The sequence below is a fragment of the Oceanobacillus caeni genome, assembly GCF_019037185.1.
GTDB lineage: Bacteria > Bacillota > Bacilli > Bacillales > Amphibacillaceae > Oceanobacillus > Oceanobacillus caeni.
In genome coordinates, this window is record NZ_JAHHXM010000003.1 from 1 (window position 1) to 200,420 (window position 200,420).

The 200,420-nt window shown below is 34.2% G+C and carries 216 protein-coding genes, 1 other RNA gene and 3 pseudogenes; 57 read left to right on the forward strand and 163 right to left on the reverse strand.

Going from position 1 to position 200,420, the window contains the following annotated elements; genetic code table 11:
* Nucleotides 1-335 precede the first annotated feature (335 nt).
* The 4 genes from KM885_RS02495 (at nt 336) to KM885_RS02510 (ending at nt 4,757) form a co-directional block, all read left to right on the forward strand.
* A complete protein-coding gene (locus tag KM885_RS02495; RefSeq protein ID WP_204798775.1) occupies nt 336-1,040 on the forward strand; it encodes a response regulator transcription factor in 705 nt (234 codons plus the stop codon).
* Nucleotides 1,037-2,032, forward strand: coding sequence for a sensor histidine kinase (locus tag KM885_RS02500; protein ID WP_216883486.1), 996 nt, complete (start codon nt 1,037-1,039; stop codon nt 2,030-2,032). The genes KM885_RS02495 and KM885_RS02500 overlap by 4 nt, the downstream gene beginning before the upstream one ends.
* Before the next feature lie 90 nt (nt 2,033-2,122).
* Nucleotides 2,123-2,887 (forward strand): ABC transporter ATP-binding protein, encoded by a 765-nt coding sequence (locus KM885_RS02505; RefSeq protein WP_047185082.1) that lies wholly within the window; start codon nt 2,123-2,125, stop codon nt 2,885-2,887.
* On the forward strand, nt 2,862-4,757 hold the full coding sequence (locus KM885_RS02510) for an ABC transporter permease (protein ID WP_047185081.1): 1,896 nt from the start codon (nt 2,862-2,864) through the stop codon (nt 4,755-4,757). Before KM885_RS02505 ends, KM885_RS02510 begins: the two co-directional genes overlap by 26 nt.
* A 71-nt stretch (nt 4,758-4,828) precedes the next feature.
* Here the strand turns inward: KM885_RS02510 and KM885_RS02515 are convergent, their stop codons facing one another.
* Nucleotides 4,829-5,782 carry an NADP-dependent oxidoreductase gene (locus KM885_RS02515; RefSeq protein WP_216883487.1) on the reverse strand — a complete coding sequence of 318 codons (954 nt, stop codon included), beginning with the start codon at nt 5,780-5,782 and terminating at the stop codon, nt 4,829-4,831.
* 339 nt (nt 5,783-6,121) lie between these two features.
* Between KM885_RS02515 and KM885_RS02520 the strand changes: the two genes are divergently transcribed.
* The 4 genes from KM885_RS02520 to KM885_RS02535 all read left to right on the forward strand — a co-directional run bounded on the left by KM885_RS02520 (nt 6,122) and on the right by KM885_RS02535 (nt 9,635).
* The gene (locus tag KM885_RS02520; RefSeq protein ID WP_216883488.1) at nt 6,122-7,003 is read left to right on the forward strand and encodes a LysR family transcriptional regulator; all 882 of its coding nucleotides are present in this window, start codon (nt 6,122-6,124) and stop codon (nt 7,001-7,003) included.
* A gap of 104 nt (nt 7,004-7,107) precedes the next feature.
* Nucleotides 7,108-7,479, forward strand: a complete 372-nt coding sequence (locus KM885_RS02525) for a CidA/LrgA family protein (RefSeq protein WP_052771702.1) — start codon at nt 7,108-7,110, stop codon at nt 7,477-7,479.
* On the forward strand, nt 7,479-8,150 hold the full coding sequence (locus tag KM885_RS02530; RefSeq protein WP_047185078.1) for an LrgB family protein: 672 nt from the start codon (nt 7,479-7,481) through the stop codon (nt 8,148-8,150). Before KM885_RS02525 ends, KM885_RS02530 begins: the two co-directional genes overlap by 1 nt.
* A gap of 531 nt (nt 8,151-8,681) precedes the next feature.
* Complete coding sequence (locus KM885_RS02535) at nt 8,682-9,635, forward strand: glycine betaine ABC transporter substrate-binding protein (protein ID WP_204798770.1); 954 nt, start codon at nt 8,682-8,684, stop codon at nt 9,633-9,635.
* Nucleotides 9,636-10,132: 497 nt separating this feature from the next.
* Here KM885_RS02535 and KM885_RS02540 read toward each other — a convergent pair whose 3' ends face one another.
* Nucleotides 10,133-10,777: an FMN-dependent NADH-azoreductase gene (locus KM885_RS02540; RefSeq protein WP_047185074.1), complete on the reverse strand. Its 645-nt coding sequence runs from the start codon at nt 10,775-10,777 to the stop codon at nt 10,133-10,135.
* A gap of 309 nt (nt 10,778-11,086) precedes the next feature.
* Here KM885_RS02540 and KM885_RS02545 point away from each other — a divergent pair, with 309 nt between their 5' ends.
* Together KM885_RS02545 and KM885_RS02550 are read left to right on the forward strand one after the other, a co-directional pair.
* Entirely contained in the window at nt 11,087-11,656 is a 570-nt protein-coding gene (locus tag KM885_RS02545; RefSeq protein ID WP_047185073.1) for a DUF4256 domain-containing protein, read from the forward strand.
* A gap of 553 nt (nt 11,657-12,209) precedes the next feature.
* A complete protein-coding gene (locus KM885_RS02550) occupies nt 12,210-13,487 on the forward strand; it encodes an MFS transporter (protein ID WP_216883489.1) in 1,278 nt (425 codons plus the stop codon).
* A 211-nt stretch (nt 13,488-13,698) separates the two neighbouring features.
* On the opposite strand, the gene KM885_RS02555 is transcribed toward KM885_RS02550, so the two are convergent.
* Nucleotides 13,699-13,863: a hypothetical protein gene (locus KM885_RS02555; RefSeq protein ID WP_157851576.1), complete on the reverse strand. Its 165-nt coding sequence runs from the start codon at nt 13,861-13,863 to the stop codon at nt 13,699-13,701.
* A 234-nt stretch (nt 13,864-14,097) separates the two neighbouring features.
* On the opposite strand from KM885_RS02555, the gene KM885_RS02560 reads away from it, so the two are divergent.
* The 6 genes from KM885_RS02560 (at nt 14,098) to KM885_RS02585 (ending at nt 20,522) form a co-directional block, all read left to right on the forward strand.
* The gene (locus tag KM885_RS02560) at nt 14,098-14,865 is read left to right on the forward strand and encodes a FixH family protein (RefSeq protein WP_338113649.1); all 768 of its coding nucleotides are present in this window, start codon (nt 14,098-14,100) and stop codon (nt 14,863-14,865) included.
* A gap of 165 nt (nt 14,866-15,030) precedes the next feature.
* A complete protein-coding gene (locus KM885_RS02565) occupies nt 15,031-16,290 on the forward strand; it encodes a CYP152 family fatty-acid peroxygenase CypC (RefSeq protein ID WP_047185070.1) in 1,260 nt (419 codons plus the stop codon).
* Nucleotides 16,291-16,573: 283 nt separating this feature from the next.
* Nucleotides 16,574-16,903: a hypothetical protein gene (locus tag KM885_RS02570; RefSeq protein ID WP_052771700.1), complete on the forward strand. Its 330-nt coding sequence runs from the start codon at nt 16,574-16,576 to the stop codon at nt 16,901-16,903.
* Between the two features lie 61 nt (nt 16,904-16,964).
* Complete coding sequence (locus KM885_RS02575) at nt 16,965-17,246, forward strand: hypothetical protein (RefSeq protein ID WP_052771699.1); 282 nt, start codon at nt 16,965-16,967, stop codon at nt 17,244-17,246.
* A 495-nt stretch (nt 17,247-17,741) separates the two neighbouring features.
* A complete protein-coding gene (locus KM885_RS02580; RefSeq protein ID WP_047185069.1) occupies nt 17,742-19,676 on the forward strand; it encodes a fructose-bisphosphatase class III in 1,935 nt (644 codons plus the stop codon).
* A gap of 213 nt (nt 19,677-19,889) precedes the next feature.
* Nucleotides 19,890-20,522: a histidine phosphatase family protein gene (locus KM885_RS02585; protein ID WP_052771698.1), complete on the forward strand. Its 633-nt coding sequence runs from the start codon at nt 19,890-19,892 to the stop codon at nt 20,520-20,522.
* 69 nt (nt 20,523-20,591) lie between these two features.
* Here the strand turns inward: KM885_RS02585 and KM885_RS02590 are convergent, their stop codons facing one another.
* Together KM885_RS02590 and KM885_RS02595 are read right to left on the reverse strand one after the other, a co-directional pair.
* The gene (locus KM885_RS02590) at nt 20,592-21,464 is read right to left on the reverse strand and encodes a DUF3307 domain-containing protein (protein WP_216883490.1); all 873 of its coding nucleotides are present in this window, start codon (nt 21,462-21,464) and stop codon (nt 20,592-20,594) included.
* Entirely contained in the window at nt 21,461-22,237 is a 777-nt protein-coding gene (locus KM885_RS02595) for a hypothetical protein (protein ID WP_216883491.1), read from the reverse strand. The genes KM885_RS02590 and KM885_RS02595 overlap by 4 nt, the downstream gene beginning before the upstream one ends.
* A 159-nt stretch (nt 22,238-22,396) precedes the next feature.
* On the opposite strand from KM885_RS02595, the gene KM885_RS17835 reads away from it, so the two are divergent.
* From KM885_RS17835 to KM885_RS18175, 5 genes and pseudogenes are all read left to right on the forward strand, one after another.
* Nucleotides 22,397-22,522, forward strand: coding sequence for an MmcQ/YjbR family DNA-binding protein (locus KM885_RS17835; RefSeq protein WP_338113650.1), 126 nt, complete (start codon nt 22,397-22,399; stop codon nt 22,520-22,522).
* Between the two features lie 274 nt (nt 22,523-22,796).
* Entirely contained in the window at nt 22,797-24,857 is a 2,061-nt protein-coding gene (locus tag KM885_RS17840) for an alpha/beta hydrolase fold domain-containing protein (RefSeq protein WP_276516039.1), read from the forward strand.
* Nucleotides 24,858-24,862: 5 nt separating this feature from the next.
* Nucleotides 24,863-25,335 (forward strand): annotated as a pseudogene (locus tag KM885_RS18050) (alpha/beta hydrolase).
* Nucleotides 25,336-25,577: 242 nt separating this feature from the next.
* A complete protein-coding gene (locus tag KM885_RS18170; protein ID WP_338113651.1) occupies nt 25,578-25,835 on the forward strand; it encodes a helix-turn-helix domain-containing protein in 258 nt (85 codons plus the stop codon).
* Between the two features lie 92 nt (nt 25,836-25,927).
* A complete protein-coding gene (locus KM885_RS18175) occupies nt 25,928-26,398 on the forward strand; it encodes an LAGLIDADG family homing endonuclease (RefSeq protein ID WP_338113652.1) in 471 nt (156 codons plus the stop codon).
* A 339-nt stretch (nt 26,399-26,737) separates the two neighbouring features.
* Here the strand turns inward: KM885_RS18175 and KM885_RS02615 are convergent, their stop codons facing one another.
* From KM885_RS02615 to KM885_RS02665, 11 genes are all read right to left on the reverse strand, one after another.
* Nucleotides 26,738-26,977, reverse strand: coding sequence for an indolepyruvate ferredoxin oxidoreductase subunit alpha (locus tag KM885_RS02615; RefSeq protein WP_047185065.1), 240 nt, complete (start codon nt 26,975-26,977; stop codon nt 26,738-26,740).
* Between the two features lie 173 nt (nt 26,978-27,150).
* Nucleotides 27,151-27,357 carry a DUF6501 family protein gene (locus KM885_RS02620; RefSeq protein ID WP_047185064.1) on the reverse strand — a complete coding sequence of 69 codons (207 nt, stop codon included), beginning with the start codon at nt 27,355-27,357 and terminating at the stop codon, nt 27,151-27,153.
* Between the two features lie 54 nt (nt 27,358-27,411).
* Nucleotides 27,412-28,371, reverse strand: coding sequence for a peptide-methionine (S)-S-oxide reductase MsrA (gene msrA / locus KM885_RS02625; protein WP_047185063.1), 960 nt, complete (start codon nt 28,369-28,371; stop codon nt 27,412-27,414).
* A 71-nt stretch (nt 28,372-28,442) separates the two neighbouring features.
* Nucleotides 28,443-28,982, reverse strand: coding sequence for a VrrA/YqfQ family protein (gene vrrA, locus KM885_RS02630; protein WP_216883492.1), 540 nt, complete (start codon nt 28,980-28,982; stop codon nt 28,443-28,445).
* A 306-nt stretch (nt 28,983-29,288) separates the two neighbouring features.
* Nucleotides 29,289-29,501, reverse strand: coding sequence for a YozE family protein (locus tag KM885_RS02635; RefSeq protein ID WP_047185061.1), 213 nt, complete (start codon nt 29,499-29,501; stop codon nt 29,289-29,291).
* Nucleotides 29,502-29,515: 14 nt separating this feature from the next.
* Nucleotides 29,516-30,280 carry a twin-arginine translocase subunit TatC gene (gene tatC, locus KM885_RS02640; RefSeq protein ID WP_047185060.1) on the reverse strand — a complete coding sequence of 255 codons (765 nt, stop codon included), beginning with the start codon at nt 30,278-30,280 and terminating at the stop codon, nt 29,516-29,518.
* Nucleotides 30,281-30,355: 75 nt separating this feature from the next.
* A complete protein-coding gene (locus tag KM885_RS02645) occupies nt 30,356-30,511 on the reverse strand; it encodes a twin-arginine translocase TatA/TatE family subunit (RefSeq protein ID WP_060668510.1) in 156 nt (51 codons plus the stop codon).
* Between the two features lie 18 nt (nt 30,512-30,529).
* Nucleotides 30,530-30,739, reverse strand: coding sequence for a twin-arginine translocase TatA/TatE family subunit (gene tatA / locus KM885_RS02650; protein WP_047185059.1), 210 nt, complete (start codon nt 30,737-30,739; stop codon nt 30,530-30,532).
* Between the two features lie 92 nt (nt 30,740-30,831).
* Entirely contained in the window at nt 30,832-31,323 is a 492-nt protein-coding gene (locus KM885_RS02655; protein ID WP_145543192.1) for a dihydrofolate reductase, read from the reverse strand.
* 26 nt (nt 31,324-31,349) lie between these two features.
* The gene (locus tag KM885_RS02660; protein WP_047185057.1) at nt 31,350-32,306 is read right to left on the reverse strand and encodes a thymidylate synthase; all 957 of its coding nucleotides are present in this window, start codon (nt 32,304-32,306) and stop codon (nt 31,350-31,352) included.
* A 64-nt stretch (nt 32,307-32,370) separates the two neighbouring features.
* A complete protein-coding gene (locus tag KM885_RS02665) occupies nt 32,371-32,955 on the reverse strand; it encodes an HD domain-containing protein (protein ID WP_216883493.1) in 585 nt (194 codons plus the stop codon).
* Between the two features lie 576 nt (nt 32,956-33,531).
* Between KM885_RS02665 and KM885_RS02670 the strand changes: the two genes are divergently transcribed.
* The 4 genes from KM885_RS02670 to KM885_RS02685 all read left to right on the forward strand — a co-directional run bounded on the left by KM885_RS02670 (nt 33,532) and on the right by KM885_RS02685 (nt 36,406).
* Complete coding sequence (locus KM885_RS02670) at nt 33,532-33,732, forward strand: cold-shock protein (protein WP_047185055.1); 201 nt, start codon at nt 33,532-33,534, stop codon at nt 33,730-33,732.
* 317 nt (nt 33,733-34,049) lie between these two features.
* Nucleotides 34,050-34,184, forward strand: a complete 135-nt coding sequence (locus KM885_RS02675) for a hypothetical protein (RefSeq protein ID WP_060668263.1) — start codon at nt 34,050-34,052, stop codon at nt 34,182-34,184.
* A gap of 27 nt (nt 34,185-34,211) precedes the next feature.
* Entirely contained in the window at nt 34,212-34,715 is a 504-nt protein-coding gene (locus KM885_RS02680) for a cupredoxin domain-containing protein (protein ID WP_204798114.1), read from the forward strand.
* Nucleotides 34,715-36,406, forward strand: a complete 1,692-nt coding sequence (locus KM885_RS02685; protein ID WP_216883494.1) for a b(o/a)3-type cytochrome-c oxidase subunit 1 — start codon at nt 34,715-34,717, stop codon at nt 36,404-36,406. The genes KM885_RS02680 and KM885_RS02685 overlap by 1 nt, the downstream gene beginning before the upstream one ends.
* A gap of 174 nt (nt 36,407-36,580) precedes the next feature.
* Here the strand turns inward: KM885_RS02685 and KM885_RS02690 are convergent, their stop codons facing one another.
* On the reverse strand, nt 36,581-36,988 hold the full coding sequence (locus KM885_RS02690; RefSeq protein ID WP_204798125.1) for a hypothetical protein: 408 nt from the start codon (nt 36,986-36,988) through the stop codon (nt 36,581-36,583).
* A gap of 314 nt (nt 36,989-37,302) precedes the next feature.
* Between KM885_RS02690 and KM885_RS02695 the strand changes: the two genes are divergently transcribed.
* Together KM885_RS02695 and KM885_RS02700 are read left to right on the forward strand one after the other, a co-directional pair.
* Nucleotides 37,303-37,902, forward strand: a complete 600-nt coding sequence (locus tag KM885_RS02695) for a TetR/AcrR family transcriptional regulator (RefSeq protein ID WP_047185051.1) — start codon at nt 37,303-37,305, stop codon at nt 37,900-37,902.
* A 13-nt stretch (nt 37,903-37,915) separates the two neighbouring features.
* Nucleotides 37,916-38,710 (forward strand): SDR family NAD(P)-dependent oxidoreductase, encoded by a 795-nt coding sequence (locus KM885_RS02700; protein WP_216883495.1) that lies wholly within the window; start codon nt 37,916-37,918, stop codon nt 38,708-38,710.
* A gap of 121 nt (nt 38,711-38,831) precedes the next feature.
* Here KM885_RS02700 and KM885_RS02705 read toward each other — a convergent pair whose 3' ends face one another.
* From KM885_RS02705 to KM885_RS02740, 8 genes are all read right to left on the reverse strand, one after another.
* A complete protein-coding gene (locus KM885_RS02705; RefSeq protein WP_338113654.1) occupies nt 38,832-39,356 on the reverse strand; it encodes an isoprenylcysteine carboxyl methyltransferase family protein in 525 nt (174 codons plus the stop codon).
* On the reverse strand, nt 39,353-40,441 hold the full coding sequence (locus KM885_RS02710; protein WP_047185049.1) for a type III polyketide synthase: 1,089 nt from the start codon (nt 40,439-40,441) through the stop codon (nt 39,353-39,355). Before KM885_RS02710 ends, KM885_RS02705 begins: the two co-directional genes overlap by 4 nt.
* A 576-nt stretch (nt 40,442-41,017) precedes the next feature.
* Nucleotides 41,018-42,148, reverse strand: coding sequence for a THUMP domain-containing class I SAM-dependent RNA methyltransferase (locus tag KM885_RS02715; RefSeq protein ID WP_047185048.1), 1,131 nt, complete (start codon nt 42,146-42,148; stop codon nt 41,018-41,020).
* A 122-nt stretch (nt 42,149-42,270) separates the two neighbouring features.
* An RNA gene (rnpB, locus tag KM885_RS02720) (RNase P RNA component class B) lies at nt 42,271-42,653 on the reverse strand.
* Nucleotides 42,654-42,723: 70 nt separating this feature from the next.
* Complete coding sequence (gene gpsB, locus KM885_RS02725) at nt 42,724-43,041, reverse strand: cell division regulator GpsB (protein ID WP_204798110.1); 318 nt, start codon at nt 43,039-43,041, stop codon at nt 42,724-42,726.
* Nucleotides 43,042-43,223: 182 nt separating this feature from the next.
* Nucleotides 43,224-43,622 (reverse strand): cytidine deaminase, encoded by a 399-nt coding sequence (locus KM885_RS02730; protein ID WP_047185046.1) that lies wholly within the window; start codon nt 43,620-43,622, stop codon nt 43,224-43,226.
* Between the two features lie 15 nt (nt 43,623-43,637).
* Nucleotides 43,638-43,988 (reverse strand): DUF1798 family protein, encoded by a 351-nt coding sequence (locus KM885_RS02735; protein WP_047185045.1) that lies wholly within the window; start codon nt 43,986-43,988, stop codon nt 43,638-43,640.
* A gap of 62 nt (nt 43,989-44,050) precedes the next feature.
* Nucleotides 44,051-44,257, reverse strand: coding sequence for a hypothetical protein (locus KM885_RS02740; protein WP_047185044.1), 207 nt, complete (start codon nt 44,255-44,257; stop codon nt 44,051-44,053).
* 162 nt (nt 44,258-44,419) lie between these two features.
* Between KM885_RS02740 and KM885_RS02745 the strand changes: the two genes are divergently transcribed.
* The 3 genes from KM885_RS02745 to KM885_RS02755 all read left to right on the forward strand — a co-directional run bounded on the left by KM885_RS02745 (nt 44,420) and on the right by KM885_RS02755 (nt 48,603).
* Complete coding sequence (locus tag KM885_RS02745) at nt 44,420-44,527, forward strand: spore protein (RefSeq protein ID WP_191963090.1); 108 nt, start codon at nt 44,420-44,422, stop codon at nt 44,525-44,527.
* A 525-nt stretch (nt 44,528-45,052) separates the two neighbouring features.
* Nucleotides 45,053-45,643 (forward strand): Holliday junction resolvase RecU, encoded by a 591-nt coding sequence (gene recU, locus KM885_RS02750; protein ID WP_204798108.1) that lies wholly within the window; start codon nt 45,053-45,055, stop codon nt 45,641-45,643.
* Between the two features lie 128 nt (nt 45,644-45,771).
* On the forward strand, nt 45,772-48,603 hold the full coding sequence (locus tag KM885_RS02755) for a PBP1A family penicillin-binding protein (RefSeq protein ID WP_216883496.1): 2,832 nt from the start codon (nt 45,772-45,774) through the stop codon (nt 48,601-48,603).
* Between the two features lie 26 nt (nt 48,604-48,629).
* Here KM885_RS02755 and nth read toward each other — a convergent pair whose 3' ends face one another.
* The 10 genes from nth to dapB form a co-directional block, all read right to left on the reverse strand.
* On the reverse strand, nt 48,630-49,280 hold the full coding sequence (nth, locus tag KM885_RS02760; RefSeq protein WP_216883497.1) for an endonuclease III: 651 nt from the start codon (nt 49,278-49,280) through the stop codon (nt 48,630-48,632).
* Between the two features lie 6 nt (nt 49,281-49,286).
* Nucleotides 49,287-49,967: a DnaD domain-containing protein gene (locus tag KM885_RS02765; RefSeq protein WP_047185040.1), complete on the reverse strand. Its 681-nt coding sequence runs from the start codon at nt 49,965-49,967 to the stop codon at nt 49,287-49,289.
* A gap of 121 nt (nt 49,968-50,088) precedes the next feature.
* Complete coding sequence (locus KM885_RS02770) at nt 50,089-51,276, reverse strand: pyridoxal phosphate-dependent aminotransferase (protein ID WP_216883498.1); 1,188 nt, start codon at nt 51,274-51,276, stop codon at nt 50,089-50,091.
* A 17-nt stretch (nt 51,277-51,293) separates the two neighbouring features.
* Nucleotides 51,294-51,827, reverse strand: coding sequence for a cell wall elongation regulator TseB-like domain-containing protein (locus tag KM885_RS02775; RefSeq protein WP_145542865.1), 534 nt, complete (start codon nt 51,825-51,827; stop codon nt 51,294-51,296).
* The gene (locus KM885_RS02780; RefSeq protein WP_083452534.1) at nt 51,790-51,963 is read right to left on the reverse strand and encodes a YpmA family protein; all 174 of its coding nucleotides are present in this window, start codon (nt 51,961-51,963) and stop codon (nt 51,790-51,792) included. Before KM885_RS02780 ends, KM885_RS02775 begins: the two co-directional genes overlap by 38 nt.
* 291 nt (nt 51,964-52,254) lie before the next feature.
* The gene (gene dinG / locus KM885_RS02785) at nt 52,255-55,056 is read right to left on the reverse strand and encodes an ATP-dependent DNA helicase DinG (RefSeq protein WP_216883499.1); all 2,802 of its coding nucleotides are present in this window, start codon (nt 55,054-55,056) and stop codon (nt 52,255-52,257) included.
* A gap of 60 nt (nt 55,057-55,116) precedes the next feature.
* A complete protein-coding gene (locus KM885_RS02790) occupies nt 55,117-56,100 on the reverse strand; it encodes a biotin--[acetyl-CoA-carboxylase] ligase (RefSeq protein WP_047185036.1) in 984 nt (327 codons plus the stop codon).
* On the reverse strand, nt 56,076-57,275 hold the full coding sequence (locus KM885_RS02795) for a CCA tRNA nucleotidyltransferase (protein ID WP_047185035.1): 1,200 nt from the start codon (nt 57,273-57,275) through the stop codon (nt 56,076-56,078). The genes KM885_RS02790 and KM885_RS02795 overlap by 25 nt, the downstream gene beginning before the upstream one ends.
* Nucleotides 57,276-57,290: 15 nt before the next feature.
* Nucleotides 57,291-58,412, reverse strand: a complete 1,122-nt coding sequence (gene bshA, locus KM885_RS02800) for an N-acetyl-alpha-D-glucosaminyl L-malate synthase BshA (RefSeq protein ID WP_047185034.1) — start codon at nt 58,410-58,412, stop codon at nt 57,291-57,293.
* A gap of 215 nt (nt 58,413-58,627) precedes the next feature.
* Nucleotides 58,628-59,419: a 4-hydroxy-tetrahydrodipicolinate reductase gene (gene dapB / locus KM885_RS02805; RefSeq protein WP_216883500.1), complete on the reverse strand. Its 792-nt coding sequence runs from the start codon at nt 59,417-59,419 to the stop codon at nt 58,628-58,630.
* A 436-nt stretch (nt 59,420-59,855) separates the two neighbouring features.
* Between dapB and KM885_RS02810 the strand changes: the two genes are divergently transcribed.
* Nucleotides 59,856-60,731: a YitT family protein gene (locus tag KM885_RS02810; protein ID WP_204798102.1), complete on the forward strand. Its 876-nt coding sequence runs from the start codon at nt 59,856-59,858 to the stop codon at nt 60,729-60,731.
* Between the two features lie 32 nt (nt 60,732-60,763).
* Here the strand turns inward: KM885_RS02810 and KM885_RS02815 are convergent, their stop codons facing one another.
* The 43 genes from KM885_RS02815 to KM885_RS03025 form a co-directional block, all read right to left on the reverse strand.
* Nucleotides 60,764-61,441, reverse strand: coding sequence for a zinc metallopeptidase (locus KM885_RS02815; RefSeq protein ID WP_370447401.1), 678 nt, complete (start codon nt 61,439-61,441; stop codon nt 60,764-60,766).
* 66 nt (nt 61,442-61,507) lie between these two features.
* Nucleotides 61,508-61,765 (reverse strand): sporulation protein YpjB, encoded by a 258-nt coding sequence (locus KM885_RS02820; RefSeq protein ID WP_047185031.1) that lies wholly within the window; start codon nt 61,763-61,765, stop codon nt 61,508-61,510.
* 155 nt (nt 61,766-61,920) lie between these two features.
* Nucleotides 61,921-62,487 (reverse strand): lipoprotein heptaprenylglyceryl N-acetyltransferase LhaT, encoded by a 567-nt coding sequence (gene lhaT / locus KM885_RS02825; RefSeq protein WP_047185030.1) that lies wholly within the window; start codon nt 62,485-62,487, stop codon nt 61,921-61,923.
* 196 nt (nt 62,488-62,683) lie between these two features.
* A complete protein-coding gene (locus KM885_RS02830; RefSeq protein WP_047185029.1) occupies nt 62,684-63,460 on the reverse strand; it encodes a menaquinol-cytochrome c reductase cytochrome b/c subunit in 777 nt (258 codons plus the stop codon).
* 16 nt (nt 63,461-63,476) lie between these two features.
* Nucleotides 63,477-64,151, reverse strand: a complete 675-nt coding sequence (qcrB, locus tag KM885_RS02835) for a menaquinol-cytochrome c reductase cytochrome b subunit (protein ID WP_047185028.1) — start codon at nt 64,149-64,151, stop codon at nt 63,477-63,479.
* Nucleotides 64,152-64,157: 6 nt separating this feature from the next.
* The gene (locus tag KM885_RS02840) at nt 64,158-64,670 is read right to left on the reverse strand and encodes a QcrA and Rieske domain-containing protein (RefSeq protein WP_047185027.1); all 513 of its coding nucleotides are present in this window, start codon (nt 64,668-64,670) and stop codon (nt 64,158-64,160) included.
* 323 nt (nt 64,671-64,993) lie between these two features.
* Nucleotides 64,994-65,455: a DUF2487 family protein gene (locus tag KM885_RS02845; RefSeq protein ID WP_244986888.1), complete on the reverse strand. Its 462-nt coding sequence runs from the start codon at nt 65,453-65,455 to the stop codon at nt 64,994-64,996.
* Nucleotides 65,456-65,530: 75 nt separating this feature from the next.
* The gene (locus KM885_RS02850; RefSeq protein ID WP_047185025.1) at nt 65,531-66,103 is read right to left on the reverse strand and encodes a ReoY family proteolytic degradation factor; all 573 of its coding nucleotides are present in this window, start codon (nt 66,101-66,103) and stop codon (nt 65,531-65,533) included.
* 21 nt (nt 66,104-66,124) lie between these two features.
* Nucleotides 66,125-67,387 carry a tetratricopeptide repeat protein gene (locus KM885_RS02855; RefSeq protein ID WP_047185024.1) on the reverse strand — a complete coding sequence of 421 codons (1,263 nt, stop codon included), beginning with the start codon at nt 67,385-67,387 and terminating at the stop codon, nt 66,125-66,127.
* A gap of 164 nt (nt 67,388-67,551) precedes the next feature.
* Entirely contained in the window at nt 67,552-68,838 is a 1,287-nt protein-coding gene (gene aroA, locus KM885_RS02860; protein WP_216883501.1) for a 3-phosphoshikimate 1-carboxyvinyltransferase, read from the reverse strand.
* Nucleotides 68,839-68,859: 21 nt separating this feature from the next.
* On the reverse strand, nt 68,860-69,960 hold the full coding sequence (locus KM885_RS02865) for a prephenate dehydrogenase (protein WP_047185022.1): 1,101 nt from the start codon (nt 69,958-69,960) through the stop codon (nt 68,860-68,862).
* A 2-nt stretch (nt 69,961-69,962) separates the two neighbouring features.
* Nucleotides 69,963-70,331, reverse strand: coding sequence for a chorismate mutase (gene aroH, locus KM885_RS02870; protein ID WP_047185021.1), 369 nt, complete (start codon nt 70,329-70,331; stop codon nt 69,963-69,965).
* The gene (gene aroB, locus KM885_RS02875) at nt 70,328-71,398 is read right to left on the reverse strand and encodes a 3-dehydroquinate synthase (protein ID WP_047185020.1); all 1,071 of its coding nucleotides are present in this window, start codon (nt 71,396-71,398) and stop codon (nt 70,328-70,330) included. Before aroB ends, aroH begins: the two co-directional genes overlap by 4 nt.
* On the reverse strand, nt 71,398-72,567 hold the full coding sequence (aroC, locus tag KM885_RS02880; RefSeq protein ID WP_047185019.1) for a chorismate synthase: 1,170 nt from the start codon (nt 72,565-72,567) through the stop codon (nt 71,398-71,400). The genes aroB and aroC overlap by 1 nt, the downstream gene beginning before the upstream one ends.
* Before the next feature lie 137 nt (nt 72,568-72,704).
* Nucleotides 72,705-73,481, reverse strand: a complete 777-nt coding sequence (locus KM885_RS02885) for a CheR family methyltransferase (protein ID WP_047185018.1) — start codon at nt 73,479-73,481, stop codon at nt 72,705-72,707.
* Nucleotides 73,482-73,547: 66 nt separating this feature from the next.
* Nucleotides 73,548-73,994: a nucleoside-diphosphate kinase gene (gene ndk, locus KM885_RS02890; protein WP_047185017.1), complete on the reverse strand. Its 447-nt coding sequence runs from the start codon at nt 73,992-73,994 to the stop codon at nt 73,548-73,550.
* A 310-nt stretch (nt 73,995-74,304) separates the two neighbouring features.
* A complete protein-coding gene (gene hepT, locus KM885_RS02895; RefSeq protein ID WP_047185016.1) occupies nt 74,305-75,276 on the reverse strand; it encodes a heptaprenyl diphosphate synthase component II in 972 nt (323 codons plus the stop codon).
* Nucleotides 75,277-75,321: 45 nt separating this feature from the next.
* Complete coding sequence (gene menG, locus KM885_RS02900; protein WP_047185015.1) at nt 75,322-76,029, reverse strand: demethylmenaquinone methyltransferase; 708 nt, start codon at nt 76,027-76,029, stop codon at nt 75,322-75,324.
* Nucleotides 76,030-76,031: 2 nt separating this feature from the next.
* The gene (locus tag KM885_RS02905) at nt 76,032-76,829 is read right to left on the reverse strand and encodes a heptaprenyl diphosphate synthase component 1 (RefSeq protein WP_216883502.1); all 798 of its coding nucleotides are present in this window, start codon (nt 76,827-76,829) and stop codon (nt 76,032-76,034) included.
* 107 nt (nt 76,830-76,936) lie between these two features.
* A complete protein-coding gene (gene mtrB, locus KM885_RS02910) occupies nt 76,937-77,164 on the reverse strand; it encodes a trp RNA-binding attenuation protein MtrB (protein WP_047185014.1) in 228 nt (75 codons plus the stop codon).
* Between the two features lie 202 nt (nt 77,165-77,366).
* The gene (locus KM885_RS02915) at nt 77,367-77,639 is read right to left on the reverse strand and encodes an HU family DNA-binding protein (RefSeq protein WP_047185013.1); all 273 of its coding nucleotides are present in this window, start codon (nt 77,637-77,639) and stop codon (nt 77,367-77,369) included.
* Between the two features lie 362 nt (nt 77,640-78,001).
* Entirely contained in the window at nt 78,002-79,480 is a 1,479-nt protein-coding gene (spoIVA, locus tag KM885_RS02920; protein WP_047185012.1) for a stage IV sporulation protein A, read from the reverse strand.
* A gap of 184 nt (nt 79,481-79,664) precedes the next feature.
* Nucleotides 79,665-80,387, reverse strand: coding sequence for a hypothetical protein (locus tag KM885_RS02925; RefSeq protein WP_244986889.1), 723 nt, complete (start codon nt 80,385-80,387; stop codon nt 79,665-79,667).
* A gap of 23 nt (nt 80,388-80,410) precedes the next feature.
* A complete protein-coding gene (locus tag KM885_RS02930) occupies nt 80,411-80,608 on the reverse strand; it encodes a DUF2768 domain-containing protein (RefSeq protein ID WP_047185011.1) in 198 nt (65 codons plus the stop codon).
* A gap of 295 nt (nt 80,609-80,903) precedes the next feature.
* Entirely contained in the window at nt 80,904-81,164 is a 261-nt protein-coding gene (locus tag KM885_RS02935; RefSeq protein WP_047185010.1) for a stage VI sporulation protein F, read from the reverse strand.
* A 60-nt stretch (nt 81,165-81,224) separates the two neighbouring features.
* The gene (locus tag KM885_RS02940) at nt 81,225-82,262 is read right to left on the reverse strand and encodes an NAD(P)H-dependent glycerol-3-phosphate dehydrogenase (RefSeq protein WP_216883503.1); all 1,038 of its coding nucleotides are present in this window, start codon (nt 82,260-82,262) and stop codon (nt 81,225-81,227) included.
* A gap of 11 nt (nt 82,263-82,273) precedes the next feature.
* Nucleotides 82,274-83,584, reverse strand: a complete 1,311-nt coding sequence (gene der, locus KM885_RS02945; protein WP_047185008.1) for a ribosome biogenesis GTPase Der — start codon at nt 83,582-83,584, stop codon at nt 82,274-82,276.
* Nucleotides 83,585-83,704: 120 nt separating this feature from the next.
* Nucleotides 83,705-83,890, reverse strand: a complete 186-nt coding sequence (locus KM885_RS02950; RefSeq protein WP_047185007.1) for a capping complex subunit for YIEGIA — start codon at nt 83,888-83,890, stop codon at nt 83,705-83,707.
* Nucleotides 83,880-84,782: a YIEGIA family protein gene (locus tag KM885_RS02955; RefSeq protein WP_047185006.1), complete on the reverse strand. Its 903-nt coding sequence runs from the start codon at nt 84,780-84,782 to the stop codon at nt 83,880-83,882. Before KM885_RS02955 ends, KM885_RS02950 begins: the two co-directional genes overlap by 11 nt.
* Complete coding sequence (locus KM885_RS02960) at nt 84,779-85,381, reverse strand: YphA family membrane protein (protein WP_216883504.1); 603 nt, start codon at nt 85,379-85,381, stop codon at nt 84,779-84,781. Before KM885_RS02960 ends, KM885_RS02955 begins: the two co-directional genes overlap by 4 nt.
* A 139-nt stretch (nt 85,382-85,520) precedes the next feature.
* Entirely contained in the window at nt 85,521-86,654 is a 1,134-nt protein-coding gene (gene rpsA, locus KM885_RS02965; protein ID WP_047185004.1) for a 30S ribosomal protein S1, read from the reverse strand.
* A 144-nt stretch (nt 86,655-86,798) separates the two neighbouring features.
* Nucleotides 86,799-87,401 (reverse strand): lysophospholipid acyltransferase family protein, encoded by a 603-nt coding sequence (locus tag KM885_RS02970; protein ID WP_047185003.1) that lies wholly within the window; start codon nt 87,399-87,401, stop codon nt 86,799-86,801.
* A 21-nt stretch (nt 87,402-87,422) separates the two neighbouring features.
* Nucleotides 87,423-88,103, reverse strand: coding sequence for a (d)CMP kinase (cmk, locus tag KM885_RS02975; RefSeq protein WP_047185120.1), 681 nt, complete (start codon nt 88,101-88,103; stop codon nt 87,423-87,425).
* Between the two features lie 366 nt (nt 88,104-88,469).
* On the reverse strand, nt 88,470-89,813 hold the full coding sequence (gene ypeB / locus KM885_RS02980) for a germination protein YpeB (protein WP_047185002.1): 1,344 nt from the start codon (nt 89,811-89,813) through the stop codon (nt 88,470-88,472).
* Nucleotides 89,814-89,827: 14 nt separating this feature from the next.
* A complete protein-coding gene (sleB, locus tag KM885_RS02985; RefSeq protein ID WP_047185001.1) occupies nt 89,828-90,694 on the reverse strand; it encodes a spore cortex-lytic enzyme in 867 nt (288 codons plus the stop codon).
* 150 nt (nt 90,695-90,844) lie between these two features.
* Nucleotides 90,845-91,492: a glutamic-type intramembrane protease PrsW gene (prsW, locus tag KM885_RS02990; protein ID WP_047185000.1), complete on the reverse strand. Its 648-nt coding sequence runs from the start codon at nt 91,490-91,492 to the stop codon at nt 90,845-90,847.
* Nucleotides 91,493-91,629: 137 nt separating this feature from the next.
* On the reverse strand, nt 91,630-92,610 hold the full coding sequence (locus KM885_RS02995) for a YpdA family putative bacillithiol disulfide reductase (protein WP_084824059.1): 981 nt from the start codon (nt 92,608-92,610) through the stop codon (nt 91,630-91,632).
* Nucleotides 92,611-92,690: 80 nt separating this feature from the next.
* Nucleotides 92,691-93,968 (reverse strand): Glu/Leu/Phe/Val family dehydrogenase, encoded by a 1,278-nt coding sequence (locus KM885_RS03000; RefSeq protein WP_047184998.1) that lies wholly within the window; start codon nt 93,966-93,968, stop codon nt 92,691-92,693.
* A 273-nt stretch (nt 93,969-94,241) separates the two neighbouring features.
* Nucleotides 94,242-95,165 carry a D-alanine--D-alanine ligase gene (locus KM885_RS03005; RefSeq protein ID WP_047184997.1) on the reverse strand — a complete coding sequence of 308 codons (924 nt, stop codon included), beginning with the start codon at nt 95,163-95,165 and terminating at the stop codon, nt 94,242-94,244.
* 38 nt (nt 95,166-95,203) lie between these two features.
* Nucleotides 95,204-95,782, reverse strand: coding sequence for a genetic competence negative regulator (locus tag KM885_RS03010; protein WP_047184996.1), 579 nt, complete (start codon nt 95,780-95,782; stop codon nt 95,204-95,206).
* Nucleotides 95,783-96,070: 288 nt separating this feature from the next.
* Complete coding sequence (locus tag KM885_RS03015) at nt 96,071-96,325, reverse strand: hypothetical protein (RefSeq protein WP_047184995.1); 255 nt, start codon at nt 96,323-96,325, stop codon at nt 96,071-96,073.
* A gap of 57 nt (nt 96,326-96,382) precedes the next feature.
* On the reverse strand, nt 96,383-97,912 hold the full coding sequence (locus KM885_RS03020; protein ID WP_047184994.1) for a RecQ family ATP-dependent DNA helicase: 1,530 nt from the start codon (nt 97,910-97,912) through the stop codon (nt 96,383-96,385).
* Nucleotides 97,913-98,974: a YpbB family protein gene (locus KM885_RS03025; RefSeq protein ID WP_047184993.1), complete on the reverse strand. Its 1,062-nt coding sequence runs from the start codon at nt 98,972-98,974 to the stop codon at nt 97,913-97,915.
* Between the two features lie 226 nt (nt 98,975-99,200).
* On the opposite strand from KM885_RS03025, the gene KM885_RS03030 reads away from it, so the two are divergent.
* Nucleotides 99,201-99,452, forward strand: a complete 252-nt coding sequence (locus tag KM885_RS03030) for a ferredoxin (protein WP_047184992.1) — start codon at nt 99,201-99,203, stop codon at nt 99,450-99,452.
* Between the two features lie 143 nt (nt 99,453-99,595).
* On the opposite strand, the gene KM885_RS18180 is transcribed toward KM885_RS03030, so the two are convergent.
* From KM885_RS18180 to KM885_RS03090, 12 genes are all read right to left on the reverse strand, one after another.
* Nucleotides 99,596-100,009 (reverse strand): DUF4430 domain-containing protein, encoded by a 414-nt coding sequence (locus tag KM885_RS18180; protein ID WP_052771695.1) that lies wholly within the window; start codon nt 100,007-100,009, stop codon nt 99,596-99,598.
* Nucleotides 100,010-100,139: 130 nt separating this feature from the next.
* A complete protein-coding gene (locus KM885_RS03040; RefSeq protein ID WP_047184991.1) occupies nt 100,140-101,912 on the reverse strand; it encodes an ATP-binding protein in 1,773 nt (590 codons plus the stop codon).
* Entirely contained in the window at nt 101,912-102,628 is a 717-nt protein-coding gene (locus KM885_RS03045; protein WP_047184990.1) for a response regulator transcription factor, read from the reverse strand. The genes KM885_RS03040 and KM885_RS03045 overlap by 1 nt, the downstream gene beginning before the upstream one ends.
* A 149-nt stretch (nt 102,629-102,777) precedes the next feature.
* Complete coding sequence (gene ccsB / locus KM885_RS03050) at nt 102,778-103,968, reverse strand: c-type cytochrome biogenesis protein CcsB (RefSeq protein WP_047184989.1); 1,191 nt, start codon at nt 103,966-103,968, stop codon at nt 102,778-102,780.
* 32 nt (nt 103,969-104,000) lie between these two features.
* On the reverse strand, nt 104,001-105,650 hold the full coding sequence (resB, locus tag KM885_RS03055) for a cytochrome c biogenesis protein ResB (RefSeq protein WP_216883505.1): 1,650 nt from the start codon (nt 105,648-105,650) through the stop codon (nt 104,001-104,003).
* Between the two features lie 164 nt (nt 105,651-105,814).
* Complete coding sequence (resA, locus tag KM885_RS03060; protein WP_204798100.1) at nt 105,815-106,387, reverse strand: thiol-disulfide oxidoreductase ResA; 573 nt, start codon at nt 106,385-106,387, stop codon at nt 105,815-105,817.
* Between the two features lie 67 nt (nt 106,388-106,454).
* Complete coding sequence (locus KM885_RS03065) at nt 106,455-107,192, reverse strand: pseudouridine synthase (protein WP_047184986.1); 738 nt, start codon at nt 107,190-107,192, stop codon at nt 106,455-106,457.
* Nucleotides 107,193-107,268: 76 nt separating this feature from the next.
* A complete protein-coding gene (locus KM885_RS03070) occupies nt 107,269-107,799 on the reverse strand; it encodes a spore maturation protein (protein WP_060668725.1) in 531 nt (176 codons plus the stop codon).
* A complete protein-coding gene (locus KM885_RS03075; RefSeq protein ID WP_216883506.1) occupies nt 107,799-108,386 on the reverse strand; it encodes a nucleoside recognition domain-containing protein in 588 nt (195 codons plus the stop codon). Before KM885_RS03075 ends, KM885_RS03070 begins: the two co-directional genes overlap by 1 nt.
* A gap of 6 nt (nt 108,387-108,392) precedes the next feature.
* Entirely contained in the window at nt 108,393-109,520 is a 1,128-nt protein-coding gene (locus tag KM885_RS03080; RefSeq protein WP_047184983.1) for a D-alanyl-D-alanine carboxypeptidase family protein, read from the reverse strand.
* Between the two features lie 143 nt (nt 109,521-109,663).
* Nucleotides 109,664-110,257 (reverse strand): SMC-Scp complex subunit ScpB, encoded by a 594-nt coding sequence (gene scpB / locus KM885_RS03085; RefSeq protein ID WP_047184982.1) that lies wholly within the window; start codon nt 110,255-110,257, stop codon nt 109,664-109,666.
* A 2-nt stretch (nt 110,258-110,259) separates the two neighbouring features.
* Nucleotides 110,260-110,997 (reverse strand): segregation/condensation protein A, encoded by a 738-nt coding sequence (locus tag KM885_RS03090; RefSeq protein ID WP_060668731.1) that lies wholly within the window; start codon nt 110,995-110,997, stop codon nt 110,260-110,262.
* A gap of 144 nt (nt 110,998-111,141) precedes the next feature.
* Here KM885_RS03090 and KM885_RS03095 point away from each other — a divergent pair, with 144 nt between their 5' ends.
* Complete coding sequence (locus KM885_RS03095; protein WP_060668722.1) at nt 111,142-111,225, forward strand: YjcZ family sporulation protein; 84 nt, start codon at nt 111,142-111,144, stop codon at nt 111,223-111,225.
* A 152-nt stretch (nt 111,226-111,377) separates the two neighbouring features.
* Here the strand turns inward: KM885_RS03095 and KM885_RS03100 are convergent, their stop codons facing one another.
* From KM885_RS03100 to KM885_RS03185, 18 genes are all read right to left on the reverse strand, one after another.
* Nucleotides 111,378-111,752 carry a GNAT family N-acetyltransferase gene (locus KM885_RS03100; protein WP_060668721.1) on the reverse strand — a complete coding sequence of 125 codons (375 nt, stop codon included), beginning with the start codon at nt 111,750-111,752 and terminating at the stop codon, nt 111,378-111,380.
* Nucleotides 111,753-112,077: 325 nt separating this feature from the next.
* Nucleotides 112,078-112,536, reverse strand: a complete 459-nt coding sequence (locus tag KM885_RS03105) for a M50 family metallopeptidase (protein WP_047184980.1) — start codon at nt 112,534-112,536, stop codon at nt 112,078-112,080.
* Between the two features lie 9 nt (nt 112,537-112,545).
* Nucleotides 112,546-112,983: a peptidylprolyl isomerase gene (locus tag KM885_RS03110; RefSeq protein WP_047184979.1), complete on the reverse strand. Its 438-nt coding sequence runs from the start codon at nt 112,981-112,983 to the stop codon at nt 112,546-112,548.
* 67 nt (nt 112,984-113,050) lie between these two features.
* Nucleotides 113,051-114,358, reverse strand: coding sequence for a diaminopimelate decarboxylase (gene lysA, locus KM885_RS03115; RefSeq protein ID WP_204798098.1), 1,308 nt, complete (start codon nt 114,356-114,358; stop codon nt 113,051-113,053).
* Nucleotides 114,359-114,441: 83 nt separating this feature from the next.
* Nucleotides 114,442-115,923, reverse strand: a complete 1,482-nt coding sequence (locus KM885_RS03120) for a spore germination protein (protein ID WP_204798097.1) — start codon at nt 115,921-115,923, stop codon at nt 114,442-114,444.
* Between the two features lie 21 nt (nt 115,924-115,944).
* Complete coding sequence (locus tag KM885_RS03125; protein ID WP_047183900.1) at nt 115,945-116,376, reverse strand: stage V sporulation protein AB; 432 nt, start codon at nt 116,374-116,376, stop codon at nt 115,945-115,947.
* Complete coding sequence (locus KM885_RS03130) at nt 116,354-116,974, reverse strand: stage V sporulation protein AA (protein ID WP_165589205.1); 621 nt, start codon at nt 116,972-116,974, stop codon at nt 116,354-116,356. The genes KM885_RS03125 and KM885_RS03130 overlap by 23 nt, the downstream gene beginning before the upstream one ends.
* A gap of 121 nt (nt 116,975-117,095) precedes the next feature.
* Complete coding sequence (gene sigF / locus KM885_RS03135) at nt 117,096-117,851, reverse strand: RNA polymerase sporulation sigma factor SigF (RefSeq protein ID WP_047183898.1); 756 nt, start codon at nt 117,849-117,851, stop codon at nt 117,096-117,098.
* Between the two features lie 11 nt (nt 117,852-117,862).
* Complete coding sequence (spoIIAB, locus tag KM885_RS03140; RefSeq protein WP_047183897.1) at nt 117,863-118,303, reverse strand: anti-sigma F factor; 441 nt, start codon at nt 118,301-118,303, stop codon at nt 117,863-117,865.
* Nucleotides 118,300-118,653, reverse strand: coding sequence for an anti-sigma F factor antagonist (gene spoIIAA, locus KM885_RS03145; RefSeq protein WP_047183896.1), 354 nt, complete (start codon nt 118,651-118,653; stop codon nt 118,300-118,302). Before spoIIAA ends, spoIIAB begins: the two co-directional genes overlap by 4 nt.
* A 111-nt stretch (nt 118,654-118,764) precedes the next feature.
* The gene (locus KM885_RS03150) at nt 118,765-119,943 is read right to left on the reverse strand and encodes a D-alanyl-D-alanine carboxypeptidase family protein (RefSeq protein WP_047183895.1); all 1,179 of its coding nucleotides are present in this window, start codon (nt 119,941-119,943) and stop codon (nt 118,765-118,767) included.
* Nucleotides 119,944-120,041: 98 nt separating this feature from the next.
* A complete protein-coding gene (gene deoB / locus KM885_RS03155; protein WP_216883507.1) occupies nt 120,042-121,223 on the reverse strand; it encodes a phosphopentomutase in 1,182 nt (393 codons plus the stop codon).
* A 95-nt stretch (nt 121,224-121,318) separates the two neighbouring features.
* Complete coding sequence (gene xerD / locus KM885_RS03160; RefSeq protein WP_216883508.1) at nt 121,319-122,209, reverse strand: site-specific tyrosine recombinase XerD; 891 nt, start codon at nt 122,207-122,209, stop codon at nt 121,319-121,321.
* Between the two features lie 4 nt (nt 122,210-122,213).
* Nucleotides 122,214-122,420, reverse strand: coding sequence for a YqzK family protein (locus KM885_RS03165; protein ID WP_047183892.1), 207 nt, complete (start codon nt 122,418-122,420; stop codon nt 122,214-122,216).
* 211 nt (nt 122,421-122,631) lie between these two features.
* Nucleotides 122,632-123,090 carry a ferric iron uptake transcriptional regulator gene (fur, locus tag KM885_RS03170; RefSeq protein ID WP_047183891.1) on the reverse strand — a complete coding sequence of 153 codons (459 nt, stop codon included), beginning with the start codon at nt 123,088-123,090 and terminating at the stop codon, nt 122,632-122,634.
* A 105-nt stretch (nt 123,091-123,195) separates the two neighbouring features.
* Nucleotides 123,196-123,834, reverse strand: coding sequence for a stage II sporulation protein M (spoIIM, locus tag KM885_RS03175; RefSeq protein WP_145523331.1), 639 nt, complete (start codon nt 123,832-123,834; stop codon nt 123,196-123,198).
* Between the two features lie 98 nt (nt 123,835-123,932).
* On the reverse strand, nt 123,933-125,102 hold the full coding sequence (locus KM885_RS03180) for an endonuclease Q family protein (protein WP_060668118.1): 1,170 nt from the start codon (nt 125,100-125,102) through the stop codon (nt 123,933-123,935).
* A 1-nt stretch (nt 125,103) separates the two neighbouring features.
* Nucleotides 125,104-125,649 (reverse strand): NUDIX hydrolase, encoded by a 546-nt coding sequence (locus KM885_RS03185; protein WP_047183888.1) that lies wholly within the window; start codon nt 125,647-125,649, stop codon nt 125,104-125,106.
* Nucleotides 125,650-125,798: 149 nt separating this feature from the next.
* Here KM885_RS03185 and KM885_RS03190 point away from each other — a divergent pair, with 149 nt between their 5' ends.
* Nucleotides 125,799-126,719, forward strand: coding sequence for an aldo/keto reductase (locus tag KM885_RS03190; protein WP_204798095.1), 921 nt, complete (start codon nt 125,799-125,801; stop codon nt 126,717-126,719).
* Between the two features lie 115 nt (nt 126,720-126,834).
* On the opposite strand, the gene KM885_RS03195 is transcribed toward KM885_RS03190, so the two are convergent.
* Nucleotides 126,835-127,170, reverse strand: a complete 336-nt coding sequence (locus KM885_RS03195; protein WP_047183886.1) for an iron-sulfur cluster biosynthesis family protein — start codon at nt 127,168-127,170, stop codon at nt 126,835-126,837.
* A gap of 266 nt (nt 127,171-127,436) precedes the next feature.
* Between KM885_RS03195 and KM885_RS03200 the strand changes: the two genes are divergently transcribed.
* The 4 genes from KM885_RS03200 (at nt 127,437) to KM885_RS03215 (ending at nt 131,720) form a co-directional block, all read left to right on the forward strand.
* The gene (locus KM885_RS03200) at nt 127,437-128,171 is read left to right on the forward strand and encodes a glycerophosphodiester phosphodiesterase (protein ID WP_047183885.1); all 735 of its coding nucleotides are present in this window, start codon (nt 127,437-127,439) and stop codon (nt 128,169-128,171) included.
* A 3-nt stretch (nt 128,172-128,174) separates the two neighbouring features.
* The gene (gene namA, locus KM885_RS03205; RefSeq protein WP_216883509.1) at nt 128,175-129,194 is read left to right on the forward strand and encodes an NADPH dehydrogenase NamA; all 1,020 of its coding nucleotides are present in this window, start codon (nt 128,175-128,177) and stop codon (nt 129,192-129,194) included.
* A 228-nt stretch (nt 129,195-129,422) separates the two neighbouring features.
* Nucleotides 129,423-130,343, forward strand: coding sequence for a ribonuclease Z (gene rnz, locus KM885_RS03210; protein WP_060668121.1), 921 nt, complete (start codon nt 129,423-129,425; stop codon nt 130,341-130,343).
* Between the two features lie 15 nt (nt 130,344-130,358).
* The gene (locus KM885_RS03215; protein WP_060668122.1) at nt 130,359-131,720 is read left to right on the forward strand and encodes an aldehyde dehydrogenase; all 1,362 of its coding nucleotides are present in this window, start codon (nt 130,359-130,361) and stop codon (nt 131,718-131,720) included.
* Nucleotides 131,721-131,899: 179 nt separating this feature from the next.
* Here the strand turns inward: KM885_RS03215 and KM885_RS03220 are convergent, their stop codons facing one another.
* From KM885_RS03220 to KM885_RS03240, 5 genes are all read right to left on the reverse strand, one after another.
* Nucleotides 131,900-133,156, reverse strand: a complete 1,257-nt coding sequence (locus KM885_RS03220; protein ID WP_047183881.1) for a DNA polymerase IV — start codon at nt 133,154-133,156, stop codon at nt 131,900-131,902.
* A 273-nt stretch (nt 133,157-133,429) separates the two neighbouring features.
* The gene (locus KM885_RS03225) at nt 133,430-134,551 is read right to left on the reverse strand and encodes a M20/M25/M40 family metallo-hydrolase (RefSeq protein WP_216883531.1); all 1,122 of its coding nucleotides are present in this window, start codon (nt 134,549-134,551) and stop codon (nt 133,430-133,432) included.
* Nucleotides 134,552-134,829: 278 nt separating this feature from the next.
* Nucleotides 134,830-136,380: an acyl-CoA carboxylase subunit beta gene (locus KM885_RS03230; protein WP_047183880.1), complete on the reverse strand. Its 1,551-nt coding sequence runs from the start codon at nt 136,378-136,380 to the stop codon at nt 134,830-134,832.
* Nucleotides 136,380-137,207, reverse strand: coding sequence for a methylmalonyl-CoA epimerase (mce, locus tag KM885_RS03235; protein WP_047183879.1), 828 nt, complete (start codon nt 137,205-137,207; stop codon nt 136,380-136,382). The genes KM885_RS03230 and mce overlap by 1 nt, the downstream gene beginning before the upstream one ends.
* A gap of 16 nt (nt 137,208-137,223) precedes the next feature.
* Nucleotides 137,224-138,876, reverse strand: a complete 1,653-nt coding sequence (locus KM885_RS03240; RefSeq protein ID WP_047183878.1) for an acyl-CoA mutase large subunit family protein — start codon at nt 138,874-138,876, stop codon at nt 137,224-137,226.
* A gap of 158 nt (nt 138,877-139,034) precedes the next feature.
* Here KM885_RS03240 and prli42 point away from each other — a divergent pair, with 158 nt between their 5' ends.
* On the forward strand, nt 139,035-139,175 hold the full coding sequence (gene prli42, locus KM885_RS18055) for a stressosome-associated protein Prli42 (protein WP_225344083.1): 141 nt from the start codon (nt 139,035-139,037) through the stop codon (nt 139,173-139,175).
* Nucleotides 139,176-139,251: 76 nt separating this feature from the next.
* On the opposite strand, the gene KM885_RS03250 is transcribed toward prli42, so the two are convergent.
* From KM885_RS03250 to KM885_RS03275, 6 genes are all read right to left on the reverse strand, one after another.
* Nucleotides 139,252-139,683: a BrxA/BrxB family bacilliredoxin gene (locus KM885_RS03250; protein WP_047183877.1), complete on the reverse strand. Its 432-nt coding sequence runs from the start codon at nt 139,681-139,683 to the stop codon at nt 139,252-139,254.
* A 108-nt stretch (nt 139,684-139,791) separates the two neighbouring features.
* Complete coding sequence (locus tag KM885_RS03255; RefSeq protein ID WP_204798092.1) at nt 139,792-141,033, reverse strand: dihydrolipoamide acetyltransferase family protein; 1,242 nt, start codon at nt 141,031-141,033, stop codon at nt 139,792-139,794.
* A gap of 16 nt (nt 141,034-141,049) precedes the next feature.
* Nucleotides 141,050-142,033, reverse strand: a complete 984-nt coding sequence (locus tag KM885_RS03260; protein WP_216883510.1) for an alpha-ketoacid dehydrogenase subunit beta — start codon at nt 142,031-142,033, stop codon at nt 141,050-141,052.
* Between the two features lie 12 nt (nt 142,034-142,045).
* A complete protein-coding gene (locus KM885_RS03265; RefSeq protein ID WP_216883511.1) occupies nt 142,046-143,032 on the reverse strand; it encodes a thiamine pyrophosphate-dependent dehydrogenase E1 component subunit alpha in 987 nt (328 codons plus the stop codon).
* Nucleotides 143,033-143,081: 49 nt separating this feature from the next.
* On the reverse strand, nt 143,082-144,503 hold the full coding sequence (lpdA, locus tag KM885_RS03270; protein ID WP_216883512.1) for a dihydrolipoyl dehydrogenase: 1,422 nt from the start codon (nt 144,501-144,503) through the stop codon (nt 143,082-143,084).
* Between the two features lie 106 nt (nt 144,504-144,609).
* Nucleotides 144,610-145,707, reverse strand: coding sequence for a Glu/Leu/Phe/Val family dehydrogenase (locus tag KM885_RS03275; RefSeq protein ID WP_145523326.1), 1,098 nt, complete (start codon nt 145,705-145,707; stop codon nt 144,610-144,612).
* Nucleotides 145,708-146,110: 403 nt separating this feature from the next.
* Between KM885_RS03275 and KM885_RS03280 the strand changes: the two genes are divergently transcribed.
* Together KM885_RS03280 and KM885_RS03285 are read left to right on the forward strand one after the other, a co-directional pair.
* A complete protein-coding gene (locus KM885_RS03280) occupies nt 146,111-146,350 on the forward strand; it encodes a DUF2627 family protein (protein ID WP_145523324.1) in 240 nt (79 codons plus the stop codon).
* Nucleotides 146,351-146,438: 88 nt separating this feature from the next.
* Nucleotides 146,439-147,785 carry an aspartate kinase gene (locus KM885_RS03285; protein WP_216883513.1) on the forward strand — a complete coding sequence of 449 codons (1,347 nt, stop codon included), beginning with the start codon at nt 146,439-146,441 and terminating at the stop codon, nt 147,783-147,785.
* A 103-nt stretch (nt 147,786-147,888) separates the two neighbouring features.
* Here the strand turns inward: KM885_RS03285 and spo0A are convergent, their stop codons facing one another.
* The 25 genes from spo0A to KM885_RS03410 form a co-directional block, all read right to left on the reverse strand.
* Nucleotides 147,889-148,659: a sporulation transcription factor Spo0A gene (gene spo0A, locus KM885_RS03290; protein WP_216883514.1), complete on the reverse strand. Its 771-nt coding sequence runs from the start codon at nt 148,657-148,659 to the stop codon at nt 147,889-147,891.
* Between the two features lie 213 nt (nt 148,660-148,872).
* The gene (gene spoIVB / locus KM885_RS03295) at nt 148,873-150,159 is read right to left on the reverse strand and encodes a SpoIVB peptidase (protein WP_216883515.1); all 1,287 of its coding nucleotides are present in this window, start codon (nt 150,157-150,159) and stop codon (nt 148,873-148,875) included.
* Between the two features lie 448 nt (nt 150,160-150,607).
* Nucleotides 150,608-152,317 carry a DNA repair protein RecN gene (recN, locus tag KM885_RS03300; protein ID WP_216883516.1) on the reverse strand — a complete coding sequence of 570 codons (1,710 nt, stop codon included), beginning with the start codon at nt 152,315-152,317 and terminating at the stop codon, nt 150,608-150,610.
* 21 nt (nt 152,318-152,338) lie between these two features.
* Nucleotides 152,339-152,788 (reverse strand): transcriptional regulator AhrC/ArgR, encoded by a 450-nt coding sequence (gene ahrC / locus KM885_RS03305; protein ID WP_216883517.1) that lies wholly within the window; start codon nt 152,786-152,788, stop codon nt 152,339-152,341.
* Between the two features lie 32 nt (nt 152,789-152,820).
* Nucleotides 152,821-153,633 carry a TlyA family RNA methyltransferase gene (locus KM885_RS03310; protein ID WP_216883518.1) on the reverse strand — a complete coding sequence of 271 codons (813 nt, stop codon included), beginning with the start codon at nt 153,631-153,633 and terminating at the stop codon, nt 152,821-152,823.
* Between the two features lie 12 nt (nt 153,634-153,645).
* Nucleotides 153,646-154,227: a hypothetical protein gene (locus tag KM885_RS03315; protein ID WP_145523218.1), complete on the reverse strand. Its 582-nt coding sequence runs from the start codon at nt 154,225-154,227 to the stop codon at nt 153,646-153,648.
* Nucleotides 154,228-154,910: 683 nt separating this feature from the next.
* On the reverse strand, nt 154,911-155,795 hold the full coding sequence (locus KM885_RS03320) for a polyprenyl synthetase family protein (RefSeq protein ID WP_047183863.1): 885 nt from the start codon (nt 155,793-155,795) through the stop codon (nt 154,911-154,913).
* 2 nt (nt 155,796-155,797) lie between these two features.
* Nucleotides 155,798-156,028, reverse strand: a complete 231-nt coding sequence (locus tag KM885_RS03325) for an exodeoxyribonuclease VII small subunit (RefSeq protein WP_047183862.1) — start codon at nt 156,026-156,028, stop codon at nt 155,798-155,800.
* Nucleotides 156,021-157,370: an exodeoxyribonuclease VII large subunit gene (gene xseA / locus KM885_RS03330; protein WP_204798787.1), complete on the reverse strand. Its 1,350-nt coding sequence runs from the start codon at nt 157,368-157,370 to the stop codon at nt 156,021-156,023. Before xseA ends, KM885_RS03325 begins: the two co-directional genes overlap by 8 nt.
* Nucleotides 157,367-158,221, reverse strand: a complete 855-nt coding sequence (gene folD / locus KM885_RS03335) for a bifunctional methylenetetrahydrofolate dehydrogenase/methenyltetrahydrofolate cyclohydrolase FolD (protein ID WP_216883519.1) — start codon at nt 158,219-158,221, stop codon at nt 157,367-157,369. The genes xseA and folD overlap by 4 nt, the downstream gene beginning before the upstream one ends.
* An 18-nt stretch (nt 158,222-158,239) precedes the next feature.
* Nucleotides 158,240-158,620: a transcription antitermination factor NusB gene (gene nusB, locus KM885_RS03340; protein WP_216883520.1), complete on the reverse strand. Its 381-nt coding sequence runs from the start codon at nt 158,618-158,620 to the stop codon at nt 158,240-158,242.
* 118 nt (nt 158,621-158,738) lie between these two features.
* Nucleotides 158,739-159,131: an Asp23/Gls24 family envelope stress response protein gene (locus KM885_RS03345; RefSeq protein ID WP_216883521.1), complete on the reverse strand. Its 393-nt coding sequence runs from the start codon at nt 159,129-159,131 to the stop codon at nt 158,739-158,741.
* Nucleotides 159,132-159,164: 33 nt separating this feature from the next.
* Nucleotides 159,165-160,523, reverse strand: coding sequence for an acetyl-CoA carboxylase biotin carboxylase subunit (accC, locus tag KM885_RS03350; RefSeq protein ID WP_216883522.1), 1,359 nt, complete (start codon nt 160,521-160,523; stop codon nt 159,165-159,167).
* A gap of 13 nt (nt 160,524-160,536) precedes the next feature.
* A complete protein-coding gene (gene accB, locus KM885_RS03355) occupies nt 160,537-161,049 on the reverse strand; it encodes an acetyl-CoA carboxylase biotin carboxyl carrier protein (protein WP_060668133.1) in 513 nt (170 codons plus the stop codon).
* A 239-nt stretch (nt 161,050-161,288) separates the two neighbouring features.
* Nucleotides 161,289-161,957: a SpoIIIAH-like family protein gene (locus tag KM885_RS03360; RefSeq protein ID WP_216883523.1), complete on the reverse strand. Its 669-nt coding sequence runs from the start codon at nt 161,955-161,957 to the stop codon at nt 161,289-161,291.
* Between the two features lie 14 nt (nt 161,958-161,971).
* Entirely contained in the window at nt 161,972-162,610 is a 639-nt protein-coding gene (spoIIIAG, locus tag KM885_RS03365) for a stage III sporulation protein AG (RefSeq protein ID WP_047183855.1), read from the reverse strand.
* Entirely contained in the window at nt 162,607-163,230 is a 624-nt protein-coding gene (gene spoIIIAF / locus KM885_RS03370; protein ID WP_047183854.1) for a stage III sporulation protein AF, read from the reverse strand. Before spoIIIAF ends, spoIIIAG begins: the two co-directional genes overlap by 4 nt.
* A gap of 11 nt (nt 163,231-163,241) precedes the next feature.
* On the reverse strand, nt 163,242-164,423 hold the full coding sequence (gene spoIIIAE, locus KM885_RS03375) for a stage III sporulation protein AE (RefSeq protein ID WP_052771613.1): 1,182 nt from the start codon (nt 164,421-164,423) through the stop codon (nt 163,242-163,244).
* 123 nt (nt 164,424-164,546) lie between these two features.
* A complete protein-coding gene (spoIIIAD, locus tag KM885_RS03380; protein WP_047183853.1) occupies nt 164,547-164,939 on the reverse strand; it encodes a stage III sporulation protein AD in 393 nt (130 codons plus the stop codon).
* Nucleotides 164,940-164,951: 12 nt separating this feature from the next.
* Nucleotides 164,952-165,152, reverse strand: a complete 201-nt coding sequence (gene spoIIIAC, locus KM885_RS03385) for a stage III sporulation protein AC (protein WP_047183852.1) — start codon at nt 165,150-165,152, stop codon at nt 164,952-164,954.
* Nucleotides 165,153-165,169: 17 nt separating this feature from the next.
* Complete coding sequence (gene spoIIIAB, locus KM885_RS03390) at nt 165,170-165,682, reverse strand: stage III sporulation protein SpoIIIAB (RefSeq protein WP_047183851.1); 513 nt, start codon at nt 165,680-165,682, stop codon at nt 165,170-165,172.
* Entirely contained in the window at nt 165,679-166,605 is a 927-nt protein-coding gene (spoIIIAA, locus tag KM885_RS03395) for a stage III sporulation protein AA (RefSeq protein WP_244986891.1), read from the reverse strand. Before spoIIIAA ends, spoIIIAB begins: the two co-directional genes overlap by 4 nt.
* A 330-nt stretch (nt 166,606-166,935) precedes the next feature.
* Nucleotides 166,936-167,499 (reverse strand): elongation factor P, encoded by a 564-nt coding sequence (gene efp / locus KM885_RS03400; RefSeq protein ID WP_047183849.1) that lies wholly within the window; start codon nt 167,497-167,499, stop codon nt 166,936-166,938.
* A 23-nt stretch (nt 167,500-167,522) separates the two neighbouring features.
* Nucleotides 167,523-168,584: a M24 family metallopeptidase gene (locus KM885_RS03405; RefSeq protein WP_060668135.1), complete on the reverse strand. Its 1,062-nt coding sequence runs from the start codon at nt 168,582-168,584 to the stop codon at nt 167,523-167,525.
* A gap of 129 nt (nt 168,585-168,713) precedes the next feature.
* Nucleotides 168,714-169,208 (reverse strand): YqhR family membrane protein, encoded by a 495-nt coding sequence (locus KM885_RS03410; protein WP_047183847.1) that lies wholly within the window; start codon nt 169,206-169,208, stop codon nt 168,714-168,716.
* A gap of 444 nt (nt 169,209-169,652) precedes the next feature.
* On the opposite strand from KM885_RS03410, the gene KM885_RS03415 reads away from it, so the two are divergent.
* Nucleotides 169,653-170,039 carry an SA1362 family protein gene (locus tag KM885_RS03415; protein ID WP_216883524.1) on the forward strand — a complete coding sequence of 129 codons (387 nt, stop codon included), beginning with the start codon at nt 169,653-169,655 and terminating at the stop codon, nt 170,037-170,039.
* 16 nt (nt 170,040-170,055) lie between these two features.
* Here the strand turns inward: KM885_RS03415 and KM885_RS03420 are convergent, their stop codons facing one another.
* The 4 genes and pseudogenes from KM885_RS03420 to KM885_RS03435 all read right to left on the reverse strand — a co-directional run.
* A complete protein-coding gene (locus tag KM885_RS03420; protein WP_047183845.1) occupies nt 170,056-170,949 on the reverse strand; it encodes a patatin-like phospholipase family protein in 894 nt (297 codons plus the stop codon).
* 118 nt (nt 170,950-171,067) lie between these two features.
* Complete coding sequence (mntR, locus tag KM885_RS03425; protein WP_047183844.1) at nt 171,068-171,484, reverse strand: transcriptional regulator MntR; 417 nt, start codon at nt 171,482-171,484, stop codon at nt 171,068-171,070.
* A 166-nt stretch (nt 171,485-171,650) separates the two neighbouring features.
* Nucleotides 171,651-172,769, reverse strand: a pseudogene (locus tag KM885_RS03430) (vitamin B12-dependent ribonucleotide reductase); the annotation flags it as partial.
* 300 nt (nt 172,770-173,069) lie between these two features.
* Nucleotides 173,070-174,515, reverse strand: a pseudogene (locus KM885_RS03435) (vitamin B12-dependent ribonucleotide reductase); the annotation flags it as partial.
* A 387-nt stretch (nt 174,516-174,902) separates the two neighbouring features.
* On the opposite strand from KM885_RS03435, the gene KM885_RS03440 reads away from it, so the two are divergent.
* Nucleotides 174,903-175,274 carry a rhodanese-like domain-containing protein gene (locus KM885_RS03440; protein ID WP_047183843.1) on the forward strand — a complete coding sequence of 124 codons (372 nt, stop codon included), beginning with the start codon at nt 174,903-174,905 and terminating at the stop codon, nt 175,272-175,274.
* A gap of 54 nt (nt 175,275-175,328) precedes the next feature.
* On the opposite strand, the gene gcvPB is transcribed toward KM885_RS03440, so the two are convergent.
* From gcvPB to gcvT, 3 genes are all read right to left on the reverse strand, one after another.
* Nucleotides 175,329-176,789, reverse strand: coding sequence for an aminomethyl-transferring glycine dehydrogenase subunit GcvPB (gene gcvPB / locus KM885_RS03445; RefSeq protein WP_145523214.1), 1,461 nt, complete (start codon nt 176,787-176,789; stop codon nt 175,329-175,331).
* A complete protein-coding gene (gcvPA, locus tag KM885_RS03450) occupies nt 176,782-178,131 on the reverse strand; it encodes an aminomethyl-transferring glycine dehydrogenase subunit GcvPA (RefSeq protein WP_216883525.1) in 1,350 nt (449 codons plus the stop codon). The genes gcvPB and gcvPA overlap by 8 nt, the downstream gene beginning before the upstream one ends.
* Nucleotides 178,132-178,296: 165 nt before the next feature.
* Nucleotides 178,297-179,406, reverse strand: a complete 1,110-nt coding sequence (gene gcvT / locus KM885_RS03455; protein WP_047183840.1) for a glycine cleavage system aminomethyltransferase GcvT — start codon at nt 179,404-179,406, stop codon at nt 178,297-178,299.
* A gap of 245 nt (nt 179,407-179,651) precedes the next feature.
* Here gcvT and KM885_RS03460 point away from each other — a divergent pair, with 245 nt between their 5' ends.
* A complete protein-coding gene (locus KM885_RS03460) occupies nt 179,652-181,304 on the forward strand; it encodes a DEAD/DEAH box helicase (RefSeq protein ID WP_047183839.1) in 1,653 nt (550 codons plus the stop codon).
* A complete protein-coding gene (locus KM885_RS03465) occupies nt 181,291-182,064 on the forward strand; it encodes a YqhG family protein (protein ID WP_047183838.1) in 774 nt (257 codons plus the stop codon). Before KM885_RS03460 ends, KM885_RS03465 begins: the two co-directional genes overlap by 14 nt.
* A gap of 63 nt (nt 182,065-182,127) precedes the next feature.
* Here the strand turns inward: KM885_RS03465 and KM885_RS03470 are convergent, their stop codons facing one another.
* Complete coding sequence (locus KM885_RS03470; RefSeq protein ID WP_047183837.1) at nt 182,128-182,307, reverse strand: YqzE family protein; 180 nt, start codon at nt 182,305-182,307, stop codon at nt 182,128-182,130.
* Between the two features lie 146 nt (nt 182,308-182,453).
* Here KM885_RS03470 and comGA point away from each other — a divergent pair, with 146 nt between their 5' ends.
* The 9 genes from comGA (at nt 182,454) to KM885_RS03515 (ending at nt 187,434) form a co-directional block, all read left to right on the forward strand.
* Nucleotides 182,454-183,479 carry a competence type IV pilus ATPase ComGA gene (gene comGA / locus KM885_RS03475; protein ID WP_047183836.1) on the forward strand — a complete coding sequence of 342 codons (1,026 nt, stop codon included), beginning with the start codon at nt 182,454-182,456 and terminating at the stop codon, nt 183,477-183,479.
* Nucleotides 183,427-184,479: a competence type IV pilus assembly protein ComGB gene (comGB, locus tag KM885_RS03480; RefSeq protein ID WP_060669005.1), complete on the forward strand. Its 1,053-nt coding sequence runs from the start codon at nt 183,427-183,429 to the stop codon at nt 184,477-184,479. Before comGA ends, comGB begins: the two co-directional genes overlap by 53 nt.
* 13 nt (nt 184,480-184,492) lie before the next feature.
* The gene (gene comGC / locus KM885_RS03485; protein WP_047183834.1) at nt 184,493-184,801 is read left to right on the forward strand and encodes a competence type IV pilus major pilin ComGC; all 309 of its coding nucleotides are present in this window, start codon (nt 184,493-184,495) and stop codon (nt 184,799-184,801) included.
* Nucleotides 184,782-185,228, forward strand: a complete 447-nt coding sequence (gene comGD, locus KM885_RS03490) for a competence type IV pilus minor pilin ComGD (RefSeq protein WP_047183833.1) — start codon at nt 184,782-184,784, stop codon at nt 185,226-185,228. Before comGC ends, comGD begins: the two co-directional genes overlap by 20 nt.
* The gene (locus KM885_RS03495; protein ID WP_047183832.1) at nt 185,215-185,556 is read left to right on the forward strand and encodes a type II secretion system protein; all 342 of its coding nucleotides are present in this window, start codon (nt 185,215-185,217) and stop codon (nt 185,554-185,556) included. The genes comGD and KM885_RS03495 overlap by 14 nt, the downstream gene beginning before the upstream one ends.
* Nucleotides 185,504-186,022, forward strand: a complete 519-nt coding sequence (gene comGF / locus KM885_RS03500) for a competence type IV pilus minor pilin ComGF (protein ID WP_052771612.1) — start codon at nt 185,504-185,506, stop codon at nt 186,020-186,022. Before KM885_RS03495 ends, comGF begins: the two co-directional genes overlap by 53 nt.
* A complete protein-coding gene (locus tag KM885_RS03505; protein ID WP_128715724.1) occupies nt 186,009-186,311 on the forward strand; it encodes a hypothetical protein in 303 nt (100 codons plus the stop codon). Before comGF ends, KM885_RS03505 begins: the two co-directional genes overlap by 14 nt.
* Before the next feature lie 112 nt (nt 186,312-186,423).
* A complete protein-coding gene (locus KM885_RS03510; RefSeq protein WP_047183831.1) occupies nt 186,424-187,116 on the forward strand; it encodes a helix-turn-helix transcriptional regulator in 693 nt (230 codons plus the stop codon).
* A 75-nt stretch (nt 187,117-187,191) separates the two neighbouring features.
* A complete protein-coding gene (locus KM885_RS03515) occupies nt 187,192-187,434 on the forward strand; it encodes a DUF2626 domain-containing protein (RefSeq protein WP_047183830.1) in 243 nt (80 codons plus the stop codon).
* 340 nt (nt 187,435-187,774) lie between these two features.
* On the opposite strand, the gene KM885_RS03520 is transcribed toward KM885_RS03515, so the two are convergent.
* Nucleotides 187,775-188,404, reverse strand: a complete 630-nt coding sequence (locus tag KM885_RS03520; protein ID WP_060669004.1) for an MBL fold metallo-hydrolase — start codon at nt 188,402-188,404, stop codon at nt 187,775-187,777.
* A 175-nt stretch (nt 188,405-188,579) separates the two neighbouring features.
* On the opposite strand from KM885_RS03520, the gene KM885_RS03525 reads away from it, so the two are divergent.
* Complete coding sequence (locus tag KM885_RS03525) at nt 188,580-188,753, forward strand: DUF2759 family protein (RefSeq protein ID WP_083452615.1); 174 nt, start codon at nt 188,580-188,582, stop codon at nt 188,751-188,753.
* Nucleotides 188,754-189,048: 295 nt separating this feature from the next.
* Here KM885_RS03525 and KM885_RS03530 read toward each other — a convergent pair whose 3' ends face one another.
* The 6 genes from KM885_RS03530 to rpmG form a co-directional block, all read right to left on the reverse strand.
* A complete protein-coding gene (locus KM885_RS03530; protein WP_244986892.1) occupies nt 189,049-190,938 on the reverse strand; it encodes an LTA synthase family protein in 1,890 nt (629 codons plus the stop codon).
* A gap of 253 nt (nt 190,939-191,191) precedes the next feature.
* Entirely contained in the window at nt 191,192-192,157 is a 966-nt protein-coding gene (locus KM885_RS03535) for an ROK family glucokinase (RefSeq protein ID WP_216883526.1), read from the reverse strand.
* A gap of 15 nt (nt 192,158-192,172) precedes the next feature.
* Nucleotides 192,173-192,364: a YqgQ family protein gene (locus KM885_RS03540; protein WP_047183826.1), complete on the reverse strand. Its 192-nt coding sequence runs from the start codon at nt 192,362-192,364 to the stop codon at nt 192,173-192,175.
* A gap of 229 nt (nt 192,365-192,593) precedes the next feature.
* Nucleotides 192,594-194,132: a rhomboid family protein gene (locus KM885_RS03545; RefSeq protein WP_216883527.1), complete on the reverse strand. Its 1,539-nt coding sequence runs from the start codon at nt 194,130-194,132 to the stop codon at nt 192,594-192,596.
* Nucleotides 194,133-194,253: 121 nt separating this feature from the next.
* Nucleotides 194,254-194,442: a hypothetical protein gene (locus KM885_RS03550; protein WP_047183824.1), complete on the reverse strand. Its 189-nt coding sequence runs from the start codon at nt 194,440-194,442 to the stop codon at nt 194,254-194,256.
* 141 nt (nt 194,443-194,583) lie between these two features.
* The gene (gene rpmG / locus KM885_RS03555) at nt 194,584-194,733 is read right to left on the reverse strand and encodes a 50S ribosomal protein L33 (RefSeq protein WP_026681152.1); all 150 of its coding nucleotides are present in this window, start codon (nt 194,731-194,733) and stop codon (nt 194,584-194,586) included.
* Between the two features lie 245 nt (nt 194,734-194,978).
* Between rpmG and KM885_RS03560 the strand changes: the two genes are divergently transcribed.
* Nucleotides 194,979-195,179: a hypothetical protein gene (locus KM885_RS03560; RefSeq protein WP_047183823.1), complete on the forward strand. Its 201-nt coding sequence runs from the start codon at nt 194,979-194,981 to the stop codon at nt 195,177-195,179.
* Nucleotides 195,180-195,205: 26 nt separating this feature from the next.
* Nucleotides 195,206-195,766 carry an endolytic transglycosylase MltG gene (locus KM885_RS03565; RefSeq protein ID WP_216883528.1) on the forward strand — a complete coding sequence of 187 codons (561 nt, stop codon included), beginning with the start codon at nt 195,206-195,208 and terminating at the stop codon, nt 195,764-195,766.
* Between the two features lie 131 nt (nt 195,767-195,897).
* Here the strand turns inward: KM885_RS03565 and KM885_RS03570 are convergent, their stop codons facing one another.
* The 3 genes from KM885_RS03570 to KM885_RS03580 form a co-directional block, all read right to left on the reverse strand.
* A complete protein-coding gene (locus tag KM885_RS03570; protein ID WP_204798722.1) occupies nt 195,898-198,033 on the reverse strand; it encodes a peptidoglycan D,D-transpeptidase FtsI family protein in 2,136 nt (711 codons plus the stop codon).
* 52 nt (nt 198,034-198,085) lie between these two features.
* Nucleotides 198,086-199,357 (reverse strand): MFS transporter, encoded by a 1,272-nt coding sequence (locus tag KM885_RS03575; RefSeq protein ID WP_047183820.1) that lies wholly within the window; start codon nt 199,355-199,357, stop codon nt 198,086-198,088.
* A 98-nt stretch (nt 199,358-199,455) separates the two neighbouring features.
* Nucleotides 199,456-200,061 (reverse strand): superoxide dismutase, encoded by a 606-nt coding sequence (locus KM885_RS03580; protein ID WP_216883529.1) that lies wholly within the window; start codon nt 200,059-200,061, stop codon nt 199,456-199,458.
* Nucleotides 200,062-200,420 lie beyond the last annotated feature (359 nt).

Consider the following 200,420-nt stretch of genomic DNA (forward strand, 5'->3'; position numbering starts at 1 on the left):
AAAATTCCTATTATTAATAATATTGACACAAAAGGTTTCGCTTGACTTTTTCCTGAAAACTTTATGCAACACTAGTGATTCATAATAAAAAATCACTTGTTACAAATACACATACATTTTAGTCCACATCTATTATAGGTGTGGACTATTTTATCCCACCTAAACGGCAGTAAGACTCCCACTCCAAACTTTTGAGGAAACAAAAAAGGTAGGCGGGAGATCAACTGCCTGCTATCAAAAGTTGCTTGGTTCCCTGCAATAAAAAATGGCATTAGGTGAAACGGTTATGTTAAATTAAACTTAACTTATTTAATGGAACTAGGAGAAATTCAAACATGGAAAAAATCATGATTGTTGAAGATGATTTAAAAATTGCAGAATACCTTTGCAAGCACATAGAAAAGTACGGATATGAAGTGATCATCGCTAAAGATTTTGAAAATATAATGGCTACTTTCCGTGATGCTCAGCCTAATCTTCTTTTACTAGATATTAATTTACCTAGTTTTGACGGATATTATTGGTGCAGGCAAATTCGTAAAGAGTCTATTTGCCCCGTAATTTTCATTTCCGCACGTACAGGGGAGATGGACCAAGTAATGGCAATAGAAAATGGTGGGGACGATTTTATTACGAAGCCTTTTCATCCTGATATTGTCATGGCAAAAATACGAAGTCAAATGCGACGTGCATATGGAGAATATGCGGCAAACTATAAAGAGAGAGTACTTATTCAAGGAGACTTAACCTTATATCCTGAACGACTTAAACTACAATTTAAAAATGAAGTCACAACATTAACAAAGAACGAAACCGATATTATTGAAAGTCTGTTGGAACGATATCCCCGAGTTGCTGGTCGTCAAGATTTATTGGCGAAACTTTGGGATGATCAAACATATGTCGATGAAAATACGCTGAATGTTAATATTGCCCGAGTTCGGAAAAAGTTTCAAGAATTAGGAATGAACGATGCTGTAGAAACCGTTAGAGGAGCAGGATACCGTCTACGTATTACATGGGAAGAGGAGAAGGCATGAGATTATTTCTTCGTGAGCATTTTTTACTCATTGTGATACTGGTTATCCAAGTTTTCATAATACCTATACTATTTTGGTTAGATGGTTACAGAGGGCTAAGTGTAAGTATTTATGCTGTTTTTTTATCCTTTGTATTCTTAACAGCAGTTTTTATCTATCGATACATTAGTAGAAAAAAATTCTATCAAAGGTTACAGAATTCAATAGATTCACTGGATGAATCTCTCGAGACCACCGAACAAGCCCCAATATCAGAAGCGCTTGATCAGTTACTTCGCGCTCAGTATCGTTTATATCAAGAAGCACTTCAAAAAGCAGAAGACAGACAGGATGAGCATTTGTTATTTATGGATCGTTGGGTACATCAAATGAAGACACCCCTTTCTGTGATTGAACTAACCGCACAAACACTAGATGAGCCAGAATCGTCTAGCATTCGGGAGGAAACGGAGCGAATGCGAAATGGATTGAATACTGTGCTTTATATGGCAAGACTTCGTACGATTGCGGAAGACTTTCATATTAAGCCAGTCCTCCTATCCAAATTAATACATGAAGTGAATCAAGAAAACAAACGCTTTTACATTCGTAATGAAGTGTACCCACAATTGAAGGAAGATAAGCTTGGAATAACAGTGGCAACTGATGAGAAGTGGCTTTTCTTTCTATTGACGCAACTAGTACATAATGCTGTTAAATATTCTACTGGAAAAACAAATCGAATCGTCCTATCTCTTTATGAACGTTCGGGGGAAGCAGTACTGGAAGTAAAAGATTTTGGCATAGGTATCCCGGTTGTGGATCAGAAGCGTGTGTTCCATAAATTTTATACTGGGGAAAATGGTAGAAAAAATCGGGAATCAACAGGGATGGGGCTTTATTTGGTAAAGGAAGTTGCAAGGAGGTTAGAGCACGCTATTGAATTGGAATCCAAAGTTGGTGAAGGAACGACTGTTCGGATTGTTTTTTCGAATACACAAAACCTTACATAGATGTAAGATTCATGAAAGCATAATCGATAGTTTATCGTGAACCTTCTAGGCTATACTTCATATAGAAGCTTTCAGAAGAGGAGAATGATTATGCTTGAACTAACAAATGTAAGTAAGGTTTATGAAGGCAAGGTAGCTTATCGTGCCCTTACAGATATCAATTTAGAAATTGAAAAAGGTGAATTTGTCGCCATTATGGGTCCGTCCGGTAGTGGGAAAACGACATTACTAAATATTATTTCCACAAACGATGCACCATCAACGGGGGAAGTTAAAATCGAAGGAACTAATCCACATAAGCTAAAGAAAAATGATTTAGCCAAATTCCGTAGAAATGAACTAGGATTTGTCTTTCAGGATTTTAATTTACTCCATACATTGACTGTCGAAGAAAATATTGTTTTACCCCTTACATTAGAGGGAACCCGTGTGAAGGAAATGAAGGAAAAAGCACATAAAATTGCTGAATACCTTGGGATTGCATCCATTATGAACAAACGCACATACGAAATATCCGGAGGTCAAGCACAACGGGTAGCAGTTGCGAGGGCGATGATTCATGAACCTAGGTTACTGTTAGCCGATGAGCCAACCGGTAACTTAGATTCGAAAGCGTCGAAGGATGTCATGAAGATGCTTGTATCCATCAATAAAAAGGAAAAAACGAGCTTATTAATGGTAACACATGACCCACAAGCGGCAAGTTATTCCGACCGCGTTATTTTTATTCGTGATGGTAAGCTCCATTCCGAAATTCATCAAGGAGAGAGTAGACAGGCATTCTTCCAAAAGATAATCGACATGCTCTCGTTGATGGGAGGCGATGGCAATGACTTTTCGTCAGTTCGCGTTTAATAACGTACTACGAAACAAACGATTGTACATTGCTTACTTTCTTAGTAGCATGTTTACGGTGATGGTATTTTTCACATTTGCCATTTTTGCATTCCACCCGGCGTTTTCAAGTGGTTCCATCAATCACAATGCTTTATTCGGTATGGCTGTTGCTGGTGGAATTATCTATGTATTTTCCTTCTTTTTTGTTTTATATTCGATGAGTTCTTTCTTGCAATCAAGAAAGAAAGAATTTGGCTTATTAATGATGCTTGGGGCTTCTGATAAGCAAATTCGTCTCATGGTATTTCTAGAAAATATCTTAATTGGATTAATGGCCACTATCGGCGGAATCCTATTGGGTTTAATATTTGCAAAGGCTATTCTATTAATTGCGGAAAATGTATTAATCATCAATGAGTCACTTGATTTTTATTTTCCTGCACTTGCCATGGTTGTGACGTTTATTAGCTTTATTTTTCTATTCTTCTGTATATCGCTCTTTGTTTCGTTTATTCTTCGTACGAATAAACTTATCGATCTAATTAAAGGGGATAAACAGCCGAAAAGAGAACCGAAAGCTTCTATTTTCCTATCCATTTTCGCAGCATTACTACTTTTAGCTGGTTATGCCACTGCACTCATGGTTAAAGGTGTTTCAGTAGTTTTTGCAATGGTACCTGTTATTGTCGTTGTTACACTTGGAACATATCTGTTATTTACTCAATTGAGTGTGTATATCATGCGTCGATTGAAACATAATAAAACTTTCTTTTGGCGGAAAACAAATATGCTACTATTCTCGGATTTATCTTTTCGAATGAAAGATAACGCAAGAACGTTTTTCATGGTAGCCATTATATCAACGGTTGCTTTTAGTGCAATTGGCACATTATATGGATTTCAATCCTACCTTACAAAAGGAATAAAAGACGTCAATCCGTATGACATTACGTATTCACCATGGGAGGATGATAGCAAGGATGTTATCGAAAGCGACATTCGTACAGTCAATGCTATCCTAAAAGAAGAAAATATTGATGCGAAGATGGAACAGGTAGAATTGAGCTATTTTGACTTGTCAGTACGAGATAATGGAGTGTTAATTGCGAGAGCCTCTGATTATAATCGTTTTGCCACATTAATCGGGGATAAAAAGCTTCATCCAAACGAGAAGGAAGCAATTGTAGTGGAACAGAGTGATGCACTACTAACTGAAGGTCCTAAAGCAAGTGAAGCGTTGATGAAGTCTAACATCAAATTAAATAACGGAAAAGAAATCCAACCACGCACCGTCGTAGAATCTGAAGTGTTTTCGGAACTAAATGGGTACTATGTTGTAAATGATAAAGTCTACGAGCAGCTTGGTTCACCAGTAAACACTAATTTGAGTGTTGTATGGAAAACGAAAGATATGAATACAGATCAATTAATTGAAGCAGGCAAAAAGCTAGATGAACAAGTGACGCATAAAGCATTTTCCGTTGATTATACGCTTTTTCAAATTAATAAAGCGTATGGACCGATATTATTCATTGGTTTGTTTATTGGTATTGTGTTCTTCGTCTCTGCAGGAAGCTTTCTTTATTTCCGATTATTTACCGATTTAGATGAAGAAAAGCGCAAGTTCCGTTCTATTGCCAAAATTGGTTTGACACAGTCTGAGTTGAAGAAAGTAGTGAACCGACAAATTGCCCTGTTGTTTTTCTCGCCAATTGTTGTTGCTTTAGTTCACGGTGCTGTTGCACTTACGGCTCTATCTCATTTATTTAACTACAATTTAACGATAGAAGCATCGATCGTATTGGGAGGTTTTGCCTTTATTCAAATTATTTATTTCTTCATTGTACGATTTTTCTATGTAAAACAAGTGAATAAGGCGATCTACTAATAAAGCGAGTTTTAGAAACTTAAAAAGCACCTGCAAACATGGATATAACAATGTTTGTAGGTGCTTTTAATTTAACTATCTTTTTCTCCATTTTCAATTTGAATAACAATTTTTCCTTTAGCATGATGAGTTTCACTTAGAACATGTGCTTCCGTTATGCCCTTAGCAGAAAAAGGAAACTGGTGTCCTATGATAACTTTTACTTTGCCTTTCTCTAAAAGTTCAGCAATCTCTGCTAATTGTTTACCATTTGGATTGAGCCAAACTAGACCAGATTTAATGTTTTTCTGATTAGCCTTTTCTTTACTAGGTTCGGAAACAATAGATGCTAACTTTCCACCATTTTTTAGGACGGTAAAACTTTTCACTTGATTCTCTCCGCCAAGGGAATCTAGAACAAAATCAAAGTCCCTTAAGACCGTTTCAAAATCTTCTTTTTTGTAATCAATTACTTCATCGGCACCAAGGGATTTTAAAAATTCAACATTATATGTACCTGCTGTTGTCACAACATAGGCACCAACATTTTTGGCAAATTGAATAGCAAATGAACCTACACCGCCCGCACCAGCATGAATAAGCACTTTATCTCCACTTTTTACTTGACCAAAGTCGAATAAACATTGCCATGCAGTTAATCCTGCAAGTGGTACGCAGGCTGCTTCTTCAAAACTTACATTATCGGGAATCCTAGCAAGCAGATGTGAATCGACAACGGTGTATTCAGCATAGGTTCCTCTATTTGTTGTTTCAGGTCGAGCAAATACTCTATCACCTATTTTGAATTCCGTAATATTTTTCCCTACTTCATCTACCACTCCTGCGGCATCCCAACCTAAGATAATGGGAAAGTCAAAAGGAAGACTAGATTTTAAATACCCTTCTCGAAGTTTCCAGTCGATTGGATTAATCGATGTAGCATGTAATTTAACAACAACCTGATTATCTCCAGGTTGTGGCTTTTCTATTTCTCTTTCCTTTAATTGTTCTTTCCCACCATACTGGTCAATAACAATTGCTTTCACGTTTATCACCCTTTATTTCACTGAACATACTTCTACTCAGTTTTAATTTCTAATAGAAAGTTATTATTTCCTATATACTATTATAGTATGCTAATTGCTTAATTGCTTTTATTTTGCACTAAGTGTTTCCACTATGAAAAAGGTCAGTTTCCCACGGTGTTAAAGTGTTAGTGTAGCGGAGGATTGACTAAGACTTTTTCTCTCTTGATCAACATATGGATTCGTAGCATTTATAGAGGGGCACCATCATTTGTTGTAAAATAGACTTATGATAAGCCATCTAAATCCTGTCATGGTTAGTGTGGTGGCTATGTATTAATATTTTGGGAGGTATTTATTTTGGAATTAAGGCAATTAGTTTATTTCATAGAGGTGGCCAAACATAAGAATATAACGAAAGCTTCGGAGGAAATGCATATTTCTCAGCCAGCTTTAAGCAAGTCTATCATTGCTTTAGAAGATGAGCTAGGTACACCGTTAATTATCCGTACGAATAAAGCCATTGAATTAACGGATGCTGGTGAAGTTTTATTAAAATATGCTGTGAAAATGACAAGTGTATTGGACGAAATGTACCAGTCGATAAGTGATTTGACAAATCTTTCTATAGGACAGATTAACATTGGACTTCCCCCTTTTATCGGAAGTTTATTTTTTCCAAAGGTGCTGGCCAAATTTCACCATACTTATCCTAATATCAAATTAGATATTACCGAATATGGCGGTGCTAGAGTAGTTAAAAGTGTTGAAGAAGGGGAAATAGAGCTTGGAGTAGCGGTACAGCCCTTAGATGAACAAGCGTTCCATGTTTACCCAATAGTGAAAGAGGAAATGAAGCTAGTCGTCCATAAGGATCATCCGCTTGCATTAAAAGAAGAAGTACATATAAGAGATTTAAGAAATGAAGAATTTATTTTTTATCATGAGGAATTTGCCTTAAACGAAATTATTCGCAATCACTTTTTAATAATGGCAGGTTATGAACCTAAAATTCTCTTTAAAAGTACGCAGTGGGATTTAATGTCTGAGATGGTTGAGGCGAATCTAGGGGTGACTATTTTGCCACAGTCGATCTGTAACCGCCTATATGCCAAGGATATTGAAATCATAAGTCTTAGACCAACTATTATGTGGAGATTAGCTGTTATTACGAAGAAAGGTCGCTATATTTCCAATGCTGGAAGAGCGTTTATTGATTTTATTTTGAAGGAACCATTATAACTAAAAGTTATGAAAGGTATTCTGGATATGTATTTCACAAATGGGACATATCGGAGTAATATGATTCTTAGTTAATATGAATTTATAAAGAAAGGCTGTCATTCATGTTGAAAATAGGAGTCATTATTTTACAAGTGTGTTTTTTACATGTTTTTCTTTTTTTAGGAATGGCACTGAAACATATTCTTCCTCTGCCAATCCCTGCTTCTATGTTCGGATTGTTCTTATTGTTTCTAGCTCTCTACTGTAAGGTGATTAAACTAGAGTGGGTGGAACAAGGTGCCAAGTGGCTAATGGCGGAGTTGTTACTATTCTTTATCCCTTCTGCAGTAGGAATTGTCAATTATGAACAAATTATAAGTATACAAGGTTTAGAAATTGTCGTCTTAATTGCCATTAGTACAATGATTGTTATGGGGATGACTGCCATAACAGCAGAAAGAATTTTAGCAAGGAAACGAAGTGAACGGCATTGATGATGATTGTATTTACTATTTTAACGTATTTTCTTTATTTATTTTCTAAAAAGGTTTATGGCAAAATACCATTTCCTATTTTTCAGCCATTATTACTAGCTCCAATATTATTAATCATGTTGATTACCATCATGCATGTATCTGCTAATCAGTATTTAGAGGATGCGAAATGGTTATCGCATATGCTTGGTCCGGCTACCATTGCTTTTGCTGTGCCTATATATAAACATTTCTCGACTATAAAAAAATATATGGTTACCATCCTAATTAGCATTACGACTGGAACGCTTGTAGCAATTTTTTCAACTTATTTATTATCAAAATTAATTCATTTGAATTCTGATTTTCTTATTTCGATTCTTCCAAGATCAATTACCACTCCTATAGCTATAGAAGTATCAAAGGAAATTGGTGGCTTACCGACGTTAACGACGGTTTTTGTTATTATAACAGGTGTTATGGGTGGAGTTGTAGGTCCAGCTGTTCTTAAATGGCTTTCCATCAAAACACCGATTGCGAAGGGGTTAGCATTAGGAATGGGAGCACATGGTGTCGGTACCAATAAAGCAATGGAATACGGGAAACAGGAAGAGGTATTTTCTTCCATTGCAATGATTTTTGCAGCGTTTATTACCCTAGGCTGGGGGACATTGTTTATTCTCTTTATCTAAGAAGTTAGATATGACTCGATCAATGATTTTTAGAATAATTGCTAACGCCGATTAAGTAAACAAAATAAATAAGCAACTAATTATACTTGGGATCAGTTTCCTACCATACTAAAATCTTAGCATGGCGGGGGCTGATCCTTTTTCTATAAATGTCACCGCACATATTTATGATGAAGAAGAAGCAAGATTAATATATGAAAAGATTACAAAATCGTATAATAAATTGCTGTTGGACTTTTCTAGATTAATGAATGAAAAAATAAAGGAAATATAATCACAGCGGGATAGCGAGGAGAAGCTCTCCCGTTTTTTGTTTTCGAAAAAGGAAGGAAATGAAGTAATTTTAAATAATCTTAAGGAATTCTATGTATAAGAGCGCATTCCCTATACAGTATAAACTGTATACTTAATTTAAACGGAATTAAGTAATTATACGGTTTGGTTTGTCTTTGTTAAAGGTTTATTATAATTACGTAGCAAAAAGGTTTGCTAATCAATATAAGTTAAGAAAAAACAAAAGGGAGAGAAAAAATGAATAAAATAAAAGGAAAAATGATATTTTTAGTTTTCGGATTATTAACACTACTAATAGTTGCAGGTTGCGGTTCAGAAAATGAAACAAGTAGTGATGATGGATCAGATACTAGCAAGAATGAATCAAATGCAACGGAAGATATGAATTATAGTGAAGCAGTTGATTACACCATCACAGGTATTGAACCAGGTGCTGGAATTAGTGTATCAACGGAAAAGGCGTTAGAAGAATATGATTCATTAAAAGGCTGGAATGTGATGTTTTCATCGACAGCGGGATTAATTTCAGAACTGGACACAGCAATAGAAAATGAAGAACCAATTATCATTACCGGGTGGAATCCGCATTGGATGTTTGCGAAATATCCAGATTTGAAATATTTAGAAGATCCTAAAGGTGTATATGGTGAAACAGAAAAGATTAAGACGCTTGCAAGAAAGGGTCTTAAAGATGATATGCCGAATGCCTACAAACTACTGGATCAATTTCATTGGGAAGTAGAAGATATGGAAAGCATTATGAATGAAGCACAAGAAAGCGGAGAAGAAATAGAAACGATTGCCGAAAAATGGGTGAAAGAAAACCAAGACAAAGTGGATAAGTGGAAAGAAGGTGTAAAAGAAGTAGACGGTAAATCAATCGAATTGATATCAACACCGTGGGATTCCGAACGCGCATCATCCGGAGTGGTAAAAGCTGTATTGGAGCAACTTGGCTATGATGTAACCGTAACACCAGTTGATGTTGCTATCATGTTCGAATCGATTGCCAATGGAGATGGTGATGCAACACTTGCAGCCTGGTTACCATTAACACATAATGATTTTTACGAAAAATATAAGGATGAAATCGATGACTTAGGTGAAAATTTAAACGGTGCAAAGATTGGGCTTGTTGTTCCAGCCTATATGGATATTAATTCCATTGAAGACCTTCAGCCAAATGAATAATATACGATTATACCAATCCAAGATGCGGTTTTTAAGCATTAGGAGTAAGTTTATAGGGTACAAAGGTGCAGTGAAACTGGAATTAATCGAAAAGGAAAACAAAACACATAAGGATTTAAAAAAGAGCAAAGCAATATAATACTTATTGTTTAACTAATCAGTAAAATAAGGTATGCTTTAAGTACAAAGTAATAAAATAATAAAGACTGAATGGTGCTGTAACACCATCCAGTCTAAATAGTGTAAAAGCCCTTCAAGGGGGGCGACTCACGATAATTAGAGAAATAACTACCCTAACATGCTCGTCAGGCTCATTGGGTGGTTATTTTTTTGAGTAAATGACAGCAGAATAGCCACCATGACATTCTGTAGATTATTCGAGAGTTAATACATTTTAACCACAAAAATGAAGAAAATAAAAAAGGCTACAGGCGATTCACCTATAGCACGTTAATATATCATTCCATATAAACTTTCAGAGGAAATTTATATTTTATTTACACTTTCTGAGTTAACCCTACTAAACGCTGTGCGCAAGCTTTTACTTCTTCCATACCTGTAGTAATGATTTCTTGCGCTTTATCCGGCATCGCATTATGGCCTTCAATAATTACTTCATCGATGATATCCATACCAAAAATACCGCTGAATACATTACGCATATAGTTAACAGACATGTCCATTGTAGCAGTTTCTGGTGTTGAATAAACACCTCCACGGGCGTTTAGGAAGATTGCCTTTTTATCTGTCATAAGTTGAATCATATTACCTTCCGCATCATATTTAAATGCAAATCCTGAAGAATAAACATAATCTATGAAAGTGTGTAACTTAGCAGGGATTGTTAAATTCCATAACGGGAATGCAAATACTACAACGTCTGCAGCGGATAGAACATCCATTGCTTTTTGTTTAGCCGCCAAAAGACGTGATTCATAATCTGTTAATTCCTTATTGTTTTGTACTTTACCGAAAGCATCGAATAATTCTTGGCCGAAATAAGGCATATCTTCTTCAAAAACATCGTAAATGGTTACGTTTACGTCTTTACCTTCCAATTCAGCTAAGAAAGTTTCGTACATTTTACTAGAAATTCCCTGTGAAGCTGGGCGATTATTTGCTTTTATAACTAATACGTTCATTAAGAGCCTCTCCTTTGTTAAAAAATATAATTATACGACAGTGTATCTAATAGTTATTTATCCGTCGTTATATGAACTAAAGGGTTATAATAACAAAGAAAAGTTATTAGTACAACTGATTTACTCAATAAGTTTTTAATATTTTGTAATATTTATCCCACCTAATCGAGAAGTAATACTCTTATCTCAAGCTTCTGGGGAAAACAAAGAAGATAGGTGGGCGTTTTTCAACTAGTTTAAATTTGTTTCAATCCAAAAATTATATATACTTAAATCATTACAATTAATAAAAGTAAGGGAGAAACTTATATGACAAAGGAAAATAAAAAAGAGTTGTCACTAGAACAACGTGAAGAATTACTCCAAGTGTTGAAAGCTCGTTTTGAGAAAAATATGAACCGCCATGAAGGCCTTGAATGGTCTGATATCCAAGCAAAGCTAGATGCAAATACGGAGAAACTGTGGTCACTCCATGAAATGGAAAGGACTGGCGGTGAACCGGACGTTGTTGGTTACGATGAAGCAAGAGGCGAATACATTTTTTATGATTGTTCAAAAGAAAGTCCTAAAGGTCGTAGAAGTGTTTGTTATGACCGGGAAGCGCTGGAATCAAGGAAAAAACATAAACCGGAAAACAACGCTATGGATATGGCAACTGCTATGGGCATTGAACTTCTAACGGAAGAACAATATCGAGCGTTGCAACGGCTTGATAATTTCGATATGAAAACATCGAGTTGGATACAAACACCGTCCGATATCAGAGAACGAGGTGGTGCTCTTTTTTGTGATTATCGCTATGGCCATGTCTTCGTGTATCATAACGGTGCGGAATCTTACTATGGTGCTAGAGGGTTCCGTGGATCTTTAAGGGTCTAAATTTTGAATCCATTTTTCCGCTATCAGGCACTTAATAAATGAAATCCAATAGTGATGTAATAAATCGACTAATTTATATACAAAATAGGCCAGAGTTTGAATCTGGCCTATTTGCTTTATTGGGTGCTTCACACTAGGTGAGAATTAGCTACGAGTATTCCTTGCATTCGATCTGCCTTTTGCTCGTCGTTGCTCATCTGGTAGCTTGGCTTTATTTGTTTTCACCTTATCTGTTTTTCCGTCTTTAACCATGTTCATTCCTCCAATATATGATATGGTACGGTTTTTCGGTTCATGAAATATGCATGGAAAGTTGGGTTAGATACTGCATATTTCTTCAAACACATTAATATTTAACCGAATACAACCATTATTACATTTACCGGAATGAAAGTAATTATTCATTGAAGGAGTTTCACTGACAGTCGGTGAGTATAGATAATGTAGTAAAGGCATTATGGACCTTTACGATATTGTACAAATTATACAGTTAGAGCTGTATTCTTTAAATTTTTTCTTTAATAGGGTATGCTTAAAGTACCAATATAATTATATGTTGAAGGAAGGTAATACAATCGTTGATTCAGAATTAACGGTCAAGCGTAACTTAGCAATCATGTGGTTTGCTAATTTTTTTATTGCCGGAAGTATGACAATGGTTATTCCATTCCTTTCCTTATACATTGAATCAATGGGAAACTTCTCTGATTCATATGTTCAAACATGGTCAGGATTAACTTTCGCGGTTACCTTTGTCACAGCATTTATTTTTTCACCGATTTGGGGAAGATTTGGTGATAAACACGGAAGAAAACCGATTCTCATTATATCTGCTATAGGAATTGGCGTTTCTGTTTTTCTAATGGGGTTTGCTACAACGGTTTGGCAACTTTTTTTATTACGGCTTTTTATGGGAATTGTAACCGGCTTTATCCCAATGTCTCAAGCTTTCATTTCAACACAAACACCTAAAGAAGTCGCTGGTAAAGTACTTGGAACATTGCAAACTGGAAATATTACGGGCTCATTAATGGGACCAATGCTAGGGGGAATACTTGCTGATACGTTTGGTTTTGCTGGGACATTTAAGTGGATTTCATTAACAATCTTTACTTCAGCCATTCTCGTAGCTTTTGGAATAAAAGAAATCAACGTTAAACTCTCAAATGATGCAAAAGATTATAAATCTTACTCTAGTAAAGAAGTAATCCTATATATATTACGTAGTCCTGTACTACTCGTTGTTTTGCTCTTATCTACACTTGTTCAAATCGCACACTTTAGTATTCAGCCCATTCTTTCCTTATTTGTTGCCGAAATTCATGGCCCTGAAAGTTTGGCATTCTTTGCAGGCTTAGCCTTTTCAGCCGCGGGCCTGGGAAATTTACTAATGTCAAGACGTTGGGGGAAATATGGAGATAAGCATGGACATACTAAGATTCTAATCATTTTACTTTTTGTTGCAGGAATGGTTTACTTACCAGGTGCATTTGTAACGAATATATGGCAACTTGTCATTTTACGATTCTTATTAGGTGTATCCATAGGTGGTATTGTTCCAGTTCGAATGGCTTACATACGAACTGCAGCACCACTTTCCATGCAAGGAGAAGTAATAGGATACAATACTAGTTTACGATTTTTAGGGAATATCATTGGACCTGCACTTGGTGGATTTTTGGCTGCAATCAATGGGTTCTCTACAGTATTTGTTGTAACGAGTTTACTTCTTATTGTAAGCGGAGTGCTCATGCTTGTTACATGGTATAAATTCGAATACTTGGCCGAACAAGAACAGTCCTTTCCTACGCGTTCTAGACATTCGCATTAACAGAGATATAACTGTAAAATTACACTAATTAGCATATCAGTATTGAATCGTTATTTGAACGTTCTAAGATTTTAGCTATAACTATTTTGAATTTTTGATGAATATTTAGATAGGGGATTCCCCCTATCTATTTTAATGCACAAAACAGAATAAAAAGACACTCACATTGCAAATTAACCTGGATTAAGCAATTGAAGTTGTTCCATTAAAGTTACATATCTTCATTATCTTTATCATTATTCTTAGGATTATTAATATCTAGCTCAATATTATTTTTTCCTAAAAGGTCCACAAAGGTCTCATTAAGATTTTCTCCATAGAAACCTTTGTTTAATTCAAGAATTCCTTGTTCTGGTTGGTTTTGTTTTTTCTTCATTTGAAAGTATCCCTCCTTACCATTAATTTGTCCAAGAAACACGTATCCTATGTTTTAAAATCACTACTGATGTGTAACAAGGCGTTTTCACATATCTTTCACATATAATCTATTGATTAGCTGTCATGCTACTGTTACATTGTTGTTAGGGTGCAAGTCCGTATCCTTAAGTTGAATGGAAATGACCCGTGTTCTAGAAAACATCATTAGACAAAGTAGTGGAGGTTATGAAAAGTGGGGAGAAGAATTTTAATATTGATTGTGGCATTAACAATGGCTGTTTTAGCTGCATGTAATAATGATAATGATACGGATCAGTCGCAGGAATCAGAAGAGCTAAAAATGCTTGAAGTTGATTTCGAAGTAGTTGATAAGGCTGATGTAGGTGAAACAGTAGAATTGAAGGCAATCGTTACATATGGGGATGAAAAAGTGAAGGATGCGGATGAAGTCACTTTTGAATATTGGAAACAAGGAAATGAAGAGGATAGTACTAAGATTGAAGCTAACAATAATGAGGATGGTACATACACAGCACAAGTATCTTTTGATTCAGATGGAGTTTATGAAATGTATGCCCATACGACGGCAAGAGATTTGCACACGATGCCGAAAAAATCAATTACCATTGGAGACGGAGCAAGTTCCAATCACGAGGATGAACATCAACATGATGGAGAAACCCATGAACATTCTGGTCATGGGGAAGGTCTTGATATGCACTTTATAAAACCAGAAAATACGAAGGTAAATGAAGAAGTAAAGCTTACTGTAAATTTACAGATGAAGGATGAACCGTTTGAGGGCGCTCGTGTCCGATATGAAATTGTTAATGACAACTCGGATATACATGATTGGGTTGACGCGGACGAAACTGTTTCAGGTGAATACACTAATTCCTATTCGTTTGCTAAAGAAGGAATGTACAAAATAGTCATTCATGTTGAAAATGACGAAGGTCTTCATGAACATACAGTGCATCAGATCGAAGTGAATAAATAGAAAAAGAGGGAAGGGAGCTACTCTTCCTTTTTATTTTGTCAAGCATTTGAAACACACATAGCCGTCATCTGTTTTCTTTTTGGCTTCTCATATAATAAGGATATACAAGACATACTAATGATAGGAGTCCGATTTCTAACCAATAATTAAATGGAGTGAGTGATAATGCCATATCGAGAGCAGATTCCAATTGATAAAGGTTTTGATAATACATTAGCTATGTTGAAAGATGGCTATTTATACATATCAAATCGAAGAAAACGTTTTGGAAGAGATATGTTTGAAACTAGGTTGCTAGGTGGACAGAAGACTGTTTGCATTGCTGGGGAAGAGGCCGTTAAAATTTTCTATGACGAATTAAAGTTGAAAAGAAATGGAGCCGCTCCCAAAAGATTACGGCAAACTTTATTCGGTGAAAAATCGATACAAACAATAGATGATTCCAGTCACAAACATCGAAAACAATTATTTTTGTCACTAATGACGGAGAAACGACTACAAGATGTTGTAAGGATATTTAGAGAGGAATGGACATCAACGCTTGATGTGTGGATTCATAAGGAAAAGATTGTTTTATATGAAGAAGTAACAAACATATTAGCTACGACAGCTTGTAAATGGGCAGGGGTTCCATTACCCCAAAATGATATCGCCATCAGAGCAAGACAATTGGAGGCGTTATTTGATTCCGCTGGATCTGTTGGTCCACGACATTGGAAAGGGAGACAAGCTCGGAATACTTTAGAGATGTGGTTGCAAAACATAGTTAAAGATGTTCGTAAAGGGAACCTTGATGCACCTGAAGAAACAGCCCTACATCGTATGACTTGGTATCGGGACACACATGGAGAACTTTTAAATCCCGAGGTAGTAGCTGTAGAGATCCTTAATATTATACGTCCAATTGTTGCTATTACTATCTATATTGTTTTTGTTGCATTATCCTTAGTTGAAAATCCGAAAGAAAAAGAAAGGCTATCCCACGCCAGGGAAGATGTTTATGAAATGTTTGTACAGGAAGTACGCCGCTATTATCCATTTTTCCCATGTGCAGTAGCTAGAGTACGTGAAGATTTTCTATGGAAAGGACATGATTTTAAAAAGGGAAACCTTGTTCTGTTAGATATTTATGGGACAAATCACCATCCTGATATATGGAATAATCCAGAGCAATTTAATCCTGAACGGTTCAAAGATAGAACAGAGAATCCCTATGATTTTATTCCTCAAGGTGGCGGAAAGTATGCTAAAGGTCATCGTTGTCCTGGGGAAGTATTGACTATTGAAATAATGAAAACAAGCTTAAACTTGCTGGTGAATCATATGGATTACAATGTACCAGACCAAAACCTAAGTTATAGTATGAGGCGAATGCCGAGTTTACCGAAAAGCAGATTTATCATGAATCAAGTGAAGAAAATTTAATTCAAGGTATGGCTACTACAAGAGAAAACAACCATTAGCCAAAAAACGTGTATTCGGAAAATCCGAATACACGTTTTTGGCTTATTAGCATTGATAAAATATCCTGTGTTTTTTTGCCTGTAATGACGATAGTGTGATGTTATTAAAAATGGGTTTACATAATAGTGTTCCTTAAAACTTCTTGAAAAATATGTCTTTAACCATACTTTAATAGGGTTATCATCTAAGCATGTCTCCATAACACGAATATAATATATCGACAAAAGAAAAAGGAGGGAAAGCTATGAGCAAAGTATGGAGAAACCCAGATTTCTTCGGGGACGATGGAAGGCGATCTGGTAATTCAGAGTCAAGAAGTAATTCCAGAAGTAGTTCAAGAAGCGATGTAGATAACGAACTTGATTTTAGAAGTGACATTGATTCAGACAATGAAAATGAAGTCCAAGTTAAAGATAAGAATACTAACATTGCTAAAGTAGTAAAGAGTGGTAACTCAAGAGTAGATGTGGATATTCACGTAGACAGTGATTCTCGTGCAAGAGTACGCGCTAGATCCGAATCAGATTCCGATCAGGAGCAAGATCAAGATCAAAATCAAAGATTTGATATCTAACTAAATTTCAGAGGGGTACTTAGAAAAAGTATCCCTCTATCGATATGAGGTGTTAAGAAAAGTGGAAAAACGACTTGAAAATAGGTTAAATACACTGATAGATAAAAGCGGAAATTCAGATGTAGATCTAGTTATAAATATAGAAACAAAAGCTATTGCATATAGTATTTTATGCAGTATTTATGCTAAAGGTGAAATAAATGAAATGGAATTGGAAAGGGCAGTAAAAAAACTAGATTCTTTAATTGAAAGAGATCAAAGAAAACAAAGGGAAAGAGACCATGCACTTGAATTTAAAAATAGAGATTTTCAACAGCGAATTTCAAGAAGAAAATGGATATAAAATTTTCTTCTATATTTAGAATTAGTTATTTAGACACTAGATGTACCTATATAGAATACTTATTCGGTACAGTGAAAAATAGAGTAAGTAGCTAACGTCTCGTTTGTACTTACCACAGGGAATATTGGAGAAAGGACAAATAAGTATAATAGTTATCAATGAAGTGTTTTTATCTGATTCATATTTTAAAGATCGTAAATCCACGTTAAGGTGCCTAGCCCCACTGCTGAACTATAATAAAGCAGTGGGGCTAGGCACTTTTTTCATCACTTAAGGAGCAGGAGATTCCCTCAAGACCTGTGACGTATAAAACCCTGAAAAAATACAAGCTTGGCAGATATATCATGTAATTAATGAATACGATAGCCCCTTAATATAATAAAAAATTACCCAATATGTTAAAATATAAGAACATACTCTATAAAAATATTTAATTTCCTAGTACTAATGATATTCTATTAACCAATTAGGAGCCTATAGGGGGGATGAATCATAATGAATAAGAAATATTTGGATTTACTTGCAGAGAAATATGATAGTGAGGAGAAAGTGATTAATGAACTAATTAATCTGGAAGCCATTCTTAATTTACCAAAAGGGACAGAGCACTTTGTAAGTGACTTACATGGGGAGTTTCAATCCTTCCAACATGTTTTAAGAAATGGTTCTGGTAGAGTAAGGGAGAAAATTGTAGAGCTATTCTTTAGCGTTCTATCAGAGGAAAAAATTAATGAATTGACAACATTGGTTTATTATCCTGAAGATAAGCTACAATTAATAAAACATAACTTCGGCAATAATGAGGAGTTACACGACTGGTATGCAGAAACCATTAAACATTTAGTCAAGCTTATATCTTTCGCTTCTTCAAAATATACACGTTCGAAATTACGAAGAGCCTTACCGAAGCAATTTGTATATATCATTGAAGAGTTACTATATAAAACGGAAGATGAACTATTAAATAAGGAACCTTATTACAATATCATTGTCGAACGAGTAATTTCTCTTGGCCAGGCTGATAAATTGATTATTGGGCTTGCTTATTGTATGCAGCGATTAGTAGTGGACCATCTTCATGTAGTTGGGGATATTTATGATCGTGGGCCGCAACCTGATAAAATTATGGATACATTGATTGATTATCATTCAGTTGATATTCAATGGGGAAATCATGATGTATTATGGATAGGTGCCTTCTCAGGTTCAAAAGTTTGTCTCGCTAATATTCTCCGCATTAGCGCTAGGTACGATAATTTGGATATTATTGAAGATGTGTATGGAATCAATTTAAGACCTCTTCTTAATCTTGCGGAAAAGTATTACACAGACAATCCAGCTTTTAGACCTAAGGTACAGACAGGTAAAAAAATAACCGATCAAGAACGTTTACAAATCACGAAAATGCATCAAGCCATTGCGATGATTCAGTTCAAACTGGAAATGCCTATTATTAAAAGACGTCCATTCTTTAACATGTCAGAAAGACTTTTGCTTGAGAATATTGATTATGATAAAAATGAAATAAAGATTCAAGGGAAGACGTACAAACTTGAAAACACCTGTTTCGCAACCGTTAACCCCGATAATCCAGAACAACTTATAGAAGAAGAACAAGAAGTGATTGACAAACTATTATTCTCTGTTCAGCATTCAGAGAAACTAGCAAGACACATCCATTTTCTTATGAAAAAAGGTAGCCTCTATTTAAAATATAACGGTAACTTATTAATTCATGGCTGCATTCCTTTAGATGAAAAGGGAAATATGGAAGAAATGGTAATTGAAGATACTACATATGGCGGTCGTGATTTACTTGATATTTTTGAGTATCATTTACGATATGCATTTGCTCATCCAGAAGAAACAGATGATCTCTCAACAGATATGGTCTGGTATTTATGGACTGGAGAATATTCATCACTATTTGGAAAAAGAGCCATGACAACCTTTGAACGATATTTTATAAAGGACAAAGAAACCCATAAAGAAACGAAGAATCCATATTACTATCTACGTGAAAATGAAGATATTTGCCGTAAAATTTTAACAGACTTTGGGCTTGATCCAGATCATAGTCATATCATAAATGGCCACACACCTGTAAAAGAAATTGAAGGGGAAAACCCAATTAAAGCAAATGGGAAGATGATTGTCATTGATGGGGGCTTCTCTAAGGCTTATCAATCTACAACAGGAATCGCTGGATACACGTTACTTTATAATTCATACGGTATGAAACTCGTTGCTCATAAACATTTTAATTCTAAAGAAAATTTATTAGAAAATGGAACAGATGTTTTATCCGTGAAACGGGTAGTGGATGAAGAAGTGGAACGGAAGATGGTTCGAGAAACGAATGTCGGACAGGAATTGTTAGAAGAAGTAGCCGCACTGAAGAGTTTGTTGGAGTATCGATATATGAAATAAAATAAGAGTGAAGACAATCTGCCGATGGTGGATTGTCTTTTTTCGCATCAGTAGGGTATCAAGGAAATCTCGCTAACGGAAGTCCTTTTTATTAATATTCCAATAATTTTAACATTTCGCTTTACCAACATTAATAAAATTTGATAAAGTAGAGAAGAGAATGTTAATTAAGGGAAATTTAAATAAATTCGGAAAGAACAAGGGGTGAAGGGTTTGACGATTTATTTAATAAGGCACGGGGAATCCGAACATAATGTAGATTATACGATAATGGAACACATTCATGATTCGGAGCACAATTTAACAGAACTTGGGCAGAAGCAGGCAAAAGCTACAGCTGATTTTTTGAAAAACGTAGTAAGTGAAAAAACTATTTTATATAGTTCACCTTATGCACGAACGATGCAAACCGCCAAAGCCATACATGCGGAACTACCGGGTGAAGTTCCTTTTCTCCAAAATCCATTAATACGCGAGTGGGAATTAGGAAACTTGCTTAACATTAATAATCGTACACCACAGCTAAAGAAGGAATTTAAAGCTTCTGGTTCGTTTTTCTATCGCTATCCAAATGGAGAATCAATGGCAGATGTCTACCTTCGTGCCACTATGTTTTATAATACGTTTCTTCAGCGAGTCAAGCAACAAAATCGTTATGAAGATGTGATCATGGTAAGTCATTCTGCTTTCATGCATGCATTTTTGACGTTTATGATGCAGTGGCCAATCGATAATAAAGCAAAACCTAAACCGTTTGATAATGCATGCGTTATTGCCATAGATGAGGTGGATGGAGATTACCAATATAAACAAATTTTTGCACCTAAGATTAGTGTGACTAATTAAAATTAGTTATAGAAAAGACTGAAATTCTTAACTTAAAATTTCAGTCTTTTCATTATTATCAAGAAGGCTCTACTTAATGATTCCTTGTACAGCAAGACCAAGTACTAATCCTAGAAAGATAGAAGATAGTGTACCTAATAAGAAATATTCCGCCCAGCTTCTATCTTCTAACTGTTTGAATCGTGCAATTGACTTGGCAGCAATAATAAAGGCAATAGACGAATAGGAGCCTATCACGGTTAATATAATAACAAGCAATCTTTCTATGTAGCCGATAAGTTTCCCACGCGATCGAAGTGGGGAAGAGTATGTAAAATAATGATATTCCTCCGTAAAGCTATTTTCCATCTTAGGTTGACTTTTTTCTGTTGTATCATTCATTTGATGTCTTAATGTTAGTTCACCTTCAAAATTTACAAGTTCTGAGGGCAATGAACCAACTATAAATTTAACGATATGACCGCTGACACTTGTTGCTAAAATATAAATAATAGAAATAAATAAAAATGTATTAAACGGGCTTAAACCGTTTGTCCCATATAAGTCTAGCAAACTAGTCGTCATTTCTGCGACTTTCATACGAAAGAAAAGGAGGCATGCAATGATGATCATCATTGCATGTAATACTTGATCTAATAGAAAGTATCTCAGTCTTATAATATGATCCGTTGGGCTTCTTTTAATGGAGTCTACTAGCTTTATTTTTAACATATCAATCAGGAGATGTGTGATAATAATAAAAATTAAAGGTAGAATAAAATACATTATTATATTTTGAAACTCATATTGATAACCCCATATAATAGCAAGTACAATTCCAGTTGTTAGTAAATGGTGAAATATATGTTTCTTTAAATGTTTTATTTTATTTTTTACCATTTGATCCGTTTGCAACCAAAAGTCAGCTACTAAATGTGCAAGTAGAAGTAATAGTACAGTCATGATAATCTCCCTTCTTTAGGAAAATAATCCTGTAAATGGTTTAATACATGCTGTCGAATGGTTGTTTGCAGCTTATCAGTTAGATGATATTTATCTTGCGCGTCTAATGAATCCAGTACATTAACAATGTCATAAAAAGTGTTCAAGATGACTTGCGTTTTACCTTTTTTCATATGATTTGATATAGTAGCTGTTGTTCTATCAAGATATTGGCTTATTTTATTTTGTTGACCGAGGATTAAATACAAAGAACAGACGAGAGATTGTATTTCAGTTTGTTCGTTAATTTGTTCTTGCTTTAGAGTTAAACTCGTATTTATTAATGTTTCGAACTGTTTGCTAAAAATGGTGAATCCTTGTTCATCTGATAAACCAGGTAATTCAAAGCGAAATAGCAATCTGTTCTGTTGTTTTTTTAGATAATCATTGGCATTTCTTGCATGTTTCATTAATGGATGAATCCAAGTTTCTATGTCTATAGCATTTACATCCTCTTGGATATTGCCAAATGATAGACCGAAATAAGGTTTATGATTTGCGAACTTCCAAATACGGCTTATATAGAAAGCAAGTGTATATGCCGATGCATAGCCACTACATACCACGGCCAATTCATCACCAGCACGATGACTGATCTTGGTCACAACAGTATCTTTTGTCCAATCTGCAATGCTCATTTTTAATTGCTGTAGATATTCACTTAATTCATTACCGATATTTTCTTTAGATGAATTACTTACATCCATGATGAAGACGGAGACTTCATTTAACATGTATAAACAGTTCCTTTCTTATCCAACGTACAGAGGAGTTTGATTATATAATCGAATATAACAAAAGTTAGATGAAATAGTCAAACTTAATATAAGTTAGATGATTTAGACTAAAACATACTATGGTAAAGTAATTAACTCAAGTTTTGGAGTGAAAAATTGGTTAAAAGCAGCAACAACACTGCTTATCATATGAATAAGATTAGCATTGTATTAGATGGTGCTGTTCCAAATGAAGAAATCTATCACCACATAGATTTAAGCTATAATTTAACAAAAATTTAACAAAGTAATAAAGCTTTTAGAGCAGTTTAGAGGATGCAAAAGATAAAAACTATTCAGAGACTTAATGGTATTTTATGTAACTTAATTATTCTAAAAAAGTAATAAATGTATATCTTAACCCGTAAAATTTACAGGAGGGGTTTATAGAAGAAAGAAAAATTTTAACGAGGGAAGTTTAAGCAGAGTTTTATACATCTAGCCAGAAAGTATATGAAAACGCATACAACCCTTGACTTCATTTTGACAAATTTTAATTTTAAGGAGGCGATTGACAATGGTATTGAATCAACATAATACTAATGTGTTTGATGCTGTGGTAGTTGGAGCGGGTTTTTCTGGATTGTATATGCTTCATCGATTACGGGAGGCAGGTTATTCGGTTCGCGTTTATGAAGCCGGTGAAGATATTGGGGGAACCTGGTATTGGAACCGCTACCCCGGTGCGCGTTGTGACATCGAGAGTATCTACTATAATTATACTTTTTCAGAAGAGATTTTGAACGAATGGACTTGGTCTTCCAGATATGCTGAGCAACCGGAAATACTAAACTATATAAATTTTGTAGCGGATAAATTGGATTTGCGTCGGGACATTCAGTTCAATACACGGATCACAGCTGCCCGCTACAATGAACAAGACCGTAACTGGGAGATTGGAATGGAAGACGGCACGCAAGTCACTGCTGAGTACTTTATTACGGCATTAGGGTGCCTTTCTGCCTCTAACATACCAAAATTTAAAGGGTTAGACAGCTTCAAAAAAGAGGTATATCACACAGGAAGATGGCCGCAAGAAAAAGTAGACTTCAGTGGTAAGCAAGTTGGTGTGATTGGAACCGGATCAAGTGGAATTCAAGCAATTCCGGTTATTGCCAAAGAAGCTGGTCACCTCACCGTGTTTCAGAGGACTCCGCAGTATAGCTGTCCAGCGCAAAATCATCCGTATGATTCCGAAGTAATCAACGAAACAAGGAAAAATTACGCAGAAATTAAACAACTTATGCGTTACTCGATGCACGGAGTTCCATCCGCACCTCGGATGAAATCAGCCCTGGAGGATTCCCCAGAAGAAAGAGAGCGTCTATACGAAAAGGCATGGCAGGAGGGTGGATTATTTACCCTAACCTATAACTATAATGACATTGGAATACTACCTGAAGCAAATGAAACCGCCGCAACCTTTATCCGCTCTAAAATTAAGAAAATTGTCCAAGACCCAGAAGTAGCACAAAAACAAATGCCAACCTATTACTACGCTACAAAACGCCCCATTATTGACACTAACTATTTTGAAACCTATAACCGAGAAAATGTCTCCCTTATTGATATAAAGGCAGAGCCTATTACGGAAATTACCCCAAATGGGATCAAAACGACAGATAGGGAATATGAATTAGACGTCCTTGTGTTTGCAACTGGCTTTGACGCTATGACAGGTCCTTTGTTTAAAATTGATATTCGTGGGAAGAATGATGTGTCGCTTAAGGAGAAATGGAAAGATGGTGCTGATTTAAAGACTTATCTTGGCCTGTCCACTTCCGGTTTCCCGAACATGTTTATGTTGACTGGTCCTCAGAGTCCATCAGTCCTAAGCAACATGATGGTTTCCATTGAGCAGCACGTAGAATGGGTTGCGGATTGCATTGATTACCTTCGTGAACATCATTTAGAAGCATTTGAGGCTACAATAGAGGCAGAAGAATTTTGGAGCCAGCAATGTCAGGCAATTGCCGACATGTCTCTGCTAACCAAAACAGATTCATGGTATATGGGAGCCAATATCGAAGGAAAACCGCGGAGATTTCTCGCCTTTTCCGGAGGGGTAGGGCTTTATCGTTTAATTTGTGATGATGTAGCAGCTAGGGGCTACGAAGGTTTTACATCCCTATTATCTTCCAATGGAACTGATGAAAGTTTAGTTAAAGAGGGATTTTTTAAGGCCGATATTGACCCGCAAGCTTGGTTTGTTTTAAAACAATTGGAGGCTACAGGAGCACCGCCAATGGAGTCACTTACACCAGATCAAGCGAGAAAGTCCGCTGATTTTCAATTGTTGGCAGGAGCTCCAGAAGAGGTAGAAACAGTAATAAACAGGACGATTCCACTGGCTGACGGGGAAATTACTGTTCGGATTTACACACCAGCCAGTGAAGGCCCACTGCCAGCATTGGTGTACTACCATGGCGGTGGCTGGGTTATCGGAAATTTAGATACCGTTGATGTGCCTTGCCGTATGTTATCAAACAGAGCTCGTTGTGTTGTAGTGTCGGTTGATTACCGTTTAGCACCAGAGTACAAATTTCCGACGGCTACTGAAGATGATATGCGGCCGTAAAGTGGGTGGCAGAAAATGCTGAATCAATCCGGGTAGACCCTGACCGTATTGCCGTTGGTGGTGACAGTGCAGGTGGAAATCTCGCGGCAGTGGTAGCCTTGATGGCCCGAGATCGGAAAGGTCCTTCGCTTGTATATCAAATGCTGATCTATCCGGTAACCAATCATTCCTATGACACGAAGTCTTATAACGAAAATGCGGAAAGGTACTTTTTAACAAAGAATACAATGGTTTGGTTTTGGAATCACTACTTACGCGATGAGCAGGACGGAAAAATCCATACGCTTCACCATTATTAGCCGATGACGTAAGAGGACTGCCGCCAGCTCTGGTAATTACGGCAGGATATGATCCACGGCTTCTTTTGGATGCCAGGAGCAGGAGTGCTTGCCGAGGCACATTACGGGATCAACCAAGCAGCAAATGCTTTAAGCTGCGCTTTTCATGTGGTGTAAATGATCTAGATAAATTCCGATGAATATCTAAATATTAAATACTTAGACGTAGGTGTTAGCGGCATCTACGTCTTTGCTTTATGTTACCGATATTGTAGTACAATTATCACGATAATCAAAATAGATCCATATTTGCACCAATAGATTTACGTGTTTCTTGATGTAATATAGCTGACAATTATAAATATTAGTTTTTTCAAAAGTATGATAAAATAGATACAGAACATTAGTTCCCACCACAATAATATTCGAAAGGAGAAATTTTATGAGTAAGAAATTGCGAAAACGAACCTTAAGTACAGAAGAAATTATTCAAATGTACAAAAGTGGGGAGAGTACTACAAAAATAGCAGAACGTGCAAATGTTTCAGCTAGATATATACGTTTATTATTAAGTGAAAACCATATAGAAATGCGCCCCAGAGGAAGTTGGAAAAGAAAATATAAGCTCAATGAACATTACTTTTTTACTATAATAAAAAAACAGGGGTATATACACTACCACTGCACAGCAAAATCATAAAGTCCGACTTGATCCAAATACACGGAATTAAACCAAACAAATCCCGGGACATGGAATTTCCTTATGTACCAGAACAATATGTGCATCATTTTATGAGGGGTTATTTTGATGGGGATGGATATGTTAATTATGAAAAATATACTGTGACATTTGTCGGTGGATCTGTTAAATTTTTAAGATCAATAAAACAAATATTACTTGAACAAGGATTTAAACCGCAATTTATTGAGGACAATAATAATTTTCGAGTACATATTCGTGGAAGAAGGTCTATTAAATTTTTCTCGGACTGGATATATAAAGATAAAGGTATCTATTTGTTGAGAAAATACGAATCCTTTCAGAAAGAAAAACTTAGCATTGAACAATTACAGGATTCAGTGCATGATACTACAAATGTAGCTGTAAGCATGAGGAAATTAAAATTTCTTAGCATTTATACACTTACGAAATCTGTTAACTACACATGTGAATGTTTAAATATTAAACCTACAACATTTAAACGCTGGATTAAAAGCGATGAGCTATTTAGATTTAATTTCAATAAAATAGAAGAAGGTTAGTAGTGGCTAAAAACCACTACTTTTTATACATTTCCTTGTTAACATAATCTTTATTATAGGAAGTCGTGTAAAAAGCCAAAAATCAATCTCAAAAGTAAAGTATACTTAAGATAGTGAGATAAAATAAAATTTTTTTATAGAAAATATAATTCTGTTTCTAGAAGAAATTTATTTTACGATTTAAATCAATCCGGACATTTAAGGAAATTTTTCCTTCTCAATTTACACCAAAGTAAATATATTTTACTATTTTATTCAAATCATAACGTCTTACACAGCTGAATTCCATATTATAAAAATAAAAAAGCCACATACTTTTTAGTAGTGACTTTCCTCAGATTATCTATTCTCAAAAAATTTACGGTTTAATTCGATATATTCCGTTTCAGCTTCTGGAACCTCATCTTCCATGAAAATTGCCTCGACAGGACATACTGCTTCACATGCGCCGCAATCTATACATATATCAGGATCGATATAGAACATATCTTCTCCTTCTTCAATACAGTCTACAGGACAAACTTCTACACATTCTCCAGCTTTTTCGGTTTTACATGGTGATGTTATAATAAAAGCCAATACAATCTCCTCCTACCTTCATTGCTAAATACGATTCTCCATTAGATAGTATAACTTATTTCTACAATAAAATAAAAGATTCATCTTTCAATCAATTATTTAATTATCCATAAATAACGCAAATAAATACCCCCAACAGTTAGAAGTGAATCTAACTGTTGGGAGTTCCCATACTATTTTACTTCTTTGAAATACTCTTTTAAATAACCGCCAATTCGATTGCTATTATCTTTTATAAAGTAAAATTCATCTGTCTCATTTTTCACATCGTAGATTTTTCCAGGTGTCAATTTATTATCAACCATAAATTTCTTTGCATTCGCGTGTACACATTCGATTTGTTTTATTGTCTCGTTATTTTCCCATTTTAAATGCATCATTTTTTATCACTCCGTTACTAGTTAACATAATAAAGTTATGGTAAACTTATATTTTTATTCAAATAAATACAGATAATTTGCATATCCTTTTTCTTTCATTTCTTCTTTAGGGATAAATTTCATCGCTGCAGAATTCATGCAATACCGTAATCCTCCAGTCTCCCTTGGCCCATCTTCAAATACATGTCCTAGATGTGAATCAGCTTTTCGACTGCGGACCTCCGTACGTATCATACCATGTGATTGATCGAGATGTTCTGTTACTTGATAAGAATCAACTGGTTTGGTGAAGCTTGGCCAACCACATCCCGCATCATATTGATCCTTAGAAGAAAATAGCACTTCACCTGAGATGACATCAACGTATATACCTTCTTTTGTGTTGTTCCAATATTCGTTTTGAAAAGGTCTTTCCGTTCCGTTTTCTTGCGTTACATGATATTGAATTGGGGTGAGCTGTTCTTTCAATTTAGATTTATCTACGCTCATGCCCCATGTTGACTTAATGTAATCTTCTCTTCCAGATCCTTTTTTGTATAATCGATAATGGAAGGATTGCTTTTTATAATAATCTTGGTGATTCTCTTCTGCAGGATAGAATGGTTTTGCAGGTAAAATTTTTGTTACAATTGGTTTAGAAAATTTCCCACTTTCTTCAAGTGCCTGCTTAGAACTCTCAGCAATTGCCTTTTGTTCATCATTGTGATAGAAAATTGCAGTTTGATATGATTCTCCACGATCATTGAATTGTCCACCTGGATCTGTTGGATCAATTTGCTGCCAAAACGTATCAACAAGTCGTTCATATGGCATGATGGCTGGATCAAATGTGATTTGAACAGCTTCTACATGTCCTGTTGTATTTGAACAGACTTGTTCATACGTAGGATTTTCTATATTTCCACCTGTATATCCAGAAATTACACTTTCTACACCGGGTCTAGTATCAAATGGTTCAACCATACACCAGAAGCAACCACCAGCAAAAGTCGCCTTTTCTATATTTGAAGCCATCTTCGTACCTCCATTTTTAGGATGTTTATTTCTATTCTTCCTTTTTTTATAGAAAAATGCAAGCGCTCTGCTTAAATAAATAATTTTGGTGTCGAAAGGCCTTTTTCCTCTTTAGAACTTTGTGATATAACCTCTTCATTACTTTCCGATTTTTCTTTTTCTGTACTAAAAGAATCATCTGCTAATTCATCAGAATTTAATTCTATATTTCCTTTCTTATTTTCTTCTTTATCGTCATCATTTTCAGATGCATCTTCTATTTGATCTATATCTTTAAATGCTTTCATCATACGGTACATCGCTGGGAGATTTTTAATCATTGGTCCATATTCCTGAACGATTGGGGCCGTGGACTGAACGACATTTAATACTTGTTGAATATTTCCTAAGGTTTTTGAAAGCCCCCCTCCCGCTGATATACCTCCAGTTCCGAACTGTTGCTGCGAACCTAATAGACGTCCCAATAAATTTGGTTTTGCATTGTTAGTAGGAACTGATCTTGATCGAAGTCCGAATCCTCTATTTGGAGGTTGTGGTCTGCCGAAGCCTAATTGATTCCGGGGTGGTGGCATCGGGTACCTATATTGTTGTCTTTGAGTTGGAAATAACATATTGATCCCCTTCCCCATTGCTTGATATCTAACTTTTTTAGATGTTAAACCTGAAAAATTTTATTCTTATATCTAACCTATTTTACGATAAATGACTATAAAGTGTGTAGGCTAAAGAAAACATAAATCACTTATAAAATGATGAAATATTCTATTATTTCCTGGGTAAGCGCAATAAGCTACAAGAAATTTAAATTTCTTTAATTGTTTTGTGATATATTGCTGTTTTTTGACATATTAGGTCGATTAGAGATCTTATTAAAAAAACATTCAGTAGGCTTAATATCGCTACTGAATGTTTTATCATTATCTTTCGGTATAAGCATCCCAAAGCTCATCAAATACGATAAGTGCGTTTGGGAAAGGGCTATTCCATTCAAGATAGTTGCTTATTTCATGGTAATCAGAAGAATGCTTAGGGAAATTATGGTCACGAAAAGCCCAGTCAGCTAAATTACTCTGGTCATCAGGAGTTTTCTTACCTCTATAAGTCATTAAAAACTGGTAAAATGAACGCATATATTTCCCCCTTCCTAATAAACGTTTCCAGATTTCATATATTCTTCATGCTTTTTCTGCTTGTTACGAAATACTCGACTACATAAAGTAATGCTTATTTCATAAATTAAGATGAGTGGCACGGAAACCAATAGTGGTAAAAAGAAATCTGGTGGTGTAATCATCGTACTAATTACAATCAATAGAAAATAAGCATATCTTCTTGTTTTTTTCATGAAATCTGGAGTTAAAATTCCCAAGTTAGTTAAGAACATAACAACAATTGGTAATTCAAATAACGCTGCTAACGGCAATGTAACTCGTATTAAAAATTTAAAGTACCCATCAACCGTAAACATGATATCAAACATTCCATTGTTTAAATTCAAAAGAAACGGAATAATAAAATGTGTGAAAAGAAAATAACCGAAAACCATTCCCGCTACAAACAAAACAAAAACAGCAGGTATGTAAGGGAGTGTAACCTTCCTCTCACGTGGTGTCAATCCAGGTTTTACAAACGCCCAAATTTGATAAGCAATAATTGGCAATGTTCCCGCAAGAGCGATTACACCAGCAAGTGAAAAATAGATCCAGATAATTTCTCCAGGGCTTATGGCTGTTAATTTAAAATCAAGTTCTTTAGCAAAAAACCAATAAATATCTTCAATATAGATAAAACCAGCAATAAAAATGACAATAAAAAATATTCCCGTGAACATGATCCTATTTCTTAGTTCAGATAGATGACCAACAACGTCCATGTCTCTTTCTTTTTTATTTTTATGGTTTTTTCCCATATTAACACTCCTTCTATAAGAACAAAAGAAGATGTAAGGTCAGGGCCTTACACCTTCCACATATATACCTATATGCTACTTTTTCGCATCATCGCTCATGTCTTGAACTGCTTTTTTAAACTCTTTTAAAGTTGAGCCAAAAGCCTTTCCAATCTCAGGCAATTTGGAAGGACCAAAAACAACTAAAGCAACAATTAAAATTAGAATTAATCCTGGAAACCCAATACCCATTATAAACACTCCAAGAGATTATTTATCATCTTTATCTGTAACAATAGCTTTCACTTCATCGATTTCTTCTTTGGCATCACTAGTCAAGTCATTTGCGGATTTCTTAAATTCTTTTAGTGTTTCCCCGGCAGCCTTTCCAATCTCAGGCAACTTTTTTGGCCCGAAAACAACTAAAGCAATAATTAAGATTAAAATCAAACCTGGAACTCCAATAGCTCCTAAGCCCATATTGACACCTTCTTTTGTTAGTATACTTATGTAAACCTTTTACTACTTTTATTTAATATTACCATGTTAGCCTTCGAATAGACAAGCATAACTCATTTTCTTCTATCATATTGTAAGAAATAATAGTCATAAGGGTTTTTTTCATCCTTATCCCCTTTAACCTTAGTAGTCAAAACCCAGTCTGAATCAGAAAACGCTGGAAAATACGTATCACCAGCAAATTCTTCTTCAATCCATGTAATATACATACGATCTGCTAAGGGCAGTACTTGATTGAATATATTTCCCCCACCAATAACAAAAAACTCTTCATCTGGTTTTTCTTTATTCCATTTTACTACGGTATCAATGTCCGTTACAACTTCAATATTCTCCGGAAAGCGAGAACCCTTCTTTGTTATAACTACATTCCTACGATTTGGTAAAGCTTTACCAATGGAATCAAATGTCTTTCTCCCCATAATGATTGTATTGCCGGTGGTTTTTTCTTTAAAGAATTTTAAATCCTTAGGAAGATGCCATGGTAAATCATTATTGGCGCCGATAACGCGATTTTTATCCATAGCTACTAATAGTGAAATCATCAAGATCACTCCTGCTAGTCTATATTTTATACAGCAATTGGCGCTTTTATCGTTGGATATGGATTATAATCGACTACTTCGATATCGTCGACTTCATAATCAAAAATAGATTGTTTTTCCTGATTAAGTTTTAAAGTTGGAAAAGATTTTGGTTCACGCTCAAGTTGAGTTCGGACTTGTTCGACATGATTGGAATAAATATGAGCGTCTCCTAACGTATGAACAAACTCTCCCACCTCTAGATTACACTCTTTAGCAATTAGATGGGTTAGTAGTGCATAACTAGCAATATTAAATGGAACACCTAAAAATACATCTCCACTTCTTTGATATAGCTGACAGGATATTTTTCCATCCGCTACATAGAATTGGAATAATGTATGACATGGCGGAAGTGCCATATTTGGAATATCCTCTGGATTCCATGCAGAAACAATATGTCTTCTTGAATTTGGATTATGTTTAATTCCTTCGATTAGATCTTTTAATTGATCAATCGTTTCATTTTGAGATGTTTTCCAATTTCTCCACTGTTTTCCATAAACAGCACCAAGATGACCATATTTTTCAGCAAATGTTTCATCTGTTAATATTTTTTCCTTAAATAGAGCCATTTGTTCCTGAAATAGCTCATTAAATTCTGGATCCTTTTGACATCTAATTCCGAAGTTAGTCATGTCAGGGCCGGTGTATTCCTCACTTTTCACCCATTTTTCAAATGCCCATTCATTCCAAATGTTATTATTATGTTGTAATAAATAACGAATATTTGTGTCTCCTTTCATAAACCAAAGAAGTTCAGAGACAATTAATTTAAATGGGATTCTTTTCGTCGTTAATAATGGAAATCCTTCTTGTAAATCAAATCTCATTTGATGTCCAAAGATAGAATAAGTTCCAGTATTTGTTCGGTCATCACGTTTATTACCATTTTCAAGTATATGTTGACATAAGTCTAAGTAAGCTTGTTCGCCTTTTATCACGGAATAACCTCCATCTTTAATAACTATTCAATACACTATATTAACATATTCCGACATTTTTCTACTACCATTCTCTATGAAATTGTTCTAAAAATTGTTCCATAAATTGATGGCGATCTGCAGCAATTTGTTTTGCTTTTTCTGTATTCATCTGATCTTTCAGTCTTAGTAATTTATCATAAAAATGTTGTATAGATGTATCTTGAGGAATTTCATTGTAAATGAATTGGCCCTTTGCTCCCCCATATGCAAAAGTCCGTGCAATACCAACCGCTCCTATTGCGTCTAATCGATCAGCATCCTGAACGATTCTACCTTCTAACGATTCAGGGATGTTCCCTTTACTAAAAGATATATTTTGAATAATATCATTAATCATCTCGATTTCATTATCACTCAACGAAATGTTTTTTAGAAATTGATTCATCTCCTCCAACACTTGTTGTTGTTGGAAAAGCTTATAATCCCCAATATCGTGTAACCAAGCAGCAGCCTCACAAAGAAATTCATCTGCATTTTCATATTCGGCTATAAATTTAGCCATTTTCGCAACCCTTTTCATATGATAAAAATCATGGCCAGTAACATCCAACTTAAAAAGTTCTTTAACATATTGTTGCATTGCATTCAATTGTTCCTCTCTTTTCATCCTACACACACTCCATATTCATTCTAATTATATTATTATGTATAAAACTTCGGATTTTGTAAACGTTATAAATGTAGAGACAAAAAGTCTTAAGTGATTTAGTAAAATATGGCAGCAATTTCTTGACTAACGCTTTCAAATAAGCTATATTAAACATAAGCAAAGAAGATGTACGGATTCATTAATAAACAGGCAACTTCCTAATAGAAGCGGATGTAATAATGATCCTACACTTCTAGTGGAAAGTTGCCTTTTTTATTTAATGTTTTTGTCTCTCTACTTTGTATTAACACGTTTTAATGAACGTTCAAAAAGGAAGATGAAAAGGACTGAGGTCGGCTAAAGTCGCAACGTCCTGGGGCTCCGATTACTCGCCCCACCGTAAAGATTTGTTGCAACGCCGACACTAGCACGTCCTGTGCGTCGCAGTTCGAGGTGGCGTAGCTTTGAGGAACGGAACGTATGCAATTAATACGTGAGTACCGGTGAGTCTTGCCAACTAGAAACGTTGAAGTGTCATTTTCACCGGATTTTTTGAACAACCTTTACGACGTGAAAGTTTTTAGGAGGATTAACATGCAAAACGGTGTAGTAAAATGGTTTAATGCTGAAAAAGGCTATGGTTTCATTCAATTAGAGGATGGAAATGATGTATTCGTACATTATTCTGCAATTCAAGAAGAAGGATTCAAATCTTTAGAAGAAGGCCAAGAAGTATCTTTTGAAATTGTAGAAGGCGAACGTGGCCCTCAAGCTGCTAATGTTGTAAAAAAATAGAATATAATAAAAAACTTATATAATACAGCGGGACTCCATTAGGGGTTCCGCTTTTTTGCACTTTTAAATCTTTCCTTTCCCCACTTATCCCTCCTCTCCTTTTCTCATTCAGATGACAGAATAAGAACTCACATTCTATTTCTATCACATTATGTTCACAAACTTTTTCAACCAAAAAGTTAGAAAAATCGATAACTCACGGCCAATAAGGGTTCTTGAACAAAGTGTGAATTGTACGAAACCTTGATAAATTCTATTTTCATATTGTGTATGATAAAAACAGATAGATAACTTAGAAAGATAAAAGGGGTGAAATGATGAAAAAGAAAACACTACCCAATTCTTCTTCACAAGAGCCAAATCTAAAAGGAACCATTATCTCTGTCTCTATTGTTGGCTTCATTATTGTGGCTTCATGGTTTGCAGTGTTTGGTTTATTTTTGTCTCGTTAGTTATTTCTTTAAAGGGGAGGAAAAAAGATGCATTTACACAAATATGAAAAATGGTGGTTGATTTTTGGTGTTGGTACATTAATTACTTTTTTATTGATTCTCGGTTATGGCGCCTTCTATTTAGGAACACATCCACAAAGTCATGGAATTACAATCGATCCACAAGAAATTGAAGCTGAAGAATCTTTTAAGCCCGAGAATTTAGGATTAACAAAAGTGGATGAAGGACAATATGTATTGAATGTAGTTGCTTCCGCTTTTAATTATGATTTAGGAACAGATGAAGAAGGTAAACCTGTCAAACATATTCAAATTCCAAAAGGATCAACAGTACTTGTTCAGGCAGTTACTCCTGACGTTATTCACGGTTTTAACATTGCTGGTACAAACGCAAACATGATGGTTGAACCTGGATTTATTAGTAGTATGGAAGTTACGTTAAACAAAGCAGGAGAATATACGCTATTATGTAACGAATACTGTGGATCCGGACATCATATGATGTTTGCTACTGTGGAGGTGACGGAATAATGGCTATCGAAAAATTACTAAAATATGAACAAGATAGTAGGTTTCCATTAACTTTATCTAAATCAGAATCCCGCCTTTATATGTCATTTATTAGCTTTGCATTTATCGCACTTTTTGTTGGTGGGCTTATGGGGTTATTACAAGTTCTCGTTCGATCTGGTTACTACACGTTACCAGCAGGAATTGATTATTATCAAGTATTAACAGTACATGGAGTTGTATTAGGACTGGTTTTAACCACATATTTTATTATCGGTTTCCAATATACTTTAATGGGAAAGACAGTAGGAATATCTGATACTCAGTATCGTGTAGCTTGGCTTGGTTTCTGGGTAATGACACTCGGAACCGTAATGGCAGCAATAACGATTTTATATGGAAAAGCAAGTGTACTTTATACATTTTACGCCCCACTACAAGCACACCCAGCATTTTATATTGGTTTAGCTCTTGTTATTATTGGTAGTTGGATTGCTTGTTTTGTGAATTGGCGTCAACTTTATGTATGGAAGAAAAAACATCCAGGTGAAAAATCTCCATTACTTGCTTTCATGGTAGTAATCAATATGATTATGTGGTTTATCGCAACTTTAGGTGTGGCAGCATCCGTTCTTTTACAATTCATTCCTTGGTCATTAGGATATGCCGCTACTATTGACGTTCTATTAAGTAGAACTCTATTTTGGTACTTCGGACATCCACTTGTCTATTTTTGGTTATTACCTGCATACATGGCATGGTATGCGATTATTCCTAAAATAATTGGTGGGAAAATCTTTAGTGATTCGCTTGCAAGATTATCATTTGTGTTATTCTTATTCTTCTCCATACCAGTCGGACTTCACCATCAATTAACAGAACCAGGAGTCCAAACAACATGGAAATTTGTACAAATCATACTGACATTTATGGTTGTTGTTCCAAGTTTAATGACAGCATTCTCCATGTTTGCTACATTTGAAATTAGTGGTAGAAGAAAAGGATTCGGTGGACTATTTGGATGGTTCGTTCACTTACCATGGAAAGATGTACGATTTTTAGCTCCATTTGTAGGGATGCTTGCCTTTATCCCAGGTGGTGCTGGTGGATTAATTAATGCATCTTATCAGTTAAATTCCGTTATTCATAATACAATTTGGGTTACCGGACATTTTCATTTAACTGTTGCAACAACTGTTATTCTTACATTTTTCGGAATAACCTATTGGCTAGTCCCACACCTTACTGGTCGTAAATTAACACCGTCAGTTAATCGACTTGGAATCATTCAAACTATATTTTGGGCAATCGGAATGACAATTATGTCTGCAGCAATGCATATACAAGGATTACTCGGGGGCCCAAGAAGATCTTCTTTCTCAGAATACAATGGTTCTGAGCAAGTTGCCGAGTGGGGAGCGTATCAGGTAGCTCAAGCCATTGGTGGAACCATTTTATTTATTGGTATTGTCTTGATGATCTATATCTTCATAAAATTAGCTTTCTTTTCACCAAAGGGTAATGAAGAATTTCCAATTGCTGAAGAAGAAAAAGATGCAGAGCCAACGCCAATGTGGTTAGAAAAATGGAAATTATGGGTGGCGATTACCATTGCCTTGATTCTATTTGCTTATACGATTCCAATAATGGATATCATTCAACATGCACCACCAGGTTCAGCACCATTCGCTTGGCCAATTGGTAATAATTAATCAATGAGGTATATTTTTATTATTCCTTCGATTAAATTAACCGTTTGTAAGCATTCTAAAGACTTTTGCTTTGATTAACATAAAAACTCATTTGCGATTTATAATGGCAAATGAGTTTTTTTCACTAACTAACATTTAGCTCCAATTTAAATTCCCTCACCTTTTATAACTTCTTTACATCCGTACAATAATTGCACCGCCACCGCTTCCCTGGACGTATTTGGTATCTTCTTGATTACACATCGATTGCAATAGTTGATTGTTCAGTTCTATCAATTGATTAAGCCGATATAGTTGATTCTCAAGATTGATCATCATTTGCCTCATGTCCTGTATGTCTGATAATGACCTAGGATTGGTACTAGCTGGATTTGATGAAGTATAACCTTGGCTGGCTGTATCCTGGAAAGGAAGTGTATGCGCTGGTAAAATACCTGATCCATACATATCACTTTGAGCTTTTGTTCCCATTTCCTGCACGTCAGTACTATCATGCCCTTGGTGTCCACCTTGTTTGTCAATAGGTCCCGGGCTTTGACTATAAGGGTACCAACTAAGCTGATATGGATTGTGAGAAGACATCTGTTAACCTCCTTTCATCGTATATCCAGTTTATGCGCCTTTTACTTTTCATGGGTACAATCATCCCAAAAATGATTGATTTGCCCTATTACAAGGCTTCAGTTTATGAACACTTATAGCATATTATGAACACTTATAGCATATAGAAAGCTAGAAATATATTTAAATTTTTATGTGTTCAGAAATTGACGGTTTTCTGGACACTATTCTATAAATTTATTTTAAAACTGATATTTCTTGCTTAATCAACAAAAATATACTATTATGACTACAGGTCAAAAATGACCATCAGTCAGAAAAGGTGGTTTTTGTTAATGTCGCAAAGAATGGACAAAATATTTTATGAAAGAAATAAAACAATCCTAAATCATGCAGAAACATTATTTAGATTAAAAGGTTTCGATAAAGTAACTATGAATGACATAGCGAAAGAATCAGATGTCGCAAAAGGCACTTTATATTTGCATTTTAAATCTAAAGAGGAACTACTTTTTAACATTTTGAAACCTAAATTGGAAGAATTTAATCATAAGGTAGAACTAATAGACAAAAACGAAAATCTTACAAGAGATAAAATAAAAAAAATAATAATTTATGGGTTTGACAGTGACTTTTTTGACTTTACTAAGGATCAATTTCTTTATATGCATAAGTTATTTAATGTGCAATATCACCATGAATTAAATTCAATTATCGATAAGGTCATAAATAATTTTTCGCTAATCATACAAGAAGGTAAGGAAAAAAACGAAATAAACTCTTCTCTACCTAATAACTATTTATCACATCAATTGATGCACATTTTTGACCCTCAAATTTACTTTAGTTTAGTTGAAAATGAAAAAAACACAAAAGAAAGTTTTGTTCGCAATACGATTACTTTTTATTTAAATGTATTAAGTATAGCTAATTAAAGGAGATAATATAATGGATCTACAATTAAAGAATAAAAGTGCACTTATTACTGGATCAACTAAAGGGATAGGAAAGGCAATAGCTTTCGAACTTGCAAAAGAGGGTGTGGATGTTTTAGTTAACGGTAGAAACAATGAAGAAGTAGAAATTGTTGTTAATGACATAAAGAAAAAATATCCAGAAACTAATCCTCAAAATGCTTTTGGTAATCTATTGAACAAAGATGAAAGAGAAAATATATACAATAATCATCCTAATGTAGATATTCTTGTGAATAATTTAGGAATATACGAAATGATGACTTATGAAAAAGTTAATGATGAAGTTTGGAAGAAATATTTTGACACGAATTTTCTTATTGCTGATAACATGTCAAGGTTTTATATAGATAAAATGCTGAATAAAAATTTTGGCAGAATTATTTTTATTGCTAGTGAAGAAGCTGTCATGCCTTCAGGAAATATGCCACAGTATGCTGTAACTAAATCAATGATTTTATCTTTATCCAAATCATTATCATTTTTAACCAAGGGCAAAGAAGTGACAATTAATATCATAATGCCTGGACCAACATTGTCGGAGACTGTCGAAAATATACTCAAAGACATATATAGTAATTCTAGTAAGTCTTTCGAACAAATTGAAAAGGACTTTGTATTGTCTAATTTACCTGATTCACATATTGAAAGGTTTATTCGTCCTTTCGAGATAGGAAGAATGGTTGCATTTGTAAGCAGCCCACATTCAGGTGCTATGAAAGGTACAGCAGTTCGAATGGACGGTGGTTTGATACCAACTATTTATTAAAAAGCTAATATTACCATTAATTTAAAACATCTTATTTAATTCAATCCTTTATTCCATTAAAAATGACGCTTTTCCGTATTCCGGAAAAGCGTCTGATTATGCTGCCTATGAAAACAGCCTTTTATTTATTAATCTTTACCCTTCCCAAAGCCTTTTCCTCTAAAGGAATTCTAACTTTCATCAACATCAAATGAAAGAGGGGAAACATTAAAGCAGTGTAATAGGCGCCGAAAAGAAGCGGTATGACTATTAGCTCTAATCCAACGATAACATAATTAGGATGTTTAATATATTTGTACGGCCCCCGTTTCACTAATGCGACATTCGGCAAAACGATAATTTTTGTATTCCAAAATCTTCCTAATGATTGAATACACCATACCCTTGCTAATTGTATAAGCAAAAAGAGCGCAAATAAAAAGTTGTTTAACACATACCCATCCGTACCTCGTATTGCAACTTCAGCGAGAATAGATATAAAAAATAAACTATGTATAACGATAAACCATTTATAATGTTCTTTACCCTTTTCAATCCCTCCGTTTGCCTTCATCCATTGTTCATTTCTTTTCGCTATTATTAGCTCCACTAATCTTTGGACAATAATAAAAATAAAGAGAAGCCATAAGAACAAACTGTGCATCATTCATCCCACTCCAATAATAGTAATTCTGAGCTGAAACCAGGTCCTAATGCAGATAGGATACTTCTATTATTATTGCCCACTTTCTCCTTCATCCATTCTTCTAAAACATACAAAACAGTAGAAGAAGACATATTTCCATGCTCCGATAACACTTTATAAGAATGTTTTAGTTTATTATTAGTGGTTTGTAAGACATGTTCCATAGCTTCGAGTACCTTTTTACCACCTGGATGAGCAATATAGGAGAAAATATCACTTTCAAATAAATGCTGATCTTGTAAAAAGGATTCGATATGTTCTTTCCAAAAGGATTGTACAAGCGATGGAATGCTTTTGGAAAAGATGACTTCTAAGCCACTATTTGTTACATCCCATCCCATCACATCGATACTTTTCGGTTTCAATGAAGAACTGGTTGAAACAATCTTTGGGGATGCTACTTTTCTATAGGTTAAATAGCGAGATTTTTCCCCAACAACCAAAGCCGAACTTATTCCATCGCCAAATATGGCAGTTCCAACAATGTTACTCTTTTTCACATCCCCCTTTTGGAAAGTTAGACTACATAATTCACAACATACTACTAGGGCTGTTTTATCAGGGTTGGCAGAAATCCAATCATAAGCAGTGGACAACCCCATCGCCCCTCCTGCACAACCTAATCCCCATAGAGGTAAACGTCTAACATCTTTACGAAAGGCACGCTCATTAATAATATGAACGTCCATCGAAGGAGCTGATATTCCTGAACTAGAAACAAATATAATCATATCGATTGCCTCATATGGAATAGCATCAGTAAGAAAATCGTGGTTTTGTAAGCATTGATCAATTGCTTGAACCGAATATTCTTTTGCTAGTTTTTGAAATAAATGATTCTTTTCTTCAAAACTATGCTCTTTTGTAAACCATGATTTTTCAACTACAAACTGTCGATCATGAACATAAGCATTATCAAAAACCGGTAGCAATCTTTCCACTTGTCTACTTGTATAACTAAATATATCTTTTACTAATCGTTTGATTTCTTCTTGATTCATATTATATCGTGGTGTGGCGGTACCTATGGAACAAATATAAGGCATGGATTCTATCACCCTTTTATCTTATTTTCCCATTTTTATGTTCTCCCAAAATAAGGGTTATCATTCATAGGGGTAGTGGTGCTCAGAATTAATATAAAAAAAGACATCATGGTAAGATGTCTAATTTCAACCATTTATTAGCGTATTAAAAGGTTTGTCATATTCTTGTAATCGCGAGGTACAAAACAATAAGTACTTGCATCGCTTCCATTCTACCGCATCCAAAGGAAAGTAAGTAATGTGATGATAGAAATTAAAGTTGTACTAAAATTCTAACTCCGTAATAAAATAAACATGATAAATTAAATGATTGGTAACGTGGTTGTAACCACCAAGTGATAACCTTGAGTGTGGCTTAGAAACATTAAAGGGAGTTACGAAATGAACATAAAAGCTATTTTTTGCAAATTATTATTTAAGAAACATAAATATAACTACTTTACTGATAAATGTGTGAGATGTGGAAAGTCAAGGAGTGCCTAAACGATGAGTGAAATTTCAGCGGTAAATTACAATTGGGGCTAATATCGGGGCTGAATAAGCATTTTCAGCCCCCATACCTTAATATGGAAAAAATTAAGAACGCTCCCCAAAATACTGATAATAATTCGTTTGAATAAATCCATTAAATAATTTGCGCTTCTTGGTTGCATTTTTACCATAGGCTTTCTCAAATTCTTCATAAGCCGTCAATATATAAACACTCCAAGATGGATGTTGTTCCATAACCTTACCAAGACCACGATATATTTCTTCTACGGATTCTTTATCACTTAGTCTTTGTCCATAAGGAGGGTTCCCCACAATATATCCATTATTAGCCTTTATCGATAAGTCATTTACCTGCATTTGCTTCCAAGTAACTAAATCACCCAATCCAGCCTCAATTGCATTATTTTCAGCAATGTTTATCATTTTATGGTCTATGTCGGAACCTGTAATGAATAGTTTTTGATCATAGTTGGCCTGATCTTCTGCTTCTTCAAATGCTTTTTCCCAGTGTTTTTTCTTTATTAATGGCCATTCCTCAGAAACAAAATCTCGATTAAATCCTGGAGCGATATTTTGTCCTATTAATGCCGCTTCAATAGGAATCGTACCTGAACCACAAAATGGATCAATAAATGGATCATCGGGTTTCCAGTTGGTTAATAAAATGAGTGCTGCAGCCATTGTTTCTTTTAATGGTGCTTCCCCTTGACCAACGCGATATCCCCTTTTATGAAGGCCAGTTCCAGAAGTATCAATAGTTAAGGTTGCAATATCTTTAAGAATGGATACTTCAATTTTATATATTGCACCGGTTTCCGGCATTTTATAGACAACACCATGCTTTAATTTCAATTTTTCAGCTATCGACTTTTTTACTATCTTCTGACAGTCAGGTACACTATGTAATTCGGATTTGACAGACTTACCTGAAACTGGGAATTGTCCATCCTCTGGAATGTATTCCTCCCAAGGTAAATGCTTGGTACCTTCAAATAATTCATCAAAGGTAGTTGCTTGAAACTCCCCTACAAGGATTTTAACCCTATCAGCAGTTCTAAGCCATAAGTTACATCTCGGTATCGCTGAGATAGGCGCATCAAAAATTACTTTACCATTGTCTACTTCTACCTCATAACCTAGATTTCGTACTTCGTTTGCCACAACGGATTCTAACCCCATTGCCGCAGTAGCTATTAATGTTACAGTTCGCATCATATAATTCCTTTCAAATAAAAAATTTATTACTATAGTTTACCACACTTAAAGGCAAAAAAACCTTTTCTATAGCATTCGCTATAAAAAAGGTTTAGGAAAACGTACTTAAGACCAATTAAATACTCGATAAGCCATGTTCTGTCCCTTTGTACTGCAAACGGTGGTCTAACCTCGTACTCCGGGCGTAATCATCTATCTACAAGTAAAATACTTGTCCCTCGTTCGGTTGAATTCCCTAGTAAAGGATGCCCCTACCATTATTTGGGTTGCTCACTCGTGGGGTTTACCTCGTTCCACCTGAAATGTTTCCATTCCAGCTACGTCACTGTGGCACTTTCAAGGATTAGATTCCATATCTAAAATGACTTAGGAATACATCCTGCCGTTAGCCCTAAAAGCTACCTTGACTTATGAATTCGTCAAGCACGAACACTACAGACATCTCAGTCTGTGTGAGCATGGACTTTCCTCTGCATGATTAATCATACAGCGATTACGTGAGTATCTAATTAAATTATGTTTATATCATAACATGCATAGACGAACTATTCAATGGTAGATTGTGGTATGATGGTTTAGTTTTCTGCTGAATCAACAAACTTTTTCCCAAAAACAGCTTTTTCTAAATTAGATAATCGTTTCAAAATATCATAATTTACTTGTGTAGGTTGCTGTGGTGCTCTTACCCTTGTAGGTTGTTCATGATCATTATTTTTCTTCAGTTTATCTAACTCTTGCTGTAATCTGTTTATCTCCTGTTGAAGTAAATCATAATCTTGAATAATGATATCAAGAAATTCATCTACCTCTTCTTGATTGTATCCTCGCATTCCAGTTTTAAAATCCTTTTCAAGAATATCTTTACCACTCAAACGAACACCTTTAACACTCATCCGTATCACCTCATAATTCTTCACTAATTACATATATCTCTTTTATTACTATTCGTGTCTATGTAAATACATTATATCATACTTCATTTCTTATTTTCTCCAAATCCTGCTGAAAAAGTGAAATAATTCTATTTTATGTGTAAAACAGGAAACTGAATGTAAGGTTCAGCTTCCTGTTTATATTAACTAAATAAATCATGTTGTCCAAACGAAAATGGTAATAATTCCTCCATTTTAACCTCTTTTGTTTCTTGTTTTAGGTTGGTTAGATATATTTTCATATCTTTGTTAAAAAATTCACTCATTACTTGTCGACAGGCACCACATGGTGGAACAGGCCTATCGGTATCCGCAGCAACCGCCATTTCAATAAATTCACTTTCACCATCTGACAACGCTTTAAATATGGTTACTCTTTCTGCACAACACCCTACAGAATAAGCGGCATTTTCAATATTACACCCAGTATAAATTTTACCAGATTTTGTTTTTAAAGCAGCACCTACGGGAAATTTTGAATAAGGAACATATGCATTTTTTCGTATGTTAATTGCTTCTTGAATTAAATTTGATGTAGACATTAGCAACACTCACCTTTATTTAAGTTCATGTATGATTTGTTCAAATATATATCGAATCGATTTGTGATACTCCATATACCTTCTTTTTCGTATATCTTTGTAATAACTATGCATGATAAGTAGATCCATATTTTCCTTTGTAGAATTAACTTGTCCGGGGTGTATGTTCACCTCTCGGTTTTTAACCGACTTTAAAGCTTGTTCCTCCCACTCTTCTAACAATTCATAAATTGGAGTTACTTCTTCCTTTACCTGGAGGAAGAAAGCTTTATCTCGAATATTATCCGGAGGTTTCCCTTCTTCAAAAAATTCCTTAAGATGCATCAAATGATTCAAAAGTAACTCTGTATTTTTAAATAAATCCATAAACTTCCGCCTTTAATTAGTATTCCTTTTTTTACTTTAACATATTTTCCTTAAAGCGGATATTATATAAACTTCTTAATAGAATTTTCTAGTTTGGAAATTTCATACTGTTGATTTTCGTAACGATAGGAAATTTCATTTTCCGTTTTCATGTTTAATTTTTCATCCATTATACGGATCTGATCTGAAATCTGTTGTAAGGAGGATTCAAATTGATCAATACTAATACCATTCGCGTATTGGTCTAATTTTCGTGCTGCAACTGACATACCATCACCCCATTCCCATTTAGCTTAGTAACAACATATTCTGTAAATGCGTTTAAACTCCTTCCCCTTCGACAAAACTAGAAAAAAACGTACAAAAGAAGTGGAAATCCTAAATCTTTTTTATGAAATTAGACACAATATAAATGAAGGAGGGGTTTAAAAATGAGTAAAAGCAAACAAATATTAAATCAGGAAAAACAACAACGTAAATCTAAATCAGAAATTAAAGGTGATAAGAAATTAAATGGTCCAAACCGACCTTCAACTTAAGAACAAAAGCGGAAGCGCCCGTTTAGCGACGTACGGACTGGACTGAGCCGTAGGAGATAAAGGAAACACGACGAACGGAGTGAGTCGATGTTGACTTATCGCACGGAGGTGAAGGAAGTCTCGCTAGTCGCTGGGCGCTGGAGCTGGACGTGGCCTTCTCTATGACAAGATTTATAGGCTAAATTTTTATACTTTCTAATCTTGCTAAATGAAAACCAATGGTCCTCTTCTTTGAATGACCATTGGTTTTGTGTTGCTATACTAACCATTAATATAAAAGTACAAAATAAGGATATATTTTGTTATCGTAGGACCTTTATAGTGGCTATTTAACCCCTATAATTAAATAAAGAATTTCGTAATATATTTTTCGAAGGTATCAACAAGAAAGATTATAGTGTTTAAAGTCTGTGCATTTTTCGCCAATGATATATAATAAAGGTAAAACATTTCCTTTAGAGTTGTAGTTTATAGTTATCATTTGTCTATTTTTTTGGTATGATACTGTAGATTAGGAGGATATGAATGAATTATCCAAATGGTAAAAAAAAGAACATGACTAGTAAAAAAAGTAGATCAAAACCGAATCACAGTTTCAGTAATAGAGGTATGTCACTAGAGGACGATATTAATGTAACGAATCAGTACTATTTGGAGACCAATCGAGCAGTTATTCATAAAAAACCTACACCGGTACAGATTGTTAAAGTGAATTATCCTAATCGAAGTGCAGCTGTCATTACTGAAGCGTACTTTAAGCAAGCTTCTACTACAGATTATAATGGCTTATATCGTGGAAAATATGTAGACTTTGAAGCAAAAGAAACAAAAAATAAAACCTATTTTCCACTGGCAAATATTCATGACCATCAAATAAAACACATGAATTCTATTCTTAATCATGGTGGTATCTGTTTTACTATTATTCGATTTTCTACTTTTGATGAAACATATCTGCTTCAAGGAACAAAACTTTTGGAATACTGGAAAGACAAAATGAATGGTGGCAAGAAATCGATTCCCTATTTACATTTTAAAGAAAATGCTTTTGAGATACCTTTTAAATACCAAGAACGTGTGGACTATTTAGCAATTATAGATCAATTATATTTTTAGCAGAAAGGAAACAGTTCTTCCTGCATAAGTGCAACTAAGGCATTCGCTAAAACTTAAAAGCGAATGTCAAATTTTCTATAATTTTTCGCATTATATAATTGTTATTTTAAAGAGTGGAGGTTAGAGCTATGGCAGAAAAGGGCCAAACTCGTTCAGCTAGAAGAAAACAAAAAAAATCAACCAAAAAACCTATATGGAAAAAAATATTATTAGGAATCGTTATTTTTATATTGGTAATAGGAATCGGAACAGGTGCAGTTGGGGCTTACTGGATTGCTACCGCTCCTGATATTGATGAGGCAATGTTAAAGGATCCATATGCTTCCGTCCTATTAGATAAAGACGGAGAACAATTTGCAGAATTAGGTGCAAATCGTAAAAAAGTGGAATATGAAGACCTTCCACAAATTTTAATCGATGCGGTTACTGCTACAGAAGATGCTAGATTTTTTGAGCACCATGGTATTGACCTTAGAAGAATTGGCGGAGCTATATTAGGCAACGTTGTAAATGGATTTGGTTCACAAGGAGCAAGTACCATTACACAGCAAGTTGTAGAGAAATCATTTTTATCACCTGAGAAAAAGATTAAACTTAAAGTACAGGAACAATGGTTAGCATTAAAGCTTGAGAGAAAGTACTCTAAAGAGGAAATTTTGGAAATGTATTTAAATAAAATCTTTTACGGCGCCAATGCTTACGGGGTCGCACAAGCTGCCGAAAATTACTTCGGTAAAAAAGATTTACATGATTTAACTTTACCGGAAGCTGCTATTTTAGCAGGCTTACCACAGCGTCCAACTGCTTATAATCCATTTCAAAATCCTGAATTAACGAAGGAAAGAATGAATACTGTATTAAAGCTAATGGTTCGTCATAATAAGATTACAGAAGCTGAAGCAAACGAAGCTAGACAAGTAGATGTAGCATCACTTCTAACCGATAAAGAGCCAGATACATTTAAATATGCAGCGTTTGTTCAACAAGTAGAAGCTGAAATAAAAGAAAAACTAAATGGTGCAGATATAAACACAGACGGTTTAGTAATCCATACTACCCTAGACACTGGAGCACAAGAATATGTAGAATTTTTACTTGAAGATAGCGATGAAAATCCAATAAATTATCCACTCGAACAAATGCCAAATATGCAAGGAGCTATGGTTGTATTAGATACCAAAACCGGTGGAATACAAGCAATCGGCGGTAGATTAAACCCTAAGCAATACGGTGAATTAAATTACGCAACCCAAGGTGGAAGTCAAATTGGATCAACAGCGAAACCTATTATGGCTTATGGTCCAGCAATTGAATATAACAAGATTTCTACTTACCATCAAATTAATGACGACAAACCATATGAACCAAACGGATCTAATCCGATTAGAAACTGGAATCGTAGTTATGCTGGCTGGATAAGTGCAAGATATGCATTGGAACAATCATTAAACGTCCCTACTGCAAAACTATTTGATGAAGTTGGGGCAGGTAATGCACAAAAGTTTGCTGAAAGTCTAGGAATTAAATTTGCTGACAATCAAATTAATGTCCGTGATGCAATTGGTGGTACATCTACAAATGTTACTCCACTTCAATTAGCAGGAGCCTATCGTGCTTTCGGTAATGAAGGAGTTTACAATGAGCCATATGCAGTAAGTAAAGTAGAATTTCCAGATGGTGAAACAGTTGATTTAGCACCTAAACCTAAAGCGGTAATGGCCGATTATACAGCTTACATGGTAACAGATATGTTAAAAGGCGTATTAACAAATGGTACAGGTAAACAGGCTAATATTCCGGGACTTCCTGTCGCAGGTAAAACAGGGACAACAAACTTAGAAGGTGGTGGCTCACCTGATTCATGGTTTGCTGGATACACTCCATACTATACAATTGCTGCCTGGACGGGTGGATATGTATTAGATGATGAAAACAAACCTAAGCGTGCTGCGCTTCCTGATACTAAAATATCGCAACAACTTTTCAAACATGCAATGACTAAAATCTCAGAAGGACTTGATACACCAGACTTTAAGAAACCAGATTCTGTGGTGGAGGCAAAAGTAGAAAAAGGATCTAACCCTGCTAGAAAGCCAAGTGCAAATACACCATCATCAAGAATTGTTACCGAACTGTTTGTTAAAGGCACTGAACCAACTAGTGTATCGAAGACATATGATAAATTGAAGCCTGTTTCAAACTTAAATGCTAAATACAATGAAGAAGCAAAATCTATCGACGTATCTTGGGATTATAAACATGATGATGATGTAAACTTCACTGTTAGTGTTAGTGAAAATGGGAAAGAAATGAAAGAATTGTCAACTACAGAAGATACCTCGTTAGTCATTAACAAGGTAGAACCAGGTGATTATCAAATACAAGTTGTTGCAGTTAATAAATCGGACGGAAGTACAAGTGATCCTGTAACAGCAAAAGTTACAATTGACACTGGTGAAGAAGATGATGAAGGAAATATGAAACCAGTTGAAAATCTTTCAGCCGATTATATAGAAGATAGTGGCATCATTAGAGCTTCATGGGATTATAATGGTCCACCAGCACTATTTGAAGTATCTGTTAATGGCCAAGTACATTCCAATAATGTAGAAGCAAATGGAATTGATATTGGTAATTCTACACCTGGGGAAACGTATAATATCCAAGTAACCCCTATTGGTCAAAATGGAGAAAATAGCGGAGTTCGAGGTGAATCTAGATCAATTTCATTTAAAGTTCCGGGACAAGCTGAAGGACAGCCGGAACAACCCGAACAGCCAGAGGAACCTGAGCAACCTGAAGAGGAACCACCGGTAGAAGAAGAACAACCACAACAGGAAAATCCTGAGGAATCTGAAGTGGATGAAAACGAACCAGAAGAAAACGAAAACGAAGAGGAACCTGTTGAAGCTGATCAAAATCAAAATGAAGATGAGGAACAAGAAAATAACGAAGCATAAAACAAGAGGATAACTCCATAAAGGGGTTATCCTCTTGTTTTCATTCTCTTTTGTCCTTCTCTACATATTTCCAATAGTGGACATTCCGGGCAATTGGGATTTCTTGCTTTACAATGATATCTACCGAAAAATATCATGCGGTGATGAGTAATACTCCATTCTTCTCTTGGGATTTTTTTCATTAATGTTTCTTCTACTTCAATAACAGAATCTTTCCACCTACAAATCCCTAGTCTCTTTGAAACTCGTTCCACATGTGTATCAACAGCAATTGCCGGTTCATTAAAAGCTATGGAAGCAACAACATTAGCAGTCTTTCTTCCAACACCTGCAAGTGTCATTAGTTCTTCTTTTGTTCTTGGTACCTCTCCTTGGTATTTATCTACCAAGACTTGGCAAAGCTTTCGAATATTTTTCGCCTTATTTCGATATAACCCTATAGATTTAATATCGTCTTGTAATTCTTCCAATGATACAGCTAAATAATCTTCAGGTGTTTTATATTTTTTAAATAAATTTTCCGTAACTTTGTTTACTAATTTATCTGTACATTGTGCTGAGAGTAATACGGCAATGACTAGTTCAAAAGGATTAGAGTGATTTAGCTCCCCTTTTGCTTCAGGAAACATTTCTGCCATTTTGTCCAAACAAAATCTTATTTGCTTTTTATTTAGCATATCTTACTAATCTTCCCCTTCTAACCAATTATAATAAATAGATGTATCGCTTTTTTTAGGAGCATTTTCTTGTTTTATTGTTTGTTGACCATGATAATTTCTACTTTGTTTTCTGGCTTGGTCAACTGTATGAATTCCCTTCTTCTTCCACTCCCTAAGAATACGATCAATATATTTAAAATTTAATTTACCCATAAGTACAGATTCGCGTAATCCGGCTTTAATTAAAGCTGGTTCAATTTGATCCTCGTCTAGCCACCCATTAATCATTTCTATTTCGAAAGGTGATAAAGGTCTACCAAATTCCTGTTCAAATAATATAAAAATGGTTCCATCTGAACTTTCCTTCTCTTCTAATTCCTTACTATATAATTGATCAAATAATGGTTGTAAGGAATAAGACTCACTTAAAATATGCTGTTCATTCTCTTTTTGTTCAATCGTAAGTAGATTTTTTTGAATCAATTTTCGTAAAATCTGTGCACATTGTTTCTCGTCAATCGACATATGATTTGCAATTTCATTTGGTGTGGGAAAATCATTATTTTGTTTCAAAAAATTAAATAATTGAAGGATGACCATTGTTTCTACTTCTGTTAAACCTAAGAATCTGTAATGCTTGAGTAATTCAACAGGAATAGGAATTTGATCAAACAAAACTTGTTGAATTGAATAAGACTTTGACATGTAAAGCACCTCATTACTAGTATATCACAAAAACGAATAAATCCCTTGCTTAGGCAAGGGATTTATAATGTATGATGAAGTCGATTTTAACTGAATCACAGGTTTTATAATTAAAATATTATTACTTATTTTGATGATTTAAAACAAATCGTTTGATTCGTTTTGCTGCTTCAACTAACTCATCCATTGCTAACGCATAGGACAAACGTACATTGTCATCAAAGCCGAATCCAGAACCAGGAACAAGTGCCACTTTTTCCTCTTCTAAAATTGCTTTAACCCACTCATCTGTATTAGAAAAGCCATTCATTTTCACCGCTTCTTTGACGTTAGGAAAAACATAGAAAGCACCTTTAGGTTTTTTACATGTAATTCCAGGGATTTCCGTAATTAAACGATAGATGGTATCTAATCTTTCGGCAAATGCTTTTTTCATTTCATTTATTGCACTTTCATCGGCTTGATATGCAGCAAGGGCCGCAAATTGTGCAATCGAAGTTGGATTAGAAGTGGAATGAGATGCTAAATTCGTCATTGCTTTAATAATTTCTTCTGGTCCTGCAGCATATCCAATTCTCCATCCAGTCATTGAATGCGACTTAGAAACACCATTAATAACTACTGTATTTTCCTTCAATTCAGATGAAATAGAAGCAATAGACACGTGCTCGTCAGAAGTATAAATTAGTTTTTCATAAATCTCATCAGAAATAATCAAAATATTATGGTCTAAACAAACTTTTCCTAGAGCTTCTAATTCTTCTTTACTATACATCATACCAGTTGGATTACTTGGTGAGTTAATAACGACGGCTTTTGTTCTGTCTGTAACTGCCTTCTTCAATTCACCTGGAGTTAATTTAAATTCATTTTCCTCTAACGCAGAAACAAATACAGGAGTACCTCCAGCTAATTTAACTTGTTCAGGGTAACTAACCCAGAAAGGAGCAGGTATAATTACTTCATCTCCGTCGTTTAATAACACTTGAAATAATGTGTATAATGCATGTTTAGCACCTGAGGTTACGATAATTTCATTTGTGGAATAGGAAAGCTGATTATCTTGTTTAAACTTACGGACAATCGCTTCTTTTAATTCCATTATTCCCCCTGCAGGAGTATATTTAGTCATTCCGCTATCCATTGCTTCCTTAGCAGCTTCTAAAATATAATCTGGTGTATTAAAATCTGGTTCCCCAGCACCTAATCCGATCACATCATGTCCTTGTTTTTTCAATTCTTTGGCTTTAGCTGTTATAGCTAATGTCGATGATGGTGTTAACGTTTCTACTCTTTTGGATAATTCCATGTCTATGTCTCCCCTCTTTAGTCAAACATCCGATTAAATCGATATTGCTCATATGACGAACCATCGTGAATGGAAAAGTAATCTAAAACATAGCGATCATTCTCGTCATAATATGTAATCTCCCATAGTAATTGATCATTTATCAGGGCAGGAGAAATTTTATTTAGTTCACAATTAGCACAATTTTTTTGCCAACTTTGTAAGATTTGTTCTTTAGGAATGATTTCTGACATGCTAATTGTTGTAATGTCCTTTTCCTTCCCTTTTAATGGATAAAAGATAATTTGTTCTTCCCCTTTTTTATCACTTCCATAAACTAAATGGTATGCTTCATCTCCATGGTATAACTCGATCTTATCTACCTTGGTAATAGGTGTTTGCTCCAAAATCACTTCTTTGGTTTGCTCAAAATTCGCTGTTTTATTTTTCATTGTACCTAGATATAAATATACACCAAAAATGACAGCAACTACAATGATTGCAATAAAAATTATGAAAGACTTTTGTATCCAATTAAGTCCTGTAGATTGTGAAAACTGCTTGTTTTTCATTTTCCTCATCCAATGCTAATCCGAACATTAAATCATCACCCTTTAGAGTTCGATTTAAAATGTCGACGATTTTATAAATTTCTGATGAATGCTCTAATTTGACTGTGGCAAGTGTTTTAGTTTTATGTTGATCCATCATATACCTCCGATTAAAAGTGCTTCATTCATTATCAAAATTTGCTAATTATAGATCTAATAAAACAGTGAACAATAATATTAGTTGATATTATGAAGATGAAGCATCTTTAGTATACCAATTTTAAAAATGATTTGCTTTATTTTATAAAATTTCAACAAAAAATTTCTACACCCCTACCATTACAAAAAACATTTATACTGATGCTCCTGCATCAGTATTTTTTTTAAAATAAGTTTACATTCGAAAATCAAGTTCATTTAATCTCCTACGAAAGGCTTTTGCTTTTGTTCAAAACCACTTTTTAGCTTTTTCCATAAGCTCATTCGTGGAATCAAACGTAATAGGTACTTCTGGAATAGAATTTATAAAATATTTTCCATATCGCGCTTTTATTACCCTAGCATCACAAACAAAAACAATTCCACGGTCATTGGAAGATCGTATTAATCGACCAAACCCTTGTTTAAAACGAATAACAGCATTTGGTAGCGAATATTCCATGAAAGGATTTTTCCGTTTTGTTTTTAAATAATTAGCTTTTGCTTCATAAACCGGATGGTTAGGTGGTTGAAATGGTAGCCTAACAATCATTAAACAAGATAGGTCATCACCCGGTATATCGACTCCTTCCCAAAAAGAGCTGGTTCCTAAAAGTATAGATTGGTTAAAGGATTGGAAGTTTTTCTTTAATCTTGATCTACTTCCACTTGTTATCCCCTGTGCAATAAGCATATATTGACCAATATCCATTTTCTCTTTAAGTATTTTATACGACTTTTTTAACATATCATAAGATGTAAAAAGTACTAACATTCTTCCGTCAGTAATATTAGCCAAATCTAAAATTGTTTCACTTGTAGCCAATATAAAATCATCCATGTTCCTGTAATTAATTTCTGGAAAATCATTTGGTATCAATAATTGTACTTGATCTCGATACGAAAATGGTGAGGTTATTTTTTGAGTAATGTAAGGTTTATTTGATAAACCTAACCTTTCCACCATAAAAGAGAAGGAATTAGCCATTGTTAACGTAGCACTAGTTAAAATAACACTTTCCTTTTCATCAAAAAATTGCTCAGCAAGAAGTGATGAAATATCTGTCGGTTCACAATATAAGTAAACAGCATTGTTCTTTCCTTTTGTATCGATTTCAATCCACTTCGCCTGTGGAATGTCTATATCTGAGATAATTAAAATTTCAAGACTATCAATGAAGTTTTGTAATAGAACTTTTAATCCATTTAAATCTTCTTTATCATATTTGTCTAGCCATTCTTCCTGATCAAATTTTTGTTCTAAAGATGAGATAACGTGAATTAAATCTCTAAAATAAAACGTTAATCTTGTTGCCATCTCCGTAATAACATTCCAAGTTTTATAGTCCTCTTTTTCCTTTTCATATCGATATTGAACTCTTCCTATATCACTTAAAGCCATATCTCTTCTCATACCGAGAACATAATGATACAGAGTTCGGAATAATTCTTCTACTTCATATTTAGTGGAATCGAGAATATCATCCCATTGCTTCATAAGATTTTCTACTTGTAACGCATAAGGGGCTATAACTTTTCCAAGTAATTTATTATTTTCATGAGAATGTCCAATTTGATTTAGTGTATACTGAATCGTTATATAGTCTAACTTTAACCCATAATGATGTGCTGCCGTTTCTTCAAAATGATGGGCTTCATCAATTATTACCTTTTTATAGGGTGGTAAAAATTGGTTATCATTAAATATATCCGTGCATAATAGAGCGTGATTCGTAATAATAATATTAGCTTGCTGAGCTCTTCTTTTCGCTTTTTGATAATACGATTTAGAAAACCACGGGGAATAAGGATCTAAAACACCTTCTGACTCTGTTGAAACATTTTTATAAAATAAATAACCACTAGCAGGTAAGTTTATCTCATCTATGTCCCCTGTCTCCGTTTCGGTAAGCCATACTAATATCATTGCTTTTGTTAAAATAATATCGTAATTATCTTTATTACCATGTTGCAATTCATGAGCAAATTTTTCTAAGCTAATATAATGACTTTTTCCCTTTAATAAGGCAACCTGAAATGGAAAAGGTACGATTTTTTCAAGTAATGGAATGTCTTCATCGAGTAATTGGGATTGAAGCTGAGTCGTGTAAGTACTAATAATAATCCTCTGTTTTGATTTAACAGAGTCATGGATAGCCGGTATTAAATAGGCTAATGACTTTCCTGTACCCGTTTCTGCTTCGATTAGGGCATGTTTTTTTCCTTGAAAAGAATCAAAGACGGCTTCAGACATTTCCCTTTGTCCCATTCTTTTTTCATAATGATTCATATTTTGCTGTAATGTCCCGTTTTCTTCGTATATAACGTCCAGAAAATCTCCAAACGACTGGATATCCGTACTGCTGGGTTGGGCAATACTTTCTGTCTTTTTAAACGCCAAACCTTGAAAAACTTCCACATTTGCATCCTCTTCTGTTGAAAACGCCAATTCCTTTAGTCTATTGGATAATAAACTAGTTAAATCAGACTTAAACATGTTTTCTAGTTTAAGTAATGTATCCAATGTCTCATATGGAAGCGAAAATAACTTTTCTTTTAACTTCAAAAGTATTTTCGCTGTAACATAAGCATCTGATAATGCCCGATGTGGATCGTCATGATAAATATCCAAAAATTCAGCTAACTGGCTCAACTTATAACTCGGTGATTGTGGGAACAAAATACGAGATAATTCTACTGTATCAATTATTGGATTATTTAGGGCGTTTTTTCCACTATTCCTCAATTCCGCATTTAAAAAACCTAAATCGAAAGGTACATTATGTGCAACAAGGTAACTATCCTTAAATAAAGAAATAATTTCATCAGCTTTATCATGAAAAAAAGGCGCATCTTTCACGTCTTCATTATTTATTCCGGTAAGATTAGTTATGAAAGGTGGAATAGATTTATTAGGATTAAAAAAACTTGACTTCGTTTCTATTATCTGGTCGTTTTCAATGACTACAATACCCGCTTCAATAATCTTATCGTCATTTACTGGGGAATGACCAGTTGTTTCTAAATCAATGACTACATATCTATTTTCCATTAGTTAGTCCACCTACCTTTCTAAATCCTGAATGAACCGGATTCTATTGCAACCTCTTTGTTAATCTTTAAACCAATCAATTTCAGCTGAATACAGTGTTGTTCTATTTCCATCCATATCTTTGGTAATAAGTGCCCCGTCATTCGTTATTCCAAGAAATGGAGCTTTCCAATGACTTTTCATTGTTTTTATTGAAATCTCTTTCCCCATTTTAAAACCATAACTTTCCCATTTCTCTTTAATGTCTGCAAAACCATGTTCTAAATAATAATCATATGTTTTTTCAAATGTAACTAATATTTCTTGAATTAAATCATTTAGTTTCCATTCAGTATCTGTTTCCACCCTTAGTGATGTTGCTTTGTAGTTTATATTTTCCGGTAGTTCTTCAATTGTATGATTTACATTTAGCCCAAAGCCAACAATAACATACCATATACGATCCTGTTCAGCTTGCATTTCAGTTAATATACCTGCTGTCTTCTTACCGTTAATTAAGATATCATTCGGCCATTTAATTTGTGGTTCAACGTGAACATAGTTACGAAGAACATCAGCCAATACTGTTGCAGTTAATAATGTCAATTTTGGTGCTTCTTGAGGGGGGATTTCTGGCCTTAAAATCATACTAAGCCAAACCCCTTTCCCACTCGTAGATTGCCAATTACGAGTGATTCTACCTCTCCCTTTAGTTTGTTCATCCGCAACTATCACAGTTCCATTTATTGCATTATTTTGTGCCTCTTCATGGGCTACCGTTTGGGTGGATGTTACTGTATCAAAATGCTTAATATTTTTACCTAACCATTTTGTTTTTAATCCCCATTTAATCGTATTTTCACTCATTTTATCTGGGAATTTAATAATTCGATAACCTTTGTTAGACTTACCTTCTATCTCATAACCATCTTTTTTTAATTCGTTTATATGTTTCCAAACCGCACTTCTTGAAATATTTAATTCATCCGATAACATTTGACCGGAAATATATTGATCATTATTTTTTGACAAGAGATTAATTAATTTATTTCGAGTGGATTCCATTTTATCCAATCCTTTATATCGTTTTTTCTATTTTTCAGATTACCAAAAACAATTTCCTTTTCAACCATCGTTAATAATTTTTGAATCCACGGTCCTTTTTTTATATTCGGGTACCAGGATATTAAATCATTACCGTTAACACATAGTTCTTGACGAGACTGTATCGGTAACGAGTTGTATACCTTGTCCAAATCATTTTCATCCAGTAATGCAGGGTGAAAAATATTCATGATATTGGTAAAACCCTTATAATACCTTCGATCAAGCGTATATACGAGCCATTTATCAATTCCGTATTTTTCAAATAAGGAATAGGCTTGTACAATAGCAACAGCTTCCTGTTTAACTTGATTGGAACATTTCCATTTCTTCACCCATTCTATCACACTAACTCTTGTATCTAATAAATGAAAAAACGCTATAATTTCTCCAAATGAATGTAAAGGTTGTATCGAATCTGGAACTTTATAGATTAAATCTGGAATATCTGCAAAAATAGGCAGATACTTATAACTTTCAGATTCCTTCATATAATGAATTCCATTTTTCAGATAATGACCTGCGAACAATTTACCAAATTCCTTTGTGATTCTTTCAATTGCTAAATTAGATATATCTTCACTTACTTCTTTCATCTCTTTTAGCGTCTGCGGATCGATCTTAAATCCGAGTTGACTTGCAAACCTTAACGCTCTAATAATTCGTAGAGAATCTTCCTTAAAACGTTCATAGCCGTTTCCAACTGTTCTGATAACCTTTTTTTGAATATCTTCTTTTCCGCCAAAGAGATCAATAATATTTCCTGTAAGATCCATTGCTAATGCATTTATCGTAAAATCTCGCCGTTCTAGATCCTTATCTAGTTGATTTATAAAAGTAACGGAATCAGGGTGACGTTGGTCTGAATATCTTCCTTCCACTCGGAAAGTAGTTACTTCATAAGGTACATCATCATAGACAACAATGACGGTGCCGTGTTCAATCCCAACCGGAATAACTTTTGGGAAAATTTGTTGAATGGTAGTTGGAGTTGCAGAAGTTGTAATATCTATATCCCCAATTGGTCGCTTTAATAAAAAATCACGAACACAACCACCAACGTAATAAGCTTGATGGTCATGTTTTTCAATATTTTCTATAACCGGCCTTGCTTTTATAAATGGCTCACTAATCATTCCACTCACCATTTCTTATTTTTTTATTACATCGAAATATAATTTTGTATACTGGTTAACAATTTGTTCAGATTTAAAAGTTGTTTTGGCATGATTATAGGCATTTTTGGAAAACTGTTCTAACTTTTTATCGTCTTCAAACAATTTAATCGCATAATTCGATGCTTGTTCAATATTTCCAGATTTAACGATAAAACCAGTTTCTTCATGTTTAATAACTTCAGGAATTCCTCCAACATTTGTTCCAATACAAGGAACTTTACATGCCATTGCTTCTAACAATACTAGGCCGAAGCTTTCTTTCTCAGACAGTAAGAGCATTAAATCAGATATGGATAATAAATCACTTATGTTATTTTGTTTTCCTAAAAACAATACGTCGTCATTCAGTCCCAATTTATGTACTAATTGAACGATATCCGAATATTCCGGACCGTCACCGACTAAAAGTAACTTACTATTAACCTTACTTCTAATACGATTAAATGTCTTAACAATTAAATCCACTCTTTTTACTTTTCGGAAGTTAGATATATGGATAACCACTTTCTCATTTGGTGATATTCCAAATTCCCTCTTCAGCATTTTATTGTCCTTACGGTAATATTCTTGTTCATTTATAAAATTATAAATAACGGAAATATCTTTAGTCGTTTTAAGCATGTCTTTTGTTTGTTCTACTAGATTATTGGAAACGGCTGTTACAGCATCCGATTGTTCAATCCCATATTTAATCATTTTCTTAAAGGTATTATCTACTCCTAATACCGTAATGTCCGTTCCATGAAGTGTTGTTACAATTTTCACATCGTGCTCTGCCATCTCTTTTGCTAAAATGGCACAAATAGCATGTGGGACAGCATAGTGTACGTGTAAGACATCTAACTTTTCCTGATCAATCACATCTGCCATTTTAGTCGCCAAAGCTAAGTCATACGGTGGATATTGAAAAACAGGATAATGTCCCATTTCCACTTCATGATAAAAGATATTAGGGTAAACTTTATCTAAACGAAAAGGAAGACTTGATGTGATAAAGTGAATTTCATTGCCTTTTTCCGCAAGCATTTTTCCAAGTTCGGTAGCGATCACTCCTGAACCACCGACTGTGGGGTAGCATGTAATTCCTATTTTCATATTTTTCTCTCTTCCTTTGTTTTTTTAATTCCAATTAAAGAAGTTGTTCAAAAAGTCCGGTGAATATGACACTTCGACGTTTCTAGGAACTTCTACTAAGATCGCACACGTCCTGCGCAAATACGTTTCTTACGTATTTACTGAACACGTTCCGGTACTCAAATGCTACGCCGCCTCGAACCTCGGTCCTCCTCATTCTCCTTTTGAACTCTCACTTAAATAACATTTTCCAACCCATAAACGAGCTCATTGAGTTCAAAAACTTTTTCCACAGAAAATTTAACTCCATCCATAAAAGAAGCACGATTAAATGAGTCATGTTTAATGGAAAGTAATTGTCCATCCCCACCAAAAATAACTTCTTGATGTGCAACAAGCCCAGGTAATCTAACACTGTGAATCCTCATGCCACCCATTTCTGCCCCACGTGCACCATTCAATGTTTCTTTTTCATCCGGATGACCTTGAGATTTTAACTCTCTCGTTTCTCTAATCATCTCAGCCGTTTTCACAGCTGTTCCAGATGGAGCATCTAATTTATTATCGTGATGCTTTTCGATAATTTCTACATCTGGCATATATTTTGCTGCCATTTGCGAAAATTTCATCATTAGTACAGCACCGATGGCGAAGTTTGGCGCAATAATTCCACCTAGGTTTTTATTTTTAGTTAATTCTTTGAGTTCCGTAATTTGCTCTTGAGAAAATCCTGTAGTCCCAATAACCGGTCTAATATTGTGTTCAATTGCTTTTTTAGTATGTACGTATCCTACCTCTGGTATAGTTAAATCAACTAGAACATCTGCTTCTACTGAATCAAAACACTCATCAATATCTTCAAAAATTGGTACATCCAGATTAGGGAATTGCGTTAGGTCCATTAATTTTTTTCCATTATTCTTATTGTCTAAGCATGCAACAAGACGGAAATTTTCTTCATTTGTAACCATTCTTACTGCCTCAGATCCCATTTTCCCACGTGGTCCTGCAATTATAATGTTAATCATCGTTAATTCCTCCAAATCATATTAGTCTATAGGTATCCATCGATCATATCTTTTGTTTTAAACTTCGTAATTGCTAAATCAAATACTTTAGATAGGTCGTTATAATCTTTCCCGTCTGCATATGTGTAACGAAGGCATTTACCTCAATTTCTTTTTGTATTGTAAATTGGTTTCTCTATTTCACTTACCTTTATTTAAGATATCTCTTTAATGTTAGCGAATTGAGGGCGATTTGACAAATCATATACTTCTATAAAAATGTTACATAGAAGCTAAATTTGTCTATACTAATAATAAAGTGAAAAATTTAAGGAAGAAATTTCTTCCTTACATGTTTAGGGAACCTAAAGACTTGATGGTTGCCATCATTATTTATTTATTCTACATCCTATGGAGACACGATAAACGGCTTAAAGATTAACAGGAGGAATTTTAAATGAGTATATTTGGTTTAAGGATTAAAAATATTTTATTTATTCTTTTGGGTGCTGCTATTTTTTCATTTGGTATCGTTCATTTTAATATGCAACATAATTTAGGGGAAGGTGGATTTACAGGTATTACATTGTTGCTTTATTTTTTATGGGGAATCGATCCAGCTATAACAAATATCATTTTGAATATACCTGTATTTTTTATTGGTTGGAAATTTTTAGGTAGGAATACATTTATTTATACGATTATAGGTACCTTTGCAGTTTCCTTGTTTTTACGTTTATTTCAAATTAAACCATTTGTCATTCATTTAGAGCATGACATGTTCCTAGTTGCTTTATTTGCCGGAGTATTTATCGGAATTGGATTAGGAATTATATTTAGATATGGCGGAACAACCGGTGGTGTAGACATTATCGCACGTATCGTCAATAAAAATGTTGGATGGTCAATGGGACGAACGATGTTTCTCTTTGACTTAGTAGTTATTACAACCTCTATTTTTGTCATTCTAGAATTAAGTGAAGGAATGTATACGTTAGTAGCAGTATATGTCGCTGCAAGAGTAATTGATTTTTTACAGGAAGGTGCTTATTCTGCAAAAGGGGCGACAATCATCTCCGATCACAGTGATGAAATCGCAGAATTAATAAAAAAGAAAATGGATCGAGGAGTCACTGTTTTGGATGGACGTGGAAGCTATTCTGGTATAAAACGCGATGTTCTATACTGTATTGTAGGAAGAAACGAAATTGTTCGTCTAAAAAGTATTATTCGAAACGTAGACCCACACGCATTTGTTGCGGTTACAACCGTACACGATGTATTAGGAGAAGGATTTACGTTAGATGAAAATAAAAATCCTCTAACAGAATAATACGAAAAAAGGATGGTAAGCACCATCCTTTTTTAATCATCATTTGCAGCTACAAATATTAAAATAAACCTTACTAACTCTGCTACAGCTGTTAAAGCAGCAGCAACATATGTCATAGCAGCAGCATTGAGAACTTTTTTCGTTTCCCTTTCCTCATTATTCCGGATAATACCCGAGGAAACAAGTTGGGACATCGCTCTGTTTGAAGCATCGAATTCAACAGGTAAAGTAACCAGTTGAAACAGTACAGCAGCTGACATAAAGATAATACCTAAAAGAAGCCAATTCATTGCACCAAAAATTAAACCAGCAAATATAAAGAAAAATGATAAATTTGACCCAATATTTGCCACAGGTACTAAAGCACTTCTAAACCTCAAGAAAGCATATTCTTGTTCATCTTGAATGGCATGACCAACTTCGTGCGCAGCGACTGCTGATGAAGCCATTGAATGACCATGATAGTTGTCAGTAGAAAGTCTTACAACTTTTTTACGTGGGTCATAATGATCCGATAAAACTCCTCTTGTTTCTTCAATGCTTACATGATACAAACCGTTATCGTCTAATATTTTCCTTGCTACTTCTGCTCCGGACATATGCGAAGACGTCGGTTTTTTGGAGTATATTCTGTAGGCATTCTTAACTTTTGACTGTGCCCATAAGGGAATTATGAGTAAAAGAGCGATGTAAATGATATACCCTGCCATCTTCATTCCTCCATTAAAAATTTCTATCTTTCTTAAGGTCAATTTTAGTCAAATTAATAAATTTAGTCAATTATTATGACGATCTTTTTTATTATGCTTTTTTTCACCCTTATATTTTCTCCAACTTACATAAGATAATGTAATCCCAATACTTCCAGCAACAATAACTACCGCCCATATAATCGGACTCCACTCAAATATATTAATCGAGAAGAAACTTGCACGAATGGAACTTGCTTCTACTGTATGATTTCCTAGTTGAAATACGATTATCCCTATGAGCAATGTAAACGTTAACACACGATGCACTTTTTTATTATCCATAGAGATCACCCCACATACGTCTTAATTCAATGTATGTTATGGAGTTCTATTATATAACTAACTATCTTCTAGATATGCAACAAAGAATAAACGTTCTTATCCTACATAATTGCCATTAAGCCATTTGTCGAACCTATTAGCGAATCCCACGTTTTCTAATTATTTTTAACAGTTAATCCATAAGCAATCAAAATGGAAATAATACTTAACCAAAAAGTAAAATAACCTATACCATCCATATAATTATGTAAAGATGAATAGTTTGGCATCATTCCGAATACATAGTCGATGATATCATTATGTAAAACAAATATTGCTGCTACTGCGATATGCTTTAACTTTATTGTATAAAATGGCGCATATAGCAATCCCTGAATGGCCATACCTAAATGGGAGATAATTAACATATAACCTGTCCAATGTAAATAACCCTCTATTACTAGGGTGAAAATATTCATCACTACTGCCCAAATGCCATATTTGAATAAAGTTGTAATTGCTAAAGCCTCAATATAGGGTAAATGTTTATGGAAGATAAAAGCAATTAAAAAAATGGTGAAAAATAAACTAGCTGTTGGACTATCTGGAACAAATGGTAAGAAAATTGGTGGGGTGATTGCTAATTGATCTTTGTACCAATAGTACCCATAAATAGTCCCTAATAAGTTTACGAAAAATAATCCAATTAGAAAACGTTTGTCAAGTAATATCATTTTTAACATTTTCTCATCATTCCTTTATTGATAAAGTGTTACTTTACTAAGTCCTATCGTTATGTTTAGAAAACGTGGCATTCGCTATTACAGTTTAGTGATTGCATTAGTTGCACCTATACAGAGAGAAAGTTTCACACGTTCCTATTTACTAAATAAGAAGCACCTTCCTACTCAGTGAAGGTGCTTCTTATTTATCGTTTAATTATTCAGCTGATTCGTTAACTGTAACAATGAAATCGGCTAATTGTTCTAACTCTTCATCTGAACCAGTAAATATTCCTGCAGGCATTGATCCAGTACCATTAACTGCGATATCGGCAATTTCCTCTGCAGAATGTTCAGTACCAACTAGAGTCGGTGCTGCTGGTCCACCTTCTAATTCGCCACCATGACAAGTCATACAGCTGTTTTCATAAACAGCATACCCAGGATGATCCGTGTCAATTGTGACAGAAGATTGAGGAACTGGTTTATTTGCTTCAGCTCTTGCTTCCCAATCTACGTGAGAAGCAGATGTGTATGTTAACCAAATAGTTCCTATCAATGCTAGTATCATCATTCCCACTGCAATAGGACGTTGATGCGGCCTGCGTCCCGGCCCATTGTCCAAAAATGGAGCAAGTAATAATGACCCAAAAACAATACCAGGAATTCCAAGAATACCTAATAATACCCAATCTCCACTAGCAAATTCATATTTTAAAAGTTCATATAAGAATAAGAAATACCAGTCTGGTAGCGGTATGTATGCAGCGTCAGTTGGATCTGCCATTCCTTCTAATGGTGATGGATGTGCTAATGTTAAACAAAGAAATCCTACTAAGAATACTGCACCTACTAACCATTCTTTTAATAAAAAGTTGGGCCAAAATGCTTCGGTTCTACCAGGATATTCAGAATAATCTTTTGGTATCTGCGATGTTTTTTCCGAGGAGATACGAGAGTCTCCAACAAATTTCATACCTTTACCCCTATGCATGCTTTTCCCCTCCTTTTTATAGTGGTCCAGAAATACCTTGTCTACGGATTAAGATAAAGTGTGCAGCCAGAAGTCCGAATAATGCTGCTGGCAAGAAAAATACATGGATAGCAAAGAATCGAGTTAATGTCTGTGCCCCAACAATAGATGCATCCCCTGCTAACAATGTTTTTAATTGTGTCCCGATTAATGGAACTTGTTCAGCAATTTCTAAACCTACTTGAGTTGCAAAATATGCTTTGTTATCCCATGGTAATAGGTATCCAGTAAATCCTAGGCCTAACATAACAAAGAATATTAAAACCCCAACAATCCAGTTTAATTCACGAGGTTTCTTATACGCACCTTGGAAAAACACTCGCAACGTATGTAATAGTAACATTACAATAACAACACTTGCGCCCCAATGGTGCATTCCACGAACAATTTGGCCATGTGCTACCTCTGTCTGTAAGTAGTATACAGATTTCCAAGCGTTTTCAATATCCGGAACATAATACATCGTTAAAAACATTCCAGATAGGATTTGAATAACGACTACAAAAAATGTCAATCCGCCAAAACAATAAACAAATGCTGAAAAATGATGCGCTGGATTAACATGTTCAGGTACTTCGTGGTCAGCAATATCACGCCAAATAGGCGTAATATCTATACGTTCATCGATCCAATCATACATTTTTTGAAGCATAAACCATTACGCCCCCTTTCTTGATATTGTGTTACCTAAAAATAAAATCCCATCTCTTATTTCTTGCTCATAAATAGCTAATGGTGCAGTTGGTGGTGTACCAGGTATGTTTGTCCCATCTTTTTCATATCGACCATCATGACATGGGCAATAGAATTGGTTTGGATATTGTTCACTACCTTCCCAAGAAACAACACAACCGAGATGAGTACAAATCGGGGATAAAGCCACTATATCTCCATTATCGTCTTTATATACCCACGCAGAACGACTAGGCTCAGATTCATACCAACCATCTACCTGTGTAATTGTCCAATCCACACGTTGTGGTTCGCTTGTAATGTCGTCAACAGATATACCGACATTGACTAAGTCACCAGAAGTAGATTCCTTCAGCACAGGATCGATTGCCATTCGAAGCGGAGATACCAATAAACCTGCTGCCATAAACCCCCCTACACCTGTAAGCGTATAATTTAGAAACTGTCTTCGGGATACTTGTTGTTTTTTGTCACTCACGAATTTCCCCCCTCTTTTCCATTATCACAGACTAAATTTAATAAACAGATTACTAGGACAATACCAATGATAGCGCAATCTAATTATTCGGTCAATAAATAACCTAAAGTTATTACTTAATTTGTACTGAAAAGAACCTATTTTCAGGAATTTGCAATTTTTTTATTAGAGATAGTTCAAGAAAGGCGGTAAAAATGATACTTCGAATTTCTTACAAAAACTCTCATACTCCTATGTAGGGCAGCGTTGCAATGACGAATAATTGGAGTCCAAAGATGTTGTGTTTTTACCGACTCGATCCTTTTTGAACACACACTATTCATTTACCAATACGAACGAATTAGTTCACTTATTTCTGAAACCTGCCCACGAACCATTTGTTGTACTTCCTTAGATATTAAGTCTGAAGTCGGAAACCCTGGTAACCATATTAAAGTACCCTCTAAATCTTTTTCAACTTTTTTCCATTGCGAATCAAATGTAATGAAAAATATATGTTTAAAGGGCTGTTCCTGGACATTCGCCACCCATAAATTCAAGCGGTCTTTTTCCAGTTCTAAATCACTTGCTTTTATATAGTGATAATTAGGAGTTAATAAAAGCCTACCTGAGAGTTCCTTTTCCATTTCTGTTAGAAAAAGAGCAAGAGCCTCATTTTGAAATGAATCTTTTGATAGTTCTTGATCCTTAGCCATTTGAAATGGAATTAATGGGATGATTACCGTATCTATGTATTCTTTTGCTTCAACATATTGCTCCATGTCATTCTTTCTCCATTTCACCATACATCCTCCTTTCTGAACACGCATCTATTTGAAATTTCAATATACATCTTATCTTAAAACAAAAAAAAATCAACCTTATTGCTTTTGCAATCTGGGTTGATTAAACATTTTCTCTAATTCATTTAATTCCTTCGATAGTTTAATAAACTTCTCTTGATCCAATTCATCTAGAGCATTATCAATTTCTTGTTGAAGTATTTTCTTTTTATAATTAAAAACGGTTTTATCTAATAACTTTTTAGCCAATAATCTATCTTTTTTTGTAACAAAATAATCATCTGGTACGAATGGATTCTCTTCTATGACAGAAGCATAGTAAGCATGCTGATGGGACTTACTAAAGTTTAGTTGAATATATAAATCCTCGTCTTGATTCATACGAATATCATGAAATGACTTTTCAGCATCTGTCGTAACTATGTGATCTTTATAAAATCGAAAAGGAACCTCAGAAGAACATTGACTCGTTATCACTATACCTCTAGGACAAAACTTTACATCTCTAACAAAATGCACTTTGTTTAAGACTTGTTGATGGTTAAGAATATAATTCAATATCCAAACGCTCTCTCTTTTCTTTAATTGATAATTTTTTAAAAACCACTGAATAAAACTTTTTTTGTCTTGGCGAGAGATAGGAGTATTCATTTAGTTCCCTCCTTTAATCCATTATATATCGTCTTCACTTGTTTGTTTCAAACGATAAAGAAATTCTTCCATTTCAGCATCTAAAGGTACGATGGAAAGGTATGATTTTAATACTGGTATTGCTTGTTCTATCCTCCCTTCTTCCGTTAGAAAATAGCCATATTCTTTCAAGAAGTCACTATCTTGATTTAAACCATTATATGCTTCATTATAGTGTTTTAATGCATTATCAAATGATTCTATTTCATTATTTGCTCGGGCTAATTCCCAGTCATACAAGGAATCCACTGCTCCAGTTCTTTTTATTTCATTAAGCAAATCAATAATTTTCTCATGTTCATCCAAGTTTTTGTAATGATCCACCAAGGATAATACGGCTTGTTTATAATCTGGATCTAACGCAATTGCCTCTCTTAAATATGTTTCCACTTCTTTTGTATTATTTAGTTTATTGGCAACCATTGCTGTTATAAAAAATAATTCTTTATTAAATTCATCAAATTGCAGACCTTTTTGGGCCGTATGAACTGCTTCATCTAATCTCCCCTCATCTTCATACGCCTGTGCTAAATGTTGGTATACTGTGTGATAATACGGATCAAGCTCAACGACTTTTTCCCAAGCCTTTATAGCAATATCCACTCTGTCTGCTTGATATGCAATAATTCCATAACGATAAAGATAATCAGGATCTTTTTGATCATTGTCCTGATAGTAGGTTAAAGCTTTTTCGTATTCGCCAATCGCCGCATTTGCTTCTCCCAATCGGCTTAAAAGAGAAATGTTTCCCACTTCCTCCACTTTTACTTTTTCGTAGTATAAAATCGCCTTTTTATACTCTCCGATTGAAAAGTATAATTCCCCTAATGCAAAGTCAATAATTTCCTCGTTAGGTTCTAATTGTTTTGCTTTTAATAACTTCTGCTCAGCTACCTCAAATAACCCTTGTGCTTGATATAAATCTGCTAATTGGATTAGAGCTTGGGTATAAGCAGTATCCCCTTCGTTGACTTGATTCAGTAACTCCATAGCTTGTTCGTCTTCTTCTATTTCAATATAAATCTCTGCAAGTGTAATTAATATTTCACTTTCGGTAGGATATTTTTGCAGTAATTTATGTAAAATCGTGCTCGCTTCTTGTAAAAAACCTATTTGCATATACATTTGTGCAATCGTAAATTTTTCGTCATCACTTGCTTTTGACTCATACTGTTTTAATAATTGTATTGCTTTTTCGGCTTGATTATTCTCCAATAATTGATATGCTTCAAGTATGGTGTCCATTTGTACACTCATCCTTTCATTTGATTAAGTAAAACTTATAAGACGATCTATAGGTATATTATATTTTAATTAACACGCTTTGTCTCAGCTAGATTCTAACATAATATGAAAATTTTATTCTAAAAGGAAAAAGAGCCTACAAAAAGGTAAGCTCTTTTTTAATTCTATATTAAGGAATTCAAATGATCAAAGAAACTTGGGTATGAGATAGATATGGATGATGCATCATCTATTGTAACATGATCGTTTGCAACTAGTGAAGCGATTGCGCTCATCATAGCTATTCTATGGTCGTGATATGATAATACTTTTCCACCTTTTAATGGGGTTTTTCCTTTGATAATTATACCGTCTTCTGTTCCTTGAATGTTTGCGCCTAAAGTAGATAAAACATCAACTACTGCCGCAATTCTGTCTGTTTCCTTTACCCTTAATTCTTCCGCATCTTTAATGACTGTCTCCCCATTAGCTTGTGAAGCTAATAAGGCAATAATTGGAATCTCATCAATTAATCTAGGAATAATCTCCCCGTCAATCGTTATTCCATTAAGTTCTGAATGGCGGATTGTAATATCCCCAATCCATTCCCCACTAACGAATCGTTTATTTTTAATTTCAAGGTCTGCGCCCATTTTTAATAAAACATCAATAATCCCTGTTCTAGTTTCATTCAATCCTACATTTTTTAAGGTAATTTCGCTGCCTGGAACAATGGCACCTGCTACAAGGAAAAAAGCTGCAGATGAAATATCGCCTGGCACTTGTACATCTGAAGCAATTAGTTCGTTATTACTCGTTACCGTTGTAGATAAACCATTTCTAGTAATATCTGCTCCAAATGCTTCGAGCATATTTTCTGTATGATCTCTCGTTCCAATTTTTTCAATTACTTTCGTTTTACCCTCTGCGAATAAACCTGCTAATAATACAGCGGATTTTACTTGTGCGCTTTTTACAGGTAATGTATATTCGATTCCTCTAAGCTTTTTTCCCCGAATAGAAAGTGGTAAAAGCTTACCATCATTTCTTCCATCAATCGTTGCATCCATTTCGCGAAGTGGGTTTACAACCCGATCCATTGGGCGCTTTGTAAGAGACTCGTCTCCATAAATGGTAGTAAATAGGTTTAATCCTGATAGTATTCCAAGCATTAATCTTGTTGTTGTCCCTGAATTACCAAAATATAAAGGCTCTTTTGGTTCCTCTAACGCAGAAAAGCCTTTACCATGAATCGTAACAGTGGATCCCTCTTGCGTAATCGGAACACCCATAGATTGAAAAGCATGAATCGTACGCAAACAATCTTCGCCATCTAAAAAGTTAGTGATTTTAGTTACACCATTGGCTAAGGAACCTAAAATAATCGCACGATGTGAAATGGACTTGTCACCAGGTACTTTTATCTCTCCAGATAAAGAATGATTACAAGGTGCTAGTGTTACTTCTACCATGTTTCTTTTCACTTCCCTTACTTATTCTTGAATCGTTGCTTCGTATCCATGATTCGCTAAAATATTTAGGCTATTTTGTTGTGTTTCTTTTGTATAGAAGCTTAAACGTAATGCTCCAGTTATACCTTCCCTAATCTCTAAAATTTCAATGTTTTTAATACTTATCTTCATATTTGCTAACAGTAATACTATTGATGCAATAGCACCTGGTTTATCGGCAATATCAACATAAATATCATAAAAACCTGGAATCGCTCCCTTATCCTTAACAGGCAATCCATCTCGATAATTTTTGGCATTCGTTAAATATGTAATCATTTCTTGTTTTTCATTATTTTCAACAAGAGATTTTATATCTGTCATCTCTTGTATCCAGCCTTCTAATAATTTTAAAAGCTTCTTGCGATTATGATAAAAAATATCCTGCCATAACTCTGGATTACTGGAAGCAATCCTAGTAATATCACGGAATCCCCCCGCTGCAAGATTCGGTAAAAAAGAGTGAGTTTCTTGCCATTTTCTTGCTTGATGAACGAGTGATGAAGCAATTAAATGTGGAAAATGAGAGACAACCCCAGTCATTTCGTCATGTTCGTCTGAATTAAGTACAACAAATTGACATTTTGTTTGTTTTAAAATTTCTTTCAGAGTCTTTACATGTGCTTCTTTACTGCGTATAGATGGAGTAAGAACATAAATTGCGTTTTCAAACAAATGTTCCTTCGCTGCTTCCACCCCTTTTTTATGAGAACCGGCCATAGGATGCCCACCTATAAATACAACCTTCTCATTTTGTATTTGTTTCGCAGACTCTATGATAGATCCCTTAACGGATGATGTATCAGTCACAATTACTTCTTTCGTTAAAGAAATTGTATCTAGTTCCTTTAGTAATCTAATAGTTTCTGATATAGGAGCGGCAAGGATAATAATATCTGCATGTTGGGCTGCTTCACTGAAATTTGTACTAGCCTCATGAATCATTCCATTATGTAATGCAAATTCTAAGCTATCCTCTTTTACATCAAATCCTATAACATGATTTTCGTTTGTTTTTGATATATTGATTGCAAGAGAGCCTCCAATTAGACCTAATCCCGCAATTAAAATTGTTTGATTCAAACTTATTCACCCTTAATTAAATCTGGTCTTAGTTTTACTGCTTCATTATGATAAATATGATGGATTTCTTCCTGCGGTGTCGTTGTATTGGTTACCATCATGATCCGAATGCATCTTTCAAGACTGTTAGGTACATCGATTTCTGCCATACACATGACCGGAACATATTTCCACCCTTCAATAGTCCTTAATACTTTTGCGGGGAAAGTAGCCGTTAAATCTTTAGTGACAGAAATAAACACATGGGATACATCATGTGCTTGTACCCTATTTTCCTCTATCATTTCTTCTAGTAAGTTTTTTGTGACATCTAAAATTTCCTTTTCATCATTAGCAAGCGCTGTAGTTGCCCCACGTATCCCCCGCGTCATCTTATCACCTTTTCCATAAACGATTGTAAGTATGAATCAATTACTTCATCATCAAAATCTTTCACAGTTGGTTTACCGACTTTCTCCAATAAGACCATTTGTATTTTTTTATTCGTAGCTTTTTTATCCGATTTCATTCGTTCGACTAATTTTTTACTGGTACATTCCCTTATATCAAGTGGATAATCATTGTTTTTAAACCAAGTAAGTAAGGATTCAAGAGGTAAATCAACCTCAAACTCTTTATTGCTTACATATAGTGCAAACAACAAGCCTATTGCAACTGCTTCTCCATGAGTTAATTTTCCATAACTCAATTCTGCTTCAATTGCATGACCTAATGTATGACCTAAGTTTAAATATTTTCTCACACCCGACTCATTTTCATCTTCTTCCACAATTTTCGCCTTTACTTTAATACCAAATGATAAATGTTTCTTTAATTCATCTTTTGAAATTTCGTTTAATCGTATATTCATTAATTGATTAAAAGTAGACTCGTTAGAAATTAGAGCTTCTTTAACTAATTCAGCATATCCGGAACGTATTTCTATATCACTTAGTGTTGATAATGTTTCCACATCGTAAATAACAGCTACTGGGGAATTAAAGTTACCAATCATGTTCTTGCCGAGTTCATGATTAATAGCTACTTTTCCGCCCACACTACTATCATGTGCTAGAATGGTAGTAGGAACTTGGATAAAATCTATACCACGCATATATGTAGCAGCCACAAATCCAGCTAAGTCTCCTACAACTCCCCCACCTAAAGCAATTACAAGGGATTGACGATCTAATCCATATTGAATAGCATCCGTATGTAACTGATAAAAGACATCTATGTTCTTTGATTGTTCACCAGCCGGAATGATGGATACATAAACCTTCTCATTCGCTAGACTTTCTTTAACCGCATCAAGGTGTAATTTAGCTACCTTATCATCTGTGATAATTAAGATAGATGAATATTTTTTTGTTAAATATTGATGAAGGGTATATCTAATACCCTCACCAATCATTATTTTATATTCATGTGTACTGGACTTAACTTCAAGCTTTTCCATTAAAAGCACCTTATTTCTTCACGATATTCATCTATAGCCTTTTTAAGTTTTGAGAATTGATCATTAGGAAATTGCTCCGTTATCGCTTTAGCAAGTTCAAATGCCACAATATGTTCCATAACTACTGAAGCTGCCGGTACTGCACAAGCGTCCGATCTTTCAACAGTTGCTTTAAATGGTTCTTTCGTTTCAATATCAACACTTTGTAGAGGTTTTAACATGAGAGTTGGGATAGGTTTCATCACTCCCCGAACTACAATCGGCATTCCAGAAGTCATGCCACCCTCAAAACCACCTAATCGATTCGTTGTACGGTAGTAACCTTTGTCTTCACTCCAAGCAATTTCATCATGAACTTCACTACCATTTTTTCTTGCTGCTTCAAACCCAATTCCAAATTCAACGCCTTTAAAAGCATTGATACTCATCACAGAACCAGCTATCCTTGCATCTAGTTTGCGATCGTAGTGTACATAGGAGCCTATTCCTGCAGGCATTCCTTCGACATAAACTTCACAGATGCCACCAATCGAATCTCCAATTTTTTTAGTTTCATCGATTTTATCCATCATTTCTTTTTCGACATCTTTATCAAGTACCATTACTGGGGACTCCGAAGAAATAGATTTCCTCTCTTCAATCGATAAGGAATCCATATCTTTAGCACGAATTCCAGCTATTTCTTTGACATAGCCAACAACTTCAATTCCAAGTTGTTTAAGCAATGTTTTAGCAACAGCTCCAGCAGCAACACGAGCAGCCGTTTCTCTGGCAGAAGAACGTTCTAATACGTTTCGCATGTCACGATGCCCATATTTTAATGCACCGTTTAAATCAGCATGACCAGGTCTTGGTTTAGATACAATCCTTCTTACTTCTACATCATCAGAAATAGGATCTTCCCCCATAATATTCGTCCAATGTTTAAAATCATCATTACTAATAACAAGTGATATAGGGGAACCTAAAGTGTATCCATGACGAACCCCGCCAGTAATATTAACTAAATCTTTTTCGATTTGTTGTCTTTTCCCTCTTCCATGACCACCTTGTCTACGTAGTAATGATTCATTAATAACCTCTTTTGTAATGGGCATTTGTGCCGGTAAACCTTCTATTATAGTTGTTAATTGTTTTCCATGAGACTCTCCTGCTGTTAAATAACGCAACTTACATTCTCCTTTTCCACGCATATTATTAGAATGCTAAATATTTTCTAACTACTATAGCATATATTCTATTATTTGTGATAAAAATTTTAGAAATAAATTAACTTTTAATAGCTGAAATGTTAAACTAACAAAAATTAAATTTTCTGATAAAAGAACGTATCTATTAATTTAAAGTTATATTGGTCAGGATTAAAAATTTGTTCTGTACTTCCGACAAATAGAACTCCGTTTGGTTTAAGGCTTTTTCCAAAACCTTTATAAATCATATCCTTAGCTTCATCCGTAAAATATATCACAACGTTTCGGCAGACAATGAAATCCATATTTTTAGGATAGGGATCTGCTAATAGATTATGTTTTTTATATGTAATATCTTTTTTTAATGACGGATCAATATAAAACAGTTGATTTTTTTCTGTAAAATATTTTTTTACTAGTGGTTGAGGAAGGTCTTTTAAAGCCTGTTTTGGATAAATACCATCCTTTGCACGTTGTAATACATTCTCATCGATATCCGTTGCTAGAATTCTAACTCTTATATTAGGAAAATACTCGCGTAATAAAATAGCCAAACTATAGGCTTCTTCGCCTGTGGAACAAGCTGCACTCCAAATAGATAACGACTGATTATTTTTTAATAATAGGGGAAATATTATATTTTTTAATACTTCCCATCTTTTTGGATTACGATAGAATTCTGAAACGTTTATTGTTAATCGATCAATAAATTCATTTAGTAATTCGCCATTTGTTATTAATTCATTATAATAACTTTTAAAACTAGTAAAACCACGTTTATTTCTTAGTGTTGTGATACGCCTTCTCATTTGCGCTTCTTTGTATAAATGAAGGTTAATCCCTAATTTGCTATGTATTTGATTTATAAATTGATAATAGTCTTCCTCTATCATCAATGAACCACTCCCTATACTTTCCTACTAAAAAACCTCCGTCACATCAAACGGAGGTATACTAAACTAATATATCCAAGAACTATCTTGTTTCTCATAAGATAGTATTTCATCTTGGTTGAAAAATAGGTTGATTTCACGTTCTGCACTTTCTGGTGAGTCAGAACCGTGTATCACATTTTTCCCAACAGTTAATCCATAATCTCCTCTTACTGTTCCAGGAGAAGCTTCAGAAGGATTTGTTTTCCCCATCATATTTCGAGCCGTACTTATTACATTTTCACCTTCCCAAACCATTGCGAACACCGGTCCGGAAATGATGAATTCTACCAACTCTCCAAAGAAGGGCTTTTCTTTATGCTCTCCATAATGCTGTTCAGCTAGTTCTTGAGAAATAGACATCAATTTAGCACCCGCAAGTTTATAACCCTTTGATTCGAAACGGCTTACAATCTCTCCAATTAAGTTTCTCTGTACCCCATCTGGCTTAACCATTAAAAAAGTTTTCTCCATAAATCTACACCCCTATATGTATTATACTAGACTTGATAAAAAAACTTGGCATTCGCTAAGGCGAATGCCTTAGTTGCACTTATACAGACGGGAAAGATTTTTCACTTTCCTACCTGCCTAGTAAATCTTATCAAATTTATTAGAAAATAACAACATATTTTATCCCACCTAAACGGGCAGTAAGACTCCCACCTCAAACTTTTGGGGTGACAAAGAAGGTAGGTGGGAGATCAACTGTCCGTAAAGGTCCGATAAGTGCGACTAACCATCAATAGAAATGAAGGAAAACCCCCACTGATGGAAGTCTTCTTTATGAGCGTCTCTTACCGATATATTTTGCTATATCTTCTAAAGTTTTTCTAGCCTTTTTATCTGGTAGACTTTTCAATGTATGAAGTGCCTTTTTTAAGTAAAGTTCACTTAATTCATAGGATTTTTCAATGGCGCCAACGGATTGTAATTTATTAATGATTTCATTCATTTCTTTTTTGGAGACATTTTCCGGATTATGGAAAGTACGTTTCAATAACCTATTAAAATCTTCATTTTGCATACCATATAGAATTGGCAGTGTAATGTTTCCTTGCAATAAATCATTACCTGCAGGTTTCCCGAGAACCTTCGAGGTAGAGGTGAAATCTAATATATCATCAATAATTTGATACGACATTCCAATGTAATATCCATATTGAAACATTTTCCTGGATTCTTTGTCTGATAGTCCCGAAACAACTCCACCTAGTTGACAACTAGTTGCTATTAATAAAGCAGTTTTTCTTTTGATTCTTCTTAGATAATTTTTCAAATCTTGGTTCCAGTTGAATCGATCTTTCATTTGTTCAATTTCACCAATGCATACTTCAACAATTGTCTTAGATAAAATACGATGAACATTAGGATTTTTAAGGGAAGTAATTTCCTCTAATGCCCTTGCTAATATATAATCCCCAGTATACATAGCAACTCGATTTCCAAATCTTTTTTTTATGGTTGGTTTCCCACGTCTTAATTCCGCTTCATCAATCACATCATCATGAACTAGGGTTGCCATATGTATTAATTCTAATGAAACCGCAACTTTTTTTATTTTTTCAATATCAAATTCACCTAATTGCCCCGATAAAAGTACAAACACTGGACGAATCCTTTTTCCTCCAGCATTTAATAATTCCGTTGAAGCATTACGTAAAATTGGATGATTAGCTTGAATTGTTTGGTGTAAAGATGTTTCAATAAAATCTAAATCTTTTTTTAAATATCCATATGTTTTTGGAAGTTTCATGTGCTTCACCTTTATAATTACACATCTAATGTGTACAGATTGTTTCTATTTTTTAAACCCCATATGCATCGCGGCGACTCCAAACGTATAACTTTTTACCTTTACTTTGGAGAATCCAGCTTCTTTAAACATTTGTTTTAATTTTTCTTTATTTGGAAAAGACCTTGTTGATTCATTTAACCAAGCGTATTCATCGTAGCTTTTGGCAAAAAGTCTACCAAACAAAGGCATAATAAAACGAAAATAGAAAAAGTATAATTGTTTAATACCGATTGTGGTAGGTTGTGACGTCTCTAAGCATACCACTTTTCCACCGGGTTTAACTACACGATACATTTCTTTTAAAACCGTCATATAATCAGGAACGTTTCTAAGACCAAACCCAATTGTTACATAATCAAATGAATTATCTTCAAAAGGCAATTCCATCGCGTTCCCATGTATTAGCTTAAGATGTTTCAAATTTTTCTCTTCTTTTTTCTTTTCCGCAATAGATAACATATTTTTACTGAAATCCAAACCAACAACAGATCCATTCTTGCCAACTGCCTTAGCTAAAGAAATAGACCAATCTCCAGTACCGCAACAAACATCTAAAGCACTGGATTTATTTTTAACCTTCATTCTTTTCATAACATCTTTTCTCCATGCTTTATGACGTTGAAAAGAAATAATCGAGTTCATCGAGTCATAATTTTTATAAATTTTTTCAAATACGTGATGAACACGTTCTTCTTTAGATTGTTCTTCCATATTTATCCCTCTTCCACAATGGAGGTTTTATAGTTTAACAACTTTGAGTTTATTTGTTTATCTATATAAGTCACTATTTCCTTATCATGAAGATTATCTCTGAAGTCCACTGATAACTGCTGCTTAAGAGTTAAGATTTTTTCCTCAATCAATAATTTCAGTTGATGGAGGAATGAAGGATTACTATCTACAAATTTGCTGATAAAGACAGAATGTTCATTATTATTAAACATATTTCTTTCATGAATTAATCTTTTAATTAGTAACCATTCATTAGCTAAATCATTTAAAGATGAGTCATTAAAATACTTAGCAACGTAAGAAAGCAGTAGAGTATCTATTTTTTTTATAATCGAAACACTTTTTTCTAAAAGGTTATCATCTAGATAATATAGGTTCATCTTGTTCTCATTGATTTCTTTAATGGCAATAGATAAGGTCTGAATAAAATCAAACTGGTCTATTTGTGCAAGTAAATAATAATACTGACCACTATAAAAATCACCAGCTAGGACACGTAATTGATTAGCCTCTTTTTCTTCTTGGTTCATATCATGATGAAAAGCTACTGGAACATGTTCATGGGTATCTAACGCAATCTGAACTAACATAGTAGTTATAATGAATTGTGTCTTTTCGATAAAGGATAGGGTTGATTGCCTATTGATAAGTGTTGAGATAAACATCAATTTATCTTCATCAATAGTGGGGTTCCCTATTATCTGTTTTATGTATGAATGATTTAATTTATCTTTTAATTGTTTCTTTATAAATTCAATATCTATGCCAGATGTAGTCAAAAAAATCACCTAAAGCCTTTCTAGCCACTCTTTAACTGCTCTAGTCATTATAGCATAATTCTTATATGAACCAAATGGTTGTTTTTCTATAATGTAAATTGACAAACTTATTCAGATTCCATTTCACCATTACTAGTTTGGATTAGCGCTTTCCCTCTAACTTTTACAGCTGATGTATGTTCCGTAAACTGAGCAATCATCACTTCACCTTTATCTAGTTTTTCGGAATGGTGAAAGCGAGTATCTGTTCCTCTAGTTAATCCAATTACATTCACGCCATCTTCCAATGCTTTTATGACAAAAAAGTCGGAATTATATTTCGTATTATTATCCATAGGAATCCTCCTAAATCTTTATTTATTCTACCATTTTATATTGAAACCATCCTTAATTATAACAAAAACTTATTATGTAATAGGTTACCAAACTTGCAAGATTCCATAGGTACAGTAAGAAGGTTTTATACTTTTATACTTTCTTACTCAAAGAAAAAGGATACGTTAAATAACGTATCCTTTTTATCTTGCCCGTATGTATTTATTTAACTACATCTTTTAGGGCTTTACCTGGTTTAAATGCCGGAACCTTGCTTGCAGGGATTTCGATTTCTTCACCAGTTTGTGGATTACGACCTTTACGTGCAGAACGTTCACGTACTTCAAAATTTCCAAATCCAATTAATTGAACTTTTTCACCATTTTTAAGTGAATCCATGACCGCTTCAAAAACCGCATCTACAGCTTTAGTTGCATCTTTTTTAGAAAGCTCGCTTTTTTCAGCAACTGCATTAATTAAGTCTGTTTTATTCATGACATTCACCTCCTCCCAAAAACTTACAAATAAAATCAGAACAAAATAACTATTTAAAATCATTTGTTCACTATTTTGTCCATTTTTATACGTCTGATCATCAAAGAGAATTGATGACAAGGCTTATAATAACTGAGATTACCATAAAATTCAACAATTAGTGCCTATTTCCTTAAATATTTTTTATCAGGAATCCTTTTTTCAATGAAAGAACTAACCATTTTGAATTTAAACCGATTGATCATCTCAAGTATTATTATAAGCAAATCTTACTAATGATACAAATACGACATCTATATAGGAATTCCTTTTAAATTTTTGAAAAATTTTTAAAAAGTAAAAAGCAGCTTTTAATAAAGCTGCTATAAAATAATCGCTATTAAACTACCTGTTCCTTCGTTAATAATTCTTTCCAATGTATCTTTTAATTTATACCTTGCATTTTCTGGCATTAATGAGATCTTTCCTTGTATTCCTTCCCTTACTATGGAACTTAGTGATCTTCCAAAAATATCAGACTCCCAGATCGATAATGGATCTTCTTCAAAGTCTTGCATTAAATACCTAACCAGTTCCTCGCTCTGTTTCTCTGTTCCAATAATTGGGGCAAATTCTGATTCCACTTCCACTTTAATCATATGGATAGATGGTGCTACTGCCTTTAATCTAACACCAAATCTTGACCCTTGCCTTATGATTTCAGGTTCATCTAATATCATATCTTCCAAACTTGGTGCAGCAATTCCATAGCCTGTTTGTTTTACCATTTGTAAAGCACCTGCTACTTGATCATATTCCCTTTTCGCATGTGCAAAATCCTGCATTAATTCTAATAAATGATCTTTTCCTCTAATCTCTTCCCCTACAATTTCTTTCAGCACTTCATCATATAAGTGATCTGGAGCATGAAGATCAATTTCAGCTACCCCTTCTCCCATTTCCATACCAGCTAAACTAGCTTTTTCAATATAATCATACTCATCAAAGTTTCCAACGATGAAATCCACATCTCTTAATCTCTTAATATCTTTTACTGTATTTTGAATTGCTTCTTGATAATTTTCTCTTAGCCAATGATTTTCTTTAAGAACCATTACCCAACTAGGTAAGTTTACGTTTACCTCTAATACAGGAAACTCAAACAATGCTTCACGCAATATACTATTTACATCATGTTCGGACATGGATTCCACGTTTATAGCTAAAACAGGGATATCATATTCCTCTGTTAGTTGATTACGAAGAAGTTCCGTTTCTTGGCTAGATGGTCTTGCAGAGTTAATAACTAAAATAAATGGTTTACCCACTTCTTTCAATTCTTCTACGATTCTAGCTTCGGCATCTATATAATCAGCACGTGGAATTTCACCAATCGTTCCATCTGTCGTTACAACTACACCAATCGTAGAATGTTCTTGAATTACTTTACGTGTTCCAATTTCTGCAGCATCATGAAAAGGAATTGGCTCTTCATACCATGGTGTGTTGATCATTCTAGGACCATCTTCATCCTCAAATCCTTTGGCACTTTCCACCGCATATCCAACACAGTCTACCAAACGAATATTTACGTCCAATCCTTCATCCACATTGACTGAAACCGCCTGATTTGGAATGAATTTTGGCTCTGTCGTCATAATAGTTTTCCCTGCAGCACTTTGTGGTAATTCGTCGTGTGCTCTTTCTCTCTCTCCTTCATCCTCAATATTCGGTAAAACAACTAATTCCATAAATCGCTTTATAAAAGTTGATTTACCAGTTCGAACTGCCCCAACTATACCTAAATAAATATCCCCATTTGTCCGTTTTGAAATATCTTTAAAAATATCAATCTTTTCCAAAAGATCCCCTCCCGATCTTGTATCCTTGAATTTCAGATAAACTACGAATAATGACATTAAAAGTCTATGATGTTGTCCTATCAAAATATGACTTAACTTATTAATAAAGGAGAAAAAATAATATATTAAAAACAAATAAACCCTTGCAACAATATATGTTACAAGGGAAAAAATATGTTAAATATTAATTAATTAAAAATACGGGTTCATCATTTTTAATAGTATACGGTAATGAATACGCTGGGAGAAATGGTGTATTTTCCGCTAATATATAACGGATATCGTCCCCTTCTTTATAATTATGCTCGTACTTTTGTAATGCATGATTTAAATCTATACGATAATCCACATATAACTTTCCATTTACATCCATTACAATTGGTAGTTGTTCCTTTGAATATGGACTTTCCACAGTTGGTGTGGATTCTAGGCCAATTTTTTTATAATCTATAGAATAAACATCACCAGCTATTACTTCCCCAAATGGAGGATAAAGATGTTCATCACGATATGTATTGATTCGGATATTGATGGAACGGATTGTTTCTGTCATTGTTAGATCAATTAATTTCACCCTTGGTTGATCATCCGGTGTAATCAGGGCATATTGATATTTCCCGCCATTTTCAAATGCATTACCAGGAATTTCTGAAATAAAACCTCTTTCTTTTAATAGATTAAAATCAATCAAGTATTTTTGGAAAATCGGGGTATCGCTTTCTTTTGTTCGTATTGGTACTAAACCATCCGTTGCTTCACGGTAATCATCTACTGCTTGTTGGATACGTTCCAATTGATCCTCATAGGCTTCCTGATTTTTAGACTTTTCACTTTCCGGATAGAGACAGCCACTTAAAATAGAAATAGAAATTAACAAAACAAACATTAGTTTAAAGGTGTATTTCAATTATACCTCCTCCTTCTCCACGACTATGCGGTCGGACCACTTAAAACAATATAAATGATAATAAAGGCGCCTAAAATTAAACTGATATAAGCAAATAATGATACGATTCTAGCTATCCAACCTTTTAATTTGTATCGGCTAAGAAAAATAAGTCCCATAGCCAAAAATAATAAAAGCATCCCAACAAAGGATATATACATTTTAAGCATCGAAATCGACAATTTTTTCACTCCCAAAAATTTATATGCAAATCGTATTATACCATACGTGTTCAATTTCTAAGTATTAAAAAAGCAATTTTAACGAAGCGAAACTTATTCAGTGGGCATTTACTTCCACTTTCTCCTATAGAATGTTCATTCTTTATGAAAAAAAACAATAAAAACCGAGATGAAGGGGGCTTTCTTCACCTCGGTGTTGACTAAATAAATTCCATGCAAGCTCTATCTTTGAATGCTTGTGCGGTTTATTTTATGCATGTAAACGAATTAATGTATCCTCACTTGCCCAGTATTGTTACTTTTTAAATAAATTATTTAAAGATTGTGCGTCTTTGGGTATTTTATTGTTAGTGATAGCTTGAACAATATGGTCTTCTTTCTCCTTTGATAATGGTTTATTAGCCATTTTCGCTAGATGACGTACCAGATTACGTACCGTTTTCTCGTCTTGAAAATTTGCATTTTTTACAGAGTCTGCTACCTTTAAAATATCTTGTGGATTTATATTTGAGTTTTGCTGTATTTTGTCAAACATTCCTTTTTGGAAATTATTCACAATTCCTTCCTCCTTGCATTTTTAGTTCAAAATAGTATATGCAAGGAGTTTCATTACGTGTTATTTTGAATAACGTTCGTATAATAAATGAGCAATATCATCCATTTCTTCTCGTTTAGAACGAGTCATTAATTGCTCCACTATTTCTTTAGGTTCTTTATGATTATAGAGAACATCATATATTCCTGTTGTAATCGGCATTTCAACATTCTCTTCCTTAGCAAATCGATACGCAGCCTTTACTGTTCTAACACCTTCTACAACCATACCCATTTGCTCGAGGACGTCATTTAAAGGTTGTCCCTTCCCTAATAAATTACCTGCACGCCAATTCCTACTATGTACGCTTGTACACGTTACAATTAAATCTCCTACACCAGAAAGTCCTAGAAAACTTAATGGATTTGCACCTAGTTTTGTTCCCAGTCTTGCTATTTCAGCTAAACCTCTTGTAATTAAGGCAGCTTTAGCATTGTCACCATAACCTAACCCATCTGAAATTCCTGCACCTAATGCAATAATATTTTTCAATGATCCCCCTAGTTCAACACCTAAAACATCTGTACTTGTGTAAACTCTGAAAGCATCATTGGTAAAAATATCTTGCGCAATTTTTGCATATTCTTCGTTCAAGGATGCTACGGTTACAGTTGTAGGATGTCTTAAAGCCACGTCTTCCGCATGGCTCGGACCGGATAATACCACGATATCGTCGTAGTTATAATGTTCTAACTCTTCATCAATCATCTGTGATACTCTTTTTAGACTACCTGGTTCAATCCCTTTAGAAGCATGAATAATTGGCACTGGTCGATTGAGAATTTTATTAAGCTCTTTCGAAACTTCTCTTATCGCTTTTGTTGGAACAACTATTACTATTGCCTTTACATCCTCGACAGCCTTTTCTATACTTGAAAACGCAACAATATTTTCTGGAAGGGGTACATGAAGATAACGTTCATTTTTATGATGCTTATTAATTTCTTCCATTTGTTCTTTTTTATAAGTCCATAAATTTACATGATAATTATTATCTGATAGTACAATGCTTAAAGCTGTACCCCAACTTCCAGCACCTAGAACTGCAATTTTATCCAATTGTCTTCCCCCTAACCACGTCTACGCGCAAAAATCTTTATAGGAGTGCCTTCAAATCCAAATGCATCCCTAATTTTATTTTCCAAAAATCTTTTATATGAAAAGTGCATTAATTCAGGATCGTTTACAAATATAACAAAACTTGGCGGTTTAACAGCTACTTGAGTAGCATATAAAACTTTTAACCTTCTTCCTTTAACTGTCGGAGTAGGATTCATAGCTAATGCATCCATAATAACATCATTTAATACGTTTGTTGGAATACGTTTGGAATGGTTTTCACTTACTAATTGAATCATTGGCATTAACGTGTGCAATCGTTTTTTTGTTTTTGCAGATAAAAAGACGATTGGGGCATAATCCAAGAATTGAAAATGTGCCCTTATTTTTATTTCAAATTCTTTCATTGCCTTTTCATTAGATTCAATCGTATCCCATTTGTTTACGACAATTACAATTGCTCTGCCAGCTTCATGGGCATAACCAGCAATCTTTTTATCTTGCTCCCTTATTCCTGTCTCCGCGTCAATTAATACTAAAACGACATCTGAGCGATCTATCGCTTTCAAAGCTCTTAATACGCTATATTTTTCAGTGGATTCATATACTTTACCACGTTTTCTCATCCCAGCTGTATCCGTTATAACATAGTTTTGACCATCTCTTTGTAGATGTGTATCTATTGCATCCCTGGTCGTACCTTCTATATCACTAACGATCACTCGATTTTCATTTAAAATGGCATTAACAAGAGAAGATTTACCAACATTTGGCCTTCCAATTAAACTGAAGTAAATCGTATCTTCTTCTTTTTCATCCTCTTCCGTTTTAGGAAAATGACTAACAACTTCATCTAATAAATCTCCTAAACCTAACCCGTGAGCACCGGAAATCGGATATGGTTCTCCAAAACCAAGTGAATAATATTCATACACCGTTGCTCGCATTTCCGGATTATCCATTTTATTAACACCTAACACAATAGGTTTATTAGATTTAAACAGCATTTTTGCTACTTCTTCATCAGCAGCAGTTATCCCCTCTTTTCCATTCACTATAAAAATAATAACATCCGCTTCATCGATTGCTATTTCAGCCTGCTGTCGCATCTGTATCAGTAATGGTTCATCTCCAATTTCGATACCACCAGTATCAATTAAATTGAATTTTTGGTTTAGCCATTCTGCTTCAGAGTATATTCGATCCCTTGTAACTCCGGGCGTATCCTCTACGATAGAAATTCTTTCTCCAACCAGTCTATTAAAAATAGTTGATTTCCCAACGTTTGGTCTTCCTACTATTGCTACTACAGATTTCCTCATAAAAAGAGTTCCTTTCTCTTTTACATTCTTAAAACAAAAGGCTCTCGCTTGTTGCGAAGCCTTAATATATTCTAGCAAAAATAGAATTTATTAACAATTATAATATGGTAATATCGTTAATTAATGTTTAACAACAATATATAATTCATCACTTAATCCGTGAACGATACCATCTGTAATTGCTTCAATATTGGCCGCAACATTTTCTAACTCATCTTTCGTTTTACATATAAAAATGGGTGCCCCACCAGATACCTTAGATGGATCTAATGTAATGATAGCTAATATTGCTTTTTCAATCATCATTTGCAGGAACCTCCTTATTATGAGCTTTTGAATTAGAAGGCATTCTTATAGCATTTTCTAAAACAGGGACCTTTCCGATAATTTCGATGGCCTTATCAACATCTCTAACTTGAGGTAGTAGAAAGACACCCAATCTACCATCATCTAAATCCCGTTTAATGATTGGTGTAAGTGCTGGCGTTCCTGAATCACGAAATACACCTAAAGCAATGGACACATCATGTAAAATAGCTTGTCTTTGTCCTAAATTGGATATCGTAGTAATGGTGTTCATGTTTTTAGGGGTTAACACAAATCCCATGCCATATTTCATTATTTCTTCTTGTCTTTCCGGTAAACCAATATTCATAACATAAATATTATCTACATATAAGCCGGCCCCATCAAAATGCAGATCCTTATATTCAATATCTACAACTTCTTTTAAGACACTTCCACTCATTAAAATTTTGGCTAGAATGTAACATATGATAGCGGCTATTATAGCAATGATTAGATTTGTCAATATATATACAAAAGTCGCTATAAATGAGGTAATCATAACAAGATAATTTCTACTTTCAAAAGATATAGCAATTCCTTCAATATACGTCTTTCCTCTTGATACTAATTCAAATTCGTCTACCTCATTTAATGTATTTCTTTCCATGTTACGTACTTCTCTAAATTGTGTTGCCGCAACAGTTAAAATGGTAACCGCAGTATAGTCTTTTGATAGAAGAGCTGGTATAATTAATGATCCCAATGCCGCTGCGATAAATCCTAAAGATATATGAATCGTTTTACCATGAAGATAGGTTGGATATTGTCTATAATCTGTCCTTAGCATTATTATTCTTAGTAAAGTACCTATTAAAATCCCAAATAGTATAGGATAAGTAAATTCGCTCATTTTGCCACCTCTAACTTTGTTAATAATTTTGTAATGAGTGTTGTAACTTTAACTTTCCCTTTATGTAGTATGTCTAAAACAGACAATATTAAAAGGGTACATATTAAAGTATCTAAAAATGCCTTTTCTCCTACTACTTCCTGAAACCCGTAACTGGATAAAATAAAACTATAAATCATTTCTCCAGTAAGCATTCCGAATAGGCAAATACTTATCCGACCTACAAAGTTATGACAAAGTACATATACAAAACAACTAATGATAATAGAAATTAGAATTTCTCTAGGTAAAATAACCCAAATTGGTGAAATCTTTTCCCAAAGCAGTAATGCGGAATAACAGATGGTTATTGTAAATGCTGAAAGTAAATGGTAGAATGTTTTTGTTTGTTTGGACATTAATATAATACTTCCAATAAAAAGTGTAAAAATAGCTAACGAAAACATAAAAGGACCAATATGGAAATATAAAGAAGAACTTATAATCGTCAATAAAATCCAATAAGCTAAAATGGTACGTCTGGATGATTTTTTCATAAGAAATGTAACAATGATCCAAAGTAACCAACTAGCCCAAAAAAATAAAATACCTTCTTCCACTTTTTACCTTTCACCTCCTATTATTACGCATTATTACTGGATTACGTTAAATTTATACAATTTCAAAAATTGTTTTTCTGTCCCCCCTAAATAAAAATAATGAAAAAGGCTTTTTCCTAGTGGAAAAAGCCTTTTTCATTTACTTCTTATACTTATTCAGTTTATCGCCAATTAAATCACCGAGATGAATACCGAATTCTTCTTCTTCTTTTTCATATTGTTTGTACTCTTGTTCTGCTTGCTCCTGTTCAAGTTCTTTAATACTTAATGAAATACGTTTTTCACTTTCATTAATGTCAAGAACTTTTACGTTAACTTTTTGGCCAACTTCTAGAACCTCTTGGGGAGTACCAATGTGACGATTAGCAATTTGAGAAATATGAACCAGACCTTCTACACCTGGTAAAACTTCTACAAAAGCTCCGAAGTTTACAAGCCTTTTTACTGTTCCTTCTAAAGTGTCTCCACTTGAAATACGTTCTTCAATATTCGTCCATGGTCCAGGTAATGTATTTTTATGGGAAAGTGAAATACGTTCGTTATCACGGTCAATAGATAAAATTTCAACTTTAATTTTATCTCCTTCCGAAACAATGTCAGAAGCTTTTTCAACATGCTCATGAGCAAGCTGAGAAATGTGTACTAATCCATCAATACCGCCAAGATCAACAAAAACACCAAAGTTAGTGATTCTTTGAACCGTTCCTTCTACTACTTGTCCAGGTTCAAGGGATTGAAGTAATACAACCTTTTTCTCATTTTCTTCAGCTTCCACAACAGCTCGGTGAGATAAAATAATACGACTCTTTTCTTTATCTAAATCTACAATTTTTACTGTTAATTTTTTACCTTTATAATCCGTGAAATCGTCAACATAGAAAGTTTCTACAAGTGAAGCGGGAATAAATCCACGAACTCCTACATCTGCTACTAGGCCGCCTTTTACAACCTCTTTTACTTCTGTTTCGAATACTTCACCTTTTTCGTATTTCTCAACTAAATCATTCCAAGCAAGCTCTGAGTCTACAGCTCTTTTAGATAGGATTACCTCATCATCTTCCACTTTTTTAACTTTAAGTGTTAGCTCATCTCCTTCTTTAACAACATCATTAGTTGACTCTACATGAAGATTAGATAACTCACTTATTGGAAGGATGCCTTCAGTCTTGTAACCAATATCTACAAGAACTTGTTTCTCTTCTAATCTAACTACCTTACCTGTAATGGTGTCATCTACATGCAATTCTAGTAATTCTTTATTTTCTTCACCCATATCCATAACCTCCTATTGCAATTAGAAAACTTGGCAATTGCCTAAGTTGCATTAATGCAGGCGGGAAAAGATTTTTATACTCTCCCACCTATTAATAAATCTAATTAAAACCTTTTCTTTCTATATAACTTCTAATAATTGTAATTATTTGTCAAGTGAAGATACTTGATTTTCATGATTTTCTTTTAACTTTCTTATTTCATCCATAATCGCTTCTGCTACTTCTTTTGCAGATTTTTTATTTGTTCGATAATATTCCATATCCATAGGTTCTCCGTATATTACTGTTAATTTTTGAAACTTCTTATAAGGGCCGATAATTGCACATGGTATAACTTGTGCGTCAGATCTTAAAGCAAAGAAACCTACACCGGCTAATGGTTTGCCAATTTCTCCAGTCTTACTACGTGTACCCTCAGGAAATAATCCAACTGAATTGCCATCTTTTAATAATTCTAGACCTTTTCTTAACGCATTTCTATCAGCTAAACCACGTTTTACAGGAAATGCATTAATACCAGTTAACAATTTCCCAAACAAGAAATTCTCAAATAATTCTCCTTTTGCCATAAAATGAATTTTTCTTGGAGACGTGATTCCGACAACTGGGGGATCTAAATTCGATATATGGTTTGAGCAAATAATTACGGGGCCTGTTGATGGAATATTTTCTTTACCAATAATTTTAATACGGTATAAAGGAAATAAGATCATTGCCACTATTTTTTTAGCAATTGTATAAAGCATATATTCTCTCCCTTTACTAAACTAAACTTCTTTCAAATAGCTAGAAACTACATTTAATATTTCTTGTACAACTTCATCGATTGTTAAAGAAGTCGTATCAACTTCCACTGCATCATCTGCCTTAATTAAAGGAGATACTTCACGATTCATATCCATTTCATCGCGTTTTTTAATATCTTCTTTAAGTTCTTCCAAATCAGTAAAAATTCCACGACGTTTATTTTCTTCATACCTGCGCATTGCTCTTTCTTCTACGCTTGCAATTAAAAATATTTTTACTTCTGCATCTGGTAAGACGTGAGTACCTATATCTCTTCCATCCATCACTACACCACGATTTTCAGCAAGTTTCTGTTGTCTAAGAACCATTTGCTCGCGAACCGTGGGGATTTTAGCAATATAAGAAACATAATTTGTTACTTCTTGGTTGCGAATTTCTTCTGTTACATCCTCCCCATCAAGTAGAACGATTTGTCTATTTTCTTTTTGGTTTAATTCAATAATCGTATGTAATAAAAGTTCTTCTATTTTTGATTCATTTTTTAAATCTAATTGTTGTTTTAAAGCTTTTAAAGTTAATGCACGATACATGGCACCAGTATCAATATAGATATAGGATAGCTTTTCAGCAACTATTTTTGCCACTGTACTTTTCCCAGCAGCTGCGGGGCCATCTATTGCGACAGCAATTCTTTTTTCAATCATGTTATTTTTTATTCATTCCTCTCATTCCATCCTGGTAAATATTTGAAACTTATTCAGTGGTAGTTGAATTGACTTCCACCTTCCACTGATTGCAAGTTGAACTTGCAGTTTATGATTAACATTCCTAACTAGAATAATAACATACATTGAAAAAAATGGTCTATTTATTAAAAGATATTATTGCATTTCTTTTTTATCTGGAAATGGTACAACTAAAGCTGGTATTTTGGCTTCTTTTACTTCAGGGAGTATGTAAGAGGTATGTAAGAGCCTATCTTTATGTAGATATTAAAAAGGGAAAGGTTTTAAACCTATCCCTTAGTTAATCACGTCTTAACTGACTGTAAGCCCACTGAGTGGATTTCAATTTATAGCATAATTCATTTCACTTCCACCAAGTTTTTCAACTTTTTCTTCTTTTCCATCTAAAGCATTGATAAATATTCGATACGTATCATCACCGTTTACACCTAAAAATTCATAAGCTAAAACTTCTTCTCCCAAATCATTGTCGATAATAGCCAAAAATTCCTCTTGTATATTTACATTTGGATTCACCATTTCTTTTGCTTCTGTATTTGATATTTTCGGCTTAGGTATTTTTCTCTCTCTATGGTTTTTCATATAATTTTGTGAAGTTAATCCTAATATTTCACCATTATCTAATGCTACTTTAACTTCAATAGTATCAGAATAAACTCTTACACCGTCCTGACTATATAAGTAAGTAAATGATCCTATATTATCATATTGACTACTTTGAAATAAAACCATATCTTCAAAGCCTAATTGCTTCATATACTTTGTAGCATTTTCCATACCCTCATTTAAACTTATTTTCTTTTTATCAACTGGTCTATTTTTTAATAAGGTGATTGGATTACCGCCTTGTTTAGTAATGTCTACAAAACCACGTTGGTCTCCGTTAACATAAGTAGCCGTATATACCGGTACATCTGCTCCTTTTCCAGTTTCAGATAGGTTAATTTTCGATGGATCTTTAACTTTTAGAATATCCTTACTAATTTTTAACGCTTCATTCTCGCTTATTTTCTTACTTCCTTCTAAATATTTATACTCATGATCCTTTGTTGAAGTTCCCATAATAGACGGCTCCGCATTTGCCTCTGAAAATCCTTCAACTTTTTTTTCTACCGTTTTTAAGCCGTCTATTACGGTATTATCCCCTTTGTCTCCCTCGGTTGCTAACGCTACTTGGACGTCCATCCAACGTAAGTTTTCCTCTAATGCTATGTGCTGAACTTTTCTTAATTCCTGTTCTATTTCTGCAGATTGGTTATATAACTGTTTTAACTTTTCTGTTTCCTCATCTGTTAAGGGAGAATCATCTAAGTTTCTTACTGCTGTTTGATAAGTAAAGTCACCTACTTGTGATAGGAATTCCTCTGTTTTATTAAAAGGTAATAGCGCTAAAGGGAGTTGACCCACATCCGAGGAAGCTTCAGATGTTATTCTCCAAATGTCTACCATTTGTGGGGATAATCGCTTATCTGAATTCATCGCAAGTGCTGTACCAATCTGATCATGTAATAAATCAATATGGTAAGCGAGATTATGGAAGGCCCTCTGATAGTTATTTTCCGCTTGGATCAGAATAGCATTCTTCTCTTGGTGTTCCTGATAACCCCAAAAAGCTGTACCTAAAACAACTACGGCCAATAAGGCTATCAATATCCATCTTTTCATTAATATTCACCATCCTATTTACAGAATATATGTTTTCCAATTTGTTTAATTTGCGGTCTAGACCAAATCCAAGCTGATGTAGCTGTGTCAGGATTAAAATAATAAATAGCATTACCAGTTGGATCCCATCCATTAATAGCATCCAAAACTGCCTTCCTTGCTGTTTCATTAGGTGTAAGCCATATTTGACCATCTGCGACTGCAGTAAATGCTCTTGGTTCAAAAATAACGCCAGCTATTGTATTAGGGAAAGTTGGACTATCCAAGCGATTTAAAATAACGGAAGCCACCGCCACTTGTCCTTCATACGGTTCTCCCCTCGCTTCTCCATACACCGCATTCGCCATTAATTGAATATCATTTTGTGAAAATCCTTGGGGCACATTTACAGCAGTCACATTTGCCCCCCCACCTGTAGTTTGTCCTTGTTGATTATTACTCGGTGCTTGTTGCTTTGCCCCACCCTGATTATTGGATTTTGGTGGACTTGATTGTTTATTTTTGCCTGTACCACCATAATGAGTAAATTTATTTCCGCTCTCTATTTGTTGTTTGACATATGCCTTATCATATTCCGTAACCTGCGCCAGTTTATTTTTTGTTGTTTGTCCGGCTAGGCCATCTATTTTCATACCAAATTCATATTGGAAATTTCTTAATGCCCAGTATGTTCTCCAACCAAAGACCCCATCAATTTTGCCATTGTAAAACCCTATATATTGTAATCTTGCTTGTAATTCAATAACATCATCACCGACAGCCCCTTGTTGTATAACCTGTGAACTAAACGCGTGTACTGTTTTTGATTCATTCGATGCTTCAACTACTACAAACAAGGTGCATATAACTATAAATAATAGACTTGTTCGCTTATAAATCATTGCTTTGCCTCCTGATACGAAGTTTTGTACAACTATTTTTTGATAAACCCTCTATTTTATACACCAATAGTAAATTCTCTAATTATGATGACTTCCTAAACAACAAAAAGAACCTGATGTATAAAAACATCAGGCTCCTTTTGTTGTTTTTTATAGAAATGTTACTTGATTTGCTACTTTGATGCGGTGTAAAGCAATTAACCAAAGAATAATCATAAACGGAATAAGATAATAAGTCCAATGGCTTGATATACCAATTAAGATGTAATTGTATACACCGTGCAGTAAAAAAGGAAATAGAAATGCAAAAATACGGTTCCAATTAGTATGACAATCTATTACTTTTGCCTTACCAAAATAGTAACCCATTATCACGCCAAAAAGAGCATGTGATGACACAGGGAAGAAGGCTCTCAAAAAGGCATATTCTATCCCATTCGTTAGCAAATAAAGAATATTCTCTAATGAAGCAAAACCCAAACTGATAGCCACTGCATATACAATCCCATCATAATGGTCGTCGAATTCTTCATGATGATAAATCATATATATAAATAAGAACCATTTGGAAAATTCCTCTAATAATGCAACAAAGAAAAAAGACTGTATAAAGTGACTATTTGTCAAATTTTCCGCATTTAATGCATATTGAATAAACATAATCGGAAAAACTAATAATGCCCCAGAAATAAACATTTTAATAATTAGTGAAATTGGTTCAGTAAACCGATCTTTTAAATATATAAATGACATTATCGCAAAGGCTGGAGCTAGACCAGCCGATAATAACCCAACCATTTATCTAAACCTCTTTTCGATTCACTACTATTATCCTACCATGAGGCTTCTTTTAAGGAAATACTAAATATAAAAATCGTTCGAAGTAATCATTTGTGATCCCAGCACCAATAAAAAATAGCAGGAAAAAATTCCTGCTATTTTTTATTAATGATGGATTCAGCAATACCTTGTCCATGAAAGCGTCCATTTTCAATAAATATTTCATTGTTGTTAAAACCACTTGCTACAACTCCCGCAATATATACCCCTGGCACATTTGTTTCATAGGTTATTTCATTATAATCTGGTTTTCCAGTATTCTTGTCTACATGCACTCCTATATTTTCTAGAAAAGAAACATTAGGTTGGTAACCTGTCATAGCGAAAACAAAATCATTTTTAATGGTATGCTCTTGACCATTCACAGAATAGGAAACTGCATCATTTGTTATTTCCGTTACTTGAGAGTTAAATACCATCTTAACATGTCCATTACGTACCAATGAGTCAAATTCAGGTAAAATCCATGGTTTTACACTTGTTGAATATTCACTTCCTCGATAGATCACCGTTACCCTTGCACCAGCTTTATGTAACTCTAACGTGGCATCAACGGCAGAGTTTTTGCCACCAATTACAACTATATCTTTATCAAAATAAGGATGTGCTTCTTTAAAATAATGCATTACTTTAGGGAGATTCTCCCCAGGAACATGCATATAATTAGGTTGATCATAATACCCAGTAGCAACCACTACATGATTGGCTTTATAAATTCTTTCTTCTCCATCCATTGTCTCCGTTTCAACTACAAACGAATGATTTCCATTTCGTGTGATTTTCTGGACATTTTCAAATGAATGAATTCTCAAGTTTTTTCTTAGCGCAACTTCTCTATAGTATGCTAGAGCTTGATTTCTAACTGGTTTTTTATTCTCTGTAATAAATGGGACGCCACCAATTTCTAACTTTTCACTTGAACTAAAGAAAGTTTGGTGAGTTGGAAATTGATAAATTGTATTTACAATATTTTCTTTTTCGATAATAAGTGGATTCATACCCGCATTTTGTAATTCAATCGCACATGACATACCACAGGGTCCTCCACCTACTATAATGACCTCCTCGTGATGCAATTACTTCACTTCCTTTGTAAAAATTAAAAAACTCTTACCCTATTATATATGATAAGAGTTTTTTCGTCTTTATTCTTGGATTATACCCAGCCTCTAAATCTAGATGCTTCAGCCATTTTTCTAACACCGACCATATACGCTGATAAACGCATATCTACTCTTCTTGTTTTAGCTGTATTATAAATCGTATTGAATGATTTTATCATAATTTCATTAAGTTTTTGATCAATTTCTTGTTCGGACCAATAATAGCCTTGGTTATTTTGAACCCATTCAAAATAAGATACGGTGACACCGCCGGCCGATGCTAGCACATCAGGCACGAGTAAAATTCCTCTGTCCGTTAAAATCTTTGTCGCTTCCATTGTTGTTGGTCCATTTGCTGCTTCTACAACAATACTTGCTTTAATATTATTAGCATTTTCTTTTGTAATTTGATTTTCAACTGCTGCAGGTACTAGAATATCACATTCTTGCTCTAATAATTCTTTGTTTGTAATCGTATTATTAAATAACTTTGTAACTGTACCAAAACTATCTCGTCTATCAAGCAAATAATCGATATCTAGACCTTTTGGATCATAAAGCGCCCCATAGGCATCTGATATACCAACAACTTTTGCCCCGGAGTCATGTAGAAACTTAGAAAGATAACTACCTGCATTACCAAAACCCTGAACAATTACTCTAGCGTCTTTAACATTTAACCCTTTTTTATTAGCTGCTTCCTTAAGAACGATTGTGACTCCTTTTGCAGTTGCCGTCTCTCTTCCGTGAGATCCACCCAAAACAATAGGTTTTCCAGTTATGAATCCAGGGCTATTAAACTCATCAATACGACTATATTCATCCATCATCCACGCCATAATTTGTGAGTTCGTAAATACATCCGGAGCAGGAATATCCTTCGTAGGTCCGACAATTTGACTAACCGCTCGTACATATCCACGACTAAGTCCTTCTAATTCGCGGAAAGACATTTCTCTTGGATCACAAACAATTCCACCTTTAGCCCCACCATATGGAAGATCAACAATTCCAGCTTTTAAACTCATCCATATAGCAAGTGCCTTAATTTCATTTTCCGTTACTTTTGGATGAAACCTTATTCCACCTTTTGTTGGTCCTACAGCATCATTATGTTGAGCCCGATAACCAGTAAAAACTTTGACATTTCCATCATCCATCCTAACTGGTATTCGAACAGTCATCATCCTTAATGGCTCTTTGAGTAGCGAATAAACTTCCTCCGGGTAACCTAATTTTTCTAATGCAGTTTTGATCACCGTACGTGTAGACGATAAAACATCCATGTTTTCTTGATTTGAATTAGAGTCTGCTGGTTGTTCGGCTACCATGCATTTACCTCCTACATTATGCACCATAGTAATTTGCAAACATTCTATTTAATGACTAGTATACACGTTCACCATAAATATGCAATTAAAGAAGTTGTTCAAAAAGTCCGGTAAAAATAACATGCCACTAAAAGGAGGAAGCGTGCTTTTAGTCTGCCTTCCTTTAAAGAAGTTCGTTAGCGATGGCGGGACTTCTACTAAGGGACGCCCACGTCTATGGGCAACGTAGAAGTCCTTTTCATCCTCCTTTTTGAACATACAATTAAAGTAAAATTATATGGATAACTTAACAAATTGCTCAACCATATCTTCATACGATATACCGACCGCTTTTGCCGAATCAGGGAAAAGACTTGTTGGAGTCATTCCAGGTAATGTATTTACCTCTAAAATAACTGGTACATTCTTTTCGGATAAAATAAAGTCAACTCTTGAATATGTTTCACAACCTAGTGCTTGATGAGCCCTGACAGCAAATGCTTGAATTTGCTTCGTTAATTGTTCATCTATTTTTGCAGGTACAATATGTTCACTGCCACCATGTGCATACTTCGATTCATAATCATAATAAGAATTTTTAGGAATAATTTCAATAATAGGAAGTGCTTTTTCATTACCTGGGGAACCCATCACGGGAACTGTTAATTCTTTTCCTTTAATGAAATCTTCTACTAAAATGGTATTATCACTATTAAATGCCTTATTAACAGCATCATAAATTTCCTTTTCATCATTGATGATGGATAATCCTAAGGTTGAACCTTCTTGATTTGGTTTTATTACAAATGGTATCTGAAAGGTCTCCTTGATATTAGTAACTATACTATCCGTACCTTGTTTATCTAATAACGTATATGTTTCACTTTTTGCAACTGGAATTTGGTTCATATCGAAAATCTGTTTAGCTTTTGCTTTATCCATCGCTAGAGCCGAAGCTAAGACTCCTGAACCAACGTATGGAATTTTTAACATTTCTAATAAACTTTGAATTCTACCGTCTTCTCCAAGTTTCCCATGTAAACCTATAAAGACTAAGTCAACTTTTAATTGAATGATTTCCTCCAGATGTTCCGGGTCAAAATCAATTCCAATTACTTCATGACCTTTTGCTTTTAATGCATTGATAATCCCTTTCCCGGATGAGAGAGAAACTTCCCTTTCCCCAGAAATCCCGCCGTAAAGAACAGCAATTTTCATACTACGCACTCCTCTAACTACACGCTTTCAAACTATTATTAATAAAATACATCTAAAATTTGTTGAACAGCATTATTTTTATATATTTTTTTACCGTATTCATTTAATCTATAGGAAGTTACAATACTTGGAGCTGCATACTCAGATAATATTGCAATGATATCTTCCCTTGTCTCCAATGATACATCATCTTCCGTAAAGAGCATATAATAACGATCGTTCATATAATAAACCTGGCCACCAGTAATAGATTTAAAGGATAAATAAGAAGCTGATCGTATTATATCTTCAAATTCGGAAAAGGAAAATATAATTTCATTACTTTCATCTAAAGTAACCTTCATTTCAATATAATCATCATCCCAATCCATCTCTTCTATTTCCTGTGTTACGATAACATGCATACCTTGAGCTTGCATTAAATGAACTTGTACAAGCAGCATTCCTTCTAATTCAAATCCAATCTCTGAACTAGCCTCGTACATTACATCACTGAATAAACTTCGGACACTTGATGCATCTTTCCATAAATCTTTTGTCGTAAAACCTCGTTCCACTAGATCATCGAAATGTAGGAATATAGAAAATTGATCATCAGACAAACGTTCCACCCGCATACCAGTATCCTCCTTTTTTAGGCAGATAAGAAAGTATAAAAATCCAATCTTTCCATTCTGCATAGGTGCAACTAAGGCCATTCACCAGCCTAATAGCAATACCAAGTTTTCTAATAAATCCATTATTTACATTATTATATGCATATTGATTTATAATTGAACTTTTTCCAAGTAAGATTTCTTTCTCATTTTAGAGCTCCTTCCGATTCCAGGCAATAAAGAAGACTTCCATCAGTGGGGATTTACTACCCTTTCACCAAATCTTAGATGGACTAATCTGCCAGCTAGTTAACCTATGATAAAATAATACACAGCAACTATAATGGTCGCAAATATAATGACAGTAATAAACCTAATAAATGGCTTATCAAATTTAAAATGGGTTCTACCTTTATTCGTATGTATTTCCTTTCTAGGCGGTAAATTTAATACATCTATTTTCGCTTTTTGAGGGTCTTCTTCTTTTGATTCTTTTTCATTTTCTATACCATCTAGTAAATTTCTAAGCTCTGATGCTTGATCTTCTTTTATTTTCACACTCATGTACACTACACCTCACCATTAAAGCGATTCATAATGAAAATTGGTTAACTTTTTCCGCTATATATCTAGTAACAGAAGTTTTTTTAGTTTATTCTCCCAGTTTAACCCCAAATTACTTTCGATTTCCTGTTGTTCTGGGGTCCATTCTGACCATGTAAATCCGCAGTTACTGCAACATTGAAACTCGGCTCCACTATGTGTCGGTTGAAAACCTTGATATAAAGTATCTCTTAAACACCTATCTTCGTGAATCCATTTTATGATTTCAGTAAGTTTACTTATCTTTAGTTTAACACGGCTGTTTATAACATGGAATATAGATTGATAAATGTCTTCCCAAGTTTTATTATAATCCATAATTTTGTTGTCATGGATCAAATGATGCTTCTCTAACTGATATCGCAAAAATCTCCATTGAGTTTCGTTAAGGTTGAAAAGGTTTTGGATTTGTACATCATCTTTTGGTAAATCCATATCTTGTAAAGTTAGATCACGCAAATATCCGAATACATTGGATAAATCTTTTGCATCGGGTAATTCACTTTTTATCAAATGATTAGGTAGTAACATATCACTTTTAGAAAAAAGTAATAAGCTAACACTTGATTTTCCATCCCGCCCGGCTCTTCCAACTTCCTGAATAAATGATTCGAGTTGCAACGGTATATGGTAATGAATGATTAGTCTAATATTACCTTTATTTATTCCCATGCCAAAAGCACTTGTACAACAAACGATATCTAATTGATTATTCATAAATTGTTGCTGGATCATAACTCGATCCATTGGTTCCATCCCGGCATGGTAAAAGCCAACCCGCCTGCCTTGTAACTTCTCAGAAAGGAATCTTGTAAAACTTTCTGCTGTTAATCTACTTGAAAAATATATTAACGTAGGTATATTATACTTTTTTAATAGTTGGATAATCATGTCATTTTTTTCTTGATCATTTTCCACTTCTTCTATACAAAAAGCAATATTGGGCTTGTCCATAGGATATATATGTTTTATCATTTCCGGCTTATTCAAAGAAGTCATAATATCCGCTTGAACCTCAGGTGTGGCTGTACCACTTAATGCTAACGTGGGTGGGTTTCCTAATTTTTCAATAATGGAATTTAACTTTAAATAATCAGGTCTAAATTCATACCCCCACTGTGAAATGCAATGGGCTTCATCAATCACAAAGAGAGAAACTTTTACACGTTGTAATAAATGGATTATAAAATCTTGACTTAGAAGTTCTGGTGAAATAAAAAGAAGTTTATAGGTATGGATATTTCTATAAATTTCTCTTCTTTCTTCAAAATTCATGAAACTATTGATTGCAATTACTTTTTTGAAATGATTTGCTTTCATTTCTTTTACCTGATCCATCATTAAAGAAATTAAAGGAGAAACAACAATCGTTAATCCGTCCATCATGATGGCTGGAAGCTGATAACATATCGATTTTCCTGAACCAGTAGGTAAAATTCCTAGCACATCATTCCCGTTAAGAACATCTTGGATAATTTCCTTTTGTCCAGTTCGAAAAGTAGAAAAGCGGAAATGTTTTTGTAATTCTCGTTCCAATTCTAGTTCCAATTAATTTCCTCCTTGTCTATTATGTTTGTTCTGTATAGCCAAAACTAACCGGATTTGAAAATAGTTAATATGATCATCAACTAATTTTTTAATATCTTTTAAGCGATGAGAATTCGCTTTTTTTAATGCAGAGAGGATTTCATTTTGTTCATTTTTATTTACATATCGATCAATTGAAAACTGATGATCATACAAAGCAATCTCTACTAAATGATCTTGGATTGTATTTAGTTTTAAATGTCTTACATTTGCAATTTGCTCGATGGTTAAACCTTTTAAAAAATATTTATATGTTTCACTAGCCGAATTCGTAATTTGGGATAAAGATGATTTCTTATCAACCATAGTTGAGAGAATTGGGAATTTCGTAGAATCGACTTCCAAATCACCTAATATACGATGAATAATACTAATAAGGATTAGGTGTATATCATCCACCGTCATGTTATATTCCTTTGACAATTGAAATAAACTCATCCCATAAGACTGATAACCTGTCAGTCGATCAACAAAAATATTCGCTTCCTTTTCCAAAAGTTGGGATAAACAAAGTTTTAATTCACTGTATATCTTGTATAATATCACTGATTCAGAACCTTTCACCCGTCTGTATGCATGTTTTACCCATAATTCTATTTCCGGATTATTCACGACCGGAATAAAGGAGTAGAAATTCATCTTACTATTCGTTAAGGTTTGGATGAGCAACAATAGTCGTCCCATAAAAATATCTGCTTTATCAAAATATAATAATCCTTTAAAAGACAAGGGAAAGGCTTGATTGTTTTTCCATTCTAAACCTTTATGAGAAATATGATATAATGCTTCCTGTTCGTCTACCATTTCTAATAAATCATCTTTCACTAATTCATGAATTTTCTTATCATAATACCCTTTTGAAATACTTTTATAGACGCCATAATATGAACCTAATGAATATAAATGCGCATCCTGTACTGTTTGAATCGATCTTTTTCCTTTTAATAAGTGATATATACTAGAAGAGCTACGTTCGGCTTTGATGTTTTGAAAACAATGTAGTATTATCTGCTCAAATATCAACCTGAGAAACTCCTTTCCCTTAATATGTTCATAAAGAAGACTTCTATCAGGGGGCCTTCCCCCGCTGATAGTTAGTCGCACTTATCGCACCTTTATGGGCAGTTAATCTCCCACCTATCTTCTTTGTTTCTCCAGTGGCTTAAGGTGGGATAAAAAGTATGATTGAATAATATGTTATTTAATTTTACAATAAAATTAGTTGGTTTGGCTTTTTAGGAGGATTATAATGTCGATATTTACTATAGTACATCAAGAAACTTGTATCGCTTGCGGAGCATGTGGAGCGGCAGCACCAGAAGTATTTGATTATGATGATGAGGGTATTTCGTACGTTATAATCGATGACAATAAAGGTACAAAATGTGTTCCCAATCAATATGTGGACGATGTGTTAGACGCATATGAAGGTTGTCCAACAGATTCTATTAAAATATCTAAAAAAACATTTGATGGTAATCCATTAAAATATGGAGAATGAATAAATACATCTTTATTATATGATAATCCAATGAAAATACCAGCTTGAAATCAAGTTGGTATTTTTTTCAGGTAATAAAGATTTGCATAAGTGCAACTAAGGCATTCGCTAAAGCCTAGCGAATGCCAAGTTTTCTAAAACATTTATTTCACTTCATGTAGATCAAAAATAATTTTATCGCCAGATTGTACGTTATATTCTGCTGGCTGAACAGTAAGTGGTTCATTATTTACCATAATAACCCATAGCAAATTTTCTTCCTCATTTGCTTTTTGTCTTTCGATGGAAGTGACTTGACCGTTTACTTGCTCTGTGAAAAAATTATTTTGCATCAACTCAAGTAAATTTTCGCCACCTTTAATAGGAATTTCTTCTTCGGTTATGTGTTCTTTCCCATTATTTTTAGAAATTGTAATTCGTACTAAATCATCAGCGACTTCTTCAGAATGTGTACTATTTGAAGTTTTGGTTGTCACATTATTTTCATTATTCTCTGAACATCCTGCAAAGATAATTAAAATAAAAAAGGTAGCTAGTACGAGAGTATGTTTCCCCACTTTTGTCACTTCCTTCAAGATTATTGATTTAAGTGCATGTTCAATAATGTATTTCTTTTCAAGGAGCAAGGAGTCTTGCCGACTTGTAACATCAAAGGGTCATTTTCACGGGACTTTTTGAACAACCCTTTTAAATGAAGAATTGCTTATCCCTTGGAATATTAAATGTAAATGTTGTACCTTGATGTAGTTTACTTTTAACACTTATGGACCCATTATGCGCATTAACAATGTTCTTAGCAATTGCCAATCCAAGCCCCGTTCCTTTTTTCTGTTTGTTTCTAGTTCTTGATTTATCAGCTTTGTAGAACCTTTCGAAAACAAATGGTAAATCTTCTTCAGGTATTCCACTACCATTGTCTTCAATCGATACAACCAGTTCATTTTCATTATTTTTTACGGATACCTTCACAAAACCATTTTCATCTGTATGGCGAATCGCATTATCAATTAGATTCGTGAAAATCTGTTCTACGCGGTCGGGATCTAATATGGCAGTATTACTCTTAATATGATTTTCAAATAGTAACTCTACTTGGTTATCCGCTGCAATTCCTTGGAATTTCTTTAAGATTCGTTCAACGAATGCTTGAATTTCTACTTCTTCTTTATTTAATTGGATATGTCCAGCTTCCATACGTGCTAAATCAAGTAATTCGTTTACTAATCTACCCATTCTTAACGATTCATCTTGAATAATCTTAGCGAGTTCATTTTTCTCTTCTTTACTTTCCGCGATATCATCTACAATCGCTTCACTATATCCTTGAAGCATAGATATAGGTGTTCTTAATTCATGAGATACATTCGCAATAAAGTCTTTTCGTAACTTGTCCAAACGTCTTTCTTCGGTCATATCACGAATAACTGCCACAGCTCCACGTACCTGTGATCCATCATATAGAGGTGTCATAAGCATCACATAGTTTCTACCTTGAATAACAATTTCACGTAGTACCTTATCCTCCCCACCAATAACCTCTTCCAAAACTTCTTTTAATTCAACAGGAAGCGGTTTATTAGAAAGATTTGTACTTACATTATGTTCAAAGTACCAGTTCTCTAAAAATTTCTCTGCTGGAGGATTAATAACAATCATGTCTCCATTTCGATTTAAAGTTACGACACCATCGGCCATAGATGTTACAATACTTGAAAACTGTTCTTTTTCTTGCCTGAGCGCATTTATATGAAACTTAAGTTGTCTACCCATACGATTGAATTCAATGGCTAGGTCACCAATTTCATCATGTGTCAAAATCGGTACTTTCGTATTAAACTCACCTCGGGTTAGTTCATGTGCTGCTTCTCGCATCTTAATTAACGGTGACGTGATACGCGTAGAAAGAAAGACAGCGAAAAATGTAGTTAAGACAAGTGCGATACCGGCGGCTAAATAAATAATTTTTCTAGTTTCTAATTTTGTTTGCTCTACTGCCTGTAAAGATTGATAAACAAAAACACCACCATTATTTAAGACAGGTTTTCCGACAATAATGGCATCCATATCACTATTTGGTAATGTAATTTGTTTCTTTAATTCCTTTGATTCCGTCATCACTTCCACTAATTCAGGATCATTCTTAATCCAATCTTCCTCTAATTTAAAAAGATGATTATCATTACTTTCCGAAACCCAAAAATCACCGTCCGGAAAAATAATAGCAACCCGATTAGTAGGGTCTTTTATTAAATCGACAGTCTCTTGAATTACACTATGATCTTCTTGTTCATCTACCAAATAAGAAATTTTAGTTGCTGTTTTCATCATACTTGTTTCAGCTTCATCCAAGTGGAAGTTCTCAAAAAACTGTAATAAAAAAATTGATAATATAAATAACACAAAGCAAACTAACAGTAAAATGGTTATTGCTAGTTTGCCTACTACACTACGCCAAAACATTATTTATCATCAACCTCAAACTTGTAACCGACACCCCATACCGTTACAATCATTTTTGCTGCTTCTTTAGAAACCTTACTCAATTTTTCCCTTAAACGCTTCACATGAGTATCCACAGTTCTCAAATCTCCAAAAAATTCATACTGCCAAACTTCTTTAAGCAAAACTTCACGATTGAAAACTTTATCAGGAGATTTAGCTAAAAAGCATAGTAATTCATATTCCTTCGGTGTTAAACTAACTTCCTGCCCTTCTGCAGTTACACGGTGTGCATCGTAGTCAATTGTAATATGAGGAAATACTAATAAATCCTTCGAAACGACATCTTGTTCATTAAAAGAAGATACGTTTACTCTTCGTAATAATGCTTTAACACGTAGGACTGCTTCACGTGGACTAAATGGTTTTACAATATAATCATCTGCACCTACTTCAAAACCTTGAACTCGGTTCGCCTCTTCCCCTTTAGCAGTTAACATGATTACCGGTGTAGATTTTTCTTTTCTTAATTTTTGACAAACCTCTATTCCATCCATTTCTGGCATCATGATATCTAAAATAATAACATGGTAGTTATTTTCTAATGCCATTTCGAGAGCATCTTTACCATTATCAGCTTCTTCGATTATATAATCCTCCCGCTCCAAATACATTCTAATTAATCTTCTAATTCTATCTTCATCATCAGCAATTAAAATTTTTGTTTCTTGTGACATAAATATCCCCCTAAAGCTCTATTATACTAATTATAAACGAAAGCAAGTAAAATGTATAAGAGGTTGTTCAAAAAGTCCTTTTCATCCTCTTTTTGAAAACACACTATAAAGAAACAGACGAGGTTAGAAGTACCTCGTCTTGTACACTTTTAAGCATAAGAATGTAATCCAGCTAACACTAAGTTAACAACAATTAGGTTAAACATAATAATTCCGAAACCTACCAAAGCAAGCCAAGCGGATTTTTTACCATGCCAACCTCTTGATAGTCGCAAATGCAAATATGCTGCGAAAAATAACCATGTAACTAACGCCCATACCTCTTTAGGGTCCCAGCCCCAAAATCTTCCCCAAGCAATTTCAGCCCAAATCGAAGCAAATATTAAACCGCCCAAGGTAAAAACTGGAAATCCTATTGCAACAGAACGATACTCTATCTCATCTAATAAATCTGCTTTCATATTTTTTAATAAAGGTTGAATAGTTGCACCAACGCGTTTTCTTAAGATCAATCTAGTAATCAAATAAATGACAGTTCCTGTGATAACAGACCAAATTAATGTATTAAATTTACGTCCCGCATCTTCACCTTGGAACCAAGCAGGTGTTTCAAACCATGGTTTCATGACATCTTCCGTTACTAATGTACCACCGTTAGGAGCCGCAATAGCAGGTAAATGATAATCGGTGGTGGCAGCGCTACTTCCTTGGCCATACTCAAAAGTAGCATTATAGTTCATAAAATTAAATGAAGTTGTAATAACAATGAAACCAATGAATACAAATAAAATATACATGACTATTTCCAACCATGTTGTTTCTTTACTTCTTACAGTTTGATCAACCTCTTTAATCAAGTACATTAAACCAACTACAAAGCTTATCCCAAGAATACCCTGACCTAATGCGACCGTTGTCACGTGTATATATAACCAGTGACTTTGCAACGAAGGCACTAATGGTGATATTTCAGTTGGAAACATACTTGCATAAGCGATAATGATCATGGCAATAGGAAGAGCGAATAAGCCTAAGAAACTGAGTTTATAATATGCATATAGAATAATAAAGCCAAGTACTAAAGCCATTCCTAGAAATGTTAGAAACTCAAACATATTACTTACTGGAGCATGTCCACTTGAAATCCATCTTGTTATAAAGTAAACAAGCTGTGCTAGGAATCCAATAATCGTAAGTGTGATGGCAATCTTTCCTGAAAATCCTTTTTTCTTATTATCTGTTTGTTTATCTTTAATAGTAGCACCAAAGAAAAATGTGGCAATTAAATACAAGATGAAAGCTGTATATAATGCCGTACTACTAATACTTAATAGATCCATAAAAAATTCCTCCTTGATCACTGCGAGAAAGATTAATTATCTTTTTCGCCAAGTTCTTGCTGATCTTCAACCATTTTAATATTTGTATTTTCGGTTACAGTTTCTATATCTTTCTTTAAGCCAAACCAATTTTTATTTGTATGGGCTGCCATTACCAATGAACCATCTTTTCTCTTATGGATCCATATTCTTCTATGTTGCCAATACATACCTTGAATGACACCAATCATAAAAATAACTGCACCAATACCAAAAAACGGTAAGGATCGATCGTACTTGAATGTTAGACCACTAACATCGTGCATCTCAAAATCCTCGATACCTAGCTTATATTTATTTTCCCCTGTTCCATCTATATTTCTTCCAATTCCAACAAAACTTACCTCAGGTTTTTCACTATCCTCACTGTAAACGGAAAATACAAAAGCAGGATTTCGTGGAAAATTGGTTTCAGAAGCTGGTATCCCATTATCATCTAAATAATAGTCTGGATAAAATTGATCCAAAACAACTTTAAAGCCATTACCAAGATCAAATTCAGGTTGAGGATTTCTTAAATCAACTGTAAAAGACCCTAATGATTTCTCGTCTGCATCCGATGTTTCATGTATTTTAAATGTCATCGAAGAAAATTCATTTAGTTGATACCCTGATTGAATTAAATCATATCCGTCGAAACTCAAAGGTTTATTCATTTGAATGGAATCCTCTACGACTGGCTCTAGTTCTGGTTCTTCACCGGGAATAGATCGATTTGCTTTATACACGACTACATCTGTTTGATAATTGCTAGCAACCATTCCTTCTTTACTTAAAGCGTCCTTAAATCTTTCATCATTTTCATCATGTGTCTCAAAAATAAAGTCTTTATTTTCAACATAATACTCTCCATTTGTACCAGGTAAAACCTCTGTTTCCCCTTCACGTACCCAAACATATTCATTCATAAAAAATAATGGGGTCGAACGTAAAATAGCTGCTATAAGGATAATGATTAAGCCAATATGGTTGACATATGGCCCCCACCTAGAGAATCGCCCTTTTTCTGCTAAAAGATAACCATCTTTCTCTTTAATATTATAACGACGTTTCTTTAATTGTTTTTTTACCGTTTCCAATTCTTCATCAGTGGCTGATTCAGTTTCGCTATATAACCGTTGTCTACTTAAAAAAGATTGATGTTTTTTTGGATTTTGATGTCTTAATGCTCTAAAAAGTGGTACAAATCTATCTAAACTACAAATAACTAATGATACCCCAATTAAAGCAATAAGTAACAAATACCACCACGATGAGTATAAATTATGTAAGCCTAGTTGATAGTATATAAGACCCAACACACCGTATTGACTTTCGTAGAATACAGCTGGATCACGATTTGGTGTATTTGCAGGTATGTACATTTCTTGCGGGAAAATGGTACCAATCATAGAAGCAATTAAAGCTAAGACAATTAACCATACCCCTACTTTAACAGAAGAAAAGAAACTCCAAATTCGATCCACAACGGATTTAGTATACGTTTTGGATCGCCTTGCTGTTCCATCATAACGCATATTTAATAGTTTTTTTCCTTCATTACCATCAATATGTTGGTTTTCCTCTATAGGCTTTCCACAGGATTCACAAAGTACGGTACCTAATGGATTAACATGACCACAATCACATTTAATTTGTTTCATTATTGATCCCTCACGTTTTATCGATAATGTAAAGTTCAACATATTCAGTAGAGTTTTCTTCCATCTTAATATGAATTGAACTAATCAGGGCTCTTCTGGCTATCCACCGCCACTTATAATTCTAGTTTTAAATAGGTGGTTACGACCAGTTAAGACGTGGTAATTTATTCTGGTAAAATATTTTGCAATGATCGCTCTAACTTTTCTAATGTTAGTGCTCCATTTACAACTTCTTTAATTTTGCCATCTGGACCAATAAAAAATGTACTTGGAATCGGTCCAACTTTGTATAGATCTCTAATTTCACCAGTTGTATCGTGTAATACTGGGAACGTTAAATCATGTTTATCAATAAAGCGGTTAATTACCAATTCCGTATTATCTAAACTAACCGCGAGAATCTCGATTCCTTTATCATGATACTCCGGGTATAAAGTTTCCATATAAGGCATTTCAGCTTCACATGGCTTACACCAAGTTCCCCAAAAGTTCAGCATTACCCCTTTTCCCTTTAAATCACTTAATTGAACGCTTTCTAAATTATTATTATGACTTACCTGTTTCAATTGGAAGTCTGGAGCGGTATCCCCAGCACGATAAATAGAATTATCTGCTTTAGAATTAGAAACAATAGCAAAAATAGTGGCTCCAATTAAGACTACTAAAATGATAGATCGAAAAATTAATCGATTTCTTTTTTTAGTTTTCTTTGACTCTTTTTTATTTTCCAAACTCAATTTCAATCACTCCTTATGCGAGTATAACATTTTTTAAGAAGATGAAATTTGTCAATAATTCAACATTTTAATTTTGATTTGCCAAGTTATACATTTGTTTAACCTCTTTAGGAGTTAATGGACGGTATTCACCACGTTTTAAACCATCTAAATTTAAAAAACCATATCTTTCTCTCTTTAATTTAACTACAGGGAAACCTAACCCTTCCATCATTCTTCTTACATGCCTATTTTTCCCTTCATGAAGCGTTAGTTCAATAACCGTAGTTTCTGCCTTTTTATCTGTTGATACAATTCTATAATCTACAGCCTTAAGTAAATCTTTTTCGGATTTTACCCCTTTTTTAAGTTGCATTAAATCAGCTTTTTTAAGTATTCCTTTTACTTTAGCTACATATACCTTATCAATTTGATGTCTTGGATGCATAAGTAAGTTAGCAAAATCACCATCGTTTGTCAGTAAGATAATTCCCGAAGTATCATAATCTAGCCTTCCTATTGGAAATACACGTTCCTCTACTTCTTCACTAAGTAAATCTGTAATTACCTTTCTTCCTTTATCATCTTTAACACTAGAGATAACTCCACGTGGTTTATACATAAGAAAATAAACTGGCAACTCTTTTTCGAGCGGAATCCCTTCCACTTCTACCTTGTCATGGTTAGACACTTTCGTACCTAAAACTGTTACCACTTCTCCGTTTACTTTTACCTTTCCGTCTAAAATTAATTGTTCTGCTTTTCTTCTAGAAGTTACTCCACTTTGAGCTATAACTTTTTGAAGTCTTTCCAAGTTGTTTGTCATTATATCACCATTCTTATTATTATTATTTTCATAAATAATAATAGCGTTAACATCATGTTAACGCTACTTTTTAGCATTACCCAAATATAAGGGTAACAATTATGATTGATGCAATTATACCAACTAAATCCGCTAAGAGTCCAACTTTTACAGCATATCTCATCTTTTTAATCCCTACCGCACCAAAATATACAGTTAATATGTACAAAGTGGTGTCTGTACTTCCTTGCATAGTTGACGCAAGTCTGCCGATAAAAGAATCAGGTCCATGTGTTGCAATTAATTCGGAAGTAACCCCCAAGGCTGCATTTCCGGAAATGGGTCTAACAAGTGCTAATGGGACAATATCCGGGGGAATTCCTATTGCAGTTAGTATGGGAGCAATTAAACCAATAGATGCATCCAAGGCCCCGGAACTCCTTAAAATAGAGATGGCGACCAACATTCCAACTAAAAAAGGAAGTAAAGAAAATGCTAATTGAACACCTTCCTTTCCTCCTTCAACGAATAATTCGTATGATGGAAGCTTTTTCCACTGTGCAACTCCTAGGACTAATAATAAAAAGCAAGGAATAAGCCAAGTGCTTATAGTAGTGACAATTCCCATCATTCCTTCCTCCTAAGGCTTCTGTAATAAAAGAAACGGTCCAATAATAATGCACTAGTTAATGCAGCGGCGGAAGCAATAATAGTAGTACCAACAATTTCAGTAGGTGAGCTGGAGTTGTATTGCATCCGAATGGCGATTACTGTTGATGGGATTAAAGTTAAGCCTGCAGTGTTTATAGCTAAAAATGTGATCATGGAACGAGATGCAGTATCTGTTCCGCTTAACTTTTTCATCTCTTCCATCGCTTTTATTCCAAGTGGTGTGGCTGCATTTCCTAGACCAAATATATTCGCTGTAAAATTGGATAAAATGTACCCCATTGCTGGATGATCTTTCGGAATCTCTGGAAATATTTTTACTACAATCGGACGTAACAGTTTTGCAAGCACTCTTAATATACCTGCTTCCTCTGCTATTTTCATAATCCCTAACCAAAACACTAGAATACTAATTAACCCAATAGATAGTTTTACAGCTTCATCCGCGCTTTCAAATAGAGCTTTGTTGACTTCTTCCATCGTTCCATTAAACATCGCATAAATAATACCAACTATTGCCATAAATGCCCATATTAAATTAACCATATATATCTACATCCCTGTTACTTTTTTATAAAATGAGAGGATTTCTGACATGAATGATTTCTTATTTGCATCTGATGAAACAGAGTCTTCAACCGCATATATTGGTGTTTCTGTAATTTCTTTATCATTTAAGTAGAATACTTTTTTTCCGATTATGTTATCTCCTGATGATGTATCAACATCTTTTAAAATATAATTCTTAAATGTTACGATATCCTCTTCATCGTCGGATAACGGATAATGAATTTTATCTCGTAAAAATCCTATTTGACTTTTATTTAAGTCTATTAAATTAAATTTTACTTCTCCTTTGTCTGTTAATGTTTTCATATCAAAGTTTTCAAAACCCCATTCATATAAGGACATATGATCTTTCCAGTCATCAGGTGCATTTAACGTGACGGCAATTAAATCCATACCGTCTTTACTAGCTGTTGAAACAAGCGTCCTTCCCGTTTTCTTTGTAAAACCGGTTTTTCCACCTGTACAATATTCATAATACTGAGTTAACAATTTATTTTTGTTTATCCAACTGTATGTTCTTCCATCTGATTTATAAGAAGTAGTGCCTGATATTTCTCTATACTTCTCATTATTCATCGCATATTGCGTTAATATCGCCATATCATATGCACTAGAATAATGATTATCTGAATCAAGACCATGTGGGTTATCGAAATGAGTATTTTCCATTCCTAACCATTTTGCCTTTTCATTCATGAGGTAGACAAATCCATCTAAACTACCTCCAACATGCTCGGCAATTGCCACCGCGGCATCATTACCAGACCGAAGCATTAACCCATAAACTAAATCCTCTAGCGTCATTTTTTCACCTTGTTCTAAATAAATAGAGGACCCCTCTGTATAAATTGCTTCTCTACTTACAGTCACTTTTTCTTTCATTTTTCCCGATTCAATTGCAATAATTGCCGTCATAATTTTAGTAATACTGGCGATGGATTCTTGGGAATGTGCATCTTTTTCGAATAATACTCGTCCAGTTGATTGTTCTATTAATACAGCATTATTTGCTGATACACCCGGTGCGGCAGAAGCTGCTTGTCCATTTGTAGAGATTAGCAAATTAGCAGCAAAGAATATTACGGTTAGTAATAAAATCTTTATTTTCATTTTTGGTTGTCCTCCCACGTGTATGGTATCCATACATTTTATGCATCAAATGAAGTGATATGAGCAATTTTCTTATTTAATGTTAATGTGATAAATCCTACCTACCAAAAAATCCATACATTAAAATTTAATGTATGGATTCATCATTCATTCTTATTCAGTTCTTCATTAAAATGTTCAAAAAATAAATCCGCTTCTTGATTCACTTCACTCGAATCGGAAACTTCATCCGGAAGAGAGGGTAACTCCTCTAGTGAAGTTAAACCGAAATAAGTAAGGAAATCTTTACTTGTTCCATACAAGATAGGTCTACCAACACTATCTTTTCTTCCGATTTCTTCAATTAACGATTTCGCTACAAGGGATTGAAGCGGACGATCACTCTTAACTCCACGTAATTCTTCAATTTCAGCTTTTGTAATTGGTTGTCTATAGGCAATGATTGCTAAAGTTTCAAGTGCTGCTTGAGACATTCGATTGGAATTTGGTGTTTCCAACAACTTTTTATAAAATTCACTATGCTCAGGTTTCGTGGTAAGATGAAGTACACCCTTTGATTCCATCATCATGATACCTCGATCTATTCGTTCATAATCGTATTTCAATTCTTCAATTAAGTGGGCAATCATTTCATCCGTGATATTTAAAATATTCTTCAATTGTTTGACTGTTATTCCGTCATCACCACTTGCAAAAATTAAACCTTCAACAACAGCCTTCCATTCTGTAACTTCCAAAATTATTCCTCCATAGAAAATACATATAACGTATCAAAATGTTGTTTTTGTTTACAATAAACCTCATGAACTTTCATTAATTCTAATATAGCAATGAAAGTAATAACAATGTGCGTTTTAGAAGGATATGGAAATAATTGATCAAAAGCAACACCATGATGAGATTTTTTAACCATTTTTAATACATCCTTCATTCGCTTTTCAATTGGAATCTCCGCTCTACTAACCTTCGTATCAAGTGGTTGATCCCATTTCTTTCTTTGAAACATTTTACCTAACGCATTGATCATGTCATATACCGATACATTCCCTTTAGAAACTGTTGTTTTATCCTGTATTAGTTCGTCAAATACAACAGGTGGCCTTGTATACGTATGAATGGCTTCTTCTTCTCTTTCTTTTAATTTTTCCGCTGCTTGTTTATATTTCCGATATTCAATTAACCGATTCATTAATTCTTCTCTCGGGTCTTCTACGTATTCATCCGTTTCATCAACTATTTCCTGTTTTGGTAATAACATTTGACTTTTAATTGCAACAAGAGTCGAGGCCATCACTAAATACTCACTTGCAATATTTAACTCTAAATATTTCATCGTATGTATATAATCCAAATATTGTTTTGTGATTTCAGCCATCGGGATGTCATAGATATCTATCTCATATTTATTTATTAAATGTAGCAATAAATCTAGTGGTCCTTCAAAGACATCTAACTTTACTTCGTAGGCTTGGTTCACCATATTTCTTACCTCTCTTTAGTTGCAATTTTAAGTTTTCGTGCTATTCGCCCATACAACATGGTAAATACCAACATAAGTTATTAATGTAAGACAAATGTTTATAAAACATTTGTTGAAGAAGAAAAAAGGAGGAATTTGTTTATGAGTCATGGATATAGCGGAGGATTCGCGTTAATCGTTGTATTGTTTATTCTTCTAATCATTGTTGGTGCCGCTTGGTTCTAAAATATATTAAGAAAAGCGTAAGCGCCCGTTTAGCAAAGTACGGTGAAGGAAGTCTCGCTAGTCGCTGGGTGCTGGAGCTAGACATTAAGCAGAAATATTTATATTATTCTATCCGCCAAGTTTTAAGCCAGCCCTCAGTGATGGGCTGGCTTTTATTGTTCTTCATTTTGAATATGATTATCTTTACATTTAAGATAGAACTCTTGGACGTCATCACTAGGTAAAACTTTATGTTCTCCGTCATAAAGTTTAATTAGTTCATTTATCATTTTCTTCCCTATCCCTAGATTCCGATGGGACGGATTAACGGAAACATGTTGGATAATAATGCAATTATTTTCTAACCGAACACCAGCTGCACCTAAGACATCATCGTCCTCTTTCCATAAATAAAGATTCCAATCAGGATTGGACTCATATTCTTTAATTGTATTCTGTAATTTTTTCACATCATTTTTTACATCTGGCATAAATGACAATAATCCCATGGCAATTTTTTCCATATTCTTTTTAAAACGAATTAACATAAAGACCCCTCTTAATAAAGACTAATAAAGGTTGTTCAAAAAGATCGGTGAGAAAGATACTGCGACGTACAGACAACCTTTGCAGCTAACGTCGGTATCCCCCCTATGTAGGAGAAGCGTAGTAATAGGACGTTGCGCATTTAGCTGACCTCGGTCCTTTCCATCCTCCTGTTGAACACGCACTAATAGAGCGTTTTGAACATCCTCTAATAGAGTTATTTTTCTTAAAGCCATAATTGACTATTGAAAAGTATATATATATTTATTGCATTAAATATGCATTTTGTCAAATGAACCTAAGAAGTAAAAAAGAATTAGTATCTATCTATTTTTGCCCTTCAGATATTAATTTATACACAATATACCCATCTGTGTACTTATTATTCATGTGTATCGGGATTATATTCATAGTAAACAACCAAATATTAAACCAAAAGCTTAACTCTATGTATAAATTTACTTCATAACTCAAATAAAAATATAATAATAACGCAATAATCCCATTTGAAAGTGGACCCAATAATGAAATGTAAATTAATTCCCTCTTTTTATAGTATGGATATCGTTTACTTATTGTGTGCCCACCTATAAAAAAGAGAGAATGGATTTCGATGTTTAAATCCAGTAGTGTTATTGCTACTAATCTTTTCCCTTTACCCATTTTTAACGTAATCTCATTAGCTTTGAGCGTTCTTGCCGCAATAGCATGGCCAAATTCATGAAAAAACGTACTTAAAGGTGCAATAATTAATACTAAAATGAATATTATCTGGATTAAATTCATCACAATAACTTACTCAGAATAAACTTTAACTTCTTTCATGACATCTCCATTTTTCATTGCTTTAGCGTGTTCGATTCCAGAAGTAACTTTTCCAAATACAGTATGAACGCCATCTAAATGTGGTTGGGGTTCGTGTACTATAAAGAATTGGCAACTTCCAGTGTCTCTTCCCGCATGCGCCATCGATAGTGAACCTTCTTCGTGTTTATGGGGGTTATTATCTGTCTCACATTTAATTGTATAGCCAGCATTTCCAGTTCCATTACCAATTGGACAACCACCTTGACTTACGAAACCAGGAATGACACGGTGGAAAGTTAAACCATCATAAAAGTTTTCGTTAGCAAGTTTTTCAAAGTTCGCTACTGTTCCAGGTGCCTCTTCTGGAAATAAATCGAATTCAATTTTATTTCCGTTTTCCATTAAAATATATCCTTTTTTAGCCATTTTACAATCTCCTTTTTCTGTTAATCATGTCTATTCTATCACTAATATAATTGATAGTCATCCCACGTTATAGGTAGGATAAATCATTTCTCACAACATCTTCCATCGTTTCGCGTTTTACTACCAATTTATCTACGCCATTCTCTACGAAGACGACTGCTGCATTAGGAATTCTATTATAATGACTTGCCATCGAGTAGTTATATGCACCTGTTGAAAAAACAGCTAATATATCACCATGTTCTACATTAGGTACAGATAGGTCCCAAATTAACATATCCCCCGATTCACAAGCTTTACCGGCGATAGACACTTCTTCTGTTACCGGTTGATTTGCTTTATTAGCAATTACTGCATCATATTTTGCTTGGTATAATGCGGGTCTAATATTATCTGTCATCCCACCGTTAACTGATACATATTTACGAATATCAGGAATATTTTTCATAGAACCAATTGTATATAATGTAATACCAGTATTCCCAACGATTGCTCTACCAGGTTCAATCCAAATCTCTGGCATTGATATATTCAATAAATTTACTTGGTTTCTAACTGACTTGATTAACTCTTCAACATAAATATTATAGGGTAAAGGCTGATCTTCCTTCGTGTATCTAATCCCAAACCCCCCACCTAAATTTAAAACTTCAGGTGTATAGTTATAACGCTCTTTCCACTTACCTAGTTCTTCAAATAATAGATCTACTGCAACCTTAAATCCATCTGTTTCGAATATTTGAGAACCTATATGACAATGAAGTCCTCTAAAATGAATGGTTTCGTGATTTAATAATTTTTGGAAAGCTTCTTCTGCTTGACCATTTTGTAAGTCAAATCCAAACTTTGAATCTTCATTACCTGTCATGATGTATTCATGCGTATGAGATTCAACCCCTGGTGTAACTCGGATTAATACATTAACTTTTTTACCGTATACTTTTGTTACTTGTTCAATTAATTCTATATCATAGAAATTATCGATTACAATACAGCCGATATCATGTTTGATCGCCATCGTAATTTCGTCTAAGCTTTTATTATTTCCGTGCAAATGTATTTTCTCTACTGGAAAATCAGCTAGTAAAGCTGTGTAAAGTTCTCCCTCTGAAACTACATCAAGACATAGGTTTTCTTGCTTTGCTACTTGCAGCATTGCTATAGAAGAAAATGCCTTACTTGCATATGCAACTTTCGCTTGTACTCCTAGTCTTTCGAAGGTTTCCACAAATGATCTTGCATTTTTTCTTATCATGGAGACATCGTAAACATAAAGGGGTGTTCCATATTTTTCTGCTAATTCGACTGTATCCATACCACCTATTTCAAGGTGACCATTTTTATTTATAGGAAAAGGATGGTACTCCGTAATCATAATTTTTATTCCCCCGATTATACGTAAAAATATAAAAATACTTTAACACACATAGACAAAAAACGAAAGAGCTAACGACATGGTTAGCCCTTTTTCATTGGTTGTCTATAAGTATTCTTCGGATGTACAATTCTTGGTCTCTTATTAGAATAAGGAACCGGAATCCTAAAGATAATATTAAACATTGCCTTTGCATTGAAAGGAAGGAAAGGCCATAGGTAAGGTGTTTTTAGTGATTGCAAGTTTATCAAATACATTATATGAATCAAGAATGCAATAACAAAACCTTTCACACCAAAGAAACCTGCTCCTAAAATTAAAAATAAACCTGCCAGCTTATTCGCAATACTAAGCTCATAGCTAGATGTAACATAAGTACCTATCGCACTTATTGACACGTAAAGAATAACTTCTGCGCTGAGCATTCCTACATCTATTGCGATTTGACCAATTAATACTGCCGCAATTAACCCCATAGAAGTTGCTAATGGTGTTGGCGTATGAATCGCAGCCATTCTTAAAAATTCGATTCCTAATTCTGCTAAAATGATTTGTACTAATATTGGAATATTACCTTCTTCATTTGGTCCAATATACGACAGCTCTTTAGGCAATAAAGTAGGGTCTAAAACAAACAGCAACCATAATGGTAAAAGATACAATGACATAAACACAGCTAAATAACGTATAAGACGTATAAACGTACCAACAGAGGGGGTCTGCCTATATTCTTCGGCATGCTGCATATGATGGAAAAAAGTTGTTGGTATGATAATGACACTTGGGGATGTGTCTACCATAACAATAACATGTCCTTCAAGCAAATGGCTTACAGCTACATCAGGTCTTTCTGTATATCTTACTAATGGATAAGGGTTCCATTTTTTATCACTAAAAAATTCATCAACTGCCTTATCTGCCATTGCAATTCCATCAACTTCAATAGACTCCACTTTTTCTTTAATTAAATCAACTAAATCGTCATCCGCTATATCTTGGACATAGCTAATACATACATCAGTTTTTGAACGTTCTCCAACCTTTAGCATTTCATTACGTAATCGTTCATCCCGTATTCTTCTACGTGTTAAAGCAGTATTTTCGATAATATTTTCGGTATAACCGTCCCTCGATCCGCGAATCACTTTCTCAGTGTCTGGTTCTTCTGGTGTCCTTCCCGGATACGTTCTAACATCAACGATAAAAGCTTGCTTTTCACCATCTACAAAAAAAGCAACCAATCCCGATAAAACTTGGTCAACTACCTCATCCATCGTATTTACCGCTTCTACTTGCTGATGGATTAAACGATTCTCGATGATTTCAGGTAACTTTTTCTTATTACTTTCAACATCATTAATTCCAATCATAATTTCCAAAAGTTCTTGTATTGTTGATGTATCACACAATCCATTTACATAATAAAGTTGAACTTTCTTTTTTAATATAATAAATTCTCGAAAACCTACGTCGAAAGAGACATTTATACCTATTCTTTTTTCCATGTATTCTTGGTTGCGAATTATATTAGCCGACACGGGCATTTTATCATTTTTCTTCTTCATCGTTTAAACACTCCACTCTCATTACAACCTAACCAAAATAGTCCATTGAAATAACGAACCAACTATCTTACCAAACATAATAGCCATGAGTAGAATAAGCAGACTATTTTCTAGGCGTATTCTTCTTGTTATAACTGGAAAAACATTTAATACCTCTGTCAGTGCAGCGGCGAGCATTCCATTGAAGATCCCATGAAATAATCCCCAAACCACTAAAATGAGTACGGGTTGATTTAGATTAACATTGGCAAAAGATAAGTATGATCCCATAATTAAACCAAGAACCACACAAGCGGTGTAAAATTTGATTAGCTTATAAGATTTTGTTAGTTGTAATAACCTTGGGATAATTTTTAATACCGTTATAAAAGCAACAAATCCACCACCTACAGCAAGACCTCCACTAAAACCAATAAGGACTTGAATAAAATTAATTAGAAGGTTCTCTAACATTTAAACTATTTTCTTTATGACTCAAATAATTATCAAGGTCTTGTTGATAGTTAAAAATTTCAACTTCTAGTGGACTTGGTTCTTCATTAAAGCGTTTATTAAACCAGTGATTAAAAAAAAGGATTGTTCCTAAGCCTAATCCTATGGAATAAGGTATTTGAATCCATAATGGAAATTCGTTTTCTTCACCAGTTAATAATAGATGAAGCTTTTGTTGCACTTCCTGCATACTAACATCATAATGAAAGTTCATAATTGTCATCGCAGTACCAATAAACAATACAAGCCACACGCATGCTACAAGGAAGACAGAATTGGTTTTTTTACTCGAAATTACTCTAACAATGCTCTGATTTGGTCCTACAAGTTGAATCTCTACATCTTCATAACTTTTAGTTAAATGTTCTATTAATAAAAAACTATCGATTACTACTAAATTTTTATCCTTTTTCGTTAGGCGATAAATTGGTGTATTTTCTAATTTCTTCTTTAATGAAGTGTCAGCTGTTGAAACATAAGCAATGTCTTTTAAAAAAATTTCACATAAGTTAGGGAAGTTGGCATTTTTTTTCATCCGTAAATATACAATGTTCGTCAAGGTCATCCCATCCTTAAATAAATGAACTGTACGTTTAGTATTACCAAGTAAAGACTTTTTATCAGTACAATTTCAAACAGAAAAAACCACCACATTAATGTGATGGCTTTTTCGAACTCCTCTACAAATCCATATTACCTTTCATTTCTTTTAATATTTTCTTCTCAAGTCTAGATACTTGTACTTGAGAAATACCTAATCTATCTGCAACTTCGGTTTGGGTTTGATCTTTATAATATCGTAAGTAAATAATAAGTCGTTCCCTTTCATTTAAATTCTTAATTGCTTCTTGCAATGTTAATTTATCAAACCATTTTGTATCAGTGTCTGCTATTTGGTCTAATAATGTAATAGGATCCCCATCATTTTCAAATACAGTTTCATGAATGGAATGCGGAGATTTAGATGCTTCTTGTGCATGAACGACATCTTCTGGTGTTATTTCTAAAGCCTCCGCAATTTCATTAACTGTTGGTGATCGTCCTAATTGTTTCGTTAATTCATCTTTTTTTCTTCTTATTTTATTTCCAATTTCCTTTAAAGAGCGACTAACCTTTATACTTCCATCATCCCTAATAAAACGTTGAATTTCTCCAATAATCATCGGTACCGCATAAGTAGAAAATTTAACGTCAAAGGAAAGGTCAAATTTATCAATCGACTTTATTAGTCCGATACTCCCTATTTGAAATAGATCATCTGGATCATAACCCCTATTAATAAAACGCTGAACAACTGACCAAACAAGCCGGATATTCTTTTCTACTAATATATCTCTTGCTTCTTTATTCCCTTGTTGGCTCTGTAAAATATAATCTTTTACTTGTTCATCCGTTAAGGTTTCTTCACCCTTTGTCTTTTTTACATTTACATTCATAGGCACATATCCTAATTATAAACCGTCTTTGATTTTACTAGTTGCTTTCTCATGTAGAGCGTAGTTCCATCGGATTTTGAAGAAGTGACCTTAACAGAGTCCATAAAGTTCTCGATAATAGTAAAGCCCATTCCAGACCTTTCTAGTTCAGGTTTTGAAGTATATAAAGGTTGTCTCGCTTGATCAATATCACCAATTCCGATTCCAAAATCTTTCACCGTTATTTCAATTTCATCATTTTCAATGACACACTTAATCATCACTTTATGATCAGGTTCGTTGTTATATCCGTGTATGATGGCATTCGTTACCGCTTCTGAGACCACTGTTTTAATTTCTGTTAACTCGTCCATCGTAGGATCTAACTGAGAAATAAACGCGCCAACCGTAACCCTTGCAAATGCCTCATTTTCACTTTTACTAGAAAATTCTACAACCATTTCATTTCTCATGAAGCCACCCCCAAAGTTTCTAACGCAAATGCTTCATTTTCTTCTAAGCGAATAATCTTAAATAATCCAGACATTTCAAACAAACGTTTGACCGTTGGAGAAATGGAACATACGACCATCTCTCCACCTAATTGTAAAACCTCTTTATATCGGCCAAGAATAACTCCTAGACCCGAACTGTCCATAAAAGAAACATTTTCTAAATTTAAAATGACATGCTTAATTGGATTTTTATACATCATGTCCTTCCACTTATCCCGTAAGCTTTCTGCTTCATGGTGGTCTAATTCACCTGACAGTCTAACGATTAATACATCTTCTTTTACATCAAAAACTGAATGCAGCCCCATCCTAAAAAATCTCCTCCTTACATTCTTCTGTATTTCTTCTTCTTGATGACAAGGGCTAATTCCTGCTTTATGACAAAAGAAGTCCTTATTCGTCTAAATTAGAAGATATTATTAATTTTTCGCCATTTCTTGCAGTGTTCGTTTTAACAAAGTGAAATAGGATGCTTGGGTGACATCATTATTTACCGTTAGTGGAATTTCTGAAATAATTTCATTTCCATTTTTAACGGTTAATGTACCTACTTCATCTCCTCTATTTATAGGTAAAGTAAACTTTTCTTTCAATTTCATTTCTGTTGTTACCTCTTCAGTAGACTCTCCTTTTTTATGTAATGTACTAACAGATTCAGGAACAATTATTTCAATATTGTCTTCTTCCGCTTTAATTAATTTTAAGTTTGAAACAACCTGATCCTTTTCAAATAATTGTTGTGTTTCAAATTGATTAAACGCAAAGTCAAGCATACTAGAAATGGTTGCATTTCTTTCCTTTGTAGTATTTGCACCCATTACAACGGCGATGACACGCATATCATTCTTTTCTGCCGTAGCAGTTAAGCAATATTTTGCTTCATTTGTGTAACCTGTTTTTAATCCGTCTACTCCTGGATAGAATTTCACTAATTTATTCGTATTCACGAGCCAAAATTCATTTTCTTTTCCTTTTCTTAAATAATCCTCATAAATCGATGTATAATTTGTAATATCCTCATATTTTAATAATTCTTTTGCAATCATTGCCATATCATATGAAGTGCTGTAATGATCATCACTTGGTAAACCAGTCGTATTTTGGAACTTCGTATTTTTCAAACCAAGTTCTTTCACTTTTTCATTCATTCTTTTCACAAAGGCTTCTTCACTTCCTGCAAGTCGTTCAGCTATTGCAACGCTAGCATCATTTCCAGAAGCAACAGCTATTCCTTTTAATAAATCATCTACGGACATTTCTTCCCCCGCTTCAAGGAATATTTGGGAACCTCCCATTGATGCGGCCCGCTCACTTACTCGAATCATTTCATTTTTCTTTAAGTCCCCGTGATCTATTGCCTCCATAATAAGTAGTAGTGTCATTAATTTTGTCATACTAGCTGGCGGAAGTACTTCATGGGCATTTTTGTCGAATAAAATAGTTCCGGTATCTCTTTCTATCAAGATAGCCGATTTTGCATCAGGAGCTAGATTTAAGGATTCGCTTTTTTCATCTTCCGGCTTTTCTTCCGCAAAGACTGGCAATCCTAATACAAATAATGAAAAAATCATGCTGATAATGAGAATACACTTTTTCATAGTTTTACCTCCAAACTCAATATAACTTTATTTTTTCCATCTTTATATCGAAATATACAAATAAAAAAGAGCACTACCTCTAGTGCTCTTTCCGTTTCTTATTCGATAATCTCATGCAAAAAACTATTTCCGTGTTCTGGCAATTTCACTTGAAAGTTATCTGCCACCGTTGCGCCTACATCTGCAAATGTTTTCCGAATAGGCAACGCTTTACCTTGCTTCATATTTTTATGGTGAATAAGTAATGGAACAAATTCTCTCGTATGGTCTGTGCCATGATGAACAGGATCATTCCCATGGTCAGCTGTAATAATAAGTAAATCATCTTCATTCAATAAAGCTAAGACTTCGGGTAAGCGTTTATCATACTCCTCTAAAGCCTTGCCATACCCTATTGGGTCACGCCTATGGCCATATTTAGCATCGAAATCAACTAAATTAAGAAAACTTAGTCCATTGAAATCCTTTTTCATGGAATCTATGAGTTTTGTCATTCCATCGTCATTATCTGTAGTTCGAATAGCCTCTGTAACTCCTTCTCCATCGTAAATATCAGAAATTTTCCCAAGAGCAATAACATCAAGGCCATTATCTTGTAATTCATTCATTACAGTTCTACCAAACGGTTTAAGAGCATAATCATGACGGTTGGCCGTACGTTCAAATGCTCCAGGTTTCCCAATAAAAGGACGGGCAATAACTCGTCCAACCATATATTTTTCATCTAGAGTCAGTTCTCGTGCAATTTCACAAATTCGGTACAATTCATCAACTGGAATAATTTCCTCATGTGCAGCAATTTGCAATACAGAATCTGCAGAAGTATAAACAATTAAGGAACCCGTTTTCATATGCTCCTCGCCAAGTTCTTCTATAATTTTTGTACCAGAAGCCGGCTTATTTCCAATAACTTTTCTTCCTGTTTTACCTTCTAATAATTGAACAAGTTCGGTTGGAAATCCTTCAGGAAATGTTTTAAAAGGTTGTTTAATATTTAATCCCATAATTTCCCAATGGCCTGTCATTGTATCTTTACCATTTGAAGCTTCTTGCATTTTTGTATAGTGAGCTTTAGGTTTTACTGCTTTTTCTATTCCTTTTATCTCACAAATATTACTTAATCCCAATTCACCCATGTTCGGCATATGAAGTCCATTCATTTCATCTGCAATATGACCTAAAGTATCCGCACCTTTGTCATTATATTTTTCCGCATCAGGGGCTTCACCAATACCTACTGAATCCAAAACAATAAGAAAAATTCGTTTGAAATTAGTCATTAAAAAACCTCCCAATACTATATTCCCGATTTCTAACATATATATGTAAATGCATGCGTAAATTTTCTTTACCTTATACTTCCGTTACATGTTAATTACGCTCTTGGATGGTAGGTTTTATACATATCTTTTAATCTAGTTTTTGATACATGTGTATAGATTTGTGTTGTTGAAATATCTTCATGCCCCAACATCTCTTGAACGATACGTAAGTCCGCCCCATTTTCTAATAAATGAGTAGCAAAGGAATGTCTTAATGTATGTGGAGTTATTTCTTTACTTATACCAACTTCTAAAGCAATCTTTTTTAAAATTTTCCAGAATCCCTGTCTCGTTAACGGCCTCCCATGCTGGTTTAAAAACAGTGTTGGATTAGTATTATGTTTTAGCAATTTCCCTCTTCCATGTTGTAAATATTGCTCTATTGCATGTATGGCAACCTCTCCGATAGGTACAATTCTTTCTTTTGAGCCTTTTCCAAAGCATTGAACAAAACCCATTGTTAAGTGTAAATCACTTACTTTTAAAGTAACCAATTCAGTTACCCTAAGTCCGGTTGCATACATTAGTTCCAACATTGCTTTATTACGATATGCCAAAGGAGATTTCGTTTCAATGGAAAGAAGTTGTTCTACCTCTGTTTGGGATAGAACGTCTGGAAGTTTTCTTTCTTTTTTCGGTGTTTCAATATGTAAGCTCACATCCTGGTTAACTACCTTTTCTCTTACTAAAAATTGATGAAAAGAACGAATCGATGATATATGTCTGGAAATGGTAGAAGTCGACTTACCCCCATCTTTTAAAGCATATAGAAAATGAATAATTTCAATTCTAGTAACGGAATTCCAGGATTTCACCTCTAACTTCTTCACTAAAAAATTAGTATAATCTTTTAAATCACGTCTATAAGACTTTAGTGTATTCTCAGAAAGCCCTCTTTCAATCTGTAAAAAATGAAAATAATCCTCTAGTGCATCATTTAGCATATTTTTATTCCCCTAATCTAAAAAATAGATTCATTCTATCCATAATCTCTTCATTTGAATTAAAAACCTTTACAGAAGGTCCTTCAGGTTGATCATATTTATGATAATTTTCATATTCAGCATGCATCATCTTTAATCCAAAATAGAATAGACAAGTACATATAGTAAAGATTACGAAAACTTTCAATGTATCCCATATCAATTGTTTCATATGGCATATCTCCTTTTTAAAGTTACTTCCTTCTTAAAAGATATGCCAATTTCAAATCATAATATACATATAGATAGTTAAATTTTTAAATAGTACTTAATTTTAATGTACTCTCTTTTTTTACGTATGTAAAAAAAGAAAGCACAAACCTTTATCATTCTTATCCATAATAAAAGCCTTCTTTCCCATAGAAAAAAAGGCTTAATTCTTCTTATTGTGTTGCTTTAACTGCTGATTTTTGACATTGTTTACATATACCATGAAATGTTAAACGATGGTCTTGAACTTGAAATCCCCAATCTCTTTGTACAATTTTCTCTACGTCTTCTAATAAGTCATTTTCAATTTCTTCTACTGACCCACATTCGACGCAAACGAGATGATGATGAAAATGTTTAGCTCCTTCTTTTCTTAAATCGTATCGGGAGACCCCATCACCAAAATTAATCTTATCAACAATCTTCAATTCAGATAGTAGCTCTAACGTACGATAAACAGTTGCTAAGCCAATTTCAGGTGCTTTTTCTTTAACTAATAAATAAACATCTTCTGCACTTAGATGGTCTTCTTCACGCTCAAGTAAAACTCGGACAGTTGCTTCTCTTTGTGGAGTTAATTTATAACTTTGAGAATGCAGCTGTTTTTTTATTCGTTCAATCCGATGTTCCATAACTCGTCGCTCCCCTCTTACCATCTATTTTATTATATGCACTCTGAAAAGGCGTGTCAAAAATATTATTACATTATATTTAAAATAATTATAATGTAATAATTATTATTCATAAAAAGATTTAATAAATGCTTCCATAGATCCATTCGCCACATAGGCCTCTACTCCTGAAGCAATTATAGCGGCTACCAATAAAAATCCAAACGATAATAAATACTTGCCAAACGGCTGAAATGCTGGTCCAGTCGACCTTTTTGAAAATAGTTTATTTAATAATTTTAACGAAAAGATCATCGACAGTGTACCAGCAATAATATATACAGGAATGACAATTAAATTTTGTGGAGCAATGGACAATGAAGCCAAGATTAATCCCTTAACGCCAATTTGATTCACTAAAAAACCAACAGAAAAACCAACAACAAGACCTTTAACATACAATAGAACCCACACGATAGGAAGTCCAATTACAGATAAACCTAGTAAAAATAAAATAACTAAATATTTAATATGATAAAAAAAGCTTTCTTTTAATATAAGTGTCTTTTCTATTGATTGACCCTCTACTATTTGAAGGAAAAATCGTTCTAAGTAAAAAAACAAATCTTGCTTTTGAACAAAGTTCATGCTGTTTACTATAATAGCACCAAAAATAATACCAGTTAAAAATAAAATCACCATAAACAAATATATTGTCGCATACTCTCTCATGTGTTGAATAAAAACAGCTCTATTATTATTCATCGGAATCCTCCATTTCAAAGATGGTTCTTATATTAAAAACTATGAAGAATTCCGATTAAAAATACCAAAATCTCTTTTTTATTCATAAATTCTATATTTTAATTATTCGAGACAGTTCCATATTTCCCGCCACCACCAGCTTTAACATGAAGTTTACCTTCTCTCATGGAAATGATAGATTGTGCTATAGGATTGGGCACTACCTCTAGTAAGTCTTCCAAGCTTGCGTAATGAATAACATTCATTTCTGTGCCAAACCGGTCTAATAATTTTTTAAACGTTTTTGGACCTAACTTTGGAAGATATTCAAGAGGCACTTGATATAAATATGGTGGTCGTTCTCTATTAGATTTTTCAACATTTGTTAATTCTTGAATTCTGTCAGAAACCCCTTTAATAATTTTCTTTGACTGACAATTCGGGCATATGGTACTATCGGGGGTTAGCTCTGTAAAACAATTATTACAAACTGTCATATGGTATTTACCAAGTCTTGGATTCATCCCGAAATTTCGTTGGATTTTCCGACCATTCACTTCATGCAACGCCCAATAAAACTCTTTAAAAGTAGCATTTTCCATTACGATTTCTTGGTATTCTCTAGCTATTTTCGGAAGAGAATGAGCATCTGAGTTTGTTACAAACGTATAGGAATGAAGCTCTTCTATATGATCCGCCATATAAGTATCCGAACTTAATCCTAACTCAATTCCATCAATTAAATCCGGATCGAATACCTCTGTTAAAGATTGATTTACCCCTTTCCCATAAAGACTCTTAAAAGGGGTAAAGACATGTGCTGGAATAAATATCCCTTCTAGTTCTTTTACTTTATATTGAAGTTCTTTAGCCGTTCCATAATATCTTTGAGAACTTAACGTGATGTTTTTCATCTTAGTTGTTAGCCACTCAGAGAAAATAGAGATATTTTCTAAATTCGGGAAAAAACATAATACATGAATGGGTCCCTTACAGTTTTCATCATAAATTTCAATCTCAGATCCCATTAATAAGGTTACTTCTTCAAAACGGATTCCACCGTCTTCAAGTTCTCTTGCTTTTCCTTCATTAATCAATCCTTTAATTTCCTGCTGTACATTAGGGGCATGACAATCAATTACCCCAACAAGATCTATCCCTTTATTTCTACTAGATTCTTCCAAAATATTACTCAAGGTTAAGCTTTTTGCCCCTGTAATTTTTACCGGTTTATTGTACATATCCCTTCCAATATGAATATGCAAATCTGCAAAATAGGAATTCAACATGTTACCTTCTTTCTAATGCATGTAAATATAAAACTGCATATGCTGTTTTGGCATCGTGAATTTTCTCTTCTTCCACATATTGTTTCGCTTCGTCTAAAGTTAATTCCACTAACTCTACGAATTCATCTTCATCAGCTGCTCTTGGGTTTTCAATTTTTTCAATATCATTTGTAATATAGATGTGAAGTAATTCATCAGCAAATCCTGGTGAGGAGTAAAAGGAAGTTACAAAGGATAAACTATTGGTAGAGTAACCAGTCTCTTCTTCTAATTCTCTGATTGCCGCAATCATTGGATTCTCACCAGGTTCCAATTTACCTGCTGGAATTTCTATAAGGGACCTTTCAAGTGGTTTGCGATATTGTTCCACAAACACTATCTTATTTTCTTTCGTGATAGCAATTACCGCAACCGCTCCAGGATGTTTAACTATTTCACGCTGAGATGTTTTACCATTTGGTAATTGAACTTCATCTACTTGTAATTGAACTATCTTTCCATCAAAAATCTTTTCTGACCTTATTGTTTTCTCTTCAAACTTTTTCATACGTTTTCTCCTATCAATTCATCTTTTCTTCTATTTTAGCATACCCACTCCTTATACTAAATTTTATTATCTGACCTAATTTCAATTTCCTTTCTTCCTTTAACTAAATATATTAAGATAAGATTAGTTGGTTACTTTGGAGGGATTAGATGAAGAAGAGTCAATTAGGTAAATCAGATTTATTTATTTCAGAATTAACCCTAGGTGGTATGTCACTTGGAACAGATATAAACGAAGCAAAACAAATCATTGATTTGGCTATTGATAAAGGAATTAACCACATCGATACAGCTGATTTATACGACTTCGGATTAAACGAAGAAATAATTGGTGAAATTATTCATGATAAAAGGGAAAACATTATTCTAACAACAAAAGTAGGAAATCATTTTAATAAAGAAACGAAGGATTGGTTTTGGGATCCATCCAAAGACTATATTTTAAGAGAAGTAAAAGAAAGCTTAAAAAGATTAAAAACAGATTACATCGATTTTTATATGTTACACGGCGGCACCTTGGAAGATCCCATTTCCGAGACGATTGAAGCATTTGAACAATTAAAACAAGAAGGAATTATTCGAGCATATGGTATCTCTTCTATTCGACCTAACGTTATCCGCGAATTCGTTAAACATTCTTCAATTGATGCAGTAATGATGCAATATAACTTACTCGATCGTAGACCAGAAGAAGAGACTTTGGAATTATTACAAAGAAATCAAATAAGTGTACTGGCAAGGGGCCCGCTTGCTAAGGGTATGTTAAGTAATCGATCAACCGAGCAAATAAATAAAAAAGGAAATAAAGGATATCTGGATTACTCTTATGAAGAACTACTGAACATATCTGAAAAACTAACAAAATTATTTGGTAAACAATACAGTATTCATGAATTAGCTTTAAAATATGTTTTAAAACACCCTGCAGTAACATCCACGGTATTTGGTGCAAGTTCCATTAATCAAATAAATGAAAACACTAATATTAATTTAGAGAGCGAATTACCTAACGAAGTCTATAATGAATTGAAAACTATCACCAAACCTATTAAGTATAAAGACCATCGTTAAATTTAGAAAACTTGCTGTTCGCTATTTAAACTGGACGAATACCTTACTTAAGCAGAAAGAAAAACTTATTTTTCCTTCAAAATGATAAATAGGTTGCTACTTATTCGTAGCCAACCTATTTATTTATCCCATCTAAACAAACAGTTTGAGGTGAAATAAAAGCATTTAATGTCTCTCCTTGGCTAAGTAATTGGAAAAATCCATTACGATAATCCAATTTTAACTTTTTATTAAAGAACACAGCTTGTTGCTTTGGGACAAATGTCGACATATCATCATTTGTAACTATATCGTAATAATCTTTTTTTTCGTTCGTTAAGCGAATGGTTGGAACACCATTTACACCACATCCACAATCATCACGATCATACAAAAGTAGTAAATATTTCCGGTTATCGATATTTAATTCATGTAACTTGCTTAACGATTGTTTTGTAATTTCTAGTTTCATTATTTATCCCACCTTCCTAATTACTATATCACTTTTTGTCTTACCTAAACAATGCAGTAAGACTTCTGCCTTAAGCTTCTAGGGAACAAAGAAGGTAAATGGAAGATCAACTGCCCGTAAAGGTTTGACTAACCATCAGTGGGAGATGATGGAACCCCCCACAAATGGAAGTCTTCTTTATAATTAAAGTAATTATTTGGTCCGCTTTTCATGCATGCTTCATAAAATGTAGAATAAATAAACGAATTAAGAGGGGTTCGAAAATAATGACAAATATCTACGCACATAGAGGGGCAAGCAAATATGCTCCAGAAAATACATTACCAGCCTTTGAATTAGCATATGAAATGAAAGCGGATGGAATAGAAACAGATGTTCAACTTACAAAAGATGAAATTCCGATTCTAATTCATGATGAGAACGTAAAAAGAACTACAAATGGAATAGGTTTTGTGAAAGATTTTACATTTGCAGAAATCCAAGAACTTGATGCAGGTTCATGGTTTTCAAAAAAATATACTGGTACGCCAATCATGTCCTTAGAGGAATTTTTAAATTGGATAAAATTTAAGCCGTTATACTTAAATATCGAGTTGAAAAATAATAAAATAGATTATGAGTATATAGAATCCATCGTTTTTGAAATGGTTCAAGAACATCAGTTGCTAGACCGTACTACTATTTCCACTTTCAACTCAGAAAGTATAAAGCGAATGAGAGAAATCAATCAAATGGTAGAAGTTGCCTACTTGACCTCTAAGCAAAACAATAAACTCGTAACTTATGCTAAAGATTTAGGTGCGAATGCAATACATGTTAACTACAGATTGTTAAATGACAGACTTATGAATGAATGTTTAAGAAATGATATGAAGATTCGTGTATACACGATTAATAGGTATCCTTCCATGAAACAATGTTTTCATTTAGGTTGCAACGGTATCTTTACAGATGTACCCGATAAAGCATTGTCTTATCGAATAAAAACTTTAGGAGGATGAAAAATGCCTAAATTATTTTCCCCAATTCAAATAAAGAATGTAACACTAAAAAACAGAATCGTTATGTCACCAATGTGTATGTACTCTTCCGTTAATAAAGACGGAATGCTGACCCCGTTCCACTATACCCACTATGTTTCTAGAGCTGTTGGGCAAGTCGGATTAATTATGATTGAAGCTACTGGTGTTCTTCCGGAGGGCCGTATCAGCGAACAAGATTTAGGGATATGGTCTGATGAACATATCGAAGGATTTAAACAATTAAATGAACAAATCCATAGCTATGGGGCAAAAGCTGGAATTCAATTAGCACATGCAGGGAGAAAATCAGAGGTGAATTCTTTACCTATTTATGCTCCTTCGCCAATTTCGTTTAGTGAGAATTATAAAGAACCTCTAGAAATGACGAAAGAAGATATTAAGCATACTATTCAGGCTTTCCAGCAAGCAGCTAAGCGCGCGAAAGAGGCAAATTTTGATATTATCGAAATACATGGAGCTCATGGTTACTTAGTTAATGAGTTTTTATCTCCGTTAACAAACAAACGAACAGATGAGTATGGTGTAAATAAAGAAGGACGATTTTTATTTTTACAAGAAATCATTCAAGCTGTAAAGTCAGAATGGGATGGGCCGTTATTCGTCCGGGTTTCCACTGATGAATATGACGAGCAAGGAAATTCTTTGGAAGATATTCTTTATTTTACAAACAGGTTAAAAGAATTAGGTGTAGACCTAATCGATTGTAGTTCAGGCGGGGTTGTTCCTAATCGTGTACCAACTTTCCCAGGATATCAAGTAAGACGAGCAGAAATAATTAAACATGAGATAGACATTGCAACCGGGGCTGTCGGTCTAATTACATCGGGTTTACAAGCAGAGGAAATACTGCAAAATAATAGATCTGATTTAATTTTTATTGGACGAGCACTCTTGCGTAATCCTTATTGGGCAAAAGCTTGCGCGGATGAATTAAAAACAAATTTGGAAGCTCCAGTTCCATATGAACGTGGTTGGAAATAAAATGAAACTCATTAAGTGGGGATTTCTTTCATCCCCACTTAATGTTAGTTGAACGTATAGGGCGCAACCTGGCTTCCCGCCCCTCTTAGATACCTTGGTTAAACTCGACTTCTTGAAGCGGAGTCTTACGACGCACAAGATATGCTAGTACCAACATTGTAATAAGACGCCTGAGTTTTTAGTCGGCCAGTAAGTTAAGACGTGATAAAGTTGGAGGAAGATTAGAAAATGGAATTAATTTTTCTTGGGACAGGTGCAGGTGTCCCTTCAAAAGAACGAAATGTAACTAGTATCGTATTATCATTACTACAAGAGATTAATAGCGTGTGGTTGTTTGATTGTGGAGAAGCAACCCAGCATCAGATTTTACATACATCTATTAAACCTAGGAAAATAAATAAAATTTTCATTACACATTTACATGGGGACCATATCTTTGGATTACCCGGCCTATTAAGTAGTCGATCTTTTCAGGGAGGTAATACAGAATTAACGATATTCGGCCCCAGTGGAATTAAAAAATATGTAGAAACCAGTCTTAAAGTAAGTTCATCCCACCTTACCTACCCTATTACTTTTGTAGAAGTAAACGAAGGTGTAGTAATGGAAGATAATGAATTTAAAGTTTTGGCAAAAAAGCTGGATCATGGAATCGACAGTTATGGTTATCGAATTGTTGAAAAAGATAAACCCGGGGAATTACTCGTTAATAAGTTAAAGGACATCGGAATAATGCCGGGTCCGATTTATAAACAGATAAAAAATAATCCTCAGGTCAAACTAGAAGATGGAACAGTGATAAATCGTTCTGATTTCATTGGTCCTGCTAAAAGTGGTAGAGTTGTAAGCATTCTAGGCGATACCCGTTATCGAGAAGAACATATAGAATTTGTAAAATATTCCAACGTCATGGTCCATGAAGCTACTTTCGATCAAGAAAAATCTGCCCTTGCCCATGAATACTACCACTCAACAACTAAACAGGCTGCAACACTGGCAAAACAAGGTAAAGTAAAGAATCTAATTCTCACCCATATTTCATCACGCTATCAAAAAGAAGATGATACTTATCTTTTGAATGAAGCAAAAGAAATTTTTCCAGATACCAAGATAGCAATCGATTTTAAAAAGATAACAATCGATTATTAAAAGAGGAGTATTTTTATGGAAACAACCGAGAAGTTAATCATATCCAATGCGAGAACCTACTTTCTAAACGGAAATACCGTAACATATGAGTTTCGAAAAAAACAATTAGGAAACTTAAAGCAAATGCTCAAAAATAATGAAGAAAATATCTTTCAGGCATTAAAAAAGGATTTAAATAAATCAAAACATGAAGCTTTAGTTACTGAGTTAGGGTTTCTCTATTCCGAAATTGATTTTGCTATAAAAAATCTTAGAAACTGGATGGAGCCAAAAAAGGTATCGAGCCCTATTACCCATAAAGGTTCTTCAAGCTATATCATGAATCAACCTTATGGCGTTGCATTAATTATTTCACCTTGGAATTATCCTTTGCAATTGGCTTTGGCTCCAGCAATAGGCGCCATTGCAGCTGGAAACTGTGTCATTATAAAACCTTCAGAATTGGCTGCAGAGACCTCCTCTTTAATTGCGACTATGGTAGAAGAGTACTTTGATAGTTCATTTTTCACTGTTATCGAAGGGGGAAAAGAAGAAGTTGAAGAATTATTAAAACATCGATTGGATTATATCTTCTTCACAGGAAGTTCTAAAGTTGGAAGAATCATAATGAAAGCAGCAAGTGAACATCTAACGCCAATTACACTTGAATTAGGTGGGAAAAGTCCTGCAATTGTAGATGAAGATGCAAATGTAGTTTTAGCAGCAAAAAGAATTGTTTGGGGGAAATTTACGAATGCTGGTCAAACTTGTGTTGCACCTGACTATGTCTATGTACATGAGAAAGTAAAATTTAAATTTTTAAAAGCTGCCAAAAGATACATCCGTGCTTTTTATAGTAAAAGTAATGAATACACTAAAATCATTAACGAGAAAAACTTTGATCGCTTAGTTTCATTCTTAACAAATGGAGATATCATTCATGGTGGAAATTATGATAGAGATGCACTCATGATAGAACCAACTATTTTAGATAAAATCACATGGAACGATCCTGTCATGCAAGAGGAAATATTTGGTCCTATTTTACCTGTATTAACTTTTTCAAATTTAGATGATCCTTTATACCAAATTAAAACAAAAGAAAGTCCTTTGGCATTATATTATTTCGGTGAAGACAATCAAACACAACAACAGGTGATTGAATATGTTCCATTTGGCGGTGGTTCGATTAATGATACACTCTATCATCTAGCGAACCCGCATCTACCATTTGGCGGTGTAGGAACTAGTGGAATGGGCACTTATCACGGTAAATACAGCTTTGAAACGTTCTCCCACCAAAAAAGTATACTAAAACAAACAACTAAATTTGATTTACCATTCCGTTATCCAAAAGGAAAGATATCTAATTCTGTTGTAAAAAAATTAACACATTAAAAGCATAAAAAACTAAGGTATTAGCAATGGATATGCCAAATACTTAATTGCACTTGATTTTAGAGGTTGGGACATAACGAAATGTTTAACTCAAAAAGACGAACAATCCCACAGAATTTCGGATTTTCTTTTTATAAAACATATTTGTCCCAACCCCACTCTAATGTTAACTTTTTCAATTATTTTTTATAGTCGTCTAGAAAGTCTTTCTGAAAACTTGTTCGTGGCTGTTGCTGATCAACCTCCTTGAAGTTATCATTTAAACTTTTAAAAACATTTTCTCCGTATTTTTCTGTTAATTGATGAATGGTAGACATGAGCTTTTCTTTATTTGCTTCATTTTCATATGTAAATAAGTCTAATTGCTTACCTATATTACGTTTATTTTCTACATCTTGCACGGTAATTCCAATAAGTCGTATCGGCTCCTGATTCCAATGTTCTTCCAATAACTCATTAGCTAAGAATAAAATATCAAATTTTGAATCGATATAATTTTGTAATTTCTTACTCCTAGTTATCGTTTTGCGATCGTGGTAGCGAATCATGAGTTGAACGGTTTTCCCAGCTGCATTCTTTCTCTTCATTCTCTTTTCTACGTTATCTGCCAGATCATTCATCAATTTGTTTATTTCTTTTATATCCGTAGTGTCATGTGGTAATGTTTGTGAATTACCTATACTTTTGAAATCATATATTGCATCCGGGTCAACTGGCCTTGGATCGATACCATTTGCTCTATTTTTTAACCTTTCCCCGTTTATACCGAAAAATTGTTTTAACTCATATGTGTCTTTTTTTGCTAAATCACCAATTGTTTTAATTCCTATCGATTGCAATTTTTCTGCAGTTTTTTCACCAACACCATACATCTCTTGAACAGGTAAAGGCCATAATGTTTTATCTAATTCTCTTTTCCTTAATACTGTAATCCCTAAAGGTTTTTTCATATCGGAAGCCATTTTTGCAAGAAATTTATTTGGTGCAATTCCAATACTAGATGGTAAGTCAAGCTCTTTTAAAATTCTTTGTTGTAAATTTTGTGCTAATTCTAATGGCGTTCCTTTCCATGTCGTATTTGTAACATCCATATATCCTTCATCAATGGAAACAGGTTGCACATATGGAGTAATATCAGAAAGTATTTTAAATAATTCTTTGGATGCATTTCGATATCTATCAAAATTTGGTTTCATGACAATTAGTTCAGGACAAAGTTTTTTCGCCTGCCATACATTCATCGTCGTTTTTACTCCTTTTGCCCTTGCTTCATAGCTACTCGTTACGATAATCCCTTTTCTTTCCTCTGGGTTTCCCGCAATAGCAAGTGGCTTCCCTTTTAATTTCGGGTTAAAAGCCATTTCCACAGATGCATAAAAGCAGTTCATATCGATATGAAATATTATTCTTCTTTTACTCTGTTTCGGAATTGACATAGTTATAACATCCTTATCTTCTTGTTCCCTTTTATCCACCTAAACGGACAGTACGACTCAGATCTAAAAGCTTCGTGAGAACAAAGAAGGTAGGTGGGAGTCTGGCTGCCCATAAAGGTCCGATAAGTGCGACTAACCATCAGTGGGGATGAAGGTATCCTGCCCACTGATGGAAGTCTTCTTTATTATAACATAACCCAAAATGTTAAATGGTTCGTTAACAATGGTGGATTAACCCAAATATATGTTTACTAAAAAAGAAGCTTCGAAAGATTAATCTTTCGAAACTTCTTTTATAATAGCTACTACGAATTCCGTGATTTTCACCAAGTTTTCTACAGCAATACGTTCGTTGGTTGTATGAATTTCTTCATATCCAACAGCAAGGTTTACTGTGGGGATTCCGAAACCAGAAATGATATTCGCATCACTACCTCCACCACTTGTGAGTAATCGACTATGACGACCAATTGTTTTAGCAGCATTTCTTGCAACTTCTACTACTTCATCGCCTGCTCCTTGGCTAAATCCAGGATACATGACTTGAATTTCTACATCTGCTGAACCGCCATATTGTTCTGCCGTTTTCTCAAACACTTCTTTCATCTTAGCAACTTGTTTCTCCATTTTTTCTGGTTTTAACGATCTAGCTTCTGCTAAGATTTCTACATGATCCACAACAATATTCGTTTGTTTTCCACCTTCAAATCTTCCAATATTAGCAGTAGTTTCCTCATCAATACGTCCTAGTGGCATTTTGGAAATCGCTTTTGCAGCGAGAGTTATAGCGGAAATGCCTTTTTCTGGTTCTACTCCTGCATGAGCGGTTTTCCCTTTAATTATCGTATAAATTTTTGCTTGTGTGGGAGCAGCTACTATAATGTCACCAATATCTCCATTACTATCTAAAGCATAACCGAATTTAGCTTTAATTAAGTTTTTGTCGATAGCCTTCGCTCCTACTAATCCTGATTCCTCGCCGACTGTAATAATAAACTGGATATCCCCATGTGAAACATTATTTTCCTTTAGGAGCTTAATGGATTCTATGATTGCAGCTAATCCGGCTTTATCATCTGCACCTAGTATGGTGGCGCCATCTGAAACAATATATCCATCTTTAATGGATGGCTTTATGTTCGCACCTGGTACAACCGTATCCATATGAGAAGTGAAATAAATTGGATCTACTCCTTGCTTATTTCCTTCTAACGTACAAATTAAATTACCAGCTCCATGCCCGGTAATTTCTTTACTATTATCCTCATATACATCTACACCTAATTCAGTTAGCTTTTTCTTAAGTACTTCGGCTATCTTTTCTTCATTTTTCGTTTCGGAATCTACCTGTACTAATTCAAAAAATTCATTAACTAATCGTTTTTCGTTTACCATTATTGTCATACCTATAACCTCCTAATTATTAGGTTACTACAATTATAAAAAGAAATGAAAAGATATCTCCAAAAATGGATATCTTTTCAAATAAGTTATAAGAGGTTGTTCAAGAAGTCCGGTGAAAATGATACTTCGAATTTCGCATGAACGCTCGCTTTTGCGTTACTAACGTGTTAATTGCATACGTTCTAGTATTGGGAGTATCGCCGCTTCGAACTTCCGACGCACAGGAAACGAATTTAAGGAAGGCCGACTCGGTCCTTTTTGAACATGCACTATAACGGAATATTTCCGTGTTTTTTGTTTGGTCTTTCTTCCTGTTTGTTTTTCAGCATTTCTAATGCTTGAATTAATTTAATTCTTGTTTCTCGAGGATCTATTACGTCGTCAATCATTCCAAGACCCGCAGCAACATAAGGGTTTGCAAACTTTTCCCTATATGTATCTATTTTTTCCTGTCTGACTTTTTCTGGTTCTTCACTCTCAGCAATTTCTTTAGCAAAAATAATATTTGCTGCTCCTTCTGGCCCCATAACTGCAACTTCAGCGTTTGGCCAAGCAAAGACAAGATCAGCACCAATGGACTTACTATTTAAGGCTACGTACGCACCGCCATATGCTTTACGTGTAATAACCGTGATTTTTGGAACGGTTGCTTCAGAATATGCATAAAGAATTTTTGCGCCATGACGGATAATTCCACCATGTTCTTGTTTTACGCCAGGGAAGAAACCAGTTACATCTTCAAACGTGATCAATGGGATATTAAATGAGTCACAAAATCGAATAAATCTTGCCGCCTTATCACTTGAATCTATATCAAGCCCACCAGCTAAATATTTTGGTTGATTACATACTAATCCAACTATTTCACCTTTGATTCGTGCAAAACCAACCACAATATTTTTAGCAAAATCCTGTTGTACTTCTAAAAAGCTATCCCCATCTACCACTTGGTCAATTACTTTTTTTACATCATAAGGCCTAAGCGCACTATATGGAACAATATCTGTTAAATCCGGTCTTAATTCTTCATCGATTTGTTCATATTGTTTCTTTTCAGGTTTTTCCTTGTAATTAGCTGGGAGATAGTCAATCAATTTTCTAACTAAGTCCAATGCTTCTTCCTCTGATGATGCCTTAAAATGTGCATTTCCACTTTTCGCATTATGGACGAACGCACCACCTAAATCTTCTGAGGAAATTTTCTCTCCTGTTACTGTTTCAATAACCTTTGGTCCTGTGATAAACATTTGTGATGTTTTTTCTACCATAATGACAAAGTCGGTTATAGCGGGGGAATATACAGCACCGCCAGCACTTGGCCCCATGATCACAGAAATTTGTGGGATAACACCAGAATATATTGAATTTCTATAAAATATTTGACCATATCCATCAAGTGATGAAACACCTTCTTGAATACGCGCTCCACCAGAATCGTTAAGTCCAATAAAAGGTACACCATTTTTGGCGGCTAAGTCCATTGCTGCAGCTATTTTTTTACCATGCATTTCTCCTAATGCTCCACCATAAACGGTGAAATCTTGGGCAAATAAATAAACAGGTTTTCCATTTACTTTACCGTATCCAGTAACTACACCTTCACCTTTAGCAGAGTTATTATTCATTCCAAAATCAGAAGCACGTGTTTCAATGAATGGATATAGCTCAACAAATGTGCCATCATCAAGTAAGTACGTAATCCTTTCTCTAGCAGTCATTTTTCCCTTGGCGTGTTGTTTTTCAATTCGTTCATCTCCACCACCAAGCTCTACTTGCCTACGTTTGTCATATAATTCATTAATTTTATCGTAAATATCCATTAGGCCTCACTCCCCTCCGGATATTGACATAATTCATAAAGTACCTTACTTGCCGCATTCGGATGAATGAAAGCAATTTGACTGTTATGTGCACCTAATTTTGCCTCTTCATTTATTAAAGCTACTCCATTCGCCTTAAGTTGTTCTAGACGAGCATGTATGTCATCTACTTCTAAAGCGATATGATGTAGTCCTTCTCCCTTTTTATCAAGGAATTTACGTATAGGAGATTCTTCATTAAGGGGTTCTAATAACTCAAAACGAGTTTCACCTATTTTAATAAACGCTACCTTAACCCCTTCACTTTGAACTTCTTCTACACCTTCTAATTGTAGCCCAAGGGAATCTAGATAGAAGGTTGACGCCTGTTCAATGCTCTCAACTGCTATTCCAATATGGGCGATCTTTTTAGGTGCCGTAACTGGCGTAGTCTGTGGATCTACTAATTCTTTTATGTAATTAGCTAGCAAATCTGTAGATGAACCACTAGTAAAAATACGTTTTACACCCTTTTCTAAAAGATAAGGAATGTCAACGCTAGGTATTACTCCTCCCCCTACGACAGGAATATCCCCAGCACCTCTCTTCTCTAATTCTTCTACCACCTTTGGAAATAAAGTTCTATGCGCCCCAGAAAGAGAAGATAAACCCACTACATCGACATCTTCTTGAATTGCTGCTTGAGCAATTTGTAAAGGTGACTGTCTAAGTCCTGTATAAATAACTTCCATCCCATGATCCCTTAAAGCTTGAGAGATCACTAATGCCCCACGATCATGACCATCAAGCCCCGGCTTTGCAACTAGTACACGTATTTTTTTCCCCATTTGTTTGTCCCCCTTATTAAACTCCCTGATATTCACCGAACTCTTCGCGTAATACGTTACAAATTTCTCCAACAGAAGCATATACTCTTACTGCATCCAAAATAAAAGGTAATAAATTTGCACGTTCATTTTTAGCGTTTTCGCTTAGTGCGGCTAGAGCACTTGCAACCTTTTCGTTATCTCTTTTCTCTTTAATCCTTGTCAATGATTTAATTTGGCCTTTTTCTAATGCCTCATCCACTTTCATGAGGTCTGGTTCAACTTCCTCATCTAATGTAAATTTATTTAATCCAACTATAATTTCTTCTTCTTTTTCGATATTTTTTTGAATCTCATAAGCATTATGGTGAATTTCTCTTTGCATATACCCTTCTTCTACTGCCTGTACGGCCCCGCCTATTTCTTTTATTCTATCTAAATAGTTATTAACTTTTTTCTCTATTTCATCGGTTAAATTTTCAACATAATAGGATCCAGCTAATGGATCAATCGTATCAGCTACACCGCTTTCATAAGCAATAATCTGCTGCGTTCGTAATGCAATTCTAGCAGAATCTTCTGTCGGTAATGATAGCGCCTCATCTCGAGAATTTGTATGCAAGCTTTGCGTTCCACCCAACACCGCTGACAGCGCTTGCATTGCTACCCTTACGATATTATTATCAGGTTGCTGTGCAGTTAATGTCGAACCACCTGTTTGAGTGTGGAATCTTAATTTCCAACTTTTTGGATCTTTTGCCTGATAATGTTCTTTCATTATCTTTGCCCAAATTCTTCTAGCAGCACGGAACTTAGCTACTTCTTCAAAAAAATTATTATGTGCATTAAAGAAGAATGCTAATCGTGGTGCAAAGTCATCTACTTTTAATCCAGATTCAATTGCAGCATCTACATAAGCCATACCGTTAGCAATGGTGAACGCTACTTCTTGAACTGCATTGGATCCAGCTTCTCTAATATGATATCCAGAGATACTAATCGTATTGAATTTCGGCACATATTGGTTACAGAATTCAAAAATATTCGTAATTAATCGCATAGAAGGCTTTGGAGGGAAAATGTATGTTCCTCTAGCGATATATTCTTTTAAGATATCATTTTGAATCGTCCCAGTAATTTTCTCAAATGGTACTCCTTGCTTTTCCCCTACAGCAAGATACATACACAATAAAATAGATGCAGGCGCATTAATTGTCATGGATGTACTTACCTTGTCTAATGGAATTCCATCTAATAATTTTTCCATATCTTCTAATGTATCAATAGCAACCCCGACTTTACCAACTTCTCCCTCAGACATGACATCATCAGAGTCATAGCCTATTTGTGTTGGTAAATCAAATGCAACGGATAGACCAGTCTGCCCCTGTTCAAGCAAGTAACGAAAACGTTTATTTGTTTCTTCAGCTGAACCGAATCCTGCATATTGTCGCATCGTCCAAAATCTACTACGGTACATCGTTGGCTGAATTCCTCTTGTGTACGGAAATTCTCCTGGATATCCTAATTCCTTATTTACTTCTTCTCCCTTTGGTTGATATAGTCGATCTACCTTTATATTTGAAGAAGTTGTAAAGGTTTCTTTTCTTTCTGGAAAACGTGAAGTAGCCTTTGATACGGCTTTCTCCCATCTTTCTTTTGCATTTAAGTCTTTGGAATCTAACTCCATATGCAATACCCCCATTTGTAATTTATGAAATTATAACCATATAGTCTATTTTCAGATATTTTTTGGAATATGTCTACCAAAATCTTTTACACTTGTCCAATTGTTTATTTCACGTTAGAATATTTATAGTCAGTTTAAATGAAAAGGAGGATTTGGACTTGGCAACAAACATAAAAAATAGTACTTCTCGGGGAAAATCGAAACGTCAAAGACGGCAAAAAATTATTGTTTATATTATGATTATTGCTATGGTGTTATCTAGTATAACTGCAGGATTAGCATACTTTATAAATTTCTAAACCGGCCAAAGAGAATTGAGTCGGTTTTTTATGATAAAAGAGGCCGCCTTATATAAGAACAGCCTCTTGTTGAAAATTACACTTCTTCACAATATTCGTCAAATAATTGTTGGAGTTTATTTGTTACCTCCATTGGACTGTGTCCTTCAATATCATGACGTTCTACCATTTTTAAAATCTTTCCGTCTTTTAATAAAGCAAATGATGGAGAAGATGGTGGATAGCCTTCAAAGTACTCTCTTGCCTTTTCTGTTGCCTCAGGGTCCTGACCGGCAAAGACGGTTACTAAGTGATCCGGTCTTTTATCATAATGAATTGCATTTCTTGCTGCAGGACGAGCTACCCCTCCAGCACAACCACAAGTAGAATTAATCATCACTAGGGTTGTTCCTTCTTTCGTTAGTGAAGCGTCCACTTCTTCAGGAGTTTTTAATTCTTGATAGCCTGCTTCAATTATATCTTCACGCGCTGCATTAACTACGTCATTCATAAATAGATTAAAATCCATATCGTATCCTACTCCTTTATAATAAAGTGTTTCATATATTTAGATTACCAACTTTGAAGTGTAATTTCAATGAATTAAGACTTTAAAGGAGGGAATATTAAATAGCGCCTAATATATATTGATATTATCTTCGTTCATATTTTCCAGTCGTTCCTTTATAAAAGCTAGAAATCTTCCACAAACAAGTCCATCGAGAATACGGTGGTCAAGCGATAAACATAAATTAACGATATCACGTGCTGCGAACATATTATTTATAATCACTGGACGCTTCACAATAGATTCTACTTGCAGGATAGCAGCTTGTGGATGATTGATAATCCCCATTGAATGAATAGAACCGAAAATTCCTGTATTGTTAATAGTAAAAGTTCCACCTTCCAAATCTTTTACAGACAAACTATGATTTCTAGCTTTTGTTGCCAAATCATGAATATCTTTAGCTATTCCTTTAATACTCTTTTCATCTGCATTCTTTATTACAGGAACAAATAATTGATCCTCCACGGCTACTGCTATAGAAAGATTTATATCTTTCCTTTGGATGATTTTATCATTTTGCCATGTACTATTAACTTGTGGGAATTTTTTTAAAGCTTCTGATACTGCCTTAACAAAAAATGGAAAATAGGTTAGTTTAAATCCTTCTTTATCTTGAAAATCCCCTTTAATTTTATTTCGATAACTAACTAATTCCGTTACATCTACTTCAATGGTCATCCACGCATGTGGTATTTCATGTTTTGAACGTACCATGTTTTGCGCTATAGTTTTTCTAATTCCTGTTACCGGAATCTCTATGTCACCTTCATTTATCTTTAAATTAGTTGAAGTATTTAATAGTGCTGAAGTAATAGTGGATTTTGGCTGGGATACATGACCCATTTGTGGAAGGCCCCCGTTTTGAATAACTTTCTCGACATCTTTTCGAGTAATTCTTCCACCTTTTCCTGATCCAGTAATCTGTTCTAAATCAATATCATTTTCCTGGGCAAGTCGTAATACTGCTGGGGAATATCTCTTTTTCATAGATTCTTGATTAGATTCATTCTTAATTTCAGGGATTTCCTCTTCAGCTATAGCCTGTTGAGTTGATTTTTTATTCATTTCTTCTACTTCAATCGTACACATTACTTCGCCAACAGCAATGGTTTCTCCCTCTTTTACAACTAGTTCTTTAATTTCACCTGTAAAAGAAGAAGGAACCTCCGCATTTACTTTATCCGTAAGCACTTCAGCAATTGGATCATACTTATTTACTTCTTCTCCAACTTTAACTAACCAATTACTAACCGTACCTTCCGTAACACTTTCACCTAATTGTGGCATCGTTATTTTTTCTAAAGCCATTATTACACTCCTCCACTCAAAACTCGGCCAACTCACGCATAGCCTTTTCACATTTATCTGGATTTACCATAAAATATTTTTCCATAGTTGGAGCATATGGCATTGCTGGTACATCTGGTCCTGCTAGCCGCATTATTGGAGCATCAAGATCGAATAAACAATTTTCGGCAATGATTGCAGCTACTTCTCCTATAATGCTACCTTCCAAATTATCTTCCGTTATTAAGAGAACTTTTCCTGTTTTACTAGCTGCTTTAATAATGGACTCCTTATCTAAAGGATAGACCGTACGTAAATCAAGAATATGGGTACTTATTCCTTCTTCTGCAAGCTTTTCTGCAGCTTGCAGGGCAAAATGGACACATAATCCATAGGTTATGACTGTAATATCCGTACCTTCACGTTTGATATCAGCTTTTCCAATTGGAAGTACATAATCATCATCCGGTACTTCTTCTTTTAACAAACGATATGCACGTTTATGTTCAAAAAATAAGACAGGATCATTATCACGAATAGCCGCTTTTAATAATCCTTTTGCATCATAAGGACCAGATGGCATGACAATCTTCAAGCCTGGTTGATTTGCAAATATAGCTTCCACCGATTGGGAATGATAAAGTGCCCCATGAACTCCACCACCATACGGTGCTCGTATCGTTATTGGTACACTCCAATCATTATTCGAACGATATCTCGTTTTAGCAGCTTCTGAAATAATTTGATTTACTGCTGGTAAAATAAAATCCGCAAACTGCATTTCAGCTACCGGACGCATCCCATACATTGCCGCACCAATACCGACCCCAGCTATTGCTGATTCTGCTAAGGGGGTATCTAACACACGATACTCACCAAACTCATCATAGAGCCCATCAGTTGCTCGGAAAACACCACCTTTTTTCCCAACATCCTCACCTAGAATAAAGACCTTATCATCACGTAACATTTCTTCTCTTAAAGCTAAAGTTATAGCTTGGATATAAGACATTATTGGCATGTTTTCCCCCTCCTAGTCCTCATAAACGTATTTGAGAGTATCTTCAGGCATCGAATACGGCGCTTCTTCTGCATAATCAGTAGCTTCATTAACGATCGAGTTAATTTCTGCTGTCATCTTTTTTTCTAACTCTACCGTTAAAATCTTTTCTTCCCGAAGATAATTAGCAAATAGTACAATTGCATCTTGTTTCTTCGCCTGCTCTATTTCTTCCTTCTCTCTGTAATTATCATCATCATCACTAGAATGTGCTGTAAAGCGGTACGATACTGCCTCAATTAATGTACCGCCTTCTCCAGCTATTGCCCTTGCTCTAGCATCTCTAACAGCTTCATATACAGCAAGTGGATCATTACCATCTACAGTGATACCTTCCATTCCATAACTGACAGACCTTACTGATACATTTTTACTTGCTATTTGTTTATGGAGAGGAACCGAAATAGCGTATTGATTATTTTCTACCATTGTAATAACTGGGAGTTTATGAACACCAGCGAAATTTAATCCCTCATGAAAATCACCTTGGTTTGAGGAGCCTTCTCCTAAAGTAACAAATGAAACAAAATCTTTCTTTTCCATTTTTGCCGCTAAAGCAAATCCTACTGCATGAGGAACTTGGGTCGTTACTGGTGAGGATCCGGTAATAATTCTGTTTTTCTTTTGTCCAAAATGACCAGGCATCTGTCTTCCACCAGAATTCGGGTCTTCTGCTTTCGCGAATGCGAATAACATGATATCCCTTACTGTCATGCCAAACGATAACACAATCCCTAGATCCCGGTAATATGGAGCAACATAATCTTTTTCCTTATTCAAGGCAAAAGAAGCCCCAACTTGAGCTGCTTCTTGTCCTTGGCAGGAAATGGTAAATGGGATCTTTCCCGATCGATTTAATAACCACATTCTTTCATCAACTTTCCTTGCAAGTAACATCGATTTATAAATATCTAGAACTTCTTGATCTGACAATCCTAACTTAGTATGTCGGTTCGCCATCAAAATGTCCCCCCGTTTCTATTACAACTTACGCCAACATTCATGTACCCTAACTATGAATTTGAAAACCATCTACAGCTAATGCTGCTTCACCAATTACCTCAGACAAAGTAGGATGCGGGTGTATCGTTTGACCGATTTCCCACGCGGTTGCATCTAGTATTTTAGCTAAGCTAGCTTCTGAAATTAAATCTGTCACATGTGGACCCACTAAATGAATACCTAATATATCATTTGTTTCTTTATCTGAGATAATTTTGGTAAATCCATCTGTATCACCATAAACAAGTGCCTTACCAACCGCTGAGAACGGGAATTTTCCAACTTTAATATCAAAACCTTTATCTCTAGCTTCCCTTTCTGTCAGTCCAATACTAGCCACTTCTGGGTTTGAATATACACAGGAAGGAACTTGTTCATAGTTAATTGGTAAAGGTTGTTTATTAGCAATATGATCGATAGCAACGATTCCTTCATGAGATGCTACATGCGCTAATTGCAATCCACCAATAACATCGCCAATTGCATATATATGAGATTCTTCCGTTTGATAAAATTTATTCGTTTGGATATAACTATTTTCAATAGCTATTCCCGTGTTTTCTAAACCAATATTTTTAATATTTGCTGTTCTACCTACAGAAACTAATATTTTTTCAGCTTCTAATGAAATTTTTTCCCCATTTTGTTCTGCCATAATCTTGATGTCTTTATTTTTTTCTAATGTTTCTGGAAGTATTTTCGTTTCTTTTAAAATAGTAACACCTTTTTTACTTAACCTTTTTTCTACTTCTTTAGCAATTTCGTCATCTTCATTTGGTAAAATACGATCTAAATATTCCACCAATGTAACATGAACATTAAAATCACTTAACATAGAAGCCCATTCCACACCTATGACACCTGCACCAACAATAATGATCGACTTCGGTAATTGATCCATTGATAATATTTCATCTGAATTAAGAACCTGATCCCCATCATTATTTAGTCCCGGTAACATCTTCGGTTTCGATCCTGTTGCAATAATGACATACTTTGGTATAAGAATCGTATTTTCCGAACCATCTTTATATTCAATAGAAATAGTTCCTGGTAAGGGTGAAAAAATACTTGGTCCTAAGATTCGACCAAAACCATGATAGACATCTATTTTATTTTTTTTCATTAAACTTTTTACACCAGTGTGTAACTTATCAATAATAGAGCTCTTTCTCTCTTGAACCTTCCAAAAACTAAAAGTAGTATTCTCCGTTTCGATTCCAAACTCACTAGCTCTTTTAGTCTGCTGATAAACTTCTGCACTTCTTAATAATGCTTTTGTAGGAATACAACCACGGTGTAAACATGTACCACCAAGTTTTTCTCTTTCAACAATGGCCACCTTCATCCCAAGTTGACTCGCCCTGATTGCTGCAACATATCCTCCGGTGCCGCCACCAAGAATAACAACATCATATTCGTTAGACATCCTATCAACCCTTTCGAAAACTTGGCGTTCGCTATTAGCTTAGCGTACGCCTTAGTTACACTTATACGGGATAAGAAAGCTTTTATTTTCTTATCTGCCAAAAATCTTACTTTCTCCTACTTAAAGCGTGGTGTCCATTGGTTAAAAATTGATTTCTTGAAGCGCGAACGGATGCAATTCTTTCTTCTGCCATACGATCCGCTGCTACATATGTAGGGATGTCTGATTTCTTGGATATTTCAAAAATACGGTTAATGTTATGGTAAATGATTTCAACCTTTTTCATTACTCGATTTCGATTATATCCATTTAATTCATCTGCTACGTTAATGACACCGCCAGCATTAATAATATAATCAGGAGCATAAACGATTCCTTTTTCATGTAACATATCGCCATGCTTTGGTAATTTTAATTGATTATTGGCAGAACCTGCGATGACTTTAGCTTTTATTCGATGAATCGTTTCATCGTTAATCGTTGCACCTAATGCACAAGGAGCATAAATATCACAATCGACATCATAAATATCGTCTGGATCTATCGCTGTTGCTTTAAATGCTTCAGCAGCGCGTTTTACTGCTTGTTCATTGATATCTGTAACAATTATTTTTGCCCCTTCTTTATAAAGATGTTCACATAAAGAGTAAGCAACATTACCAACACCTTGAACAGCCACTGTTTTACCTTCTAATGAATCACTTCCAAATGCTTCCTTTGCTGCAGCTTTCATCCCCATATATACACCATAGGCAGTTACTGGTGATGGGTTACCGGATGAACCGAATTCTGGTGAAATTCCTGTTACATAATCTGTTTCTAAATGAATAAGGTCCATATCTTCAACAGTTGTACCTACATCCTCTGCTGTGATGTAACGTCCATTTAAACTTTGAATGTAACGGCCAAATGCACGAAATAGCTCTGGATTTTTATCTTTTCTAGGATCACCAATTATAACTGTTTTACCACCGCCTAAATCTAAACCCGCAGCAGCGTTTTTGTATGTCATACCTTTCGCAAGTCTTAATGCATCCTCTACTGCAGCCTCTTCTGTGGCGTAAGTCCACATACGTGTACCGCCTAATGCAGGTCCAAGCGTTGTATCATGTAAAGCAATAATTGCCTTTAAACCTGAATTTTTATCTTGGCAAAATAAAACCTGTTCATAATCATATTTTTCCATTTCAACGAATATTGACATAAGTAATCACTCCAATTAACTTTGGTAATTTTAGCCAAATGGCTGTAAATAGTATTGGCTATTTATGCCCTATTGTATTAAATTGTTTAAATATCTGCAGATTTATTAATTATATCATTAAAAGTTAATTTATTATTAATAAAACGATAAAAAAATTAGATTATTTAGTTATAATAGACTTTTATACATGTTCAAAAAGGAGGATGAAAAGGGCCAAGGTCGGCTAAATGCGCAACGTCTTATCGTTTTCAAAGACGTGACTGAACTTAGTCGAAGGTCCTTAGTACCGAAGTGTCATTTTCACTAAACTTTTTGATTTATCACCCTTTTTAACTTGTCGATTACAACTTTATTGAGCATGTCTGCTATACTATATATGAAATAATATAGAGGGGTAAAATATATGAGAATTTTAGCGCTATTATTGCTTTTAGCTCCCGGATTAGTATCTGTTTTTGGAATTAAATTAATGAGAGATTCCATTTTTGCAGAATACTATCCTTTCTTGCTAAACGCTGGGTTTCAATTTTTTATTGGATTTATACTTTTTGTATTAGGTTTTGCTTTTATAGGAGGATTTATTATTTATCGAGACAAAAAAAACAAATATCGTGCAATTCCCGACGAGAAAAAAAGTGAATAAAAATATATCTATTTTTTAATTTTCTATTAGATTAATAAAAAAATTGTGTTATTATATAGAATAATCAACCAGATCAGGGGGATAAAGTATGAAAGTAGCAAAATTCGGAGGTAGCTCCGTAGCAAACGCAACTCAAATCAAAAAGGTTGCCGAAATCATTAAAAGCGATCCGGAGAGAAAATTTATTGTTGTTTCTGCTCCAGGTAAACGCGATAGTAACGATTTCAAAATGACAGATATGCTTATCAATATGGGAACTGCCTATATCAATGATGAAAATTATGAAGATTACTATTCCATCGTTTTAAAACGATTTAAGGATATTATTGATGAATTAAATCTTTCCTCATCATTACTTGAAGAAATTGAAAGGTCCATTAAACAAACACTCTCCGAAAATGTTTCTAATGATGTGAAAATGGATTCTGTTAAAGCGATTGGTGAAAATAATAACGCAAAGATTATAAGTGCTTATTTATCTGATATTGGATTAACGGCAAATTACATGAACCCGAAACAAGCCGGTATTATCGTAAGTGATGAACCTGGAAATGCACAAATATTACCTGAGAGCTTTCCGAAAATGTATTCATTGCGAGAACAGGAAGGTATCATCGTTATACCGGGATTTTTTGGTTATACCAATAAAGGAAAACTCGTTACTTTCTCAAGAGGGGGATCCGATATTACAGGATCGATTGTAGCAGCTGGAGTACAGGCTAGTCTATACGAAAACTTTACAGATGTGAATTCTGTTTATACAGTCAATCCAAATATTGTTGATAACCCGAAAGAAATTACAGAATTAACTTATAAGGAAATGCGAGAATTGTCTTATGCCGGATTTTCTGTTTTCCATGATGAAGCATTGATTCCAGCTATTAAAGCTAAAATTCCTGTTTGTATTAAGAATACAAATAATCCAGATGCAAAAGGCACATTAATTCTAGCCGAAAGAGAAGTAAATGATAAATGTGTATCGGGTATTGCTAGTGATACTGGATTCTGTAGCCTTTACGTAAGCAAGTATCTAATGAACAGAGAAATTGGTTTTGGTCGTAAGCTTTTACATATTCTAGAGGACGAAGGTATATCATTTGAACACGCGCCATCTGGAATTGATGATATGTCCGTTATCATAAGAGAACACCGATTAACTCCTGAAAAAGAAGAGCTAGTTATAAAGCGTATTAATGATGAACTTCATCCTGATACAGTTAGTCTTCAAAGAGGTATCGCAGTAGTAATGATTGTCGGTGAAGGGTTAGTTAAAACAGTCGGCGTCGCTCATCGCGCAACTTCTGCATTCTATAATGCAAATGTTAATATTGAGATGATCAACCAAGGTTCTTCAGAAGTTTCCATGATGTTTGGTATTCAAGCAGTTGACATGGATAAAGCTATTCGTTCTTTATACCAAGCATTCTTTGAGTAATAAAATGTTGTTCCCATAATAGTTTGGGTAACATGTACAGTGATTTTTTATTTTGTAAGGCATTCGCCAAATTTAAGCGAATGCCAATTTTTTATTTATTTTATTAGCTGGCCTTATGCTCTAAACGTAAACGATCGGCTACCATAGCAATAAACTCGGAATTAGTCGGTTTTGCTTTAGAGATATTGATGGTATATCCAAATAGTTTGGAAATGGAGTCAATATTCCCTCTGCTCCATGCCACCTCAATTGCATGTCGAATCGCTCTTTCAACTCTTGAAGAAGTTGTATTAAATTTCTTAGCTATAGCTGGATATAATACTTTGGTAATCGAACCAAGTAGTTCAATATCATTATAAACCATTGTAATGGCCTCACGAAGGTACATATAGCCTTTAATGTGTGCAGGCACGCCTATTTCATGGATAATATTTGTAATACTTGCTTCTAAATCATGTTTCTTCTCTTTCTTTATTGATGTTTTTACATTTGATTGTATAATTTGTTTACCCTCAACCTGTCTAATTTGATCAGCCAAGTGATCGAGATCAAATGGTTTTAAAATAAAATAAGATGCTCCTAAATCAACGGCTTTTTTCATCACTTCCTCTTGACCAAAAGCTGTCAACATAATTACGTTAGACTTCAATCCTCTTTCTCTTATTGTATTTAAAACCGCTAAGCCATCAATATGCGGCATAATAATATCTAACACTAATACATCTGGTTCAATTTCGTCTAAAAGATTTAAACAATCCTTTCCATTATGTGCAGTTCCAATTATTTCAATATCATCTTGTGCATCAAAATAATCTTCCATCATTTGTATTAATTCTCTATTATCATCTACTAATCCCACTTTTATCTTTTTCAACAAAAGCTCCTCCTTTAATATATGTACGAATACTTTTCCTTTTTATGATATTCTACAAAAGATCTAAATATCCTTTTATTTATTTAAAAAGTTTCTGTTTTATTACTTTTCCTCAATATTTCTTTGTTTTTCTCTCTTTTACGACATTAAATGTCGAAAAATATTCAACATAAAAAGTGATTTGTTATGAACGTCATAACAAATCACTTTTCTTTAACTAGCCTCTTTTTTATTATCGTATATATCTATACCCGCATCTTGCAACATCCATTCTATATGGACACCGTAACCACTAGTTGGATCATTTACAAAAACATGGGTAACTGCACCGATAACTTTTCCATCTTGAATAATTGGACTACCACTCATTCCTTGAACAATTCCGCCTGTTTTTTCTAACAGTTTTTCATCTGTTATTTGGATAACCATGCCTTTTGTAGCAGGGTATTTTTGAGGTACACTGCTAATAATTTCAATATCATACTCTTCTACCTTTTCTCCATCGACTACTGTTAAAATCTTCGCTGGTCCTTCTTTTACTTCATGTGATAAAGCTATTGGCATTGGTTTATCGTATTTACCATTTTTTATATCTTCATTTAATTTACCAAAAATACCAAAAGGACTATTTTTAGTAATGTTCCCAATGACATTTTGGTTAGATGAAAATTTTGCTTGTTTTTCTCCGGGAATTCCGTTATTTCCTTTTTCGATGGAGGTAACTGACGATCGAACAATGGTTCCATCATTAATTTCTACTGGTTTTTTTGTATCCATATCTGAAATAATATGGCCTAAAGCACCGTATTTCTTAGATTGTGGCTCAAAAAAAGTCATTGTTCCAATACCAGCGGCTGAATCCCTTATATACAATCCAATTTTATATTCATTTTCTTTATCATCAAGAATTGGCTCTAGTTTCGTTTCAATAAATTCTTTACCCCTTTTTACTGTAATATTTAAATCTTTATTCTTTTCCCCTGCTTCGACTACATAATCTTTAATTTCATTCATCTCTTTAATTGGATTATCATTAATTTTAACAATAACATCACCAACATTTATCTCTGCTTCTTCCCCTGGTGAAACTGTTTTGTCTTTTGTATTGACGAGATGATGTCCAACTACTAAAACTCCGCGTGTTTGTAATTGTACACCTATCGATTGACCTCCAGGTATGACTTGTATATCCTCTAATACCGAAAGGTTCACTTTTTTAATCGGGAAACCATTCACTTCATAAACTAATTCACTTGATCCAGAGTCACCAGCATAGAACATGGAATTATCAATTGCTTCAACATGATCACTATTTGCGGATACCGTTACGTTTTCTCCAACCTGTGGTAATTCAATTGGATTTTCATTATTTAAAGTTACTACTTCACTAGGAATTGAAAAATATTTGTTTATAGGGGTTATGAAAGGAAATGTAACAAAAACCAAAAGGAGTATAACACCTATCAATTGCCTTACTGTATTTAATTTAGGTATTTTCATTTGGTTCACTCTCCTTAACTCTAACCACCCAGACCATTACTTCTTTTCAATTTATATCTGTATATTTAATTTGACCCTATGACGTCGGTTTTAAACTGGAGAAACTTAAGAAAAGATGTCTATCTTTACCTTAAAAAAATGTATAAAAAGGAGTATAAGTCTTTCATGCAAGGTTTTAGTATAAATTTCCTTGGTTATTTATTCATATTTAGGATTTAATTATGATGAGGTAATAAAGAAGACTTCCGTCAGCGGGGGTTTTCTTTCTCCCCCACTGATGGTTAGTCACACTTATCGGACTTTTCCGGGCAGTTGATCTTCCACCTACCTTCTTTGTTCCCTAGAAGCTTGTGTGGGAATCTTACTGCCCATTTAGGTGGGACAAAATTAATTGATATAAAATAAAAAAGCCAGATGATTTAGTTTCTGACTTTTATTGGATAAATATTCAACTAATTGTTTGTTTAAAATTGGATGCTAAGTCCAATAATTCCTTTGCATGCTCTTTCGCTGTATCCGTTAGCTTTGTTCCGGTTATCATTCTGCTTAATTCATTAATTTGTTCATCCATAGTTAGTTCTTTAACTGTCGAAACCGTTCGATTGTATTTTTCTTCTTTCTTAATAAACTTATGTGTATCAGCCATTGCAGCAACTTGTGGTAAATGTGTAATGCAAAGAACTTGAGAGTCATGTGATATTTGATGAATTTTCTCAGCCATCGCTTGCGCAACTCTGCCACTAACTCCTGTATCAACTTCATCAAAAATAACACTAGTCACCCCTTGATGCTTTGCAAATAATTTTTTAAGGACTAACATAATTCGGGATAATTCGCCACCAGAAGCCACTTTGTTCAACACCTTTAAAGGTTCTCCAGGGTTAGTTGAAATTAAAAACTGTATTTTATCAAAGCCATTTTTATGTAACTTCGGATTTTGATTCTGATCTTCGTCTAAACTAAAAGCAATGGAAAAAGAAGCCTTTTCTAAATATAAATCTTTAAATTCACTTTCTACCGCTTTTGTTAATTGATCGGCTAATTTTTTTCGAATATCATGTAATTGCTTCGCCTCTAATAATGCATCCTTTTCCAGTTCTTCAATTTGCATTAACAAGGAAGTAAGATGTGTATCTTTATTTGTTAATTCCTCAATTTCTTCCTCGACCTTCGCAAGATACTCTATGACTTCATTTACACTTCCACCATACTTCTTTTTTAATCGGTTTATTTCATTTAACCTTGATTCAATTTCATTTAATCTTTCTGGATTGAATTGTAAAGAATCTAATCTATTTCTTAATTCATAAGCAAAATCTTCCAAGGTATAATAATGATTAGCAAGCTTCTCGGAATTTTCTTGAATAAAAGGATCGACTTTAAGATTTTCTTCCATGGAAACAAGTGCTTTGTTTAACCAGTCTAGCGCCCTTCCCTCACCGTACAAAGCATTATAAGCATTCGTTAATGACGAATAAATTTTCTCAAAATTAACTAGGCTATTGCGTTCCTCTTCTAATTCATGATCCTCATTCGGTACTAAATTCGCTTGTTCAATTTCATTTTTTTGAAATTCCAAAAGATCGAGACGATGAGCCATTTCTTGTTCATTTTCATTTAATTGTTTGTATCTATTTTTCAAAGTTGTTAGCCGTTCAAACAGTATCGTGTATTCTTCCTTTGCTTTCTTAATCAAATTTGGTTCATACATATCAAGAAAATCCAAATGGTTATCGGCGTCCATTAACACCTGAGTCTCGTGTTGACTGTGTATATCAATTAACTTTTGACCAAATTCTTTTAAAATCGCAAGGGTCACTAACTTACTATTTACACGGCAAATACTTTTACCAGAAGCTGTAATTGTTCTTTCTAAAACAATTTGCCCATCTTGTATATCGACACCAAATTGTTTCGCAACGTCATAAATTGGATGGGCATGATTATCAATAATAAATAACCCTTCTATTTCACTTTTTTTTGAACCGTGCCTAACAAACTCAACAGAACCTCGACCACCAGCTAATAACTGGATTGCATCAATAATAATGGATTTTCCTGCTCCAGTCTCTCCGGTTAATACGGTTAAACCTTCCGTAAAGGTAATAGAAATTTCTTCTATAATTGCAAAGTCACGTATTGATAACTCTGTTAACAAACAAAATCACCCCATAATGCTTTAAAGCATATTAATTAATCGATTTTTAATTTCCTCAGACTCTGCTTCTGTCCTACAAATAATTAAACATGTATCGTCTCCACAAATGGTACCCATTATTTCGTCCCAATCCAAATTATCAACTAAAACACCAATGGAGTGGGCGTTTCCTGGCAATGTTTTTAATACAATAAAATGACTTGCAGAATCAATTTTAACGAAAACATCAATAATCATTCTTTTTAATTTTTCAAGTGGGTTATACCTTTGATCTGCAGGAAGGCTGTAGGCGTATCTCCCGTTACTTGTTGGGACTTTCACGAGTTGCAATTCCTTGATATCTCTAGAAACTGTAGCCTGAGTCACATTAAAATCTAGAGCTTTTAACCGATCAACTAAATCATCTTGTGTCTCAATTTCATTCTCTGTTATTAATTCTCGAATTTTTAAATGCCGTTGAATTTTACTCATTAACTACTTCTCCTTATTTCATGAAAATACCATTACTTTTTATATAGTGCTATATGGGCTTCTTCCACAATTTCTTCAATATTAAGAGAGGATATCTGAGAATTATTTTTCTTCCAACCTAGATGAGCGAGAAATTCGATATTCCCTTCTCCACCTGTAATTGGAGAAAAAGTTACATTCATTAATTCGTAGCCTTCATTTTGGGCAAATTCCGTAATGTTCTTGATCACCTCATAATGAACGGATTTATCACGAACAATTCCTTTTGCACCAACCTGCTCTCTTTTGGCCTCAAACTGAGGTTTAATTAAGGCAACGACATTACTGTTTTCTTCTAATAACCCTTTAAGTACTGGAAGTATTTGTCTAAGTGAAATAAATGACACATCAATGGATGCTAAGTTAGGCTTTCCTTTATCTAGCATTTCTGACGTAACGTAACGAAAATTTGTCCTCTCCATTACAACCACACGTTTATCATTTCTAATTTTCCAGTCTAATTGGTTATATCCAACATCTATTGCATAACTTAATAATGCGCCATTTTGTAAAGCACAATCCGTAAAACCGCCAGTTGAAGATCCGATATCAATTAAAATCTTTCCTTCAGCTGAAATTTGGAAATAAGTTAAAGCCTTTTCTAATTTCAATCCACCACGACTAACATATGGAATTTGTTTTTCTTTAATAAATAAGGGAACATCTTCTTTTATCAGCATACCGGGTTTATCGAGACGGTTTGGACCAGAAAAAACTAAACCAGCCATAATGATACGTTTAGCCTTATCCGTGCTTTCCACTAATTGCTTTTCCACTAATAATTCGTCGAGTCTTTTTTTACCCATTCGTACACCCTTTTATCTTTTATTTTTTGGCAATACTTTTATTTTTAATTTATTTTCAATAAAAAATATAATTTTTCCAACTATAAATATAATTTGTGTTGAACCGTTTATTGCCACTGTTTTTCCTAGAGCTTTTCCTCCAACGGTTACGGCAGCAACTAAGCTAGTTAATAAAGTTGACAAAGCTAATTGGCTAGGTGAACCGTCTGTTTGATTCAGCAAGGAAGCGATTTGTAACACTACTATTGCTGACGCAGTACCACTAACAATTCCCGAAATATCACCAATCACATCATTACAAAAGCTTGCAAATCGATCTGCATTTCTTACTAAATAAACAGCTTCTTTAGAACCGGGCACCTTCTCTGCAGCCATTGCATGAAACGGTCGTTCATCAGCAGCTGTTGCAGCTATACCAAACATATCAAAAATGACACCAATAAGAATAATGATCAAAACGATAAATATACCAGTGAACCATGCAACTTCGCTGAGAATAGACGAAGATACAACGGAAAAAATTGCCGCTAACACAAAAGTGATAACGGCAATAGTCAAACTAAATTTAATTGAACGTTTTATTTGTGATTTCATTTCTTTCCCCTAATTAAAATATATGTAGCTGGAATGGTCTCTTAAAAGGTTAAGACTACGGCTTAGGTCCAGTAGGTTTTCCCAAGCAGATACCTCACGTCACCGTGAAAAGGCGGTTCCCCTTTAAATCCACCTTAGCCTTGTCACCAAAAACTAGACTGGATTACCACTTAGTCCGCACTATAATCCCTTCTAAAAGTCATTCGAACAGTCTAGGAGATTTCCTCTAACAGTCTTTGACCTATCCCTAGTCTCTTTTGCAGTACTGATTTCATAGACATTCGTATTAAACCTAGTGGCCACCTAGCTTTAATACGGATTAACCTAATCCCCTCAGTACCACTCAAGACAGGCTACGCTGCACATTAGGTATTTATAACCGTGTATTGCAGGTTCATACCCCATTCCATCATCATAACTAGGCTTAGTTATCACAACAGAGATGGGCCTCCGCGGAAATCGGGTCAACGCCCACATGCCTTTGTGGATCGCCCAAAATCCTTAACTCCCAGCACCGACCCAAGGCTGGGCGCCTCAAGCCGACACAAGGAACTTCATCGATGTGCCCTTTGGCGAATTTTTAGGCCCGCCTTCAGAACAGGAGGACTGACTAGAATACTGCACCATCCCAATTATATTTTATATTATAACAGGAAAGTATCTTTTTTTCTATATTGATTATCTTAGTGATCACGATTGCTAAAGTAATCAGTTAACTCTTTTAATACTGAACTTTTAGCTTCTGCTTTTTCTAGTTCCTGGTATGCTTTTTCAACATACTCATTCTTTTTATCCATTGCACCATCCAAACCAAGTAATTTTGGATAAGTACTTTTATCATTACCTTCATCACTACCCACAGGCTTGCCAAGTTTTTCTTGATCACCGGTTACATCTAGTATGTCATCTTGAACTTGAAAAATTAATCCCAAATAATAAGCAAAATGTTTTAAATGTTGTAATTGAGTTTGTGACGCACCACCAAGAAATGCGCCAGCATACATCGCAAACTCCAATAACTTTCCAGTTTTTAATGCATGAATATTTTCCAATTCTTCCACAGTTACTTGACGCGTCTCCGCTTCCATATCTAAGAATTGTCCCGCAACCATTCCTTTTGGGCCACTTGTAGCTGAAAGCATTTTAATTATTTCTACTTTCTGATTATCATTTAATAAAGAATCCCCGGCAATTAATTCAAAACTATAGGTTAACAAGGCATCTCCAGCTAAAATTGCTGTAGCCTCATCAAATACCTTATGGTTCGTAGGTTTTCCTCTACGATAGTCATCATCATCCATTGCTGGTAAATCATCGTGTATGAGTGAATAAGTATGTATCATTTCTAATGCAATACATGAACTTATCGCATAATTAAAATCATCAGCAAAAGATTCAAAACTAGCTATTAATAAAATCGGTCTTAATCTTTTTCCGCCTGCTTCCACCGAATATAACATAGATTGTTTTAGCTGTTCGGGGATTGAAAGGTTTTCTATATGATGAACCAATTTTTTATCTACTATCTTTCTGTATCGATTAATATAGTCATTTATTTTTTCTGACACGCTTATTCTTCCTCCTGTACTTCAAACAGTTCGAATTCCCCTTGTTCATTCATAATTTGTGTCATTTTCTCCTGGACATTATTTAATTTATCATTACAAATTTTAGAAAGGTTCATTCCTTCCTGATAATAGGTGATTGCTTTTTCTAAAGGAACATCACCCTCTTCTAGCTTTTGTACAATTTGTTCTAATTTACTCATCGCTTCTTCAAAAGTAAGTTCTTCTTTACTCATTTATATCCTCCTCTAATTGGAGTACCTGACAATTAATCCTTCCATCACTTAATCGAACTTGGATTTTTTTATCTTTTTGTACTTGTTTAATCGTCTTTATTAATGCTCCATTTTCTGTATAAGGCAAGGCAAAACCCCTTTTCATAATTTGTAAAGGGTTTAATAATGTCAATTTTTCAACTGTATTGGTCCATTTATTTGTTTTATTTTCAAAATTCCTTACCATATAATCATTTTGAAGCCTTACATATTCTAATAATTTTTTCTTCGTTTGCTCTATCTGTTTTTTAGGATGTTGAACTTCCAGTCGTCTGATTACATGATGAAGTTCTTGTTTTTTATTTTCCTGTTTTCTAATCATTGCCCTTTGTAGTCTTTCCATTAACGCATCTAAATCCTGATCTTTTTGTTTGATTAATTGTTCCGGATAACGAAAGGCATATGACTTAATTAATCGATTTAAATGATTTTTATGATTTAAGATTTCTTTAGACAATTCTCTATTCAGAGCCTGCTTTAACATCAAAAGCTTTTCTTTTAAATCTGCCACTGATTGTACAGCAATTTCTGCAGCACCAGTGGGGGTAGGAGCCCTTAAATCAGCAACAAAATCACTTATTGTGACATCGGTCTCGTGTCCCACAGCAGAGATAATTGGAATCTTAGAACGATAGATAGCCTCTGCAACTATCTCCTCATTAAAACTCCACAATTCCTCAATAGAACCTCCACCTCTACCAACTATTAACGTATCAAAGCCACCAATTTCATTAGCTTTTTCAATAGCAAGTTTGATAGAGTAAGGAGAATTTGGACCTTGTACTAATACAGGTATAACCGTTATTTTTACTATGGGATATCTTCTTCTTAACGTTGTAATAATATCCCTGATTGCAGCACCAGTTGGAGAGGTAATCACCCCGATGTGTTCTGGGTAAAGAGGAATATTTTTCTTAATGGAAGGATCAAAATATCCCTTCTTTTGAAGTTTCTCCTTTAATTGTTCGAACGCTAAATATAATGATCCAATTCCATCCGGCTCCATTTGATTTATATATAGCTGATATTGTCCATAAGCTTCATATACGCTTATTTCGCCTTTTATTAATACATTCATTCCATTTTCTGGTTTAAATTTTAAAAAACGATTATTTCCGGCAAACATTACTGCCTGTATTTTTGTTTGGCTATCCTTTATCGTCATATACATATGCCCACGGGAGTGTTGTTTAAAATTAGAAATTTCACCTTTTATTAAAATTTGCTTTAGATGAGGATCTGTATCCATTTTTCGCTTAATATACTTTGTTACAGCAGTAACTGTTAAATATTTGTCAATCAACGATTTTCCAATCCTTTAGCCGCTTTAACTGTATTTTTTAACAGCATCGCAATAGTCATGGGTCCTACTCCCTTAGGAACAGGTGTAATGTAAGAGGCTTTTTCTACAGCACTGTTAAAATCCACATCGCCAGTTAGTTTACCTGTTTCTAAACGGTTAATTCCTACATCAATAACAACTGCGCCTTCTTTGATATCATCAGCTGTAATGGCGTTTGGTCTTCCAATTGCTACGATTAAAATATCCGCTTTAGATGTTAATTCCCTTAAATTTGCTGTGCGTGAGTGACAATATGTAACAGTTGCATTTTCGTTTAACAGTAATTGTCCTACAGGCTTACCTACAATATTACTTCTTCCGATGATTACTGCATGTTTACCTTCTATATTGATATTTCTTGATTTTAACATCGTAATAATTCCATACGGAGTACACGGTAGAAAAGTATCCTCACCAAGCATCATCTTTCCAACATTAATTGGATGGAATCCGTCGACATCTTTATTAGGATTTATCGTATCAATCACTTTTTGTTCACTAATATGTTTAGGTAGAGGCAATTGTACTAAAATTCCATTTACCACACTGTCTTCATTTAATTTATGTATTTGATCCAATAACTCTTCTTCTGAAGTAGTTGCTGGTAATTCAATAACTGAGGAAGAAATCCCAACTTCCGCTGCTGCTTTTTCTTTTCCTTTCACATAAGATCTAGATGCAGGATTATCTCCAACTAATACTACCGTTAAATGCGGATTAATTCCTTTTTGTTTCAATTCTGTAACTTCATCTTTCAAACTCATTCTAAGTTCTTGCGCTAAATCTTTACCGTTAATAATTTCTGCTACCATAGTGTATGCTTCCCCTTTTTAAGATATAATTTTGGATAATACAGCATTCACAAATTTCCCCGACTTTTCATCACCAAATTTATTTGCCAATTCGATTGCCTCATTTATAGAAACACTATTTGGGATATCATCAAGAAATTTAATTTCAAAAGTCGCTATACGCAAAATACTTCGCTCAACAGATGCAATACGGTTTAACGTCCATTTTTCTAAGTGATCGGAAATAATGGAATCAATTTCTTGTTGATGATCAGTTACTCCGTGAACAAGTGATTCAAGGAATAAATCTTTTTCATTATTATCTACGACCGACCCAATCGCTGCTTCTATTTCCATCTCATTTAAATCCATTTGGAACAAGATTTGAAATGCTTTTATCCTTGCTGTATGTCGATTCATCAGCTTAACTCCTTTACTTTCATCTCTACAAATAATAACACGATAATCTATCCAAAGCTAGAATTCTGTAGAAAGCGACAATATTAAAACAAAAAATGAAGGTCAATGGACCTTCATTTTAATCTTGCTCATTATCTTCATTTCCATCCATGTTTATACCAACAACATGAACATTTATTTCATCCAATTCTAAAGATGTCATGTATTTTAATGATTCACGTATATTTGTTTGAATTTTTTGGGCTACCTTTGGAATGGAAACTCCAAAATTCAAAATAACATACAGGTCAATAGAAATTCCATTCTCCGTTAGTTCGACCTTTACACCTTTACTATGGGTTCTTTTACCTAAACGCTCAACAACACCTGAAGCAAAGTTTCCCCTCATTGCAAACAATTCATCTACTTCTGTAGCAGCAATCCCTGCAATGACTTCTATTACTTCTGGAGCAATCTCAATCTTCCCTAATGTTGAATCCTCATTAACATGTAATAATGGCTGTTCACTCATGATATCACTCCTAATTCGTATGTAAATACGACCCTATTTTTCTTTTTGAAGAATCGGGTTTTCTTCTAAGAAATTAGTATTGAAATCTCCCTTAACAAAGACCTCATTTTCCATAATTAAACTATGGAACGGAATGGTAGTATGAATACCTTCAACAACAAATTCATCTAATGCACGCTTCATACGTTTAATTGCTTCTTCACGTGTTGGGGCATACGCAATTAATTTCGCAATCATTGAATCATAGTAAGGTGGAATTTGGTATCCTGTATATGCTGCTGAGTCCACTCGAACACCTAAACCACCTGGTGCCAAATACATATTGATGTTACCAGCTGATGGCATAAAGTTTCTAAATGGATCCTCGGCATTTATTCTACATTCAATAGCATGTCCATTTAACTTAATATCCTCTTGTGAAATACTAAGTTTCTCGTTATCTGCTACTTTGATTTGTTCTTTAATCAAATCTACTCCGGTTACCATTTCAGTTACGGGATGTTCTACTTGTATTCTTGTATTCATTTCCATAAAGTAGAACTCATTCGATTTTCTATCAAAAATGTATTCAATGGTTCCAGCACCAACGTAGTTTACTGCTTTGGCAGCTTTCACTGATGCTTCACCCATTTTTTGTCTGATTTCGGGGGTAAGTGCTGGTGATGGACTTTCTTCCACCAATTTTTGAAGCCTACGTTGGATAGAACAGTCCCTCTCCCCTAAATGCACGACATTACCATGTTTATCAGCCAATACTTGTATTTCTATATGCCTGAAATCTTCAATAAACTTTTCTAAATAAACTCCAGGGTTACCAAAAGCTCGTTCTGCTTCTTTTTGGGTTACCCGAATACCTTTTATTAAATCTTCTTCAGATCTTGCAACACGGATTCCTTTTCCACCGCCACCGGCTGTTGCTTTTATAATTACAGGAAACCCAATTTTATTAGCAATTTCTAATGCTTCTTCTTCACTTTCTATTATGCCGTCAGAACCAGGTACGATTGGTACATTTGCTTTCTTCATTGTATCTCTGGCGATATCTTTTATACCCATTTTTTGGATGGCTTCTGCTGAAGGACCAATAAATTCAATGTTGCAATCTGCACAAATCTCGGCAAAGTCCGCATTTTCTGCTAGAAATCCATATCCCGGATGAACGGCATCCACTTCTGTAAGAGTAGCAACACTCATAATATTTGTAAAGTTAAGGTAGCTGTCCTTACTTAATTTCGGACCGATGCAATATGCTTCATCGGCTAACTGTACATGTAATGCTTCTTTATCCGCTTCTGAATATACAGCAACTGTTTTGATCCCTAATTCTTTACATGCACGGATTATCCGAACTGCAATTTCTCCCCTATTCGCAATTAGCAGTTTTTTTATCAATTATTCCAACCCCTTACTTTGTCTTCACTTTAAATAATGGTTGTCCATATTCTACTAGTTCACCATTTTCTACTAGTACTTCCACTATTTCTCCATCGACTTCTGCTTCAATCTCATTAAATAACTTCATTGCCTCAACAATACATACAATTGTATCTTTCTGAACAGTACTTCCTTTAGAGACATAAGCATCACTATCTGGGGAAGAAGAGGCATAGAATGTACCTACCATTGGTGATACAATTTCATAATTAGCATCTGAAGAAGAATCTGCTTGTGACTCTTCATTATCTTGAACAGCTTCAACCTTTGCTGGTTCTTCCTTAACAGTAGTTACTTTTGGTTCTTCGTTTAACACTGTTACTGTTTCTTTAGGAGCCTCTGCAACAATATGTTGTTCTCCAACCAAATCATTTCCGGATTTTTTCATTGTTACACTTGTACCGTCATTTTCATACGTAAATTCACTTATATCAGACTTATCAATAAGCTTTATTAATTCTCTAATTTCTTGTATTTTTAACATGTATAGCACCCCTTTTGAAAAAAATTTACTATTAGGTCTTAGAGCTTCCTTATCATTTTACTATTACTTTATAAAATACATCAAGGATTAAACCTTTCTATAAAATAAATAATATTCTAAATTATTATATCAATCTTCTTTCATAAACTCTACCATTATATGAAAAACTACGATATTTCGTATCTACTCAATGAACCAAAAATCAGATGCCTTGTCTAAAGAGCATCTGATTTCTATGTTTATTCTTTATCCGATTGTTCAGTTGATTCCTTAGATGTCTCTTTAGTTGAACTCTCCGTTGACTCCTTAGTTGATTCTTTTGATGTTTCTTCACTTGACTCCTTAGATAATTCTTGATCTGATGGTTGAGTAATAACATCTACAGGAATTTCACCGAACTCATCATAAACCATTCTCATAATATGATTTGCTTCTGTTCCAGATAGTTGTTCGTCCGCTTGAACATGAACATGTACTTTATCATTTTCGGAACGTACTAAAACATCTTGATACTCTTCAGAAGCTAAAATGGTCTCTTCTAAAATTTTCTCTTTTTTCGAAGTGTTTTCTAACTGATCGATTTCCCTTAATGCTTCATCTTTCTCCTCTACACTTGCGGAACCTGATGCAACAACATCTTCAAGTCTTGATTTAGACATACTTCTTTCATCTTGCAATTCCATGCGAATGTTAGTAAAAAGTTCATTGTTATCTATGTTCGTCATTTCATCTACTTCTGTACCTTCGCCTTGAGCGGTTGTTACATCCTCTGTAGCCTGTTCAGCGGATTCTTTCCCATTATCAATATATGCCAAATCATCGTTATTCGGTGAAATTAAATAGTACACACTTAAAACAATCATTAAACTTAACATCGTTAATAACCAAACTGTTTGTTTTTTTAACATAATTCTTCCTCCCCTTAATTCGTTTTCGGCATTACTGAAACCTTATGTGTTGGCACATCAAGTACTCTTGAAACTGCTTCAACAATCCATTTTTTTACAGTCGCATGATCAGCCCCCTTTGCTACTACAAATACACCACTTACTTCTGGTTTTTCTGTCTTAACTAGTAAAGGAACTTCTCTATCTCCCTGACGAACGAATACAATCTGGGTTTCTTCTGTCTGATCTTCAACTTTCCTTAATCCACCATTTTTATCTGTCTCATCCGTAGTTTGTTGCCCTTTGATTATATTTTTTTCAAAAACTTGGACATTTGAAGAGGCTAGATTAACCATAACTTCTGCATCAGAAACACCTTTTATTTTATTTAGCATTTCTTCTAAATCCTCTTTAAAGCTTTTTTCTAATTCTTGAACATCAGAAGTTCGATCATTACCTTCCGAATTGGATACCTCTACATTTTTTTGCTGAGGCTGTTGTCCTATCGATTTATCCATTTCTGTTTCTTCACTTGATGTTGTCAAAATATTATTTAAAAATATAAGAAGTATACCAATCAAACCTAGAATAATAATATATCCTAATTTATTTGATACTTTTTTACTTCCATCTCCACTCTTTGGCTGGAAAAATTTCTCGAAGAATTTTTTCAAGATGCGCCTCCCTCCCAGTAGATTGTTATCTCTTTGTCAGTAAGTTCCCAAACCTTTTTTAATAATTGTTTAATTTCCTCATCATGCCTGTCCATGTCTTTTTTCTCTACTACATGATCTGTATTAATTACAACATTTTCAACTGTGTTCTGTTCTCCCTCCTCTTCCACTAAATCTTTTACATAAACAATGACTTCTTCAAGATCCTCGTAAGAATAACTATCATTAGAATTAAATTTAAATTCAATGTTCGTTATTTCCTGTTGATACTTTTCTTTCATAGGATCCTCAGCAATTTCTATTAGTTGGACAGCCATTTGTTCTAAAATATATGCATCTTGTGTGGATTGTATCTCTTTTTTTTGAAATTCTATTAAATTTTTTACAGATTCACTATCTTCACCAACATCATTAACTTGTTGAAATGACTTATTTAATGCGGTTTCCATGTCGATATTCAAAACATAAAATATTGGTTTTAATAAAATTAAAATAAGAATTAAACCGACTACTAATTTGATATACTTATTCATCGATGAGGTTGGGATTAATAAATCAATAATGGTAGCAAGAACTATAAATAATATAATTTGCGTAACCCAGTTTATTACTATATCCATCTCTACTACCCCTATCGGATTAACATAGTAAGATTGCTAGCAACAACGATAATAACGATTGCTAAAAAAAACATAATAGATATTGAAAGCAGACAAGCAAGGACAAATAGGATATAATTGCTAATCGTATTTAAAGTAGTTATGACTGGTCCATCCCCTATCGGTTGTAAAACTGCTGCAGCTATTTTATAAATAATTGCAATGGCAGCAACTTTTAAAGCAGGAAATAACACAATAAATAATACGATAATTAATCCAACGATCCCCACTGCATTTTTTAATAACAAAGAAGCACTTAAGATTGTGTCTGTTGCATCAGTAAATGTTCGACCAACTACTGGTATAAAATTACCAGTCACAAATTTTGCAGTCTTCATTGCAACACCATCTTGTATGGCACTCGCTGTTCCTTGTACGGATATAACTCCTAAAAAGATTGTTAAAAATATACCTAATACTCCCATACTGACTGTCTTAAATAAATTTGCTAAATGACTTACTTTATAATTATCACTTATGTTATTTACAATGGTGAGGATTGCCGATAAAAATAGTAAAGGTAAAATGAAAGAAGACACTAATATACTGCTAACATTGATGAGAAAAATAATAATAGGGTGAAAGAAAGATACTGAGATGATATTTCCAAATGTGGCCATTAATCCCAATATGAGAGGTAATAGCCCAATCATAAAACTACTCATCATACCTATCGCATCTTCCACGTAAGAAACAGCTACATAGAAGCTATTTAATGCTAAAAAGATTAGAACAATATATACTACAAAATATGCTATTTTACTTACAGCTGAACTTTCGAAGGCTGTGTGCATGGTCTGCAATAATATAGAAAATAAAGTAAGCAATAGCAACGTACCGAGTAGTTTACCGTTTAGAATAATTTCATAAAACAAATATTTGATTAATCCTAATAAAACTCCTTTAATCGAAAGCGAGTCTTGATTCTTGATAAATTCATATACGGTTGTTTTTTCGAGTTCTGGCACATATGTACCGTATTCTTGAACTAATTGATCCCAGTAATTTTCAACACCCTCTAAAGAGATTTCATTTAATAAAGCATTGCTAACATCCATTTGTTGCGTTTCTGCATGAACAGGTACTTGTCCAATGAAGAGAAAAATAATAGTGAATAGGCCAAATAGGGTTGCAATATAAATTTTAAATTTCATTCACTATACATTCCCCCTTCTAAACTTGGCGTTCACTAAGCTTTAGCAAATACCTTAGTATTACTAATTCATATCTTTACGGTGAGGCGATTTCTTCAGAGCCCCAGGTCTTCAAAGCAGTTTCTACACAGAAGGTAAAAAGTTCAAAATGGCTTCTACAACTGCTGTAATGATTGGAACTGCAAGTAAAATGATAAAAACCTTCCCTGCCAATTCAATGTTTTTGGCAACGGCACTTAACCCCGCTTCTTTCGTTAGATTAGCTCCGAGTTCTGCAATGTACGCTATACCGATAATTTTCAATATCGTTTCCATATACAAACCATCGATATTCGCATTTCTTCCGAGATTTTGGATTAATTCAAATATAATTAAAATCTGTTGTATTATCGCAAAAAAGATGATAATTCCAGTTATCAAAATAATAAAAAATGCAAAAGAACTATTTGTATCTTTTAAGATGAGATATAAAATACTAGCAACAACCCCGAGAAGCACAATTTGTAATATATCCATGATTACATGCTCCTAGAAAAGAAATACCGATTTTATTTGGTTAAATAAATCGGAAAGTCCATTAATCACAATAACAAGAACAATGATAAATCCTATTAACGTTGCAAACTGTGCAATTTCTTCTTTCCCCATTTGTTTTAAAATTGTATGTATTAGTGCAACAATGATTCCAATTCCTGCGATTTGAAATAAGATTTGTGCATCTGCAAACATGGATTGACTCCTTTCCGTTAAATCAGCAATAATACAATAAATAAACCAGCTAAAAATCCTAAACTTTTGGCCATTTTACTGTATTTATATTGCTCCTCTCTAGCATCTTCAAGTTCTCGTTCTAAATGGGATAGTGTTAATTGAATATGCTTTTGTTGTTGATAAAAATCATGCTGCCCTATAGTTCTTCCAAACTGGTATAAGATTTCTTTTTCATTAATAGCTAGGCTTGAATTATTGATAAGTGCATCCACTTTCTCTTTCCAGATTATATAGAAATCTATATTTTTATCTTGTAAACTCAGACCTATTTCTTCAAAAAAGAATCTTGTAGGTTCTGGAATTTGTCTCGATATATTTAAAAAGGCCTCTTTGAGTGGTAATTGACTATAAACAATTTCTGCTTCTAAAATTTGTAATGCATTTTTTAGTTGTCTTATTTGTTTTGGCCGATTAGATAATCGGTTACTCCAATCAAATCCTAACCATGTCGTTGTACTGATCAATAAAAGGGCACCAATCCAATTCATGTAATAACAAACCTCGTTTTCTGTAAAATTTCCTTTTCATTTTGGTCATAAACCTTTTTCAAAACAGATGGTTGTCCCGTTTTTTCTAAAAAGAGAAATCTTTCGAAAACCTTATGTTGAAATAGAATGTCTAGAGAAGGTCGTTTTTTTAATTCAATTAAACTTTGACCATGTATTGTACAAATAACTGTTACCCCTGTATTAATTGCTTCTATTAACGCGTTTATATCATCTGCACTACCAATTTCATCTACCACTAATACATCAGGTGACATCGAACGAATCATCATCATCATACCTTCCGCTTTCGGACATGCATCCATTACATCTGTTCTAGTCCCAAGATCAAGTTGTGGAATACCATTGATTGAAGCAGCAATTTCTGATCTTTCATCGATGACACCAACTTTTTGTGCTGGAACTTTTCCCCACCCTGATGAAATTAACCTAGTAGTATCACGAATAAGTGTTGTTTTACCGGTTTGCGGTGCACCTACAAGTAATGTGTTTAAATATTTTTCTTTAAAAATGTAAGGAATAATTGCATTAGCAACCCCAATTTTTTGCTTTGCTATTCGAATATTAAAAAAGGTGATGTATTGTAGCGCTTTTACAGCACCACCAATCGTATTGACTCTTCCGGCAATTCCTACGCGATGCCCTCCTTCAATAGTGATATATCCTTCACGTAATTCATCGGTCATACGATATAATGAAAATTCACTAAGCTGGTTTACTATATACACTCCATCGTGCTTACTTGGTTTCACATGAGTAATCCATTCTATTTGCCTATCAAAAATAAATTCAATTGGTTGAAACAATCGTATTCGAATTTCTTGAAGAAAGTCCCAGCGATTCCCAATTTTCGTCTCAATAACTTGTCTCATTTCATTTGGAAATAATCGTAAAATTTCTTCCATTTTGGACCCTCTCTTTTTTGTAGGTATATAATAAAATGTATGTTTACAACATTGAATTATGACTAATTTTCTCTATTAGCAAAAGCGCAAGCGCCCGTTTAGCGACGTACGAAGGTGAAGGAAGTCTCGCTACGGCTTTAGCGCTGGAGCTAGACGTGGCCTTCCCTATGATAAGATTTAATAAGCTAAATTTTTATATTTTCATTAATCTATTAAAAAAAGCCTTAGCATCTGCTAAGACTTTTTTCGATAGGTAGTATACAGAAGACTAACCATCAGTGGGGATTTTCCTTCTATCCCACTGATGGTTAGTCGCACTTAAAAACTTTATTAATGGTTTGCTCTAGAAACATATTTTCCGTCAGAAGTATTTATAACTAGGATATCTCCTTTATTTACAAAGAATGGTACTTGAACCACTAGACCTGTTTCTACTGTTGCAGGTTTGGAACCACCACTAGCTGTATCACCTTTAATACCTGGTTCTGTTTCGATTACTTCTAACTCTACGTTATTAGGTAAGTCAACACCAAGGATTTCACCTTCATAACTGATGACGTTCACTTCCATGTTTTCTTTTATAAATTTTAATTGAGATTCTATTTGTTCTGAAGGAATCTCTATTTGCTCATAAGTATTCGTATTCATAAAAGCATGGGTATTTCCACTTGCATAAAGATATTGCATTTTATTGTTATCAATATGTGCTGTATCTACCTTTTCCCCACCGCGGAATGTTTTTTCCTGGATGTTTCCATTTCTTAAGTTACGTAATTTTGAACGTACAAAAGCTGCACCTTTACCCGGTTTAACATGTTGGAATTCGATAACTTGTAATATATCTCCATCTACTTTAATTGTTAGGCCTGTTTTAAATTCGTTTACTGAAATCATTATGTTTTCCTCCGTTTCAAATACTAAAGTTGTATTAATTCCTTAGGTGCAAACGTCAAACGTTCATTGCCGTTTTCGGTAATGATGATATCATCTTCAATTCGACACCCACCGATATTAGCGAGATAAATACCTGGCTCTATCGTTACTACCATTCCAGGCTCAAGAACTTTGTCAGACCGTTTGGATAAGGTTGGTCCTTCATGGACTTCAAGGCCAATACCGTGCCCTGTCGAATGACCGAAATATTTTCCATATCCTTTTTCTTCGATATAATTTCTAGTTAAGTCGTCTGCTTCTTTTCCAGTCATACCCGGTTTTGTTCCTTTTACACCTTCTAAGTTTGCTTCTAAAACTGTATGATAGATATCATTCAATTGGTCAGAGATTTCACCAACAGCTACTGTTCTTGTAATGTCTGAGCAGTAACCCTCATAGATGGCGCCATAATCTAATGTTACCAATTCTCCAGATTGGATTTCCTTATTTGAAGCTACACCATGCGGAAGGGCAGAACGATAACCAGAAGCTACAATGGTGTCGAAACTCGAAGCCGTAGCACCTTGTTTTCTCATGAAAAATTCAAGTTCATTCGATACATCTATTTCTTTCACACCAGGCTTAATGTAAGCCTGTATGTGTTCAAAAGCATCATCGGCAATTTTAGCTGCTTTCTTTAATATTTCTAGTTCTTCTGGTGTTTTAATTAGACGAATTTCCTCAATGATTCCACTTACCGGTACGAGTTCCACTTCTAAGATCTTACTATATAATTCATATTCTCCAAAAGTTACATGATCTTTTTCGAATCCAAGCCTTCTTATATTCATTTCTTTTAATTGAGTTTTTAACTCTTGTTCAATTTGTGTTTTATGCTCGATAATTTGAAACTCTTTTGCTTGTTCATTCGCTTGTTCTGTGTATCTAAAATCCGTAATAAAACGAGAATCACTTTCCGAAATAATTGCAACCCCAGCCGTACCCGTGAAGCCTGTTATATATCGTCTGTTATAAGGACTGGTTACAAGTATTCCATCTAATTTATTTTGATTTAAAGCTTTTCTTAATTTGGATAACCTTTCCATGCCCCCACCCTTTCCTAATGAAAATCATCGTTCATGAGATTACTGTTAAAATTTAACTATTTTTTAGTTTATCATAAAAATATTCATTTGAATAATGCTTTCCTTATAAAAACAACTTTAAAAACTTTTCTACAATTGTTCTACTTGGGTATCGTGATAATCATAAGAAATAGAATATCCAATAAAAGTGCCATACAAGATAAATAAACATAAAGATGTTACAATAGAATTAGTATTCAATTCAACTAGTTTTGGAATATTTGTATAGATGGGTTGTAATAAATAAAATACAATACCCCATAGGATAATTCCATATACAACACTGATCCACATCGTCTTCACTTTTTTTAATAAACCATAGTAAATTATTGCCGTGACAATGGATAAAAGTCCTATTATAATAATGGAAACAAGATCACCTAACCAACTGTCAGTCCAATCCGTTTTCAACCAGGATCTTAAAACAAATGATTTAGGTGAAACTTCCACAAAATTAAAATAATATAAAAATATAGCAATCGTACTCCATAGAATACCCCCGATAAAACCGGTTAATAATGATCTACTCAATAGAGACATTGTATTCTCAGGTTTATTATGTTCTAATTGCTTATTCTCACTCATATGAATCACCTCACAAGTATTATTACCAAATACATAAAAACCAATCATATAGACTGGTATAAATAACTAGTTATGTTCTTAAGTATTTAGTAAAATGAAATTAAACAAAGTCAAGTTTCTGCATATAATATAAGAAATTAATTATTATTGTAACAACTTGATATTTTATAATGAATATTTTTAAAAAAACAGGGGAAAATTAGTAATAAAGGATGATTTGATCAAAGTTTACATATCCTAGAATTATATCAACTGTTTTCTTTCGAATGGTTCTACACTCGCTTTCCAAAATATATTAGAAAACTTGGGGTCGCCTTTAGGTGATTGCCTTAGTTGCACTTATATAAATCTTCACGGTGGGCCGAGTAATCGGAGCCCCAGACAGGAAAGATTTTTATACTTTCCTACCTGCTAATAGGTTCGAATAAAAAAGGAGGAGATTCTGTGGTTCGGAATAAATGGTCAATACTGTTTTATGTAATTATTGGGTTAGGGGTTATTGGCATAGTTTCTCAACTTTTCACACAGCCAGGTAAGTTTGTAATGAGTATTTTAACAACTATTTTCTTTGGTTTAGTTATATTTGCATTGATTTATTTCGTTTTTCTTAGAAAGAAGGCTCCTTCTAATGAAATGAAGAAATATAAAAAAGCTGTTCGCCAATCAAAAGCAAAATACAAAAGTGACAACGTAAGAGCAACTCATGCCGCGAAATTAACTTCCAAAAAGCAACCAAATCCTATTAAGAAAAACCGAAGCAGACGTTCAGCGGGACATCTAAAAGTTATTGATGGAAACAAAACAAAAAGAAAAGACCGTGCTTCCTTTTAGAAGTTCGGTCTTTTGTCTATTTAGGCCAATGTTTTAAAAATTCATCGGTATAGGTTTTACCGATATCGAATAATTCTTGTTTTACTTTTATATCAATATGAAAATTCACTGTATCTACACCCTCTACTGGTATAAAAATAATATTATTTTTCTCTGATTTTGAAATATATCTTGCATCATGCGCCTGTTTCATCGTAGCGAATAGAGCTGTAAACATATCAAAAGCATTACTAATTTGCCTTGGAGTATTTTCCTTTTCAACGGAACCTGTAAACTTAATTCCTAGTACTGGTCTCGTGTCCCTTTGTTCACCGTCATTAAATAACCACATTGGAAAATTACTTAATAAGCCTCCATCCACAATAATACTTTTCTTATCTGTTTTTCCTGGCATTTTCTTCGGCATAAAAAAATAAGGAAACCCAGCGCTCATCCTTACTGCTGTTGAAACCGGAAAATGCTTAGGATGTATTCCGTAAATACGTTCTAAATCATCTGGTATAATAACTAGTTTTCCTAGGGACAAGTCACTTACGACAACTTTTAAATATCCTTCCTTAATATCATTAAACGTATAGATATTTTTTTGGGCTAATGTTTGGTATAACCAATCTTCTAATTTTTTTCCTTTATTAAGACCTAATTGGAAATATAAAAACAACCATTTACTCATTGGGATATATTTGGTTAGAGCGGGGGGATCTAAAAATTTTTTTAAATCAAGCTCTTGGGTTAATTGAATGATTTCATCTATTTTGTAATCTGAGGCGATAAGGGATGCCACAATTGCTCCTGCAGATGTTCCAGCAACACGTTCTAAATCAAATTCACTTTCCTCTAAGCTTTTTAATACGCCAGCAAATGCAAAAGCTTTAACTCCACCACCAGAAAAAACAGCATCAATTTTCATCCGTTCGCTCCTTATGCTTGTTTTCTAATACATAGAAAGGACGCATAAAACTTTATGCTACTTTTATTCTTAATCAAGAGCAAAAACTTTTAGAACCATATCTACAATTTTCTTTATTTTATTCCGTTTCATTTTGCACTTTTCTAAGTTCGTTCACTCTTACATCGTTTGACTTAAAATAACGGACTAAGTCACCAATACGATCAATGGAATTCCAACTTAAATGATGTTCAATACCTTCAACATCGTTATAAATATTTTCTTTGTCTACTCCAATTATTTCAAGAAAATCTTCTAGTAGTTCATGTCGATATACTAGACGCTCACCAATTTTTTTTCCTTTTGGGGTAAGTACAAACCCACGATACTTTTCGTAATCTAAATAGTTATCTTTGTCTAATTTCTGTACCATTTTTGTAACAGATGAAGGGTGAACAGATAATTTCTCTGCAATATCAGAAACACGAACAAAACCTTTCTTTTCCATTAGATTATAAATAATTTCTATGTAATCTTCCATACTAGGAGTTGGCATGCTATTCCCTCGCTTTTTTTAAGTTCAGGCAAAATTGTTTACTGTAAATAAGAATACATGAAATAAATATGTTAAACAAGCTTTTACTATTTGTGAATAAGTTTTATTTACTACAATATCATACCACAGAAAAGGGATTAGCTAATTAGCTAATCCCTTATAATTCTTAAAGCCCACATTTTAATTGTGCACCACAACTTGTACATGTGTTACAACCGCCTATATCTTCAACAGTTCCTTCACGACATACTGGACAAGTATTTCCTACTTCAGATCCAATCGTTACGCTTGTTTTTTCCAATTCTTGAACGGTGTCAACAAGTACAACTTTCGGTTTCTTATCTTCTTCAAATAGTTCTGTTTGTTCAAATGAATTTTCTTCTGCTTTTAAGGTTAATACTTGGCTGTCACGGCTTCCATCTACATATACCGTACCGCCTTTTGCACCGCCTCTATACAATCTTTCGTATACACTTTCTACTTGTTCAACAGTATATCCTCTTGGAGCATTTACTGTTTTAGAGATGGAACTATCTACCCAACGCTGAATTACACATTGTGTATCAGCATGTTCTTCAGGTGATAAATCCATAGCAGTTACAAACCATTCTGGTAGTTCATTTGAATCTACTTCAGGATGCTGATCTAAATATTCTTGGACAATATCTGCTTTTACCTCAATAAACTTACCAAGTCGTCCACTTCTAAAGTAAGAAAATGAGTAGTAAGGCTCAAGTCCAGTTGACACACCAACCATTGTTCCAGTACTTCCAGTTGGCGCAACGGTAAGTAAGTGAGAGTTACGAATTCCATATTTTAAGATGTCATCACGAATATCCTTAGGCATTCTCTTCATATAACCTGTATTGATAAACGCTTGACGTAATTGTTTGGTTTCCTCTTCTGTTTTACCTACTAAGAATGGGAAGCTTCCTTTTTCTTTAGCTAATTCAACAGAAGTTCTATATGCTGTTACAGCAATTGTTTCAAAGACTTTATCAACTAATTTATTACCTTCCTCAGAACCATATGCAGATTCACAGTAAATTAATAAATCGTGAAGCCCCATAACACCTAAACCAATTCGACGTTCCCCTAATGCTTGTTTTTCATTTTCTTTTAAGAAGTATGGAGTAGCGTCAATAACGTTATCTTGCATACGCACACCCGTTTTAACCGTTTGTGCTAGTTTTTCAAAGTTTACTGTTTTCGTATCTTTATTTGCCATCTCTGCAAGGTTTACAGCAGCTAAATTACAAACAGAATATGGTGCAAGAGGTTGTTCCAATTTTGTTATCCTATCGGTTTTTTATCCAATAGTTCTTACAGTTGAGTTCCTGCAAGTTCAGCATACATTTTCATTACACAGGAATATCCTCGGTTCATGATATCTTCTTCCCTTAAAATTATCTTGATAAGGTGTGTGTAATGTTGCGGTCTCGTGGATGGATTATATTCTCAGATGAGGTTCACCATCTATGCGTTGCCCCTGACTAGAGCTTTACTTCTAGCCTTCGGTTCGGATTAGCATTCTCAGCCTTCCCGCTTTATCCCGCAATTTTTTACGTGAGGCAAACTATGCTATTTTTTCACCACACGGATTTGTTGCAACTACTTGTTGTCCATAACTTTTCGCATTTGTCATTTCGTTTGCATTGTCAATAAAGAAAATACCTGGTTCTGCTGAATAGGTTGCACAAATATTAATTAACTTCCACAATTCTTTTGCTTTAATATGACGGTATATACGAATTCCATAACCCATTTCTTCCCATTGACGAACATCGCCAACTTCATGCCATTTTTCGTTATAAGCCTTCATTTCTTCTTCCGTGTAATTCTCAACGTCTGGGAAACGAAGCTCATAATAATCATCATTTTCAACGGCATCCATAAATTCTTTTGTAATACAAACAGAAATATTAGCTCCTGTTAAAAATTCTGGATTGTGAACAGAGTACGTACCGCCTGTTCTTAATTTTTCTTCTGCTTCACGAAATACAGCATCTGAAAAACCACCCTGACCAGGAATGTTTTTGTAGTTAAGAATTCCTTGATAAAGATCTTCTTCTGTCTCTGTAAGTGGAATAAATTTCAATTTTTCTTCTGCTATTTTTTTTATTTGTTCATCTTCTGTATTTTCAATTAAATACCTAAGAATTCTAGGGTTTTGCATTTTAGAAATAATAAATTCAATAATATCAGGATGAGAATCTACCAACATTATCATTTGTGCCCCTCTGCGCGATCCACCCTGTTCTACCAAATGTGTAAGCTTGGCAATATCATCTAACCATGAAACGGAGCCAGAAGATTTCCCATTTACTCCCCTTGCCAGTGTGTTTCTCGGTCTTAAAGTAGAACCGTTTGTTCCTACTCCTCCACCTCTACTCATGATTTCCATTACTTTTTTGCGGTGATCAGAAATGCCTTCACGTGAATCTCTTACATAAGGCATAACATAACAGTTGAAGTAAGTTACTTCCGTTTCGGATCCAGCACCATATAACACCCTGCCAGCTGGAATAAAATTCAAGCTAGATAGTTCCTCATAATACTTTTGGAACCATTCTTTCCTTTTATCCTCAGATATTTCGACAGAAGATAAACCTGTCGCATTTCTCATAGCAATTTGTTCATAATAAACTTCTAAAGGCTTATCTATCGTATCTAGTGAACGTTTAACAACACCTGTTTTCATCTCTTTTTCATCATCTAAAACAGAAACATATTCCGGTTCAACCTTCACCTCAGCTGTTTTGCTTTTCCAATCAATGGACTCGATAAAACCTAAACCTCTAGCCGGGAATTTAGGGTCCGCTTTGACCGTTAGCACAACAAAGTCCCCAACTTTTAGTGTTTTCTTCGTTGTATCTTTATATGAATAACGGTCTAACATTACTAAACGGGAAACACCTTTGTGAGTAAGTTTCATATCTTTTGTTATTGGATGTACAGCACTAAACTGTTCTATGTCTTTGTTAAGCGATTCTATGTTTATTCGATTCTTTCCCTCGACAAAAGTAGTCATTGAATCTTCTCCCTTAAAAAAATTATACTACCAAGAAGGTAGTTTTTTATGATACTATTACAATACCATTGAAATGATATTAATACAATATATCGTACTTAATCCAAAAAACTAACACAATATATTGTATTTTGTAGTAAATATGTACTTTTTGTCAACTTAGAAAAACTATGAAATTTGTTAAAAAATAGAGAAAAACAATATAATTGGAAGGAAAAGTCAAAGGAATAAACTTTTTTCCTATTTGCTTTTATATATTCTATTTAAAACACTCACCCACCTATTTTTAATAGGCATTACAAATAGACATCATATAAAAAACTTTAAAAAATAGCAAATTAAACATATAATAAATACTATACATTCGAGAATAAACGGGGGAAAAAAATGAAATTATTAATTATTGCTTTATTAGTTATTCTTGCGTTTGGAATTTTTCGCTTTTACAGACAACGATCTTATCTAAAAACCTTAACAGAGGAAGAATTTATTAAAGGGTATCGTAAGGCTCAACTAATAGATGTACGTGAACCTCAAGAATTTGATCGTGGTCATATTCTAGGAGCAAGAAATATTCCAGTTACACAATTGAAACAACGATTAATTGAATTAAGAAAAGATAAACCAGTCTATCTTTATTGCCAAAGTGGTTCAAGATCCGCCAGAGCAGCACAAATCCTCCACAAAAAAGGCTATGAGGATATTTCCCAGCTTAAAGGCGGATTTAAAAAATGGACTGGAAAAATAAAAACCAAATAGTAAATACCATGAAAAAGAGGACAAAGATTCCAAACCTTTGTCCTCTTGTTTATGTTAATCCCAATCATATCTTAATATTGGTTTTCGTGCAGCAGTAGTTTCATCCACTCGTTTTACTACTGTATGATGAGGTGCTTCCAGTACTATATTAGGTGTTTCTTCTACTTCTTTGGCAATTGACAACATTGTATCAATAAATTGATCCAATGTTTCTTTCGATTCTGTTTCGGTAGGCTCAATCATCATTGCCTCTTCTATTATTAATGGAAAATATATTGTAGGTGGATGGTAACCAAAATCTAAGAGCCGCTTCGCTATATCTAAAGTCCGTACCCCTAATTTCTTTTGTTTTATACCTGATAAGACAAATTCATGCTTGCAATGTCTGTCAAATGGTAGTTCAAAAGCCTTTTTTAATTTCCTCATCATATAATTAGCATTTATCACTGCATATTCACTAACTTTCTTTAATCCTTCCGCTCCCATTGTTCTAATGTACGTGTATGCCCGAAGATTAATTCCAAAATTACCATAATATGACTTAACCTTTCCAATTGATTTCGGTCGATTATAGTCAAAAACAAAATCATTTCCTTCTTTTCTTAATACAGGTTTTGGTAAAAACGGCTCTAACTCTTTTGAAACACCCACTGGCCCTGATCCAGGTCCACCCCCACCGTGAGGTCCTGTAAACGTTTTATGAAGATTTAAGTGAACCGCATCAAATCCCATATCTCCCGGTCTAGTATAACCCATAATGGCATTCAAATTGGCACCGTCATAATATAGTTTTCCACCGGCATCGTGAATAATTTCGGCTATTTCTATAATTTCAGTTTCAAATAATCCTAATGTGTTAGGATTTGTCAACATTAAAGCAGCTGTATCATCTCCAACTACTTGTTTTAAGTGCTCTAAATCAACTAACCCCTCTTCATTAGATTGAACGGTTATTACTTCTAAACCTGCCACTGTTACCGATGCCGGATTTGTTCCATGGGCTGAATCAGGAATAATAACTTTTGTCCGACCGTAATCCCCGTTTTGTTCATGGTATGCTTTTATCATCATTAAAGCAGTCCACTCTCCATGAGCTCCAGCTGCCGATTGTAAAGTGAACTCATACATACCTGTGATTTCTTTTAAAGCATATTGTAAATCGTACATGATTTCCAATGCCCCTTGAACAGTTTCCAATAATTGATAGGGATGAAGATATGAAAAACCATCCAGCTTTGCAATTTCTTCATTTATTTTCGGATTATATTTCATCGTACATGATCCAAGGGGATAAAATCCCGAATCCACTCCATAATTACGTGTAGATAAACCAGTATAGTGTCGAATTAATTCTAATTCATTGACCTCTGGAAGTTCAGCTAATTCTTTTCGAATATAAACAGGATTGATATCGCCTTCTATTTCCGTTTCTGGTACATCTAATTCTGGGAGACTACAACCAGTTCTTCCCTCCTGACTCCTTTCAAAAATTAATGGGTAATCTTTATTAACCATTGATATCCCCCAATTCTTTTGTAAATTGATCAATTTCTTCTTTTGTGCGAGTCTCTGTAATGGCAATCAACATATGATTTGGATAATCTGGATATTCATCCGACAAATCGTATCCACCAATTATTCCTTTTTGTAAAAGAATCCGGTTTACACATTTAACAGATTTTTTAAGTTGTATTACTATTTCATTGAAGAAAGGTGTTTTAAAAACTACTTCTATATTGTTATTTTCGAGTTGCTGCAGCATATATCTTCCTTTTTGAATATTTAGCTTTGCCATTTTATATAAACCGTGTTTCCCCAAGGAGCTTAGTGCAACAGAACTAGCTAAAGCATTTAACGCCTGATTAGAACAAATGTTGGAAGTTGCTTTTTCTCTGCGAATGTGTTGCTCCCTTGCTTGTAAAGTTAAAACAAAACCTCTTACCCCGTTCTCATCTTTCGTTTGTCCTACAAGACGACCGGGAATTTTTCTCATTAGTTTCTTAGTTGTAGCAAAATATCCGCAATGCGGTCCACCATATTGTGATTTTATACCTAATACTTGCATGTCTCCGACTACCATATCTGCCCCAAATTCACTAGGAGGAGTGAAGTAACCTAATGCAAGGGGATTACTTGAAACAATGAACATAATGTCTTTTTCTTTCTTGATTACCTTATTGATTTCCGCTAAAGGTTCTATTTGTCCAAAAAAGTTTGGATATTGAATGACAACACTTGCCGTTTCAGGATCAACCATCTTTTCTAACTCTTGAAGATTTGTCCTCCCCTGTTTCTCCTCAATCTCGATAATTTCTAAGTTATGACCTTTTGCATAGGCTTTGATAATCTCCCTTGACTCTGGATGAACTAATTGGGAAACAAGGATTTTCTTTTTCTTCGTATGTGCTGCACTTAAATTAACTGCTTCTGCAAGAGCTGTACCACCATCATACATTGATGAGTTAGCAATCGGCATACCTGTAATTTCTGAAACCATCGTTTGAAATTCAAAAATAGCTTGTAACTCCCCCTGAGAAATTTCGGCTTGATAGGGAGTATAGGCAGTATAGAATTCCGATCTAGATATGACATGATCAACGACAGATGGGATAAAGTGATCATACACGCCCGCACCAAGAAATGATACATAATCCTTTAAATTTGCATTTTTTCTAGAAATATCATTTAACTCCTTGATCAATTGATATTCACTTGTTGGTTCTTTTAAATTTAAAGTCCTGTTTAATCGGATGGATTGGGGTATATCCGAAAATAATTCTTCCGCTGACTGAATCCCTATTGCTTTTAACATTTCATTTTTATCTGATTCCGTCATAGGTAAATACCGAAAATTCATTGGAATGCCTCCTTCTCCGTGAATAAAGAAGACTTCCATCAGCGGGGATTTCCTTCATCCACCCACTGATGGTTAGTCGCACTTATCGGGCTTTTATGGGCAGTTGATCTCCCTCTCACCTTCTTCACTTCCCCGGAAGCTTGAGGTGGGAGTCTTACTGCCCGTTTAGATGGGATAAAAAGGTAAAGGGACAACGATTGCATTACATACTCGATTCCGTATTTGAACTTTAACTTCCATCCCAGTAGAAGAATATTGGGAATCAAGTAAAGCCATGCCGATACTTTTTTTAAGAGTAGGAGAATGTGTTCCAGAAGTTACATAACCAATTATTGAATTGTCTATCAACACGTTACACCCGTGCCGTGGAATGCCCTTCTCTATCATTTCAATTCCAACTATCTTCCTTTGGGGTCCTTGCATCTTTTGTTCTGTTAAAGTTTTCCTTCCAATAAAATCGACACCTTTATCTAGCTTCACTACAAAATTCAAATTTGCTTCCATAGGGGTTATTTCTTTTGATAGCTCCTGACCATAAAGAGGTAATCCTGCCTCTAATCGAAGCGTATCTCTTGCTCCTAGACCTATTGGTTGTATCCCTTCTTCCATACCAAGTTGTAAAAGCTTTTTCCAAAGGTTTCTTCCCTCTTGTGGGTGAATATAAATTTCAAATCCGTCTTCCCCTGTATAACCCGTTCTGGAAATCATTGCTGGTGTTCCCATTCCTAAAAAGTCAATTCCATGCTTACATTCAAAGAAACGTAATTCCTGAAGGTTCGTTTTGGTTAATTTTTGTAAAATCCGTTCAGCGTTTGGCCCCTGTAAAGCTAATTGAACATAATGATGTGTAACAATTTCAATTTGAACCTGCTGAAAATCATATTTATTATTTTGATTCAGCCATTTATAATCTTTTATTGTGTTAGCCGCATTAACGACTAATACATATTCAAAATCTGCTACCATGTAGATAATAAGGTCGTCAACCGTTCCACCATTCTCATAACACATAACCGTATACTGAGCCTTTGATTGTGTTAACTTAGATAGATCATTCGTTGTCATCTGTTGTAAAAATTCTAAACTCTTGGGACCTGATATTTTTATTTTTCCCATATGAGAAACATCAAATAGTCCCGCTCGTAATCTAGTTGCTTCATGTTCATCGTTTATAGTCGAAAAACGAACAGGTAATTCCCATCCTTCAAAATCAATTGTCCTAGCTCCATTCTGTTTATATTCTGGGTATATGACCGTTTGTTTTAGCTTCTCGATTTAATCTCACTCCCTCATTAAAAATGTTCACTATACCAAAAAAGACAGAAATTCCTTAAAAAAGAATATCTGTCCTTTTTACAACACTTCTTGTTACCAGAATACCTTCATTCTTCGCTATCATGTCCTCATATTAAAAATATTATTGGTTATACTAAAATATATGTAAAAACGATTTTTATATTACTTCTTACAATTACTTTGAAAACTAAAATTATAAATTCATTAAATAAAAGGAGTATTTTATGGATTCTATTCAAGTTAATAAAGATACAACATTTATAACCGAATTAGAATCAATTTTGGAAAATGACGGACCATATTCTAGTTGGGAACTTTTTTCTATGGCGTACCATGCTGAGTTAACTACTATTACTCCCGAATTTAAAGGGTTAAGAGCTTTTGAATATCTACCTCATGTCAAGTTTTTAGATCATCAAGTTGAAGCAGCAGAACAAGTAATTGAAACAATGAATGGAAGAGCGATATTAGCAGATGAAGTAGGTCTCGGAAAAACGATTGAAGCTGGACTTATTTTAAAAGAATACATGATTCGTGGATTAGTAAAAAATGCACTTATTTTAGTTCCTGCTTCTTTGGTAAGTCAATGGGTCAAAGAGCTCAATGAAAAATTTTATATTCCAGCTGTAGCACATCGAAAGAATTATAGTTGGGACCAAAATATTATCATATCCTCACTTGATACAGCAAAACGTTCTCCCCATAGGGAAAAGATTTTAGATATTGATTATGATTTTATTCTAATCGATGAGGCGCATAAACTTAAAAACCATAAAACAAAAAACTATGAATTTGTTCGATCGTTAAAAAAGAAATATTGTCTACTATTGACAGCAACCCCAGTTCAAAATCAATTAATAGAAATTTTTAACTTAATTTCGATTTTAAAACCTGGTCATTTAGGCAATTATGAATCCTTTTTGGAAAACTATGGTAAAGATCGGAATAAAATCAAACAGGATGCTTATTTGAAACAACTCATACAAAAAGTAATGATTCGTAATACAAGACAAAATACAACGCTAAGTAGCACGAAAAGAAATATTCAAACCGTTTGGATTGATTTTAAGCAAGAAGAAAAGGAAGTATATAGCGAACTGGAATCAGCCTTTGCTGGGTTTTCAAGTTTCTCGAAGATTACTTTTCTACGAGAAATTTGCTCATCTCGAGAAGCTTGTTATCTTTCCTTGAAAAAATTGAATGAAACAAATCCAAACCCCTTCATCGAACAAGTTAATTCGAAAATTGAAAAACTTCCACATCATTCAAAAGCAGAAAAATTAGTGGAACTAATCAAACAGTTCGGTGATGAAAAGGTTATTGTTTTTACAGAATATCGTGCTAGCCAAATATATCTTCAATGGATTTTGAAGCAGCATGGAATTACATCAGTTCCTTTCCGAGGTGGATTTAAACGCGGAAAAAAAGATTGGATGAAACAATTATTCCAAGATCATGCACAAGTTCTAATTGCAACGGAAGCTGGCGGAGAAGGAATTAATTTGCAATTTTGTAATCACTTAATTAATTATGATTTACCTTGGAATCCGATGCGCCTGGAACAACGAATCGGCCGTATCCATCGTTATGGGCAAGAAAAAGATGTGCAAATTTATAATTTTGCTACGAAAGGTACGATTGAAGAACATATTATGACTTTACTATATGAGAAAATTAATTTATTTGAACAAGTAATCGGAAATCTTGATGCCATTTTAGAGGAACTAAATATTTCAAATATGGAATCAGAAATAGAGTCTATCTATAATGAATCGTCAACTATTGGTGAAGTAAAAATTAAATTGGATAACCTAACAAGTATCATTAAAAGCTCAATGGAACAATCACAAGAGGGGCAAAATTATGGCTATCACTAATTTAAATCAATTTTTAGAAGATTATTTTGTGTCACATCGATGCCAAATACTAGAAAACAAAGATGGGATTCTAAAAATCCAATTAACAGAAGAAATGGATCAAGCGTTAATGAATCGCCCTTTTTATTGGCATTATATAAAAAAAATCGGACAGCAAGGGCAGCCTATGGACCTTACCTTAATCACAAACCCGAATAAGAAGAACGAAAAAGGGGAATGGATTCACTTTGGAAGTCCCAGATTACAACAAATTATTAATCACCTTAAAGAAAAGGAAAAATATACAAAGCTTTTTCAAAAAGTAGTGTCAAACCAAAACACCCCCCTATTCCCTTGGTTAGTAGTAAATTTAAAAATGAGTTATAAGGGAAAGCAGAAAAAAGATGAAATGATTTCTATTGGTTTACAACTCGTAAACGGAAATATGCGATTAGAGATGATGGACCATCTACAGAAATTACCTTTACAAATGGCTATTTCTGATTATTGTTATACCATATCACCAATAATTAAATTACAAAGTGGATTTAAACGAATTGAATCGGTAATATCCTCCTATATCGAAAATCAAACACATGAATGGGCTCTAGAGTCATTACAAGAATTAGAAGAAGAAATCAAAACGGTACAACACTTTTATGAAGGTAGGACAGAGGAATTAGAACAAATGGAAAAGGAGATAGAAGAAATTAAAGAGAGATATCATCCAGTAATTTCCCAAGAAGTTATTAACGGCGGAATATTTTATTTAACGGAATAGGTATTAGAAAAATTCCCTTATACAGTGAGCTATCGGGAAAAGGCAGAACAGCTATATGTCATGCTATTCTGCCTTTTTTCTTAACGATTTAATTGCAAATGGCAACACACCAAACCAATGATTGGAAAAGTTGGAATTAGTATTTTTACGGTCTAATTTACGCTTTTGTCTTTCTTCGGCTGGTAAATCCAAATAAGAAACAACTTGCTCTGTCACAAATTTAATATAATCATTTCCTTTCAAAACTTCACCTCCATATCCTTAGATTTAACTAATCGGTGAAAACCTATTCAAAAAGTTTTTGAAATATTTATTAAAAAAAAGAAGGAATTTGAAAAATAATGTCGAATAGGACTATTAGCAATTAAATAAAAGGAGATGAAATAAATTTGAGTTCTGCTATAACACTTTCAAGAAACATATTAACAGCGGCAATTGAACAACATGCATCTGATATTCATTTTTACCCGTTTAATACGGAAACCGATATTTTTTTCCGGATTAATGGTAAAAGAGTCTTCTATAAAAAGATTTCCACGAATCATTATCAACTACTTCTTACCTATTATAAATTTAGCTCCGGAATGGATATTGGTGAAACACGAAAACCACAAAACGGAACAATCCAACATCACGATACTTCCATGATATACTCCCTTCGATTTTCAACACTCCCTACCAACCAATTAGAAAGCTTAGCTGTTCGAGTACTCCCACAAAAACAAACACATAGCCTTAACGAACTTTTCTTATTTCCTAGTCAGTACAAACAAATAAAAAAATGGGTAAAGCGTCGATCAGGCATAATCCTGATTACCGGGCCGACTGGAAGTGGGAAGACCACAACCTTATATTCTTTAGTTCATTCCCTTCTTCAGGAAGATTCCTATCAAACCATATCATTAGAAGATCCCATCGAAAAAGAAATGCAAGATATTATCCAAGTCCAAATCAATGAAAAAGCGGGTATTACTTATCAAACAGGGCTAAAAGCTGCACTTAGGCATGACCCAGATATTCTCATGGTTGGTGAAATCCGTGACGAATATACGGCAAAATTTGCTTTTGAAGCTGCTTTAACTGGTCATCTCGTAATGAGCACATTACATGCGAAGAATTCAATCGGTACTATTCATCGTTTAAGGGATTTAGACATTAAGGAGATTGACTTACAACACACTCTTATTGCAGTGGCTTCTATCCAATTAGTTCCAATACAAATAAATAAAAAAGTCATGAGACGTGCTGCAATTCTAGAAATTTTAGATGGAGAAATACTCGATTATGTGCTAAAAGGAGGTGATGTAAAAAAGATTAAAAACTATCATTCATTTCAACACTTAAGAAAGAAGGCGTACGCATATGGATTTATCTCTAAAGAAACTTTATTTGAATTACAGGTTGAGACCGAATAATGAACTACAACTTAGATTTCTAAAACGATTGTCACGCTTATTAAAAAATGGTTATCCAATCTTAACTGCATTAGAAAAGATAAAATGGGACAGTCATCTCTCTACTTATGCAACTAAAATCATTGATTCCCTTAAAAACGGGGAAACCATTGATCAAGCTTTCGAAAATGTCCATTTCCATCCGACCATAACATCATATTTATTTTTTGTAAGAGCAAATAATGATCTAGAAGGTAACTTAGAAAAAGCAATACAAATGTTTCAGCAACGTATAACGCATACAAAAAAGTTTAAACAAATTATTCGGTATCCATTAATTTTAATCTTTATCTTTTCTACATTGCTATTCTTTATTAAAGAATCTGTATTACCAACCTTTGTTGAAATTTTTGATAGTAACTACCATTCCAATTCATCTATCCATTATACAGTCACGTTAATCGATTTTGTCACAACCTTCATCATCATTTCTATTTTAGTGTTCAGTTTCTGTTTTATTTTATGGTATTTTATTCAACAAAAACTAAGTATACAAAAACAACTAAAAATTTATTTAAAAATCCCATTGTATAGATACTACTTAAAGATACAAACCTCCTATTTTTTTGCTTCTCATTTCTCTTCCCTTCTTAAAACCGGCATGTCTTTTAAAGAAATTCTACAACATATGGCGAACCAACCAAAACTCCCTATCATTTCTTACTATTCCACATTATTAACCAATGAATTAAGTCAAGGAATTCATTTAAGTTTTGTTTTGTCTCAATTGCACTTATTAGACAAACACTTGATTTCTATCTTTCAACAAGATACAGATATGGAAGCATTAGAAATGGATCTTTCTGTGTATGCCGAGCTATTAATGGAAGATATAGAAGCAAAGACATTAAAAATTTTAACATGGGTACAACCTATCTTTTTAATCATTATTGGAGGGCTTATTATCTTTATTTATATCTCATTAATGTGGCCAATGTTTCAATTAATTAAAACGGTTTAAGGAGTGGTTTCAAATGTTTAATAATAATCGTGGATTTACACTAGTAGAAATGCTAATTGTTTTGTTGATAATTTCTGTGTTGATCATTCTTATCGTTCCCAATTTAGGTGGAAGAAGTGCAGAAGTAAATGAAAAAGGATGTGACGCTTTAAAATCATTAGTACAAGGACAAGTAGATGCGTACTATCTAGAGAATAATGATTATCCGACTAGTATTAATGATTTAAAAAGTAAAGGGTATATAACGAATGATCAAACCAAATGTCCAAACGGAAAAAGTCTAGTATTAGATGGAAATAATAATGTTAAAATCGGTAATTGATCAAAAGACTAAAAAGAATGGTTTTACTTTAATCGAGCTTCTTTTTGTGTTAGCAATAGTTTCCATAATGGTTCTAATTAGCCCAATCATCAAGGTACCTAGCTTAAAAAATATTCAAGATCAACAATTTTTAACGGTTCTTGAATCAGATGTTTTATATTTACAAAATCTTTCAACCACTACGGAAGATTTTGTTCGTATTACCTTTTTTAAAGATCATTATAACTTAAGAAAAGGTGAAGAAGTTATATTGAATCGATATTATCCTGAAGGGGTTACTATCGATACTAGGGAAAATAATAATATTATTTTTAAAACATCAGGAACGATTGTGAACAGAAAAATAATAGTAATAAGAACAAATCAATCAACTTATCATTTAGTCTTTCCACTAGGAAAAGGGAGAATGAATATTGTCGAAAATTAACGGATTTACATTAATTGAAATTTTAATCGCAACAGGAATTTTTATGATTTTAGTAATGGTATTTGTGCCAATCATTACACAAATTAAAAAAGAAGAAACAGTTCTAAGTGATCGACGGTCGATTGCATACGAATTACATGATGAATTACAGCCCTTTATTTGGAACAATAAATCGTTACCAAACACTTTTTCAAAACGAAATTATAATGGAAGAATAGTCCAATACACTTTCACAGAAGAAAATAAGTTCATTAAAGGATGTGCACAATGGGAAAATGCAAGAAAAACAAATGAAACGTTTTGTTTGGAAGGACTGGCTAAAAAGTGAAAAAGGATTCTCATATATTTCGATGTTTTTTGCACTAGCTATAGTAAGTATGACCTTACCGATGTTCGCTTATTTACTTCAATCAACAAGTCACTTATCATCCAATCATAACGAACTATCAACACAACAGTTTTTTCAGTTCATAAGAGATGAAGTAATCTCTTCTAATGATATCAAGATAGAAGGAAATAAATTAAAACTAATTCAACATGATTCCGAAATTCTTATTGAACAATACGGTAGCCTCATCCGCAGGCAAGTTGACAGAAAAGGGCATGAAATATTGTTACAAAATATTGAGAAATTATCAATGGATTCAAATCCCTATGGAATTCGATTAAGGATAAGAAATACATTAGGAGAGACTTATGAAAAGGTTATTGTCTTTTACCAGAAACCAAAACGGGTTCATGTTACCTTACGTACTATTTGTGGTAAGTCTAGTTTTTATAATGATTACATCTAGTATTCTGCTTTATCGCAATGATCTATATCTCACTGACCATTATCTAGAACATATTCGTATCGAAACATTATTTCAAATGAGTCAAATGAAATTCAATCAAGAAATATTGTCAACAAATTCGACTATTCCCTCAACTGTTCAATATGATTTCCCTGATGGAAAGGTGATTATTCACATAACAGAAGAATCCGAAAACCTATATGATTTTGTATACATCATCACAACTAAAGAATTAGAATTTAAATACACCTTTTCTTATACTGCCAATATAGTAGATACTCAATCGTAAAGGACCTTTTTTTCTTTACTTATGTATATTTTATTACATTTTATTTAGTTTACCCATCTATAATAATATTTCAACTATAATAATAGTATATAAAAATTGTGAGGTGTTTAACATGAACCAAACACTAAAGGTAACAAGTATACTTAGTGATCCGACTCGTTACAATATTTATCAATATATGCTTAAAAAACATAAGGAAGTCAACGTTGCGGAAATTGCAGGTGAATTCGATATTCATCCAAATGTGGCCAGACTACACCTTTCGAAATTAGAAGACATTCAATTAGTAACATCCTATTCCAAAAAAACTGGAAAAGGTGGTAGACCAAATAAAGTTTATTTCTTATCAAATAAAGTTATTGAATTAAATTTTCCATACCGTGACTATAAACTCCTCTCCTCCATTCTTATCGATTCTTTAGCAGAAATGGGAGATATCGGTAGAAAAACCTTATATACGATCGGTGAAAAATATGGAAAGAATATTATGGATGGTGTTCATGCAAAAAATTTATCTACGGAACAAAAGTTGAACATTCTTGAAGAAGCCTCCACTATGATGGGACTCTATTCCAATTTCTTTTGCAACGAAGAAAAGCATACGATAAAATTTCAAGTAAATAACTGCCCTTTTGGAGAATTAGCAGCAAAAAATCAACCTTTAATTTGTGATATGCATTATGCCTTCATAAAAGGAATGTTAGAAGTATTATTTACGGAAGTTGAGTTGATAGAGGAAGAAAACATGTTCGCCCATCGTTGTGATAGTTGTTCCTATTCTGCAAATTTACTAGCAAATTATTAACAGATTCATTTACAAGATGGAAAATCTTGTTTATAATATTGTTTGATAACGTTATCTTAAAAGGGGGGAAATCGCATGGATCGTATGTTCCGTGTTCTTGCCTTTTGGACAGGTATATTCACAGTCATGTTCTATGTTGGTGATATGGTTGGAACGGCGCTATTATTCCTCGTTCAAACGGTGTTTTTCCTTACATTGGGTTATTTAAGATTGTCTGAAAGAATGTATATGTACCTATTCGGAGCGTATTGTACCGTATTTATGATTGGCTTTACGTGGTATTCCGAATTTATACTAGTACCAGGGTTCGGACACTAGAATGAGCGCCAGAAAAAATCCTACACTTTATTCGTGTAGGATTTTTATTTTTCCATTTATGTGCGTGTTCAAAAAGCCGAATAAAAAGAACTGAGGTCGGCTAAGATCGTAAAGTCTATTTTTAGTCGACCTTCCTTTAATTCGTTTCCTTCGCATGGTAGCTCGAAGCGACGATGCTTCCGGTACTGAAACATATGCAGTTAATACATGAGGAACGGACCTGTACAGGATGTGCTGACTTCTACGTTACCCACAGGACGCAGGCGGCTTTAGGAAGTTCCGCTAGCACGAACGAAAATATTTGAAATATCACTTTTACCGGACCTTTTAAACATCCTCTTTACACGCGGTATGGAACAAAAGGATTATTACTCTTCTCGAATAAAATAGAAGTTTTAGGTCCATGACCTGGATAAACAGTAAAGTCATCAGGAAGGCTATAAAATTTATTTTGAATCGATTGAATAAGTTGTGACATGTCCCCTCCTAAAAGATCAGTTCGTCCAACACCACCGTAGAATAACACGTCTCCACCGAAAACCCATTGTTCCTTTTCAAATACAAAACTTACACTTCCCGGTGAATGTCCTGGTGTATGTCTTACTTCAAAAATAAATGACGAAATAGTTAAATTCCCTTCAGATAAATAATGTTCTGGTTTTTCTGTTTTAATCTCATTTCCAACAAATTTAAATGAACCATTTAATTGAGGATCTAGTAACCAATCCCTTTCATTTTCATGTAAGTACACTTCAATGTTATAATGGTTTCTTAAATCTTCCACTGCACCAATGTGATCAAAATGTGCATGAGTTAATAGGATTGCTTTAGGTGTTGCATTTTTACTTGTTAACATCTCTATTACTTTACTTGCTTCTCCACCCGGATCAATAATAAGTGCTTCTCCCGCAGAGATGATAATGTAACAATTTGTTCCTAAAGGTCCAAGAGATAAAGTTAAAACCTCCATGATATACCTCCAAATAAATAAATTTATATATATGTAAAAACATGTATATACCTCGACAAAATCCATATATTACTATAAAATGAATATGTATATTTAATTACATAATAATATAAATGTAATTCCCAAATCAAAGGTTATCTATTAGGGAGAATTAGCAAAAGGGGGTATTTAAAAAATGTCACACATTGTATTTGGAATAATATGTCTTCTAGTTGCCTTATTAGCGGTAGTCTCAGTTGTACGCCAACTGAAATATAAAAATGCGTTCGCGCTAATCTTTTCCGCTCTTGCTGCGTTAGTATTTGGTTTCTTTTCTATCGCAACGATTATCTCCGAATTAGCCGGGTAAGAACAGAGGTGTAAGCGCCCTCTAGCGCTTCGCGGACGTGTCCTTTCCAAAGAAAAGTATAATAGGCTGAAATTTAATAACCTTCTTATTCATTGAAAAAAGCTGCTTTTTATAAAGCAGCTTTTTTCTACACGTATTTTCATAAAGAAGACCTCCATCAGTAGAGGTTTTCCTTCATCCCCACTGATGGTTAGTCGTTCATATCAGACCTTTACGGGTAGTTGATCTCCCTCCCACCTTCTTTGTTTCTGAAGCCTGAAATGGGAGTCCTACTGCCTGCTTAGGTGGGATAAAATCAGTCAAAATCATAAAATCGAAGTAGATCTCCATAAATCAAATCATCTGAATGCTGTAACTCTGTTTCAACATTATTTCTAATTTCGTTACAACTACTTACTTTTTCTATACCTTTATTCGTATCTTCTTCTATTATCTCACCCGTTTCACGATTGTAACAAGTACCTGCAGTAAAAATAAATTCATTGCTTATAAAATCACCGTTGCGTAAAGCAATGTAACTCTTCCTATTTTTAGCAAATAAGTCATTTCCGAAATAAATATCATTTTTTGTATCTATTCCAAGAAGACTTAAAATCGTTGGTTTAATATCAATTTGTCCAGACACGGTTGATATCGTTTTTCCGTTTCCATCCCCCGGAATATGGATAAGTAGTGGAACTCTTTGTAATTGAACTTGATCATACGGGGTTATTTCTTCCTTGTCTAAATACATACTCATTGCTTTATTATGGTTTGCACTTATTCCTATGTGATCCCCCATAATGACTATTATTGAATTTTCGTAGAGATCGGTAGACTCAAGCAGTGTAAAAAATTCCTCAATTGCTTCATCCATATACCTAACGGCCGGAAAATAGTTATTAAGTGTATTTGAATTAGAATGATATGGTTCAATCGAACGATCCTCTTCACCTAATTCAAAAGGAAAATGGTTTGTTAATGTAATTAATTTAGCATAAAATGGTTTATCCATGGATTGTAAATGTTTAATGGATTGCTCAAAGAATGGTTTATCTTTTAGTCCCCATCCAACTGAGTTATCCGGATTAATTTCATAAGAGTTTTCATCATAAAAATGATCAAAACCTATACTGTCGTACATTTGAAATCTATTCCAGAAGCTTCCACTATTGGCATGTAATACAGCTGAATTATAACCTTCATCTTTAATAATTTCAGGAGTAGCATGATATTCGTTAGTACTGTGTGTAAAGAATACAGCCCCTCTAGATAGAGGGTACATAGAATTTTCTACTAAGAATTCAGAATCCGAGGTTTTTCCTTGTCCTGTTTGCTCGTAAAAGTTTTCGAAATAATACGTATCTTCATCTTCTATTAAACTATTTAGAAACGGCGTAACTTCTTCTCCGTTCAGTTCATTTTTAATTACAAAAGATTGAAGAGATTCAGCATTAATCCAAATGACATTTTTCCCTTCTGCCGCTCCAAACATATTCGATTTCTCGTTTATTCGCACATTATCATCTATAAAAGACTTAATATCATTTAACTCATTACCATCAGCGAAAACTCTTTGGGATTCTGCTTTGGAATGCTGCACAATATCGTAAATATGGTAGTTAAACAATCCAATGTTTTTAACCAAATATTCACGGTCAAAGCCTCGAGTAAATAATTGTGGTCTTTCCATTTCTGCAAGAAGGAAGTTTCCCGCTAATAACAGCATGGACATAGATAGCACAAATACTTTCCATCTTTTTTGATAAGAGACTTTAACGAACTCTTCTTTTCGTTTACTCCACACCCAAATTAGAACTGTGTCAATAAATAATAAGAAATCGTACGGTTTTATTAATGTTAAAATACTTGAACCTAAATCGGCCATATTACTTCCCATAAATAATTGCGGAATTGTTATAAAATCTGTGAATTGTCGATAGAATACAAGATTTGCGAAAACAATAAAAGACGCTACAAATCCCGTATACCGAATATATTTCATTTGTCTAGATGGTTTATTAAACCAAACAGAAATGGCAAACATTACAAATGCAGAAACGAACGGATTGATAAATAATATAAATTCCTGCATTGAATTATCGAGTTCAATATTAAACATAAATCGGTAAACAATATATGTTTTTATACCAAATAATAAACTAGCAGTTATATATAACGGTATTCTCGGTCTTTTTTCATTCAAAGATATTACCCCCTAGACCATTCCACATTAAATTCGTCATTTTAAACAATTAGAAAAGGATAAAACTCTTTTCAGATTGAGTCCAACTTAGGTATCACCCGACCTAATAGTATACCTAATTATCTAATTATCGTTATATTATATGACGATAAAAATTAAAAAAGGTTTCAGTAATTTTACAATTTCTTAATATTTATATGTAACGATATGGATGGTTGTATGTAAACAATTATTTTAGAGGTTGAATGCACTACTAGTTGAATTTTTCCTCTTCTAAACTTTGTTTAACTAAAAATGCTCCACCGAGAATACCGGCATCATTTCCAAGATGAGCTATTTTTAATTCACAAATTTGATGTAACTTCGGAATTGCATATTTTCGAAAAGCCTTGTCTATTTTTCCTAATAAGAACTCCCCTGCTTTTGAAACACCACCACCAAAAATTATCTTAGAAGGATTAATTACTGTTCCGATGTTTGCTAAAGCTTTACCTAAAACGTCACAGGTGTAATCAATTATTTCAACACTTGTTTCATCGCCCGACTTGGCAAAATCGATAACATCTTTTGCAGTGATTACTCCCTTGTCTCTGTAATACTGAGCCAAATTAGAATTGGGATTGGTTAAAATGGAATCCATCCCTTGTCTTTTTATTCCTGTAGCAGAACAAATAGTTTCCAAACATCCGTTACCACCGCAATTACAATGAACACCTTCTGGTTCAACTTTTATATGACCAATTTCTCCAGCCATTCCATTTTCTCCATTTAAAATTGAACCATTTACAATAATTCCGCCGCCGACTCCAGTGCCAAGTGTAACTGCAATCATATTTAAAGAACCTTGCCCTGCCCCAATCCAATATTCCCCTAAAGCTGCAATATTTGCATCATTTTGAACAAATACAGGTAAATTAGATCTCTTTTCTAATTGCTGTTTTAAATCCATTCCTTTCCAACCAATATTAACCGCTTCCGAAACATATCCTGACTTCACATCAATAAAACCTGGAGCACCTACTCCAATTCCATATATTCCATTACCATTATTTTCAACCTTATCATGAATGGATTTCCAAATATCATCTACAATCGCACTACCATTGTTAGCGGTATTTGTTGGTATTTCCCATTTCTCTATAATCGTACCTTTTAAATTTATAAAACCTAACTTAATAGTAGTACCACCGATATCTACCCCGACCAAAATTTTCCCCATTTGTTTCTCCTTTATCTAAGTAAGTCTTGACTTCTCTTTTTTCAAAATAAGCCTTGCTTGTATATAATCTTCGTTAGAAATAAATTCCAATTTATGGAGATCTACAACTTCCATTTCCATTAGTTCTAAATCACCTATACGGTCGCCAGTATAAATGAAAGTGTGGAATCTCTTCAATAATTGTTGGACATCAAATACTGTTTTCACTTATTAATCACCATTTTTAATTATATCAAATTTAATAAGTAATATAAAGAAGACTTCCATCAGCGGGGGTTTTTCTTCATCCCCCACTGATAGTTAATCACACTCACCTACTGCTAATCTTTTATTAGTATAATTTACATTTTCGTTATAGGATCACACCTAGCATATGAATAATGATAGATTTAGTTTAAACTTATTATCATTTTCTATACTTAAATGAATAGTGTGTTTACAAAGATTCCCCCGTTATTTCTTCATATAATTTTATAAAATCCTTATTTTCCGGATTTCTTGTGTAGGCTTCAATAACATTCTCCTTTGCTCTCTCTTCATCACCTATTTCATAATATAGGTATGCTAAATTATAATAGGCTTCAGGTAAAGGTTCATAACGAATACTTTTTTCAAGATCTGCGATTGCCTCATTTGTTTGGTTAAGTTTAATAAAGGCGTAAGATCTTTGAAAATAAATAATCGCTTCTGAATTTCCTTTTGCATGTAATGCATCATTAGCAATTTTTACAACCTTTTCATATTCTTTATCCGAAAGGGATTCTTCTAGCACCATTAAATGATACTCTTGTTTATTAAGGTTATTGTGAATCCCGAAATTAACCAAGTATAATAAACTTACTGCATAAACAAGGGCAGCAAATAATTGAATAACTATTTTTTTCTTTTTTGGAAGAAATATAATAGCAGATGCAATGAATCCAGCAACTAGCCCACCTATGTGAGCGGCCATGTCAATTTGTTGGACAACAAAGCCAAGTATAAGATTAATGGCTAGAATTAGCAGTACATTCGATCCTAATGTTTGAAAAAATATTTCCCTATAAATGAAACCGAAAAATAATAGCGCCCCAAATAATCCAAATATCGCTCCTGAGGCTCCTGCAGAAATGTTGACAGAAAATGCAAAGCTTGCAAGTCCCCCTCCAATTCCCGATAGTAAGTATATAAATAAAAATCGCCAACGTCCATACATTTTCTCTACTAATATTCCTAAATAATAAATGGCCATTACATTCATTAATAAATGGAAGAAGCCAATGTGAATGAACATCGAACTAAGTATACGCCACCATTGATTATCTTCTATCATACCCGGATTATATTTAGCACCATATTGTAATAAAGTATCCGTATTAGTACTCCCTCCTTTTACTTCAAGGAGAAAGAACATCAATAAATTAATGATAATGAAAACATATGTGAAAAATGGCTTTCCATAAGAAAAAACTTTTTCAACCGTTTCTTGTTTACTTTTCCGTTTATTTATTAGTTGTTCTCGATTAATATGAATTTGCTTTTCTTTCTCTGAATCCGGTAGTTTATCATTTATTTCAAAAGAATCCGTATCAATAGAATGTTGGAGTCTTAATATTTCTTGTTCCTTATCTTCTTTATGTATGTAAAACATCTTATGTTGTATGAAATTTTTATCTTTTAGCTGAATTGGCTTTTTTAGATATTCCCAACTATCTATTGGATACTGAGAAGAAATATATACATTAAATAATGTCATTTTCCTACTTTTAAAGGGACGTTTCATTTTACTAACTTTTTGTAAGACAATAAAAATATCCTTTTTTAAATGATTTTTCCAATCGTATCCATTTAAAGTTAGTCTAACGATATTGGAATGTTTATTTTTATATTGTTCTAACCAAATTTCCTTTGGGTTAATATGTATTACTTCATAACCTTCTCGATTAACTAACTTGGATGCGATAGTATGCATTATGTACGAATCATTCGTGTCCATTTATTCACCTTCCTCCCCCTTATATCATAACAGTTGTATTTACGATTAGAAAACTTGGCCTTTTTTTCTGCAAAAAAAAAGTTGCAATAAAAAGCAACTTCTTTTCCCAAACGTTTTTTTATTATTCGCTTTCCATATCAAATATACTTGGCAAAAGTTTATAACGTAAATTTGGAATACTCATAGAGATTCGTACTGCATATTTACGTAAGAAGTTCACTTTCATAATAAAATTAAAAATTCGATATCGATTTTTATAAACATAATAGATCGCGATAAATAAAGAAACTAGCGAAGTTATTCCTTTCATGTTCACACCTTCTTTTACTCATATTTTGATTAGTTTTTGAAATGAGAAGGTATTTATACATTATCATATAAAGAAGACTTGCCCGTTTCGGTGGAATAAATTAAAAATCCCCTGTCCGTATAGACAGGGGATTTTTATCCATTATTTTGTTTCACGATGTAAAGTGTGTTTTTTAAGACGTGGACAATATTTCATAAGCTCAATACGCTCAGGATTTGTACGTTTGTTTTTTGTTGTAATATAATTACGATCACCTGTTTCAGTACAAGCTAAAGTAATGTTTACGCGCATGTTTTTCCCTCCAAACTATAAAAACTAGAAAAATGAACATTTCGTTTAGACTTTAATAATAATATCAGAGTTTCTGCTTACAATCAAGAATGAAATTTAAAATATTTAACAAACCACCAAAAAAGCGAACCTTATTTCGAATATTTTATTTGAGTTTAAGAATGAATTTTAGCTAAACCTATAATTACCATTGGTATCCAGTATCATTCTATGTTATAACTAATAATGGTAGAGGAGGAATATAGATGATTTATGCAGTAGTTTCTATTTTAGCTGTGGCGGTTGTTCTTTTTGTATTATCATTTTTCATGAATGATAGAATAGAAGAACTAGAAAGTCAGGTGGAACAACTTTCCATTACTACAATGCAGGATACATATCAAATGAAGAAAAAAGTTAAGATATTGGAAGAAGAATTACTGTCTGATGGTATAGAAAAGATATAAATAATAAGGAATTAAAGGTGATTTAAATGAAGCAGCTTGTGAGATTTTTCTCACTTGGATTGTTAACAGCAGGAATTATTATGTTAGGTGTAGTTCTCATTTCCGATAATAAGAAGGAAAACAACCTATCAGCTGAAGAATTAATTCCTGTTATAGAAGAGGAAGGCTATCATGTGGTTTCAAATGATGAATATATTGCTATGACTGTTAATCCAAATGAGAATAAACCGGAGCAAAATTCTGATGAGGCGGATAAGAATTCTGACAAAGAGAAATCCGAAAAGAAAGATGAAAGCAAGGATAAAGAGAAAGAAGTAAATGAAACTGACGATGAACAAGCAAAAAAAGATGAAAAAGAAGATAAAAAAGAAGATGAAAATAAATCTTATGTTTTAAACGTCGAATCTGGAATGCCAACTTCTTCCATTAGCAACATTCTTGAGGAAAATGGAATTATCGATAAGGCTTCCGATTTCACAAAATACCTTGAAAAACATGACTATAGCTTAAAAGTAAAAGCTAAAGAAACAAAAGTAACTAGTGACATGAGCTACTATGAGTTAGCACAAGCATTAATGAATTATTAAAGAAAAGGACCTTTACGGGTAGTTGATTTCCCACCTACCTTCCTTGTCCCCCGGGTAGGAGTCTTACTGCCCGGGGGATAAAATTTTCTTCTTCGTAAAAAACCATAAACCTCAAAGAGGTTTATGGTTTTTTATTGTGTATTTTCTTCCTCATGATTTTCGTCTTTAATCTTATCGCCTAGTTTGTCTTCTTTTTGTTTCATTTCAAAATAAGTGTCCAAAATCCGTTCACCAATTACATTATTAACAGGATATTGTCCACTAACATTCGGCCCTAAGTTAGGTACAATGATTGCGAAGGCAATTTCAGGATTATCAAATGGAGCATATCCAACTAAGGAACGATTCTCCGTTGTATATAATGTTTCTGTTTTAGGATCATAATAATCACTTTGAGCTGTTCCAGTCTTACCAGCCGGGTTATAGCTTTTACCCGCAAAGTAAGAGTATGCTGTTCCTCCAGGCACTTGAAAAACTCTTCTAAACCCTTCCTGCACTCGGTCAATATGATCCATTTCTATTCGATTAAGTACTGTTGAATTTTCCACACGATAGACGGAACCTAATGTTTCATCTGTACCATTTGACTCTCGTATTTCTTTTAAGAAATGTGGTTTAACACGATACCCGTCATTAGCAATAGTGGAAACATATTGAGCTAATTGCATAGTAGTGTACGTATCAAACTGACCAATCGCAAAGTCTAACAGTTTTCCTCCTATGAGCTCTGTTCCAACATATCCTGTAGCTTCATACGGATAATCAATTCCTGTACTAGATCCTAGACCAAATTGCGCAAAATAATGGCGAAATTGCTGAAATGCATTGGTATCTATTGAAGCAGTTTTGTTATTTGGAAATGGGTAACGATAATCCCCACCCATTCTTAAAGCAATATAGAACATATATACGTTTGAAGAAAACTTTAACGCATCTAAGTCACTTACCGTACCTAAATTTTTCCATGATGATTTCTTTTGTGTACCCGCTATTTTAATTGGACTATCGTAAAAAGTCTGTCCGGGTTTAATAACACCTGATTCATAACCAGATAACACCGTCGCTCCCTTTACAGTTGATCCAGGACGGTGTGAATCATATAAAGTCCTGAATGATTCATTATGAAATTTCCCTTCAGAACGATCATAACGTTGACCAGATACAGCTAGTAATTCACCAGTCTTCGGATTCATCACAACCGCAAGAGCTTGGTCTAAATGTCTATTTGCACCAGGATGTTTTCTTATTGCGGCCAATAATTCCTCTTGTACAATTTTATCTACTTCTTTCTGAAAATCCATGTCAATCGTTAATACTAAATCTTTACCGCGCTGTCCCTCTACAACTGTATCAGAACCAACAATAACACCATTTTTTGTTGTTGTATATTCAATTTGCTCTTTTCTTCCCCTTAATACATCTTCATAATACTGTTCTAATCCACTTTTTCCAACACGATCATTCCTACTGTAACCTCGCGTTAAGAAATAGTCTTTTTTCTCAGCAGGGATACCTTCTTCCTGTGTCGTGACAGCACCTAACAAACTCTGTAATGTTTCACCATAAGGATAATTACGATTCCAATCCGTTGTAGCATTAATTCCTGGAAGTTCAGATAAGTGTTCAGAAACTAAAGCATATTCTTCTGCTGTTACTCCCTCATTTTTAACAATTTGTGGACTTAAGGAATAAGCTTTGTCTATCTCTTTTTTTATAGCGATAATCTCTTTATCATGAAGAGAAAAATTACTTATTTCTTCTTCCGTAATTAAATCTAACGTTTTATTATAAGCCTCTGCATTACTCAACTCTTCTATATCTTTTTCAGAAAGTCTGCTATCTGCCTCTTTTTTATTTAACAAATACCAGTATTCTTTTAAATCTCTTTCTGTTAATTTTTTATCCAAATATTTTTCTGGATTTTCATCCTTAGGTACAAGCGTAATAAAATCGGCTAATCGCTTTGCTACTTTGAGTCGATCTTCAGCTTGAACTCCTTTTTCTGGTGTATACGTAATAGAGTAGACTGGTTCATTATCCACGATAAGGTTATGGTTACGGTCATAGATTTTCCCTCTTGGTACAGGAATTTTTGTTGTATCTTGAATTGTTCTTTCTATTTCTTTTTGAAAAGCTTCTCCATTTAAAATTTGAACTACACCAAGTTGCAAAATCAAAACAGAGAACAACAAGAAGATAACAAAGAACAATATATTTATTCGGAAGGGTAATTGTGCCTTTTTCTTTTTCTTCCGTATTTTTGACATATGTTCTCCCCCAAAATTTAAAATGCAATCAATCATAGACATTTTACCATATTTACCGATCTTTTTCGTCAGTTAATTGCTCTTTCATTAATATTTCCTTTCGAGAAGAACTACCCATTGATATATTCCTTACATATAGATAAATAATTAAATGACCGGCCCCAAAAACTACTAAAAGAATAGGAATGATTTTTTCTGCATCAAAAAGAGAAACACACAGTAAGAAAATCAGTACAGAAACAATCCTCCCCACATTTAGAAATAACTCACGAACAACGATATATTCTATTCTTAGTTCTCCAGCTTTCCATGCCTTTCCAATAACATCATACGTCAGAGAAACATAGGGTACATTTATAATCGGATAAGCAATACCTATGACTATGGCATATAAAATAAGTAATAAATAATTTACATTAAATAAAATAATAAAAATCGAGATATACAAAAGAAGAGCACCGATTAGGATAGCTTTTTTTCTCCTCGACGGTTTTATATATTTAGTCACAATAAAATATAATACGGCCGATAACCCGGATAGAACTAAGTTGAAGGTACCCAGAGCAAACTCACTTTTTGTTACAATAAACACCCAAATAGATATAACAAAAACAAATACTCCTTCTCGTATACCTTGAAAAAAATGAGCGTATAATATTCTGCTCCAGTTTTTATTATTTTTCCTCTCATATAGAATTCTTCTAAAGTAAAAGTCCCCTTTTGCACTTCTTCGTTTCAAAAAGAAACTGGATATAACTGCAAAAATAAATAATATAAACGAAATAGTAAAAATAGTTGTATAACCTACATTACCGTCTAACTTCGCGATAATTAATCCTGCAAATAGTGGACCAATCATCCCACCTAAAGATTGAAGAACTCCTAAAAACCCATTAAAAAAGTCTCTTGTATCCGGTTCCGTAATTTCAAAAGTTAATACATTAAAAGCTAACCAATAAAAACCATAACCTATCCCTAATAAACAACCTAATAAAAAATTAAAATAAGAAGCTTTCTCTCCAATAATTAATACACTTAGGAAAAACACAGACAAAAATATAACACCTAATCTTAGGACTATAATCCGATCAACTTTTTTAGCTAACCTTCCTGCTAATATAAAGGTTAGAGCTTGAAATAGATTAATTCCTAGATTATAAACTGCAATCGTAATATAATCTCCGGATTGTCTCCATAAATAGATATTGACAAACGTATTGGAAAGAAAAATACCTAAGGAATAAAGGCCACCTATTAGTAATAGTAATAATAAATCACGATTAACGTCCATTTTGTTTTCAAATGCTTGAATGAATTTCGCCATATCTAACTACTCCTTTAATAAGTTAGTCTTGGCGAATAATTGTCAGATATGCAAAAAAACACGTGGTAAAATACCACGTGTTTTTAAATTACTTGCTATTAACCTTTGTAGTTTTTAGCTACTTCATCCCAGTTAACAACATTCCAAAATGCTGCTAAGTATTCAGGGCGTCTGTTTTGATATTTTAGGTAGTATGCATGTTCCCAAACGTCTACACCTAATAAAGGAGTTTTACCTTCCATAAGTGGAGAATCTTGGTTTGGAGTGCTCATAACTTCTAATTCACCGTTATTGGATACTAGCCAAGCCCAACCAGAACCAAAACGTGTTTTAGCAGCATTTTCAAACTCTTCTTTGAATTTGTCGAAGCTACCAAATTTAGCATTAATCTTTTCAGCTAGTTCACCAGTTGGTTCACCACCACCATTTGGTGATAAAACTTTCCAGAATAAACTATGGTTAGCATGTCCACCACCATTATTGCGTACCGCTGTACGTTTTGCTTCTGGAACAGCATCTAAATTACTGATTAATTCTTCAACTGATTTTCCTTCTAATTCGGAAATTCCTTCAACAGCTTCATTTAGATTTGTTACATAAGTGTTATGGTGTTTCGTATGATGAATATTCATTGTTTCCTTGTCAATTGTTGGTTCTAATGCATCATATGCATATGGTAATTCTGGTAATTCAAATTTAGCCATAAAAATCTTCCTCCCTTAATAAATTTAAAATGGATAATTCAGGTTTATCACCCTTTAACTAGAAGATTATCATTGCTATCACATAGTTGCAAATATTTTGCCTTACAAAGATGAAAAATAGTTAAATCAAGAAGACTTCCATAAGCGGGGTTTTCTTTCATCTCCCACTTATGGTTAGTCATACTTATCGGACCTTTACGGGCAGTTGATCTCCCAACTAGTTTTACTGCCCGATTAAGAGGGATAAAAATTTACGCAAATAAAAAACAAGTATATTATATAGGTTGTACAATAAATGACGTTGGTGGGAAAAACTCACCTACGTCATTTTTGTGTTTATAAATAGAAAACAAGTGAGA

Excerpts from the sequence above, each read along its gene's own strand:
- KM885_RS02495 (WP_204798775.1), top strand. The coding sequence starts at position 336 with ATGGAAAAAATCATGATTGTTGAAGATGATTTAAAAATTGCAGAATAC.
- KM885_RS02500 (WP_216883486.1), top strand. The coding sequence starts at position 1,037 with ATGAGATTATTTCTTCGTGAGCATTTTTTACTCATTGTGATACTGGTT.
- KM885_RS02505 (WP_047185082.1), top strand. The coding sequence starts at position 2,123 with ATGCTTGAACTAACAAATGTAAGTAAGGTTTATGAAGGCAAGGTAGCT.
- KM885_RS02510 (WP_047185081.1), top strand. The coding sequence starts at position 2,862 with ATGACTTTTCGTCAGTTCGCGTTTAATAACGTACTACGAAACAAACGA.
- KM885_RS02525 (WP_052771702.1), top strand. The coding sequence starts at position 7,108 with ATGTTGAAAATAGGAGTCATTATTTTACAAGTGTGTTTTTTACATGTT.
- KM885_RS02530 (WP_047185078.1), top strand. The coding sequence starts at position 7,479 with ATGATGATTGTATTTACTATTTTAACGTATTTTCTTTATTTATTTTCT.
- KM885_RS02535 (WP_204798770.1), top strand. The coding sequence starts at position 8,682 with ATGAATAAAATAAAAGGAAAAATGATATTTTTAGTTTTCGGATTATTA.
- KM885_RS02540 (WP_047185074.1), bottom strand. The coding sequence starts at position 10,777 with ATGAACGTATTAGTTATAAAAGCAAATAATCGCCCAGCTTCACAGGGA.
- KM885_RS02545 (WP_047185073.1), top strand. The coding sequence starts at position 11,087 with ATGACAAAGGAAAATAAAAAAGAGTTGTCACTAGAACAACGTGAAGAA.
- KM885_RS02550 (WP_216883489.1), top strand. The coding sequence starts at position 12,210 with ATGTTGAAGGAAGGTAATACAATCGTTGATTCAGAATTAACGGTCAAG.
- KM885_RS02555 (WP_157851576.1), bottom strand. The coding sequence starts at position 13,863 with ATGAAGAAAAAACAAAACCAACCAGAACAAGGAATTCTTGAATTAAAC.
- KM885_RS02565 (WP_047185070.1), top strand. The coding sequence starts at position 15,031 with ATGCCATATCGAGAGCAGATTCCAATTGATAAAGGTTTTGATAATACA.
- KM885_RS02570 (WP_052771700.1), top strand. The coding sequence starts at position 16,574 with ATGAGCAAAGTATGGAGAAACCCAGATTTCTTCGGGGACGATGGAAGG.
- KM885_RS02580 (WP_047185069.1), top strand. The coding sequence starts at position 17,742 with ATGAATAAGAAATATTTGGATTTACTTGCAGAGAAATATGATAGTGAG.
- KM885_RS02590 (WP_216883490.1), bottom strand. The coding sequence starts at position 21,464 with ATGACTGTACTATTACTTCTACTTGCACATTTAGTAGCTGACTTTTGG.
- KM885_RS02595 (WP_216883491.1), bottom strand. The coding sequence starts at position 22,237 with ATGTTAAATGAAGTCTCCGTCTTCATCATGGATGTAAGTAATTCATCT.
- KM885_RS17840 (WP_276516039.1), top strand. The coding sequence starts at position 22,797 with ATGGTATTGAATCAACATAATACTAATGTGTTTGATGCTGTGGTAGTT.
- KM885_RS18170 (WP_338113651.1), top strand. The coding sequence starts at position 25,578 with ATGAGTAAGAAATTGCGAAAACGAACCTTAAGTACAGAAGAAATTATT.
- KM885_RS18175 (WP_338113652.1), top strand. The coding sequence starts at position 25,928 with ATGAGGGGTTATTTTGATGGGGATGGATATGTTAATTATGAAAAATAT.
- KM885_RS02620 (WP_047185064.1), bottom strand. The coding sequence starts at position 27,357 with ATGATGCATTTAAAATGGGAAAATAACGAGACAATAAAACAAATCGAA.
- msrA (WP_047185063.1), bottom strand. The coding sequence starts at position 28,371 with ATGGCTTCAAATATAGAAAAGGCGACTTTTGCTGGTGGTTGCTTCTGG.
- vrrA (WP_216883492.1), bottom strand. The coding sequence starts at position 28,982 with ATGTTATTTCCAACTCAAAGACAACAATATAGGTACCCGATGCCACCA.
- KM885_RS02635 (WP_047185061.1), bottom strand. The coding sequence starts at position 29,501 with ATGCGTTCATTTTACCAGTTTTTAATGACTTATAGAGGTAAGAAAACT.
- tatC (WP_047185060.1), bottom strand. The coding sequence starts at position 30,280 with ATGGGAAAAAACCATAAAAATAAAAAAGAAAGAGACATGGACGTTGTT.
- KM885_RS02645 (WP_060668510.1), bottom strand. The coding sequence starts at position 30,511 with ATGGGTATTGGGTTTCCAGGATTAATTCTAATTTTAATTGTTGCTTTA.
- tatA (WP_047185059.1), bottom strand. The coding sequence starts at position 30,739 with ATGGGCTTAGGAGCTATTGGAGTTCCAGGTTTGATTTTAATCTTAATT.
- KM885_RS02655 (WP_145543192.1), bottom strand. The coding sequence starts at position 31,323 with ATGATTTCACTATTAGTAGCTATGGATAAAAATCGCGTTATCGGCGCC.
- KM885_RS02665 (WP_216883493.1), bottom strand. The coding sequence starts at position 32,955 with ATGAAAAGAGAGGAACAATTGAATGCAATGCAACAATATGTTAAAGAA.
- KM885_RS02670 (WP_047185055.1), top strand. The coding sequence starts at position 33,532 with ATGCAAAACGGTGTAGTAAAATGGTTTAATGCTGAAAAAGGCTATGGT.
- KM885_RS02675 (WP_060668263.1), top strand. The coding sequence starts at position 34,050 with ATGAAAAAGAAAACACTACCCAATTCTTCTTCACAAGAGCCAAATCTA.
- KM885_RS02680 (WP_204798114.1), top strand. The coding sequence starts at position 34,212 with ATGCATTTACACAAATATGAAAAATGGTGGTTGATTTTTGGTGTTGGT.
- KM885_RS02685 (WP_216883494.1), top strand. The coding sequence starts at position 34,715 with ATGGCTATCGAAAAATTACTAAAATATGAACAAGATAGTAGGTTTCCA.
- KM885_RS02690 (WP_204798125.1), bottom strand. The coding sequence starts at position 36,988 with ATGTCTTCTCACAATCCATATCAGCTTAGTTGGTACCCTTATAGTCAA.
- KM885_RS02695 (WP_047185051.1), top strand. The coding sequence starts at position 37,303 with ATGTCGCAAAGAATGGACAAAATATTTTATGAAAGAAATAAAACAATC.
- KM885_RS02700 (WP_216883495.1), top strand. The coding sequence starts at position 37,916 with ATGGATCTACAATTAAAGAATAAAAGTGCACTTATTACTGGATCAACT.
- KM885_RS02705 (WP_338113654.1), bottom strand. The coding sequence starts at position 39,356 with ATGATGCACAGTTTGTTCTTATGGCTTCTCTTTATTTTTATTATTGTC.
- KM885_RS02710 (WP_047185049.1), bottom strand. The coding sequence starts at position 40,441 with ATGCCTTATATTTGTTCCATAGGTACCGCCACACCACGATATAATATG.
- KM885_RS02715 (WP_047185048.1), bottom strand. The coding sequence starts at position 42,148 with ATGATGCGAACTGTAACATTAATAGCTACTGCGGCAATGGGGTTAGAA.
- gpsB (WP_204798110.1), bottom strand. The coding sequence starts at position 43,041 with ATGAGTGTTAAAGGTGTTCGTTTGAGTGGTAAAGATATTCTTGAAAAG.
- KM885_RS02730 (WP_047185046.1), bottom strand. The coding sequence starts at position 43,622 with ATGTCTACATCAAATTTAATTCAAGAAGCAATTAACATACGAAAAAAT.
- KM885_RS02735 (WP_047185045.1), bottom strand. The coding sequence starts at position 43,988 with ATGGATTTATTTAAAAATACAGAGTTACTTTTGAATCATTTGATGCAT.
- KM885_RS02740 (WP_047185044.1), bottom strand. The coding sequence starts at position 44,257 with ATGTCAGTTGCAGCACGAAAATTAGACCAATACGCGAATGGTATTAGT.
- KM885_RS02745 (WP_191963090.1), top strand. The coding sequence starts at position 44,420 with ATGAGTAAAAGCAAACAAATATTAAATCAGGAAAAACAACAACGTAAA.
- recU (WP_204798108.1), top strand. The coding sequence starts at position 45,053 with ATGAATTATCCAAATGGTAAAAAAAAGAACATGACTAGTAAAAAAAGT.
- KM885_RS02755 (WP_216883496.1), top strand. The coding sequence starts at position 45,772 with ATGGCAGAAAAGGGCCAAACTCGTTCAGCTAGAAGAAAACAAAAAAAA.
- nth (WP_216883497.1), bottom strand. The coding sequence starts at position 49,280 with ATGCTAAATAAAAAGCAAATAAGATTTTGTTTGGACAAAATGGCAGAA.
- KM885_RS02765 (WP_047185040.1), bottom strand. The coding sequence starts at position 49,967 with ATGTCAAAGTCTTATTCAATTCAACAAGTTTTGTTTGATCAAATTCCT.
- KM885_RS02770 (WP_216883498.1), bottom strand. The coding sequence starts at position 51,276 with ATGGAATTATCCAAAAGAGTAGAAACGTTAACACCATCATCGACATTA.
- KM885_RS02775 (WP_145542865.1), bottom strand. The coding sequence starts at position 51,827 with ATGAAAAACAAGCAGTTTTCACAATCTACAGGACTTAATTGGATACAA.
- KM885_RS02780 (WP_083452534.1), bottom strand. The coding sequence starts at position 51,963 with ATGGATCAACATAAAACTAAAACACTTGCCACAGTCAAATTAGAGCAT.
- dinG (WP_216883499.1), bottom strand. The coding sequence starts at position 55,056 with ATGGAAAATAGATATGTAGTCATTGATTTAGAAACAACTGGTCATTCC.
- KM885_RS02790 (WP_047185036.1), bottom strand. The coding sequence starts at position 56,100 with ATGGAATCCACTCGAAATAAATTAATTAATCTCTTGTCAAAAAATAAT.
- KM885_RS02795 (WP_047185035.1), bottom strand. The coding sequence starts at position 57,275 with ATGATTAGTGAGCCATTTATAAAAGCAAGGCCGGTTATAGAAAATATT.
- bshA (WP_047185034.1), bottom strand. The coding sequence starts at position 58,412 with ATGAAAATAGGAATTACATGCTACCCCACAGTCGGTGGTTCAGGAGTG.
- dapB (WP_216883500.1), bottom strand. The coding sequence starts at position 59,419 with ATGATTAACATTATAATTGCAGGACCACGTGGGAAAATGGGATCTGAG.
- KM885_RS02810 (WP_204798102.1), top strand. The coding sequence starts at position 59,856 with ATGAGTATATTTGGTTTAAGGATTAAAAATATTTTATTTATTCTTTTG.
- KM885_RS02815 (WP_370447401.1), bottom strand. The coding sequence starts at position 61,441 with ATGGCAGGGTATATCATTTACATCGCTCTTTTACTCATAATTCCCTTA.
- KM885_RS02820 (WP_047185031.1), bottom strand. The coding sequence starts at position 61,765 with ATGGATAATAAAAAAGTGCATCGTGTGTTAACGTTTACATTGCTCATA.
- lhaT (WP_047185030.1), bottom strand. The coding sequence starts at position 62,487 with ATGTTAAAAATGATATTACTTGACAAACGTTTTCTAATTGGATTATTT.
- KM885_RS02830 (WP_047185029.1), bottom strand. The coding sequence starts at position 63,460 with ATGCATAGGGGTAAAGGTATGAAATTTGTTGGAGACTCTCGTATCTCC.
- qcrB (WP_047185028.1), bottom strand. The coding sequence starts at position 64,151 with ATGCTTCAAAAAATGTATGATTGGATCGATGAACGTATAGATATTACG.
- KM885_RS02845 (WP_244986888.1), bottom strand. The coding sequence starts at position 65,455 with ATGGTGAAATGGAGAAAGAATGACATGGAGCAATATGTTGAAGCAAAA.
- KM885_RS02850 (WP_047185025.1), bottom strand. The coding sequence starts at position 66,103 with ATGAATACTCCTATCTCTCGCCAAGACAAAAAAAGTTTTATTCAGTGG.
- KM885_RS02855 (WP_047185024.1), bottom strand. The coding sequence starts at position 67,387 with ATGGACACCATACTTGAAGCATATCAATTATTGGAGAATAATCAAGCC.
- aroA (WP_216883501.1), bottom strand. The coding sequence starts at position 68,838 with ATGGTAGAAGTAACACTAGCACCTTGTAATCATTCTTTATCTGGAGAG.
- aroH (WP_047185021.1), bottom strand. The coding sequence starts at position 70,331 with ATGACGCGGGGGATACGTGGGGCAACTACAGCGCTTGCTAATGATGAA.
- aroB (WP_047185020.1), bottom strand. The coding sequence starts at position 71,398 with ATGGAAAAGCTTGAAGTTAAGTCCAGTACACATGAATATAAAATAATG.
- KM885_RS02885 (WP_047185018.1), bottom strand. The coding sequence starts at position 73,481 with ATGATAGAGGAAGACTATTATCAATTTATAAATCAAATACATAGCAAA.
- ndk (WP_047185017.1), bottom strand. The coding sequence starts at position 73,994 with ATGGAGAAAACTTTTTTAATGGTTAAGCCAGATGGGGTACAGAGAAAC.
- hepT (WP_047185016.1), bottom strand. The coding sequence starts at position 75,276 with ATGAAACTTCCAAAAACATATGGATATTTAAAAAAAGATTTAGATTTT.
- menG (WP_047185015.1), bottom strand. The coding sequence starts at position 76,029 with ATGGAAGAACAATCTAAAGAAGAACGTGTTCATCACGTATTTGAAAAA.
- mtrB (WP_047185014.1), bottom strand. The coding sequence starts at position 77,164 with ATGGATAATAATACGAAATATAATTCCGACTTTTTTGTCATAAAAGCA.
- KM885_RS02915 (WP_047185013.1), bottom strand. The coding sequence starts at position 77,639 with ATGAATAAAACAGACTTAATTAATGCAGTTGCTGAAAAAAGCGAGCTT.
- der (WP_047185008.1), bottom strand. The coding sequence starts at position 83,584 with ATGAGGAAATCTGTAGTAGCAATAGTAGGAAGACCAAACGTTGGGAAA.
- KM885_RS02950 (WP_047185007.1), bottom strand. The coding sequence starts at position 83,890 with ATGATGATTGAAAAAGCAATATTAGCTATCATTACATTAGATCCATCT.
- KM885_RS02955 (WP_047185006.1), bottom strand. The coding sequence starts at position 84,782 with ATGAGCGAATTTACTTATCCTATACTATTTGGGATTTTAATAGGTACT.
- rpsA (WP_047185004.1), bottom strand. The coding sequence starts at position 86,654 with ATGGGTGAAGAAAATAAAGAATTACTAGAATTGCATGTAGATGACACC.
- KM885_RS02970 (WP_047185003.1), bottom strand. The coding sequence starts at position 87,401 with ATGCTTTATACAATTGCTAAAAAAATAGTGGCAATGATCTTATTTCCT.
- ypeB (WP_047185002.1), bottom strand. The coding sequence starts at position 89,813 with ATGAAAAGATGGATATTGATAGCCTTATTGGCCGTAGTTGTTTTAGGT.
- sleB (WP_047185001.1), bottom strand. The coding sequence starts at position 90,694 with ATGATTTATAAGCGAACAAGTCTATTATTTATAGTTATATGCACCTTG.
- prsW (WP_047185000.1), bottom strand. The coding sequence starts at position 91,492 with ATGGTTGGGTTATTATCGGCTGGTCTAGCTCCAGCCTTTGCGATAATG.
- KM885_RS03000 (WP_047184998.1), bottom strand. The coding sequence starts at position 93,968 with ATGGTAGCCGAACAACCAGCAGACTCTAATTCAAATCAAGAAAACATG.
- KM885_RS03005 (WP_047184997.1), bottom strand. The coding sequence starts at position 95,165 with ATGAAAATTGCTGTTCTTTACGGCGGGATTTCTGGGGAAAGGGAAGTT.
- KM885_RS03010 (WP_047184996.1), bottom strand. The coding sequence starts at position 95,782 with ATGCGGGTGGAACGTTTGTCTGATGATCAATTTTCTATATTCCTACAT.
- KM885_RS03015 (WP_047184995.1), bottom strand. The coding sequence starts at position 96,325 with ATGAGTGTGAAAATAAAAGAAGATCAAGCATCAGAGCTTAGAAATTTA.
- KM885_RS03030 (WP_047184992.1), top strand. The coding sequence starts at position 99,201 with ATGTCGATATTTACTATAGTACATCAAGAAACTTGTATCGCTTGCGGA.
- KM885_RS03040 (WP_047184991.1), bottom strand. The coding sequence starts at position 101,912 with ATGTTTTGGCGTAGTGTAGTAGGCAAACTAGCAATAACCATTTTACTG.
- KM885_RS03045 (WP_047184990.1), bottom strand. The coding sequence starts at position 102,628 with ATGTCACAAGAAACAAAAATTTTAATTGCTGATGATGAAGATAGAATT.
- ccsB (WP_047184989.1), bottom strand. The coding sequence starts at position 103,968 with ATGGATCTATTAAGTATTAGTAGTACGGCATTATATACAGCTTTCATC.
- resB (WP_216883505.1), bottom strand. The coding sequence starts at position 105,650 with ATGAAACAAATTAAATGTGATTGTGGTCATGTTAATCCATTAGGTACC.
- KM885_RS03065 (WP_047184986.1), bottom strand. The coding sequence starts at position 107,192 with ATGACAAACAACTTGGAAAGACTTCAAAAAGTTATAGCTCAAAGTGGA.
- KM885_RS03070 (WP_060668725.1), bottom strand. The coding sequence starts at position 107,799 with ATGGGAATTGTCACTACTATAAGCACTTGGCTTATTCCTTGCTTTTTA.
- KM885_RS03075 (WP_216883506.1), bottom strand. The coding sequence starts at position 108,386 with ATGGTTAATTTAATATGGGCATTTATGGCAATAGTTGGTATTATTTAT.
- KM885_RS03080 (WP_047184983.1), bottom strand. The coding sequence starts at position 109,520 with ATGAAAATAAAGATTTTATTACTAACCGTAATATTCTTTGCTGCTAAT.
- KM885_RS03095 (WP_060668722.1), top strand. The coding sequence starts at position 111,142 with ATGAGTCATGGATATAGCGGAGGATTCGCGTTAATCGTTGTATTGTTT.
- KM885_RS03100 (WP_060668721.1), bottom strand. The coding sequence starts at position 111,752 with ATGTTAATTCGTTTTAAAAAGAATATGGAAAAAATTGCCATGGGATTA.
- KM885_RS03105 (WP_047184980.1), bottom strand. The coding sequence starts at position 112,536 with ATGAATTTAATCCAGATAATATTCATTTTAGTATTAATTATTGCACCT.
- KM885_RS03110 (WP_047184979.1), bottom strand. The coding sequence starts at position 112,983 with ATGGCTAAAAAAGGATATATTTTAATGGAAAACGGAAATAAAATTGAA.
- lysA (WP_204798098.1), bottom strand. The coding sequence starts at position 114,358 with ATGATTACGGAGTACCATCCTTTTCCTATAAATAAAAATGGTCACCTT.
- KM885_RS03120 (WP_204798097.1), bottom strand. The coding sequence starts at position 115,923 with ATGAAGAAGAAAAATGATAAAATGCCCGTGTCGGCTAATATAATTCGC.
- KM885_RS03125 (WP_047183900.1), bottom strand. The coding sequence starts at position 116,376 with ATGTTAGAGAACCTTCTAATTAATTTTATTCAAGTCCTTATTGGTTTT.
- sigF (WP_047183898.1), bottom strand. The coding sequence starts at position 117,851 with ATGAATGTAAATGTAAAAAAGACAAAGGGTGAAGAAACCTTAACGGAT.
- spoIIAB (WP_047183897.1), bottom strand. The coding sequence starts at position 118,303 with ATGAGAAATGAAATGGTTGTAGAATTTTCTAGTAAAAGTGAAAATGAG.
- spoIIAA (WP_047183896.1), bottom strand. The coding sequence starts at position 118,653 with ATGGGGCTGCATTCAGTTTTTGATGTAAAAGAAGATGTATTAATCGTT.
- KM885_RS03150 (WP_047183895.1), bottom strand. The coding sequence starts at position 119,943 with ATGAAAAAGTGTATTCTCATTATCAGCATGATTTTTTCATTATTTGTA.
- deoB (WP_216883507.1), bottom strand. The coding sequence starts at position 121,223 with ATGACTAATTTCAAACGAATTTTTCTTATTGTTTTGGATTCAGTAGGT.
- xerD (WP_216883508.1), bottom strand. The coding sequence starts at position 122,209 with ATGCTAAATGATGCACTAGAGGATTATTTTCATTTTTTACAGATTGAA.
- KM885_RS03165 (WP_047183892.1), bottom strand. The coding sequence starts at position 122,420 with ATGAAACAATTGATATGGGATACATTGAAAGTTTTCGTAATCTTTACT.
- fur (WP_047183891.1), bottom strand. The coding sequence starts at position 123,090 with ATGGAACATCGGATTGAACGAATAAAAAAACAGCTGCATTCTCAAAGT.
- spoIIM (WP_145523331.1), bottom strand. The coding sequence starts at position 123,834 with ATGAATAATAATAGAGCTGTTTTTATTCAACACATGAGAGAGTATGCG.
- KM885_RS03180 (WP_060668118.1), bottom strand. The coding sequence starts at position 125,102 with ATGTTGAATTCCTATTTTGCAGATTTGCATATTCATATTGGAAGGGAT.
- KM885_RS03185 (WP_047183888.1), bottom strand. The coding sequence starts at position 125,649 with ATGAAAAAGTTTGAAGAGAAAACAATAAGGTCAGAAAAGATTTTTGAT.
- KM885_RS03190 (WP_204798095.1), top strand. The coding sequence starts at position 125,799 with ATGAAGAAGAGTCAATTAGGTAAATCAGATTTATTTATTTCAGAATTA.
- KM885_RS03195 (WP_047183886.1), bottom strand. The coding sequence starts at position 127,170 with ATGAAACTAGAAATTACAAAACAATCGTTAAGCAAGTTACATGAATTA.
- KM885_RS03200 (WP_047183885.1), top strand. The coding sequence starts at position 127,437 with ATGACAAATATCTACGCACATAGAGGGGCAAGCAAATATGCTCCAGAA.
- namA (WP_216883509.1), top strand. The coding sequence starts at position 128,175 with ATGCCTAAATTATTTTCCCCAATTCAAATAAAGAATGTAACACTAAAA.
- rnz (WP_060668121.1), top strand. The coding sequence starts at position 129,423 with ATGGAATTAATTTTTCTTGGGACAGGTGCAGGTGTCCCTTCAAAAGAA.
- KM885_RS03215 (WP_060668122.1), top strand. The coding sequence starts at position 130,359 with ATGGAAACAACCGAGAAGTTAATCATATCCAATGCGAGAACCTACTTT.
- KM885_RS03220 (WP_047183881.1), bottom strand. The coding sequence starts at position 133,156 with ATGTCAATTCCGAAACAGAGTAAAAGAAGAATAATATTTCATATCGAT.
- KM885_RS03225 (WP_216883531.1), bottom strand. The coding sequence starts at position 134,551 with ATGGTAAACGAAAAACGATTAGTTAATGAATTTTTTGAATTAGTACAG.
- KM885_RS03230 (WP_047183880.1), bottom strand. The coding sequence starts at position 136,380 with ATGGATATTTACGATAAAATTAATGAATTATATGACAAACGTAGGCAA.
- mce (WP_047183879.1), bottom strand. The coding sequence starts at position 137,207 with ATGGGGAAAAAAATACGTGTACTAGTTGCAAAGCCGGGGCTTGATGGT.
- KM885_RS03240 (WP_047183878.1), bottom strand. The coding sequence starts at position 138,876 with ATGGAGTTAGATTCCAAAGACTTAAATGCAAAAGAAAGATGGGAGAAA.
- KM885_RS03250 (WP_047183877.1), bottom strand. The coding sequence starts at position 139,683 with ATGGATTTTAATCTATTTATGAATGACGTAGTTAATGCAGCGCGTGAA.
- KM885_RS03255 (WP_204798092.1), bottom strand. The coding sequence starts at position 141,033 with ATGGCTTTAGAAAAAATAACGATGCCACAATTAGGTGAAAGTGTTACG.
- KM885_RS03260 (WP_216883510.1), bottom strand. The coding sequence starts at position 142,033 with ATGCCAATAATGTCTTATATCCAAGCTATAACTTTAGCTTTAAGAGAA.
- KM885_RS03265 (WP_216883511.1), bottom strand. The coding sequence starts at position 143,032 with ATGGCGAACCGACATACTAAGTTAGGATTGTCAGATCAAGAAGTTCTA.
- lpdA (WP_216883512.1), bottom strand. The coding sequence starts at position 144,503 with ATGTCTAACGAATATGATGTTGTTATTCTTGGTGGCGGCACCGGAGGA.
- KM885_RS03275 (WP_145523326.1), bottom strand. The coding sequence starts at position 145,707 with ATGTCAATATTCGTTGAAATGGAAAAATATGATTATGAACAGGTTTTA.
- KM885_RS03280 (WP_145523324.1), top strand. The coding sequence starts at position 146,111 with ATGAGAATTTTAGCGCTATTATTGCTTTTAGCTCCCGGATTAGTATCT.
- KM885_RS03285 (WP_216883513.1), top strand. The coding sequence starts at position 146,439 with ATGAAAGTAGCAAAATTCGGAGGTAGCTCCGTAGCAAACGCAACTCAA.
- spoIVB (WP_216883515.1), bottom strand. The coding sequence starts at position 150,159 with ATGAAAATACCTAAATTAAATACAGTAAGGCAATTGATAGGTGTTATA.
- ahrC (WP_216883517.1), bottom strand. The coding sequence starts at position 152,788 with ATGAGTAAAATTCAACGGCATTTAAAAATTCGAGAATTAATAACAGAG.
- KM885_RS03310 (WP_216883518.1), bottom strand. The coding sequence starts at position 153,633 with ATGGGTAAAAAAAGACTCGACGAATTATTAGTGGAAAAGCAATTAGTG.
- KM885_RS03315 (WP_145523218.1), bottom strand. The coding sequence starts at position 154,227 with ATGAAATCACAAATAAAACGTTCAATTAAATTTAGTTTGACTATTGCC.
- KM885_RS03325 (WP_047183862.1), bottom strand. The coding sequence starts at position 156,028 with ATGAGTAAAGAAGAACTTACTTTTGAAGAAGCGATGAGTAAATTAGAA.
- folD (WP_216883519.1), bottom strand. The coding sequence starts at position 158,221 with ATGGTAGCAGAAATTATTAACGGTAAAGATTTAGCGCAAGAACTTAGA.
- nusB (WP_216883520.1), bottom strand. The coding sequence starts at position 158,620 with ATGAATCGACATACAGCAAGGATAAAAGCATTTCAAATCTTGTTCCAA.
- KM885_RS03345 (WP_216883521.1), bottom strand. The coding sequence starts at position 159,131 with ATGAGTGAACAGCCATTATTACATGTTAATGAGGATTCAACATTAGGG.
- accB (WP_060668133.1), bottom strand. The coding sequence starts at position 161,049 with ATGTTAAAAATACAAGAAATTAGAGAATTAATAAAGCTTATTGATAAG.
- KM885_RS03360 (WP_216883523.1), bottom strand. The coding sequence starts at position 161,957 with ATGTTAAAAAAACAAACAGTTTGGTTATTAACGATGTTAAGTTTAATG.
- spoIIIAF (WP_047183854.1), bottom strand. The coding sequence starts at position 163,230 with ATGGATATAGTAATAAACTGGGTTACGCAAATTATATTATTTATAGTT.
- spoIIIAE (WP_052771613.1), bottom strand. The coding sequence starts at position 164,423 with ATGAAATTTAAAATTTATATTGCAACCCTATTTGGCCTATTCACTATT.
- spoIIIAD (WP_047183853.1), bottom strand. The coding sequence starts at position 164,939 with ATGGATATATTACAAATTGTGCTTCTCGGGGTTGTTGCTAGTATTTTA.
- spoIIIAC (WP_047183852.1), bottom strand. The coding sequence starts at position 165,152 with ATGTTTGCAGATGCACAAATCTTATTTCAAATCGCAGGAATTGGAATC.
- spoIIIAB (WP_047183851.1), bottom strand. The coding sequence starts at position 165,682 with ATGAATTGGATTGGTGCCCTTTTATTGATCAGTACAACGACATGGTTA.
- spoIIIAA (WP_244986891.1), bottom strand. The coding sequence starts at position 166,605 with ATGGAAGAAATTTTACGATTATTTCCAAATGAAATGAGACAAGTTATT.
- efp (WP_047183849.1), bottom strand. The coding sequence starts at position 167,499 with ATGATTTCAGTAAACGAATTTAAAACAGGCCTAACAATTAAAGTAGAT.
- KM885_RS03405 (WP_060668135.1), bottom strand. The coding sequence starts at position 168,584 with ATGGAAAGGTTATCCAAATTAAGAAAAGCTTTAAATCAAAATAAATTA.
- KM885_RS03410 (WP_047183847.1), bottom strand. The coding sequence starts at position 169,208 with ATGAGTGAGAATAAGCAATTAGAACATAATAAACCTGAGAATACAATG.
- KM885_RS03420 (WP_047183845.1), bottom strand. The coding sequence starts at position 170,949 with ATGAAAATTGATGCTGTTTTTTCTGGTGGTGGAGTTAAAGCTTTTGCA.
- mntR (WP_047183844.1), bottom strand. The coding sequence starts at position 171,484 with ATGCCAACTCCTAGTATGGAAGATTACATAGAAATTATTTATAATCTA.
- KM885_RS03440 (WP_047183843.1), top strand. The coding sequence starts at position 174,903 with ATGAAATTATTAATTATTGCTTTATTAGTTATTCTTGCGTTTGGAATT.
- gcvPB (WP_145523214.1), bottom strand. The coding sequence starts at position 176,789 with ATGGTTAATAAAGATTACCCATTAATTTTTGAAAGGAGTCAGGAGGGA.
- gcvPA (WP_216883525.1), bottom strand. The coding sequence starts at position 178,131 with ATGAATTTTCGGTATTTACCTATGACGGAATCAGATAAAAATGAAATG.
- KM885_RS03460 (WP_047183839.1), top strand. The coding sequence starts at position 179,652 with ATGGATTCTATTCAAGTTAATAAAGATACAACATTTATAACCGAATTA.
- KM885_RS03465 (WP_047183838.1), top strand. The coding sequence starts at position 181,291 with ATGGCTATCACTAATTTAAATCAATTTTTAGAAGATTATTTTGTGTCA.
- comGB (WP_060669005.1), top strand. The coding sequence starts at position 183,427 with ATGGATTTATCTCTAAAGAAACTTTATTTGAATTACAGGTTGAGACCG.
- comGC (WP_047183834.1), top strand. The coding sequence starts at position 184,493 with ATGTTTAATAATAATCGTGGATTTACACTAGTAGAAATGCTAATTGTT.
- comGD (WP_047183833.1), top strand. The coding sequence starts at position 184,782 with ATGTTAAAATCGGTAATTGATCAAAAGACTAAAAAGAATGGTTTTACT.
- comGF (WP_052771612.1), top strand. The coding sequence starts at position 185,504 with ATGCAAGAAAAACAAATGAAACGTTTTGTTTGGAAGGACTGGCTAAAA.
- KM885_RS03505 (WP_128715724.1), top strand. The coding sequence starts at position 186,009 with ATGATTACATCTAGTATTCTGCTTTATCGCAATGATCTATATCTCACT.
- KM885_RS03510 (WP_047183831.1), top strand. The coding sequence starts at position 186,424 with ATGAACCAAACACTAAAGGTAACAAGTATACTTAGTGATCCGACTCGT.
- KM885_RS03515 (WP_047183830.1), top strand. The coding sequence starts at position 187,192 with ATGGATCGTATGTTCCGTGTTCTTGCCTTTTGGACAGGTATATTCACA.
- KM885_RS03520 (WP_060669004.1), bottom strand. The coding sequence starts at position 188,404 with ATGGAGGTTTTAACTTTATCTCTTGGACCTTTAGGAACAAATTGTTAC.
- KM885_RS03525 (WP_083452615.1), top strand. The coding sequence starts at position 188,580 with ATGTCACACATTGTATTTGGAATAATATGTCTTCTAGTTGCCTTATTA.
- KM885_RS03535 (WP_216883526.1), bottom strand. The coding sequence starts at position 192,157 with ATGGGGAAAATTTTGGTCGGGGTAGATATCGGTGGTACTACTATTAAG.
- KM885_RS03545 (WP_216883527.1), bottom strand. The coding sequence starts at position 194,132 with ATGGACACGAATGATTCGTACATAATGCATACTATCGCATCCAAGTTA.
- KM885_RS03550 (WP_047183824.1), bottom strand. The coding sequence starts at position 194,442 with ATGAAAGGAATAACTTCGCTAGTTTCTTTATTTATCGCGATCTATTAT.
- rpmG (WP_026681152.1), bottom strand. The coding sequence starts at position 194,733 with ATGCGCGTAAACATTACTTTAGCTTGTACTGAAACAGGTGATCGTAAT.
- KM885_RS03560 (WP_047183823.1), top strand. The coding sequence starts at position 194,979 with ATGATTTATGCAGTAGTTTCTATTTTAGCTGTGGCGGTTGTTCTTTTT.
- KM885_RS03565 (WP_216883528.1), top strand. The coding sequence starts at position 195,206 with ATGAAGCAGCTTGTGAGATTTTTCTCACTTGGATTGTTAACAGCAGGA.
- KM885_RS03570 (WP_204798722.1), bottom strand. The coding sequence starts at position 198,033 with ATGTCAAAAATACGGAAGAAAAAGAAAAAGGCACAATTACCCTTCCGA.
- KM885_RS03575 (WP_047183820.1), bottom strand. The coding sequence starts at position 199,357 with ATGGCGAAATTCATTCAAGCATTTGAAAACAAAATGGACGTTAATCGT.
- KM885_RS03580 (WP_216883529.1), bottom strand. The coding sequence starts at position 200,061 with ATGGCTAAATTTGAATTACCAGAATTACCATATGCATATGATGCATTA.